Genomic DNA, 230,686 nt, shown 5'->3' on the forward strand with positions numbered 1-230,686 from the left:
AAAGACCCAAAAACAAATAGGTGAAACACCTTATCAAAATCAGGTATTACCACCCAATTATTTGATTTATAGAGTTTTATATTTGAATAGGAACAATGAAATAAAATCAAAATAGATAGTAGGGTATTTTGGTTTTATAATGTTTTAGGAATAGGACTTTGATTATAGTGAAAAAAAATCACAATGAGATTTATAGTAAAAATGAAATATTAATTAAAAAGGAGGTAAGACAAAATGAAAAAATTGGGGGATTATATTGGTTTTGTATTCTTATTGGCATGTATATTTTTTATGATATCATGTGAAAAACCAGACGGAGAAAAGGAGTTTATAAATACAAATGAGCCAGAAGGATTTACAAATACTATAATAGATACTAAAATAGGTTTAGAAAAAGATCAAGATTTGAATGAAGAACAGCATTAAGTTAAAAATTAAACACCCTTTTTTCGAACTAGAGCTAGGTCATAATATTAATATTGTGGCCTTTTGTTTTATATAGGTTTTATTTAGTTAGATAAAGAAAGTATACTATATATGGGTGAGATTGTGTTAATAGGATTGCTTATCTTAGAAATGAATATATAAGAACCAACTATATATTTCGTTTGCATATATAAGATCGTCTTTGATCTGTTTTCACTTTTAAAACCTAAATCTATGAAACTAAAAACGTTTATTTTCATAGCATGCTTACTATGCTATGTATGTACTACCGCCCAATGTAATGATGATGTAAAATCTGGAGAAGCTACTTTTTATGGTGGTGTTGCAGGCAGTTCCGGAGGAAATTGCTCATTGCCTGTAGCAGCCGATGATGTTAAGCATTGTGCATTAAACAATGCAGATTATGATAACAGTAATGGCTGTGGTGCCTGCCTTGAAGTAACAGGATCCAGAGGAAAAACAATTGTAAAAGTTGTAGACCGTTGTCCCGAATGTAAGCCTGGAGATGTGGATTTAACCCAAGAAGCATTTTCAGAAGTTGCAAACCCAATAGATGGGCGAGTACCAATTACTTGGAAATTTGTTCCATGCCCATTGATGGCTAATGAAACAATCAAGGTAAATTTTAAATCAGGATCTTCAAAGTACTGGACTGCAGTACAATTTCGTGATCATAAATATGCTGTTTCCAAAATGGAATATTTAAAAGATAATGTCTGGATAAATGTAGAACGAAAGCTCTTCAATTTCTTTATTGAGCCAAAAGGAATAACATCTCCTATGAAACTAAGAATCACATCGGTTGTAGGAGAGCAGTTAATATTTGATGCTGTCGAGATCAATACAAATTCAGATTTTGACACAGCACAACAGTTTAGTGTTCCTGCAAATTGTGATGGAGATTCTCCTGGAGGAGATACATCAGGAAATCAACCGTTTAAAAATCATATTCTTCCAGGACAGGTACAGGCAGAGGATTTTGACAAAGGAGGACAAGGAGAAGGGTATAATGATAGTGATGTGGCAAATAGAGGAGGACAATATAGAAACGAAGGAGTTGACATTCAAACAACAGGAGATGCAGGTGGAGGTTTTAATGTGGGCTGGACCAATGTGGGAGAATGGCTCACGTATACCATTAACGCAGATCAGACAGGAATCTATAATTTTAAATTTAGGACGGCTTCTATTTTTACAACATCTTCTATACAGTTGATGATTGACGACAGTTATACATCATCCCCAATAGCCATTCCTAATACCAACAATTGGCAACAATATACCGATGTTATTCTTACAAATATTCCTTTGTCGAAAGGGAAACATAATATCAGATTAAATGTTATTACATCTGGTTTTAACCTAAACTATTGGTCTGCCTCTCTTGCACAAGGAAATAATCCTGCAACTACTTCTTCTAACGAATTAGAATCTGTAGCATTTATAGGAGAAACTAAAATGTACCCAAACCCTACATCTTCTAAAGTAACTTTACAGGGCTATACAGGCCCTTGGAAATTACAAAATATAGAAGGAAAAATTCTTTTAGAGGGAACAGGTAACACAATAGACTTATCATTATATACAAAAGGAAACTATTTTGTAAAAACCAATGACAAAACATATAGAGTCATTAAAAAATAAGTAGTGTATCAAAAATATAGGCATCTTTATTAAGATGCCTATATAAACTAGGGATAAGTCCTATTTAAAGACTAGAAGAACTTAGTATATGCTCTAAATTTCCCGGTGTTATTAGGACGGAACCTCTTTACTTGACGTCTTTTAGTTCCTTTGTTATACCATTTTACATACCAAATTCCATTGGTGAAATCTACCTGGTATTCTAAAACATCATTACCATAAATCTGTAGTCTTGTTAGACCACAGATAACATTTGTCCAAGCTAAGGTATCATCCATCTTTTTCCATTTTCCTCCAAAAACAGAATTACGAATAAGCGTGTTCCATTTTTGACTGTCACAGAATTCAATTCTTGTGGCTGTAGAAGATACTGGAGCATCACAATATTTATTTCTAAATTGTGTAGCACCTACATCATAACAAGCAGCACTTTTGAGCGTATTAAACCCAGGTTCTAATACTATAAGTGGGTCTGTTTGATGAGTAGTACTTCTTCCCGAAGAAATAAGAGCATTATTAATTGCTGTATTAGCAATTGATTGTGGCACCTTTACATCGGGATTAGTTAAACTAACAAATACATCAAAAGGAGTGCTTTCTTCATTTTCTAAGATGACACTAGTTACATTACTTTCAAGTTCATTAAGCTTCTGCACAATAGCAATATTGTTATCTGCACCTACTTTAAAAAATTGAAATTCATGGCCATCTTTCTGTATCTTAGCAACTAATGTTTGCTTAGGAACAGTTTGATCGAGTTCTTGTACAATAGCTTCTTCTGGAGCTATTTCTGTACTCTCTTCGCGATCACAGGATGTCAAGAATAGTACGCCTATGATGGGTAAAACATACAATAAATTTTTCATTTTAATATTGGTTTTAAGAGTGGTTGCTTATAAATTTTTATACAGATAATAAGCAATAGTCTGTGGGTTAGAGACTCACAAGAATGCACACTAGTATTGCATATAAAACACTTGTGTTTTAGCGCTAAATTTGTTTTATATTGCTGTTGTAGTATAAATACTGTAAGCTCTAAGGGTGTGTAAAATTTTACAGTACGAAACTAAGAATGTTGGAAATGCAGAATATCCTGAATCTTTGACTTTCAAAGTATTCGGACTTTTTAAGAGGTTTTATCCCCCCTTTTTAATAAGGAGTTTGTTTTTTTAATTAAGCTGCAATCTTATATAAACTGGAAAATGATCGCTATAGCCACCTGTATACTTTCCAGCAGCGTAGGTTCTAAAAGGTTTTCCTTTATAACGCCCTTTATAGATTTTTAAGAAATCATCATCAAATATTGATGCACTAGAAAAAGAGTGTTTTCCTTTCTCGTATTTATGAAAATTATGACTAAAGATAATTTGATCAAATAGGTTCCACTGACTTCTATAATTTGTAGTACCTCTATATCTGGTAAGTAATTTTTCCATCGGGTTAAAAAGATCATTTTGCACTAAATGTGTATTAACACTTTCACTAGATGGGTCATCATTAAAGTCACCCATGATGATAATTTTAGCATTACTATTTTCTGCAGTGATTTTGCTAATTATTTCACGATTTTTTTCGGCAGCTGTAATGCGTTTGTATGATGTGCTTTCTGCTCCATCACGTCTCGAAGGCCAATGATTAACCAAAATATGAATTTCTTCATTATTTAAAATCCCAGTAACCCATAAAATATCACGAGTATAATCTCTTTCTCCTCTTTGACTATCAACTAACACAGGAATACTTTCTGAGTGTACAACCTCAAAATGCTCTTTTTGATATAGTAATCCAACATCGATACCCCGTTCGTCGGGAGAATCATAATGTACAATACCGTAGTTTTTGTTTTTTAAATGTTTTGAGCTAACCAGATCTTCTAATACTTTTTGATTTTCTACTTCGGCTACGCCAACCAAAATAGGAGACTTTCTAGCTTTAGAAAACCCAATATTTGAAATTACAGTTCCTAGTTTAAATATTTTATTTTCATAACGTTTACGATTCCATTGTTTTTCTGAGTCAGGTAAAAAATCTTCGTCTAACGTATTTGGATCATCTTGCGTATCAAATAGATTTTCCAAATTATAAAATGCAATGGTGTGGTAGTTCGTGTTTTTTTTACTAAAATAAGATTTGTTGGCCATGACATTTAATTTTATAAGAAACCCTTTATATTGTAAACTTCTGAGTATATAATTGTTGTACTTTTGTATATTACATCGGTTCTGATATATAAAACAATCAGAACGATGGCGCAATATAATAAATTAAGATATAGAAGATAAAGTAGCTAATGTTAGAGCACAAGGAAATAGCATACGAGAGAACGGTATTAATAGGAATTATTACTAAAAATCAAGATGAAGAAAAGCTAGATGAGTTTTTAGACGAGTTAGAGTTTCTTACATATACAGCAGGAGGAGAAGTTGTAAAACGATTTACTCAAAAAATGGACATGCCTAATTCTAAGACATTTATAGGATCGGGTAAGATGGAAGATGTTAGAGTTTATGTAGAGCAACATGATATTGGTACTGTTGTTTTTGATGATGAGCTAACGCCTGCGCAGATGCGAAATATTGAACGTATTTTAAAAGCAAAAATTATTGATCGTACGAATCTGATTTTGGATATTTTTGCTCAGCGCGCTCAAACTAGCTATGCGCGCACACAGGTAGAATTAGCACAATATCAATATTTATTACCTAGACTTACCGGTTTATGGACTCACTTAGAGCGACAACGTGGTGGTATCGGAATGCGTGGACCTGGAGAAACAGAGATTGAAACAGATAGACGTATTGTAAGAGACCGTATTTCTTTATTAAAGAAAAAACTACTTACTATAGATAAACAAATGGCTACGCAAAGAGGTAATCGCGGAAAATTAGTTCGTGTAGCTTTAGTAGGGTATACAAATGTGGGTAAGTCTACGCTTATGAATGTGATTGCTAAAAGTAAAGTGTTTGCAGAAAATAAGCTTTTTGCCACTCTAGATACCACTGTGCGTAAAGTGGTAATTGGTAACCTTCCGTTTTTATTAAGTGATACAGTTGGATTTATTAGAAAATTACCTACGCAACTTGTAGAAAGTTTTAAAAGTACGTTAGATGAGGTTAGAGAAGCAGATTTATTATTGCATGTAGTTGATATTTCTCACCCTCAATTCGAGGATCATATCGAATCGGTAAATAAGATTTTAGGAGAAATCGATTGTAGAGACAAAGCTACTATTATGGTTTTTAATAAAATTGATACTTATGAACATGAAACTATCGATGCCGATGATTTGACTACAGAAAGAACTAAAGCTCATTATACACTAGAGGAGTGGAAACAAACTTGGATGAGTAGAATAGGGGATAATGCTTTATTTATTTCTGCAATTCAAAAAGAGAATATAGAAGACTTTAGAAAGCGAGTATATAAAGAGGTGCGAGATATACATGTAACTCGATTTCCGTATAATAACTTCTTGTATCCTGAAATTGTAGAAGAATAAAAAGAGTTCTAAGCTAGAATTTATAATCTAATCCTATACCTAAAACCTGACGTATTTGGAATGCTCCGGTGGCGTTATCATCATAAATGCTTTGGAAAACAAAACTGCTTGATATATATCTGTTTACCTTAAGGTTCATATCAAGGGTATAGTCGATATCAACATTAGCAGGATCTTCTATATAATTCGAATATAAATTTAGAATGTTTTCAATAGTGAAGCTTTTACTAATAGGAAACTTGAGATTTGCTGCCAAAGCGCCTCCAAACTCAAATCTAGTACTCTCCCCAGCATCAATACCAAAATAATCGCCATCAACATACCCTGGAACATTAGTAAATTCTTTATCTACGAATATCATACGTGAGGTTACAGGAGCAATATTAATCGTTAGATCATCTCTTTTTTTCCAAAGTAATCCAGGACCTGCTTGTACAAAAGCAGGAGAGAAAAAATGAGTTTCTTCTATTCGTATAGTCCTATCTGTATCAGGATCTACTTCAAATCTAAATCCTTTATCAAATTGTGATAAAAAATTAGCAAAAAATGAATAGTTCCATTTGCTTTCTCCGATACGTTGGCCTACTCGTGTATTAAAAATAAGGCGATCATTAGTTTTTCTGGCAAAGTCTTCATCTTTTAAAAAAGTGATACCATAATCAGTTTGAATTTTATTATCCCAAGTAAGGCTTTTCTTTTTATAATTGAATTCATAAATAACACCTGCATTTCCCGAAATATTTGAAGTCCCTCCTCCTTGCCAATCAAAATTAAATGAAGACTGGTTAAACAACAGTGAAAATTTACCTTTGGTTAACCATCCAACTTGCTCTTTTTTAACCTTTTTAGGAGTTATTTCTTTTAATTTTGCTTTGAGCACTATAATATTAAGCTCGTTTGTAGTGTTTTTTAAAACACTATCAAGAGCCCGTTTCAAATTTATTTGAATCGAATCTAATTGTTTTACTTTTTCTTGTTCCTGACCTACAGTTTTTCCTATAAAAAAAAGCAGAAAAAGAACCGAGGAAAACTTACTCATTTGATCTTTTTTTGCAATGGTAAGCCACAAATATACGGGATACACATAGTTTTTCAAACAGTAGAACCGTTCAAATTGAATTATATTCGTATTAGATACAAACAATTAGCTTTGGAAAAATTAAAAATACAGCTTATAAAAGCCAAAGAAGAAGATAAAGTTTTCTTATTTAAATTAAGAATGCAAACGATGGTTGTGCACCTTGAAAAGGCAGGCATCTTTTTGTCCAACAAAGAACATAAAGATAGAGTTAACAAGGGTTTTAAAGGGGCGTATATTGTTTTAAGGTCGAATAACAAAGTAGGAGTATTGAAATGTATAGAAACTGCAGAAACGATAGAAATAATGCAGTTGCAAATAGCACCAGAGTATCAAGGTTTAGGAATAGGAAAAAAGGTGGTTGAGGATGTAATTTCAAGAGCAAAAAGTACCAAAAAAACATTAATTTTAAAGGTGTTGAAAGAAAATCCGGCAATACGTCTTTATGAGCGAGTTGGTTTTAAAGCAATCGGAGAAGATGATCACGAGTTTCATATGAAACTCATATTATAAAAAATAAAGACCACCTATAAGGTGGTCTTTTATTGTATCGAATATTTCTAAATTTTATTGGAAAGAATAACTTAGTCCAACATTCCAGAAAGATTGTAATTCATTATCTGTATTTTCTAAGGTAGGAGTTGGCACAATTGCAGGCTCCTGAGCTAATGCAAAGTTAAACGCTTCTTGCTTATTACTTCTTAAACCAAAATCAAAACCAACACCAATAGCTTTCCATAAAGTATATGAGAAAGAGTTAGTCCAAGTCCAGTTAGAATAATCGGCATCTTCATAGCTTAAAAATGCAGATAAATTTGTCTTAAAGTTTATTGCTCCTATTTTACGAGTATAGTCAGCAACTATTTTAGCACCTAAAGAAGACTCATATTGCGCAGCGCCTTCACTAAATACAAAGTTATAGTTAAGTGGGTGTACAACAACAACAAGATCTTTAATCGGAGTCCATGTACCCCCAACACCAAGGTCAAGATATCCTGGGTCATTAAAATTATTAAGTAATGTTGTTCTGTATTCACCTAAAACAGATACTGCTAATGTTTTAGTTAGTTTATAACCAAATAAAGAAGAAACTGTAAATACATCTGTAGCTTCTCTAAAACTATCATCATCTGTTGGATCATCTTCATCATCCAACTTTACCCAAGAAAGATTAATAGCTGCACTATTTCTCCAAAAATACTTTTCTTGAAGTAAGTTAGCATAAGGGTTTATTGTGATCCCTATATTTCCTGCAGAGTTATTAGGAATGCCTTGTGCGAACCAATTGTTAAAACCTGAAATATTTCCTCCTATAGTACCAAAAGCACCAATTTTCCAACCAGGAATTGCATCAATTTGGGCTTGTATCGCATTTACTCTACCCTGTATAGCCGCAATAGAATCTTTTTTAGCTGCTTGAGTCTTTTTTAATTCTTCAAGTGTTTGAGCTGTGATAGAGGTTGCTCCTAATAATAGGGTCGTTACCAAAACTAGTTTCTTAATCATTTTGTTAGGTTTAAAGTGTTTTATTATCATATTAAAAATAGTAATAATTTAAACGTTAATTTTAATAAATGCGAATTTAACCCAATCGATATTTGAAGAATAATTGGGGTTTTATTTAAATTTCGGTTTTTCGATAAAAAACCAAATTAACGGACAAAACGATCTATTTTCTCTTATATAAAGGAACAGAAGAGCATGCCTCGCCATACATTATACTTTTAGCCACAGGTTGTAATTTTTGGATCAAAGAAATATATGCACCCTCTGGAACAGGTTTATTTGAACATCCTTTAATAATTAAAAGCTTATCCTGATATTCTGAAACATCAAGAGTATGTATAATTTCATTATAAAGAATTGTCTCGAGAATTTCTAATGAGCCTACAACAACTCTCTTGACATGTGGTATTAATGCACTAGTTAGTAAAAGGTAGGCCCATCCCGGGATAATAGCATCTGTAGAACATGTTAAAGCTACATAAGATTCTTTATACTGACTCCAGTCATGATCGGCAACATGTTTTCTAAAGTCCTTTTCTCGTAAAATTAGCCCTTCAAAAAGCCAATCCTTGATGTCAAATAAAACCCGTCTTCCATTTGGGTAGTATTCTTCGAGATCAAAAGTGATTAGATTTTGATTATTTGCTACTCTATTTACGATTTCTTCTGCCATTGTAGTTTTATGTTGTCGCTGTATATTAGGTTTAGACTTTTAAAGCATTCCCAGCTCTAATTTAGCTTCTTCGCTCATTAGGTCTTGTGACCATGGTGGGTCAAAAGTAAGTTCCATTTCTACATCATTTACAGCATTAAGAGATTTTACTTTTTCTCTAATTTCTTCTGGTAATGATTCGGCTACTGGACAATTAGGCGAAGTAAGCGTCATAAGAATTTTAACATCATAATCTTCATTAACAAATACATCATAAATTAAACCTAACTCATATATATCTACTGGAATTTCAGGATCATAAATTGTTTTAAGAACTCCAACAATTTTTTCTCCTAGTTCATTCGTATCTATAGTTGTTTCGCTCATCTTTATTACTTTTTAATCAATTGTTACTGGTGTAACCAGACAAAGGAGGTAAATACTTTAGTTTAATTGTGTTTGATATGCAATAGCATACATTTTTAATTGTTTAATCATGCTTACAAGACCATTTGCACGTGTTGGTGATAAATGTTCTTTTAAACCAATTTCATCAATAAAATCAGTATCCGCATCGATAATGTCTTTTGGGTGTTGTCCAGAAAAAGCGCGAATTAAAATTGCAATTATTCCTTTTGTGATAATGGCATCACTATCTGCTGTAAAATCGATTTTATCATCTTTCATTTCTGCATGAACCCAAACTTTACTTTGGCACCCTTTGATAATATTGCTATCTGTTTTGTATTTTTCCTCAACAAGGGGAAGTGATTTGCCTAGCTCGATCATATATTCATATCGTTGCATCCAATCATCAAACATACTAAACTCGTCTACAATCTCTTCCTGAATATCTTTTATGGACATCGCTTAATTTTTGTACAAAAGTACAACAACAATTGTTGCTATTCAATACTTTCTGACAATGATAGTATAGTCTTAACTAATTGTTTTATTTCTGACGGAGGGTGGCCATGGTCAAAACTATTTGAAGTAAATGTATTTTTATCTGAAGTAATCTTTAAAATACTGTGTGGAGCTCCATCAAAAAGACGTTTTTCTGTTGGGGCTTCCAATTCGCTAATAGTTTTGATACTTACATCTTTTAATAAACCAACAATGGTATTCCAGTCTTCTTTTGAACATTGTTTTGAGGAAATATTCTGTAGGTTCCTGTCTTTAGTTTTCTGGATAAGCTTTTTATCAATTTTTATGTTTAGAAATGAACCTCTTGATGCCGCTTGATATTCAACAGTAATAATGTTTTCTTGAGGTTTTGATATTTTATTGGGAGTATGCTGTGCTATCGTATTGTTTTGTTTTTCTTTTGATAATACCTTAACTAGTGTGTATTGTATTGCAGAAGCATCTGCAAGTGGTTTATCTACCTTTTTTACTAGAACCTCGAGCTGGTAAGAGAAACCTTCTTCATACTTAAAACCATCTATCTGATCGTAAAAATATGTCCACTCATCACTACTATTTTCTTTGTAAAGCATACATTTTTGAGGGGCTACTCCTTGGCAATCTATTAGATGATCGGCTATATATACCTTTTTGGTTTCTTGACAAGAAGATAAGAAGAAAAATGTGCTAAAAATGAGCATTATTGTTTTCATACTATTACTTTTTTTAAAAGTATTAAAAAATGAAATCAAGAAAAAATTGTTTAGATGCCTATTTGATAAAACTTTGCCTTGGACCTCCCTCGGCAAATACAGCTCGCATTCTATCCTTTTGACCTTTAGAAAACATATACATACATGTATCATCTACATAATCCATATAGTTCATACTCATATCATTTGTATTACAACTAAGTACGGGATATTCTGGACAACCATAATTTGGTTGATCGGCAGATGGAGTATCATCTACATAATCATCTTTCATACAACGCCCATCTCCCCAGATATGTCTTAAGTTAAGCCAATGACCAACTTCATGTGTAGCGGTTCTACCACGATCAAAAGGAGATAAGACATACCCTTCTGAACCAAAATATTGAGGTGATATTACAATGCCATCTGTTAATGGGTTATCTCCAGGAAATTGTGCATATCCCAGAGCTTCTTCTCCGATATTACAAACCCATATGTTTAAATGACTTTGGGGGGTAACAACGTTTGACCCACCACTAGAAGAAAATTTCATTTCATCTCCAGTTCCCCATTCTGTTCTTTCAGAAGAAACGCGTATTACTTTTTCAAGATTAAAATTAATTTGAATGTTCGCCGCAAGAGGCAAAAATTCTTGCGGAACCTGATCACGATCAAGGTTTGTTTTGGTAAAATCTTGATTTAGAATATCAATCTGGGATTTTATTTGTGTATCGCTTATATTTTCGTTTTCATTGTTATAGATAACATGTACTATTATTGGTATTGATATGGTATTTAAGTCTTTTGTTTCACCACTTTTTCTTGATTTGATAAATGCTTCACATTGCTTTTCTATAGTTATCATTTTTGCTCTTAAATCAGGAGTCTCGGTCAAATGCTTTTTAAGAATATCCATTGTGCTACATGTTCTTGTAGGGCGTTTTCTGGTTTGATCTACGGCTGCAATTTCCTTAAGATTATTCGCTTCTTCATCATCTTCTTTTTTGGAATCTATGCAACTAATAGTTAGTACGCTAATTAGTAATGCAATAAAAGCATTAATAGGGGTTTTTGGTATCATTATTACGGGGTTTGATAGTATACTAAGATGCGATCGTGTTACTTTTCTTAATTTAATAACGAAAAAATAATTTAGTTGTTTCTTTTTTAACAAAAGTTTTCACTATTCCATTTTTTGGTGTTTTCTAGTTTTAAAGGGTTATTAATAAAACAGTTTAGCGTTAGAATACCCTACCCATTTTCTAGTCTTTTGTACGATTTAAGTTAAGTCAAACAAATAAAAATAATTATAAAACGCTGATAATGAGATTTTTATTTTTTATGAATGCAAAGTATAAAACGGGTATGTATAAATAGATAATTATAGTTTTAAGGGAAAGAACTTTGGCAAAATAGCAGATATAAATAGTGTTGTATCTAAAACCCTATGTTAAAAAAAAGCCATTTTTTAACAATATACTTAAGATAACAGACTAAAGAAACGATTCTCTAGGTCCTCCATTAGCAAAAGTTGCTCGCATTCTATTTTTTTGTCCATTGGTAAACATATACATACAATTATCATCAACATAATCCATATAATTCATGGTCATGTTATTTGATTCGCATCGTATTGTAGGATAGTCAGGGCAACCAAAATTTGGACCATCAGAAGAAGGAGTGTCTTCAACAAAATCGTCTATAGCACAGTTACCATCGCCCCATATATGTCTTAGGTTTAGCCAATGGCCAACTTCATGAGTGGCTGTTCTACCTTTATCAAAAGGAGGTGAAATAAACCCTTCGGTTCCAAAAAATTGTGGAGAAATTACAATACCATCGGTAGCAATTGCATCTCCAGGAAACTGAGCATATCCCAAAATTCCATTACCGATATTGCATACCCAAATGTTGAGATGTTTTGTAGGGTCAATTCCATCAGAACCCCCATTAGATGAAAATTTCATTGAATCTCCAGTTCCCCATTCTGTTCTTGTAGAAGAGACGCGTATAATACTGTCAAGACTAAAACGGATGTTTATATCACTTGCATTATTTTTAAATTCTTGAGGTATTTGATCGATATCTTTATTTGTTTTTGAAAAATCTTGATTTAAAACTTCAACCTGCGAGAGAATTTGTTGATTACAAATATTTTCTTCCGTCTTACTGTAAATCACATGCACAACTATAGGAATTGTGATAGTATCTAAATCGGTTATTTTGCCACTTTTACTTAAAGCGATAAAGGCTTGACACTGTTTTTCGATAGTGTCCATTTTTGATTTTAATTTTGTGTTTTTGATAAGATGTTTTTCAAGAAGATTCATGGTGCCACATCTTTTGATAGAATCTTTACCGGTTAGTTTATATAGACTTCTGGATTTTTCGGTATCCATACATTGTGGATCATCTACTTTTTTGTCGGCAGGACAGCCTAAGAAAAAAAATGATAAGAGGATTATACCAGAAATTGCTAACTTTTTCATTTTAAGAGTATTATATACAACAAATGAAAAGATAGTTCTTTTTTCTAAAATATATAGAAGCTTTTGTTAATTTAACAAACTGATAGTCAAATATTTATAACTAAATTAACATCTTTTTTATACAACCTAAAAAAAGCATATTATGCACTTGTACATAAAAAAGAATAATCTAAAAACTTGAGTGCGTAAAAAAATGGCAAAAATGATTCTTGAGTAATACTAACTTAACATCATTTGAGCTTTTTTAACAGCTTCAACAAGAGCATCGATTTCTTCTTTGGTATTATAAAATGAAAAAGAGGCGCGTATAGTTCCTGGAATTTTATAAAAATCCATTATTGGCTGCGCACAATGATGGCCTGTTCGAACAGCTATTCCAAGTTTATCTACTATGGATCCTATATCATACGGGTGTATATTTTCTAAATTGAAAGATATAACCGAGGTTTTGTTTTTAGAAGTACCATAGATTTTTAACCCATCAATTTCTAATAGTTTTTGAGTTCCGTAATCAAGTAATTCATTTTCATAAGCTGCAATAGCGTCAAAACCGATACTATTCATATAATCTAGAGCCACACCAAATGCAATACCACCGCAGATATTAGGAGTTCCTGCTTCAAACTTATGAGGAAGACCAGCATAGGTCGTTTTCTCGAAAGTTACCTGGTCTATCATTTCACCACCACCCTGATAAGGAGGAAGTTTATTAAGCCATTCTTCTTTTCCATAAAGAAGACCAACACCAGTAGGTCCGCAAAGTTTATGTGCTGAAGCTACATAAAAATCAACATCCAGATCTTGTACGTCTGGTTTAATATGCGGGCAGGATTGTGCTCCATCTATAAGGACTGCTGCTCCTACTTTATGAGCTTTAGTAATAATTTCTTCAATAGGATTAATAGTTCCTAATGCATTAGAGATGTGATTAGTGAAAACCAGTTTAGTTTTGTCAGAAAGTAACTCATCATAAATATCCATTCGTAATTCTCCTTCTAAATTCATAGGAATTACTTTAAGAAAAGCACCTGTACGTTCACACAGCATTTGCCATGGTACAATGTTAGAGTGATGCTCTAGTGCCGAAACAATAATTTCATCCCCCTTAGAAAGAAAACTAGTAAATCCAGTAGCTACAATATTAATACTATGCGTAGTTCCTGAAGTTAAAATAATCTCATGAGCATGTTTTGCATTAAAATGGTGTTGTATTTTTTTTCTTGCAACCTCATAAGCATCTGTTGCTTCTTGAGATAATGTATGTACACCTCGATGTATATTGGCATTATAGTTACTATAATAGTCTACAATGGCATCGATAACTATTTGTGGCGTTTGAGAAGTAGCCGCATTATCAAAATACACCAAAGGTTTTCCGTTTACTTCTCTATTAAGAATAGGGAAATCTTTTCGGACTTTCTGTACATCAAGCATAACAATTTCTTTTTGCAAAAATAATAATACCAAATGTTATATTGGTGATTTTCTAATCAGGATTGCTTATTTTTAGATAGACTATAACTCTTTATATCCTATGAAACGATTTAAAAAAATTTTTGGCATTGCACTTCTTCTATTAGTAGTACTGGTTTGTGGTGCTGCAGTAGTTAATTATCCAAAACTTGAAATTATTTCGGGCTTTTCTGCAAAAAACATGAGTTCTTCTGTTTTTCTTGGAAATAGAAGTCTTGAGTATACTGATAAGACTGATCATAATGTTCCGATGGTAAAATTGGCAACTGATGAAATTGATCTAGATAAAAAGTATGCGATAGCTAATGTATACGGATTCAAAGAGCGTAAAGCAATATACAGAGAAGGATTAGGAAGTATTTTAGTTGATGAAGATTTTGATGAAGACAAACCTTTTTTGGCACCAAACAGAACATTTTCTAAAATAGACGAGCCTTATCCCTATGGTGCTTTACCTCAAAAAGATACAGTTTTTGAACAATTAGATTATAAAAAGATAGAAAGTACGGTAGCCTCTATATTTGATACTAATGGAGTAGAAGAAAAGAAAACACGAGCAGTTTTAGTGTTGTATAAAGATCAAATTATTAGTGAACGATATATAGACGGTTTTGACAAACACTCTAAGTTATTAGGTTGGTCTATGACAAAAAGTATTCTGAGTACGATGTATGGAGTGTTACAATCCCAAGGTAAAATAGATATTAATAGTAAAGCACCTATTGCCGAATGGCAAAATGACGAAAGAAAAGAGATCACGATAAATAATTTGTTACAAATGAATAGTGGTCTTGAATGGGATGAAGATTATGGTTCTATATCTGATGTTACAAAAATGTTGTATATCGATAAGGATATGACCACTCCTCAGATTCATAAAAAAGCAATTCATAAACCCAATGAAAATTGGTATTATTCTTCTGGTACATCTAATTTATTGTCTGGTATTTTAAGAAAACAATTTAATACCTATCAAGAGTATCTTGATTTTCCGTATCGTGAATTTATAGATAAGATAGGTATGCATTCTATGCTCATAGAAACTGATATGGCCGGGAACTATGTGGGATCATCTTATGGTTGGGCAACCGTTAGAGATTGGGCCAAGTTTGGGTCACTATATCTTCATAGAGGAAATTGGAACGGAACTCAAATTTTTGACCCTTCTTGGGTAGATTATGTAACTACGCCAAGTCCCACTTCTGATGGAGATTACGGGGGTCATTTTTGGTTAAATTCAGGAGGATTCTACCCTGATGCTCCGAAAGACATGTTCTCTGCAAATGGATATCAAGGACAGCGTGTTTTTATTATTCCGTCTAAAGATTTAGTTATTGTGCGATTTGGGCTTATAGGAGATGCTGGAGTTGACTTCAATAATTTCTTAAAAGAAATGGTTAGTGCAGTAAAATAAATTCAAAAAACTAAAGCCTATTCTTGAATATGAATAGGCTTTATATGTATAATTGTTTGATTTGAATCTACTGTTTACAAATCAAAACCAAGATTAACTCCAAGTTTTGTGGCAATTAACTTGTTGATTCTAGTTTTTAGCTGAGGTATTTTTACACTTTCTAGTACGTTATTTGCAAAAGCATACATAAGTAGTGCTTTGGCTTCTTTTTCTGCAATACCTCTCGAACGCATATAGAATAAAGCATTATCGTCTAGCTGTCCTATTGTGCACCCATGCGAGCATTTTACATCATCTGCAAAAATTTCTAATTGTGGTTTTGAGTTTATTGTTGCCTTATCACTTAGTAAGATATTATTGTTAGATTGAAAAGCATTAGTTTTTTGAGCTTCCTTATTTACAATAATTTTTCCGTTAAAAACTCCTGTTGCTTTTTCATCAAAAATACCTTTGTAATCCTGATGACTTTCACAATTAGGTTCTGTATGATGTACTAGCGTATTGTGGTCTACATGCTGTTTTCCTTCGATAATAGTTACCCCATTAAGGATAGAGTCTATTCCTTCACCTTTCTGATAAAAGTTTAAATTATTTCTGGTGATGTTTCCTCCAAAAGCAAAAGTGTGAACAGATGCTATACTTTGGGCATGTTGATCTATATATGTATTGTCTATTAAAGAAGCATTTTGATTATCATTTTGGATTTTATAGTAATCTACAATTGCTCTTTTATCAGCAAAAATCTCTGTAACCGAATTTGTTAACACAGGGTTGTCTGTGAGACTTTGATGACGTTCTATAATTTGAACATGAGAATTTTCTTCTACAACAATTAAATTTCGAGGTTGCAACATTTGTGCAGCTTCTTTTCCTGTAGAAAAATGTATAATCTGGATTGGCTTATCGGCCAATTTGTTTTTTGGAATATAAATATATGCTCCTTCTCTAGAAAATGCTGTATTTAATGATGTAAGACCATCTTGCTTTGCTATTTTATTAAAATAGTTGTCGATAACAACCTTATATTTATCATTAGAAAGTGCAGAAGACATCAAACACACGTCAATTTTATCATGAGTAGTCTCAGACAAGTGCGAAGAATATTTACCATCTATAAACACAATTTTATAGGTGTCAAGATCATTAATAAAGAATCTTTTGACATCTTTAAATTCTAATGCATTCTCCTCATCAGGAAAAATACTATAATCGTGTTTTAATATAGCATTTAGAGAAGTGTATTTCCACGCTTCTTCTTTTTTGGTAGGAAACCCTTTTTCTTCAAAGCTTTTTATTGCCTGGCTTCTAATATCATGTATAGGCGCGTCTACGTCTACTGTATTTTCAAAAGCCAAAAAAGAAGATACTAATTTATCTTTCAATTCCATATTCTCGTTCCTTGTTATCTGCTAAGTATTGTTATTTACTAATGAACACTTAACTAATTATGCGTTTATTTCTTCTTTAATCCAATCGTATCCTTTTTCTTCAAGCTCTAGAGCAAGTTCTTTGGTTCCAGATTTTACAATCTTTCCATCATATAGTACGTGTACAAAATCAGGAACGATATAATCAAGAAGTCTTTGGTAATGTGTAATTACGACAATAGCATTATCGTTACTTTTTAGTTTGTTAACACCATTAGCAACAATTCGTAATGCGTCAATGTCTAATCCAGAATCTGTTTCATCAAGAATGGCTAATTTAGGTTCCATCATTGCCATCTGAAAAATTTCATTTCTTTTTTTCTCTCCACCAGAGAATCCTTCGTTTAGAGATCGTGATAAGAATTTACGATCGATCTCTAGCAATTCAGATTTTTCGCGAATCTTTTTCAGCATATCTTTTGCAGGCATTTCTTCAAGACCCTGCGCTTTTCTGGTTTCGTTGATTGCAGTTTTCATGAAGTTAGTTACTGTTACTCCAGGAATCTCTACAGGATATTGAAAAGATAAGAAAACACCTTTGTGAGCGCGTTCTTCTGTAGCTAATTCTTCAATGTCTTCTCCATTTAAAAGAATTTCTCCATCAGTTACTTCGTATTCTTCTTTTCCTGCAACGATATTGGCCAAAGTACTTTTTCCTGCACCATTAGGTCCCATTATAGCATGAATTTCTCCAGCCTTAACTTCTAAGTTAAGTCCTTTTAAAATTTCTTTCCCTTCCACGCTTGCGTGTAAATCTTTTATTTTCAGCATCTTCTCTTAATTTAAATATTTAGGTGCTTTTGGCAATTTATTAAAATCTTCTTTTTGGTGTTGTAAGTAAACTTTTGCGTTATTTTCTTCAGCAAAAGCTTCAAATTTGTCCATACTTTCTAAAGTTTGATCTACATCAAAATTGAAAATAGGGATTCTTTTATGTTCTCTATTTTCATATAAATGGTACAAGTCTCCTGATAATAAAAGAGGACCATGTTCTGCTAAGTCAAGATATAGAACCTGATGACCAGGAGTATGGCCTGGCATTGATTTGATAACAACACTACCATCACCAAAAACATCAAAGTCACCATTAAGTTTTTTAGTGGTGGTTAGTTCTTTTATGGCATTGTAGTTATCGGCATTTATTTTTTGACTTGTAGGACTTGTTATAGAATCATATTCTGTTTTCTGCACTAACCATGTAGAATTCTTGAAAGTATTGGCATGTCCTGTATGATCAAAATGTGTATGCGATAACGCAATATATTTGATATCCTGAACAGTCATTCCTATCGATTTTAACTGATTAACTACAGAATCTTTTCTTGATACAGTGAACGCTCCACTTGGGTCTGTAAAAGGTTCTGGTAGGCCAATTAGAGTCTCTGGTAAGCCTGCATCCCACATCAAATTACCCTTTGGGTGACTAACTACATAAAAAGCATCGGCAAATTCTTTGCTTTGACCATGATAAGTAGTGTCTTGAGAAAAAAGCTCTAAATTATTTACCAATACTTTACCACCGCTAAATGTATATAGCTTAACTTCCGGTTTTTTAATTTCTTCTGAAACGACTGTGGTTTCGGATTTTTCTTTTTTAGTCTCTTTACATGCAAAGAGAACAACGGTAAGAAATAATAAGGCTATATATTTTTTCACTTTTTAGTTTTACTTAATTGCTTAAAAGTTCTAAGAACCATATAAGCGTATAATTGATATTAATTTTTTTATTCTGTACTATCAGTAGTGGCTTGTGTATTTTCTAATGATTTAATTTTGGCAGGCAACTCTGAAGTTGGCGCACTTACCCCAATAATTTCGGTTATTTCTACAATTTCTTCCCAGCCTTGATCAGGATTAGGTTTTATAACACCTTTAACCACAACAGGAACCATATCATATTCTTCTCTTTGAAGGGGTTCAACTTTTTGGGCTAGTTCTTTGGTGGCGTCGTTAATTACTACTCCATAAATAAAATCATTACCCTTAATTACTGCGGCACCATCAATCAGTATAAATTCACCGCGAATGAGGTTGGCTTCGCTATCTGATTCTGATGTTTTTGATTTTTCATTCTTACAAGATAAAACTAGAATGCTAAGTACAATTAAAGAAATTACGTTTTTCATTAATGAGGATTTGATGGTTAATAAGATTTACCCTACAGAACCTTCTAGAGATATTTCCAGAAGTTTTTGAGCTTCTACTGCAAATTCCATAGGTAATTTATTAAGAACTTCTTTACTAAAACCATTAACGATTAATGCGATTGCCTTTTCGGTATCAATTCCTCGTTGATTACAGTAAAAAATCTGATCTTCACCTATTTTACTTGTAGTCGCTTCATGTTCTATTTGAGCGGTTTTGTTGTTTGCTTCTATATAAGGAAACGTATGAGCGCCACATTCATTGCCCATCAATAATGAATCACATTGTGAAAAGTTTCGTGCATTAGTGGCTCTACTATTTATTTGTACTAATCCTCTGTAGCTATTTTGGGATTTTCCTGCAGAGATACCTTTTGAAATAATAGTACTTTTAGTGTTTTTACCTAAATGAATCATTTTGGTACCTGTATCGGCTTGCTGAAAATTATTGGTTACAGCAATTGAGTAAAATTCTCCTACTGAATTATCTCCTTTAAGAATACAAGAAGGATATTTCCAGGTTACTGCAGAACCAGTTTCTACTTGTGTCCAAGAGATTTTAGCGTTGTTTTCACAAATCCCTCTTTTGGTTACAAAATTATAAACACCACCTTTTCCTTCTGCATTTCCTGGGTACCAGTTTTGTACGGTAGAATACTTTATTTCGGCATCATCTAAAGCGATTAATTCTACAACTGCAGCGTGCAATTGGTTCTCATCTCTAGAGGGAGCAGTACAACCTTCTAGGTAGCTTACATAACTACCTTCATCTGCAATGACCAATGTACGCTCAAATTGTCCTGTTCCTGCTTGATTAATTCTAAAATACGTAGACAATTCCATAGGGCAACGAACGCCTTTAGGAATATAACAAAAAGAACCATCGCTAAATACCGCAGAGTTTAGAGCTGCATAGAAATTGTCTTTTTGCGGTACAACAGAGCCAATATGTTTCTTTACTAATTCTGGATGTTCTTTTATTGCTTCAGAAATTGAGCAAAAAATTATTCCTTTTTCTGCAAGTGTTTCTTTGAAAGTTGTAGCAACAGATACCGAATCCATTACAATATCAACTGCTACTCCAGCTAGTTTCTTTTGTTCATCCAGAGATATTCCGAGCTTTTTAAAAGTTTCAAGTAATTCTGGATCTACTTCATCAATACTGTTGTATTTTGGTTTTTTATTAGGAGCAGAATAATAAGATATGCTTTGAAAATTTGGTTTTTCATAGTTTACATTAGCCCATTCTGGCTCTTCCATTTTCTCCCAAACGCGGTAGGCCTCTAATCTCCATTCAGTCATCCATTCTGGCTCTTCTTTCTTCTTAGAAATTGCACGAACGATATCTTCATTTAATCCTATCGGAAAAGTATCTGATTCTATATCAGTATAAAACCCATACTCATATTCCTTAGTCTCTAATTCTTTTTTTAAGTCGTCTTCAGTATACGCCATCTTCTATTCCCTGATTTTGATTCAGGATCTTTCTTTAAAAATTTATAATGAAAAACTTTCTCCACAACCACATGTTCTACTTGCGTTGGGATTGTTAAATACGAAGCCGGTTCCATTTAAACCGCCAGAATACTCTAAAGTTGTTCCTATCAGATATAGAAAACTCTTTTTGTCAACAATAATTTTTACACCATTATCTTCAAAAACTTTGTCTCCTTCTTCTTGTGCCTTATCAAACTTTAAGTCGTACGATAAACCTGAGCATCCTCCACTTTTTACACCTACACGAACATAGTCGGTAGTTGCATTGTATCCATCCTCAGTCATTAATTCGACAACTTTGTTTTTAGCTATGTCAGATACTTTAATCATACTTCTTTATAAATAGATTAATTCTAAATGAATTGCAAATATAGTACATAAGTAGATTTTATTGGCAAAACCTAACATTTATCTAACATATATTAAAATAAGGAAAAGTTATAGTAGTAATTTATAGATGGTATTAAAACTCTGAAAAACGATCATCATTTAAGAAATTGTCGTCTGTTAGGGTTTTTAGAAAGGCAATTATTTGTTGTTTCTCTTCTGTCGTCATTGGGATTCCAAGAGTTCCACTTTGATTTTTAAACAGTGGTTCTAACGTTTCAGAATCAACTACGCCATCACTATAATGATTTAACACATCATCTAATGTCTTTAATCGACCATCGTGCATGTATGGAAAAGTGAGTTCAACATTTCTTAGTGTAGGCACTTTAAACTTGTGCATGTCTTCTGCAAGTCCTGTAACTCTGTTTCTACCTATATCATTATATAACGGGTCGACAGCTAAGCCATTATTGCGATAGGATTGATCTGTGAATAATGTTCCTGCATGACATGAAGCACATTTAGATTTAAAAAGCTCAAAACCGGCGGCTTCATTATCTGTAAATACAGAACCTTCGTTTCTTTCTATTTTGTCATACTTAGAATTTGAAGAGATCATCATAATCATAAATTGAGAAAGAGCCTTAAGGATATTTTCTGAATTGATTTTTTGGTTTTCAAAAGCTGCTGCAAAAAGTTGTACGTATTCTGGCTTTTCTTCTAATTTTTTAATGATACTGCTAAATGTTTCATTCATTTCGACTTCTGCAGTAATCGGTATGATAGGTTGTAGGTCCAAATGCCTTGCAGCACCATCCCAAGTAAATTCTTTCATAAACGCCAGATTATGTAAGGGTTGCGCATTACGCGTACCCAAAGCCCCATCGACTCCATGACTTACAATATGGGTGTGATGTGTAAATGCGAAATCTTGAATATGACAAAAACCGCAAGAGATTACACCATCAGAAGATAAACGACCATCATAAAATAGTTTTTTTCCGAGCTCAAATCCTTTTTCGGTTGGAGGATTAAGAGATACGTTATAACTAGGGTTGGGGAAATTTGCTGGTATTGTAAATTCTAGTTTTTTGTTTTCGGGCACAATAGGTACATAATCATCCTTTTCGGAACTACAGGCAGTTCCGAAAAAGATAATGATGATATAATAGGATAGTAGTTTCAATTTAATTTTTAGTTCGTTACACTTGTTACGCTAAACATAGTACTTATATTTTCGGCAATTTGCGGGGCAAGAACAGGGTCGACCTGTACATCACTTTTAGTAACTAAAGAGTGCGTATTTGTACTGTCAAATATTTTTGCAATATCAGCATTTACTGCAACTTCTTGTGATTTTGATGCCGAAATAGTTAATGTGCTAGGCAAATCAAGTGTTACTTCTTTATAATTGTCTAATGCTGTACCATGACTTCCTACATGAATCAAGAATGGAGAGTCTGAAGTGCCAAAAGTACCTTCAAATTTAATAAATTTATATCCGGCAGACCAACTCCATAACATACCGCTTTCTTCTGCTGTAGGTATAAAATTTGCCATACCATTAAGAGGATATTTTGATTGATCTACACCAATACCAAACTTGATTTTAGTGTATTCTCCCGATGGGATATCTGCAAGAGAGATATTTTTACTATCTACAACTTCTTCATTAATTAAAAAATACCCTTCGTCTACAGGATACTTGAACTCTTCTCCATTAGCTTTGATAAGTACAACATTACTAATAATATATTTTAATTCTGAGATTTTGTAGATTTCACCACTTCCATTGGTATAAATATCTGTGGTTAATTCAATACCATTATTATCAATAGTATTTTTAAAATCTAATGTAATATTTCCAAATGTCGGTTCGCTTGAGCCACCATCATCATTTTTACAAGAAGCGACAAGTAAAAAAGTGAATATGATTATTGTGAATTTTTTCATGTGTTTTACGATGTTTGTTGTTTTGTATTTAAATAAAATCTTTACTTAGTAATTAAGATTTTATTCTTCTATTTTGTATTTTATTATGATTGCATCTTTAGAACCTTTGTTAGCTGGTACATCAAAATCATTACTTTCTGAATTACCTACAACAACAATTCTTTGGTCCGTAGTTTCTAAACAATCCTCTCCAAATTCGGCTTTAGTACCCCCTGCAGTGGCGTTCCATTTAATTTCTCCTGAGGTATTTATCATGATGTTCCAAATATCGCTTTCTCCCTTATTTTCAGACAGATTAACGTCATTACTTCTTGAGTTTCCGGTAATTATAAAGCCATCATTTCTCATTTTCTGAATTCCTCTTCCTGTATCAAAAGCTGTTCCTCCTAGAGATTTTTGCCAAAGAAGGTTTCCGTTACCATCGATTTGTATCATCCATAAATCGGCATTTCCTTTAGCCTCTGAGATATCGCCATTTTCACTTCTAGAGTCACCTACAATTACATAGGTTCCGTTTCCTGTTGCGGCCATGGCGTACGCCACGTCAATTTCGGTACCACCAAATGATTTTTGCCATAACTTAGTACCTTCTGAGTTTATTTTTACAACCCAAAAATCATAGCTTCCTTTACTATTAGTAATGTCAAAATCTATGCTTTCTGAAGACCCTATCATTAAGAAACCATTATCTTCTGTTTGAAGAGTATCATAGCTGCGATCATTATTTGATCCGCCAAAGAAACGTCTCCATTCTTTTTCTCCAGAAGCATCAAGTTTGATACCCCAAAATTCTCCCACACCGTGTTTTGTGCTGGCACTTTTATCATCATTACCACCTCCTTCACTAGCAGTAACATCAAGAAATCCAGTCATAAAATAACCACCGTCATTAGTCTGAACTACAGAGAAAGCTCTATCGATACCAGCAAATCCAAAACTTTTTTGCCATTGTACATCGCCAGAGGCATTTAATTTAACAATCCAATAGTCTTGTAAGCCAGCATTTTCGGTTACATCCTGATCACTACTACGACTATATCCAACTATTGCATAGCCACCATCTGAGGTGGTTATTATTTTTTCTGCTCGATCTTCACCAGAACCTCCATAGGTTTTTGACCATACAATATCTCCGGCTTTAGATAATTTTAGTATCCAGTAATCGCTATCTGTTGCTGTTTTATCGGTAATATCTCCATCGGCACTTTGTGTATATCCGGCAAGAACATAACTCCCATCAGCAGCTTCTACTACTGATAGGATGTTATCTTCTTTGGTTCCTCCAAATGTTTTGACCCATTCTATAGTGCCTTTGATATCTTGCCCAGAAGTATCAGGCTGCATGTCACCACTATCATCACTGCTACTGCATCCTGAGGTATGTAACAGTATCATAGTGAAAACTGAAATGTAACTTAAGAATTTGAGGTAATTCATTTGTTAATATTTTTTTTGAGTATTTAGTTTTTTAGGAAACGTTTCATAAGAATATTGCCATCTGGTGTAGCTACTTGTAAAAAGTAAACACCTGATCTTAAGCTAGAAACGTCTATTGTACTTATAACGGTTCCTTTCCGTACTAATTGCCCTATAAAATTTTTGATCTCGAACTCATAAGCGTTGCTTGAATCAATTTTATTGTTCATTAGGATGTTAAGTTCTGCTCCTATCACTGGATTAGGAAAAACAGAGAGCGTTATGTCCTTATTTGTAGCTGATGCATTGGATCTAGCAGTGCTGGCAGTAATCGATATGTTATCTATAGCGATATCAGCTTGCCAAGTGCTACCTGTTACTCTATTAAATCTAAGTTGAATACCACTTCCTGCGTAGGATGAAAGGTTGATATTGGCAGTATTCCAAGCATTACCTTGGTTTCCTGTTTGATTCCATATACTTGTCCAAGAACCTCCTTCATCTGTACTAACTTCTAAGTCTATGCTACCCATATCTGCAGCTCCAAACATATGATACGCAAATGAAAATGAAGCCGTACTCGCTGCGCTAAGATCTATACAAGGAGAATTTAAAATCGCACTTTTATTAGGATATCCTGTTCCATTTCCTGAGGCTTCAACATAAATATAAAAAGTTCCTTGATTTGCGCTAGAAGGTCCAGTACTTCTTGATGGTGTTCCGTTAGAATCTACTGTCCAGTCTATATCATCTGCAGCAGATTGTGTCCAAGCGCCAAGAGTATTTTCAAAACTTTCATTGTATGGGAAAGAAGAAATTCCAGATGTACATCCACTAGGTCCAGTATTGCCATTTTGGATTGTTATGATGTCAAGAGCGATATCACTTTGCCATCCTTGATTACCATCACCAGTTACTACATTAAATCGTATTTGTACACTGTTTTCGCCTGCATATGCTGAAAGATCTACATCGGCAAGATTCCAATCACTTCCTTGTGTGCCGGCTCTACTAAATATACTTGTCCAGTTTCCGGTGTTGTTTGTTCTGGCTTCTACCGTTAATGTTTCTACTGCACTTCCTAACATATGATATTGAAAGCTAAGACTAGGAGTAGTTAATGCACTAAAGTCTAAACAAGGAGAGTTAAGAATTGCTCTTTTGTTAGGGAAACCAGTTCCATTTCCAGATGCTTCAACGTAAATATATGTATTACCATCTACTGCACTGCTTGGCCCTGTACCATTAGATGGGGTGCCTCCTGAGTTTCTAGTCCAATTTAGGTCATCACCTGAGGTGGCATCACTCCACTGTCCAAGATTAGTTTCAAAACTTTCAGTAAACGGAAAAGAAGAAATTGTGTTTGAACAATTATTTGGTGGATTTCCTCCTGTCGTGGTGAAGGTTGTAGAGCTACTATATTGTGACGTACTTCCGTCAGGACATTTACTTCTTACCTGAGCTTCATATTGCGTAGATGCGGATAAGCCTGAAATAGTGGATGATGTTGCAGAAACTGCTGTTGTTGTCCAGGCAGAAGAGCCTGCTACGCGATATCGTAAATCATATGTAGTTCCTGATACGCTGCTCCAGTTTAGCAAAGCAGAGCTAGAGCTAATATTTGAAGCAGATAATGAAGAGGGTGTAGTGGCATTACATACGGCTGGACTACTTTTTTTGACTAAGAAGAAACCTCCTTCGATATCACTAATAACGATATTTCCACTATTAAAATAGGGGTATACATTCCATACACCATTAAAAGCAGCGCCATTACTAGAAGTATAGGTGTCAAAAAAGCCAATTTCTGTCATATTTTTATTTCCGATGTCAGAAATATCGATTACTCTAATACCTGCTCTATAGTTTGCAAGATAGAATTTATCTCCTTTTACATATCCGTTGTGGTCAATTGCTGCGGTAGGGCCAGTATAGATTAAGTGTTCTTTTGGGTTATCAAGATCAAGAAAATCAAAAACTATAGTTCTGGTATTAAACCCAACACCTTGTTCGTCGGTTTCATCTCCCAAGATAAAATATCTCATATCTTCTGTAAACCATCCTTGATGAGTGTATCCTACATCAGGGTATTTTATAGTAGATAAAGTAACAGGATTTGCTTTGTCGGTAATATCGGCAATAACAACTTCTATTTCATTACTACCAATTAAGATTTCTCTTCCTGCGTATGTTGCATCTGGACCATTGTAGGTTACCACTTGCGCATCATGAGTATATGCTCGTTGTCCTCCTGATAAGAATCCCCCAGCGTTAATTGGGTTTTTTGGATCTTGAATGTTAATAAAAAGTGGTCCTCCTCTGTAGGGCCCAGAATTTCTTTGTGCTCCTACAACATATGCGTATCCAGAATCTTCATTAATAACGATGTTATGAGCGTTTCCAAATTGGGTATATCGTGTATCTGCATTAAAATTTTGTGGTGGATTTGATACATTTCGTAGACGTGTCAAATCAAAAACTTGCATCCCATGATTAGAGGCTTCACTTACAATAAAAGCATGGTTTTTATATACTTTTACATCTCTCCATGAGCTATTGCTAGTTGCTGTTGGTAGCTTGCCCAGATAAACTGGATTTGTAGGATTAGAAATATCGATAAATGCGGTTCCGTTATTGAGACCGATAATTGCGTATTCTTTTCCGTTAGAAGGGTCTGTCCAACCCCAACTATCGTTACCTGCTCCGGCACTCATTGTTGCTAAAGAGATGCGAGACATGAGATCATAATCTTTGCAGGGATATGAGCCAGCTAAACCATTTTGACATGGTGTCTGACCATAGGAAAGAACTGCTGTAAATATCAGCAGAAAAGTAATTTTTAGATTTTTCATTGAGTTTGTGTTTTAAGAGTTAGTTTGCACTAAATATTTATGTCATGTAGTAATGGTTTAAAATTCAAATAATTACCTAATTTATCGATTTTATTCGTGCTTATTTGTGAATTCTCTATAATGTTTTGAATATTTTAACTTTTATTAACTGTATTTAACACTAAAATCGTGTTAAAAGGTAAGGATTATATTAAAATAGCACGATTACCTTATTTATTATATAAAATTAAGCCTTTTAAAACAAGAAATTTTAAGATTCTGATTATTATAATGTTATGAAATAAGTTGGTCGTTTTTATATACACCTATTAAGAGTTGCAGAAGCACTACTGACTATACGTAATTAGATTTTAAGGTGTGCTTTTGTGAATTAATAAGAACCCTCTTTCAATATCACTAATTACAATATTTTCACTGTCAAAATATGGATATACGTTCCAGGCACCATTAAAGCTAGCATTATCATTTACAGGGTATGTATCAAAAAAGCCTGTTTCAGTAATGTTTTTATTTCCAATATCCGAAATATCAATCATTCTTATTCCTGATCTATAATTGGCCAAATAAAATGTATTCCCTTTTACATATCCATTATGATCAATAGCTGAGGTAGGTCCTGTATAGGTCATATGAAATTTTGGGTTGTCAAGATCTTCAAAATCAAAAATAAGTGTTCTAGTATTAAACCCAACACCTTGTTCATCAGTTTCATCACCTAAAATGAAATATCTCATATCTTCAGTAAACCACCCTTGATGGGTATATCCTACATCGGTATATTTTATTGTAGATATAGTGATAGGGTTATCTTTATCTGTAATGTCGGCAAGTACAACTTCTACTTCATTGCTTCCGATAAGTATTTCTCTACCTGTATAATCCGAGTCAGGTCCACTATAGGTGATGGCTTGCGCATCATGGCTGTATGCTCTTTCACCCGAAGAAAGAAAACCTCCTGCAGCAATAGGATTTTTAGGATCCTGAATATTAATAAATACAGGCCCACCTCTAAATGGCCCTGCTCTACTAGTGCCAACAGCATATGCAAACCCAGAGTCTTCATTAATAACAATATTGTGAGCACTTCCAAAATCTTCAAAACGTGTATCTGCGGTGAATGTTTCTGGTGGGTTGGAGACATTGCGTAATCTTGTAAGATCAAAAACTTGCATTCCATGATCTGGCGCTTCACTTACAATAAATGCGTGATTTTGATATACTTTAACATCTCTCCATGAGCTACTAACTGTAGCTGTTGGTAGTTTGCCCAAATAAATAGGTGTACTGGCAGTAGAAATATCAATAAATGCAGTACCATTATCTAAACCAATTAGTGCATATTCTTTTCCGGTAGAGGGATCTGTCCATCCCCAGCTATCATTACCACCCTGCGCTCCCATTTCTATTAGAGGTATAGAAGAAATTAAATCATAACCATTACATGGGTATAATCCTCCTACAGAGCCATTTTCACATGGTCCAGATTTTACATTAGCGTTTGGATTAGTACTTCCTCCGTTGTCATCTTGACTGCAATTGGTAAGGCCAAAGACAAGAATAATAAAAGAAAAGACAAAGAAGTAATTTTTCATAGGGATAGCTATTTTAGTAAATATACAAAAGTATGATGTTAAAATATTAACGATTATAAATTAAAATAATTATAAATCAAGGTGTTATCTGTATTTAAAGTATTGTCTTTTTTATAAAACATATAAAATATAGTAACACTCAAAACATTGTTGATTAAATTTGCAGCATGATTGAAGATAAAAACACACCTAGAACATCATTGTCTGAGTTAGGAGAATTTGGACTTATACGTCATTTGACAAAGAATTTTGAAATCAAACAAGAAACAACGCACTTGGGAATCGGAGATGATGCAGCGGTTTTGGATTTTGATGGTAAAAAGTGTGTGTTAACAACGGATTTGTTGATCGAGGGTGTGCATTTTGACCTTACCTATATGCCTTTGAAACATCTTGGATACAAAGCTGTTGTTGTAAACCTATCAGATGTATATGCTATGAATGCTCAGGCGACCCAGATTACTGTTTCGATTGCAGTGTCAAACAGGTTTCCACTAGAAGCTTTGGAAGAATTGTATGCAGGAATTGAAACTGCTGCTAAAATTTATAATGTAGATGTCGTAGGAGGAGATACAACTTCATCGACTACAGGATTGTTAATAAGTATAACGGCTGTTGGACATGCAGATCAGGAAGTACTAACCTATAGATCTGGAGCCAAAGAGAATGACCTTTTAGTCGTAACGGGGGATTTAGGAGCTGCTTATATGGGACTTCAGGTTTTAGAGAGAGAAAAACAAGTGTTTGAGGTAAATCCAAATTCGCAACCAGATTTAGACCAATATACTTACCTTATAGAACGACAATTAAAACCCGAAGCACGTAAAGACATTGCAGAGCTTTTAAAAGCACTAGATGTACAACCAACAAGTATGATTGATATAAGTGATGGTTTATCTTCTGAGGTTATTCATCTTTGTACACAATCTAAAGTAGGTGCCAATGTGTATGAAGAAAAAATACCACTAGATCCAGCTGTAATTTCTATTTGTGAAGAATTTAAATTGAATAGTACTACCGTTGCCCTTAATGGAGGTGAAGATTATGAATTATTATTTACTATAAAACAAGAAGACTTTCCAAAAATAAAAGCGAATCCCAATCTAACAGTAATAGGTCATATTGTAGATGAGAAAAGTGGAATAGGTTTAGTTACCAGAGCAAATGAAAAGATTGCATTGCAAGCTCAAGGATGGAATCCTATTAAAGAATGATACTAAAAAATTATGATGCTGCCTGAAATGTGGTCTCAGATTTTCTTTTTGCTTTTTTAGCGTGTACAGAAGCTAAAGCGTTATTAATCTCTTTTAACTTAGGAGTCATTACCTCTAATCTGCCTCTGCTATTTGTTGTTGCTTGTTCATTACAATGTGAGCAGGAATATTCTTTAATGTGATGTGTTACATCTTTACTTAAAACGTAATCGTGACCGAATAGAGAACAGTATATTTTAGAGAAGGAAAATGTAGGAGTTGGGGTAGATTTTTTCATATTTCTAGGGGTATTAATACATGTAAAGGGGATTATAGGTTCATTATCAATACAATAATAATAAAAAAAAAGTTATTAACAAGTTGTTTGTAAGAATTTTTTGGTTCAAATAAGGATTTTTTAACTAAAATTCCTATTTTATACGGTTATTAGACCGAATAATACGTATTTCATCTATAAGAAGTGTTGAAAAGATTATAGGATTTTGTTAATTTCTTGTCAATAGGATTCTAAAAAACTTTTTAATTCACTTAAAAACTCTTTCTTGTTTTCGAGGTAAGACATATGGCCTCCATTAAAACTAATGTGATCAATGTTACACAGTTTTGTTTCTTTTTGGTTTTGTGCATATGAAAGAACAGGATCATATTGTCCAGAAAAAATTACTTTTGATCCTTTAAATCTTAACAAGGTTTTTGTATAATCTTTTCTTATTTTCATTCCTTCAAGAGCCGATATAATTCCTTGTAATGAAGTTTTTGATGCTTGGTTTTTAATTTCTTCTATTTCTTTAAGAAAGTTTTTTCTGTTTTTTTCTGCGAATAAATTTGCAATAGCCATACTGGTATATGCATTCGGATTTTTTTTAACAATTTGAATTGCTCGTGTGCGATTAACTTTTCGTTCGGCACTATCAGGAAAAGAAGTTGAGTTAAGTAAAACCAATCCAGAGAATAAGTCAGAAAACTGATCGATACATGCCAATGCAACATACCCTCCCATAGAGTGCCCTATTATGGTAGCTTTAGAAATTTTTAAATGATCTAAAACAGAACGAACGGCCATTGCCATAGCATCCATTGTATGAACGTAGCCAAGAGACCCGGTATCACCATGACCAAGTAAATCAATAGTGATACATTTATAATGTTTTGAAAAAAAGAGAATGGTGTCTTTCCACATTGTAGAATTTTCTAGAAAACCATGTAAAAACACAAGGGGTCTTCCATTTCCTTCAGAATTATAATTTATTTTAATGCCTTTATATGCTAATATCATTTTGAAATTTTATTTTTAGGCACATAAACGTAATTAAATGAGATTTAATAAAGAAACTTTCGTTGCAGGATTTGCATTATTTTCTATGTTTTTTGGAGCAGGTAACCTAATGCTTCCTCCGTTATTAGGATACAAGGCAGGTGATATGTGGTCTTTAGTAACGATAGGATTTGTTATTTCTGCTGTAATCATACCTTTACTTGGTATTGTTGCTCATGCTAAATTACAGGGTACAATGCTGGATTTTGCTAAAAAAGTGTCTCCACAATTTAGCTTTGTATATTGTCTATTGGTGTATATAATATCAATCACGTTGCCATCGCCAAGAACGGCTTCGGTAACTCATGAAATGGCAATACAACCATTTTTTGATGTTAGTTCCTGGTTAACAAGTACAGTTTATTTTGCTCTAGTTTTGATTTTTGTTCTAAATAGATCCAAAATTTTAGGACTACTGGGTAAGTTTCTTTCTCCTGTAATTTTTATCGTTATTTTAAGTATTATTTGTATTTCATTTTTTTCGACACAAGCATCTATTGCCCCATCAGATTTTCAAACTCCTATTATAAGTGGTTTATTAGAGGGGTATCAGACTTTTGATGCTATTGGAGCTGTTGTGGTTGGTGGCGTAATTATAATTTCGCTTAATCTTAAGGGGAAACAAGATTTTCAATCTAATAAAAAATTGATCATTAAATCTGGAATTGTTGCTGGAATTGGACTTTTAATTATCTATTCAGGAATGATCTATAATGGGGCCTTGTTTAATACCGATTTTGACGCAACGATCTCTAGAACAGAATTGTTGTCGGGTATAAGTTTTAAAACTTTAGGAAGTATCGGTAAAGTTTTTCTTAGCATTTTAGTAGGTCTTGCTTGTTTTACAACAGCGGTTGGTATCGTAACAGGAACTGCAGATTTTATGAAAGGTATATTTGATAATTCTCAAAAAGCCTATCTCATAACGGCTATTATTGGTTGCATGCTGGGAGTACTTATGGGGCAATTTGATGTGCACTATATTATAACAGTAGCAGTGCCTGCATTAATGGTTATCTATCCTATCACAATTATTTTGATACTCTTAAATGTAGTACCAGAAAAATTTACGAAACCAAAAGTTTTTAGATCAGTGGTTGTCGTAACTATTATTTTTAGTATTCCGGATTTTTTGGCTTCAATAGGATTAAAAAATAGCGTTGCACCTATTTTAGAACACCTTCCTTTTGGAAAATATAGCTTAGCTTGGTTGTTGCCTGCAATACTTATTTTTTTGATAATGAACAGTTATTTGTTGTTACGAAAAAAGCAAGATTAAATTTTATGAATTCTTAAGTAAGTTATTTCTTACTATTTTATCGTTTAAAATTATACTGTGCTTACTACCTAGATAGTACTATTGTTTTTCTTCTTGTTTAAGCTTTTTATGAGCCTTTACAGCATTTGTTTACCTAATTTAGGTACTTATGGTGTTTTTTGATTTTGTGACTTAAATCATTCGAACACAATTAGTACAGTATGAATAACCAGTGTATCTTTTTCTTGAGCCGAGAAGTATCAACTATTTTTACGCAAACTTTTTACGGTTAGTCCTTTTAAGGTGTATTTTATCGATTTTTTAATATATATTTAAGAAATTATTTAGTCAGAAGGGGCTTAGAGGCCTAGCAATATAGTACATCGTCATTCAGTGTGAATTTTAGTGTTTAATTTAAATGTATTTCGATGAGAAAAAGCTATTTTTTTATCCTGGTTTTAGTTTTAATGTCTTGCGAAAAAGATGAATATGTTTCTTTAGATTCTGATACGAATCAAAATGATTTAAAATCGTATTCAAACGCAACTGTACAAGATCAAAAGTTGTTACAGAGATTAGATAGTGTAACCGATGGTATCGGAGTTTCTTTTTTTATACTACCCGACAGTGATGATTTTAGTAACATTCCTCAGGATCCTTTAAACCCTATTACGGCAAAGAAAGTAGAATTAGGAAAGCTTCTTTTTCATGAAACTGCGACAGGAGGAAGCCCTAAGGTGGCTACTAAAAAAGCAACATATTCTTGTTCTTCTTGTCATCATGCAGCTGCAGGTTTTAGTGCAAGGCTTAGACAAGGTTTAGGAGAATCAGGCGTAGGATTTGGCACTAATGGAAGTGGTAGAATTATAGACCCTAGTGTTCCGTTAGATCTTGTAGATATACAACCTATTCGTACTCCAACAATATTAAATGTGGCATATCAAGATGTAATGTTATGGAATGGACAATTTGGAGGTACAGGAACAAATGCTGGTACAGAAGCAAGTTGGACTAACATTCCTGAGAATTTTACAGGACTTCAGGGAGTAGAAGTTCAGGCAATTAAAGGGCAAGATGCTCACCGATTATTAATAGATAAAGATTTTGTAAAGGACTTTGACTATAAAAAACTATTTAATAAGGCATTTCCTGGAGTTCCTAAAAGTGAGCGATATTCTAAAGAAAATGGGGCACTTGCAATAGCTGCTTATGAACGAACAGTGTTGCCAAACCAATCACCATGGCAAAGATGGTTAAAAGGTGACCTTACTGCTCTTACCAATAAGGAAAAAAAGGGAGCAAGAGTGTTTTTTGGTAAAGGAAAATGTTTTAAATGTCATACAGGTCCAGCCTTGAATGATAAAAAGTTTTATGCTCTTGGTATGGGCGATTTTGATAATTCAAGTCAGGCAATAGTATTAGCCGGAGTAAATTTTGATGATGTTAAAAAGGGACGAGGTGGGTTTACTAAAAAGACAAAAGATGAGTATAAGTTTAAAACACCAACACTTTATAATTTAGTCGATAATGGATTTTTTGGTCATGGCGGTACTTTTACTTCGGTTAGAGATGTGGTCGAATACAAAATAAATGGCGTACCTCAAAACGCTGAGGTTCCTGTAGAGCAACTGGCAAGACAGTTTGTAAATGTTCAAGCGCTCACAGAAAATCAGATTACTAATCTCACATTGTTTATTGAAAATGGATTAAGAGACCCAAATTTGGATCGATATGTCCCGGCGGCTGTAAATTCAGGATTCTGTTTTCCAAACAATGACCCTACATCAAAAGTGGATTTAGGATGTAACTAATTTAAAGTTGCAATCCACCAAGTGTTACCGAAAGGATCTTTGAAACCCGCTCCTCTGGCACCATGGTCTTCTTCCATGGGTTCCATAAGAGGAGTAGCACCTGCATCCAGTGCTTCGTAATAGGTATGGTCTGTGTCTTTTACATATACATACATTGATCCTGGGTGAGAAGGGTAATTTATTGATGCTTCGGTAAGCAAAATGGTACTATCTCCTATTTTAATTTCAGAATGCTGTATGCGATTATCGACATCAAGAGTACGGATCATTTCTTGTGCTTGAAATATTTTTCTAATAAAATCGATAAAATCTTCGGCTTTTTCGACGACTAAATAGGGCATGGCTTGCTGATGGCCAGCTGTAATTTTCATTCGTTGCATAGACTACAATAGAGCGGTTTTTATATTCAACGAAGAAAAGGGTAAAAATATTCTATTTACTAACAAAAATAAAGCTTGAAAACCAATTGATTTTCAAGCTTTATTTTTGTGAATACTTCACTCTTAAAGTCGCTAAAGAATCTTTTCTGCAGTTCCTTGACAGGTATAGTACAAAGTATCGTTTAGATTTAATTATCCAATACATTAAGAATCATATCAGTATTTGAGATAATCCCAGTGATAAATTTAGATCTAGAGATTTTAAGTTTTGACCCGGTAAAAGAGGATTCGGGATACGCTTCATTAGTTAATCCATTAGAAAAGTTTCCTTCGTTTACAGGATTTTTACTTTCAATTAAAACAAGATTCTCATCATCTATAGACTGTATTTTGTAGACCTTATTCATAGTGGATACCAAATCCCCAATAGCTAACTTTTGTAAAATGAGTTCCTTTTGTTTATTATTTTGTGCCATAAAGGATTTCTGATAATCTGCATTGCTATTAATTTCTGAATAGAAACCAATAGAAACAGCAAGAAGAAGGGCTAAAGCAATTGTACCTAAACTCCAATATCCCCACATCGGAACTTTTAGCTTTTTCCTCATTTCTTCTGCTGTTGTTTCTATAGTTGTATTCCAGAAGGCTTTTTTTATTTTTTTTCCAGTATCATGGCAAATTACTTGTGTAACTTTTTTAGGAAAAAGAAAGAAAGAAACTCTAACATCTCGACGAATCAATTGTAAGATCACCTTACCAGATTTGCAATTGTTAGTTTTTAATTCAAATACTTCTTCATCTACAATATGTTCTTTAACAGATATCCACATAATTAAATATTTTGTTTTTTCATTTCGATTATATCTACAATTACATTATAATTCTATCTAATAGATATACTATTTCCATTTGCAACTAGTGTATCTCTGTCTGTTATTGCTTGTGCGGATAACACACCTTTGATTCTAATACTTTTTCCTGTTATAGCGGGTGTTATACTTACTAATTGGTTTAGTACACTTTCTACAGCTGCATTAGAAAGACTGCCTGGGCTTTCAAGCTCTAGTCTAAAAAAATCTTGTGCAGAGGATATGTTTACCGAAGTTAGAATAGCAGTAGAATCTACATCTAAGATGTTAAAAGTAACAAGCTTTGTAAAGTTTAACATCTCCAGAACATTCTCTCGAATACTTATTTCTCGTATATTCTTATTTACAAGTTCAAGATTTGGAAAAGTAATACTGGTGACGGTGTTATCTGAAATTATAAAACTATTAGCAATATCATTTCCTACAGAAGTTAGTAGCGGGAAAACTATTGTAGATAACGCATTATTAGAACTGACCACAAAAGATCCATTTACGGTTACTAAATTAGGAAAATCAAGGTTATTTAATAATGTATTACTGAAAACAGAAAAGCTAGACCTTATTTCTGGATTATCTCCACCTGTTGATGATAATAAAGGAAACGATAATGTTTCAAGAGCAGTATTAAGGCCGATAGATAAACTGTTATTTATGGACGTCAAATTGGGAAAAATAATAGTTTTTAAATTTTCATTATCACTAATGGTAAGACTTCCTTCTATAGTTTCTAAAGCATCAAAACTGATACTACTTACTATTTTATTTTCTGAAATTGTGATCCTATCGATTTTAGTCAAACTAGAAAATCCTAGTGCTTCTAATTTTTCGTTTTCTTCGATACTTATAAATGATATTTCTTGTAATGCATTAAAATTTATATTTAGCAAATTACTTTGAGAAATTGTAAGAGATGGAATACTTACTAACTTAGGAAGTGAAAAAGAACTTAGATTTTCATTATTGCTTAAGGTAAATCTATTTGTAATAGCTACCAGCTCATTTGCCTCAAAAAGAGATAAATTTTGATTGTTGTTAATAGTAAACCGTTCAATTTTGTCTAGATTTCCAAGATTTATTGTTGTAAGATTAGTATTGCTTTGAATGGAAATATCTGCGCCATCCTCAGAACTATTTGCTAGTAAAGGAATAGCTACCGAAATCATATCTTCATTACTAGACAATGATAAACTACTACTTAAAGTGGTTAACTTAGGCAAAATAAAAGAGGACATTTTAGTACTTGTAAGACTTATGCTTCCGGCTGTTTCTAGAGTGTTCAAATCTAAGTTTGATAAATTAGGCAATGATCGTAAACTAATAAAGTTTATTTCTTTTAAGACAGGAAAAGCAAGTGTTTCTAGAAGTTGATTTTCTCTAAACTGAATGCCTGATATTCCCGAAAGTGCATTCAGATTTACATTTGTTAATGTAGCATTGTTTTCTATGTCTATACGACTTACGTTACTTAACGCTTCTAAATTAATACTTGCTAATACATCATTAGCGTATATATCAATATCTTGAGTAACAGAAGTCAAATTTGGAATCGCAATACTTTGTAAGGTTTTATTGTCTTTTACTTCTAGTCTAACAAGGGATGTAATGTCTGGAAGCTCCAGAGATGTTAATTCTGTAGTATTAATAACTAAAAGTGTATGCGTATTTTTCCCAAAATTTTCTGCTATAATTTGGGTAGCTTCTTCATTAGTTACATCTCCGGCAAATACTAAAAACTCTAATCCATCATTACTGCCATTAACACCATCAACACCATCTTCGCCATTGATACCATCCATACCATCTTCGCCTTCACATGAAAGAACAGTTATAGCTAATGTTATTAGTAAAAATCTAAGAAATATATATTTCATAATTAAATGATTTAGTTTTATGTGTTTTTAAAATTATTCTCTAATACTAACCGTATTGTTATTAGTTCTAAGTGTTTCAATATCAAGTAAGGCCTGATCAGATGCTACTCCTGTAATTGAAATTCTTTTCTGAGTAATTGCGGGAGTTATATTTACTAGCCTTGTGATGATATTATTTATTACTGAGGTAGATAATCTACCAGGGCTGTTTAAGTCTAATCTTGAAAATTGTTGAATAGAAGAAAGATTTACTTGTGTTAATAATACAGTAGAATCTATATTTAAAAATAATAAAGTACTGAGGCTACTAAAATCTAAAGTCTCAAGAGCATTTTCAGAAATATCGATAGTTCGAATAGAATTTACTGTTATAAGGCTTGGAAATGAGATATTCTTTACAAGATTATTATTCCTTATCCTAAGATCCGAAGTAATGTCATTACCAACAGAAGTTAATAATGGAAACGATATAGAAGTCAACGCACTATTATTTGAAATAGTAAGCCCTCCGAGTTCGATTTTCTGCAGTGCAGGGAAAGTAAGCTCATTTATCAAAGGATTATTTTCTATATTGAAATTAGAACGTCTTTGATCACCTACTGAAGCTAACATAGGAAATGATATTTCTGATAATACATCATTATTTGCTATAGAGAAGGAGGATTCAGAAGTTTTTAAATTCGGAAAAGAAATAATCGAAAGTTTTGGGTTTGTACCCATAGATAAACTTCCTTCATTATTTTCTAGAGCAGAAAAATCAATATTAATCAGTTCTTCGTTTCCAGAAATACTAATTCCATCACTACTATTTAATTTAGAAAAATCAATACTTGTAAGCACTGGATTTTGTGAAAACTGAATGCTTCTGGTACTTTGGGTTACATTAGAAAATACAATACTTGTTAATTGTTGATTTTCAGAAATAAATGCACCATTACAGCTGGTCATATTAGGAAATGAAATTGTTTGTACTTTAGGATTGGCACTAAAAGAAATACGCCCTGCTGATATAATGGCATCTGTATTAAGTGAGGTTAAATTTTCATTATTTCTAATAGATATATCACCAAAATTAGTAAGAGCACTAAGGTTAATTGTAGTAAGGCTTGAATTACTTATCAAAGAAACCTCACTATCATCCTCTTCATCAAAAACAGAGTTACTGTTATATGCATTTGAAGCAGTTAGTGCAGGTAGGTTTACTGTTTCTAAACCAGGATTACTAGTAATATCAATTCGTTGAGAAGTTGATAACTTAGGAAAATCAATAGTAGTTAGTTTTTCATTATTTCTCACTCTTAAAAAATCAATTGTTTCTAGAGATGCCGCATTTATTGAGGTTAGATTTTGAAGTGATTGTAGTGTTAGAAAATCTATATTTTGAATGTTTTGTAAGTTTAAGCTTTCTAACAAAGGGACTTCTTCAATTCTAAGGCCTGTAACTGTATTTAAGTTAGTAAAATTGATAGTAGTTAAGACAGTATTGTCAATGATACTAAAACTCCCGAAACTACCATCTAATTTGGCTAAATCAATAATTTCTAATGTCTTATTAGAGCGAATGTTTACTTCTTCGAAAGCAGATTCTAGATTGGGTAGCGATAATCGTTGTAGGTTTTCGTTTCCAATCACCTCAAGATTCACTAAAGTGGTAATTTCGGGTAGCTCTATGCTTGTTAGGTTGGTTGTATTTTTGATAAGTAAGGTATGTGTGTTTTTACCTGCAGTTTCTGCTGCCAATGCTATGGCTTCTTCATTTGTGATATCTCCAGAAAAGACAAGATATCCAAATCCATTATCTGTTCCATCTGTTCCGTTTACACCATCAATACCATTGGTACCATCTATACCATCTTCTCCATCAGAACTACAAGAAAAGGTGGTTATCAATATGGTTATTAATAAAAATTTAAAGGATATATATTTCATAATTAATGAGTCTATGTTTTGTTTCTTTTATACTATTACAAACTATGTTTTGATACGGTTAATCTCTAATACTAATAGTATTTCCATTAGTTCTTAAAGTTTCTATATCTGTTATTGCTTGAGAGGATGCAGTACCTCTTAAAGAAATTCTTTTTCCGGTAAGGAGAGGAGTTATATTTACCAATCGTGTGATTAAACCATCAATTTCAGTACTTGCAAGTCGACTAAGACTTATAGAATCAAAATCTTGAATAGAAGATAAGTTTGCGGTTGTTAATGTTGTAGTTGAAAACAGTCTAAAGTCAGTAACAACAGCTAATTTGTTTAAATCAATAGATTCTAGAGTATTAGCTCGAATATCAATACTTGAAGATGAAATTTGGCCTAAAGTCTCTAGATTAGGGAAAGAAATAGTATTTAGAAGATCGTTATCTCTCATAGTAATACGACCTCTAAACTCGTCTCCTACCAATGTTAGTAAAGGAAAAGATAGTGCTTGCAACGCAGCGTTATCTATTATGGAAATAGTACTATTAACCTGTTGCAATGCATCAAAGTTAATACTGGCTAATGCTTCATTACGAGATATGTCAATGGAGAGCGTGTTTTGTAAACTAGCAAAAGAAACAGTATTTAATAAGATATTACTAGTAATTCTAATAGAAGAATTTGCTGATACCAAGTCATCTAGTATCAATGAAGTCAAATTAGGATTTGATCCTATAGAAATACGACCTGCATTGGATATGTTTGTCAATACAATAGTTTTTAGAGCTTGATTACCATTAATAGAGAAAGAACCAAGGTTCTCAGGATCAGTTGTGATTGATTCTGGCAAACTAAATTCTTCGATCATATCATTATTAGAAAAACTAAATGATGATATTTCCATTAGGTTGGGAAACGTTAGATTCGTCAGGTTTTCTTGATTTGAAATAGTTAATAGACCTACTTTGGACAATAAGGGTAGATCAATATTTTCTAGTGCCATATTATTAGAAATAGAAATCCTTTGTGCATCAATAATGTTATTTAAATTAATAGTGTTAAGCATATTATTATTGCTAATCGAAAAATTTCCTAATGAAGTTTTTAAGTTTTCAAAATTGATATTTTCAAGTACAGGGTTGCTATTTATAGTTGCCGACTCTATAATAGATTTTAGATTGGATAATGAAATACTTTGTAATTTTTCATTATTAAAGACATTTAAGATTACCAAGTTCGAGATCGAGGATACATCTAAGGTTGTTAAATTAGTGGTATTGGTAACTATTATGGTATGTGTATTTTTTCCGGCATTTTCGGCAATGATAGAGGCGGCTTCCTCATTAGTGACGTCTGCAGAGAATGCAATAATTCCTAATCCGTTGCTTGTTCCATCTGCGCCATTTGTTCCATCGATTCCATCAATACCGTTAGTTCCATCTTCCCCATCTTCAGGGCTACAGGAAAAAATGGTTATGGCTAGTGTTGCCAAAAGAAATCTAATAAAAGTATTTTTCATAACTAATAAAATCTAGGTTTTGTTTTCCAAATTATTTTGCTCAAATGTAGTAGAGTAGTATTGGAAAAGCGTACCAGATTATAATATGGCACACGTAGTTTTTGCGAATAATCAGAGTATTACCAAAAACCTAGTGTTGGAAGAAATGTCAGAGCCAAAGCTATATACACAGCTATAATAGAACTTAGTGTTGCAATAAAAAATCGAGTACCGTTATTACTTTTAGGAAACAGAATAATAGATAGAATACTAATGATGCTTACAAGGCAGATTAAAAATAGTCCACCACAAATAATAGCCATAAAAAAACCGCCTAACCCATCTGCACCATGATCTGCATAATGAACAAAATAGATGTACAATCCTAAAAAAAGAAGAGCAAATGTAGCAAGTATACTTAAAAGCACTTTTAGTAAGTTCATGCTTAATTTATTTAATATTAGATTTGAAAAGTAATATTAAATACTGTTTAAACCGTTTCAACTTATAAAATGAGGCGTATACTTTCCTGTTGTATTTAAAGAGAGTTTGAGTGTTTTTTTTGATATTCTGTAGGAGTAAGCCCTACTAGATTTTTAAAAACCCGGTTAAAAGAAGTCTTGCTAGGAAACCCTGCTTCATATCCAATAGCTAAAATCTTGTAATGTTTATATCTCGGATTTTTCATCAATTGTTTTGCTTGATCAACTCGATACAAATTGATAAAGCTATTAAAGTTTTTTTTGAAACAAGCATTAAGAACCTCAGAGAAAAGATGAACGCTCATATCTAAATTTTTGGCAATATCAGATTGTTTAATTTCATGATCTAGATATGGTTTTTTTTCTTCCATATATTCCAAAACATTCTTCATATGCTTTTCTTGCTCTTGAAGTGAAAATGAGGTTTTTTTAAACTCTTTAGATTGTGAATTTTGTTCAGAGATTTTTTGTTTATGATTGGTAAGAGCAATCGTATTTAATTTGTCTTTTAAAACCTCGTTTTCACTTTTTAGTAATAGTTTATCTCCCTGAAGTTGAATTGATTCTTCTTTTAATTTTCTGCGTCTATTCCAATAAATTATTGAAGACACAATGAATAAAATAACTAAAACTACTCCGGCAAAAATAGATAATTGTTTTTCTTTACTAAGAAATACAATGGATTCTTGTTGTTGAGATATAATATCAGATTTGATTTCAGATTCTTTTTCAACTTTGAGTCGTTGCGCTTTAGATAAAGTTTTAAAATATTGATCTCTGGTTTGAGTATATGCCTTTTGTTCACCTAAAGATTTTTTTAGCTTACCCAAAGACTCATAGACTTGTGCCAAATAGTTATGAGCATCCATCTTAATTTTTAGAAACCCTCCAGAAACTCCAATGTCTTTGGCTTCTTCTAGAGGAGTTAGCGCTTTTGCGTATTTTTCTAGACCAATATATGCTGCACCAATAGTTATTTGGGTTAAGGCTTTACTTTCTATAGATTCTTTATTGGTAATTAACTCTAATACTTCTGAACTATTTTTAATGACGTCTTCGTATTTTTTTTCCTTTAAATAACACTCGGATATATTGATCATTGTTCTAATCAAATTATCATCACGATTCATTTTAATCGCCAGTTTTTTAGATAGTTTCATGTACGTCAAGGCGTCGTGAAACTTTTTTTGATTTAAATATGCTGTACCCAATACGCTATATGCAACATTTTCAAACTCTTCTGTATTATCATGATCTTTGGATAGTTCAAGAGCCTTTTTCATAGCCAAAATCGCTAACTCAGAATTGCCTAATGAATTGTGTAGATTCCCTAAATTAGTTTCAATAAGGATTTTTAAATAAGAACCATTAGGTAGTACAGTAACTAGCTTTTCAGCTTCAAGGTATGACTCTAACGATTTTTCGTATTGATCTGTTTGTTGATAATAAATAGCAATGTTTACCAAAGATCTAACCCTAATTTCTTCTAAATCATTGGCAATTGCAATTGCCAAAACAATATCACTGTACGTTTTAAAAGTATTTAGATCACCGACTCTATAGGCTTCTCTAGATAGGTTTTTATATTTAGTAATACTATCTTGAGGTGAGTTTACTACTTTGTTATATAATGAAAAATCAATATCCAAAGAGTCTTGCGCAAAGACAGATATGATATTAATACAGAGTACAAAGATGGTATATAGGACTTTCTGCATTTTGACGGAGGCTATAAGAATACTTTTTAATAGGTAAACTATTTTTCAAAGATATTGCTTTTATTGACTTTTATGATAAAAAGCATTCCTAATAAATACAAAAAGAACTCTGAAAATTTCAAAGTTCTTTTAAATAATCGTTTCTAATTAACACTTATTATTGATTCATTAACGATTCAATTTCTTCGGCTTCAATAGGAATGTTTTGCATAAGATTAATGGGCTCTCCTTTTTCTTGTATCACAACATCATCCTCGATACGAACCCCAAATCCTTCATCAGGGATATATATGCCGGGTTCGACGGTAAATACCATGTTAGCTTGCATAGGCTCGGTAAGGATTCCGTAATCATGTGTGTCTAATCCAATATGATGAGAAGTACCATGCATTAGATATTTTTTATAGGCTGGCCATTCTGGGTTTTCTTTTTGAACATCAGCTTTGTCAAGGAGTCCAAGACCAAGTAGTTCTGAAGTCATAATTTTTCCTACTTCAACATGGTAATCAGCCCATATAGTTCCTGGGACTAGCATTTTGGTAGCTTCTTTCTTAACTCTGAGAACGGCGTCATAAACAGCTCTTTGACGTTTGGTATATGTTCCTGATACAGGAATTGTTCTAGAAAGGTCACTAGAATAATTGGCATATTCTGCAGCTACATCCATCAAGATTAAATCCCCAGCTTTACATTGTTGATTGTTCTCTATATAATGCAATACATTTGCATTTTTACCACTAGCTATAATTGGAGTGTATGCAAAACCTTTAGATCTGTTATTGATGAATTCGTGCAATAATTCTGCTTCAATATTATACTCCCAAACATCAGGCTTTACGAAGCTTAAAAGTCTACGAAATCCTTTTTCAGTAATGTTACAAGCAGTCTGCATTAGATCAATTTCTATTGGATCTTTTACAGAACGTAGTCGTTGTAAAATAGGATTGCTTTTAGCTACAGAGTGAGCGGGGTATTTATTTTTCCACCATTTTGTAAAACGGTCTTCTCGTGTTTCGGTTTCTACATGAGATCGGTAATGCTCATTCGTATTAACATATACAGTATCACATTGCGTCATGATTTCAAAAAAAACCTTTTCTAAATCCTGAAGCCAGTATACTGTTTTAATTCCTGAAACTTCAAAGGCACGTTCTTTAGTCAGTTTTTCGCCTTCCCAAATTGCAATGTGCTCATTAGTTTCCTTTAAAAATAGGATTTCGCGATGCTTAGCAGCTGGAGCATCAGGAAAAAGCACTAAAATACTTTCTTCTTGATCAACACCACTTAGATAAAAAATATCTCTATGCTGTTCAAAAGGCATCATACTATCTGCACTAATAGGGTAAATATCATTACTGTTAAAGACAGCAATGCTACTAGGTTTCATTTGTGCAGCAAAATTTTTACGATTTTTAATAAAGAGGTTTGAATCTATTTGGTGGTATTTCATCTGTTTATATATTACTTTTAAGAAGTATGATAAAATGCGCTATAAAAACATTTTATTTTATATAGCCTTTAAGGATTTCCAAAAATACTAAAGCCAAAAGAATGTATTGTTAAACAATATGTAAAAATTTTGAGGTTGTATTAACAAAAGTTACTTTCATCTGCTTAAATTTATCACAAAAGTAGCTAAGTCGGAATCTGCAATACTAAAAAGATAATTTTTTGATTTTGGAGTCATAGCCTATTTCGACGCACTAAATTTCCATCAAAATGAAAATATTTACATCATCATTAGCACTCTTCTTTATTTCTATTTCTATTTTTTCACAAGAAGCTACCAATGCAGAGCTTGTTAAAAAGGGATTGTTACAAAAACAAAAAATAGAAAAAGAGTCTTTAGTCAAGAACATACCATTTCATAATATAGGGCCATCGGTGATGAGTGGTCGGGTAGTAGATATAGATGTAAACCCAGATAATACTACAGAGTTTTATGTTGGGTATGCTTCTGGTGGACTATGGTATACAACTAATAACGGAACCACTTTTATACCTGTATTGGATACTGCAGAGACGATTAATGTTGGAGATATTGCAGTAGATTGGAAGAATGATATTCTTTGGGTTGGAACAGGAGAAAACAACTCTTCTAGATCATCTTATGCTGGAGTTGGAATTTTAAAATCGACTGATAAAGGTAAAACATGGAAAAATGTTGGACTACCAGATTCTCATCATATAGGAAGAATTATTATTAATCCAAACAATGCTGATGAGGTTATTGTAGGGGTTACGGGACATTTATACTCACCGAACGAATCACGAGGAATTTACAAAACTACAGACGGAGGGAGTAGTTGGAAAAAGACATTGTTTATAAACAATCAGACAGGAATTATTGATTTAGCCTATGCACCTAATAATTTTAAAACAATGTATGCTGCTGCATGGGATAAAGATCGAAAAGCATGGAATTTTAGAGGAAATGGTACTGGGTCAGGAATATATAAAAGTATGGATGCTGGTAGTACATGGCAAAAGATTTCTTTAGAAAATAGTGGCTTTCCTACCGGAGATGGAGTTGGAAGAATAGGGTTAGCCGTTTTTGATGAGAACACAGTATATGCCGTACATGATAATCAATTTAGAAGAAAGAAAAATAATGAAGAAAAGAATGGAGATAGATTGACTAAAGAGAATTTTAAAACTATGTCCACAGATACTTTTTTAAATCTAGAGGATAAAAAACTAAATGCATTTCTTAAGACTAATGGCTTTCAGGAAAAATACAGAGCAGATAACTTAAAACAACTAGTTAGAGGAGGTACTGTAAAACCTGTAGATCTCGCCAAATATTTAGAAGATGCCAACGCAATGTTATTTGACACCCCTGTCGTAGGAGCAGAAGTATATCGCACAGATGATGGAGGAACATCTTGGAAAAAAACACATACAGACTTTTTAGATGATATTTTTTATAGTTATGGGTATTATTTTGCCCAGATACAAGTAAATCCATCAAATAAAGATCACATATACATTTCGGGAGTACCTGTATTAAAATCTAAAGATGCAGGAAAAACATTTACAAGTATAAATGGTAAAAACGTTCATGCTGACCACCATGCTTTATGGATTAACCCAAAAAACCCAAATCATTTAGTAAATGGTAATGATGGAGGAGTGAATATTTCTTATGATGATGGTGCAAATTGGATCAAAGCTAATCAACCTATTGTAGGTCAGTTTTATTATATAAATGTAGATAACGAAACTCCCTATAATATTTATGGGGGACTTCAGGATAATGGTGTTTGGATGGGACCAAATACAGTGCGAGAAGATGATTCATGGCATCAAAGTGGGCGTTACCCCTGGCAAAGCATAATGGGAGGCGACGGTATGCAAGTGCAAATAGATACTCGAGATGCTAATATAGTATATACAGGATTTCAGTTCGGAAATTATTTTAGACTAGATCGTTCAAAAAATAAGCAAACTTATATACAACCTAAACATGAGTTAGGAGAATCACCTTACCGATTTAACTGGCAAACGCCAATACTATTATCGCCACATAATCAGGATATTTTATATATGGGTGCTAATAAGTTAATGAGGTCAATGAACCAAGGAGATGATTGGACAGCAATTTCTAATGACTTAACTAAAGGGGGCAAGAAAGGGAATGTAGCATACGGTACTTTAGCTACAATTTCAGAGTCACCATTTCAGTTTGGACTTATATACACGGGCAGTGATGATGGATTGGTTTATGTAACAAAAAACGGAGGGGGTAATTGGACTAAAATTTCAGATACATTTCCGAAGAATTTATGGGTATCCAGAGTCGTAGCTTCTTCACATAAAAAAGAAAGAGTATATGTAACGCTAAACGGTTATCGATGGGATGATTTTAAAACCTATGTATATGTAAGTGAAAATTATGGGCAAACTTGGAAAAATATTGGAGAAACCATTCCTATGTCTCCTGTAAATGTGATCAAAGAAGATCCAGATAACGAGAATGTAATTTATTTAGGAACAGATAACGGGGCGTATGTTTCGTTAAACAAAGGACAAAAATGGCACGCTTTCTCTAAAGGACTTCCTAACGTTGCAATTCATGATCTTGTAATCCAACCCAAAGCAAAAGATTTAATATTAGGTACGCATGGACGAAGTATTTATAAGACAAATATTGAAGCCATACAATTGCTTGATTCAGAAATCATGAAAAAAGAACTTCATGTTTTTGAAATGTCAAGGATAAAATGGTCAGAACAATGGGGAGTATCATGGAGCAAATGGTTAAAACCAGATGAACCATCTTCAACTATCCAGTTTTATACAACTACAGCAGGAAGTTTTTCAGTTCAAATTACTACAGAAAGTGGTAAAGTGTTACAAGAACTATCTGTAAAGGCCGATAAAGGATTTAATTATGTGAACTACGACCTAACGATTACCGAAAAGGGAAAAGATGTACTACAAAAAGAATTTCCTGATGACGAAGTTTCTAAAAGAAAAAATGGAAAGTATTATTTACCAATAGGAAATTATGCGGTTAAGATTTCTAGCAAAAGCATAAGTGAAAAAAAACTGTTCGAGGTTCAATAAACTTGATGAGTATGCGGTATAGCATTAAAACACTTAAACAAAAAAGGTCATTGATACGTATCAATGACCTTTTTTGTTTAAGTGTTTTTTGATGTATTTAATTAAGCACCAATTATTGTTGGGCTTGTGCAGTTTATTGCTTTTGTCTTACAAGTTTTAGTATAAATGTAAAATACTTGGTCAGGACCGCAAGTTGGCCTATCACTCATACGGTGGTGTCCTGCTTTAATCACAGACATATTATTCAATTTTGCGATACTTAATTTTTGCAAGCTTAACTTTTTGCTCTTTGCTTTTTTCATGATTGTTGATTTTTCGATTACTTTTTATTTCCCGAAGTAAATATACTACGAAAATTATTGAAGCACCTGTAAAGCAGAGAGTTGTTGTTCGAAATTCCGTGAATTTCGATAAAATTATACCAGTAATTTCAAATAGTAAATGGTATTATAAGGTGTCTATGGCACTTAATTTCTTTATAAAGTAAGAGGTTTTAATGCCAGTTGTTTTCTTAAAGGCAGACGAAAAAGACTCTGCTGTATTAAACCCCATTTCTTCAGCGATTCCTTGTATGGTATAGTTTTTTAAAGTAGGATTAGTCTTAAGTTGATGAACAGCATAGTTAATCCTTAAATCATTAATATAATTGGCAAAATTTTTCTGCTTAAAGTGATTAACTACTTTAGAAAGATATTTTGTATTGGTTTTTATATCCTTTGCCAAAGAAGTTGTGCTGATGTTTTTTTTGAGGAAATGTTTTTTTTCTTCAAATGAAGAAAGTTTGAGTAAGATTTCTTCGACCACTTCTTTAGGAACTCCGATATCATCTTTTGATTTTTGTTTGTTAATTTTTGGTGTGTTTTTTTGGTCAATAAGATGTTCAAACTTTTCTTGATATGATTTCCTTTTCTGGTATTGCCAAAATAGAAAAGCGCCAATGACAGTTGTGATAAATAATAATATGAAAACGGTGAGGTTAAGGTTTTTATTATTTCCTTTAAGCTCATTGATAAGCCTTTCCTTTTCTTTAAGTAATGCAGGAGTATCGAATTCTTTAAATAGTGTAGTAGCGACAGAAGAAGCTTCGCGATTAAAGATACTATCAAATCGAAGCAGTTTACCTATGTATTCAAGTTGTGTTTCTTTTTGGTTACTTTCTTTATAAAAGGTAATCATGTGCTCGTATCCTTCCCTTACTTCAAAAGGAGTAATAATTTCATGTTGTAAAATTGAGTCTGTCTTTTTAAAATAATTTTGAGCAGCTGCTTTATTGTCTTTCAATAACTGAAGTTTACCAAGGTAAAATGAAGCTAGGATCAAAGTTTTTTTATTTTCGGCTGTTTGCGTATTTAATAATTTTAACCCATTTTCAATACTATCTTGGGCTACATTGTATTTTTTTTTGAAAAAGAGATTTATCCCTTCGTTAATACTAATTCTTCCCTGGAACCTGTTAAAATTATATTCAGATTTAGCGACTTCTTGAGTGGCTTTATAATTTATAGTAGTGGCAGAATCTAATTTAAAATTGTATCGATATGATTCTGCAAGTGCAATAGACGATCTTATATATCGTCTGTCATTAATAGGGGACTTTGAACTATTATGATCAAAATTTTCTTTAAAAAGAGGAAGTGCTTCTTCATGTTTTTCGATCGCGGTTTTGACACGTGCAATATTATATTTGGTGATATAGGTGTATTCTATATCTTTGAATTTTTCTGAAATAGCAAGTGCTTTAAGGTAATCATTTAGGGCTAATGTATATCTACCTTTTTTTAGATAATGTCCCGCTTTAAAAGAATAGGCTTGCATTGGGTATTTTTTGTCACCAAGTCCTTTACTTAAAACAATAGAAAGATCTAGAAATCGTAATTTTTCAGATTCTTTTTCGCAGTAATGAGATAGTAAGCAATAAGCTTGTGCCATTTTTATTTGGCTATTTTCTAGTTGAGCCTTTTTTAGATAGGTATGTAAATATATTTTTGACGTTAAGGTATCTGACCAAGTACTACTAAAGTCATTATATAAATCATCAAAACTTGATTGTTGTAACGAATCAGGAATCGTAAAACTATTAATTAAATTTTGTCCAAAACTAGTATAGCAATTTAGTATAGTAAATACTAATACGATGGTAGTTAATAAACGATATGTTGGTTTAATTCTTAACAACATTTTGAGGTAATACGTATCAAATATAAGCTATAAAGATATGATTTTCTGAATTTTCTGAATTTTCACACACAATGACAATAAGAATCTGATAATCAGTTACTTAAATTGTGTTTTATTATCTGGAATTCTCCGAATTTCGATAAGTTTGATTTGTTTTTGAAGGGATTAGCGATCTATATTTGGCTTGGATAAAAAAGTCAATCATGTCAAAAACAAAACAAAATAAAGTAGGGCATTTGGATATATTGGATCGCGATTTTGTCTTTTCTCAAGATCACTGGATGACTCAATATGCAACTAGAGAGACAATCACTGTGCTTAATTATTTTGCAACCTCATTATTTAAAAAAAACAATCTTGACGATATTCTCTGGGATATTGTAGAGAACTGCATTTCACAGCTTAAATTAGAGGATTGCGTGATCTATATGATCGATAAAAACAACGAGTTTTTAATTCAAAAAGCAGCTTATGGATATAAAAATAATGGGCAAAAAAAAGTAGTAAGTCCTATTAAGATCCACGTTGGTACGGGAATGGTAGGGCGAGTAGCCAAAACAGGAAGATATTTGTGCGTAGCAGATGTTACACAATACCCTAATTATATTGTAGACGATGGGTATCGAATGTCAGAACTATCAGTTCCTATTATTGTCAATGATACCGTAGTAGGAGTTCTGGATTCTGAGCATTCAAAGAAAAACTTTTTTAATAAAAATCATATATTTTTATTTAGACTTGTAGCACAACTATTGAGTAAAAAATTGGAGCAGATTTATGGCAAAGGAAGCTTTGTTATCAACAAAGAGAATGAATATTTTAAAGAGCTTGATTTTTTAATGAAAGAAGCAAAAATGTATCGAGATCCAAATATAGGATTAGATAGTATGGCCAAGAAACTAAAAATTAGTGGTAATTATCTATCCCAGTTGGTTAACAAACTTAGCGGTTATAATTTTGCAGATTATGTAAATCGATTTAGAATCGAGGATGCAAAACGCAAATTAAAAAACCCAAATTTTGTACATTATACCATCATCTCTATTGCCTTAGAATCCGGATTTAATTCAAAATCTACTTTTTATAGCGCTTTCAAAAAACTAACAGGCATTTCTCCAAAAGAATATAGAGTATCAGCTTAAAAAAGTCCGAATTCTTTGAAATTCAAAATTTCTGGACATTTCTCATTACAACCCTAATTACCTTTATTTTAAGATTACCTCAATAAGGATATTCAACGCTCATAAGGGTATTATGAATATCCTTATGAAGGGTTGAATTACTTCAGAAAATAAAATAAGAATAAGATGAAAAAGAATGATTTTTTATATACGTTTATACTTATAAGCTTAACAATTATAGGGTGTAATAATGATGACGAAACAATAGCTGCGCCACAAAATCAAAGCCCTAAAGATTTTTTAGTAGAAGTGAGTCAAACCACTACTAATAGTGCGTTATTAAAATGGAGTGAAGCAATAGACCCTGATGGCGACCCTGTTACATACACAGTTATCTTAGAGGGAAATGAAATAGTTTCTTCAATTACTAAAACCGAATACCTCTTAAAAGAACTTTTGCCTAAAACTAAGTACACAGGCTCTGTAATCGCATTGGATGGTAAAAATGGAGAGTCAAAAAATGAATTTACAGTGACTACTAACGAAATAGTGGATACTGGTATAACTACCGCATGGCAAAAATCCCTCGGAGGAAGCTCAGATGATGACGGATATGTGGTGATTCAAACGAATGACGGAGGATATCTAATAGGTGGTACATCTGAGTCTACAGATGGTGATGTTACCAGTAATAATGGTCAAAAAGATTGTTGGGTGGTCAAATTAGATGAATCTGGTAACATAATTTGGAATGTTAATTTTGGAGGTAGTGGTAATGAAACGATTCATGATCTTAAACAAACCACAGATGGAGGGTATATTGTTGGTGCATTTTCTTCATCTACAGACCAGGATGTTTCTGGAAATAATGGAATGCGTGATTTTTGGATTGTAAAATTAGATGTTTCTGGAAATATAAGTTGGGAGACCAATGTAGGAGGAAATAAAGATGATATTTTAGAAGCTATTATTGAAACATCAACAGGAGAATACGTCGCGGTAGGGTTTACAAGTTCGGATCAATTTGATGTGAATGGACAATCTGATGCATGGATCGTAAAATTAGATCAACTAGGAAATGTTTCGTGGGAGACAAATTTAGGTGGTCCACAAAGAGACTTAGCTTTTGAAATAGATCAGACTACAGATCAAGGGTATATTATTGCTGGTCACACAGAAACCGGCGATAATAAAAGAGATATATGGATAGCAAAACTTAATGATGAAGGTGGTCTTGACTGGGAAAAAACATATAGTGGTTCTGAGAATGAAGAGGCCACGTCTGTGCAACAAACCATAGACGGCGGGTATATCGTTGCTGGGTATTCTATGTCTAGTGATGGAGATTTTTTAGAAAACAATGGGGGTAGAGATGGCGTACTTATCAAAACCAATAACGCTGGAGATATGCAATGGAAAAAAAATATTGGTGGTTCAGGTTCTGATGGAATAAATGATATTAAAGAAACCACAGATGGAGGTTATATAGCCGTAGGAAGCTCTAACTCGTCAGATCTTGATGTACAAGGGAATAACGGGGCTTTTGATTTTTTGATTTTACGATTACAATCTAACGGAGAAATTATTTGGCAAAAGAATCTAGGTGGCGAAGGAAATGATTATGCATTTTCTATAGAACAAACTTTAGATGGTGGTTTTATAACGGCGGGTACAATATCTAATATTATGGGTGTTGGAGAGGGAACCGTTACTGATTTTAACTATTGGGTATTAAAGCTGGAATGAGTAAACACAACTTTGGAAATATGTAATGATTGAGTTTTTTGTCCAATTGCTTTTCATTACCCGCGAATCCTCATTACCTAACATTAACATATCGGTAATGGGGATTCTTTTTATGAAGCATATCATACCAAAACTTAATAGATAACACTTCTGGATAGTCAAAAACCAAAATAGGACTAAAGAATTTGCCTTAAATATGTCCTAATTCTTTGAAATTCAAAATTCTCGGATATTTCAAGTTACTACTCTAGTTAGGTTTGTATCATTAACTTTTAAAAATTAAAAAATGAAAGCAATAAAAAGTTTGATGAAAATCATGATGATTGTAATGGTATCAAGTTTAATCTTTTCATGTTCTGATGGAGAAGATGGTGCGATCGGACCACAAGGAGAACAGGGAGCTCCTGGTGCTGATGGACAAGATGGAGCAGACGGCGCTCCAGGAACTGCAAATGTTATGTATTCTAGTTGGATTCCTGTAGACTATTTGGTCGATGGGGCTCAAACAACTAATCTTATGGGGTTAGAAGTATTTAATGCTTCAGAGCTTAATCCTGAGACCGATGTGGTTTTGGTATACGGGCAAAGGACTACTGCTAGCCCAAATGAAGGGATATATCAATTACCATATCTCTTTTCTTCTCAAAACGAGTATTATACATATGGGTTGTTTGATACAACAGGGGGAACCGGATTACAAATAAGAGTAAACACAACCGATGGAGGTACTAATTTATTTACTTTTTTTCAGAATTATAGGTATGTAATTATTCCAGGAGGTATAGCAAAAACATCTGTAGACTATGCAACTATGAGTTATGAAGAAATTATAGCATTATTCAAAATCCCAGAGTAGAAGTATTCCACTCATTTTTAAAGCCCTTCAGGTCCATTGTTTTTTTTGGATTGAAGGGTTTTTTTGATAACCCTATTCAACTAATCATCTTATGCAATACATTTATACATGAGATAGATAATAATAATATCTTATCTTCATTATTTTAAGATTAAATAGAGAATTATGACACTTACCATGAGCATTCCTGCTTTATTATTTCCCGCAATATCATTAACGATGTTGGCATATAATGCAAGATATTTAGCTATTGCGTCCTTAATTAGGCAATTGTACAATGAATATTTAGATATGCCTTCAGAAAATACTGTGCTACAAATTAAGAACTTAAGAAAGCGATTATGGCTTATCAGGAATATGCAAGCAATTGCTATTGTAAGTTTTTTAACAAGTGTAATCACGATGTTTTTATTATATATCGACTATATAAATTGGGCTAATGTGGTTTTTGGAGTGAGTTTATTTTCACTCATGCTTTCGCTTTTTTTGTCATTTATCGAAGTGCAAATTTCTACTAAAGCGTTGGCTATAAGGCTAGACAGAATCGAAGAAAATAGATAAGAAATTCTTATCTTGTTGATTGTAATTTGTCAAATAAGTTTTTAGTGCTAAAGAATGAACTTTTTAATAATGTAATACAAGACTTCAATACTGGATATTGGGAGTTACATTTAGATCCAAATAAGGAAATTTGGTCAGAAAAGTTTTACGAAAACACAGGATATACGGTTAATGATGTTGAGTCTACTATAGATTATTTTTTAGATCATCTGCTTCACAAAGAGGATGTAGATGTATTTAGAGATAACTTCCTCAATTATAGGCGTAATAGCATTAATTTTAAGCAACATATTAAAATTCTGACTAAAGAAGGCAACTATAAATTATTTAGATGCGCTACCAATGATGAGTTGCCGGTAGATATTAAAGCAGATATCAACCTTATATTTTTCTTTGAGATAAAGTTAGAACCAGAACAAAATATTTCTAAAGATAACTTCTATTACAAAGAAACTGCCCAGATGACAGAAACAGGTAGTTGGTATGTAGATTTCGAAAAAAGAAAAAGTTATTGGGATTTTGAGACAAAACGAATTTTAGAGTATGCAGATGATTATATTCCGTCGTTAAAAGATTCTGCAAGCTACTATGCAGAGGACTCACAACAACAGGCTGCCGATTGTTTCTTTAATTGTGCAATGGCAGGAACACCTTTTAATACAGAGATTAAAATGGTGACTGCTAATAAGCGAATATTTTGGGTTCGAGCTATAGGAAAACCGGTGTATAATGAAGCAAAAGAAATAATCGGGATTAGAGGGGTTTTTCAAGATATAGATGAGATTAAAAGAAAAGAATTACGATTAGAGAAATCAATTGATATTATTGCCTCCCAAAATTCTAGACTATTTAATTTTGCACATATTGTATCTCATAATCTTAGATCACATACTAGTAACTTATCTCTATTAGTTCAATTAATTGAAGATATTGATGATCCTCTAGAAAAAATTAACCTGATAAAAGAGATTAAACAAATTTCCTTTAGCCTAAATACTACGATTGAACATCTAAATGAGATTGTAGCAATTCATACTAATAAAGATCAAGAAAAGAAACCGGTTAAGTTTCAGGATTCTTTAAACTTAGTGACTAATGGTATAGGGCAGATGATCGCTATAAGCAAGACAAAAATAAAATCTCATTTTAAAGATTTAAATGAGATCGATTATATCCCTGCTTATTTAGAAAGTATTTTATTAAACTTAATTACTAATGCAATAAAATATAAACATTCGGATAGAGACCCTATTATAGATATCAAAAGCTATATCAAGAATGGAAATAAGTATTTAAAAGTTACAGATAATGGAAGAGGTATAGACATGAAATTATTCAAAGACAAGATTTTTGGGATGTACAAAACCTTTCATTACAATAAGGATGCAGTTGGTATAGGCTTGTTTTTAACCAAAAATCAAGTTGAATCATTAAATGGAAAAATAACTGTAGAAAGCGAGGTAGACACAGGAACTACCTTTATTATTGAATTTTAGAAAACCAATCACGATATTTTCTTTTAACTATGAGTGAAAAAATAGGATTAGCTTGTATTATCGACGACGATAGCATGTATGTAAATCTTGTAAAAAGGATTGTAGAAGCAAAAAATCTTTGTGAAAACCTAATGGTGTTTAAAAATGGGAAAGATGCTCTTAACTATTTTGAGGTGCTTTTGAATAATTTGGACAAGAAAATGATTCCAGAAATAATCTTTCTAGATTTAAATATGCCGATAATGGATGGATGGGAGTTTTTAGATAATTTTACTAAGATTAAAAATAAGCTAGAAAAAACAATTACACTTTACATTGTTAGCTCTTCAATTAATCCTGTTGATATAGAAAAAGCTAAAAGTATTAATACGGTTAAAGACTATCTTATAAAACCGGTTACTATTGAAGATTTAGAAGCTATCTTTTTGAAACAAACATTATAAAAAAACAGGGTTTCTTTTCAAAAAGAAACCCTGTTTTTAGTTTTTTAAAGTATGTATATTAAATCTGGGATACCCTTAGTGTGTTAACCATTCCTTTTGCTGTAATTGGCATTGCAGCAAGGTTGATCAACATGTCTCCTTGCTCAACAAAACCACGGTCTTTTGCAATTTTGTTGATATCTTCGACTGTTTCATCAGTACTAACAAATTTGTCATAAAACAAAGCCTTAACACCCCATAAAAGACTAAGTTGTGATAGTATTCTTTGATTACTAGTAAATACTAAGATATGTGCATCAGGTCTCCATGCAGATATTTGAAACGCAGTATAGCCACTATTCGTTAGCGTGCAAATTGCTTTTGCCTCAATATCATTAGCCATATGCGCAGCGTGGTAACAAATAGATTTGGTAATAAATCTGTTTGTTCTAATATGTGGTGGACTTTGTGGGACAGAGATTAATTCAGAGCCTTCTACACTACTTATAATCTTGGTCATAGTTTCTATAACTTGAACCGGATACTTTCCTACAGAAGTTTCTCCAGAAAGCATTACAGCATCTGCACCATCCATTACCGAGTTTGCAACGTCATTTACTTCTGCTCGAGTTGGAGTAAGACTGTCAATCATAGTCTCCATCATTTGAGTAGCAATAATAACAGGTATCCTTGCAGTCTTCGCTTTAAGAACTAGTTTTTTCTGAATTAAAGGAACTTCTTCTGCTGGGATTTCTACTCCAAGATCCCCTCTAGCTACCATTAAACCATCACAGTATGCAACAATTTTATCAATATTATCTACCCCTTCTGGTTTTTCGATTTTGGCAATAATAGGAATTTTGTGATCACTATTTTTCTTGATTAAATCTTGAAGCTCCATTAAATCTTGAGCATGACGCACAAAAGATAGTGCAATCCAATCCACACCTTGCTCACAAGCAAAAACAGCGTCTTTTACATCTTTTTCTGTAAGAGCGGGTAAAGAAATTTTAGTATTCGGAAGATTAACACCTTTCTTAGATTTTAGAGGACCTCCTTGTATTACTTTAGCTTTAACAGTATCTTTTTTGTTAGAAGAAACGACTTCAAAAATTAGTTTTCCGTCGTCTAACAATATACGTTCACCAGCTTTTACATCTTTAGGAAAATCTTGATAATTCATATATACTTGTGATGAACTACCTTCAAATGGTTTACCGGTAACAAAATTGATATAATCTCCATCATGAACAATGATATCACCTTTCATAACGCCGACTCTTAATTTAGGACCTTGTAAGTCTCCAAGTATTGCAGCATTAAAACCGTATTGCTTATTAAGTTCACGTATCATTTTAATACGCTCTTTTACGCCATCATAATCAGCATGAGAGAAATTTATTCTAAAAACATTTACTCCAGCCTCCAGCATTTTTTTTAAGATCTCTTTGGTGCTCGTTGCGGGGCCTAGCGTAGCAACGATTTTGGTTTTTTTACTTTTTGGCATTATTCAAATATTAAATTGTTCTTTGATTTAAGTGTTGGGTATTCCACTGTATATGCAGTCATAACCTGCGAAATGGTAAGTATGTCGGTTAATAATGCTGAACTAGAAAATGTAGAAGTTTCGGTATCTATTTTTAAGAAATAATCTACATTCTTTAATTCAGGAATTAAATATTTTATAACATAAGTATTAGTTGGTATATCAAATAATCCTTTAGCTATAGGTTCTTCTTGTTGTACTTGCGCGCTAAACTTATTTCCTATAAGAGTATATGAACTATATTGAAAATGATCATCATACTGATATAAAGGAAAACTTGCTAAAAGATCATCATACTTAAAATTGATATCTTCCTTTTTTCTGAAAAGTTTTAAATTCAAATATTTGTTCAATAAAAAAGCCAACCTATATGGAGCTAATGAACAATGAATAGCAATTAATTCATAAGTATCATCTTCAAGGGTGTCTAAAACTAGTTTTTGGATAGCCACTTTGAAATAATTTTGTTTCAGAATTAACGCGAAATATACAAATAAAATACCCCAACCAGTTTAATTGTATATAAAGATATTTAACGAAAACGATTGAGTTAGTATCTTTTATTTAAGAACTTATTTACTTTTTTGTTAATAAAGTGCTTTTTTGATTTTTACAGGTGTTAAGGTTGTTTGTACAATAGTAAATTTGTTGTTCAAGATATTATAAAATTTGCAATTCTATAAAGGGATATAAATGATCTATATAAATAAGGTGTATTTTTAAAACTACAGAATAAATAACTATATAAGTTTAGAGTTTAGATGTTTATCTTAGTTTGGAATGCGAAATATCCTCTTTTTGAGGCTTTTTCTTCGGCTTTTTTCTTTGAAGTAGCCCGCGCCTTTGCTACCACCTTATCATCTATCCATAGTTTTACAGCAAAATGTTTCATCTCATCTTTTCCTGTATCCTCATAGATCTCATAATTAAATGGCTTTTTTTCTTTTTGACACCATTCTATTAATAGGCTTTTGTAACTAATAACCTGACCTTCTAAGCTTTCAATATCAACGTAGGGGTTAATTACAGCTTCTTGAATAAATCGTTCGCAATACATGAAACCTCTGTCTAAATATATAGCTCCTATTAAGGCTTCAAAAAGGTTTCCATGGATATTTACTCCAAATTGAGACTTTGGAATATTGGTCCTAACTAGATCGATTAATTTAAGGTCTTTGCCTAGTTCGTTGAGGTGTTTTCTACTTACGACCTTAGCTCTCATCTTGGTTAGATAGCCTTCATTACCTTCTGGAACCTCTTTAAATAAATGTGAAGCGATAACACTACTTAACATTGCATCTCCTAGAAACTCTAATCGTTCATAATTTACAGCATTTCCTTTACTGTCTTTTAGATTTAATGATCGATGCGTAAATGCTTTTTCGTAAGGTCTAATGTTTTTAGGCTTGAAACCCAGTATTTTTTGAATTTTTGAAAAAAAATTCCCGTTCTTTTCAGAGCGGGAATTTAATATGTTGCGAATAACATTCATAATTATTCGTTCAATTTTTTAAATAACACACAAGCGTTATGACCACCAAAACCAAACGTATTACTCATTGAGAAAGTAATGTCACGTTTTTGTGCTTTGTTTAATGTTAAATTCAATTTAGAATCTATATTTTCATCCACAGTAGTGTGATTGATAGTAGGAGGCACTATACCTTTTTGCATTGCTAATATCGAAGCGATAGCCTCAATAGCTCCTGCAGCACCAAGTAAGTGTCCAGTCATAGATTTAGTTGAATTTATATTGATGTTCGGTGTATGATCTCCAAAAACTTTAGTAATTGCTTTTAATTCTGCAACATCTCCTAATGGTGTGGAGGTACCGTGTGTATTAATAGCTTCTACTTCTTCTGGTGCTACACCTGCATCTCGTAAACAATTAAGCATTACGCGTTCTACACCTATTCCGTCAGGATGTGGAGCTGTCATATGATAAGCATCACTAGACATACCACCTCCAACAACTTCGGCATAGATTTTAGCGCCACGTGCTTTTGCATGTTCATACTCTTCAAGAATAAGAGCTCCACCACCTTCGCCTAATACAAATCCATCTCTGGTAGCATCAAATGGCCTTGAAGCAGTTTCTGGGCTTTCATTTCTTGTTGATAGCGCATGCATTGCATTAAATCCTCCCATACCAGCAGCGGTAACTGCCGCTTCGCTTCCTCCTGTAATGATGATATCACAATGTCCTAAACGAATATAGTTTAAGGCATCTATCATTGCATTAGCCGAAGAGGCGCATGCAGAAACTGTGGTATAGTTTGGTCCCATAAAACCATTTCTAATAGAGATGTGTCCCGGAGCGATATCTGCTATCATCTTTGGAATAAAGAAGGGGTTAAAACGAGGGGTTCCATCACCTTCTGCGTAATTAACTACTTCTTGTTGAAATGTTTCTATTCCTCCGATACCGGCACCCCAAATTACGCCAACTCTAAATTTGTCGACCTTCTCAAGGTCTATGGCAGCATCTTTTATAGCTTCTTCAGAAGATACAATAGCATACTGCGCAAATTTATCTAGTTTGCGTGCTTCTTTTCTATCAAAATAATCCGTGGGATTGTAATTCTTGACTTCGCAAGCAAATTTAGTCTTGAATTTTTCGGCATCAAAATGAGTGATGGGAGCGCAACCGCTCTTTCCGTTTACCAACCCATCCCAATACTCATTAATATTGTTACCAATGGGTGTTAACGCACCCAGTCCTGTGACTACAACTCGCTTAAGGCTCATACTCTGTTGTGAAGTTTGTTACTTTGCGTCTTCAATATAAGATATTGCTTGACCAACTGTTGCAATATTTTCAGCTTGATCATCTGGAATCTGAATATCGAATTCCTTTTCGAATTCCATAATCAATTCTACGGTGTCTAGAGAATCTGCTCCTAGATCGTTTGTGAAGCTTGCTTCATTTACAACCTCGTTTTCGTCTACACCTAATTTGTCAACGATTATCGCTTTTACTCTTGATGCAATGTCTGACATAATTTTTTAATTTTAATTTTTAATTTAGGAGGCAAAAATAAAAAACTTTATTTTAAAACCCCATAATCCCGCAAAAATGTATTTGTGTTTTTATCAAATATAGGGAAGTATTAGCTTTTTGCTGCCTAAAATTGAATAATAATTATTTTTTTTGTGCGCTCTAATTAACAACAATACCATACTATGAAACGTATTATAATCTTTGCTTCTGGCTCTGGAACCAATGCCGAAAATATAATTAAATATTTTCATGAACGTAAAATTGCAGAGGTGACACATGTGTTTTCTAACAACCTGCGTGCCAAAGTGTTAAAACGAGCACATGACCTTGATGTACAGGCGTTACATTTTGACAAAGAGTCATTTTATGACACAAATGAGGTTTTTAATATCCTAAAAGATGTCAACCCTGACATGATAGTACTTGCAGGATTCTTATGGATTTTTCCGAAAAAAATTATTGAAGCATTCCCAAATAAGGTTATAAATATTCATCCGGCATTATTACCAAAATACGGAGGAAAAGGCATGTATGGGCACCATGTTCATGAAGCTGTTATCAGAAATAAAGAAAAAGAAAGTGGTATTACGATTCATTATGTAAACGAGAATTATGATGAAGGAGCAGTTATTTTTCAGGCTAAAACAGCAATTAAGTCAGATTTTTGTGCCGAAGATGTAGCCAAAGCTATTCATGATTTAGAATATAAACATTTTCCTGTCGTTATAGAAGAACTTCTGTTTGGAAACGAAAAAAGTGATAAAAACACTAAATAAATTATCACAGTAAGAAATGGCAAAAAAGGAAAAATTTTATGTGGTTTGGGAAGGACACAAACCAGGGATTTATACAAAGTGGAATGATTGTAAAGCTGCTGTAAAAGGATATGCAAGTGCTAAGTATAAATCTTTTGACTCCTTTGCAATGGCAAAAAAAGCTTTTAATGGAAGTTATGATGACTATAAAGGGAAGAGTAAGCCTAAAAAAACACTTACTGCTGCGCAATTATCAAAAATTGGTGAGCCTAATCTATATTCTATTGCGGTAGATGCGGCTTCTAGTGGTAATCCAGGTAAAATGGAATATCGTGGTGTAGATACGCAAACCGAGAAACAATTGTTTCATCAAGGTCCTTTTCCTCAAGGAACGAATAATATTGGTGAATTTTTAGCCTTGGTACACGGATTGGCGTATTTGAAAAAGAAAAATAGTGACCGTATTATTTATTCGGATTCTAAAATTGCTATTGGATGGGTAAAACAAAAGACGTGTCGAACAAAATTATCACGTAATACTAAGAATGCAGCAATGTTTGAACTTGTGGATAGAGCAATTGTATGGTTAAAAGAAAACACCTATACTACAAAAATTGTGAAATGGGAAACCAAAGCCTGGGGAGAAATTCCAGCAGATTTTGGAAGGAAATAAGGCTTTGAGAACCTAATTTATTTATTCAATTAATTGATCTTTATCTCTTAGTCGAGATTCATATAATTCAATAATTTTATCTGTTTTTTCTTTATTTTCTTGATAAAGGTTTTCTATATGTTTTATTGATCCCGTAAATCTTAATTATTTTTATCTTAGAAGCTTTTGTACCTGAAAGTTTGTTCTTAGGAATCTCCAAAATTCCCGATAGTTTTTAATAAAAAACTTAGAAAACCTACCCTATTTTAAATTTCTATAAAAAAATCCACCAGTTCCGAAAAATGAAACTGGCTACTCATAATATTGTAATTCAAAACAAGAAGATTCTGAGTAGATTTCTTGTTGGCACTAAAATTTGTTGCGCAACAAATAGGCGGAAACCGAAAAGCCTTAATAGAGTAGGTGTCATGTATTAATATTAAATTTTCAATTATGAAAAAATTAAAAGATTTAAATTTGAATGTTATTGAAGACAAAAATTCATTAACAGTTAAAGGAGGGCACAGTTGTGATGGAACTATAACAACCAGACCTTATGCTGATCATGAAGTTTTTTATGAACTTGGAGATTGGAATGATGAGGGTTGCTGCTAAGTAGTCTAAAAATAATGACCAAAGAAATTAGAATTATCTCTTTGGTCATTTTCTAACGGAATGATTTAAAAAATTAGAAATATGATATTATATAGATTACTGTTGTTTCTATTTATTTCATGTATGTTATCATGCAAGGAGCAAGAGATTAAGAAAAATCAAATAAGTATTAATAATCAAATATTATCTCTTACTACACAAAAAACAAAAGAACAGTTTCTTGAGGGTTTATTTGATTCAGACCAAGCTGCTAGAAATAGCGGAGTTGAATTAGAAATCCTTAAAAGAAATAATTATGATCAAAAATCTGAAGAATATCAAGATTATATTAGAAAAATGATAGAAACAGATTCTATTAATTTTTTAAAATCAAAAAAATATTTAGAAGTATATGGGCATCCTAACACCAAAGATTTTAGCTCAAAAGCAAGCTATGCAGTAAAAACTATTTGTTTGCACCAAACATATAAAAAGCAGTTAGAATTATTCCCATATATGTATGAGGGCTACACAAAAGGTTATTTAACAAACGAATCGTTTTCTTTTCTATTAAATAGATTACATATTAATAAGTACGGTACAAGTTATCCACAAGCCATAAATGATGAAGAAAACATTAAGCAATTACTTGAAAAATTAAAACTTAACTAAAAAATAATCCAAGTATTATGATACTTATCTGTAAAAGTCATGACGAGAATAATGAAAGCCATGAAGATGTAATTGATTGGCTGTCCTATCATAACGCTAAATTTGATTTTCTTTCTGGGCATGACTATTATGAGAATGGTAATGACTGGAGTATAGAACTATCGAATTCAAAGAACGAATCTAGCTTCTTTTCTCAAGAATATCAAAGTATTTGGTTTAGAGGATTTATGAGATATCGTTCTCATTTTAAAGAGGCTATTAATAGTTTGGATAGCACTAATGATAATATTGCCGAGCTTAGATGGCGATTGGGGCAAGAGACGGCAAAAACAAATTCCCAGATATTTAAAAGTTTTGAGGATTCGTATCAATTGCCAAATCCAAAATCGACCAAAGTTGATAAGTTTAGTATACTGAGGCTTGCAGAAAAAATAGGGCTTCAAATACCTATTTCTATGATATCAAATTCTCGAAAAAAGCTTTTGGAGTTTTATAAAAAGCACGGAGATGTTATTACAAAACCATTGTATGAAACGGTCTATTTTAGAGATGAGTCATCTGCTATATTTTTCAAAACAGATAAAATAACAGAAGAATCTATTAAATCATTACCCGAAAAGTTTTTCCCATCTTTTTTTCAGAGATATGTAGAAAAAGATATAGAATTAAGATCTTTTTATTTAGAAGGGAAATTTTATACTATGGCAATATTTTCACAATTGGATCCACAAACTAAAACTGATTTTAGAAACTATAATACTGAAAAGCCTAATAGAAATGTACCTTATTTACTACCTAAGGAAATAGAAACTAAATTAAGAAATTTGATGAAAGAATTGAATCTTAATACAGGTTCTATTGATTTAATAAAGACACCAGACAAAAGATATGTTTTCTTAGAGGTGAACCCTACAGGTCAATTTGGTTTTGTATCTAAGCCGTGCAACTATTATTTAGAAGACGAAATAGCAAAAACATTAATACAACATGACCAATAAAAAAGAAGTATTTTTCAAAGATTTTTTAGATAAACTCCCCTTTTTCTTTAGAAATCATCAAATACAAGACTTACAGATTTCTGACAATAAAGAAATTAATTTTTCTGATCAAATGCCAATTTATCATTCAGAGTTTGTAGAATGTAAATTGTCACAAAAACCAATTTCTAAAATACTAACATTCGATGAACAAAAAAACTTTTAGATTATTTGCGAATTGTAAGCTTGTTAAAGGTGCATCATTAGCAACAATTTGTGATCTTCATCGAGGTAAAGTGTATTCTGTACCATTATCTTTAGCAGAATTTCTTGAAAAAACGAAAAACGAAGATACTCTAGAAGGTATTGACTTTTTTTCTTCAGAAGACCAAGAAACTGTTCTTGAGTACATTGATTTTTTACAAGAAAATGAATTAGGGTTTTGGACAGATGAACCAGAAAGATTTCCAGAATTAAATATGCAGTGGAAATCTCCTGAACATATTAATAATTCGATTATAGAAATGGATCAATTAGATCAAAGAGATCTAAAAAAAATAACTACTGCACTTACTAGTCTACTTTGCAAATTTGTTGAGCTGCGATTTTATAAAACAATAAATTTAGATAAGCTTGATTTTTTTGCCAAAAACTGTTCTGATTCGGTTATCAGAAGTATCACCGTCTTTATACCATATACTTCTAGTTTTAATATTAAAGATATAGAAAGTCTTTCTGTCAAATATCCTAGAATAGTTCTTTTTGTTCTACATTCAGTAAAAGAAAAAGATATTTCAAGTAAGTCTGAAAATCCTAAAATCAAATTTATTTCCAAAAGCATAAATAATCAAAGTCATTGTGGCATTATTGACCCTAAATTATTTTCGATTAAAATTCCTGTATTCACAGAGTCCTTGAAATTTAACTCTTGTTTGAATAAAAAACTAGGAATAGATAATGAGGGTAATATTAAAAATTGTCCTTCAATGTCTCAAAGTTATGGAAATATTAAAACCGACGATATTGAGGAAGTGGTTCAATCAAAGCAATTTCAAAAGCCTTGGGGGATTCATAAAGATTTAATAGATACCTGTAAAGATTGTGAGTATAGGAGAGTATGTACTGATTGTCGGGCATATGTAGAATATCCTGAAAATAAATTTTCTAAACCTTTGAAATGTGGATATGATCCACATACAAATCAATGGCAAGATTGGAGTAAAAACCCTTTAAAACAAGAAGCAATAAAATATTATAGTTTCCATGAATTTGTGAAAAGTTAGAGGTAATGATAAAATAGAAAACCAAAGCCTGGGGAGAAATTCCAGCAGATTTTGGAAGGAAATAAACTTATTTTAAATATAATTTAGACCATATTATATAGAAAAAATACCCTAGAATAACTCTAAGGTATTTTTTTTAATCTTGCTTTATTGTTTAAGTAAGCTACTTACTTTATATTATCCACCACAAGGCCCAAGATTATTCCATCCGCTAGCAGTTCTTTGGTATAAGTCTCCATTATAGGTTACTTTATCACCAGTAGTATATGATCTAGCGCTGCTATATGCAGTTACTCCGTCACAAGGATCGTTACTAGGACATGGTCCAAGATTATTCCATCCGTTAGCAGTTCTTTGGTATAAGTCTCCGTTATAGGTTACTTTATCACCGGTAGTATATGATCTACCGCTATTATACGGTGCTACACCAGCACAAACATCACCAGTATCTGGAAATGGATATATAGTTCCTATAAATTCTTTATCAATTTCTGAAAGATTAGTATTTGAACCTACTGCGACTCTATCTAGAGTGTGCTCTGCAGGAATAGGATAATGCATAATTGATAATGGGTCGTAAGCACTATAATTAGAAATGTTAGCTTCATAACGTCTAAAAAGGTTGTTATCAACCTGTGCTTTGGACCAATTATTTGGTGGTCCAGCATAATATGAATAAACCGCATCTTTATCCCAGTTTATTCCTGCTACTGGATTTTGATGCTCATGGATTAATCCAAGTGCATGACCAAATTCGTGAATAGTTGTTCTTCTGAATTCTGAATCAGTAGTATTATCATTAAACCATCCAAAGTGCATACTGTGATCGTGACTGTTTGAATCAGTTCCTAAATATGACCAAGATCCTGTTACATCGCTATATTGGCCCTCTTTGAATGCAATTTTAATATTAGCATTACTTGTAGAAGAAACCCATTCAAACTTAAGGTTTGCATGTTTCTCCCATTCTACGGCATATTGTTTTACTTTGGATTGAACAAAATTGTTTCCGTTTAAAAACTTTACTCGAATAGTTTGACCTGTTTCCCATTGTTTTGCTTTAACACTGGTAGCCTTTGCTTCATTTGGTGCATCCCATTTGGCAATACATACATGAGCACTTTTAGCTTGTTCACTTACTTGATTCCCCTCAAAAACGTCTTCTGTATCCTTCTCACAATTGGTTAACGAAAACGAAACTAACAGTGCTAGAGCAAATCTAGCTAGTTTACTTTTTCTCATATTTATTTGGGTTATTTGTTAAAATTTTATTAAAATTAACAAAACTTTAATAAAAATACAAATAAAATACTGAAAAAGCATTCTTTTGATAAGTTAAAACCGTACTTTTTTAAAGTTAACAAAATGGCTTATATTTCTTTTTTTACTTCAAAAATGTTTTCAATAACACATTTGTAATGCTCTGTAGTTTTTTTCTACTAAATGACTGAGATATAGATCTAAATATGATGATTTAAAAGCCAGAAATCATGAAAAATATATACTACCTATTGTTTTTACTACTTCCATTTATTGCAAATAGTCAAACCGAATGGAAAATAGCGAAGTCCAATAAAGGTATTCAAATACAAGTTAGAAAAACGGGAAATAGTCCTTATAAAGAATATAAAGCGATAACCTCGATCAATACATCATTAGATCAAGTGCTGAGGGAGTTATTAGAAGCCCCTGAGTATATGGAAAATTGTAAGGAAGGGATTAGCCATCTGGTAAAAATAAATAAACAGGGGGATTATATATTTTATGCAAAAAATGAATTTTCGTGGCCTGTAAAAGATCGAGATGTTGTTTCCAGAATACGTATAGAAAGAATTTCTAAAACAGTAATCAAATTAAATATAGATGCTGTTCCAGAAGAAGTCCCTAGATTAAAAAACACACTTCGTATACAGGAAATGTCTGGGTTTTGGTTGCTAGAAGAAAAAAATGGAACAGTAGCAGTTACTCAGCAACTTTATATAAATCCAGAAGGATCATTACCTCCATTTATCACAAATTCATTATTGGTTACGGGGCCTTTTAAAACATTTTTAGAACTTAGAAACAAACTAGAAAAAGCAAATTCTTAATATTGATTTTATAAGACTTTACTTTTCATTAATATGCTTGAAAAGTAAAACGTATATTTGCAAAAAATTATTACGCTATTTTATGAGTAAATTACTTATTGTAGGCTCTGTTGCCTTTGATGCCATTGAAACTCCATTTGGAAAAACAGATAAAATTTTGGGTGGAGCAGCGCCTTATATAGCGCTTTCTGCATCCAGTTTTAATATTCCATCTGCAGTTGTATCTGTAGTTGGAGATGATTTTCCAAAAGATTATCTAGAGATGTTAAAGAAAAAAGATATTGATACTTCTGCTATAGAAATTGTGCAAGGAGGGAAAACATTTTTCTGGAGCGGTAAATATCATAATGATCTAAATTCTAGAGATACCTTAGATACACAACTTAATGTTCTTGCAGATTTTAGTCCTGTAGTTCCTGATAATTATAAAGACGCAGAAATTGTAGTTTTAGGAAATCTAAATCCACTAGTTCAGTTAAGTGTCTTAGAGCAAATGGTATCTAAACCAAAACTTGCTATATTGGATACGATGAACTTCTGGATGGAAGACGCTTTTTTAGCAGACCTTAAAAGAGTTATTGCAAAAGTAGATGTTATTACCATTAATGATGAAGAAGCAAGACAATTAAGTGGTGAGTACTCTTTGGTGAAAGCGGCAAGAGTAATTTCAAAAATGGGTCCAAAATATGTGGTGATTAAAAAAGGAGAACATGGAGCCTTACTTTTTCATGAAGAAGAAATTTTCTTTGCACCCGCATTACCATTAGAAGAGGTTTTTGATCCAACTGGTGCAGGCGACACTTTTGCAGGTGGCTTTGCAGGGTATTTAGCCAAAACAGGTAATGTTTCCTTTGAAAGTATGAAAAACGCAATTATTCATGCTTCGAACTTAGCCTCTTTTTGTGTAGAGAAGTTCGGAACAGAGCGAATGGAAAATTTAAGTCGAGAAGAAATTCAAAAAAGGCTTAAGCAGTTTAAGCAATTAACACAATTTGAAATAGAATTGTCATAAATGAAAATATAGCCCTGAAATGATTTTGGGGCTTTTTTAATTATACTATAACACAAACTTAGAATACTGGAATACAATGAGTGATGCGTTAAAACACGAATGCGGTATAGCATTTATTCGATTATTAAAGCCATTGTCTTATTACAAAGAAAAATATGGCAGTGCATTTTATGGAGTTAATAAAATGTACTTAATGATGGAAAAACAACATAACCGAGGACAAGATGGAGCAGGTTTTGCAAGTATTAAATTAGATACTTCACCAGGAGAACGATATATAAGTAGAGTTCGTTCTAGTAAATCTCAGCCCATACAGGATATTTTTTCGCAAATAAATGATAGAATTAATAAGGAATTAGTTGATCATCCTGAGTACGCAGATGATGTTGATCTTCAGAAAAAAAATATACCTTATATAGGAGAGGTGTTATTAGGGCATGTACGTTACGGTACCTTCGGAAAAAATAGTGTTGAGAGTGTTCATCCTTTTTTAAGACAGAATAACTGGATGCATCGTAATCTTATTGTTGCAGGTAATTTTAATATGACAAATAACGACGTGTTATTTGACAACCTCGTGCGACTTGGGCAACACCCTAAGGATAAAGTTGACACGGTTACTGTAATGGAGAAGATTGGGCATTTTCTGGATTCAGAGGTTGCTAAATTGTATAAGAAATTAAAGAAAGAAGGTTTTAACAAAATTGACGCATCTCCGCAGATTGTTGAACGATTAAACGTAGCTAAAATACTTAAGAAATCATCAAGAGATTGGGATGGTGGATATGCTATGGCAGGAATGTTAGGACATGGAGATGCTTTTGTGCTTAGAGATCCAGCAGGAATACGACCAGCGTATTATTATAAAGATGATGAGGTAGTAGTAGTAGCATCAGAACGGCCAGTTATCCAGACAGTTTTTAATGTTGATTTTGATGATGTTAAAGAACTTGATCCTGGAAAAGCGATTATTGTAAAGAAAGATGGTAATACCTCTATAAAAGGGATTATAGAACCTTTAGAAAGAAAAGCTTGTTCTTTTGAAAGAATTTATTTTTCAAGAGGTAGTGATGCAGAAATTTATGAAGAAAGAAAAAAATTAGGTAGATTATTAATGCCTCAAGTTCTTAAAGAAATTGTTCATGATACAGTAAATACAGTTTTTTCTTTTATTCCGAATACTGCCGAAACTTCTTTTTATGGTATGGTAGAGGCGGCACAAGATGAATTAAATAAACAGAAGAATGAAACTATTCTTTCTGAAAAAGAAACACTTACAGATGAGCGTCTTTCAGAAATTTTATCGTATCGACTGAGAACAGAGAAAATTGCTATAAAAGATGCTAAACTGCGAACATTTATTACAGAAGATAGTAGTAGAGATGATTTAGTAGCTCACGTATATGATGTTACTTATGGAGTTGTAAAACAAGAAGATAATTTGGTAATTATTGATGATAGTATTGTGAGAGGTACAACACTAAAGAAAAGTATTATCAAAATGATGGATAGATTGAATCCTAAAAAGATTGTTATTGTCTCTTCTGCTCCTCAAATTCGTTATCCAGATTGTTATGGAATTGATATGGCAAGATTAGAAGGGTTAGTTGCTTTTAAAGCAGCACTAGAACTTTTAAAAGAAGATGGTAATTATGACTTGGTTGAGCAAGTTTATGAAAAATGTAAAGCTCAAGAAAACCTAGAAGATTCTGAAGTGCAAAATTTCGTAAAAGAAATTTATAGTGGATATTCAGATCAAGAAATAAGTGATAAAATAGCTGAATTATTAAGCGACAATTCTGTAAATGCAGATGTAAAGATTATTTATCAAACAGTCGAGAACCTGCATAGCGCCTGCCCTAAGAACCTTGGAGATTGGTATTTTACAGGAGATTACCCAACAATTGGAGGAAACAGAGTCGTAAATAAAGCATTTATTAACTTCTTTGAAGGTAAAAACGAAAGAGCGTACTAAAAAAGCATAAAAAGTTTGTTGTTAAAAAGGGTTAATTTGTGTAGTTCAACAATTATTTTGACCTTTCATCTAAAACATTTTTTCACAATGAAATAACGCTTTATATTAGCAGAGCCATAGCATAAGTAGGTTAAGTTCATGGTAGATTTGGGGCAAAAAAAGGTGGACTTTCCACCTTTTTTTATTTTATGACAATTCGTAATTATACATATAAAAAAAGAGTCACAATATTGTGACTCTTTTTTCTTTTAACAAAGAAAGAATAGTAAAAACCTATTTTCCTTGTGCATATCTACTTGAAACTTCATTCCAATCAATAACATTAAAAAATGCAGATACGTAATCAGGACGACGATTCTGATAATTTAAGTAATAAGCATGCTCCCAAACATCTAGAGCAAGGATAGGAGTACCTCCGCATCCAATACCTGGCATTAAAGGATTATCCTGGTTAGGCGTAGAACAAATTTCTACTTTACCCCCAGGATGAACACATAACCAAGCCCAACCTGAACCAAAGCGCGTACCCGCAGCACTAGCAAATGCGCCTTTAAAAGCATCAAAAGATTCATATGCTGCATTTATAGCATCTGCAAGCTCTCCAGAAGGCTTACCTCCACCATTAGGAGACATTACTTCCCAGAATAAGTTGTGATTATAATATCCGCCACCATTATTTCTAACAGCAGTATTATTCATGTCTAAATTAATAAGTATGTTTTCAATAGTTTTGCCTTCAAGATCAGTTCCTTCGGTAGCTGCATTTAATTTACTAGTATATCCTGCATGATGTTTGTCATGATGGATTTCCATAGTACGAGCATCTATATGAGGTTCTAACGCATCAAAAGCGTAGTTTAATTTTGGTAATTCGAATGACATAAAATTTATTATTTTGATTAATAAAAATACAAATGACCTCAAATTTAACAATTAGAGTGGTGAATAAAAATTTATAATTGTTATAAATTGATTAAATCAGAATATTGCTAAAAAAAATCGTATTACTTATAGATTTGTAAATATCTCAGGGTTTCAGAATACCTGATTTTGTATTTTAGTAAAAAAAATTGAATCCTAATATTCCTTTTACCATATATAACGCTGCTGCCGGAGCAGGAAAAACATATACCTTAGTTAAGGCATACTTGATTACTGTTCTTAAAGGTGAATTTAGAGATAGTTATAAGAATATTTTAGCTATTACATTTACAAATAAAGCGGTTGCCGAGATGAAAACTAGGGTTTTAGAAAATCTCGTAGCTATTAGCAGTACCGATACACCTATTAAATATCAAGGGTTATTAGATGAATTAGTTTTAGAGACAAAAATACCTAAAGAGAAACTTAAGTTAAAAGCCAAACGAACCCTAAAGAGTATTCTACATAATTATGCAGCCTTTGATATTGTTACTATAGATACGTTTACGCATCGAGTATTAAGAACATTTGCGTACGATTTAGGGATTCCTATGAATTTTGAAATTGAAATGGATTCAGACGCTTTGATCGAAGAAGCTGTAGCTGGCGTAGTTTCAAAAATAGGAGTGGACAAAGAGTTAACCAAACTTATTATCGATTTTGCATTAAGTAAATTAGATGAAGATAAAAGTTGGGATATTACCTTAGAGCTAAATAAGGTAGCCCGGTTATTATTTAGTGAAAATGATAGAGAACATTTAAATAAACTTTCTAAAAAGAAGATTGCAGATTTTGAAGCTTTTAAGAAATTGTTAATCCATAACAGTAAAGAACTAAGCAAAGCTGTAGTATCAGAGTCTAAGAGTTTGTTGGTCACAATTAATGAAAACGGACTAGCTACAGAAGATTTTACAAGAGGCTCTATCCCAAAACACTTTCAAAAATTAGCAGCAGGAGAGACCGCTGTAGATTTTAAACCAGTTTGGAAACAAGATATTACGAATGCTACTTTTTATGGAGCAAAACTAGAAGAAGATAAAAAAAGCCTAATTGATAAAATTCGCCCAGAAATCGAAGAAACTTTTTTAACTACTAAACAACAATTAGTACAAATACAACTTCTTAAAAACATCATAAAAAACCTCACTCCTCTTTCTGTATTAAATACAATAAACCAGGAATTAATCAAGATAAAAAAAGAAAGAAGAATTCTACTCATTTCAGAATTTAATACAATTATCAGTAATACTATTAAAGATCAACCGGCTCCCTTTATTTATGAACGTTTAGGAGAACGCTACCGAGATTATTTTATCGATGAATTCCAAGATACTTCAGAATTGCAATGGAATAACTTAATACCATTAATAGATAATGCAGTTTCGACAGAAACACTATCTGGAAAAAGAGGTCAGGTTACAATTGTAGGTGATGCAAAACAGGCTATTTATAGATGGAGAGGAGGGAAAGCAGAACAATTTATCGACCTTTCTTTTGATAAAAACCCGTTTTCAGTACAAGAAAAACAAGTTCTTAATCTACCTAGAAATTATCGAAGTCATGAAGAAATTATAAAGTTTAATAATAACTTTTTTACTTTTCTGTCTGGTGAATTTAGTGATGAAAATCACCGACAATTATATCTTCAGGGAAATCAACAAAAGGTCAACTCAAAAAAAGATGGTTATGTAAATATATCTTTTATCGATGCCGCCAATGCTGAAGAAGAAAACGAGATATATCCAGAAAAAGTACTCGAATCGATAATCGAACTAATAGAAAAAGGTTATCGGGCAAATGATATATGTATTATAGTTCGAAAACAAAAAGAAGGTGCTGTATTAGCTGATTTTCTTTCAGAAAAAGGATTGTCTATTATTTCGTCAGAAACATTGCTAATTAATAATGACCCTCAGGTAGGTTTTATTATAGACTTACTCTCCTGGTTCACATACCCAGAAGATTTCTTGGCAAAGGCTAATGTTTTGCACTTTCTTATTGACCGATTAAACATACAGGACAAACATTCATTTTTACAAAAAATGATGATTGCAAAAAAAGACTTGTTTTTACTTGAGTTAAAGCAATTAGGAATAAACTTCGATTTTGATCAGTTAGCACTAAGGCCTCTTTATGATGCAGTAGAGTATATTGTTAGTAGTTTTAATTTGGCTAATGTTAGTCCTGCTTATATACAGTTTTTTTTAGATGTAGTATTTGCATTTACCCAAAAACAAACTGATGGGATAATAGGTTTTCTTTCTTATTGGGATGATAAAAAAGAAAAATTAAGTATTGTGGCTCCCGAAACCGAAGAAGCCATTAAAATTATGACGATACACAAGGCTAAAGGACTTGAGTTTCCTTGTGTGATTTATCCGTATGCCAATATAGATGTATATAGAGAAATAGAACCTAAAACGTGGTTGAATGTAGATAAGGACGTATACTCAGGTTTTGAAGAAGTATTTATTGATTATAATAAGAATATATCAGAGTATGGTAGTTTTGCTCAAAAAATAATTCAGGAACGCCAAGCACAATTAGAGTTAGATACTTTTAATTTGTTGTATGTTGTTCTTACTAGAGCTAGAGAGCAGTTGTATATAATTTCAAAATATGAGTTAAGTAAAAAAGGAGATAGTAACCCAAATAAATTTTCTGGAAAACTAATCAAATACTTACAAGAAAAAGGAGATTGGATCAAGGATGAAAAAAAATATGAATTTGGTAACCCCCTAAAACCAGAAGAAACAGAAGTTGAAACAGAACATAAAGCAAAAGCAATAAAATTATCGCGTTTTGATGATGTATCTAAAGTTTATAAAGTGAATATTGTTACAAATTCGGGAAAACTCTGGGATACTGCTCAAAAAGATGCTATAGAAAAAGGAAACCTGATACATGAGTTAATGGCATCTATTTATACATATGATGATATAAACAGAAGTATTGAAGATAAGTTCGTTAGGGGAGAAATCACCTTTTTTGAGAAAGATGTACTCAAAGATGAGATAAAAAATGTGGTAAAACACCCGAAACTTTTTAAATACTTTTCTTCAGAAAATAAAGTGTATAACGAAAGGGATATTATTTATAATGGCAGGTTATTTCGACCCGATAGAATTACGATTGACAAAGAAGGACTAACAAGTATAATAGACTATAAGACTGGTATTTACAGTGATTCTCATGCCGATCAAATAAATGAATATGGAAATATTCTACAAGAAATGGGACATGTAATAGAGAATAAAATTCTTATTTATTTCGATGAAAGTGTCACTTTAAAATACATATAAATAAACGATTATTTTCATAATTACTAAAAGAAATTTAAGGATAAAAGGTATTTTTATCTTATAATTGTATCGTAATTGCGAAGAAAATTATGATAATTTTTCTTCAGATCAGTTAAAGTTGACATCATTTTTGGGGATAATAAGCTAATACAAAAAATATTAGTACTTCTCAAAGTGGTTATATTTACTGGCCTATTAAGAAAGATTTATTAGATTTGTCTTTGACAGTTATGTTTAACATATTACATTTGCTCTAATTAACACTTAAAAATTAAATTATTGAATATGAAACATCTTAGCAGATTTTTAGCGGCTTCGTTACTAGTACTAGGCTTTAGTACTGCGAACGCACAAGATGAAAACAATCCTTGGGCGGTTTCTATAGGCGTTAATGCCGTTGACATCTTTCCTACGGGGGGAGACCTTATTAATCAGGGAGAAATTTTCGACGAATTTTTTAATGCTAGTGACCACTGGAATATCCTTCCTTCTGTTTCCACATTATCTGTTGGTAAGTATATAGGAGATGGTTTTACTTTTACAGTAACTGGGTCAGTTAACAAAATCGAAAACGCAGGAGAACTTCCTGACGGAACTGATGTTCCAGCAGACGATTTATCATACTACGCTGCAGATGGTAGAATTAGCTATAGTTTTAAAAATGCATTAAAATCAGGTTGGTTTGACCCTTACTTAGGTGTAGGTGGTGGATACACTTGGGTAGACGAAAATGGTGCAGGAACATTAAACGGTTCTTTAGGTTTTAACCTTTGGTTAACTGAAAACTTAGCGTTCAATGTGCAAACTACTTACAAGCACGTATTCGAAGATTACGATATTCCTGGTGCAGGAGGTAACTTAAACTACCCTCCAACACATTTCCAACATTCTGCTGGTCTTACTTTCGCTTTCGGAGGTAAAGATACAGATGGTGATGGTGTATATGACAAAGATGATGAGTGTCCAGACGTTCCTGGTTTAGAGGAATTCAATGGATGTCCTGATACAGACGGTGATGGAATCACTGACGCTAAAGATGACTGTCCTGATACTGCAGGTACTGCAGAATTTAATGGATGTCCTGATACAGACGGTGACGGTGTACCAGATCCTAAAGATGAGTGTCCTACTGTTGCTGGTTTAGCAGATCTTAACGGATGTCCTGATGCTGATGGTGACGGAATCACTGACGCTAAAGATGAGTGTCCTAACGAAGCTGGTCCAGTTGCTAACAACGGATGTCCTTACCAAGATAAAGATGGTGACGGAGTACTAGATAAAGATGATAACTGTCCTGATGTTGCTGGTACTGTTGCTAACAATGGTTGCCCAGAAGTAACTGAAGAAGTTCAGAAAAAACTTAATGAGTACGCAGCTGAAGTATTATTTGACTCTGGTAAATCTTCTATCAAAGAACAGTCAAATGCTAGACTTGCTGAGATCATTGCTATCTTAAAAGAGTACCCTACAGCTAAATTTACTATCGAAGGTCATACAGACAGTCAAGGTAGAGCTACAAACAATCAGAGATTATCTGATTCTAGAGCTAACGCTGTAAAAACATACCTTACAGAAAATGGTATCGATCAGTTTAGATTATCAGCTATAGGATATGGAGAAGATAAGCCTATCGCTAGTAATAAAACTAGAGCTGGTAGAGCTAAAAACAGACGTGTAGAGATCAACTTAGTGAAATAAGAAATCTCTTAACAATAAATCATGAAAACGTCCCGATAATTTCGGGACGTTTTTTATTTTTAGAAAATTAACAATCCCAAAAATATCACTTAACTTTCTAATGAAAGTATGGTATTCAAAATTGTAAACGCTTGAAAAGTTTTCTAAAAGAAGTATTATTAGAGTTGTACACCACAACCGAAGATATATCTAACCTTATCTTTTTGGTGCCCAGTAAAAGAGCAGGTCTTTTTCTTAAAAAAGAACTTTTAGATATCTATAGAGAACAATCTATTCTTGTTCCTGAAATTCTTAGTATCGAAGAGTTTATTACCAAATTATCTGGACTACAACAGATAGATACTATACAAACAGTATTCGAGTTTTATGAAACGTATTTGAGTACTAACACACATTTACCAAAAGAAGATTTTGAAACTTTTACTACTTGGGCTCAAACCTTGATTTATGATTTTAATGAAATCGATAGATATTGCATAGATCACAAGAGCTTTTTTGCTTATTTATCAAGCATACAAGACATCAATCATTGGTATTTACAGAAAGAAAAGACAGAGCTAGTGCAAAACTATATCCAGTTTTGGGAAAGCCTGTTGCACTATTATGATAGCTTTAAAAACAGACTATTATCTAAGAAAATAGGATATCAGGGATTATTATATCGCAAAGCTTCCGAGGATATCAAAGAGTACGTAAAAACCGAAAAGAGGAAACATATTTTAGTAGGCTTTAACGCGCTAAACAATGCAGAACAAATTATATTCCAAACACTTTTAGAAGCTAATCTTGGAGATGCCTATTGGGATGCGGATACTTTTTTTGTCGAAAACAAGTATCACGAAGCCTCTTTATTTTTGAGAGGTTATAAGGAACAATGGGAATATTATAAAAACAATACTTTTAAATGGATTAAAAATAATTTTTCTGAAGAAAAAGATATAAAGCTTATAGGAGTTCCTAAAAATGTTGGACAAGGTAAGTGTATCGGTCAGATACTAAAAAAAATTCCAAAACAAGATATAGAAAAAACGGCATTGGTATTAGCAGATGAAGGCTTATTGCAACCGTTATTAAACGCAATGCCAAATACGGTTGAATCTGTAAATATTACTATGGGATTGCCACTTAAGGAAATTCCGGTTTCAAGCTTTTTTGAGCTATTATTTGAGTTACATAAAAATGACAATCATAGGGGACTATATTATAAGTCGGTTCTAGAAATTTTAAATAGCCGTCCCGCTTATTGGCTTTTGGGGGATACAGCTAAGCAATTAATAAATACTATATCCAAAGAAAATATAGTGCATGTAACACTTAGAAATTTACAAGATCAATGTTCAAGTAAAGAGATACAGATACTTGATTTGTTGTTTAAACCTTGGGATGGAGTTGCTATAGCATTAGAACATTGCAGAACTATTGTGCAATTAATTAAAGAAAAACTAGATAAAGATAAAGATGCTTTAGAGTTAGAGTATATCTATCAATTTTATCTGATATTCAATAAACTGTTTACATTATACAACACATACAAGTATATTACTACTATCGGAGCTTTATACACCTTGTATAAAGATATTTTAATGTCTGAAACTCTTGATTTTTCGGGGGAACCTTTTAGAGGCTTGCAATTTATGGGTATGTTAGAGTCTAGATGTTTGGATTTTGAAACCGTAATTATAAGCTCTGTAAATGAAGGAGTTTTACCTGCTGGTAAAAGCACAAATTCTTTTATTCCTTATGATTTAAAAAGAGCATATAACCTTCCAACATATAAAGAAAAGGATGCAATCTATACGTATCACTTTTATAGATTAATTCAACGTGCCAAGAATGTGTATTTGATCTATAATACAGAAGACGAAGGTGTAGGAGGAGGAGAAAAGAGTCGATTTTTATTACAATTGGATATTGATAAGAGACCTAAACACACAGTAACACATTATACTGTTTCGTCTAATGTTCCTAAGTTTAATACGCAATCACATCAGGTAGGAAAAAACAATGCTGTTTTAATAAAATTAAGAGAACTAGCAGCGCATGGATTGTCCCCATCTGCCCTAACCTCATACATAAGAAACCCAATAGACTTTTATTACAAGTATGTTTTAGGGATTCGTGAAACAGATGAGGTTGAAGAGACCATTGCTGCCAATACCTTAGGAACAGTAATTCATAATACCTTAGAAACGTTTTATAAACCTCTTGAAAATAGTTTTCTTTCTATAGATGAGATAAAAAGAATGAGAGATGCTATAGATACAGAACTTCAGGCAGAATTTAAACGAGAATATGCAGACTTAGATATCACTCAGGGTAAAAATCTCCTAATTTTTGAAGTAGCAAAACAATACATTCGTAATTTTTTAAAATCTGAAGAGAAGGTAGTAAGTGAAGGCGGTAAATTAAAGATCATTGCTATAGAGAGTAATTTAAAAACACAGGTACAAATTCCTGAGTTAGATTTTCCAGTATATATAAAAGGAAAAGTAGATAGAATTGATGAACTTGATGGTCAATTAAGAGTGATAGACTATAAGACTGGAAAAGTAACAAGAAATGATGTAGTATTAATGGATTGGGAAGTAATTACTGAAGATTATAAATATAGTAAGGCCGTGCAGGTTTTAGCCTATGGGTATATGCAACATAATGAAAACCCAATTTCTGAAGCCTTTACAGCGGGTATTATTTCTTTTAAAAACCTTAAAGAGGGATATCTTAAGTTTGGAACAAAAGAAAGCATCAGAAGTAAACCCAATCATAACATTACAAACGAGACTTTTGAAGCATACCTTTCCCAATTAAAAAAATTGATTCTTGAGATTTTTAATATCGAGATCCCATTTATCGAAAAAGAAGTATAGAGCAGTGATTAAGAATGAAAACCTAAGCATTAAAGGAAAGCATAATAAACCAATCATGATGGATTTTTCCTATGTTTCAAATAAAACAAGAAAACCAATTGTAATATTTTGTCATGGTTATAAAGGTTTTAAAGATTGGGGAGCTTGGAATTTAGTTGCAGAAATGTTTGCTAAGGCTGGATTCTTTTTTGTGAAGTTTAACTTTTCTCATAACGGAGGAACAAAAGAACAGCCAATAGATTTTCCTGATTTAGAAGCATTCGGTAATAACACATTTATCATAGAGTTAGATGATCTAGAAAACGTTTTGGATTTGATAACAGCTTCAAGTTTTAAGCATAAGAACGAAGTTGATAGTACTAAAATTACATTAATAGGACATTCTCGTGGGGGAGGCATTGCAACAATTAAAGCCACCGAAGACCATAGGGTTAACAAGCTAATTACTTGGGCTAGTGTTTGTGATTATAAAAATAGATTTCCAAAAGGAGAAACGCTAAAGCAATGGAAAGAAGATGGAGTAATGTTTGTAGAAAATGGAAGAACAAAACAACAAATGCCACATTATTTTCAATTTTATACCTCTTTTGTTGATAATGAAAATCGTCTTACCATCAAAAAGGCTGTAAAGAATATTAAGGTACCACATTTAATAATTCATGGCACAAAAGACCCAACTGTAAGTGTTAAAGAAGCAAAAGAGATTCATTCCTGGAACGACAAAAGTGAATTATTTCTTGTAGAAGACGCAAATCACGTTTTTGGAGCAAAACATCCTTGGGAAACAGAGATTCTACCTCACCATTTACTAGAAATTGTTGAAAAATCGATGCAATTTGCAATACTTTAACAGATTTGTGTTGAAGAAAACACAATGTTTTTCTTTTTTTTTGTTTATTTGTCAGTATGAAGTCAAGTAGACACATCATAGCATCCATTTTCCTAATGATTTTCAGTTTCATTCAGTTGGCTGATCTTCATGTTTTGGACCATGATGCCAATGATGTTGATTGTACTATTTGTCAATTTGCTTCTCAGGATCATAATGATGATTTTATATCAGCAGAGATAGTAATGCTTCCAGATGCTGTGATTATTCCGGCAGATGTGGTTCGCAGTACATACGAGAATCGATATTTTAAAACAAATAAGAATCATTCCTTTCTAAATAAAGCTCCTCCTGTAGCTTAATTTATTATTTCAACTTTTTTATTGACAATTAACTAGTAGCACTATTATATATGCTATTAGTATATCCATTATTTTATTTAACGAATGAAAAGACACACATGGTTATTAGTGTTTCTTCTCGGGATTAACCTCTTATCAGGACAAGACTGTAGTCAAATACTATCTGGTCGAGTCATAGATTTTCATGATGGGGTGCCCTTAGAAGGAGCAACGATAACATTTGATAACCGCACAATTATGACCGACAATAAAGGTTCATATAGTATAGATGGCTTATGCAGAATATCATACGCTTTTACCATATCTCATAAAGATTGTAACTCTCAGGTAGTAACATTAGATCTAGCTAAAATATCTTCAAAAGATTTTTACTTAGAACATCATCTTAATGAGTTGGAAGAGGTAAATGTAAACGAAAGTAAAACAAAAACATCATCGTCTCAAGAGGAAACAATTGATAAAAATATCATAGAGAGATACAGCAATGCTTCTCTAGGAGATGCTCTAAAAGAGATAACAGGTGTGTCTTCTTTAAACACGGGATCAACTATTGTTAAACCTATTATACAAGGTCTCAACGGAAGTAGAGTACTAATTATGAATAATGGTGTAAGAATGCAAGATATGGAGTGGGGAGACGAACATGCTCCAAATGTGGATATTAATGTAGCTAACAATATTACAGTGGTCAAAGGCGCATCTGCATTAAAATATGGAGGAGATGCTATTGGAGGTGTAATTATTATGGAATCTAATAGAGCTCCAGCCAAAGATACCCTATTCGGAAAAACAGTTCTTTCTGGAGGCACAAATGGAAGAGGTGGATCTTTAACTTCGAAATTGACAAAGGCTTATGAAAGCGGAATGTTTCTAAAAGTACAAGGAACTCTAAAAAGATTTGGTGATGTAGAAGCTCCGGATTATGTTCTTTCTAATACCGCAATTTTTGAAAAAGGGTTTTCTGCATCATTTGGAGTAAATAAATTTACCCATGGTTGGGATGTGTTTTATTCTTTTTATGCTAATGAGTTGGGCGTTTTAGCATCATCTCATATAGGTAACGTAGATAGACTTATTGCCTCCATAAATAGTGGTGAGCCGGATATTATTCGTGATTTTACTTATGATATTGAAAATCCAAAACAAGAGGTGACTCATCATTTGGGAAAAATAAAATATTTTAAAAGATTTGAACAGCTTGGTAAATGGACTACTCAATATGATTTCCAACTCAACAACAGATTAGAATTTGACATTAGAAGAACCGAAGAACGTAATAAAATACCAAGTATAGATTTAGAATTAACCACTCATTCTATAACCTCGGATTTTGAATTTGATTCTAGCGAAAAATATAAGTTTACCGCTGGAGCATTATTTAGATATCAAGAAAATTTTGCAAACCCACTTACAGGGGTGAGACGTCTTATTCCTGATTATAAGAAATATGATGCAGGAGCATTTCTTACCGTAGCATATGATTTAAAGGAAGATTTAATTGTGGATGCAGGAATTCGGTATGATTTTAATCAAATTGATGCACAGAAATTTTATTTGATCTCACGATGGGAAGAAAGAAATTATGATCAAGATTTTTCAGATATTGTTATTGATAGAAATGTAGCTGGATCACAGTTTCTAACAAATCCAGTTTTTGACTATCATAATGTTTCAGGAACAGCAGGGATTCAATACATATTTAATGATGACTATGAGTTTCGTTTTAATTATGCCTTATCCCAACGAGCTCCTAATCCGTCAGAATTATTTAGTGATGGCTTGCATCATTCTGCGGCAAGGATCGAATTAGGAGATCTTAGAATCGATCAAGAAACTTCTCATAAAATATCTTTATCCCTTAAAGATAGTCATGAAAAATGGGGATGGGAAGTGGCTCCATATGCTAATTTTATTCAAGATTATATTCTTTTAGAGCCAGTAGGTACAGAGTTAACTATTAGAGGTGCTTTTCCTGTCTGGCAATATAGACAAACGAATGTTAGATTATTAGGAGTGGATGCCAGAGCATATGCAAATTGGCATACAAACTGGATAACTGATCATAAGTTTTCCTTGGTAAAAGGACAGGAAACAGATGATAAACAAGCGTTAATAAATATGCCTGCTCCTAATTTTAATAATAAAATCACATTTACTAAAACAGAGTGGTATGATTTTACAGCTTCTTTAGAAAGCCAATACCATTTTAGACAAAATGAATTTCCACCAAATATAACGGTGTTTTCTCCCGATAGTGGACAAGACGTTTTACTAGAGATAAATACGCCACCTTCTGCCTATCATTTACTCAATTTCAATACAGGTATGAAATTTAAGATGGGAGATAAAAGTTCTTTAAACCTTGGATTTACAATTAACAATTTAGCCAATACAACATATAGAAATTATCTAAATCGTCAGCGATATTATGCAGATGATTTAGGTAGAAACTTTTTATTACGAATATCAATTAACTATTAAATTTTAAATTTTAAAATGATGAACTTAAGTAAATTTTTAACCCTGTTTTTTGCAGCAGCTTTGGTACTAACATCTTGCTCAAGTGATGATGACGCTCCGCCACCAGTTAGTCCAGAAGAAGTGATTACTACAATGATCGTAACACTTACAGATGGAACAGATCAGGTTGAACTTCGTTTTTTTGATGAAGATGGCGCAGATGGCCCAACTGAACCTATAGGAACAGTAAGTGGTGCATTAAAAGCAAGCACAACATATACAGGTTCGATTAGTATCCTAAACGAAACCGAAGACCCTGCTGAAAATGTTAATGAGGAGATTCAAGAAGAAGCAGACGAACACCAGTTTTTTTATATACCTACAAATTTAGGGGTTTCTACTACCTATACGGATAAAGAATCTGATTATGAGAATGCAGACGGAGTACAATTTACTTCTGAAAATCCTGTGGGATTAACATTTTCAATAACAACGACAGCTGATACGGGCGATGGTATGCTAAGGTTTGTTTTAAGACATGAGCCTAATAAAGATGCTGCCGGAGTTTCTGGAGGAGACATTACGAATGCAGGAGGAGACCCAGATGTAGACTGGACGTTTAATGTATCCGTAGAATAAATTTTAAAAAAATCTCCCGGACCAACACGGGAGATCTTTTAACCTATACTAGTATTATAAAAATTTAATTGTAAACATAGTGTGGTTTACGTTTTTTGATTGATTCATTGTGAATCATCCCCCATAGCAAATCAAAAAACAGAACCACTTCAATACAGAAAAATTGCTTTTTTTATTAAAGATTGAACTATAAATTTTAACTGATTAATTTATAAATTTTACTCTTATGACCTATTTTAAAAAAACATTTTTTGCCATTTCGATCGCATCACTTTGCCTGTGGTCGTGCCAAGAACCCGAAATTGCAGAAGAATCTGCAGAAACAATACCGCAAATACGTATTGATGAAATTAACCACACGTCAAAAGATATATTAAAGAAAGTGTTTGCAGAAGCCTTGGCTAAATCTTTAAATGAAAGCGTGTCACTTAGAATGCTCTTAAAAGAAGAATCTCTAAAAAAGTTCGATAATGATTATGATGTTCTTTATCACATGATAAAAGATCGTCAGCTATTAGATGGTAAAACATTAAGAACTACACTTGAAAATCACTTAGGAGAAGAAAAATTATTAGAAATAGAACAGGAATTACCAACTCTTACGATTTTTATCCCTGAGTTACCAGAAGACTCATTTTCTGCCGATATCTGGGATGCCACTACACAAATACCTCATGTGGCGTATAATGTAAAATCAACTAATGATGTACCTGTTATAAAAAGCAATAGCGAAATCTTCGTTTTACCATCACACGAGATACCTCTATTTCCGGTTATTGTAGTAAAAGAAAACGAAAGAGTAATATTAGATGGGAAATCCAGTTCTAAAGGATTTTCAACTAAAAACAGTGAAAAAAACATACTAAAAACCAATGATGGAATTAGTTTTCGGTTTTTAGATGATTCTTTTAATAGAAATCTAAATAGAGAAAATGAATCTTTTTCAGAAAAAGATTTGGCAAAATCCACTGTAGATCCAAAACATATAGCTGCTTTTGATTTTTTCGAAAACCAAGCAGGTTGGCAAAGAGATCATTTATATTATAATCAGTCTCCTACAAGTCCAAAAGGCCCATTTTTATTTGATTTTCAAGAACACATTACTTCTTTTAGACTAAAAGGAGGAGGAGGATGGTCTAATGGCGTAGTCGCATACAACAAAATTGCAGATCAAACGGGTGACCCTAGGATAGGGATACAATACGTACAAGGATATCCACAAACCTATGGTAGTTGGACAGATGGCGTTTTTGAATTTAAGGTAACTGCTCTTATCAATGCTAAAAATGGTATTGGTTCAGAGTTTATAACATACTTTCCCGTACAGGCACGAGATCTATTCCGTATAAGAAGATCAACACCTTCAGGAGAAGATTATAATACATTACGTTTAAGACACTTGAGAACTAAAAGAGTTAATCTTAATCTTCCTCTTATCAAATGGGATTTAGATCAGTATGCATCTACTATAAAAATCGAAATAGAAGAAGTAGATAGAACAGAGGCGATAACCACAACAGATACTAGAACAGTAAAATATGCAACTAATTTTGGTTTTGATATAGGATTTGGTAAAAAAGTAAAAATAGGATTAGAGTTTGGTGCTTCGCGAGAAGAGACCAAAACACAAACTATTACAAAAACATATACTGCAGAAAATGATAGACTAGGAGCTATCATCGCTGATTTTGCAGATGATTGTGTTAGGAAAAGCTCGTCTAATAACTATTCTGTAGGTAGAAGATATACTACCGGGTGGTTTGAAATAGATCTAGCGCCTTTACGAGTGCAATAATAAAAGAAAATTGATTGAAACTATGATAATTTGTATAAGTTGAGTTTGTAGTATTATATGCAATTAAGTTTCAATTTAAACCCTTTGGAGTAGTTACCAAAGGGTTTTTTATTTTTTAGAAACTATGTTATTTAATTTTTTTTTGAGAAACTAAAAGTCATTTGCTTAATGCATATGCTGTTAAATATGTCTTAATTACGCAACCTTTTAGTCTTTTTGACGTCTTTTAATTGGAATATATACGCTATTGTTTTTACAAAAATAAATAGCAATTAAAATTGGGGTTTTATTATCAATTTCTATGAAAGTTTTAACAACTTTAAGATGGGGTATTTTGCATCAAAGTTGTTATAATTATAACACATCTTTATGAATACTTGGTATAAATTTTGATGAGTTAAGAACAATGTATTGAGTCTATTTAGTTTTTGGCCAAAAAAGGACTGAGAATATATTAATAAAAGAGGCTTAATTATTTTAAAAAGAATAGTGAAAATTGATTTTCAATGCGTTAATAGCAATCGTTTTATCAAGATATTATGGCATTGTTAAATGTGAATTATCATAGATTAAATGTTAAAATATTTAAGGGATACCGCTTATATTCGTGGCGTAAAACCTAACCATATAAATAGTACAATTGAAACTATCATAATTAGTATAAGTTGAGTTTGTGTTAAATACAATTAAGTTTCAATTTAGACCCCTGGGAGTAGTTACCCGGGGGTTGTTTTTTAGAGTAGTACCTGCATCAATTTTGACTTATTTCTCCTGCTAATCGGAATCCTATTTTCACCAATATACACTACCTCTTTTTTTAAATCAAAACTTTCAATCTTTTTTATATTCACTACACAAGACCTATTAACTTTCATGAATTCTGAAGAATTGATTTTATCAATTAACTCTTTTAGAGAAAGCTTTATTCTTATTTCTTCTTTAGAAATGATTATAGAACAGTATTTTCCTTCGACGTTGATTAAACAGATATCAGAAATGTTTATTTTTTGTAATACTTTATCCGTTTTTACAATAATATAGTCTTGCTCTATTTGAGAGTCTGAATGTTTAAAAGTTTTATAACTGAAATTTTCTTTTTTATGCTGGCAAGCTAACGCAAAGGTTCTTTTGAAATTTTCTTTATCCAGAGGTTTAGTAATATAAGAATAGGGAAATGTTTCTTTTGCTTTGTTAAACGTAGCTTCATCAATTGATGAAGTTAGATACATAATAATAATAGGAAGATTATTTTCACGAACATATTCAGCTATTTCTATTCCGCTTCGTTTTCCTTTTAGATTAATATCCAACAGGATTAAATTTGGTTTAACAGCTTTTATTAAACGAAAAGCCTCTTCAGAATCCCCTGTGCTGTTTAATGAACTAATTTTCATTTCAGTTAATAGGACTTCTAATGCATTTACATAAATGACATCGTCCTCAACAATAAGTACTCTCACAATACAAATTTAATATTTCGATAATTAAAGTTTACTTTCAAAACGTAGTATAGCTATTTTTCTTTATGCAACATAAAAGAAAATTTGATTAGGTTTTAAGACGTTTATGTTATTAATAGCAAATACCATTCCTTTATAAAAAGAAATCTGATGTTTTGTCATAACAAAAGAATATTAGGGATTTGTCAAAGAGATAGTTACTAGGTTTCTAGAAACTAATCTTGAGCACTAGGAAAAGTTACATGAAATTGTGATCCGATATTCAAAGAACTTTCTACCTCTAGTTTTAAGTTGTTTAGTTTTATAAATTCTTTGCAAAGTATTAAACCCAAACCACTACCTTCTTCTCCCCTAACACCGTAATTACTTTTTTTATATCCTATGTCAAAAAGTTTTTCTAGAGCCTCTTCATCCATACCAATTCCATTATCTTGAACAGTAAACTTAATAGTTTTATCACCTGTGCACGTCGCTTTTAATTCTATCAGACCTTTTTCTTCTGTATACTTTATGGCATTGCTTAATAAGTTTCTTACAATACTAGTTGTCGTATTATAATCCGCATATATGTTTGTACTCTTGTCGATTAAAAAGAGAACTTGAATCCTATTTTTTTTAATACTTTCATCATATTGATCAAGGCATTCAGAAACTAGCGTATATAAATTTATTTTTTGAGGGTTAATGGTAATCATATTTTGTTGCGCCATTGCCCATTTCAAGAGGTTGTCTAGTAGATTGTTTAATTTAATCGAAGAACCTCTAATTTTATGAGATAATTCTTCTATTTTATCTAGTTCTTTATTTTTAATAAAGTGGTCTATTAAGTAGGGAACTTCTTGAAACGAAATAAGTGGGCTTCTTAGATCATGTGCTATAATGGCAAAAAAACGATCTTTTGTTTTATTAAGGATCTTAAGTTCATCGGTTCTTTTATTAACCACCGCCTCTAGTTGTCTTTTTTGTTGTTGGACATACCTAATGCGAAATGAATACATTACATATAAAGAGGTAAGGACTAATAATAGTAGTGTTGCTAGAAACCATGGAGTTGCCCAAAAAGGTGGTTTTACGAGAATAGAAATAGTGATTCCTTCTTCATTCCATACTCCATGATTGTTAGAAGCTTTGATACGAAGGGTGTAGTTTTTCGCAGATAGGTTAGTAAGCGTGATGGTGTTTTTAGTACCTAGATTAATCCAATCTTCATGCAGCCCCTCTAGCTTATAGGCATACTGATTAAGGTAATGATTGTAAAAACTCAAGGCAGAAAAATCAAACGATATTACCGCATCTTCATGTGATAATTCTAAGATTCCATTAGATGAAAATGCTTGATGTAAGGGAATTTCTTTATTAAACTTTTTAAACCTGGTTAAGGCTACCTGAGGAATAAAGGTGTTTTTTTTTATTTCTTCTGGCTGAAAAGCATTTACTCCATTTGTACCTCCAAAAAACATTTTTCCTTCTTTGTTTTTAAAATAAGCATTGGCATTAAATTCATTGCCTTGTAAACCATTACTCTTATCATAATTAACAAAGGTTTCTTGTACTGGATTGAACATAGATAGGCCTTTATTAGTGCTTAGCCATAGATTTCCACGCTTATCTTCTAATATTCCATATACAACATTATTGGGTAAACCATCCTTAACGGTATAATGTTTAAACGATTCTTTATCTCTATCAAAAAGATTTAGCCCACCCCCATTCGTTGCAATCCAAAAGTTTCCTTTTTTATCTTCATAAAAAGAATGGATAAAGTATGAATTGATTCCGTTTTTCTTATCAGGTCGTTCTTTATATCGTATAAATTTTTCTGTATGTTTATCAAACTTAGCAAATCCATGGCCTTCGGTCCCTACCCAAAAAACACCTTTTCGATCTTTGTATATTGTATTTATTTTGTTTGAAGGGATACTGTAAGGGTTTTGTGGATCTGTTCTAAAAATTTTAGAGGATTTATTGGTTATGTCCACAATGTATAACCCATTAGAGGTTCCAATCCATAATTTGTCTTTGCTCTCAGGAACTATATCAAAAATAAAATTGCAGTTACCATAGAGATATTTAGGGTATCGGGTAAATTTTTTTTGATATTTATCTAGTAAGAATAGACCTTTATCATGTATACTAATCCAAAATATGTCTTTTGATATATTTGGATCATTATAGATTTCATAGACATCCATACCAACCATTTTAGAATACGTTGTAAAGTCATCGGCATAATGTTGTAATTTACCATTTTGGATATCGATAAGATCAAGTCCGCCGTACCCACCTATCCAGATGTTTTTATCCATATCCTCATAGATTGAACGAATACTAGAAAAACCTAAGCTGTTTTGATTATTTTCATCTCTTTTATAGGTTTCAATGGTATTAATAGCGGGGGCTAGCATGAATACTCCGTATCCCATTGTGCCTAACCAAACAATTCCTGATTGATCTACCCAAATGGTTTTAATTGAGTTTTGAGTTCCTTTTATAGGGTAAAAGCTAAACGTACCATTTTTAGGGTTAAAAACTTCTAATCCGTAATTAGTAGATTGCCATATGAGACCACTTTTGTCCTGGATCATGATCCCACTATGATATAAATAGTCGTTCCTTTTATAGTTTTTTTGTGTTGACCAGTTTGGTTTATAAAAAACACAAGTTTCTTTAGTCGCAAGATTTATTTGTTCTAAGGATTTGTTATCATGCCTACTTCTATATAATAATAGTTCACCATAATTATTTTCCTGAATCATTTGATGACTATATCCAATATTGTTTATAACTGTATTATAAGAGGTTATAAATTGTTGTTTTTGAATATCGAAAATATAAATACTAGTATCCTCATCTTTTAAAGCTTCAATGTATAAACGATTTTCGGATTTATTACTTTTTATACGAGATATAGCTTTATCATCATTAATCGTATATCTTTCGGTTTTATTTGTATTAAGGTTGAATTTAAGTAGTTCTCCTTTAGATGTTCCTATCCAAACAATTCCTTTGGTATTGGAGTAGATTGTCCTTATTATATGTTGCGCGTTTAGATGTTCATTTTCAAAAAATTGAAAGCACTCTGTAAATGGGTCAAAACTATATAACCCGTTTAAAGTTCCTATCCATAGTACGCCGGTAGTATCTTCATAAATAGCAGTAATAACATTATTTTGTATACTACAGGGATTATCGTAATAATAATTATAGATTTTAAATTCGTATCCATCATATCGATTAAGTCCATCTTTGGTTCCAAACCACATAAACCCTTTTTTATCTTGAATAATACTAGATATATAGCCTTGAGAAAGTCCATCGTTAGTAGTTAAATGTATGTAAGATGAGGGGTCTTCTTGAGCGTATCCGCAATTAATTATACTGCTAAGAAGTACACTAATTAATAGATGATAAATTTTATTTTTTTGCATTCTCTATGAATAAGTGGTACCTGTACAAAGCTGATTTTTAAGGCTGCAATAGTATTTCAATTTTGAAATAATCAAAAGTATAAACTCTAAAAATTATCTTAAAAATTTCTTTAAAATCACTCATACCAAAAAAACAACCAGTTGTACCAGATAAAGCTAAAAAAGGAAGTCAAAGTTATTGAAACAGATATATCTAGTTCTCTTAGCGTACTTCAGTTTGACATAGTTTATTAATATGTCTGAAAAAACTTTATAAAACCGCTTATTCCTATTCTAAGACCAGTCGATTCGTATTTTTTGAGGATACTAAAACACGTTTCATCTTTACCGAATCTTAAATCAATAATTTATAAAACAATAAAAAATGAGTAAAAAATTTCACTTGTTATTTGCAATTATGATGACTTCAACATTGTTAGTTTCATGTAATAAGATATTTCTAGGTAAAGGTACTTGTAAAATTGGTTCTGTTGAAAAGGAATTTACCAAGGCTAACTCTTTTAATAAAGGAGTTCTTGCTTTATCAAATGGAGATGATGAGTTTGTATCTTTCTTTTTTCCAATCCCAACGACCTTTCCCACAACGTATGATATGAATACAAGAAAAATAATCACAGTTGACTGTTCTGTTAATGGTAAACAATATAGTGCCACTAATGGGGCTTTAGGTTTTGGAAGACAAGGTTCTTTTACTATCAAAATTACAAAGTATAGTAACTCCAGAATTTCAGGAACGTTTCAGTTTACTGCTATTAATGATGATCATGAGCAAATAGTTATTAAAGACGGAATCTTTAATGAAATTCCGGATTTAGAATTTTTTAATAAGAAACTTGGGCTAATGGAAGACAAACCGTCCCATACTCAAGACCCGCAAGATCCTAAAATAGAACACCAATCGAAGGAAAGTAAATCATTTCACATTACAGAGATTCAAGATCAAGAAAAAAGTAAAACTGAAGAAGAACTAATTTCTGATATCAGAGAAAAATTTGGTGCTATTAACTATAATATTAATTCTTATACAAAAGTCAAAAAAGACGTAATGGAAGAAAGTACAGAAGGTGGCGAGCTTGAGGGTTATTTTAAAAACACTGAATTAAGGAAAATGATAACGACTTACTACGGCGAAATGGGTAAGCTAATAGAAGAATACTATTTGTGGGACGATCAATTATTTTTTGTTTTCACACATGAACATTACTATGATAAGCCAATGCATATGGAAGGTTCAAAGGTTTCTAAAATAAATGAGAATCGATATTATTTTTATAAAGATAAGCTAGTAAGGTGGCTTGATCCACAAAAGAAAAAAGTTGCCAAATCAAAATTTACGGAAAAGGGGACAGAAATACTACAAAAATCTAAAAAGTTGAAAGAAAAAGTAAAATAAAAGCATAAGACAGAACAATCGTAACCAGCGAGTATGGTTAATGCTTATAAAATGACCAGTAATACCGCATGTAGTAAATAAAGGAGATTTGATACTTTAAAAGGTATCAAATTGATTCTCTTTGTTTTATGAAAATTAACTTGTTTGTCTATATACTTAGAAACACTCTTAGAAACCACTTATTCCTATTATAAAACCAATCGAATCCTATTTTTTGAGGATACTAAAACACGCTTCATCTTTGCCCGACAGTAATTCAAAAGATATATAAAAACTTCAAAAAAATGATTAAACAACTTTACTTATTATTTCTAGTCACCGTTGCTTCAACGCTATTAATTTCATGCAGTAATGATGATGATAGTTCACCTGATTTGTCAGATACTTTGGCGCTCGATGGTATTTGGAAGCTAACCAGTTTAAAAACAGAAAACGGAAAAATATCACCAGAGGATATTTCTTTAATAGCAGATTTTGAAATGATCGGAGAATATTATGGTCTCCTGATTGATTTTATTGAACCAAATATTTTAACTCAAACTGGTTTTTATGATCTAAGATTAAGAGCTGCTGGGAATGAGGAATTTGTAGAAGATATTGAAGTAGTTATACCTCCTGGGAGATGGTCAAAAGAAGGGAATGAGTTAACTATAAGTTTCAATAACAATACGCTAACTTTTGTTATCAACAAAATATCTAAAGACAAGATAAGCCTTGTAGCCGATCTTAATTCTTACTTATCAATAATGAATGTCTTCGAAGATGAAGATGAACCTAAACTTACGTTCAAAGGCGAGATTGTCTTAGAATTAACAAAACAGAACTAGAAAACGCTTTTTTTGCCTCCAGATCAAAAACAAAGGCTTTTAGAAAGTTACTTTCTAAAAGCCTTATCATAATCGTTTATATATAATTAGCAAATATGTAAAATGCTTAGAATGCATTTTATAAACCGCCCCAGTATAAAAATACAAATAAAAACAGACAATACTAATTAAAACCATAACCACTAGAATTTTAATAATAGAAGTTCTATAGATTATCAAAATAGTATAAAATGAAAAACAAATACTTTATAATTTACGTAATAACAGCACTATTGAGTTTAACTAGTGCAACGGCTCAAGAACAATTATGGAAAGGAACCTTTGAGGGTTGGGATTTTGGTTTTAAAGACGGAAAAGGAAACCGTGACGAATTTTGGAAAATCCAACCTAACGGAGAACTACATGCTATAGGAGGCACATGGTATGACCGCCAAAGTGGTATGCGCACAGCAAAACCTTACAGTAATTATGAATTAACATTAGAATATAAATGGTTAACACCAGGAAGTGGTGATAGAGATGGTAACAGTGGTATCTGGATTCATGGAGAAAATAATTTTGCTCAAGATAAAGGTGGATTTCCAAATTCTATAGAAGTACAGCTTAAAAAAGGAGAAGCAGGAGATCTTCTTAGAAAAGGAATGGATATAAAAGCTAGGCCTGGCTATCTTAATAAAGGTAAATATGGAAATGGAAGAATAAGACATGAACAACTACCAAGACGTAGTGACCCTAAAGGTACCATAGAGTATTTTCATAAAGAATGGAATACAATGACCATACGATGTGAAGAAGACCTTATTTCTGTATATCTAAATGGATTTTTGATTAATCAAGGGAACGTTTTTAAAAATGGAAAAGCTGTAACATCTGGATTTATAACATTGCAATCTGAATTAAAGAATCTAGCTTTTAGAAACATTTATATTGAAGAAATAGAGAATACAGAGAGTTGTTCTATTAGTCCTATAGTATATGACAAACATGGTATTACTAATAATGTAAGTAGAGAAGATGATTATGCTGAAATTGAAATTGGAGGCTATGTAGTATTATGTGCGATTACCCAGAGTGAAGGAACTTGGACCTGGACAGGGCCTAATAATTTTAGTGATGTAGGAAGGTGTATTACTATTCCAAATGTTCAAGAAGATCAATTGGGAATCTACACAGCTACTTTTGCTGGAATCAATGGATGTAATGCCTCTCATAACTTTGAAATAGGACTTGAAAAAGATATATCCGGCACCTATCATTTCATTAACGTAAAAACTAAAAAGTACTTGGATGCAGATCCAAATACAGTGGTAAAACAAGGAAATAATGAAGCAAATGATAATGATACACACTGGAACTTGATCCCTTCTACCTCTGGGTATTTTTTTATAGATAATGATAAGAATGACCGAGGGCCTTTGATGGCAGCATCTTCACTACATAATAGTATATCTTATGAGGCAGAAGAATTGCTTATGACTCCAGCTCCTCGAAGAGAGTGGAAAGCGATCAAGGTTGGTTATAACACTTACCAGTTTTTAAGCAAAGATGAAGCAAGAGGATATTTAACAGCAGTGGTTGGTAATGAAAAAGTAATAAATACAAATAACTTAATAGGAGACGGAGTAGCTATAGAATGGGAATTGATTCCTGTTTTTAATACCAAAAAAATAGATAATAAACGAACTATTAACAAAACAAATCCTAGTAATGTTCTTATCACTCCAGTCCCTAATAATGGATCCTTTACAATTCATTTTAACGGACAACAAATATCGGATCTAATAATTTACAATATGACGGGTCAAAATGTGTACAAAAAAACCTTTGGAGAGCAAAAACCTACGAGTCATTTATTAGTAAATCAAAATTTTGTGTCAGGAATATATATACTACAAACAATAGATGCAAATGGTAATACAACAAGTACCAAGTTTATGGTTGACTAGTGTAGAATAATATTATATGATGATCATCTTGCCTTTATCAATTCTGAATCAGAACATAAATCTGTTATTGAATTTAAAATAATTATTCCCAAGTGATTAAAAAAAATCAGAATTAAAAAATGATATAACATCCATCATGTTAATAATGGAAAAAAAGTAAGTAAGAATCTGTTTTTAACACATTAAACCCTATCAGATATGTTTAACAATGTATGGCTCCTTTTTATGTCTGATAGTTAGTATACAGGAGTTGAAATAATAAATTAATATTTAAATTATGAGAAAAATTTTAGTACTAGCTGTAGTTACTTTATTAGGAATGACAGCTACAAATGCACAAGTTAAATTTGGTTTTGGTTTTGGTTATGCAGTACCTTCAGGAGATATTGCAGACATTACTGATGGTGGACTTTCCGCGCACCTTGAATTAGGATATGGAGTAACAGAAAATATTGATGTTTCTATTTTATGGCAAGGTGATTTCCTAACTGGGGCTGATGTTCAAATAAACGACATACAATCATCGGTATCTTACGGAGCTGTAGCCTTAGGAAGTTTCCTTGTAAATGGCCGTTACTTTTTTACAGACACAAAATTTAAACCTTATGGAAGCCTTGGATTGGGATTAGCTACTATAGGATCGATAGAAATAGAGTCTAATATTACTACAGTTCAAGGGAATGTTGGGAGTACGTCTAACTTTGCATTTCGTCCAGCTGTTGGTTTTAAGTATGGTGTTCTTAATATGAACGCTGCTTATCTGAATGCAGGTAAAGTAGGCGATACTTCAATAAGTGATTTTACGGTAAATATTGGTCTGTTATTTACTTTCGGAGGACAATAGATTAGAATCAAATTAAAATACTAAAAAAAGAGACTGTATAAAAGAAAAGTATGACCACCCAATGTTATGCATAAAACAAAACCCTAGACATAATTATAACAAGTGTTGATGTTGAAATAATTATTTACGAGTACTATAGATAGGTTAAGTAATTAAATGAATTCTATAAAAGTAAATTTATTTAATTGAAATACAAAAAAGACCTTCAGTACAGTACCTTACAATTGAAACTATCATGATTAGTTAGTATGAGTTGAGTTTGTGTTTACTACAACTACGTTTCAATTTAGACCCCTGGGAGTGGTTACCTGGGGGTTGTTTTAACATTTACGAAGATCAGATAATTTAAGTTTTAATTTGAAATACAAAAGGAAAGAGTATGAAGAAATGTTTTTTTCTATAAGATTTTCATCCGTTAAATCTGTTTAAGCTGTTTTTTGTAGGATGTAATCCAAGAGGGTACTTCTACTGTGTTAACTTTATTAAGTATTAATTCAGTTTTCTCTCTATTGGGCGAATTTTTAAGGACTATTGTATCATTAGAATAAACCCAACCACCTTTTAAGATATCGTTGCTAATAATGTCAAGAAAAAAGTAACCGTCGATATAATGACTATTTAACCATTTGAACTCTCCATATATTCTCTTTTTTGTTATTTTAATATTATAAAAATGAGCCAAGAAGTTTTCGTTGTCTTCATACAAATAGGGCATATGAAATTTATCGTCAATAAAGAATCCGTAATATGAAGATTTAGTAATTGGGCTTTCCCAAAGCCCAGATAAAATATTTAATTGATGATGATCAGAAAGGTTTGAATCTATAGATTCATTATTTTGTTCGGTTAAATTTGATAGAATTTTTTCGATTTGGTTTACTCTTATTTTCAATCCTTCATTGACATCATTATAATTAAGAAGTAAATTTTCATATTTTTCATTATCTGATTTCCTTTTATCAGGAAAATTTAAGGAATTTAACTTAACCTCTAGATCATCCCACCATTTATCAAAGATTATGTCAATTTTATTATTGGGTAAATCAAGAGAGTCAAATAATTTAATAAGTAGTTTTTTTAACCCACTTTTATCTATTGTTAAGGTTTGAAATTGTGAGAGTGGGCTTTTAGATATTTCAGAATCTTTTATATTAATAAGAAGCGGTATAACCATAGAATTATTTATGTGCTTAGACAATGCACCTGCCTCAAAATTTATCCAAGGAGACATTAAATTTTCGTTAGTTAAACAAATTATACCTGCATTACATTGCTCTAATTCTTTTGCTAGTTTATCACTCCATCTATCACCTGGACTTAAACTAGAAGAAGATATAAAAGTTGGGATGTTTGGCAAAATACAATTTAACCAATCACCCAATATTGTTGAAAATTCATTGCTTAATTTTCCAGACCAACTAATAAATATTTTCATACAATTTTTTAGAAGAGGTTTTAATCAAAATGATGATAATGAATAGAATCAAGGAATATACCTTAAAAATAAGATAAAAGTATGAAGTTATTTCTATTTGAAGTAATGAAAATACTAATTTTACCTTAGAATATATAACCAAAAAAAAACAAAAACCTCTTTTGTAAGCAACACGTTTACTAAGAGGTTTTTTGAAACAAAATGTATCATGGCAATACATAATTCTTAGCACTAAAAAATTAAGAATATCATATTTAGATAGCAATAAATTAAAAATGTAAAATGGAATATAATAAACCCCCCGTCTAATAACATCCTATCTTTAAATCTTTTTTTTATCTAAACATCGATTTGTATTTGGCTGATATGTTTGTATTAATAGAACAACTGATTCATACAAAATCCTTTGTTACTTTTGTTTTTTTTTGACTTATATGTTGTTTAGAATAAGGTTTTTTAGAAAAAGAAAGTGAAGAAACCTATTTTACAAGGGAGATTTAACGGGTAATAACTGCGTTCTATGCCCCTATTTTATTAATCTTTATTTTATTATTTTTCCTAATCGTTTGATAATCATTTTTTTGTTTTTCAATGATTACAATCGTATTACATAATATTGAAATAGCAAATATTTTTTTGAATGATTCATTTCGATATTTTTTATTCTAGAAAAACCTTATGAGAGTGTGAATAAGATTAAGAAATACTCTTAAAACCAAATAAAGATGAAAAAGATCACCTTTGTACTATTATCTCTTGTTATTGTTACAATAGTGTTGTCATGCGAAAAAAAGGAAACATTAAATGAACTCTTAGGTAAAACTACAATGCTAACAACAAGTCAATTAGAGAAATTATTGGCACTTGGTGTTAATGTTGATAATGTAACACTTGAAAACCTTAGACTTTTTGACGGGACACTTGAAAAGAACCTTGTATTAGGTGATATTACAATTCCTGTTGCAAAGATAGATGAGTATGTAACCTTAAAGACTTCAGAGAATAATAAACAACAACTCGAGGTATCAAATATTGTAGCACCAGAAAATCGAAATATAAAAATTGTTGGGTATTCCGGAGAAGGGTTTGCGCTAACTTCAAAAATGCGAACGGCACTCTCATGGGCAGTTTCAAATTATAACAATTTATCTACTACTCTTAATTTTTCACTTACCTATGGTACCGATACTGATACAGCTGATATTATAGTGTATAAAGTTGAAGGAGAGGCAGGAGGTTCTGCTGGGTTTCCTTCCATTAATGGAAAACCGTATAAATATGTTAGAATTAATTCAGATACTGATAATCTAACTATTAATATGAATGAGCATATAATCACACATGAGATTGGACATTGCATAGGGTTAAGACATAAAGACTGGATGAATCCTTGCGGAAAAGGATTGATCTCGGATGTAGAATTTAAATTAATTCAGGATAAGTCTGCATTTCTTTTTGAAGACTCGATTATGCAATCCTGTTTCTCATCTACTAGCGATGGCGAATTTACAGATGCCGATAAAAACCTAATAACTTTTCTATATCAAAAAAAGTAAAACATCTTAGTACGCTATTTCAATGTATGTGATGTTTTACATAACAATGCTAAGACACAAATCATATAAATATAGTTCACAAAAGTTAGTTTAGAATTTGCAACGATTGTTCTTTTTTTATAGTCCTATTAATATGGCTTACGATGTTAAACCAGGTCATAGTGATAATGGATAATTCATGAATTTGATTTTAGATTTTGTTTTGGTTAGTGGTATGGTTTTTATCATGATCATATTGTTCTTGTTAATTCAACAAAAAGAACAAAAATTACCTCAAAAAATACTTGTTTTGTTTTTTGTTCTTGTACTATTTATCACGACGTTTTTTTATGCTTTATCACATTATATCATATGGTTGATACGCCTTAGTTTTGTCCCTAATGATATTAGTTTTTTAGTAATAGGACCGTTATTATTTTTATATGTTAAGTCATTGTTTTTAGAAGAAAAAAAACTTGTAAGAAGAACATTGATTCATTTTATTCCAGCTGCCGTATACGCTATTGGCGTTGCCATTCCTACCTTGTTATATGATATTTTTAAGAATGATACACTAGCCTATGTAGTTTCAGAAAACATATACATTTTTTTAAAACTGGGAGATGTACATTTTATAGTATACCTTATTATTTCATTGAGGTTATTAGCAAAGTACAGAAAGTTAACAAAGAATACACAGGCTAATGTAACGGCATATGATTTTAATTGGATAAAGATTATGTTAAGAGGAGCATTGTACATTGTTATATTCAATCTAATTATTGATGTATATGAATCTTTTTATGGAAATTTTGAATGGAATTTCGAGTACCTCTCTGTAATGTCTATGATTATATTAATTGTATATCTAGGGTATTATGGCGTTTATCAATCCAAAGTGTTACTACCTGACTTCTTATTAGAAAATTCTAAAGTAATCACTTCTGCTAGTTCAAAAAAACGAATATTAACCAATATTCAAAAAGAAGAATTTGAAGTTTTAGAAAATAGATTAAATCACATTTTAAAAACAAATAAGCCTTATCTAGATGAAGATTTAACACTAAATAAATTGGCCAAGGAACTTGCTACTACAGATAAGAAACTTTCTGCATTATTAAACCAGTACATGAATACGACTTTTTACGATTTGATTAATACTTATAGGGTAGCAGAAATGAAAGAAAAGATGCAATCCGAGTTGTATCGTAATTATACATTATTAGCAATTTCTTATGAATGTGGTTTTAAGTCAAAAACTAGCTTTAATAGGATATTCAAAAAAGAAATGGGATGTTCTCCTTCTGTATACCGAAAAACGTTTAGTAAATAAGTGCCATTGCTTCCATTGGAGCGATTCTGAAGGTCTAAATTCATTGGTTTGTGCCTTAATCAAAAAATCAAAACAATGAAAAAAACAATGCTTACGATAGTTCTCTTTACTTTTGTTTTAACGCTACAATCTCAGAAAACAAGTGTAGAAAAATCCATTTTTGGACTTCAAATAGGTGCGGTTGGAGTTTGGGTTCATCATGAATTAAAGTTATCAAATCAGATGGTATTGCGTAGTGAAATAGGCTTTGATATTAATAGTGGAAACAATGATTTTTATCCAGACACGAGTTTCTTGTTGACCTCGGTACTTACTCTAGAACCACGCTGGTATTATAACTTGAATAAGCGTATTAGTAAGGGAAAAAGGATAGATGCAAATAGTGGTAATTTCTTTTCCTTAAAAACAAGTTATCATCCAGATCTACTTGTGATTTCAAATAGCGACGAGAGTATTAATGTAGTACCAGATATTTCAATAATTCCTACTTGGGGATTAAAAAGAAACATAGGTAAACATTTTAACTATGAAGCAGGAGCAGGTATAGGTTACATATATTATTTTGCTAAAAATGAAGGGTTCACAAAAGATAAAGGAGAAACTGCTCTTAATTTACATTTACGAATTGGATATAGATTTTAATTTTTCTAAAATATGTACTCTTTTTATAAAAAAGAAACCCTTCTATAGCATGTCTATAGAAGGGGTAAGAGTGGAGCATATCGGAGTCGAACCGATGACCTCTACGCTGCCAGCGTAGCGCTCTAGCCAGCTGAGCTAATGCCCCATTTTTTATTGAACTCCTCGTAGGATTAATAAAGGAATTCTACTTTCAAAATCTTTTTTAAGAACGGTATTTTTTTCCCAAAGTTTAGCAAAAAAACCTCGTTTTCGTCTAAAAACACAGAGAAGGTCAGGGTAATGCTCATTTAAATGTTCTAATACACCTTGAAATAATGTTGCATTTTCAGAAGATTTATAAGAACTAGTAATCTCTCCTAAGTCTTTGTCGAATTCAGAATCTTCGGTCAAAAAATCAACTGTTTTTACCTGAAGTAACTTTAATTCAGCATCAAAAGCCTTCAAAACTTCTTTTATAGGGTTTAATGCGTTTTCTTTTTTTATGATACCAGATTTAACGGCCATAAGAATATTCTTGATAGGACTAAAACTATACATTTCAGGAATAACCAATATAGGGATTATGGTCTTCTTTACTAAGCTTCCAGAAATTTCATTTAGATAATACGGATTTTTAATGTCGCTATTTTCGGGGCTTAAAACGATAAGATCTATAGCATGTTCTAGATTAAACTTAGGTATTGATTCTAATAAATCTCCTTCTAATGGTAATGCTATTATTTTTACGCCTTTTTTATCAAGAGAAGCTAGCCTTTCTTCAATAGAAGATGCTGTTATTTCCTTAAGAGTTTTATTTACAGAAGGAAGACTACCAGCCCTAGGTAGTTCTTTAAAAACTTGAGCTACATATATTGTACCGCCTAGCTCCTGTGCCAGATCTATAGCATATTGTATTAAAGAGAGCGTGGTTTTTTCATTAGATAGCCCAAAGGGGACCAGTATATTCTTCATTCTAAATATTTGATTTGTGTGATTCGTTGGCAAAATTACAACTTTATACTTTTCTTGAATAAAAAATATGCAAATATGCACTTTGCAATATCATAAAGTTTATTAAAATAAGTATCAGAATATAGTTTGCGTATGCTAACTACAGGATAAAGTTAGTATTTTTGAGCTTTCAATAATTTTATGATTCGCAAAGCACAACTGGCTGATTTAACTACTGTTTATGATTTAACACAAGCTTGTGCTCAAGCCATGATTGCCAATGACATTTATCAATGGAATGAGCACTACCCAACCTTAGAACGTTTTCAAAAAGACATAGAATTACAAGAATTGTATATGCTCGAAGAGAATGAAACATTTTACGGCATTGTAGTACTAACCACAATAATTGATGAGGAATATGTACCCGTAAAATGGCTGACAGAAAATGATAGAAATTTGTATATACATCGTTTAGCAGTTCATCCTAAATATTGGGGAGATGGTTATGCACAACGACTTATGGATTTTGCAGAACAGTACGCTAGAAATAATGAATACACATCTTTACGATTAGATACCTTTAGTCAGAATAAAAGAAATCAGAAGTTTTATGAAATGCGTGGATATAAACGCTTAGAAGAAATTTATTTACCAAAACAAAGTATACACCCCTTTTACTGTTACGAACTAATACTATGAATAAAACTATTGGTTTTAAAAATATTAACCGACTTGCCGTGCCTGCCATAATAGCTGGTATTGCAGAACCACTGCTTTCAATAACAGATACTGCTATTGTAGGTAATATTCCAGAATTTGGAACCGAGTCATTGGCAGCTGTTGGTATTGTGGGTTCATTTTTGTCTGCTTTGATTTGGATTTTGGGACAAACACGAAGTGCAATTTCTGCTATTATTTCTCAATATTTAGGAGCAGGTAAGATAGAAGAAGTAAAAACACTTCCGGCACAAGCTATATTTTTTAATGTGGCCTTGAGTGTAGTGCTTTTATTATCAACCGTATTTTTTGTTGAAGAAATTTTTAAACTCTATAATGCATCTGGGCTAATTTTAGAATATTGTGTAGAATACTATGATATTAGAGTTTGGGGATTCCCTTTAACCTTATTTACTTTTGCAGTTTTTGGTATTTTTAGAGGGCTTCAAAATACTTTTTGGCCAATGATAGTTGCGCTTATCGGGGCACTAACCAATATAGGATTGGATTTTGTTTTGGTATACGGTATCGAAGATGTAATACCTGCAATGGGAATTAGAGGCGCTGCATGGGCAAGCTTGATTTCTCAGTTTATTATGGCGATTCTTGTTTTTGTTTTACTAGTGGTTAAAACTAATGTAAGTTTAAAATTGAAATTTCCATTAAATAAGGAGTTAGGAAGATTGGTTACTATGAGTCTTAATCTTTTTGTACGTTCAATAGCCTTAAATACAGCTTTGTATTTTGCTACAGCTAACGCTACAAAATATGGTGATGAATATATTGCTGCATATACAATCTCTATGAATATATGGATGTTTACTGCCTTTTTTATAGACGGTTATGGGGCAGCTGGAAATATTTTAAGCGGTAAGTTATTAGGAGCAAAAGATTATAAATCCTTATGGAAGTTGGCAAAAAGAGTTTCTACTTATGGAATAATGGTAAGCCTGGTTTTGGCACTTTTTGGATTCGTGTTTTATAGAAGCATAGGACAAGTTTTTACTACAGAAACACTTGTGCTGGAGACGTTCTATAGTGTGTTTTTTATTGTACTAATTGTACAACCTATAAACGGATTGGCTTTTGTTTTTGATGGAGTTTTTAAAGGTTTAGGAGAGATGAGTTATCTTAGAAATGTTTTACTGGGAGCAACATTTTTGGCCTTTATACCTACCTTGTATTTGTGTAATTTTTTTGATTTGAAACTTTACGGAATTTGGATAGCATTTTCTACCTGGGCACTTTTTAGAGGAATAACATTGATACTAAAGTTCAGAAAAAAATTTAAATCCCTGTCGTTATGATGCAAGTGACCTAATAACCCCAATAAGCGTTAATACATACAATGATCCCATTAAAATTTCAAGACGATATTTTTCGAAATATTTTTTTATCATGATCTAAGTGTAAAGATTAAATAGTATTAATGAAATATGTTTTTTAATCACATATTTTACATAGACTTTCTAATTAAAAAGAAAGACAAATAGCCCCACAGAATATGCTAATATTAAAAAAAGCCCAATCCTTAATCTGTTTTTTTCAAAAAATTGTTCTAACATGTTTTAAAGATAAGTGTTGTAAGTTATTTTTAAGGTGTTGTTGAATGTGTATTTATTATTAGTTTTTAACATGAAATAAACATAATTATAGACAAATTTTTATGGTTATGATAATATTATGAATTCAAATAGGGATTACCTATTTTTATCTCAAAGCAATACTAATGACAAAAAGATCTAACGGAAGCCTATATGTGCACACCGAAAACAAAATCGGAATAATAGAATTTGGACACCCAGCGAGTAACTCTTTTCCATCAACGTTGCTAGATAGGTTAGAGAAAGCTATTTTGCAATTATCAGATGATGAAGCCACATATGTTATCATATTAAAATCAGAGGGAGATAGAGCATTTTGTGCAGGAGCCTCTTTTGATGAATTAATGTCCATTACAGATCTTGATGAAGGAAAACGATTTTTTTCGGGTTTTGCGAAAGTAATTAATGCGATGCGCCTTTGTAAAAAACCAATTATCGGAAGAATTCAAGGTAAAACTGTAGGAGGTGGAGTAGGTTTAGCATCTGCTTGTGATTATTGTTTGGCTACCGAAGCGGCCTCGATTAAACTTAGTGAGTTAACAATAGGTATCGGACCCTTTGTAATAGAACCAGCAGTATCTCGAAAAATCGGATTATCGGGTTTTGAAACTTTGGCTTGGGATGCATCGCAATGGAAAACCGCATATTGGGCCAAAGAACAAGGACTTTATGCCAGAGTTTTTAGCACTATCGAAGAGCTTAATAAAGAAGTGCAATTATTTGCAGAAAAATTGGCAAGTTATAATCCGCAAGCACTACAAGAAATGAAAAAAATAGCATGGAAAAATACGAATCATTGGGAAAACTTGTTATTAGAACGAGCAGCTATCTCTGGTGAATTAGTACTTTCAGAATTCACAAAAAACGCATTAGCAAAATTTAAAAAATAATGCACAGAATTGTGAGACCATATTTAGTATATACATTGTTAATAAAAGTATCAATCAAATGAAAAGTAAATTAATTTATATTCTGTTTATCATATGTATATCAGGTTGTAAAAAAGCAACTACCAAAAATGATACTGAACTAGCACAAGAAATTCAAAATAATCCTGTAGAGGTTTCAATGGACACCAATGCAGCAAACTTTTTAAAGGATTCGTCTGTCACAGCACTTTCTATTGGTATATATAAGGATGATAAAACATACATAAAACATTATGGTGAAATAGATAGATCAAAAGGAAATCCACCAAATGATAAAACACTTTTTGAAATTGCCTCTATAACCAAAACACTTACCGGAACGCTTGCTGCTCAAGCTGTATTGGATGGTGAATTAAATTTGGATGACGACATTCGAAAGTATTTAGACGGTGATTATAAGAATCTTGAATACGAAGGTCAGCCTATTTTAATAAAGCATATACTTACACATACCGCAAGTTTGCCTTCAAATAATAAAGGAATCAATGAGCTATCCAGAAAAAATGAGGATAGTCTATCTTTTAAATTTGCCGAAGTTGAAGGAAAGTATAGTAAAGATCTTTATTTTAATTATTTAAAAGAAATAACGCTAGATACTGTTCCAGGAACAAGGTATAGGTACTCTAATCTAGGAGCTAATCTTATGGGACATATTTTAGAAACTACTTATGAAAAGTCATTTTCAACCTTATTAGATGAATTTGTTTTTAAAAAAGCGGGAATGACCAATACCAAAATGAATCTAAATGAAGAGGAACATAGTAGGTTAGCAAATGGATATGATGATAAAGGCAACCAAATGCCTCATTTCCCTATGCCGATTAAACTTTGGGGTGCTGCCGGAGCATTAAAATCATCAATGCCAGACCTAATAAAGTACATGCAGTTTCAATTAGACAATTCTAATGCTGTAGTTCAAGAATCTCACAAAAAAATCTATCAAGAAAATGACGATGAATGGGTTGGATATTTTTGGCGCGTTGATGAAAATAAAGAAGGAGCATTTTACCATCATCACGGTGGTATGTTTGGAGCTAATACATATTTCTATGTATATCCAGAATATAAAATGGGTATTGCAGTTACTACTAATGTTGGTGGGGGTAGAGCAGCATCAGTCTTAGGCGAAGTAGCAGATGGATTGGTAGATGATTTAAAGCCTTTTGGAGAAAAATCAATTTCCCGTGCAATTTCGAACGTATGTTTCGAAGATGTAGATAAAGGAATTCAGTATTATCACCAGTTAAAAAAAGAAAACCCTAACGGATACAATTTTTCGAATGAAAATGAATTAAATGTGTTAGGATACCGACTTCTTAGAAAAGGAAAAATCAAAGCCGCTATAAAAGTGTTTACACTGTTAGTAGCCGAGTTTCCTGAAGCTTCAAATCCTTATGATAGTCTTGGAGAAGGGTATTTTGAAGATAAGAACTATGAATTGTCTTTACTAAATTATAAAAAGTCTTTAGTATTAAATCCAGAAAACGATAATGCTAAAATGATGATCGAGAGGATAAATAATATAAGTACAAAATAACAAATGGAAATATTGAATTTTTTAGGAGGAAATGGATTATTCTTAATTTTAGGAATAGGTTTAGCAGTGGTATATTTTATAAATAGAAGAAAGAGAAGGTAATCTTCCTTAACTTTGTAAAAATTTATAAAATAGGCAATGAGTAAAATTCGGATCACCAAACAATTCTCTTTTGAAACAGGTCATGCATTATATGGGTATGACGGTAAATGTAGAAATGTACATGGCCATAGCTATAAGTTAAGTGTAACCGTAATAGGCACTCCAATTACAGATACGTCTCATGTAAAATTAGGAATGGTAATCGATTTTGGAGATCTTAAGAAAATTGTAAAAGAAGATATCGAAGATGTGTTTGATCACGCTACTGTATTTAATAAAAACACACCGCACAAAGAACTTGCAAAAGAACTTGCAGATAGAGGTCATAATGTGATTTTAGTAGACTACCAACCTACTAGTGAAAATATGGTCATTGATTTTGCTCAAAAGATCAAAGATAGATTACCTGGTAATATTCAATTACATTCACTTAAACTGCAAGAAACTGAAACATCCTATGCAGAGTGGTTTGCAAGTGATAATTCTTAAGTGAGAAACTCTATTGTGCTATATAGATGATGTGTAAAACCTTTTACGCCTTATAGTGGATTTCCTATATTTACATTTCAAATAAAAACTATGAACCTTCCTGAAGGGAAAAATATATATTTTGCAAGTGATAATCACCTAGGGGCTCCTACATCAAAAGAGAGCTTTCCTAGAGAACAGGAGTTTGTGAAATGGTTAGACGAAGTTAAAAAAGATGCAGCAGCAATTTTTTTGTTAGGAGATCTTTTTGATTTTTGGTTTGAGTATAAGACTGTAGTTCCTAAAGGATTTACAAGAACGTTGGGTAAACTCGCAGAAATTACAGATTCTGGTATTCCTGTATACTATTTTGTTGGTAATCATGACTTATGGATGAATGGTTATTTTGAAGAAGAATTAAACATTCCTGTATATCATAAACCCCAAGAGTTTACGTTTAATACGACAACTTTTTTTATCGGACATGGCGATGGATTAGGACCGGGAGATAAAGGATATAAAAGAATGAAGAAAGTGTTTACAAACCCTGTGGCTAAATGGTTTTTTAGATGGTTACATCCGGATTTGGGGGTTAAACTAGCACAATACTTATCTGTAAAGAATAAACTAATTTCAGGAGATGAGGATGTGGTGTTTTTGGGTGAAGAAAACGAATGGCTCGTGCAATATTGTAAAAGAAAACTCGAAAGTAAACATCGAGATTATTTTGTATTCGGCCATAGACATTTACCTATGGAGATCAAATTAAATGAAACATCGAGATATACAAATCTTGGTGATTGGATCACTCATTATACATATGCAGTTTTTGATGGTAAAGATTTACAATTAAAAAAATATAAGTAATAAAAAGGAGTAGTTCATAAAACTACTCCTTTTGCAATATTTTGACGATTGATTACTTCAATATCATTTGTTTTACAACAGTTTTATTACCTACTTTTACTTTTACTAAGTATAAACCAGCACTACCAACAACATTACTAAATTCATTTAGTGAAATGGTATTAGCTCCTGATCTTAAGATTCCTAAATCTTTTTTTGCAATACTTCTTCCATTTAAATCCATAATCTCTAATGTAGATGATACTTTGTTTTGAGTATCAATTTGGAGATTAACATTACTTAGGGTAGATGGATTAGGATATACACTAATATTTGTACTCAAAAGGTCTCCACTTTTACTGGTAGCGATTCTTGATGAAGAAAGTCCTTTGATTACGAATTTCTCCCATGCTCCAATAGCTCCTCGATTACAATTAGCCGCACCATTACCATTTTCATGACTTACATATTTTCCATTGTTTCCTCTAATAGCATATACATCACCTCCTTGGGATACTAATGTGAATTTTTCCCAAGCTCCAACGGCATTACGATTTGCAGTCATGCGCTTATTTCCATTCTCAGAGCTTACATATTTTCCATTACTAGCCTTAATGCTTACAGTACCGTTTCCTGCAGATTGAACTGAAAATTTTTGTTGGTTTCCAGCGCTACCACTGTTAAAATTCATGTTTGTGCTTAGGTACTTATTGATAGATTGACCTTTAAAAGTAACAGATCCGCCGCTATTATTACCTCCTCCGTTATTTCCACCGCCATTACCGCCAAATCGTGCTCTGGTTCTTAACCACGCCATGTCATATCCAGGTCCTTTACATTTACATCCTTTGCTACCTTGATCTACACGACCAGGACATACTTTTTCATCCTTAATTCTCTTACCTTGTATAGTGATTGCATCTCCGTGTCCTGGTTCGTTACCACACTGTATGGTATTGTATCGTGGATCTCCGTTTCGTATGTTTCTGAATTTAGGATGCTTTTTAAGCTCATCGCAGATGTCTTTAATATTTCTTCCTTGCCCGTTGATGGTGATTTTGAAATTACCAACACCATGATCAAAAGAAGATTTACAGAAACAAAGATCATTTGCTTGATAGCTATCTGTCCATGAGTTTGCGTTAGGAACTATTTTTACACCTTGATCATAGGTATCTTGACCGGTACATCCTGTATCAGGTACTTTTGCAAGAGAACCGTCAGCCTTAGGATTTGATTGTGCAATTACTGAAGTAATGCTTAGAGCAAGTAAAAAAATAAAAATAGATAATTTACGTTTCATAATTGTGTAGTTAGTTTAAATGAGTTAGTTTGAAATTTTATTGTTATTATATCAAAGGTCTGATTATAAGTGTATAAACTACGTTTAAAAGGAGTACATTAGGGGTACATTTAAGTATTCAAGAATACATAAAGCATACTTTTAAGAGAATTAAAGTGATTGAAAAATAAAGTATAGTACGAAGCGCTATACTTATTGAGAAATTGGAAGCTTCAAAATCAAAACAGATATTCCTATTAAAGAATTAGACAAAATAAGTTTATCATGGTATAAGTTTAGTGAGTAAATCTACTGTATAGAATTTAAACTTTCTGTTTTTTTTGCCTTAATGAAATGATTTCTTCAGGAATTTCAATACCTATTTCTTCCGAGATTTTAAGAGCTTTTGAGTGTTCTATAAAAATCACCTGATTATTGAAAATGGCTTCGATGAGGTAATGGTTACCATTAAAATAAGCACCTTTTACTTCTGCTTTTATAGTTGATTTTGAATTTATGATTAATTCATGAGGATAAATAAGAAGAATAGTTTCATCTTTTGTATCAGAAAATGAAGAAAGTTTGATTTGATTTACTTCTCCAAAAAGAGAAGCGATATAGTAATCTGTGGGGTTTTGATACAGATCAACCGTGTTTTCTTTGGCTACTATTTCACCATGTCGAATGACAATGGTTTGATCTGTAAAAGAAAGAATATCGGTTTTATCGTGGGTAGCAGTAATACTTGTGATTTTATTTCTGATAAGGTATTTATATAAATTTCTACGTAATGCACTCCTTCTAAAATTATCTATGTTTCCGAAAGGCTCATCTAGTAATAATATTTCAGGCTTTTTGGCAAGTGCTTTTGCTAGAGCCACTCTTTGTTTTTGTCCGCCACTTAAGTTTTCAACTTTTATATTTGCAAATGCAGTCATTTCTACTATTTCTAGTAACTCATTTACGCGACCCTTTTTAAGGTCAGGTTCAAAATTAGAGAGATACTGGCCAATATTTTCTGAAACACTTCGATACGGTTGTAATTCAAAACCCTGGGACAGGTATTTCATATTTTCTTGACCTGGGATTAAATGGAAACTCGGGCCTAGTATTTTTTTATCTTCCCAATATAATTCACCTTCATGTACATCCAGTAGCCCATAAATGATCTTAAGTAATGTGCTTTTACCACAACCACTAGCTCCAATCAACGCAATGTGTTGTCCTTTTTCAATAGTAAAAGAGACATTTTTTAAAATCGGTTCGGTAGTATACGCAAAGGATATATTCTGTACTGTAAGCATACTCAAATATATTGAACTTTGACGAAGTTATACACTAAAAAATCCGCTTCTTTTAAGAGAGCGGATTTTTTAATCTGTGAAATTAATAAGATTATCCTTTTACTTTATTATTTACTTTTTCGGGTAATACTTCATAACCCATATTGTAAAGGGTAAACCCAAAAATATCTGCAAATTGATCAATAGTCTTGCTTACTGGTGTTCCTGCTCCATGACCAGCATTAGTTTCAATTCGTATTAAAGTTGGATTATCACCAGTTTGTTTAGCTTGTAATTCTGCTGCAAATTTAAATGAATGTGCAGGCACTACTCTATCATCATGATCACCAGTAGTCACCAAAGTTGCAGGGTATTGTACACCTTCTTTTACATTATGAACAGGCGAGTAGCCTTTTAAATAGTCAAACATTTCTTTATTGTCTTCTGCCGTTCCGTAATCATAGGCCCATCCTGCACCTGCCGTAAAGGTATGATAACGAAGCATATCTAAAACACCAACAGCGGGTAAGGCTACTTTCATAAGGTCAGGGCGTTGCGTCATCGTAGCACCAACTAAAAGTCCACCATTTGATCCACCACGAATGGCTAGATAATCACTAGAGGTATATTTTTTTGCTATTAAAAATTCTGCAGCAGCTATAAAATCATCAAATACATTTTGTTTTTGCATTTTTGTACCCGCATCATGCCATTTTTTGCCATACTCTCCACCACCTCTAATATTAGGTACTGCATAAATACCACCTTGCTCCATCCAAACTGCATTAACAATACTAAAAGATGGTGTGAGACTAATATTAAAACCGCCATAGGCATATAATATGGTGGGGTTTTTACCATTTAATTCGATTCCTTTTTTATGTGTGATAATCATCGGTATTTTTGTACCATCTTTTGAGGTATAAAATACCTGATTACTCTCATAATTATCTGGATTAAAATCTATTTTTGGTTTATTATAAAGTTCTGAAGTTCCGTTTGCGATATCATATTTATAAATACTGCCAGGTGTCTTATAATTTGTAAAAGAATAATACAGTTCTTTTTCTTCTTTTTTACTTCCGAAACCATTAGCACTACCTACACCTGGTAATTCGATTTCACGTATTAGTTTTCCATCATAATCATATTGCAATACTTTAGAAACCGCATCAACCATATATTCAGCAAAAAAGTATCCTCCACCGGTATTAGGACTTAATACATTTTCGGTTTCAGGGATAAAATCTTTCCAGTTTTCTGGAGTTGGATTAGCTGCATCTACCGTTACTATTTTTTGATTTGGAGCATTCAAATTAGTAACAATATATAATTTGGATCCTACATTTTCTATAATGTAACTATCACTATTTGGTTCATTTAAAATCGTAATTAGGGAACTGTTAGGTTTTGTAAGATCTTTAATAAATAACTTATTTCCAGAAGTAGAAACGCTGCCAGAGATAATTAAATATCGATCATCTTCGGTTACCGATCCCCCAACATATCTATGCTTTTCTTCTGGGGTACCTCCAAAAATGAGTTGATCTTCTTTTTGTGGGGTTCCCAATTTGTGATAATACAATTTATGTTGATCCGTTTTTGCCGAAAGCTCACTTCCTTTTGGTTTATCGTAACTAGAGTAGTAAAACCCTTCGTTTCCTTTCCAGGACATTCCAGAAAACTTTACATCGATTATGGTATCTTCTACAATTTCATTTGTCTCTACATTTTTGATAATAACTTTACGCCAGTCACTACCACCTTCGGAAATTGAATAGGCTAAAAGTTTTCCGTTTTTAGAAAAACTGGCTCCTGCCAGAGAGGTAGTTCCGTCTTTACTAAAGGTATTAGGGTCTAGAAAAACTTCGGGTTCGTCACCTTCGTTTTTGAAACGATAAATTACAAATTGGTTCTGAAGCCCATTATTTTTATAAAAGTAAGTATAGTCACCTTCCTTAAAAGGAGAACCTACTTTCTCATAATTCCAAAGATCAGAGAGACGTTTTTTTAAATCTTCTCTAAAAGGAATGTTTTCTAGATACCCAAAAGTAGTTTTGTTTTGAGCTGCTACCCATTTACCCGTTTCTTCACTTCTATCATCTTCTAACCAGCGATAAGGGTCTTTAACTTCAGTGCCAAAATACGTATCAACAGTATCTACTTTTTTAGTTTCAGAATAGTCTACTGCCATGCTTGTTTTTGAGTTTTGTTCTTTAGTTTCATTTTTGCATGCTACCGTTAAAACAATAATTGATAGCATAAACAGTCTGTTTTTCATAGTGTAATCCGTTAGAATTTTGACAAATCTATCAAAACGAGGGTTTTAAAATGCTAAAGAAACTATAAAAAAAGACTGCTCCTTATTATAATCCATGAAGAAAAATGGGTTTCTTCGGTATTACTTTGGGGTATAGTAGTACGTCGGATTACGATGTAAGAGCAGTCAGAATTTTCTGTAAGAAACAAAAAAAATTGGACTTAGAAAAGTGTTTTGTACTTGGTCCAATGTTTATATATCAAAAAAGTGTTTACAATAAAAACAAAAGCGCCAGGACCTATATTAGCAGGGTCCAATGTACCATGGAATAAAATGATATTCACAGATATAGGTGCCATAAGGATCAAGGCAAAGGGTACCGCTTTATTAGTTACTAATAAGAGTCCTACAATCACTTCGATAAGCCCTACTGTTTTTAAAATATAGCTATTTGCAAGTGCACCAAATAGTATTCCTGCTTCTGGATTTGCAAATTCAAAATCTGGAAGAAATCCTATAAATTTATTACTTCCAAAAACGATTAACATCACTCCTAATAATATTTTTAGTGCTAAAATTAATTTTTTCATTTTTTTGTTTTTTCTGGGATTAAATTACTGTATTAGAGACGAAAATGTTAAAAACCTTACAAATTTAGGTGAGGAATAAGATGAAAGAAATACCTTAGACCAAGGTTCTTAATGAAGGGGTTTATATATTTTATAAACACGTAAAATGCCTTTATAAACTAAAGACAAATATCTTTTAATCGACAAATTAATGAAACTCACACATCAAATAAAGTACATTTTCCTTGCATGTATATTTCCTATTTTTTCTATTGCTCAAGATTATTTTTACAAGGATAAACAACCATTTAATTCTGAAATCCCGTCTCCAGAATCTTTTCTTGGATATTCTATCGGTGAACAGCATACGCGACATGATCAAATAGTCGCCTATTTTATAAAACTTGCTGAGATTTCTGATAAGGCTTCGATAACCATTTATGGAAAAACACATGAGAACCGAAAACTTGTTATGCTTACTGTTTCTAGTGCTCAAAATATAAATAACCTTTCTTCTCTTAAAGAACAACATTTAACGTTTACAGATCCCAATAAAACTGCTACTAATTATAATGAAATACCAGTTTTTGTTCAGTTAGGTTATAATGTGCATGGTAATGAACCCTCTAGTGCAGAAGCAGCCATGTTAACGGCATATACGCTAATAGCTTCTACTAGTGAAGAAGTAACGCAGTATATCGAAAATGCTATTGTATTTATTGATCCTACAATTAATCCAGATGGTCGAGATAGGCATACACAGTGGGCAAATCAATTTAAAGGTAGCCCTTTGGTAAGTGATAATTATGATGCAGAACATAATGAAATGTGGCCTAGAGGTCGAACCAACCACTATTGGTTTGATCTTAATCGGGATTGGTTACTAGGGATTAATCCAGAAAGTAGAGGAAAACTAAAATGGTATCATGAATGGTATCCAAATGTAGTTACTGACTTTCATGAAATGGGAACAAACAGCACTTATTTTTTTGAACCCATGAAACCTATAGGTTCTCAAGATCCTATAATGCCCAAAGAAAATTATAAAGATTTAAATAATCTATTTGCTCCTTATTTTTCAAGTGCATTAGATAATATAGGGTCTTTTTATTTTACAAAAGAAGCTTTTGATGGCACATATCCGGGTTATGGATCTTCTTATCCTGATTTGCAAGGAGGCTTAGCATTGTTATTTGAGCAAGCGAGTTCTAGAGGACATTTACAAGATACAGATTATGGCACTATTTCATTTCCGTTTACAATTCGAAATCAATACATATCTAGTATTGCCACTATCAAAGCAGCGGTAGAGAATAGGGTGGTACTTCGTAAATATCAACAAGATTTTTTTAAATCGGCGGTAAGTACTACTCTAAAAAAAGGGGTTAATGCCTATGAGTTTGGTGATTTGTATGATCAAAACCGTAATAAGTCTTTTATTGATAAATTATTACTGCATAAAATTAAAGTATATAAGAATGGAAAACGATTTATAGTTCCTGTAAAACAGCCGCAACAACGAATGGTACAAACAATTTTTGAGACTTATACTAAATATCGCGATAGTGTGTTTTATGATGCTTCTGCATGGAGTTTGGCTAATTTTTATAATATGAAATATAAAGTAGTACCAGCTACTAATCTTAATGAACAAATTTCTACAACCGATGATCTAGTAAGTTTTGAAAAAACAGAAAAATCTAATTATGCTTACATTCTAGATTGGGACGATTATAACGCACCAGCAGCCTTGTATCATATGCAGTCACAAGGATTAAAAGTAGCTGCCGCGTTTAAACCTTTTAGTAGTATGACCTCTGTAGGAGAGAAAAACTTTAATTACGGTAGTATTCTTATTCCCGTAAGTAAACAAGAAAAAACTAGTGATGAGGTATATGCAATTATTAAAGAGACTCAGAACAAATTCAATGTTCCTGTTTATGCAACTAATTCTGGATTTAGTACTAATGGAATTGATTTAGGAAGCCGAAATTTTCAAAAATTAGATACTCCAAAAGCGGTATTACTTGTGGGCGATGGTGTTAGTTCTTATGAGGCAGGTGAGGTTTGGCATCTTTTAGATACTAGAGTGCATATGCCAATTACCAAGTTACAGATTAACGATTTTGATCGTTTGCCATTAGAAAAGTATACTACTATGGTAATGGTTTCAGGAGGGTATAAGCAATTAGACTCTCTTCGTCAGAAAAAGATAAAAAATTGGGTAGAGCAAGGAAATACGTTAGTGACCATATCCAGAGCCTCTAAATGGGCAATAGATAAAAAAATAGTAAAAGAAAACCTTACCAAAAAACCTAAGGATACTACAAAAAACAAAAAAGTAAAACGATTGCCGTATGTTGATGCCGGAGAAAACATAGGTCGTGAACGTTTAGGAGGTGCTATTTTTGAAGTAGATCTTGACATTACACATCCATTAGGTTTTGGATATCGCAATAGGTCATTACCAGTATATAAAAATAATGAAGTATTTGTGGTGCCCAGTGAGAATCCATATGCTACTGTAGCAAAGTATACAAATAATGCACACATAGATGGGTATATTTCTATCGACAATTACGAAAACTATTTGAAACCATCAGCGTCTTTAATTGTAAGTAAACTTGGGGGCGGGCGTGTAATTTTGTTTGCTGATAATCCAAATTTTAGGGGATCGTGGTACGGTACTAACCGTTTGTTTTTGAATGCATTATTTTTAGGTAATCATATTAACGTTCCTAAGGTTGAGAAATAAGTATCCAATAAATTAAAACCCTCGTTATTTAAAATAACGAGGGTTTTAATTTATATATAATTGGTGTAGATTAACCTATCAATTCGTTTTGAATAAGATACTCACCTATCTGTACGGCATTAGTCGCAGCACCTTTACGTAAATTATCTGATACTACCCACATGTTTAAGGCATTCTCTCTAGAGTGATCTCTACGAATTCTGCCTACAAAAACATCATTTTTACCTTCTGCATAAATAGGCATTGGATACGTATTGGTATCCGGATTATCTTGTACGGTTACTCCAGAGGTATCATTCAATAGCGTTCTTACATCGTTTTCAACAAATTCATTTTCAAATTCCAGATTCACGCTCTCACTATGCCCCCCAACAACAGGTATTCGTATTGCAGTAGCAGTAACAGCAATTGTGCGATCATCAAGAATTTTTTGTGTCTCGTTCACTAATTTCATCTCCTCTTTGGTATATCCATTTTCTTGAAAAACGTCACAATGCGGAATGGCATTACGGTGAATAGGATAAGGATACGCCATTTCTCCTTTTTCACCAGCATATTCGTTCTCTAACTGTTGCACTGCTTTCACGCCAGTACCTGTTATAGATTGATAAGTAGAAATAACCGCACGATTGATTTTATATTTATCGTGTAATGGTCCCAAAGCCATAACTAATTGTATTGTTGAACAATTAGGATTAGCAATAATTTTGTCTTCTTTGGTTAATGCTGTGGCATTAATTTCTGGTACAACTAATTTTTTTGTTGGATCCATTCTCCAGGCAGAAGAATTGTCAATAACAGTAATACCAGCTTCTGCAAATTTTGGAGCCCATTCTAAAGAAGTATCTCCTCCTGCAGAAAACAATGCTACATCAGGTTGCATCTCAATAGCGGTTGTTAATCCAACTACAGTATATTCTTTATCTTTATAAGAGATTTTTTTACCTATTGATCTCTCTGAGGCTACAGGGATTAATTCTGTTACAGGAAAATTTCTTTCCGCTAATACTTTTAACATTACGGTACCTACCAAACCAGTAGCACCAACAACAGCAACTTTCATATTCTACTTATTATATTTTAGTGTTTCTCTATTTTAGAAACTTTTATTTTTAAAGCCTACTTCATTTTTGATGATACAAAAATCGTATAAACTGTTTAAATTTCCTCAAATGTGCGGAATATTTCTAGTATGACAATTATTTTACATAAAAATATAGAAATTATCATGATTTGTTATATATAAAACAAATTGTAAAAAAATAACCGCCCAATCAAGGACGGTTTAGTTAGAATATGTAGTATAGCGGTAGCTATAGATAATTCTTGTATAACAATTACTGCTTTTTCAGAAGATCTCTTATTTCGGCAAGTAATTCTTCTTGTGTAGGACCAGCAGGAGGTGCAGGTGCAGCCTCTTCCTCTTTCTTTTTAGATTTTTCATATGCTTTAAGCACAATAAAAATAAATAATCCAACAATGATAAAGTTGATTATCGCTTGTATTAGATTACCATACGTCATTACAGCAGCTCCAGCCTCTTTAGCTGCGGCTAGGGTTTCATAGGCTTGTCCGTCTAATGAAATGAATTTTTGAGTAAAATCTGTTCCTCCTGTAATAACACCAACGATTGGCATAATGATATCGGCTACTGCCGAACCAACAATTTTGTTAAAGGCGCCACCAATTACAACAGCTGTGGCTAAGGCAACAATATCTCCTTTTAGTAAAAAAGATTTAAAATCCTTAAAAAATCCCATATTGATTATATTTAGATAATTAGTATAGTACTAATTTAACGAAAAAAAACAGCGTTTGTTAAAATTATCTTTATTAATACGCATTTCTTTTCGACAAAAATCAATTATCATCGATAACAATACGTTTTACGCGTTGCGCTATTGCGGTTAATAGCTCATAAGAAATGGTTCCTGATAACTCAGCGACTTTAGCAGCATCCGAATTGGCGTCAAAAATAGAGATTTCATCACCTTCTTCACAATCAATATTTGTAACATCAACCATAATCATATCCATACATACATTGCCAATGATAAAGGCCTGTTTGCCTTTGATCATTACAAATCCTTTTTTATTACCATATTGCCTACTTATACCATCTGCATGGCCAATCGGAATAGTGGCAGTTTTTGTAAAATCACTAGCCTTAAATGCTCTATTGTATCCGACTGAGTCTCCTGGTTCTAACTTATGAATTTGAGAAATTACTGACTTTAAAGAAGCTACGGGTTTGAGTTGAGCGTCATATTTAGCATCATTACCATAGCCATATAATCCAATACCTGCACGTACCATATCAAAATGGGCCTCGGGATAATTAAGTAATCCAGAAGTATTAGATTGATGCAGTAATGGTCTATATCCCAATCTCTCTATCATAATATCCGTTATTTTTCTAAAGAGGTTGATTTGATGCACCGTAAAATCTCTTTCAGAATGATCTTCACTTGCAGCTAAATGAGAAAGTATAGCTACTATTTTTATACTATCAGTTTTAGAGAGTTTGTCAATAATATGATCAATATCATTTTCACCAAACCCAATACGATTTAGTCCACTATTAAACTTTATATGAATAGGATATTCTTTTTGTTTATTTAAAGTCGCTACCTCAATAAATTTTGTCAACGTTCTAAGGCTATAAATACTTGGCTCTAAATCATATTTGATTAACTTTTCAAAGTTTACAGGCTGAGGATGCAGTACTAAAATGGGTGTTGTAATACCGGCTTCTCTTAGAGTAATTCCTTCAGAAACATACGCAACAGCAAAATAATCTACCCCTATTTTTTCTAAATGTGCAGCCATTATCGCCGCATCGCTACCATATCCAGATGCTTTTACAACAGCTAACATTTTTACGGTAGCATCGATCTTACTTTTTAAATAGGTATAATTGTGAGTAAGATGGCTAAGGTTGATTTCTAATACAGTTTCTTTTACACTACTACTCATTCGATTTCTTAGATATTTCCTTAGGGTCTTTAACGTCCATTTTGCTTACCTTTTCTTTTAGCATAGCTTTATAATATGCTCCCCGACTTAGAGGTTCGTACTCCTCGGTTTCACCTAGTAAGACTAAATCATCTTTTGTAGATTTGCGGTAGCTAAACTGTGCCAAGTTTCCTGTTCTTGTGCAAACGGCGTGTACTTTAGTAACATATTCTGCGGTAGCCATTAATGCTGGCATTGGTCCAAAAGGATTGCCTTTAAAATCCATATCCAAACCAGCAACAATTACTCTAATTCCTTGATTTGCTAAATCATTGCAAACAGCAACAATTTCATCATCAAAAAATTGAGCTTCATCTATTCCTATCACATCACACGTGTTTGCTAATATTCTAATATTTGCGGCTGCTGGTACTGGAGTTGATCTAATCTCATTTGAATCATGAGAAACCACCATTTCATCGTCATATCTTGTGTCGATTGCAGGTTTAAATATTTCAACTTTTTGTTTTGCAAATTTAGCGCGTTTTAACCTGCGAATTAATTCTTCGGTCTTGCCCGAAAACATAGAACCACAGATTACCTCTATCCAACCAAATTGCTCTTTATGATTTACTGTATTTTCGAGAAACATTTTGTATTTTTCAGCATCAATTAAAGAAATCCCTTCTCCTTAACATACCAGATGAATTTTAAAACCACCTAAAATGGTTATTGATTTACATCTTTTTTTGGTATTGCATTAAAGATGAGGTAAATTTATTAAAAAACAAATAGCAGTATTATAAACGAATAAGAAAGTTATGAAGAAGAAATTGGAAGCCGAGCTTATTAGTATTGCTCATAGAATATTACAACTTAAAGGTAGCGGGACATTACCCCAGTTGCAAGAAGAAGCGAGACAGGTCTATGAAAAATTAACTATTCTTAATTTTTCTGAGAGCCATTTTGCAGGTCCTCAGCCTACCATTGGGCAAGTTAGAGCCGCTATTGATCAAAGTGTTTTAGAAAAAGAAGTAAAGATTGAAAATAAAATTCAGGAAACTGAAGGAATAGAAATTTCAGAATTAGAACCGATTATAAAAGAGGAACCTGTTGTTGAAACGATAGTAGAGCCAGAATTACAAGAAGTAGAACAAATAATCGAAGAATCAAACGTCGAGCATAAACCGGAGTTAGTAATCGAAGAAATTAACGCTCGAGTTACAGAAGATCTTTTTGTACCCGCAATTGCTAAGGAAGATAAAGCAATAAATAATTTACATAGTACTGAAAATAGAGCCAATAAAGATCAAGAAGATTATAAAACGCATGCACGATCTACATTCGAGACCGAAACTCAAGATGAGAGGCCTAAATCACTTAATGAACAGCTTCGTAAAGATATCCATATTGGGTTAAATGACCGATTAGCGTTTATCAAGTATCTTTTTGAAGGTAGCGCTCCAGATTATAATCGTGTATTATCCCAACTTAATACATTAACAAATAAAAAGGAAGCTCAAGAGTTTATAATAAACATGGTGAAACCAGATTATAACCATTGGGAAAATAAAGAAGAATATGAAGAGCGCTTTATAACTACTGTGCTTAGTAAATTTGATGAGTAGATACGATAGTTTAAATGATAAAAAATAATCATACTCGAAATGTTTTGGATATGGTTTCCGACATATACTAAGAACGAATAATAAAACTATAATGAAAATTGTTTATTGGATTGCTACTGTTGCATTATGTGCTATAATGCTATATTCTGCTCAGATGTATTTTTTTAATACAGAAATGGTTAAAGGCTTTTTTGAAAGTTTTAATTATCCAACGTACATAGTAATTCCATTAGCAGTGGCAAAATTGTTAGGTATTGCAGCAATACTTACCAATAAAATAAAATGGGTTAAAGAATGGGCCTACGCAGGTTTCTTTTTTGATTTGGTATTAGCTAATTTAGCCCATGCTAATGCAGGACACCCTATTGGTTTCTCTGTATATGCAATAGTATTGTTGATTGTTTCTTATATAGCAGGAAAAAAAGTAAGACCTTAATGTCAAAATTATACCTCGTTCCAACACCTATTGGTAATCTAGAAGATATTACCTTTAGGGCACTTACAGTACTTAAAGAAGTGGATTTAATTCTTGCAGAAGATACACGTACAAGTGGAAAATTACTAAAGCATTTCGAAATTGCTACTCCTATGCAAAGTCATCATATGCATAACGAGCATAAGACTGTTGATCGAATAATTCAAAGATTAAAAAACGGAGAAACTATTGCTTTAATTAGCGATGCAGGTACACCCGCAATAAGTGATCCAGGGTTTTTATTAACAAGAGCCTGTGTTGAGCATAAAATTGAAGTAGATTGTTTACCAGGAGCAACAGCTTTTGTACCCGCATTAGTAAATAGCGGTTTGCCAAATGATAAGTTTGTTTTTGAAGGGTTTCTGCCTATAAAAAAAGGAAGACAAACACGATTAAAGATACTTGCAGAAGAAACAAGAACTATGATCTTTTATGAATCTCCTCATAAACTTATTAAAGCATTAACAAGTTTTGTAGAATATTTTGGCGCTGACCGACAGGTTTCTGTGTCAAGAGAATTAACCAAAATATACGAAGAAACGATACGTGGAACAGCACAAGAAGTACTAAATCATTTTGAAGCTAAACCCCCTAAAGGAGAGATTGTAATTATCGTAGAAGGAAACAAATAAATACATTTAAAACAAAATTTAATAGCACATATAATGACTATTACAGCATTTATAGAAAAACTTAGAACTACACCAAAAACCGTTTCATTTCAGGAAACCATGCAAGTGATTGAAGATCATTATGATTTTGAACCTACATTATTTACCAATGGAGAAATAACAAATAATACAGGTCAAAACTCGGGCTCTTGTAAGTTATTTGCTTTTGCAAAATTACAGCAACTTAATAGTGAAGAAACTTTGCATTGTTTTGGAAATTATTATACCGATGTTTTAAATACTCCAGCGGGTAATGATCACCAAAATATTCGCAATTTTATGAAAACAGGATGGAATGGGATTTCTTTTTCTAATGATCCTTTATTGCTAAAATAAAAACATCTATTTTTTTGATTGTTTGAACTTTTTGGTCATTTCTTTATGCCACAATCGCTGTTTTGGATTTGTCAAAGCTAGAGAAAAAGGACTGTAAATAGGCATTAGAATTTTTTCATGAGTAGTAGAGATTCCTAGGTTGATTTGCTTATCTAGATTTAGATCTGGCTTATAGATAGGCATTTTAGTACGCTTTTTTGATATTGAGTGATCTTTAAAAGGTTTAAATTCATGCTGTTTTGTAACTTTTTTCTGACTATAAGTACTTATAGATACAGAGAATATAAGCATAATAGTCATATATGTTAAGCCATGTACATTCATGATACTATTTTATAAATTAGATAGTTTATGTTGTAATACTAACTAAAGATAAATTCAAAAGTTGCAAAATCGTTGAAAAGTAAACCATTATTCACCATTTTAGGAATAAGTGCACTAGTTTTTTTATTATGGCAACTTCCTTATTTTGGTTTTATACAATATCCTTTTTTATTATTAGGTACTTGGTTTCATGAAATGGGCCATGGTTTAACTGCTGTATTGCTAGGAGGCAAATTTTATTATTTAGAGATTTATGAAAACGGAGGAGGAGTTGCATATTCTGATGTTTCGTTAAGTTATCTCAACACCAACTTGGCTAGGGCGATGACAGCAGCAGGTGGTTTACTTGGACCTGCAATTTCTGGAGCGATATTGATTACATCTGCAAAAAAGAAAGTTACTTCTAAAGTTACACTGTGGCTCTTAATTATTGTCATGGTAGTATCTTTACTTTTATGGATACAAGAACTATTAGCATTAGTAGTTTTAAGTGTTTTTGCAGCTATTTTATTTGGTATAGCTATACTAAAGATCAGAAGACTAGAAATTTTTACACTCCTTTTTTTAGGAACACAATGCGTATTAAGCACGTATTTGCAAATAGGGTATTTATTTACAAAACAATTTGAAAGAGATGGAAACATCCAATATTCAGATACACAAATGATCGCAGTACATCTATTTGGAACCTATTGGATGTGGGCAATATTAATATTGATACTTACTATTATTCTTGTTTATAAAAGTTATCGATATTATTTAAAAAAATAAAGTTGTTAGAAAACGTAGTTTTCTAACAACTTTTATCTTACTGAGAGCAAATTAATTAAGCCTCTGGATATAAAGTAACATAATCACCACTGGATACAGGTGGAGTAACCTCCATTTTATTTTTTTTAATAACAATCTCTACAGGTCTATCACTTTTTGCATCATTAGCAGTCAAGAAACAAAAAAAGTTAGACTTACATGTCCATGTTTTACGATCGTCTTTGTACCGTATCCACCAATAATCCTTTCCAGTTCTACCGATTCCTGTCCAATACCCAGCTTTTAAAGCAAATATTCGTTCGTTATTGTCAATCATGTCAAAACGTTCAATATCATATCGATCACTTTCATATCGGTGTATAAATTCTATTTCTGTAATTGGTGTTCCCCATTCATTTTTAATGTAAACATCACTCCATGAATTTGGAGGTCCTTTTTCGAACTCTAAGGTCTGGTTTTCTAACGCTTCACTATATGATAAGTTTTCATACTATTTGATTTTAAGTTTCTACTATGTATAAGTTTATAAAAATATCAATTGTCACAAGCACCAGCGATGTCACGAGAAATGGTTTCAGTTTCTATAAGTCGATTAATTATATTCGTCCCACGAACAGTAACTTCGATATAATCATCTTGTATATCGGTGATAACACCAGTAAAGTTGTTAAAAGCAAACTGCGTAGTTATTTCTTGTCCGGTTAGGGCTTCGCTATTTTCTTGATAAGTTCCTTTAATTCTAAAACGTTGTACATAAGGTATTCTCACATTTTCATAGGTTTGATAGATATCTGCTACCGTAATAGCTGTTTTGGGAGGTACTTGTTGGGTACGCTCAGTAGAGATTTGTGTAGATCGACTTTCTTCAAAGGCGCCAGATCTGGTGCTTGTATTGGTTCTTGATTTACTAAAAACGTAGCTGCCAGTAACTGAACTTTTAACAGAGCCTCCTGCACCAAAGAACTTAGTAGATACCTCAGCCTCGATAGTTACAGAAACCGAATACTCTTGGCTTGAGCTAACCGACATCGACTCTTCCCAACCTAGTATTTCTTTAGTTTCTAGAGATTCGGATCTGCCTACTGTTTGTTGTAGGTTGCCGCTACTACAGTTTCTTAAGGTACTGTTATATGCTTCTGAAGTTCTCGAAGGTGGCAGTATCGGTCGCATAAATTTTGATTCAATAGGTTGTATGTCCCAATCAATATCAAAAGATAAAATTCTGAAATAAGCAGGATCGACATTGTTATTTCTTGCGTTAAGACGATCTCCTAATAAGAAAAGAGGATTTCCTGTAAAAGTAGGAGTTATGGTATATAGACCAGTTTCAACTTTATCAATTTTGAACTTATAATTTGGAGGTATACCTGTATTATTGCCTCCATTTCTAATTAGATTTGCTTTACTCTGAATTCGTAGCTCCGAATTGGCAGGAACAATATATAAGTAATGTATATCATCCCCGTTATGCACAGCAATGGTAAATACTCCTTCCTCACCAGGTACTTGGACAAATCTATAGGTTGTAAATAATCCGGTGTTTTCTGAATTATAATCTAGATCAGCCAATTGGCTAATGATAATTGGAGTATTTAAAAGTACAGTATTTGTATATAAAGTAGAATTAGGTGCTCCATATATTTCATCACTATTTGCAGTAGCAAGTTGCATAAAATGTTTAACATCTTCTCGAATACTAACCTTGGCGTATAGATCTTCAAGTGCATCTGCAGTTATTTCTTGTGCTATTGGGCTAGAAGTAAACGAGAGTTTTGATATTTCAGAAGATGCTAATTCAGTATTGGTTTCATCAAAAATTTTGATGGTTAGTGCAACACCATTTTTGAGTTCAGTTTTTGCCTCATCAGACAGATTTTCATTTTTTAGAGATAAGTTGGCGGTATTATTGAATTGATCAAAAGGTATTTTTTGACTGTAATTACCTGTCGTTGCAGTAACTGTAATATCAGCGGTCGTTGGTTTGTATCCTTTTCTGGCAATAGTCCTAGCACTTATACTTATTCCTATTTCTCCTGCATCAGTTTCAAATTCTTTTAAATCGATACCTGGTAATTGCTCTATTTCTGGAATTGGTTGTTCTCCTATTTCTCCGTCATCATTACTACATCCCCATAATATTAATACTAAAAGGATGAGTGTTTTTAAAATAATTGTGTGAATTTTCATAATGTGTTTTTCTAGTTAATTTTTCCCCGCTGATTTACAGTTTTGATATTCGTGTATTAATGAATACTCCAAAATTGAGATTGCTACTTAATAAATAAAAGACTGTAAATACTGTAAAAATAAATCCGTGGAAAATCCTTGTTTGGCACGGGTAAATACGGGTTAATTAACTGATAGTTAGATATAAATGGTTTTTTTGATTAGTTTTAGAGTACTATAAACAGTAAAAAATAAAAACAATGGGGGATTTAATTTCAGAAGAAGAATTTGAAAATTGTACTACACGATGGTGCGAAGAAAATGTATTGAGTTTGGCACATCATTTTCATGGATTGCATAACACTCAGTATGAAAGAGTAACTCGCTTTGATATGAAAGGTGTCGAAGAATTCAGAACTATTGATAAAATAGATAAAATAAGAATTTGTTTAGCGCTTAAAAAAGTAAAGAAAAAAAACAGGAAGAAAGAAATTACATTTTGTCCTTACCTTCAAATCAATGAGGATAAAGGCTTAAGTTTTGAACTCACACCTACTACAGAAAGACCACCATTATTTCCAAAGTTGCCAGGCTCTAATCGTGTTCCAGAAATATTTAAACATATGGTTTGGAAAAATTGGGATCAGGTTGAGATGCATCATATTGATGATCTTTTTCATTGTACTGATAAAGAAAATCAAGAAAAAAACACTGATAAAGAATGTATAGTAAGAGTACGATCTTTTGAAATAACAGGAGCTGATATTATTAAGGCTATAAATGATAAAAAAGAAATAATTAATGAAATTATTCTGTATCCAGGAATTGATATGAATAAATTTAATACAAAAGAGATGATTTCTTTTACACCTGTGTTGGGAATTAAACCTAATCTTTTTGAGACTAGTGGTACCAATAAAATGGGTCTCATAGAGTCTAATGATGATGAAACTTTTATAGAATATAGTTTGCCATGTCCTCCCACTTGTTAGCGTAACTATTTAATTAGATATTAATGAATAAAGAACTTTTTTTCATAATAGGCAATATCTCTTCTCTTGTCATAATTGTGCCAATAGTATTTGCTATATTAAAATATAACAGATTAAATAAGGTACAAGTAAGCTTGGGTTATATTTTAATTTTGGTATTTATTGTGGAACTGATTACAAATATATTTTGGCACAAAAAAATTAATAATTTACCGATATTTCATTTTTATGCCATTTTTGAGTTTTTATTGATTGTCAATATCTATAAAAGTGCTTTGTCAGGGCTATTCTCAAAAGGAGTTTTTATTATTTTGGCAATTGGTTTTACGGCATTTGCAATTATCAACATGTTCTTTTTTCAGAATATTTTTGAATTTAACTCTAATGTCACAACGGTAATGGGAGTATTAGTCGTCTTTTTTGCATTAAGTTATTTTTATAAATTACTAAAGGAAGTACGGTATAGTGCATTAGAAACTAATCCTATGTTTTGGATAAATTCGGGCTTCTTGATTTATTTTTCGAGTAATTTAATACTCTTTTTTATTAATAATAACCTGTTTAAAGAAGCGTCAGAGGCAAGTTATATGGTTTGGGGACTTCATGCTATTGTTAATATCATATTAATACTGTTTTATACGATTGCCATATGGGTGAAACCGAAGGAACAATAACATTAAAGATAATAATCATTGGTATGGGAGTAATTTTTCTATTATCTCTATCCTTGATCGTATTCTTTGTTATATACCAACGCAGGTTATTGGCACAACAGAAAAAGCATCAAAAAATAGCATCAGATTATCAAAAAGAACTATTACAAACTTCTATTTTAAGTCAAGAAGAAGAACGCACTCGAATTGCAAAAGAATTACATGATGATGTTGGTGCTATGCTTACCACAACTAAACTATATTTTGGACAAATTATACCAGAATTACCTCCTGAAGAATTAAAAGAGATTACAGACAAAACAAAAGTCTTTTTGGATGATATGATTCGTAGTGTACGCAGTATATCCCAAGATTTAAGACCAGTAGTTTTAGAAAAATTGGGATTGATAGAAGCGATACAGAGTTTGATTCAAACGCTGAATGATTCAGGTAGAATTAAAGTATATTTTGATAATAATACAAATAATGTAATACCAAAATCAAAAGAACTAAACTTGTATAGAATTGTTCAGGAGTTGATTACAAATACTATTAAGCATGCCGAAGCTTCTGTTATCAAGATTATATTGAAAAATGAGGGAGACAGGTTGATTATTTTATATGAAGATGACGGAAAAGGGATAGACAAAGAAATGCTTTTGCATAAAAAAGGATTAGGACTTAAAAATATAGAAAGTAGATTATCTGTACTATCAGGAAGTATGAAATTCCTTAAAAATAATGAGGGAATAAAAGTTGAGATTAGATGTATGTAGCTATACATCGGAAGTTAATTACCACATAATTATGGATACTATAAAATTAGGATTAATTGATGATCATAATTTATTTCGCGAAGGAATAAAATCTTTATTACTTAAAATGTCTGGTATTTCATTAGTACTAGAAGCAGTAAGTGGGAGGGATTTTTTGACTAAATTAAGCAATACAGTTCCAGATGTTGTTCTTTTAGATTTAGAAATGGAAGATATAAATGGAGTAGAAGTCACACAAAAAATACAAGAACTATACCCAGATCTAAAAATTATTATCCTTACTATGCATAAAGAAGAAAGAATGATTTCTTATTTAATGGAGTTAGGAGCTAATGGATATTTATTAAAAGATACAAATCACCAAGAACTAGAAGAGGCTATACGATCTACGCACCAAAAAGGATTTTACTTTAACGCTTTGGTTTCTGAGGCATTATTAAAAGGTCTTAAGAATAAAGGAGCAAAACCTCAAATCATAGGTAAAAACTACCAGCTTACGAGTAGAGAGTTAGAGGTGTTAGAATTAATTACTATGGAATATACGACCACAGAAATAGCCGACAAACTTTTTCTGAGCGCTAGAACCATTGAAGGTCATCGTAAAAACCTAATCAGTAAATTAGGGGTGAAAAATACAGCTGGATTAATAATGAAAGCGGTTAGAGACAATATTATTTCGATTTAAAAGCAATCAATACGAATTAAAAAGACCTGTTAGTTTTCTCAAAACTAACAGGTCTTTTTAATTCGTATTGATAATATTGAAATATTAACTAGACATGTTTACCTTTTTCCCAACCATGTTTGCCTAGGTATTGTTCTCCAGATTCAATAGCACCTTCTTCTACCATGGTACCCATAGAATCATTCCATCTATTTAGGTATCCAAATAAAGAAATAACACCTAACATCTCTACGATTTCACCTTCGTCCCAGTATTTATATAATTCTGTTTTAATTGTGTCATCAACAGCATTGGGAATAACAGAAGCAGCAAGAGAAAAATCAAGAGCTGCGCGCTCTGCATCACTAAATGCTGAGTGAGTTTTATATTCCCAAATATTATCTAGTTGTTCCTGCTCTGCACCATAACGTTCTGCAGCTCTAATAGCATGAGCCTGACAATATCTACACCCTGTAGCATTACTGCTTACCCATGCAATCATACGTTTTAAAGCAGATGTAACTCTACCTTCATTAGCCATAACAGCTTTATTTAGATTTATAAACGCTTTAGAAATGGCTGGTCTTCGTTGCATTGTTAATACAGAATTTGGGCAAAAACCTAAAGTTTCATTAAAGAATTCTGCTAATTCTCTAGTTTCTGGATCGTGATCCGCAGATAATGGAGTTACTAATGGCATATGTATGTGTATTTTTGATTGTAAGTATAATTTTTATGGCTAGCAAAATACAAAACTAAAGTCAAATCAAGAGTGGTCAAGATGTTTTTTGTACTTTGGATTTTTAATATTGGAATATACTTTACGAATGAGATGGACACTAAAACCAAAGCCCGAAATAACAGCGGTAAATACTTTGGCAAAAGCACTAAATGTTGATACGATAATTGCCACACTTCTTGTACAAAGAGGCATTCAAACCTATGATGAAGCTAAAAAGTTTTTTAGACCATCACTAGATGAGTTACACAATCCTTTTTTGATGAAGGATATGGATAAGGCTGTTGTGCGAATAAAAAATGCTATTGAAAGTGGAGAAAACATAATGGTATATGGTGATTATGATGTAGACGGAACAACTTCTGTAGCGTTACTGTCGTCATATTTAAAAACATTATCACCACAAGTAACAACATATATTCCTGATCGATATAATGAAGGGTACGGTATTTCTTATACAGGAATTGATTATGCCCATGATAACGATATCTCTCTGATTGTTGCTTTAGATTGTGGTATTAAAGCTATTGAGAAGGTAGCTTATGCAACATCTAAAAATATTGATTTTATTATTTGTGATCATCATAGGCCTGGTGATAAAATTCCTGATGCCGTTGCAGTTTTAGATCCAAAACGTGAAGATTGCGAATATCCATATAAAGAATTATGTGGTTGTGGTGTAGGATTTAAATTGATTCAGGCGTTAGCCATAGATCAAAATCAAGAAATAGAAGATTTATTACCTTATTTGGACTTGGTTGCAACTGCTATTGGAGCGGATATTGTGCCTATAACTGGAGAAAATCGCATATTGGCATTTTATGGGTTGCAAGTTATTAATGCTGCACCAAGAGCTGGTTTTAAAGCAATGTTATCCGAGATAAAAAAAGAAAACTTAACCATTACAGATGTAGTATTTATAATTGCTCCTAGAATTAATGCGGCTGGAAGAATGAAACATGGATTACATGCCGTAACATTGCTTACAGAAGAAAACTATGAGATAGCATTACAGTATGCATCAGAGATAGAAGTATACAATAGTGATCGAAAAGATGCTGATAAGAGCATAACAAAAGAAGCATTAGCACAAATACTTCATCACAAAGAAGAGGATAGATATACTACAGTTGTTTATGACGAGAAATGGCATAAAGGAGTTATTGGTATTGTAGCATCTAGATTAACAGAGACCTATTATCGCCCCACCTTAGTATTTACTAAAAGTGGTGATAAGTTAGCCGCTTCGGCGAGATCTGTTAAAGGTTTTGATGTGTATAATGCACTTAATGAATGTACAGATTATATAGAGCAGTTCGGTGGACATAAATATGCAGCGGGTCTTACATTACTCGAAGAACAGTATGAGGCGTTTAAACAAAAATTTGAAGAGGTTGTTTCTTCAACCATTGATACAGCATTATTAACTCCTGAAATAGCAATAGATGCGGCAATAGAATTTGAACAGATAACCCCAAAGTTTTTTCGAATCTTAAAACAATTTGGACCTTTTGGACCTGGAAATATGACTCCCGTGTTTATGACAGAAGGTGTAAAAGATACAGGATATGGTAAATGTGTAGGCGAAGATGATAAGCATCTGAAATGTAAAATACAAAAGAATGGTATTGCTATTGGAACAATAGGTTTTGGTCTGGGAAATAAGCATAAGATAATAGCCAGTAAACAAGATTTTAAGGCAGCCTTCACGATTGATGAAAACGAATGGAATGGAGTTGTATCTCTTCAATTAAAGTTAAAGGATATCAGTGAGTAAATAAAACTAATATTTTATTTATATTTATTTAGACTGATTATAAATAATTTAGTATTTTTGAGTTTAAAATAGAACTCATGATGAATGCTATTGACAAAATTTTTAGTAATCAGCTTGGAATTTCTTTTTTCTGGAAGAAAGAAGAGGTTAGTATAACACCCCGCATACAATTAGTATTTAAGGATATTGGATTCTTATTAAGTGTTAATGAGTTAAAGGATTTTTCTAATGCTTGTACTATTGCATTACAAACCCAATGCGCTGCATGTAAAACCCCCACATGTAGGTCTTTATTGTTAAAAACTCCTTCAGATAAGATTGATCTAGCAGTAAATAAAGAAGAACTTGATCAAATAAAAGAGCTTATTAACGAAACTATTTTTCGTGTAGAACTTAAAAACTGGATGCGCAACTTGTGTCTTAACTAAAAGAATTATTTTCTTATGAAGTCCATTATCTTATAAGAGATTTCTTCAGCTTTTGTTTCTTGAATAAAGTGTTTTTCGTCTACGATATGAATGTCTTCATTCTTTACATTTAAAGCATTAGCAGCACGTGTTTGCTGTGGCGGCCATTGTAACATAGTATCGTGAATTCCCCAGATTACAGAAACCGGTACAGTAACGTTTTCAAAGACATCAGAATAATCAGGTAGTTCATTACAGGTTTGACTAAAAAAGTAATACATAGCTTTAGTCTTTCCTTCTAACAATGGTGTTTTATAACCTTCGACATCTATTGAGTTTAGTGTATTTTCTTTAAGACCTTGTTTAAATAGGCTTTTTAATAAAGTATTTGTAGAAACTCCATTTCTATAGGCCCACATAGCGGTTTTTGCCATGCCTCCTGGTTTCATTCGAACAGGAGGATAAAATCCTTCTTCATAAATAATAGTATTTAGAACAATGAGTTTTTCTATTTTATCAGGAGCTTTTCTCATTAACTCCCAAGTCCATAAACCACCAGCATCATGCATAACATGAGACCATTTTTCTATACCCAAAGATGCCATAAGCTCTAATAAACGTTTGGCATGATTTTCTGCATTATAAAGCTCAAAACCATCCGGAGAATCGCTAGAACCATACCCTAGCATGTCAGGAATTATGACACGATAACCACTGTCTACAAGGGGTTTTATCATTTTACGATATAACCAGCCAGAGGTTGGAACGCCATGAAGAAGGACAATTACAGGTCCTTTTCCTTGGTCTACATATTTTATAAGTCCATCATCTGTAGGGAATAACCTTTGATCTGCCCTAAAATCTTCATAAGTAATCTGATTTTTTCTGATTTTGGTATTTTCGTATGGTTTACATGAAAATAGTAATACACCTGTAAGGATTAGTACAAAAAACTTCTGCATGGTAATGATGATTTATAAGTGGGCAATTTACTTAAAATCATTTTTGTATGCTATAAGGTTTTGAAATTTAATAAAAAGACAATCGCGTATCGAATGTTTTTAAAGCAATGGCTTAACATAATACTACTTGGACAGCAATTTTTATTAACTTCTTTGTTTTTCACATCTCTTGATTGTTAACTTGACAACCATACTCAAACATTGCATCCTGATTTATTGAAAAGTAAAACTTCTACTTGGTCCATTAAAGTTTCCAGTTCGAGAACTATATATCAATTGGTACCAATCGCTTACCTTCAAAATATTAGTCTGGTTTTTAATTACTTTTTGAATATAATCATCATAAGTAAGGATAGACTGATATGATATTAATTCTACTTTTTCTACTGTTAGGGTGCCATTTGTTTGTGCTGTTGCTACTGGATGTATAATACTATCTGGAAGTTCTGGGATAATGATTTTATCATTGTCTTTACTATTAAATGTTATATACCAACTAAATGTTGAACCATCAATATCGATACATTGCGCTCTACCCACGACATGATCATTGCCTTGTACTGATAAGTCGATTTGATTGTTTGAAAATGTGTAGTCGAACGTCACATTCGGAATTTGATAATTGCTCAGGGGAGCTCCTTTACGTTCAGTAAAATAATTGCCAAATCTAAAAGTATGTATATAGGAGCTGAATGAGTTATTCAAGTAATACTGCATAGGGCTATCTACAACACTTCCTCTATTAAAATGGTAGATTTGATTATAATTACTAAAATCATTTTCTTCTTGTGACATTGTGCCATAAACACCTAAATATGAAGAAGTATTTGAGAATGTATTTGTAGAGTTTACTACAAGTTCATGAGATTCAAGATTAGTATCACTGAAATTTGCTTTATCCAGTATGTAATCTTCTCTTATCGGCTTGTCAATAACAAGGTATTGGTATGAATTTGGTTCATATACATAAAATGAATTAAACTGATTGGTATTTTGAGGTGTCGTATACGTGGATAGATTTAAGTAATTTTCAGTAGTATTCAAAAAACTGGTATACCCAGATTCTGCATCTTTCAATGATCTTAAAGACCCTTGCGCTTTGCCACCTTGTCCTATCAAAATATCATTAGAGAGGAAATTAACTGTTGGTATTTGAACGCTGAAACCATTTTCAGCACTTGGTCGAATAGGTTCGGCTAAATTAAGTATTTTAGGGTTGTTTCTAGTCAGGTTTTGATGTGTAGAGATTCCTGTAGCATTGCCATTATCTTGTAAATAAAATGACAACATGAATTCTGTAGTGGCATCAAATTCTTCAGGAGTATTTAAAATAATTTGTCGATCGTCTCTTAAAATTTCTTTAGAGACTACTAGTGAACCATCCATGCGAGAAATAAAAACAACAGGAAAAATAATAGCCGGACTTAATCTGTTCTCTGGAATATTGATAGTAATAAGTCTTCGATAGATATTTACAGGTATTTCTAAAGTGGTTGTATTTCCTAAAGTATCAATCGCTATAATTGTAAATACTCCTTCTCCAACTCCAAAAGTTTCAGGATCAAATTTGTAATTTATCTCGGCGCTTATATCTGTTACAATTAATGACTCATCATTAAACTTAATTTCAACAGAGGTAATGTCAGAGTATAGATCTGTAATCTCAGGGTTTAAGGTAAGAGATTGATCAATTATCATTTCATTGGTAATACTTTCAAGATTAATTTCTGGTCCACTATTATCGGATATAAAATTCACTTCAAAAAATGCTTTGTTTTCGGCAAGATCAATTGCTTCAATCTTTAGCTTATTTTCTCCATCTGATAAGGTTGATGTATCCAAGTTTACCTCAAATTCGGTTTCCTCAGTAATTTCTGTTATTAAATTATCATTGACATATATATTGACCCTTGCAATGCCTTCATTATCCAATGCTTTAAACGTAATTGCATTCGTATTTCCACCAAGAATTGTTTCTTCTTGCAACGAAACTTCACTTATCATAGGTATTTCATTATCAATATTTATAAGTTGTTCTTTTGAGGAAACATTTCCAGCTTTATCAGTTGCCGAAACTTTTAAAGTATAATCTTTAAATTTTCCAGTTAAGCTTTTAGAAGAATACCCAGAAATATCTATTGTAATTAGAAATGGTGGAGTGGTGTCTTCACTTATCTTTTGATTGTCTATAAAAGCCTCAATCTTATCAATACCATTAGCATCCTCAGCGTCTATTTTTATTTCAAGTTGTTGACTTACAACAATCGCAGTTTCTTCACTAGTATTTGGGAAACCAGTAAAAGAAATCTCTATACTTGGAGGGGTTATGTCTGATTCTAGAGGGTTAGTGTCTTCACTATCACAGGAATAAGTGAGCAAAATAATTGTAAGTAAAAATACAAAAGTGTTTGAGTAGTTGGTCATGATTAGTGTCTTAAATAGAAGTTGTTTAATATATGTGTAATGATTAGACAAAATGTTACCCAAGATGTTTCTTTTTTATTCATAAAATTCTTATAAAGTTGAGTACGGACCTTATAATTCTTATAAATACAATGTTAATGGTTGAACTAATTTAAAAAACTAGCACTACTTATTTTTAATATACTTTTTTTATTAAAATCTCTTTTCCGTTAAAATTAAAATACGCTCCTTCTGTTTTACCTAGTATTAATTTACCAATAGGAGAATTGGCTGCCAGTACAAAATAGGGTAGTTGCTCGATTTCTACCTTGCCTATAGAAATACTTAAAAAATACTGCCCTTGAGAGGTAATAATTAAACTGCCTAGCCGTATACGTGTAGAGGCAGCGAGGTCAATTTTTGCGACTATTTGCTGTAATTTTTGTACTTGAGCTAATTGCGCTCCGGCTTTTTCACGTTCAAGTTGTAGCATGGCACGACCAGTTTCATGTTTATCTCCTGCAGTGCTTTTTGTTTCTGAAGAAAGCGATTCTTGAATATCATGTATAGTTCCTTGGATACGCTGTAATCTTTGTGCTACGTATTCTTGGCATTTATGAAGTAAAGCTTCTTTAATTTTGTGTTTACTCATTATTGATTTTTAGACTTTAATAAAAAATAAAGTGGGTAATTTAGGATATGGGTTTCATGAAATATTTTAAAACCTAATTTAGTATAAAAATCTCTATTACTTTTTGTAGTAGTCTCAAGATATATTGGTTTTGATGATCCGTAGAAATAAAGTACTTCGTTTAATAATATAGTGCCTAAACCTTTATTTTTGTAAGAAGGAGAAGTACCCATAATCCACAAATGTAAAAAAGGGTGTTTAGGATGGTATTTAGCCAAAATTTTCTCTCTTTTCAAAACCCTAAAAGCATTTCTAAACCCAGTACACCAGATGGCAAGTTCTATATCCCATAAAAGTGTCTTTAAATTCGTTTTTTTTCTTTCAGAATCTAAGAATAAGACACAACTTTTCTCATTATCACTTAGAAATATATCTCCAAAAGTGAGTGCCATGTTAACTTGATATTTCATTAATCGACGGATTCGTTTTTCTCTTTTATGATCTTGTTTTACTACAAAATTTATAGAATTCGGAAATGTTTCGGTTATAAATGTAGCCGATAAAATAGCTACTACTTTTTCTTTATTCTTAAAAGAAGCTTTTTTCATTTAGCCAATTGCGCATTGTGATTAATGATCTTTAAATACTAAAGTACCATAATTATTCATCTGTATAAAAATCCATTCTTTTCTTTTTTGGGTATAATCCGATGCAGGGGTTGCGAGATACTTTAAAGGATTAGGTAGTATTGCAGCAATTGCTGCTGCTTGTTCTTTATTAAGGTTTTCTGCAGGGATGTTAAACCAAAACTTTGCGGCTGCTTCTGCACCATAAATACCATTACCCATTTCGATACTATTTAGATAAACTTCTAGAATACGCTCTTTAGACCATAACTTTTCAATTAAAAATGTAAAATAACTTTCTAATCCTTTTCTAACCCAACTGCGTTGTGGCCATAAGAATACATTTTTTGCTGTTTGTTGTGAAATAGTACTAGCTCCTCGTAAACGTTTTCCGGCTTTGTGCTGTGCAATTGCCCGTTTAATAGCTTTTGTATCAAAGCCATTATGTTCAATAAATCGTTGATCTTCACTACAAATTACTGCTAACTGCAAATTTTTTGAAATCTTAGATAAAGGTTTCCAGCGATGTTGTATAGTATGTTTTTTTTGTAATTTTCTAATGATCATTAATGGTGTTCCAGGAACATCAATCCACCGATAACTTAATACCCAAACAGGGCTAAGTAATAAGAACGCCACAAAGCTTTTTAAGAGAATGCGAATAATTTTTTTCATCTGTTAACTTTTATTGTCATTCAGTTTGAATAGAGTGATCAAAAAATCATTTTACCTATTTCATTTTATAACTATGTTAATAGAAACTAATTTATAGTAGATCTGCTAATTCTGTGCCAATAATACTTCCTATGGCAACCCCCATTCCTCCTAATCGAACTCCGCAAAACACATTATTTGATAGTTGTTTTACAATAGATTTTTTTTGAGACCCTACTCCCATTATGCCACTCCAGGAATAATCAATTTCAAAAGTAGTGTCTGGTAAAATAACATCATGCAAAAGCTCTTTTAGTTTATCTTGAACCACAAAGGTTTGAGCAAGTTCTGTAGTTTCTTCTGTTTTAAAATCTAGGTTTCGGCCTCCTCCCAAAAGAACTCTATCATCGATATTTCTAAAGTAATAGTACCCTTTTTTTAAATGAAATGTGCCTTTAATATGCAAGTTTTTAATTGGTTTTGTAATTAAAACTTGAGCACGAGCAGGTTTTACATTATCAACTCCCAATAAAGAAGCAAAACCATTTGTAGCAATTAATACTTTCTTACTATAAAACGTAAATTGATCTGTTTTTATTTCTGTAGAGGTGTTAAGATCGTTTATTTCTGTAACATGACAATTGTTTAAGACATAGATGCCACATGATTGTACTTTATAAAGAAGTTGCCTCATCATCTTTCCGGTATCAATTTGTCCTTCGAGCTGATTTACAATATACTGAGGTTGGATATTTTTGAAACGAAAAGAGTTTTCTTGAGAAGTAAATACATTGTCTTTAAAAATGGATTTTAATAGTGTATTTATATACTCTTTTTTAGAAATACATTCTTGGTATAAGATTTTATCATTTTTGGTAAATAATTCATATCCCTTATAGTGCTTGTATCCTATGGCTTGATCTCCTAAGGTTTTTCGTAATATATCAAGACCATTAACTCTTTTTTGAATGAGTTGTAAAACTTCTTGTTCTGTGTGTGAATGTAGATCGTCAAGGATTTCCGATAAACTTCCAAAACAGGCAAATCCAGCATTTTTAGTACTAGCACCATTTGGGAGCATACCACGCTCAAGGATAAGAATTTTTGATTTAGGAAACTTTTCTCGTAACCTTAATGCGCTGGTAAGACCAACAATGCCACTGCCTATAATAGTAAAATCTACAGCCGTTAACCATGATTTATATTCCCAATAGCTAAAATTCATTTTTAATATAAGAGAATAAAAAAACCTCTAATTAGAGGTTTTTTTTATGTTAGTCTTCTGGATCTTTCATTTCAAAATCTTCCATAAATTTAGTGGTGTAATTTCCAGAAACATAATCTGGATGATCCATTAATTGTCTATGGAAAGGAACTGTAGTTTTTATTCCTTCGACTACAAATTCATCTAAAGCTCTTTTCATTTTGTTGATTGCTTCTTCACGTGTTTGCGCAGTGGTAATCAACTTAGCGATCATAGAATCGTAATTTGGTGGAATAGTATACCCACTATAAACATGTGTATCAATGCGCACACCATGACCTCCTGGAAGATGTAAATTGGTAATCTTACCTGGAGAAGGTCTAAAGTCTTTGTATGGATCCTCAGCATTGATTCTACACTCGATAGAATGTAACTGCGGTATATAATTCTTGCCAGAAATTGGCACCCCAGCAGCTACTAGAATCTGCTCTCTGATCAAATCGTAATCTACAACTTGTTCTGTAATTGGGTGCTCTACCTGAATACGAGTATTCATTTCCATAAAGTAGAAATTACGGTGTTTGTCTACCAAAAATTCTACTGTACCGGCACCTTCATATTTTATGTATTCTGCAGCTTTAACGGCTGCAGCTCCCATTTTCTCTCGCAATTCATCAGTCATGAATGGCGAAGGAGTCTCTTCGGTTAGTTTTTGGTGTCTTCGTTGTACAGAACAATCTCTTTCTGATAAGTGGCATGCTCTACCGTTACTATCACCTACTATTTGGATTTCGATATGACGTGGTTCTTCGATGAGTTTTTCCATATACATATCATCGTTACCAAATGCAGCTTTACTTTCTTGTCTAGCAGATTCCCAAGCGTTTTGAAGGTCTTCTTCTTTCCAAACGGCACGCATACCCTTTCCACCACCACCAGCACTAGCTTTAAGCATTACTGGGTAACCGGTTTCTTCAGCAACTTTTAAACAGGTCTCAAAATCTGGAATAATACCTTCGCTTCCTGGTACACAAGGGACACCAGCTTCAATCATAGTAGATTTAGCAGAAGCTTTATCTCCCATTCTATCAATCATTTCTGCACTGGCACCAATAAATTTTATTTCGTGCTCTTCACATATCTTAGAAAACTTAGCATTTTCAGAAAGAAAACCATAACCTGGATGTATAGCATCTGCATTGGTAATTTCTGCAGCAGCTATAATATTTGACATCTTAAGATAAGATTCGCTACTAGGTGCGGGTCCGATACAAACTGCTTCATCTGCAAAACGCACATGTAAACTTTCTGCATCTGCTGTAGAATATACTGCAACCGATTTGATCCCCATTTCTTTGCAGGTTCTGATTACTCGCATCGCAATCTCACCTCTATTTGCAATTAGAATTTTTTTAAACATAACTTTTAAAATTTAAAAATCTCAAATTCCAAGCTCCAAATCCCATATGAAATGGATTTTGTGAATTTTGTGTTGGAATTTTAGAATTGGGTTATGATGGATCTACTAAGAAAAGTGGTTGATCAAATTCTACCGGAGAAGAATCGTCTACTAATACTTTTACGATTTTACCAGAAACTTCGCTCTCAATTTCGTTGAAAAGCTTCATTGCTTCTATAATACAAAGCACATCACCTTCTTTTATAGAGTCGCCAACTTCTACAAAAGTTGGTTTGTCTGGAGATGGTTTTCTGTATAATGTACCTATAATAGGAGATTTTATAGTTATGTATTTTGAATTGTCTTCGTCTGAACTAGTTTCTGTAGCTACCGGAGTTGGAGCTGCAGGAACAGGTGCCGCAGGAACAGGTGCTACTTGACTAGCAACTGTATTGCCAACAGGAATCTGTTGAACAAATGTTGTCTCTTTACCGTCTTCTGACGCAGTCTTAATGGTGATTTTAATGTCATCCATTTCTAACTTTACTTCGCTAGCTCCTGATTTGGCAACGAATTTAATTAAATTCTGAATTTCTTTTAAATCCATAATGTTGTGGGTATTGTGTGTTATAGTTGTTTAGGAATTGTAGGCCCATTTAAGATATATAGACCCCCAAGTAAAGCCTCCACCAAATGAGGCAAATACGATATTATCTCCTTTTTTGAGTTGTTTTTCGTAGTCGTGCAATAGTAAGGGCAGTGTAGCCGATGTTGTATTGCCGTATCTTTGGATATTCATCAGAACTTTTTCCTGATCTAATCCCATTCTATTTGCTGTTGCATCGATAATACGCTTGTTAGCTTGATGTGCTACAAGCCAGTTTACATCTGCTCCAGTTAAATTATTACGTTCTAAAATTTTTGAACTGGCATCTGCCATATTAGAGACAGCGTATTTAAATACCGTTTTTCCGTCTTGTTTTACAAAATGAAGTCTTTTAGCAACGGTTTCTTCAGTTGGAGGCAATATAGATCCACCGGCTTCTATTTTTAGAAACTCTCTTCCGATACCATCTGTACGTAAATATTCATCCTGTAACCCTAAACCTTCGTCGTTGGGTTCGAATAAGGCAGCACCGCCACCATCGCCAAAAATAATACAAGTTGTGCGATCGGTATAGTCTATTATAGAAGACATTTTATCTGCTCCTATTAAAAGAATTTTTTTATACCTGCCGGATTCGATGTAACTAGCTGCGGTAGACATTCCATATAAAAAACTGGAACAAGCGGCTTGTAAATCATAAGAAAAAGCATTTACAGCTCCAATTTGTGAAGCGGTATAGGCTGCTGTTGCAGCAACGGGAAGATCTGGAGTAGCAGTGGCAAAAATTACCATATCTATCTCTTTTGGATCTAGATTTTTCTTAGCAATTAAGTCTTCTGCCGCTTTAATACCCAAAAAAGAACTTCCTTTGTCTTTATCTTTTAGTATTCTACGTTCTTTAATACCTGTACGACTGGTAATCCATTCGTCGTTCGTGTCAACCATTGTAGCTAATATATCATTAGTTAACACATAGTCTGGCACATAAGCGCCTACAGCTGTGATAGCGGCTGTGATTTTACTCATATCTTAGTTTTAGTTTCATCATCACATTATTTTAATGATCTGATAGAATTTGCCCAAAGCTATTTTGCATGATCTGCAAATAAATTGATTATTGCTAATCAACTTAAATAACTCATTTCAAGGACTATAGTGCAAAAAATGCCCAAAAAGTTATTGAAATTACTAAATTATACACAAATATGGCGCAAAATAACTTGATTTTGACACATATTCAACTAAAAACAAGAAAACTCTCACATTTGTGAGAGTTCTCCGTGAAACTTTAACAGTATACTTACGCTACTTCTTCTTCTGTATTGTCGATTACAATTTGACCACGGTAGTATAATTTACCTTCGTGCCAGTGAGCTCTGTGGTATAAATGCGCTTCTCCAGTAGTTGGATCAGTAGCGATTTGTGGTACAGTAGCTTTATAATGAGTTCTTCTTTTATCTCTTCTCGTTTTCGATATTTTTCTCTTAGGATGTGCCATTGCTTAGCTATTATTTATCGTTTAATAAGTTTTTTAATTTATCCCATCGAGGATCTGTTTCCTCTTGGTCTTCTACTATTGTGTTTTCTGTTGGACTTAATTCGTCTAACTTTTCAAGTATATCAGATTTTAATGTGCCATCTTCTACGCCAGGATGAACTCTTTTAGATGGTATTGCTAAAACAATTAGCTCATAAATATATTGTTGAATGTTTATTTCATACTCTCCATGCGGAAGTATAAGAATTTCTTCATTCTCATCATTATATTCATTTCCAAATTTAACTACAAGAAATAATTCATTCTCAATAGGTAAATCAAAAGGTTCATTCGTAAGATCACAATTTACATTTACAGTACCTGTTGCTTTAAATTGAAGTTCAAACATAGTTGTTTTCTTGTTGAACTCTAATTCAGTCTTTACTGCAGCTGCATTAAATTCGTCATACTCAAAATGCTCAAAGAACGTATTGTCAATCTGATACTCAAACTGGTGTAAACCTTGCTTTAGCCCAACAAAAGGAATAGTATACTCTTTAAGTTGTATCATGTCATCATCAGTTTCAAGTGCCTACCAATTTGGTAAAGGCGGGTGCAAAGATAATAAAAAATCGTTATGAAAGCATTTTTGTAAACAAAATTATATCAGATTGTTAGTGTATAATCATGTTTACGGATCACAGTATCAGATTTTAACACTTTATCGATGGTAAAATCCTAGTCTCTCGGTGCTTTATTTTGTGGCTTTCTAGGTTGTTTTTTTAACGGGTTTTTAGTGATCTCAGCATATTCATTTCTTCGTTTATATATTTTTAAAGCAGAAAAAACCGCTTCTTCAAAAGATCCATGATCAGCCTTGTTTTTTCCGGCAATTTCAAAAGCTGTCCCATGATCTGGAGAAGTTCTTACTTTGTTTAGTCCGGCGGTATAATTTACTCCCTTACCAAAGGATAACGTTTTAAACGGAATGAGTCCTTGATCATGATAAGAAGCGACTATTGCATCAAATGTTTTATAATTACTTGATCCAAAAAAACTATCAGCTGCATATGGGCCATATACTAATTTTCCTGATTCATTGATTTTTTGGATAGTAGGTTTTAATACTTCTTCATCCTCCTTGCCAATAACACCATTATCTCCACTATGGGGATTAATTCCTAATACGGCTATTTTTGGTTTTGAGATTCCAAAATCTTGTTTAAGTGCAGTATGAATAGTGTTTATTTTTTGTTCTATTAATTGTGGGGTGATAGTGTCTGCAATATCTTTTACAGCTACATGATCGGTTAATAAACCCACTTTTAGATCATCTGTAATCATAAACATTAAACTATTGCCCTCTAATTGTTGGTCTAAGTAATCGGTATGTCCTGGGAATTTAAATTCTTCAGATTGTATACTGTGCTTATTTATTGGGGCTGTCACTAAAACATCGATCTGGTTTTCTTTTAATGCTCTTGTTGCGGCTTTTAGAGATTTTATGGCATAACCTCCTACTTTTTCATCTTCTGCGCCAAAGTTGATATCGACAGCTTCTTTCCAAACATTTAAAACATTAATCTTGCCATCTAAAATTTGAGATGTTTTGTCAATACCATGAAGATTAGTATTGATTTTATAATGCTTTTTCAGGAAAGAAAGGATTTTTACCGAAGCAAAAATTACGGGTGTGCAAAAATCTAGCATTCGCGAATCTTCAAAAGTTTTGAGGACTACTTCGCTTCCAATACCATTAAGATCTCCAATAGAAATCCCTAATCTTATTTTCTGTTCTTTCTTCATTTTTATGAGTATTTTTGAAATCTAAAAATCAGACCTCAAACTTCAAGGTCACAAATTTAACTAAATAATTTGCATTTATGTTCACAGGAATCATCGAAGAATTAGGAACGATAGTATCACTGCATGCAGATCAAGAAAATCTTGATATTACGGTACGAGCTGCTCTTGCCTCTGAGGTAAAGATAGATCAAAGTGTTTCGCATAATGGAGTTTGTCTAACTGTAGTTTCTATTCAGGATGATACCTATACAGTAACTGCTATTAAAGAAACACTAGATAAGACGAACTTAAGCACACTTAAAGAAGGTGCTATAGTAAACCTAGAAAGAGGTATGAAGGTTGGAGATCGATTAGATGGTCATATTGTACAAGGGCATGTAGATCAAGTAGCTAAGTGTATTGCTATTTCTGAGGCCGATGGCAGCTGGTATTATACATTTAGTTACGACCCGAGTTTAAGTAATATCACTATAGAAAAGGGATCTGTTACTGTTAACGGAGTAAGTTTGACGGTAGTTAACTCTAAAAAGAACGAATTTAGTGTTGCTATTATCCCGTTTACATATGAGCACACCAATTTTAATACTTTTGAAACCGGTACGATTGTAAACCTAGAGTTTGATGTCATAGGTAAATATGTACAAAGGATAACACAGTTAGGGTTATAATAGTGTAGATGAAAAGCTGTATTTTAATCATAATATCCGTATTTGTTGTGTGTTCTTGTGCTAAGGACACGATTCTTTTTGAAGATAATTTTGAAGGACATACTCTAGGCAATATCCCGAATAAGCCTTGGAAAAAAAGTGGAGCAGGTATTGTAGTTATTGATACGTTGAAATCATTTAGCGGAAATAAATCAGTACATTTTATTAGCGGCGAAGGGTATAAAAATAGAGCTTTTATAGGATTAGATCATATCTTTCCAATAGTAAAAAATTGCTATTTTGGGACTATGAAGATGTATGTTGAAGAAGCTTCGCCTAATGGTGTACATTGGACAATGTTGCAGAGTTCTGGGAAGGTTCGGAGTCAAAATTTTTCTGCTGAAATTAGGTATGGGGGACAGCATCAAAAACATTTAATGGCTAATTATGATACACAAGGCTTAAAAAGTGATTGCTGGAAGCATTCTCAGGTAAAAATTCCAGAAAAAAAATGGTTTACGCTAAAATGGATGTTTGATGGAGATCGTAATACCATGAAATTATGGTTAGATGGTACAATAGTAGAGGCGATTACTGTAAAAGACTACGGAGAAGGCTGTGCTTTTGATGAGGTAAATAATAAATGGATTTTTCCTGTGTTTGAAAATGTGCTGATGGGTTGGGTAGATTATCAAACAGGTGGAGGTACAAGAAATGTATGGATAGATGATGTGGTTATCACTACAAAGTAATCAAATAGATAATTATTGACGCTCGTACTTAGCATAAAACCATAATTTTGGTGTGAGTGTAGTGTCATCACCATCATAATATCCCCAACCTATTATTTCGTAAAAATTTTTAGATACTGTTTCTTTGAAATACTCAATTTTTTGTGGCTTTTTTTCATCCCTTTGCCATATGATTGTATTACTTCCTTGAGTACTTCCTTGATGGATTACTGTTTCATCAGGTTTTCTGACCACACACCACATTTGACCATCTTGAATTTTATTAACTCCTTTACTTGTAATTTTTTGACCTGTATCTGGATAAAAGTCTGTAATGACAACTGTTTGAAAGAGTGCTGTTGTAGAAGTGTATACCTGTTTTACATCAATGCTATTAATTTGGTTTAGTCCTTCTTTCTTTAGATTAGATAAAGAAATATTTTTCAGATCTATTTTGTCCTTTGATAGTCGTTTGTGATCCTCAAAAATTAGAAATTGCCCTTTCCAAGTACCATCAAGTATACTAAAGACATTTTTGTATTGATTGTCTTTTTCTGTAGTTTTAGGAATGGTCTTAATATTATCTATAGGCATCTTGTCCTGGCAGCTAAGTGTAGTGCAGGTTAGTAAAATAATAAGGATGTATATTTTTTGTGCCATTTATTATATATGACAATGACTACCTTATTTAATAGATATTTGACTCTTAATTTTAAGAAGAAATAAAACTAATTAAATTAGCTCTACTTCATTAAACTTAAAAAGAGAGACTTTATCTCTTCCAATTTTTAAAAGCACCCCTCCTAGATCATTCAAATTAGAGCAGGATTCAAAATCCAATACTTTACCAAAATACTGACTTTTTCCATCAATGACTTTGTATCGCATAATTCGTAATTTAATTTGACTTGTTTTCCCAATTTTTAATTCTAGTTGTTCTTTCCCCAAAAAACATACCAGAATACAACAAATACTCAAGTAAATGTAAATGTCATATGGCGTTTTTAAAAATAAACTTATCAGGTTTTATTAACAATGCCAATAAAAATATAGAGTTAATTATTTGTTAATCATCAGGTTGTAAAACAAGAGAGGTAAGGCTGAATATGAGGTTAATGCACTAAGTGTTGAAAAAAACATTGATTTATATCTTAACAAAGCTATTGGAATTATTCCAAATTTTGTATCTTTGTTTTGGAATTATTCCAATATCCTGAATCAATCACAGATTAGAATTTTAAGACTTTTTTCACTTATTATTAAGGTATTATTTTAAAGTCGTGGCATGCGTTTTGTAAAATTACTAGTAACCTAAATCGTATGACTATGAAAAGATAAATACCTAATGCAAATGATTTTATGTTATGAGTGGTATGAACTATGAAATACAAAACCGAAAGCTTAAATCGTATAAGCACACTTTTGATTATAATTTTTGTAAAAGAAAATATAACGAATATGCCCGTATGCCCTTAAAAGAGTTTAAAAAATGCTTAAAAAACCCACAAAAATTGGGAGAAATAGGTCATTTATGTAGTTTTATTCTATGGGTCAAAAATAAAGAGAAACATGAGTATAGAGATAGTTTAGGAGACTATGGTCTTATTCATTTACTTTTTCATTGTTTAGAAAGTAAACATAATGCAGAAATACACGCAGAGTATATTCATATGCTTTTTAAAGAAGATATTAAGTTATCATGATTTAATGTACTTGTCTAATTATTAAAGCTTTAGTTGAATATGTGCTTTGTTAAAAAGTTTTACAATAAAGAGCATAATTAATGAAAATAGTAATGACCAGCATATTCCTGGTAATCCGTAACTAAAGTAATCCGGTATAATCTTAATATTGAATGTTAAATTAAAGTAGATAATGATACCCGGAAGTATGTAAATAAGTAAAGGATTTGATGCTGCTGGTATAATAAAATTTGACCAACGTACTACTTTTTTGATTTCGATTAACCAATATATAAAATAATAAATAAGAACACAAAACCCAACAGAATATAAACACCATGAAGGCGTAGCTCTAATCTTAGATACTTCATAATAGGGGCGCAATAGGTATCCTAATGCAAAAATCAGGAGAATGAAAATAATAATATTACGATGAATTTTTGGGTGTGATTGTTTTTCAAAGAAAAATAGGGAAATAATGACACCAGATATCACAATAGAGGCATGTGCAAAATGTCCAGCTACAGTGCCAAGCCATGTAAATCCTGTTTTTTCACTCCAACCAGCAGCATTTAATATGGTAATTGCCAGAAAGAATCCAAGAAAAGCTATCATTAGCGTTTTATTACCGTTGCCTGCCCAATAGGCTAAAAAGGTAATCAAATACGCCCAACCGATTAAACCTAGAATTCCCCACCATTTTACCGTCATCCCCCTAGCACCAGAATCTTGGATGTAAACAAAATACATGAGTATTAGAATGAGTATTGAAGTATATTGTAAACTCCATTTTATAGTTTTAGAGAAGTTAGAAGGGTAGTTATTCCATATAGGAATGGGTAGACTGTATGCTAAAAACCCCCATAAAGCTATAGGTATAATCATTTTTGATGCGTCATAACCGTATGATGTATTTACCATATATAGCCCCATAACAAGCAATGCTATAGTTCTTTTTAGTGTATGTTTCCATATAGCTATAGGATTATCTTGTTTTTTTAATCTGGTATTAATGGCAAAAGGGATAGACATACCAACAATAAATAAAAAAGCAGGAAACACTAAGTCAACAAATGTCATTTTATCTTCATGTGAAAGTGCATGCTTCATCCATAAAGGGATATGCTGAACTCCAGAAAGTTCATTCACAAAAATCATTGCAAATATGGTAATTCCTCTAAATACATCAATCGAAGTAATTCGCCCTGTAAATAAGTCTTCTTTAATGGTCATAAAAAGATGCGTTGCTGTTTTTAAAATTACTTAAATTTTGTAAGTTGATACCATAAAATTCGCCAAACAACATAATAGCATAAACAAAGTGCAATTTTTTGGTTTTTTATTGTAATTACGTCATGCTTTGTGGGGTATTTGATGCTAATAAATTGCAATTCGTTATTAATTACATACCTTTAAAATTAAAACACAATCATCATGAAAACGACACAGATTAAGCAACTTATGTATATCGGGGTACTCTTCTTTTTATTGCTAACTTCTTGTAAAACAGATACAACAAATGCCGATCTAAAATCAGCACTTACTTTATATGCTTCTTTTGACAAAGGAGTGTCTGCTGATTTTGCACTGGGAGATAAGAATTTATATACGGTGCCTTCTAGAAAAGCTCGAGATTCTGCTCAAATAGGATTGCATAAACCCGATATTAGTATTGCAAAAGAAAAAGGGCGTTATGGAGATGCACTTTTATTTACAGAGAGAAGTCGAGGAAATATCTATTATCCTAGTGAAAAAAACATAGCATATAGTATATCAAATTGGAGTGGTGCTGTTTCTTTTTGGCTAAAACTTGATCCTGCCACGGATTTAGAACCGGGATACTGCGATCCTATTCAGATAACCGATGTAAGTTATAATGATGCTGCAATATGGGTAGATTTTACCAAAGAAAACCCAAGAGATTTTAGATTGGGAGTAATTGGAGATAGAGAGGTTTGGAATCCAAATCCACAGGGTCCAGATAATGAAAATCCTATATTTAATAAACAATTAGCGGCTGTAAAAAACCCTCCATTTGGAAAAGATAACTGGACACATATTTTGATTAATTTTTCAAACCTTAATACGAAAGAAGGAAAGGCTTCATTGTATATGAATGGAGAATTAAAAGGTACACGAGAATCAATTACAGATCCCTTTACTTGGGATGTAGGTTTGTCTAATATTTATTTGGGATTGGGGTATATTGGTCTTATGGATGAATTGTCGATCTATAATAGAGATTTAAGCGATACAGAGATAAATGCCTTATATACTTTAGAAAATGGAGTGCATACGCTATTAAAGTAATTAAAAACTTTACGACAAAAACAACAATACGCTTGATTATATAATTTGTAATCAAGCGTATTGTTGTTATTTACTGTATTGATTTCTATCTTGGAAGCATATATCTTGTTACTCCTTTATCAATCCAACCATTTCCTCAGTTATTTAATTCAGAAAATCTTTTATCATAATAAAACCGAATATTAACTCATTGAAAAGGATAGTTCACTCATTGTAAATTTGTTTCTTGCCTTAGCCTGTTTAGTTTTATGTTTGTAAAGAGTAGTACTTCGTATTGCTAAGGCAGATAGTTAAAAATATTAAAAAACAATTATGAATCGTATCAAGAAAACTAGCCTATTAGTCTTTATTTTAATTTCAAGTTTAAGTATCGGGCAATCTTCAAGTGATGTTTCAATGATAAAAGAACATTTAACGAAAATCACAAAGTCCAAAGTATATAGAAATCATACTAACATTGAGCAATTAAATAAAATCGCAGATTATATTAAAACTGAATTCTCGAAATACTCAGATGAGGTATCATTTCAGGAGTATAGTGTTGAAAATAGAAAGTATAAAAATGTTATTTGTTCTTTTGGTTTAGAGCATAAGAAAAGAATTGTTATCGGGGCGCATTATGATGTTTGTGGTAATCAGGAAGGAGCAGATGATAATGCTAGCGGAGTTGTGGGCTTAATCGAATTATCACGCTTACTACAAGGTAAAAAAACGAATTACAGAATCGACTTAGTGGCTTATACGCTAGAAGAACCTCCGTATTTTAGAACAAACAAGATGGGAAGTTTTATTCATGCAAAATCTTTACATGACGCTAATATTGATGTTTACGGTATGATTAGTCTTGAAATGATAGGATATTTTAGTGATGTACCAAATTCTCAACATTACCCAGTCGCTTCTTTATCCTCGATTTACGGAAATAAAGGAGATTATATAACCCTAGTAAATAAGTCAAATAAACAAAAGTTTGCCAGAGATTTCTGTTCGATATTTAAAAATAATAAGACAATAAAAACGACAATATTTGATAATCCAATGTCATTAGAAAGTGTTGAATTGTCGGATCATCTTAACTATTGGAAATTAGGCTATGATGCTTTAATGGTTACCGATACAGCTTTTTTAAGAAATAAGAATTATCATAGAAATTCGGATAAAATGGAAACACTGGATTTTGATAAAATGGCTAAAGTTATAGATGGAGTCCTTTTGACATTACTAAAAATATAATGACGCATTTAGTATTGCTTTTAATTTTAATGGTAGATGAACATCTGTATACGTTAAAACTTAGGTGCTCCAGAAAAATCAGGAGGTAGACTAAGTGTTTTTGTAACCGATTATTAGAATCGCAGTACAGGGTAGGCTTCTGATTGTTTTTATTAATTACAATAAGACTAAGATATAAACTCAAGCGGTGTGACGTATTCCAATAATACTTAAGTCTATATCAAAAGTCTTATAGTGCATTTTAAACCTATGATTACCTATGTATAGATTGAGAAGCTGCATTTGGGAGTTCTCTAACAAATACAATAGCGGATTTTAGGTATACCTTAAAAAATTTCTTTAAAAACATCATCATTACTTTTTTATATAAAACGCATTATTCTCTTTAGCACCTACCCCTTATGGTGTTAAAAAATTCAAAAGAGTTGTATTTAGTAAGTTTTGAACGTTGTTGCACTTGTGATCATCTAAGAAAGTGCGCGATTAGATATGTACTTACCAGTGAGATGTTGAGACTGTCATTTTTTGCATTATAATTGCATGCTTAAGCAGGTAGTTTTAATGCGTAAATATTGTCATATTAAAAAATATCTTTTAGTACATTTAAACAACTACATTAGGACGATATGAAAAAAAGCAAATCAGCTCCAAAAAAAAATAGAAGACCTAAATCTTCTCAAAGCTTGGGAAAAGCACCGGGTACGGTAGTATATATTGGTGAAAAAGAGCATTTGCCTACCAAAATTGAAATTCAGGATTATACCAAGGAGGTATATCACGTTTCAGAAACAGATCGGGTAGAAGATATATTTACATTTAAAGGTAACGATCGTACTACCTGGATTAATGTTAATGGATTAAGCCATACCAACGAAATCACCCAAATAGGTGAACACTACGGTTTACACCCTCTTTTGCTAGAGGATATTGTAAACACCGATCAAAGACCAAAGATTGACGAATACGATACGTATCTTTTTTTGGTGCTCAAAATGATGTACTTTAATAAGAATCATGAGTTTATTGTAGAACATATATCTATCGTTTTGGGTAAAGATTATGTGATTACTTTTCAAGAATCTGATGAAGATATTTTTGATCCAGTACGTGCACGTATTACCAATCCCAAAAGCCGTATTCGAGGATCAGGAGCAGATTATCTAGCATACTCTTTGTTAGATGCGATTTTCGATAATTATTTTGTGGTCATTGATAATTTAGGAGATAAAGTAGAACTATTAGAAGAACAACTTTTTAATGAAAAAGCAGGGGATACGATTACACAAGATATCCAATCTTTAAAACGAGAAATACTACGTATTCGAAGAAGTATTTTACCACTTAGAGAGGTTATTGGCAGGGTTGTAAAATCAGAAACGGGACTCATTCAAGAAAAAAATACCGATTATTACAGAGATTTATATGACCACATTATCCATATTCATGAAAATATAGATGTATACCGCGAAATGATATGGGGGCTTATGGATATGTATATGACTACTATTAGTAATAAAATGAATGGTATAATGAAGGTGTTGACTATTATATCTACCATATTTATACCACTTACGTTTATCGTAGGCGTGTACGGAATGAATTTTGAAAATATGCCTGAGCTAAAATGGAAATACAGCTATCTCGTCTTATGGGGCATCATGATTATGTTATTTGTAAGTCTTTTGATTTTCTTCAGAAAGAAGAAATGGTTATAATATAATTTTTTATTAAATCAGTTCTAGTAAAAGTAGTTGTTTTATATAATGTACTCTTAAGTCTATATTAAGAATATATAAAAACGATCATTATTCATTTTAAAAATACTTGTTGAACAATGACTAACTAGTTATGAAAATAGGTTTAATAGTAGAATGTTGGAAAAATTTAAGAATGAAGTACGATTATTTTAATGAGTACTAGAATTTTTTTGAAAAAAATAATCAGTTCCGGAAAATGAAACTAATAGCACTTATTTTTGTTTATGATCAAATCCGTTAAATAGGATTTTTATGAATAAATAGAGATATGAATTTTTTCCGGAAAGATATTGAACAGGAAAACAGAAAACGACTGAGACAGCTACTTGACAAAGTAAAAGTTCAAAGTTGTCCAGATGAATGGAAATTTGAACATTTTGCTGTAAGTGGATTAACAGAAATAGGCTTCTCTGAACTGAATCCAGATGTACTATTAGTGATTTCAGGAAATGGCAGAGGGTTATTTGATTGTAGTAGTTTGAAAAAAAATGAACGAGATAACACTACTGATTTTGAGATTGACTATTCTAATCTGACCTGTTATGGGATAGGAGAATTAAAAGAGGAAAAGATTAGAATCTCAGGATTACACGGTGGTGGTTTGCCATTAGGAAATTCAAATGGAGATAGTATAGAAATAATGGCATTAGATTGGCCCAAAATTGATATTATTTTTCAGCCAAAGTGGTCATCAATTTATGCTGAGAAAGATGGAAATAAATGTTTTAGAATTTATTCATCTGATACCTTAAAAACCTATGGGTTTTCTAGCAATGGAAATTACTTTATAATAGCAACCAGTAGTGATTTATTAATTTTTAAAAAGAAATATATATAGGCTATAATTATATTCAATTTGTAAATAGTTAGGTAACATTTCGTTTTGCTAAGACACAAACGGATAAAATTAGTCAGACTTCGAAAAAAAACAAATGGAAAGAATATTACATCAAGTTCACGGTAAACATACTTTCATATATGCTTGTTCAAGATTATTTGAGAGGGCCTCTTACTACGGATTACGTTCCTTACTTGTTCTTTATATGGTTGGGGAAAGCCTAAAAATGTCTACAGAAGAAGCTTTGAAGATTTATGGATGGTTTACGGCTGGAATTGTCTTTTCACAGATTTTTGGAGCTTTACTTGGAGATCTTATAATTGGAAATAGAAAATCGATAATTTTAGGTGGTATTATACAAGCTATTGGAGCTTTCAGTTTTTGTATACCCTCAACTATAGGGCTATATTTTGGACTTTTTCTTATTGTTTTAGGTGAGGGATTTTATACACCCAATATGATTTCTCATTTTGGAAAGCTTTACTTAAATAAAACTAAAATTTTAGATTCTGGATTTACAATCTTTTATTTAGCCGTAAATATGGGAGCCTTCATAGGTGCAATTTTGATAGGGTATTTAGGCGAAAAGTTTAGTTGGGAAATAGGGTTTGCAACAGCGGGAATGTTAACGTTACTTTCAGTTGTTTTTCCGTTGATCTCAAAAGAAATAGATACCCCAAAAAAAATAGAACAAAAAAATAGCTTTAATAACAGAATAGTTAAGGTTTTAATAGCATTTATTCTGGTTGGATTATTTTGGGGCGTTTATGAAATATCTACTATCAGAATTTTTGACTTACAAATGAAATTTGGAGATTATTCGACTTTGAATATTGCAAAGGACCTATTGTCATCACTTAACTCTATTTTTATTATTCCAACAAGTGTTATTGCAATTATTCTTTGGTCTTATTTTTATAATAATCAATTCATAAAACTAACAATTGGATTTTTGTTGGGGGCTATTTCTTTTGGAGTGTTATTTTTGATTCCGGAAACTCCTTCTGAAAAACATCTAATTCTATATTTAATATCATCATTATTTTTAAGTCTTTCAGAAATTCATATTGCACCGGTTATTTATGCAATACTTACCAAATATGTCAATCCTAAATATTTGGCAATAGTCATCAGTTTAGCATTTATACCTACGCGATTTTTCACTTTCATAGTAGGGCTATTTAACGATGATTTATATGATAACCCGTTGCTTGCTCTAAAAATTGGAATGATTATTATAAGCTTAATTAGTATTGGATTAATAATATACATTTCAATTAATAAAAAAGCTACAACGTTATATAACAAATTGTAAATCCAAATAAATCTTTCTTTATATTTTTTAGTTCAAGTAGAAATATTTTTGTGAGGATTATTTTTGAACATTCTTATTAAGAATGAAATAGTTAGAGCATGATAAAAATAAAATCATGAAGTAAAACTTAATTACCAAATATTATAGCTAAGAATGAACAAAAAATACTTATATCTTTTCTTATTAATTTGCTTAATTACAATTCTATTCTTTGGTTTGGATAATGATATTTTATATGCGAAAACAGGAATAAAAAGATGGATACCTTTTATCATAATCTTTTTTGTGATTCCTTTTTTGATGTTTAATTTTCTTAATAAATATAAGGTTAAAGGTAAAACCAAATTTGCTCTATCTCTTATTCCAATTATAATAGTAGGACCTTTATTTGGACTATGGTCCGGATATTTATCCAATAAACAACTTAATGAAGATGGTAAATTTACTATAGGTATTGTATCTGAAAAATTCAAAAGTGGTCGAAAAAGTGGGAGCCCAGGGGTTTGGCTCGTTAAATGCAAATTTGAGGTAGATAATGAAATGTATATTACTTTTTCAAAAAAAGACAAAGCAAATTTGTACAGAATTGGAGATACTTTGAATATTAAATATTCAAAAAAGAATCCCCAAAATCATATTATTGTGGAATTGGAATAACTATTTTCAATACTTCAGCCTAAATAGTATTGAATATTGATTTAATTAAGAAGAATAAAAAACAAATGAACTATATAATACTAGATCTTGAAGCAACCTGCTGGAAAGATCGAAACATACAAAAACAAAACGAAATCATTGAGATTGGAGGGATAAAAATAAATGAACAAGGTAAATCCTTAAGTGAGTTTTGCGAATTTATCAAACCCAAACTCAATCCCGTTCTATCAGACTTTTGTAAAGAGTTAACTACAATAACACAAGAAGAAATTGATGCCGCAGATACTTACGAAAATGTAATTGAACGTTTTAAAACTTGGATAAACTTCAATGAGCCCTATGTTTTATGCAGTTGGGGGTTTTACGACAAAAAACAATTTCAAAAAGACGGTGAGTTACACCAATTAAACACAGAATGGTTAAAAAACCATATTAGTGTAAAACATCAATATGCAGAAATAAAGAACCTAAACAAACCAATTGGAATGGGCGGTGCCTTAAAAAAAGAAAAACTCACCTTGGAGGGAACACATCATATAGGAATTGATGATGCCAGAAATATTGCCAAAATATTCAAAGCTCATTTTGGTAAATGGAATGTAAAATGAATTTAGACGATTTATTAGATAAAGTGGTTTCAAAAGAAACATTCTTTGCTTTTGTAAAAGCACTTAAAGAAGATAAAATAGATGAAGATGAGAAGGAAAAGAAAAATCCTTCTTCACCATATGATTCTGGAGCAAACGGTTGGGAAAATAATTCGATTCCTCACTTTCTAGATTCACTTGAAGCCTTTGGAGAAGATAGTCAATACATCACAGAAGAACCAAGTTGGAAAAACTTTGCTTTGTTGTTATATGCAGGGAAGTTTTATGAATAAATACCCAAAACTAGAATCTTATAAATTGAGAAAAAGAATAAGAAATTAAAAATTTAATAAAGCAATAAAATTATTTAGATATGAAAAAAATAAAAACTTTAAAAAAACTATCTAATCTTAATAAACTAAATAACAATTTAAAATTTAATGTAAAAGGAGGTACGGATCTCCCAAGAGATAGGAACAATGTTCAGAATCCACTTGGCGTACACAATTAAATCTGAATTACAAATCCTTTGAATTTATCTAAGAGTCTAACTATAAATCCATATCAAACTATAAAAAAGTGTGCAAATTGCTAAAAACAAAAAAGAGTTACGATATATTTCAATCGTAACTCTTTGGTTTTAAAGGTGGTCCCACTTGGGCTCGAACCAAGGACCCCCTGATTATGAGTCAGGTGCTCTAACCAGCTGAGCTATGGGACCTAAAACGGAGGGCAAATTTAATGATTTGATATAAACACGCCAAACATTTTTTTCTATTATTTTAAGTATTCTCTATTCTTGGGATACTTATTTATGCTAACCCACTGTGATAAAGGGTTTAAGTATATCTTATTTTGGAGCCTCCTGACATAATTCTACCAAAACACCACTAGTTGTTTTAGGGTGAATAAAAGCAACCAATTTATTATCGGCTCCTTTTTTAGGAGTTTTATTAAGGATCTGAAATCCCTCTTTCTCCAGTCGATCAAGTTCTGCCACGATATCATCAACATCAAAAGCGATATGGTGTATGCCCTCTCCTTTTTTGGCGATAAATTTGCCAATCGGGCCTTCTTCATCGGTACTAGCAAGAAGTTCTATCTTGTTTTCACCAACTTTAAAAAAAGAAGTAATTACAGATTCACTAGCAACAACCTCTTGTTTATAAGGAGCAACACCCAGTAATTTCTCGTATAATGTATTAGCCGCATCAATATCTTTTACGGCAATACCAAGGTGTTCTATTTTATTAATATGATTCATATACTAAATACATTTAAGTACAACTCTGACAAAAGTACAATTAATCTCATTGAACTTGTCTTGAGAAGCGGTTTTGAACCGAAAAGTTTGGCTTTTGTATCATTAATAAAGTTGATTTTTTTCAACATGGCCTTGGTTACATCGAAAAAAATCAACAAAATTAGGGCGCAAAATGTGAATTTTGCAGGCAAAAGCATTACTTAAGACAAGTTTATCTAACTTGTCTTAGACAGTCGTCTAAAATCGACGCAATTTTGCATCATAAAAAGATTATATCATTTTAACTTTGAAATGGTGCGTAGAGAAATTGAATTTATTTTTTAATTATTCAAAGCAAAAAATCTAAGCATAGCCTTAGTTATGGTTATATTTTTTAACAAAGAATAGGTGAAAAAGAACCAATTTATTAGTGCTATTTGAAAGTTAAAATGGTATTAATACGTATTTTTGTGCCTATGGAAACAAATAGACAGAAAAAAATTGCTGGAGTATTACAACGTGATGTAGCCGATGTGATACAACTAGCTTTACGTGAGGCAGGAGTACATGGGATTTTGGTTTCTGTAACCAAAGTAAGCGTCACCACAGATTTATCGATTGCAAAAGTGTATATGAGTGTTTTTCCGCATGTAGAAGGAGAAAATGTATTAAAAGAAGTAAACGCAGTAAAATCACAGATTAAACACCAAGTTGCACAGCGTACAAAACACCAATTACGACGCACGCCAGAAATGTCTTATTTTATCGATGACTCTTTAGAATATATTGCAAATATCGAAAAAGCAGTAAAAGGAGATGATAATCCTATCCAAAATCCAGATCTTTTAGAAAAACGCAAAAAGAAATAAGGTTTACTATTCTCTTTATTCTGTTATCTTTAGTCCTAAATTGGTATTAAGTTAATCTTTAACAAAGCGTTGAATTTTTCATATTACATCGCCAAGCGGTATTTATTTTCACCTGGGAGTAGCAATGCTATTAATATTATTACGGGGATTGCAGCGGCCGGTGTAGTTATAGGAGCAATGTCCTTGTTTTTGGTACTTACAGGATTTGCAGGGCTTAAAGATTTTAGCCTTCAGTTTTCTACTTATTTTGATCCTGATCTTAAGGTTTTTCCAACTAGCGGAAAAACATTTACGTTTACCCAATCTCAAAAAGAACAACTTAGCAAGTTAGAAGATGTACTGCATTTTTCTGAAATTGTAGAAGAACGCGTTTTTTTAGAATTTAGAGATAAACAAAAAATGGCATCTATAAAAGGAGTAGATGCAAACTATAAAAAAGTAATCCAAACAGATAGTATTGTCGTTTATGGTGAGTGGTTAACCGAAAATGATTATCAGGTAGTAGCAGGCAATGGTATAAGTCGAGAATTAAGTATGGGTGTAGAACCTACATATACTAATCTATTAAGTATCTATGCTCCAAAACCAGGAAAAGGAATCCCTACAGGCACCGATCTTTCAAAGGCTATTAGAGTAGAAAAAGTGGTCAATGTTGGTATTTATAGCGTAAATGAAGAACTAGATGAACAGTATATTTTTGCCACTACGTCATTAGTACGTAAATTATTGGGGTTATCAGAAGACAAAGTAACACATTTAGAACTTAAATTGGCACCAAATGCCAGTCCAAATGATGTAGTAGAGCAATTACAAATTATTTTTGAAGATAATGTGGTTGTAAAAAATAGAGTACAGCTCAATGATAAGCTTTATAAAATGCTAAATACCGAGAACCTAGTTTCTTATCTTGTAATTACATTAATCGCAATTATCGCATTGTTTAATGTAGCAGGGGCAATTATCATGATGATTATCGATAAAAAAAGCAATGTAAAAACACTGTATAATGTGGGTGCATCATTAACCAATATCCGAAAAATATTCTTATTTCAAGGATCACTAATGACCGTTCTTGGGGCGTTACTAGGATTGGTATTAGGCTTTATAATTATTGTACTACAACAACAATTTGGGTTATTAATGATCACACCATCATTACCCTATCCTACACGGATCACTTTTATGAGTTTTATTATCGTATTTTTTACCATTACTACAATAGGATTTATTGCATCTTTATTGGCATCTAGCAGAATAAACCAGAAACTGGTAGCATAAGATCACATTTTGGGCGTTCGAGCGGGCTATTCGCTTATACTCCTCGATAAATTGATCGCTTTGCTTAGGATAACAATTTTTCTGTGGGGTAACCACTACTATCCCTAACGCAATTCTAATAGTTTGTAAATTAAGTAGCTATTTAGTAATTCAATCGTATTTTTTACTTTTGAAATTGGTTGTAGAAAACTAAATTAATATGAATTTAAGCAGTATCCCAAGAGATCTTAAAACGGTTATAGACTCAGAAAGAGTAGATTTTTTTGTTAAAAGTAAAAGAAACCATCCCAAAAAAAAGGCAATTGCTATTTTGTTATTTGCCATTTTCTGGAGCGGGTTTGTAAGTGTTTTTGTTGTTGCTTTTTTTGGCCCACTATTTAAGAAAGGAGAAGTGCATTTTACATCTAATGGTAATCCTAGAGTGGCAAGTCTTGATAATTTAGAAGATTTGTTATTCCCGGCATTACTCATAGGTTTATTTGCTCTAGTAGGTATAGCAATGTTGATTTGGGGGATATCGATTTTATATCAAAAAGGAGGGTATTTTGTAGGAACAGAAAGTAGATTAATAAAATATAGAAAAGGGACAATAGACATAAAAGATTGGGAACAGTTCTCTGGTAATATTCAGATCAAAAAAAATGGAATGTCTGGTACTATTCAATTAGAATTAAGAACAGGTAAAATGCAAAACCGCAAAAATAGCTCGGCTAAATTTGTACCTGATACGATTTTTATTTCGGGAATCAATAATGTATTTGATATTGAAAAAAAGTGCAGACTTAGAATTCAAGAAAATGACCCAACACCGAGAATAAAAACAGATAATTATAGCTAGTTGCCAATTAATTTGTGTTCAAATAATAAGTAGCGTCAAGTTTAGGCAAATTCAAATCCAGCAAATTTATCCTGAATTTCATCAAAAGCGGCAAATACATCTTTTGAATCATCGCTAGTTACCATTTTCATTCGGTATTCTTTAAAGTGAGGGATACCTTTAAAATAATTGGTATAATGTCTTCGAGTCTCAAAAACACCAAGTTTTTCTCCTTTCCAGTCGATAGCCATTTGTAGATGTCTTCTGGCAGCGATAACACGTTCTTCTATAGTAGGTGGAGATAAATGTTCTCCTGTTTTAAAATAATGCTTTACTTCTTTAAAAAACCAAGGATATCCAATGCTAGCTCTACCAATCATAGCACCATCTAACCCATATTGATCACGCATTTCCATGGCGCGTTCTGGGGTGTCAACATCCCCATTACCAAATACAGGAATATGCATTCTTGGGTTATTTTTTACCTCGGCAATCGGTTTCCAGTCGGCATTTCCTTTGTACATCTGCGCTCTGGTTCTACCATGAATAGCAATAGCTTTGGCTCCTACGTCCTGTAATCGCTCTGCAACTTCTACAATACGTATCGAATCATGATCCCAACCTAATCTGGTTTTTACTGTAACAGGTAATTTAGTATGCTCTACCATGGCTTTGGTTAGTGAAACCATGAGATCAATATCTTTAAGGATTCCTGCTCCGGCACCTTTACTCACTACTTTTTTTACAGGACAACCAAAATTGATATCAATAATATCCGGACCAGAGGCTTCTACGATTTCGATCGATTTTAACATCGATTCTAAATTAGCTCCAAAAATCTGAATACCCACTGGGCGCTCTTTTTCGTAGATATCTAGTTTCATTACACTTTTGGCAGCATCACGAATTAATCCTTCACTAGAAATAAACTCGGTATATACTACATCAGCTCCTTGTTCCTTGCATAATGCACGAAACGGAGGATCACTTACATCTTCCATGGGTGCTAAAAGCAATGGAAAATCTCCTACATCTATATCTCCTATCTTGGCCACAGTAATAATTTTGGCGTAAAATTACGTAAAACCCAGAAGGTTTTCAAAACCTTCTGGGTTTGAAGTGGTAAAAATACCTTAGGAGATGATATAAACCTTCTAAAATCAATTATATTTGCAAGTCATTACAGTAGTGGAAACTGCGTAAGGGATTGCAGTGGCATCCTTTTTTAGTTATCATACTGAGCTTGTCTAAGTAGACAACTAAAAAAGATATAACGAAAAGCCCGACCCACCAAAGTGGGTGACGCCCTAAAATTGAATTTACAATAGATGAAGAACATAAGAAATTTTTGCATTATTGCACATATTGATCATGGTAAAAGTACCCTAGCAGATCGACTTCTAGATTTTACGGGATCTGTAACCGCTCGTGAGGCGCAAGCACAATTACTGGATAGTATGGATTTGGAACGTGAACGCGGAATTACTATAAAAAGTCATGCTATACAGATGGAGTATACACACAAAGGTGAAGATTATATCCTGAACCTGATCGATACTCCTGGTCACGTAGATTTTTCTTATGAGGTTTCTCGTTCTATTGCAGCATGTGAAGGAGCGCTACTTATAGTTGATGCAGCCCAAAGCATACAAGCACAAACAATTTCTAACCTATACCTGGCGTTAGAAAATGATCTTGAGATTATTCCTGTTTTAAACAAGGTAGATCTGCCAAGTGCTAACCCAGAGGAAGTTACAGATGATATTGTTGATCTTTTAGGTTGTGATGAAGAAGAGGTAATCCCTGCTAGTGCAAAAACGGGTATTGGGATCGAAGAAATCTTAACAGCTATTATAGAACGTATTCCTGCACCAACGGGTAATCCCGATGAACCTTTGCAGGCTCTTATTTTTGATTCGGTTTACAATTCGTTTAGAGGAGTAGAAACCTATTTTAAAGTAGTAAATGGTGAGATCAAAAAAGGACAACAGATTAAATTTGTTGCTACTGGTAAAAATTACTCTGCCGATGAGGTTGGGACATTAAAATTAAATCAGGAGGTTAAGCAAGTTATAAAAACTGGTGATGTAGGATATCTAATTACGGGGATCAAAGATGCTCGTGAAGTAAAAGTAGGAGATACAATTACTGATGCTAAAACGCCTACTCAAAATGCAATTGAAGGGTTCGAAGATGTAAAACCTATGGTATTTGCCGGGATTTACCCCGTAGATACAGAGGATTATGAAGAGTTACGTTCTTCTATGGAAAAACTACAGCTTAATGATGCGTCTTTGGTATTTGTACCTGAGAGCTCTGCCGCTTTAGGTTTTGGGTTTAGATGTGGATTCTTAGGAATGTTGCATATGGAGATTATACAGGAACGATTAGAACGGGAGTTTAATATGACCGTTATTACTACCGTACCTAACGTATCTTATCATGCATTTACACACAAAAATCCAGATGATATTATTATCGTAAATAACCCATCAGATTTACCCGATCCTTCATCTATGAACCGTGTCGAGGAGCCTTATATAAAGGCTACAATTATTACGAAGTCAGATTTTGTAGGTTCGGTGATGTCTTTGTGTATAGAAAAACGTGGTGAGATCACGAATCAAACCTATTTAACTACAGAGCGTGTAGAACTTACTTTTGATATGCCATTGGCAGAAATTGTTTTTGACTTTTATGATCGTTTAAAAACAGTATCCAAAGGGTACGCTTCTTTTGATTATACACCTATCGGTCTTCGTTCTTCTAAGTTGGTAAAAGTAGATATTTTGCTTAACGGTAATATCGTTGATGCACTATCTGCATTATTACATAAAGATAATGCCTATGATATTGGTAAAAAGATTTGTGAGAAATTAAAAGAACTTATCCCGAGACAACAATTTGATATTCCGATCCAGGCCGCAATTGGGGCTAAATTTATAGCCCGAGAAACAGTAAAGGCATTGCGTAAAGATGTAACTGCTAAATGTTACGGAGGAGATATTTCTCGTAAACGTAAACTACTAGAAAAACAGAAAAAAGGGAAGAAGCGTATGCGTCAGGTAGGAAATGTTGAAATACCGCAAGAAGCGTTTATGGCAGTACTAAAACTGAACGATTAAAAAATAGGATTTTACGTACATTATTTTTATGAATTAGGATAAAAAGTTATTTTTTTAGGATTAAATGCATTTTGTATTGATGTTTTTATATCTTTGTTGCTGTATATAACCCCAAAGATTTTATACTTATGCAAAACTTTTTTCAGTCTAAAATACCCGTTTATGTATATTTTTTAGTGATTTCTATAGTGTTAGCTTGCATATCTTAAATCGATAGTTTTCATAATACACCTTTTCTATTACTTGTCCCGAGTTACAAGACTAGAAGTTCTATATCATAGAATTCTGATTTGGTCAATATTCTTCTATAAAATCTTGATTTCATACAAGATTAAAAAAACAATTTCGTAAATTTAGTAAGCTTTTGTAAATCAAAATTTTATATGATTTTGATTGCTTTATAAAAGTAAAATCTTAAAACCTAAAAAGGAGTACTGATGCATACACATATAGATAAATCTCAAGATCATAAATCTAAATCAGTAGTACCTACAGTTGCTCAAAAAAAGGAACAGCATTCAGGAACATTTCAGTTTGTTGATAATCGACCAGATACGATGCAATTGCAGAGACTTCAAGAAATGGCAAACAATAGTACACATAATAAACATGCAGTTCAACTAAAAGCAACGGTTAATAACAATACTACAATACAGAAGCAAGCTTTAGAAGAAGAGGAACCAGTACAAGGAAAATTTAATACGATACAAAAACAAGGACTTGAAGAAGAAGAAGAATTGGTGCAGGGTAAATTTGAAACTATACAGAGGCAAGCCTTAGAAGAAGAGGAGCCCCTACAAGGAAAGTTTAAGACGATACAAAGAGTAGCAGAAACCGAATCACCCTCCCGAACTTTATCTATCCAAAAAAAAGAAAACAATACAGGATTACCCGATACTTTAAAATCAGGGATCGAAAACCTATCTGGATATGCAATGGATGATGTAAAAGTGCATTATAACTCTGATAAACCATCACAATTGCAAGCACACGCTTATGCACAAGGCACAGACATACACTTAGCATCTGGACAAGAAAAACATTTACCGCACGAGGCTTGGCATGTGGTACAACAAAAGCAAGGAAGAGTGCAACCCACAATGCAGATGAAAGGGAAAATAAATATAAATGATGATGCTGGATTAGAAAAAGAGGCCGATGTAATGGGAGAGAAAGCTTTGCAGATTAAGAATGATTATGAAGAATCTATTCCGCAATTTAAGAGGCAAGGTATTGTTGGTACAGAATCACAAATTAAAAAAAAAACTCTCGATTAGTAGTACCTACCGTTAAAGAACCAGTACAGCTAAAAGTTAATTCAATTTATCAAGAAAGAACTATTCAAGTCTTTATTGAAAAGCTACAATCAAAAAAGAAACTTATCCAAGAAATCGATCCGGGAGCATCTGATCTTAGTGGTGAAATTCAAAAATTGAACAGTGCATTTTTAGCAATGATTAAGAGTAAAATCGATTTTGGCACTTTTGATTTAGATAATGAACAGCATTTTAGTACATTCTATTTTCATATAAAAAAAATAATATCTAGTGGTGGAGTTTCTGATATTGAAGAAGAAGAACAGACAGTAAAGGAACAAAGGTGGGCTGCTAAAAAACAAAAGTCTCCAAAACCAGAAAACACATTTGAAACAGCGATAGTTGGAGCAGGAGCTGCGGCTGCTTATCATCTTACTTCTTTGGGAAAATCACATGATTTCTCAAATACACTACTCATTGGAACACAACAACCATGGAAAGTTACCCGTGGTCCAGGAAAAATAGGACACCCTCTTCACATGATTACACCTTTTCGGGATATCCTTAACCTTGAAGATGAAGATTTTGCTGACCGAAATGACTTTTCTGACTTACTAACTAAAGTATTTAGAGAGTTGATTCCAGAAGATAATTGGAAACAAACTCTTGTATCTGCTGTAAATAAGATTAAAATTACTGAAACTTTCTACAAAATTAGTGCTGGTGATACTGATTATTATGCCCAAAAAGTAATATATGCAATCGGTGCGGGGCCACACCTTGAACCTAGTAAAATTAATCGTCATGAACCAAAAGATACAAACGCTTCTCGAATAATGGACATGGATCGATTTACTCGTACAAAGGCAGGTGTTGAAGAAACTTTACCACTAGGCGTCACACAAAAAGATCCTGGTGATGTGAATGTGATAGTAGTTGGCCCAAACGCAGGTATTGATGTTGTATCTGATGTTAAACAGCGAGGGTATAAAGTGCAATGGTTAGTAGGTAGTAAAGCTCCACGGTTTTTTCAAGGAACTCCTAATGAGCTTGCACGACTTGCCTATGAAAAGGAAAACGCAGGATATATTGGTTATTATGATTCGGCTATAGAATCAAGTAATGGTGTAGATGTTATCTATACAAACCCAAGAACAAAAAAAGTAGAAGGAACTCTTAAAGGTGACCTACTTGTTTATGCTATTGGCCCTGATATGGATGCTCCTGGCGGGCCACGAAGTATACTTAGCAAAGACATTCAAAAATCACTAAGACCAGATTATGATGATAATCAACGGTTTCAATCTTCTGATGAAACAGAACCCGTAATGACTGTATTGGGGCTCAAGACTCCACCACAACATAAACCTGCCCATCATCAATTAGATGGTCATGCTAAAGGGCTTGTCAGAATGGCGACTACGTACAATCAACTCATTTATGATGTCGTTAAACATAAACATGGTGTTGATATTGGGCGAATGATGAATGGAATTGCACAGGAGTATAATGACATGCTGACAGAACATGAAAATAGTGATGAAAAAACTTTAAACATAGGGTTTAATTTTAGTGAGGTTTATCGGACAATTGAAGATTTTAGGAGAATATGGGAGAGAGATCAGGAGATCGAAAACCCTACTGAGGCTATGGTTAACGTAATTGACCAATTTCAGGATGAACTTAATGAAGCTGTTAAAGATGCAATATATTACAATCGTGAACATGATGCCATGCAAGACAAAAATGATGATACCTCATTACAGGTTATTGGTGCTTCGGCATTTCGCTTAGGAGCAGAGGTAGAAGAAGACTATATCGATCGAGAAGGTATATTTGCCCGTGATGGGTATCATGAACTTACAAAATTGCGAGAGATTTATCATGATCTCGATCCGTTAGAAGGAAGTGAAGAAAATGTAAAGATCGGACGTATGATTGGTTATATGATGGATGAAGTTTGTGAAGAATTTGCTAATACCCTCCCAGATTTCCGTGAAGAAATTATGGTAAACTTGTTATTTGCCGACCGCAGTCAGGATATTCACGATCTCGCAAAAATGGGAACATTAACGGAAGGGTATGCAAATGCAATCAATAAATTCTTGAATGCTATACAAAGTGGAACCAGAGCCTTACTTAGATATAATCGCGCTGCTATTTATTGGACGAAAGCTATGAAAACTAAAGGCAGGCGAGGAGATACAACTACTGCTACATCTGGTATGAAAGGTATACCTGATTCTTTGCCAATGAATATGCTTGTGGCCGAACAATTGACCCCAATTCGAGCTGCAACTGCTTCTAAAAATGCTCATGTTTCTTCTTTTTCTGAAACTGGAGTTAACTTTACCGTTGATGACCAAACCGAGATTCGAGTGCATATTGCTACCCACTACCCTGGTATTCCAGAAAAAAAAGCAGATGAAGTCGCACAACAAATTGTTGATGATCGAAAACGTAAAGATCAGGAAGCTCCACTACCACTCATGGAAACCGAAGATGATATTCAAACAATGAAATCCCGAACGCATCGAGCTCGTAAGTTTCAACAAAAATGGGAGACACATCTCCGAAGATTGAATCTATTGTAATGAGTATATTTTTTTCTGGAATTTTCCTTAAGGTTTTATTTACTAATGTTTAGTAAGTAAAATTAATTGTGTTAAAACGAAAAAATATTATAAGCACTACTTTTAAGCACCATTAAGGCAAATTACTGCGTTTAAATTTTCCGTTAAATGCTAGTCTTACTAAAATACCACCAATAATTAAGGAAGGAATAGCAATCTCGAACACAACATCTAATCCAGAATCTCCTTGATTAGATGCTCCTATAGAGGGGTGTCTGGGATCCAGGTATAAACCAGCCAAAAAAGAGGTTAACCCCAACAATAATAAGAGTATAGACACCCGGCTAATCATAATTCGTTTTTTCTCACTTTGACTATCAAACCTGCTTAAATGATACATCCAAAACAATAAAACAGTTAATATTACAACACACAGAATGGCGAATCTATAAGCAGATATCGAGTAAAAAAACCATCTTTTGATTAAAGATTGACAAGTATCTTTGTCATTAAGAAGTTTGTTATCCTCGTCTTCTATGGTACTACTACTTGTATTGGTTTTATACTTCAATTTTGGTCGTACTGCCCAATGGGTATCTTGCATAAATACGCCAAAATATCCAGATTTAACTTTTGTAGAATCATACACTTGTTGCTGATCCCAAATACCAGTCCAATTATTCTTTTTAAATATCCCAAAGTCATGATCTTCGGGTCTGTAGGTACAATATTCTGTCTTTTTGCTTTTAGGATTTTTATCTTCATTAGTCAAAATTTCAACTAAAGTAGTTCCTATGGCATCCCATAAGTCGGCATACCCATCATCATACCCTAGACCGCGTATTGAAACTCCGCCAAGGTTATTTTCTAATGCCCATTTATATTTTAAAGATAAACTTTGACTGTTTTCATACCAGATTTGTCGATATTCTGGTTCATCGTCTTTATACAAGCCTTGTTCTGTAATATCCAGATATGCTGCGACCTGAATAGAATCAAATCCAGTAACGATTGTTCTACCTGGCGCGTAGTTATTTTGATATGTAGTAATAATTTTGTTGTACTTGATATCTTTGCCCTTGGTACTTGTAATTACAGATCCTAAAAAATCTTCAACATGCCAATCAATACCCAAGTACGATACCGACATGATAAGTTTATGTGTAGGGATTTTTCCGTTGCTATAAAAATTAATAGTTGATGCTATAGTACGTTGCCCATATCTATCACTATTGTACAAAGGACTAGATGCTAATGCTAGTTTATTTTTTAGAGGTGTCATTCTATCGGTTAATACCAAATAGTAATCAACCATTGGGTTAAGTTTCTTAAAGTTGTAAGCACTTATGTGTTTAAGGTTAGTAGTACTGGATATTGCAGGGATTGTTATATTTAGCGTAATTTCTTCACCGATTTCTTTTAATCTTCGGTGAAGTTCATCTATAAACAGTGTAAAAAGACCATCATAGGTTACAGGGATATTTTCAAAGAAAATATTGACTCCATTTAGTTGATTTCTTTCAATCAATATTTCTAACTCTTCAAAAAAGACCATTTGCGCTTCTGCACTATTTAAAAACCTAGCAATTTGTGATGGTTTTTTATTATATACCGTTAAATGAACATCACTACATTTACTTTGTGCAAACTCTATAACGCCTCCTGATTTTTCAAATTCGTCTATAACCGATGGATTGGCGCATCGCCCGGATGCGGTTAACTTATAACCGTATAAATTAATGGCAGATAAATAATTATAATTATAATTTTTAAATTCTGTTTTATTCCACGAGTTATGCCATCCTATAATATTTGTTTTCAGATGTAAACACTGCTTTAGAATATCTAGACTATCTTTCTTTGTAAAACTTTCAGAAAATATATCCTCACAATTACAGGAGTACTGAACGCCTCTAAGTTCTTTTAATGAAACTTGAATACTATCTCTTAGTTGTTGTTTTGCTTTACTGGTACTATCTGTCTTTTCTTGAATTACAGAGGTCATTTGCACTTTTAGAGAATCGATAACTGTTTTAGAAGCTTTTTTGTCCAAATCATATGCAACAATTATAGAATCTATCTTTTTTCCAAAAGATTCATTCTCTGTATTGATAAAATCATTCGTAGTTTTAATAGCATCAATATCCCCTTGTATGGCATCAAGGTTCTTCATGATTTCATTTACTGTTTCGGGATCAATTTTTAGCTTTTCTTTTTCAATAAGATCTAACATGAACTTATAAACACGCTCTTTCTCATTTCTATTTCTGTTTTCTCTAAACTTAATTGCTTGTAGAATTTTTTTGAGACCTGTTGGACTTTTAACAGCTTCTAAAGAATCTAATTCAATTTGAGAAGGAGCTATTTTAACTTTATCCTGAGCTGCAATTTCTTTTGGAAAAATTAAGGCAACTATAAGTAGTATGAATATAAATCCAATTTTAAAAACCTGTTTTTCTATATGTATCGGTTCATTCATACCTATAATTTTTTACAATTAATAGTTAAGCATATTGTTATATCCATTCTACAAATAATGGTTTTTTCATCCATGGAAGTTTCACTAACGAAATATTCCAGGAAATAGAACTAAGCAGAACATCTACACCTTTTTTTTCGACTTTAAGGGTTATTTGTTCCTCTTCAAATTTTAAAACTCCTTCTCTTTGTAAAAAGGTTTCTTGAATGCCTTCTGGAGATGAATTTTTAACCTTTTCCCAATTATTAATTACTCCATACAATAGACTATATGCCATATCTTTTTCTTCTTGAGAAAGTATAGTAAAGGGCGGTAGATGTTCTTGAGATGGCATTCCTACTAAAATCTTATTTAACACTAATTGATGTTCTGGGAAATCTATTGTAGCATACGCTAGATACTGAAGCATGTAAACGGCTTTATGCATACTATCTAGGTCTACAAATGCTCTGTTTTTTACAAGCGTAAAATGTTCAAATAGTCGAGTTAGAAAAGGCCATAAAATGATCAAGCCAGCGTTGTAAATTTGAACTTCTATACCTGTTTCTTCTTCTGGTATTAAATTGTTTTCTAGATTATTTCTGTAATTATCTATTTCAGGTTCTGATGTTTCAGTTTGAAATAGTTTTACTAATCCCTTAGGAAAAGTTAATTGGTCCTTGTTTTTAGAAGATTGAACAAGTTTATAGACTGTTGTTAACGTATCGCCCCAATCAACTTGTTGATGCTTACTTTTTACGTATTTTAGAAAATCATGATGAAATTGCTCGGTTATTTCTTTAGTGTCATTATTATAATACTCAAAACTAAACTCATACACTATACGTCGCCAGCGAGTTGGATTAATATTCCGGAAATAAAAATATGAAGACAATGCTATGTATTCTCTAACCTGATCTGTGATTTTTAATTTCTCTTTGCTCCAAACAGTTAAAATCTCATTATCATCCAAAGAATAAAGATGTTTAGATAGTAGGTGAGTGTCTTTATAGTCTTTTTGAATTAATTGAGCTATGCTAATAGGTGCATCTGGTTTTAGAATGCTATTGGGTACTAAATTTAAGCTTGTTTTTTCTTCTTTCTTTTTAAGTGATTTCTTCCAAAGTGTTTTTAGTGATGTATCATTCGGGATTAATTGATCAAATTCATTAATTAGTGCAATTGGTAATTGATGTGCTAATTTATCCAAAGTATACTTTTCTTTTTCTAATTGAAAGAAGGCTTCCTTAAACTCTTTAGGAAAAAGTTTTTTTCTTTTTTTTATCTGAATAAATAGCTCAGATATCACTGAAGTATTAGACCACCATGGGAAAAACCTGTTGTTTGCATAAAACTTAAGGATTGAGATGTAATATTGAACTTCTTGGGATGAGTTTTTGGTAGCTAACGTGTCGTTAGATACTATATGCATATCTGTAGTAAAGTGGCCAGATGTTTTTGTTTCTTTTTTATGTACTTCATTTGACCACTGTATCACTGTATTTTTTACGTCACCTAATTTTGATACTTTTATTTCTTCGATGATGTCGTCGAAAGCGTACTCTTTGTTTACATCTGTTAAGCTTTGACGCAAATAATTCATAAATGCCTCGATAAAAGTTTGTAGAGTGTGTTCTTTTTCTTCAATAAAAATTGAAATCCCAAAACGTAGCACTATAGATTTCCAAAAGGTCTCATCTATTATGTTTGACACCTTTCCTGGTGAAAATGAAATAAGATGATTTAGATAAGGTCGTGTTTGTTTGGTCCAGAACGCAAATGCTTTTGGAATTTGATAATCTTTAGTAATAGAAACAACTTTCTTAAATAGAATTTGATTACCTATGATAAAGGCAAGAAGTGTTCTAAAATTTGTGGTATTAGATTTATTTAGATACTCAGGAGATTTTTCTAACTCTATATCTGTTGTATTTTTTTTGTATGACACAGTAGGAGGCGAATACCCAAAGAGCTGTGATAAGATAAAGTATTCCTTTTTAAAAAAATAGATCAAATATTCCTCAAAAATATCTGTAGAAGTATGTTCGGTTACTATTTGAACTCTTTTAATTAACATTTCAGAAATGTTGTTTCTTTCAAGTAGAACAACTAAAAATTGATCTTTTCTCTCAAGAACTTCATTAAGTAATTTTTGAACGTCTTTAAGGCGTAAATCATAAAATGTTTCAGGCAATTGGCCAGAAATTAAATAGTGCCCTATGATTTTATGCCTATAAATAGTAAGATAACCCTCTGTAAAAGCAACTTTGTTTTTAGACTTGCTTTCGAATTGTAGTGATTCATTTTCTTTTTTAGAAAGTAGATTCTGTATGTGTGAGATCTCTGCGAATTGTTTTTCTTCGGCAATTAACCTCTTTATCTTATGAAGATCAATTTGGCCCTGTGCCGTTACAAATTTTTTAAGATTAGCACTAATTTTATGATTTTTTACGCCTGATGCATACATTAGAAATATGATATATTCTTCTTTATCAAATACTCTAATAGTATTTTCATTATAATATAGGATTGTTGATATTATAAGTTTCTTTATCGCTAATGTAGGTTTTTGAAGTACTTCATTTTTATCTTGCAGTATCAGATGGTTTGTAAATGAAATTAGTAACCGTATAAGCTCATCTGCAGTATGCTGATAGTATAATTTTAAAATTTGTTGTATTCCATTTTTAGTAAGGTTATCAAATAAAACATCTCTTTTTTCTTTATGTTCAAGAACTTCTTTAATCTGCTTTTTTAAAAGTCTGCGAGTTGTCTTTTTAAAATCAATATTACCTGAGTTTAGTAGTGTTATAAGTTCATTAACGGTAAGTTGTTTTTTCTTGTGTGATATTAATTCAGAAACATCTTTATATTGGGATGTTGTTAATGCGTCGACTATTAAATTTACTGTAGTTTCGTTTTCTGTATATGTTTTGATAGAGTTTAATAACAGTTGAGGTGTTGCATTAAAATCTTTTAGTACTTTATGAATAATAACATCTAAAAAATGTTTTTTAGTAAAGACCTCACTTGTTTTTGTAAAGAGATAGTTTAGTATATAGAAATTGATTTTTTGTAAAACATCATGAGTGTTAAATTCATTAAAACCACCGGCATTTTTGATGTGCATCAGAATTTTTTTGACCTCTAAAATCCATGTGCTATTATTGGCATCTTGTACTTGTAATACTTGGTCAAAAAGTTGCGGTGATAAACTAGCCACTATTCTTTTTGTCACTTGCTCATTTTTACTATGGATCAGTAGCATTTTTCTGAAAGTATCTCTTGATTGATCAAGAGCTTTAAGAACGAGTTCTTCTATAGTAATAGAGGAATCTACCCAGAAAGGAAGATATCCTTTATCAAAATACTGAGCGATTGCATTAATTAAATAGCTATCTGGTTTAGAATCTTTATCTGCGGTATCCGAAACGAGAACCTTTTTTTTAGTTTCATTATTTTGTTGAGAGACTAAGCTAGTTTTGGTTTCTCGAGTTTTAAAAGCTTTTTTTTCTGTAAACAAAACAGGATCAATGTTTGATGTAATATTTTTAAAATTCTCGAGCCTTTGTTTTACTAATGCAGTGGTAGTTACATTTCCTGTATAGGTGTTAATAGATTTTATCAAGGGTTGCGGCTGTAAATTAAAAACTCGCAATACATTGTTTAGTATAGTATCTAAGAAATTTGATTTATTAAAAGATACACTGGTTGTATTAAGTAGATATTGTAGTATAAAGAAATTGATTTTTTGTAAAAAATCATGATCACTAAATTGATGAAATCTGTTTGCTGTTTTTGTGTGTATTAAAATTGCTCTAACTTCAAAAATCCATACATTATTTATTGCATCTTGTGCTTGAATTAGTTGATCAAAAAGCTCAGGAATTAAACTAGATGTTATTCTATTACTTATATTTTCATTCTTACCATTAGTGACTAGAGTTTTTATAAAAGCATTTTTAGATTGCTTTAGCGCCTTGCTTACAAGATCGTTTATAGTTACAGAAGAATCGACCCAGAAAGGAAAATATCCTTTTTTAAAATATGCTATTATTGCCGTAATCAAGTAGGTGTCTGGTTTTAAATCGTTATCAGAATTATCTAGATTTTTAGAAACCTCGTAGATTTTATTTTTTTTGTGATCTGTTGGTAATTTTTTGGTGGTTGTGTGAAGATTTTTGAGGTCTTCTTTTTCAAAATTTGTATCGACTTTAGTTTTTAAAATGAGCTCTTGATTTTTTTCTATTGCCTTATTAAAAAGAGTTAGAGTAGTTGTATTTTTTGTAGAAGACTTTATTGACTCTAATAATCGTTCAGGTTTTATGCTAAATTTGATCATCAATCGTTGAATGATATCCTCTAAGAGTTCTGCCTTGTTAAAAGTATTATTTGTTTTTGTTAAGAGGTCATGTAGTATAAAAATGTTGATTTCTCTAAGAAAATCATTGTCGCTTACTGTATTTAAATTCGTATTCTTTTTTGCATGTATTAGTATTGCTCTTACTTCTAAAATCCATTCATTATTGGTAGTGTTTAGTACTAGAAGTATTTTGTCAAAAAGTTCAGGAGTTAAACTAGATGCTATCCTATTGCTTACATTTTTGTTCTCACCATTGGCAAGAAGTGTTTTTATAAAAGCATCCTTAGATTGCTCTAACGTTCTACTGATAAGGTTTTCTATAGTAATTGATTTGTTTATCCAGAAAGGAAAATGTCCTCTTGTTAGATATTCGATTATAGCCTCTAGTACTTGTGAGTCTGTTGTCGAATTGATATCCAGACTTTCGTCTACCTTAAGTTTTTTCTTTTTTAGTAAGGAATTTGCATTGGTTTCAAGTATTTGAATATTTTCTTTTTCGGAACTCTTATAAATATCAATTTCTGAAATGTTGCTTATGAATTTTTCAAGTACTTTATGTACAAGAATAAGAATCGTCTGATTTCCTGAATATGATTTGACTGCCTTTAATAATAATTGCGGTTCTAACTTGAATTCTTGAATTACTTTTTTTAGCATACTGTCTAAAAATTGACCTTCGCTAAAAACGGCACTGGTTTGAGTTAATACGTAGTGTATGATAAAAAAATTGACTGTTCTCAAAAAATGCTCATCATTTGTTTTATTGAAGTTACTGGTCTTTTTGATATGCATAAGAATTTTTCGAACCTCAAAAATCCACGAAGTGTTTGTAGTATGAAGCATCAGAAATATCTCATCAAAGAGTTGAATAGGTAGATTAAATGCGATCCTTTTACTTATAGTATCATATTTCCCAATAGTAATAAGCATAGTTTTAAAATCATCCTTTGCTTGCTGCATGATTTTGATAACTAAATCTTGAATAGCAATTGATCCATTTACCCAAGATGGTAAATAGCCATGAGTAAGATATATTTCTATAGCCTCAATTAAGTATGCATCTGATCCAGAATTTCTATAAATAGTTTGTAAAGAATGGCTATTTTTTTTAGCGCTTAGTTTATCATGCAACGCAGTTTCTAAAGCTATTTTAATCCTTTCTCCAAGATTTGTTGTAAACTCTGACTCATTAATTTGGCCTATATCAATTTCAAGTTTAGATAGTTCTAAAAGTGCTTCTTCGGGTATTGTATTAGAAATAGCTTCTTCGAGATGTGGTAATATATGTGTATTAAAAATTGACTCAATCAAAATATTGCCCCTAGATGCAGAGGTTTTACTCTCGTATTTTAAACTAAAAGTAGAGGTATCCACAATATCATGATTGGATTTTATCATTCGTTAGTTTGTTTTAGGTTAGTGATTTTTTCGTAAACTGTATAAGCCGCTTGTGCTATTTTTTCTAATGATTCTTTAGAAGGGTTAGCTCTTGATTTTAATTTCCCCCAATGAAAGTATACTTTTTCAAACTCCTCTAATTTTTTTTTGTCAAGCCAAATAATATCATTGCTTAGGTGAGCCGGGATTCTTTCATGAACAAGGTCAGAAACGTAGGCTCTGAATTGCTCATCCTGAAACCTTGCGGGCCAATCTGGTAATAAAATGGAAACATTTAAATCAAAAAAATCTTCATTAATAATTTTTCCATTGGGTAATTTTCTCTGAAAAACCAATCGCCTCTGTCTATATTCTTTTTTAGAACCTTTAGAACGTAAACTCTCCATTTCCTCAAGACGTAATCTACCATGCTCGCCATATGGATCATTAAACAATTGAATAAAATGTTTGGTTTTTTTATAAACTTGATCAAGTGCTTCGGTTTGTTTAGGTGCATAAGATGCGAGTATGATTCCGTCGGGATTTTTAAGTACCCATTTTCCATTATCAAATGAATAAGAATCTTTGTTTAAACCAATTTCAAAGAATTGAATTATTCTTTTTGCCTTTTTGTAAACGGTTTTAAGTTCATCGGTAAGAATTTTAAGATTTTCATTGTCGTTTATATCCGCTCTTAGAATGTGATCTTCATGTTTTATGACCCATTTTCCTTTGTTATAACAGTAGTGTCCCCTTTGCAATTCATTAGTAAGCCGTAGAAATTTTGGATTATCGGTTTTAAAAGACACCAGTATTCGGTCCTTATTTTTAATAATCCATTTTTCATCAAAAAAAGAGTAAGAGTATGTATCTAAACTAGCAAATAAGTCATTTCTATCTTCTTCTGTATCCAACCAAGATTCATCTTCTATAGTTCTAAATAGAGGCATGTTGTATTGATCTAGAAAACAAAAACCGTATTTGGTGTCTCTTAAACAGTCTCTAAGCATGATATGATCAACAATATACAGACCTTCTGATTTTTTGTTTTGTTCAATCATATGTGATACAATATGATGAATGCTACTAATCGCTTTTTTTTCGCTAGAACATTTTAATAAAGAAATCCATTCATTCTTTTTTTGACGAAATAAAATTTCAATTTTATTATCAAGTCCTTTGGCTTTAGAAATTCTATAATTATTATAATCAAGAGTTTCTTGAAATAAGGATTGAAAACGTATGCCTTTAAATCGTATATCCTGAATGGTTTCTTTGAAGAGATGTCTATTTTCGATTTCGTCTGTATTTAGACCTCTATAGTTCTCCTTAATTTCTTTTTCTTGTATGCTGTTTTTTTTATCACGTTTCACTTCGTTTTCATGTTCAAACTCAAAGTAAGTAGCGTTATCTACTAATGATCTATTATCTCTAGGAAGGATTCCGGTTTTTGCTACAATGATTTGTTCTAAACCGGAGGGGTTTCTTTTACCATTAACAAATGATTCTCCTTTTGTTCTTTGATAACTAAGCTGATCTATATGTTGTAAAAATTCTGACTTTTTTTGAAGAAAACTATCCCAAAATTCATCCTCTGTTTTGATCATATTCACGTTCCAAGCTATTTTCCATGGTATATCGCTTAGGTGTTCTCCAAATCTTGCTAAGAGGTGATTAAATACCCTGTTCTTTCTTTCGAAAAAAACAGGATCAGGTTTTGCTTTTTTTTGATGAGATAAATTTTCATTTTTCTCAAGTTTTTCGATCTGGGGGACAGATGATAATTTTTGAGTAAAATAAGTCTGTTTGACTCCATCTAAGTAATTACTATTAAAAAACTCGTCAATATGTCCAATTTGTGCCAAATGATTGGCTAGATGTTGTTCAAAAAAAAGAAGATATGCTTTAAGTTGTAGTGCTTTTGCATGTCTTTCTTTAGGTTCTTGTCTAGATATACCTTTACTACCTATACCATAGATATTTGGAAAATGATTTTGAATAGAATAGTAGTCTGTGGGGTTTTGATAAGTAGCATTTAATTTTTCTTCAAAAGCATCATTTTTTATATCTCCGACAGCATAATCTCTATATTTTTTTGACCACTTGTCAAAAAACAAACTATTTATTTGTTCTTTATTGTATAATGTAATTTTATTATTATTTACGAATACATTCATCTTAGAATATATAGTTTCAAAACTATCATCAAATACATGAAAAAATTTGTTAGGTGCTACTTCTAATTCTCGAGATGTCTTACCGTTGTAATTTTCTATATGAGTTACGTTGCATTTAAGAACCCCATCAATTTTTGTAAATAGTTTTTGGATTTCATCGACATGAATGATTTTAATTCGGTTTTTTAAATCCTCATTTTTGATAAACCCTTTATTCAATTTAGGTCCCGAAAAAACTCTTTCTAATCGACTATGATCGGCTTTCATCTCTTGAAAGCTGTAGTATTGTATTGGGCAATACACAAACTCTAATAAGGTAACAAAAAGGTTTGCTATAATTTCTTCGATATCTAGTTGCTCTTTGATATAAACCTGAAAGTTAATCGCAATATTTTGGTTTGACAGTAAACATATATCATCAAAATCTTCACCCAAATTTCTGGTTTCGGTTAAGAATTCTTTAATCTTAGTTAAAAACGCTTTCTCTTTTTTTGTTGTTAACTGGCTATGAAAATTTAACTTAGGTAATATTTCTATTTGATAGGTGCCATTTAGTTGCTCTTGATATCCAATGTTTTCTTTTGTAGTAATCCAAACGTTTTGAATTTCATCAAATCGATCAATGATCAATTTTTTTAGATCGTTTAATGTAATGGGGTGAGAACTTAAAATAGCAGAAGGAGCAAAAAATGTATTTTTTAATGCGTCAATTTTTAATCCCTCACCAGGCACTAATAAATCTTCGATAGGAAAAGAGGTACGGTAAGCTATATCTGTTAGTGCATAGCATAACTGCTCTAGTATGGTAACCCCAGGGTCGTGGGCGTTAAAATCTGTCCAAACCTCACCACTTAGCTCCTGGATATACTCCAGTCCTTTTTCGCGCAATTCTGAAAAATTCAGACTTACGTTTTCGGTTTCATTGTTAGAAAAGCTAGCAGATTCCTTCACGCATTTAAATTTTTAATATTCTATTATTCTGTTGTTGGTGCTAAAAAATTCGAATCCCATAGTATCGAGACCTTATAGAGTATGGTTATGCCATTTCCATAATCACCTTTTGTGCGTATTTGCAGATTATACGCATTAATATCTTTTACTTCCCATAGTGCCTTAATTTTACTCCACCATGTATCACTTTTTGGATCCGGTTTTTCTTGTGGATTGCCTAATTTTACTCGTGTTGGTCTTGACTCCCAACGAATATCAATTTTATTCCACCATTTGCCATAATGAGCGCAGGTTTTAGTTATTTTGGGTTTTGAATTTCCATGAGTGCAAACCGCGGTGGCATGTAGTAATGAATATTTGCCATCCCCCTTTTTACCTTGCACATATGCAGTTATTTCATAGGCATTACAACCGCTTAGGTTCTTTTCGAAAACATTATACCAATTGCCATCTGCAGCTAGTTTACCATCATGATAATTACCTATTCGTCCCTGAGAAGAAACAATACCTTTAACCTCTAATTTTTGTGAGGGAGTATTGGTCCCTATTCCTATATTTCCTCCTTGCCTAAGAAAAAGTGCTGAGGCATTTTCCTTTTCTGAAGATGTTTTACTTTCTTGTTTTCCGGATTCTTTTACTTCTTGTATAATGAGCCCCTTATTTTTTGAAGCCAACATGACCCATTTTGCACTTTCATCATCAATATCTTCAAAAAAACTTAATAATTCTCCTTTATTGGCAGGGTATATCATTAAACCATCCTCTTCATCTATGTCAATTTTATCATCAACCTTATTAAATGTAGAATCTATTAGTTTTTTAAAATGATCATCCGTTGGAAGTCTACCCTTACTGAATAAGTTTTTGAGTATTTTCCTATCTGTAATGTTTCCTCGATTTTTCATTTTTAAGTATTAATTATAATTCTCTTCGATATCACTAATCACAAAATCTGATGCTAATGATAAATCTCCTATTCTGGATATTTTGGGTGAAGACGCCACATTATTTTTGATGATATTGATATGGTGATTTTTAACAGAAGTGAGCATTGCATATGGTGTAATTGTTCTTAGGGATTCTATTTTTCGAATTTTAGCGGTATCTATTATTTTATATTTTCCTTGAACTTCGATGAGCTGTAATACAGAAAATTCTGTAACAAACGCTACGTATGGTCTACTTTCGATAAAATTTAAGATTTCGGTTTTTGAGATGGATTCATCAAAACCTTTTTCAACAAACGAACTTTCTATATCCGGAGATAAAAAGAGGATGAGTTCATTATTAAGTTTATTTCGTAAATATCCTCTTTTTTCATAATCGGTAAACTTCACACTGCATCGTACTTTTAATTGTTCATATACTGGATTAGAGACTTCAATTTTAGCAAAAGGAGATACAAATTGCTTTATATATTCTTTTATTTCTTCAAGTATATCAAAAGCAACTTCATTTCTTCTTTTATTGATCTCATTAGTAAGATTGCATTTGGGGATTACTACAATTTGTATAGCACTTCCTTTTACCAATTCATCAGGATGACTGTTTCGCCCATACACTCTTATTTTTTCAATTTGCGGAAATTTTTCTAGCACTAAACGTTCATAATCCCATTGAGATGTTGCTCTATTTTTATGCCTTAGTTGTTCATTTACTCGAGAATAAAAAGCACCTTCACTTTCGTTTAATTCATTCATTTTTAAATCAAATGGACCAAGAATATTGACTATGTTGGGGTGTTCGTCAAAACTAATTTTTTGAACTTTAGCATTTTGAATGTTATTTGTGTAAGTTGTTGTTTCTGAAAGTAGATGTTCAGAAGTTACCATAACTGCATTAGTAACTATATTTTTGATTTTAGAATTAAGATCTTCTTTGCCTATCGACACAGCTCTTATCCAAAACTTTTCTTTTGCCAGCCGAGTATTATCTAACGGGATAATTTTTGGAATTTCTATTTTAACTACTCCTGATCGTATAAGACCATCTGTTCCATCTTCTAATAAAAATTGAGAAAAAGACAACCATTCATTGTTAGAAAGATATTCCCAATGAATAGAAGGTTTTTTTATGATCGTATGCATGTATACTGCAGGTATTAAATCAAAGCCTATGCTAATAATTTCTCCTGATTTTACATTTGTTAAACCAATGCATAAATTTCCTTTATGTTCTATGCGTGGTAAAAAATAAGAAGGTGATCTTATTGGACCAGGAAATGTCTGTATGTGTCCAAAAGGGTATAAATGTATTAGTTTTATATCACTCTCACTCTCTTCTTTTTTTCTTAACATTATCTCTTTCGTGTAATTAGAATATGAAATTGTGAGTTGTTCAAGAACAGGAGTATATGGTTGTTTTGGTAGTGAGATACTTTTTTTTCTAAATCTGCTACTTTTTAAAGCTGCCTTAGCATAGAGGTCAGAAAATATTTGATGACCAAATGCTATATCAGGGCTGGACAAAACAATATATAAAGGAGAAGAAGTACCGTTAGTATTTTCTTTGGATGAAGTGATTTGATTTCTAAAAATGATATTATCAAGGTTGAGACTAACTTTTTTAGTACTTACTAAGCTATCTGTTCTAGGATCAGCATCAAAAAGCTCAAAAGATTGTTGATTTTGTTTCCCTAGACTTTGTATAGCACTTCTGGTTTGACTTATTATTGCTTTAAAAGCAGTAGTGTTTATGTTATTTGGATATGCCTTGTAGTATTCTTCAAAACCATTTCTTTCTTGCGGAAGACCGCCCCAATCTAAATCAAATTGTAGTTTTGAAAGACTTTTTTGTAAAATGATTGGATTTTCAATTCGTAAATAACTACCAACATACGGTGTAGATCCAAACGGATTAAAGGGGATCGAACTGTCTAATTCTCCGGTAGAATTTGATAAAGCTACATTTGAGACTCCCGAAACAGAGGTTTCTATAGTAATATTTTCAATAATTAATTTTTCTAAAAACTTATATGGATGATATACTGCGTCATTGTTTAGAAGTAGTTTTATGCAAGGCCAATTTGATTCAAAGCCTCCATCATGTATTTTCGGGTTAAAAGGAATAAGTGTTTCAGAATTCTCATGTAATTCTACAATAAACGTAAGTGACGCTTTAGAAACTTGAAATATGGTTTTGATATGATCAATACACTTCCAACCGTTTTTATCTGTTATATAGAGTTTAAATGCTTCTCTAAAGAAACGAGTAATACTACGTTTTTTTATTTCTTCAATATCTAAAGACGAAAGTTCACGGTTTTTTTGTTTAATTTCTTGAGCAACCAAGGCATTAAAAGTTGCTTTTGTTTGCTCATCTTCATAAGAAGCCGAAGTCATATTTAAGGTAAGTGTAATTTTTTGTTTTCCTTTTTCAAGAATTAACGAGGGAGAACTTATTACAACTCCTATATCACTTAGGTTAATTGTTCTTTCTGAATCTATATCATGCATTTGCTCCTCACCAAGAGCCGATGGAAAATCAAGATTGTTTGGATTCTCTTTGTCGATTAGGTTGATATAGTTTAAATCATTGCCAAAAATATGACTATCGTAAAGTATGTTAATTGTAAAATCATCCCCGTCAAACGTATTACTATAAGGAGAATAGTCACTTTTATAAAGTGTTCTAACATCGGCAATTTTTGCTTTAGTAATTTGGGTGGTGGCAATAGTTTCAAAAGTTGATTGTTGATTATCTTCAAAAATAAAATCAATTTTTCTACCCTTATTAATAATGACACCTTCAGTCACTTCGTCAAGCTCTAATGCAATTATAGCTGAGTGAGGTTTTAATTTTTTTCTTTTTTGCTCTAAGATTTTAAGATAATAATAGTCAAGATGTTTTTTTGTGGTTAAATTGATATCTTTTTGTACGTTCTGAAATAATTTGAAAAATGAAAGCAGTAATCCTAGGTGTGGATGATGATTCGAATTGATAAGTTCTTCTGTAAATCTATTATTAGCCTTTTCTTTTATAAAAACAATGTTTCCATAAACTTTCTTATAGATTTCATGTACTAGTTCTTTATTTTTCTTTTCTGTTAAAAGATTTTTATCTGGTATAGATCTAGACAACATTATAAGTTCTTTTAACAAGGGGTCTTTATGATCAGATTTTTTTAATAAGGTAGACCAGTATGAAATGAGATTAATCATACGAATAAGCTGTTTTTTTATTTCTTCTATGCTAGTTGTATGTGACTCATTAGATATTGATTCATTGTTTATTTTAAAGGTATTTATATTTGTTGCAGCAATCATTGCTATAATAAAAGCTGGGTCATTTAAAAAAAATGGTTTCCAATCCCCTGCTATCTTATTATCTAAGTTGTAGTAATTTATATTTTCAGAATAATCAATAGTAAATTGGACTAAATCCAACATAGATCTCTCATCAATTGAAATATAATTTGGATTTAGTGATGTATTATTTCTATACTTTTGACTTGTGCCTTTATTCATGTAAATCAAATAAAAATTTGATAGTATTAAAGATTCGTACCCTCTTTGGTATAAAAAGGAAATACTATATTGTTTCTTGTATTTGTAATTATTACAGTATAAAATAGATGAACATATATCAAACCATAGGTTTGAGTATCATCTTCGATCTCAATTTTATCCAGTTTTATTCTTGGTTCATTTAAAAGTAATGCATCATAAATAGTATCTTTTAACATGGTTCTATGTGTTGGATCATTTGATTCAAACACGAAACTTTTAATATCACATCCAAAATCAGGAAACATTGTTCGCTCTCCCGGAATGGTTCCTATAATGATTCCAAGACTTTGTTTAATGTCTTCATCGTCTTCTACCATTTCTACTTGTCCGCTTTCTTGGTTAAAAACAGGAGGAAACCCCCAACCTTTACCTAAAAATGAATCGTTTTTGAGTTTCATAGTTTTAACCTCCTATCATTACCGTTGGACATCCTAAGACAATGCTACCGCCGTGTGCGGTAGTATCTCCCATTCTTGCTGCTGGTTTGCCACCTATTAAAACTGTTGCAGATCCTTTTACTATCGAATCTGGAGGCCCCACGCATACAAGACTATCACCCATTACAGCGGCGGGCAATTTTTCGATCAATACAGTGGGAACTCCTGGTCCAATTATTGGTCCTCCAACGTGAGGAATTGGTGGTAATCCCGGTGTTTGCATTGGACATGTATGCATATCACTTAATCTAGCTGCTAATCCCATATATTTAGTATTAATTAATCATTACCATTGCACCTTTTACGGTGGTTTGGCCGGCGGCCGAAATTTCTGCAGAGGCATTTCCTTTTGCCGTTAAACTTGCTTTAGCACTTAACTGAATATTAGTACCATCTATAGCTACATCAGAATTTGCCTCTATATTTATTCCTGCAGAAGCCGAAATGTCTATGTTTCCTTTTGCAGATAGTTTTAGATCCTTTGAACTATCAATTGCAATTCCTGATTGATCCAGGAGTAAAGAATTTCCAGAAATATCCTTTGCGGTAATACTCTTGTTTTTATCATCCATAGTAAATGAATTGCCGCCGGGAGTTTCTATGGTTATGATTTTGTCTTTGTCGTCAAAACGTATATTGATTCCTGATTTTGAATAAATCGATTTATATTGATTCGTACTATCGGCAACTTCTTTAGGTTTATTTTTGGTATTATATAAGGCTCCTGTAATGACTGGGAACCTAGGGTCATTATTAATGAAAGTTACTACTACTTCATCGTCAATTTCTGGAAAGAAAAAAAAACCAGCATCGGCAGTTGCATACGGAAATGATAGCCTTGCCCAAATACCAGTAGTCTGACCTGTTCCTGAAAAAGTAGGTAAGTAAACCAATACACGATATTTACCTTCTGGATCTTCATCTATTTTTTTTACCTTACCGATCTGGGGTCCGCTTGTAGCAGGTATTAAGCCTGATGCCATTGTATCTCTAATGTCAGGTAAATAAGAATGCCACTTTGGGGCTCTTCCAACATGTAAAGTCGTAAGCCAACTCCCATCTTTTATTTCATGAATCACTTGAGAAAGGTACGCTTTGCCATTAAAACGTGCACTAAAACCAGAAATAGTAATGATATCCCCTGCGGTTAATGATGTAGTTCCTGGAACTACAATTTTACCTTGTACTTTGCTTAATATAGCTTTATTTGCAAGAGAGGATCCCCAGGATTTTAATTCATTTTTTGAAAGTGAAGCTGATGAATACTGATTAAATGTACCATTATCAACCGCTCCAGATATTTTTTTTGCAGATAAGTTTCCTTGAGAAAGGCTATCATTAATAGTAATAGAAACCGCATTCTCTTTTTGTGTTTTATCATCCCAAGCCGTAACTTGATAAGAATCAGATATTTTTTCGCTGTCAAGATTAAGATCAATATCGACAACATATTGAGAAGAATTTATCTCGTATTGTGGGGTATCACCAAAATTATTCTTTTTAATAATTAGATCGTTGTTCTTAGTTAATACTGTCATATCATTCATCTCTGCTCTAATCACTGTAAAATCCCAATCACTACAATTATATTGCATTAATACTGGCATTACCTGGGTAGTAGCATCCATAGTTAATTTTAAACCATATTTATCAACAATGCTTTTTATAGCGTCTGAATCTTTTTTGTCTTGAAAAATGCTATTAAACCGACCTTTGGTCATATTGACGGCTTTGTCTTTGCAGGTAATCATCAGTTGAGATTTACCGCGCTTAACTATTAATCTATGCGATATGATAATTCCTTGAAATGCAAGTTCTCTTTTGTTGTCATATCCTAACGATATTTTTATCTCGTTTCCGGGGATAAAATCATTTCCTTCACTATTGGTAAAGGGATTGTTTACAGCGCCTATTGCCCCGCCATCTTCTATACTTATAATCGCTGAAGATATTCTATTAACTTCTGTGTGAATGGATATTTCACTTACTTCTACGACATCTTTAATTTTAGAGCCATTGATACTAATATCAAAGCTTAATACACCATCTGATTGTTGTAATACTTTTGCCATAGTTTATTAAATAACAGGAGGGAAAGCAATTAACTTACCAGGTTTTATATTTCTAAAATTAGTGAGTCCGTTATGTTCTGCTACCTTAATATAGTAGCTACTATCACCATAGATTCTATGGCACATTAACGGAAGATTATCACCGTCTAATACCGTTCTTACATGTGTTAAATCTGCAGAATTTTTCTTTTCTTCGAGGGCTTTGTTCTTAGCACTTATTGATGAGGTTAATGTTGCTGTTACTTCGGCTCTTAAAGGAGTACCATCAAGATCAAGCATAGTATAATTAACACTCCATAATTTTAATCTACCTTGAAACAATGATTGAGTACCCCAGTATACTCTAAGATAATTGGGTTCATGAATATCACCATTGTATTTGTAGACTAAATCTCTTACCAATTTAATCTGATCATCTACTTTTTTTTTCGAAACGATGCCTGTTCCGTCAAAAAACAAAACCATTTTGAATGTGCCAGGTCCACTTCCTTTATATTTCTCGGTTTTAGCACTTTCTCCTATAGTATCTGTTGATATGTATTGTTGCTCTTTGGTTTTCTTATAGTTTTCTGGGTTTACAAGCACATCATATTCTCCTACTTTACTTGAAAAATCAGGGTTTTTATAAGCAACAATTTTCATTTTTGTTAACTGCCCCATAAATAATTTACCTAATTGTAGTGGTTTCTAATTTTTGTAATATTTTTTCACAACATTCACGTTCTATCTCTTTTTTCATCTGTTCTAGATAGGGCGATATGTGTTCCTTATTAAAAGAGAATTCATTTGATTCTGAATCATCTGAGGATACAACTCCACGAATAACAAGCTCTTTAATTATTAATGTCATTTTTTATCTTTTTTAAAAAGTCTGTATTTTAATGTTAATGTTTCTATTGCTAATTGGTTGCTTGTACTATTAAGTGTTGATAACTCCCAAGCAATAGGATACGCTTTAACTACTGTCCAAGAGGCTAAAGTCCCTCCATTAGCGCCTAAAAGAGCAACTTGAATATCTTTCGGATCAAATTTAAAATCCTCGAGAGCGTCTCTACACCATTTTTCTAACTTTGAGTTATATAATAGACAACGCTTTAATACGAGGTTTTCAAATTTTGGAGGTGTTGGAAGGTGAAGCATATATCGATTATCTCCACCTTCTTTTTTTGGCTCTGTTCCAAGAGTTACTTTCAAACCTGATACCTCTTGAAAACTACTTTCCATTTTATCTGATCCAAAACCAGTAAATTTTACATTAAAATAAAATGCAGATGGAGGCGTATAGCCAGGTTTGAAAAAACTATTGTTTATCATATTCTTTATCCATTAGCGATAGTTAATCCTTCATGCATTATTTCTATACTCTCGATTGCAACCTCATTACCATTAGATTTAAGATCTGTTGATTTAATCTTTGTAGGCCATGCGTTACTAAGGGTCCAGGTCATGGTAGGATTTCCGCCTTCATCCAAAAGTTTGACTACAACATTTTGTCGCTCGATAGTATTCATTTTTATTTTGCTATACCAATCCCAGAAGCCATTATCCTTAGCAAACACTGCTTTTTTCATGGTTACATTACTGTTTTTAACAATTCCAGGCATATTAATTTCTGAAAATACAGGACTATTACCGTGTCTATATGTTATTCCTTGTGTTTCGATATCTAAACCACTTACTTCTTGAAAAGGAATATTAGTTGTACTTCCCCAGTCTACCATAAAATAAAATTTTGGTAACGGCCAGTTCTTATCTTGTGCTTCTCCTGCCATAATATTTTGTTTTAAAGGTTTTTATTTTTTTAATTGATACGTATTTCATTTTTAGTCATTTCTTCTAAGATTGCTACATCCTAGTTGAGATGAAAAAAATGAAAACAACATTGTTATGATTTTTGCATTTGTTGTTGAAATGTTACTACTATAAATTCTGCAGGTCTTACGATTGCAAGTTTGATAGTTACTAGCATTTTTCCTTCTAAAATATCTAAACTCGTCATTGTACTTCCGAGTCCTATTTGTACATCAAATGCGTCATCTGGTGAAGCTCCTGCCAAAGCACCTTGTTTCCATTTTTCGGTTAAGAAATTAATAATCATGCTTTTAACGGTTACCCATGTATTAGCGTCATTAGGTTCAAAAACATATGCTCTAAGTGCCAATTTTATAGACTGTTCTAGCATGATCATAGTTCGTCTTACATTTATATATCTCCAATCAAGACTATTACCATCAAGTGTTCTTCCACCCCAAACAAGCGTTCCTACTCCTGGAAAGGTTCTAATGGCATTTATTGATTTACCTGAAATAGCATCGACATTTAAGTTTTCTTGCTGATCGTGCGTAATATTTGCAGAGGGTTTGATGACACTATTAAAGCTAATATTTGCGGGAGATTTCCAAACACCTCTATTATTGTCTACTGTTGTGTAAATACCAGCCATTGCTGCAGAAGGTGGTAAAAGATTCATTACTTCTCTTATTTCATCTAAAAGATTTGTGTACGTTGGACTGGTAGCCATTAAACCTAAATGTAGATTTCGCTCATTATTTTTTATTAATGCTTCTGAGGTTTCTTTGGCAGCACTAGCATTTGCGGCTAATAATGCTTTGGCTTTTTCTTCAGGAAGCAAATCATTAAGAACTACACTTTCATCAAGATTTTTAAATGTAATTTCACCACTTTCAACAATATTGGTATTTAACCAAGGGTAATATGCTGATGCATAATTTAGATTTTCTGTTCCGATCTTTTCTCTAAATTTAGTAACAACATCAACAGATGCATCTCCTACGATACGATCGCCATCTCCATCATAGATATCTAAAATAGCTACTCTACTTTGCATTTTAGCGCAATGTGCAAGTACTTGTTTATAAACTTCATAACAATCATCCCCCAGAGCTACTGCATCAGGAATAACAATCATAGTTGGTTCTTGTTGTTTAAGCAATGTCATTAAGCCTCCTTCTGTAGCTTCTCCTAGAATATCATCTTTCTTGATTTCCATAGCATCTTTTCCAGAAAAAGTACCTACAGATACGATATAACAGGTTCCTCCACCATTTGCATAAAAGAGCTTAATACTATTATACATAAACAAAAGGTTGTTGTCTTTATATTCGATAGCTCTTTCTTCGCCATTGATAGTCACCAGATGTTTATGATCTGTAGTTGTAGCTTTACTATCTGCGGCTTTTGGGTCCTTGGCAGCTTTATCATCTGCACCTTTACCTTTTTCAGGTTTTTTTGGTGCTGCTGCCTGATTTCCTCCTACTTTATTAAGCGTGAATTTAGGATTAAACCCACCACCAAAAAGTTCGTAAAATTCTTTAAACGAAGTAATTCTTACGGGTTGATTTATAAGAGATTTACCATTTCTAGAAGCTATTTCGGTGTAGCCAATAAATGCAGGAATGGCTGTCGCTACTTCTACGACAGAACCTGGAAATGCATTTATCTCTTCGATATAAACGCCCGGTGTCATTAATTTTTGTGCCATAATCGTTCTGTATTAATTGTTTTTATATATAAATATGTGAATAAACGAGTTCATTCGGTTTTGTTTCATCACTATACAATTGCTCAGGAGACGGTTTTGCTAAATTCTTAATGATTACCTTTCCTGATCTGAGTTCTTTGTCATAATTATCTACTAATTGAAAATTGTTCTTTGAAAATTCAGAAAGCGGAAGCTTATTATTGGATTCAAATACTAATGCTTCTGTGTTTCCGTGTACGTATTGTTTTTGAGGTGAACTAAATAGTTGTTCTTTACCTTTATCTATAATACTGAGTTTGTCAAATTTTTGATATATAGGATTTACGAAAAAATATTTCCAAATCGTCTCTTTACTATTAAAGGCTATTGTGTAGTTTAATTTTCCTTGCTCTTTGTATTGTTTTAAAAGTGTTGTTGTGTATAGATCAACTATGCCCAAAGGGTTTTTTTCGATAGTTTTTGGATAGTAATAGATCTTCTCTATTTCTTGTTTTTCTTGAAACAGATATATGATACCTTCAGGTAAATTAGAGGGTATGAAATGATTAGAAAAACTTTTGGACTGACTCAGAAATTCGGTAGAAATTTCGTTTTTAAATACATCTGTAAAATTATACTCCTTATCTGTTTGAAACTTATCTATACTTATGGTGTTGCTTGATAGTTTTATAATTTCGTTTTCGCTAACAAAACCTTCTTTATGTAATTTAAGGTCTTTATTTTCTGGATCAGAATTGACTGTTAAATTTAAGTTGTTAAACCATAACACAGTATCCGTGGGGTTATAGGTTGATAATTCTGTGTAGTTGATATAAAATGGATCTTCACAATTAATGTATAATCGTATTGGATCTGCGTCATTTGATCTGTTTAATAGATCAGGATTAGAGACAAGTACGTGAATTCCCCCTACAAAGGGTTTTAGGATAATATTTAGATCCTGAATTAGCTTAGCAGTACTTTCAGAATAGGAAATTTGAATTGATTTAAACAAATTATCTCTAAAGTACTGATGCCTAAATAATAGGGTTAATATATGACTATACTGTTGCCTCATACTCAATGATTATATTTAATTTTCTGTATTTTTAATCGACGGAATTACTTTCTGTATCGGAGCATCATTAAACATTAACATTCCAACCTTATATAAGGCCGAAGGCATTAGTTTACCTCCTATTGCTGACCAGAGATGACTTAATTCACCATAATCTAATTTGCACAATTCAAAATTTAATCTATCAATATGCGATGCGGAAGTGTTTGAAGAGTTGGGTGTTATTTTTTTGTGAGCTTGAAAAAACTGAAGAATAGAAGACAGGTATCTTAAACCTTCGACATAATTTTTTTCAGTGAAATTGGCACAAAAAAGCAAGCGCATATTTAAATGTAAAGCAGGGTGTTTATGACCAAAAGAATCGCTGCCAGAGTGCATTGAACGATTTAGGTTATTTTTTAAAGAGGATTCTTCATCAAGGTTTACTAGAAAAAAAACAATTTTACTATCAATGTTTTGGGCAATGCCCCCGTCATTATTAATAATATTAGAAAGGACAACTTTATTTTCAGAAATAGAAAACTCGTTTTTAAAATTTTCATTTAGTATTTCCTGGATATATGTGAGTGCAGTATGGATCATAGTAGTGCATAAAAATTAATCAGTTGATCCCTATTAAACTTTGCCTTGCTATGTTGTTATCCCATTTTCCTCTATTAAATATAGCTATTTTTAACAAAAAGTTATAACTTCTTATGTTAATGTTAATATAATACATGATTGTGTGTTTTGTGTGATTACTTTATGTTTTGTAATTTTTTTTAGTTTCTTAATTGATTTTTAACAAAGACAAATCTTGCTTGTAGCTAGTTTTAATAGGTATTAGTAATTCGCTATTTAAATTTATATGCGAACCAGTAATGCTCTATTAAACGATACTTTTTCCTTCCTTTATTTTTTCTATTCTTAATCCAGCATTGATATCTTTTATTTTGATGATTTTATCATTTCTCCTTAAAGATTTTAGGATGCTATAATGAAGAATATTAACTATGGATGCAGCACTTAGTTCATGTTGTTCTGCTAGAAATTCTATATCTATTTCGGTGTCGTAATGAAATTCATTGGTTTTTGATGTATTCCATAAAATATACCTATGGTGTGCATCTGGGAGTTCAAAATCAAGAACTAACTGAAATCTTCTAAAAAAAGCTTCGTCTATATTTTTTTTAAAATTTGAACATAATATTACCAAACCATCAAAAGCTTCCATTCTTTGTAATAGAAATGAAACACCCTGGTTAGCGTAGCGATCATGTGCATCAGAAGTAATACTTCTTTTACCAAATAAAGCATCTGCTTCATCAAAAAAGAGAATCCAATCTTTTGTTTCGGCAATATCAAATACACGTGAAAGATTTTTTTCGGTCTCACCTATGTATTTTGAGACCACCATCGATAGATCTACTCGATATACATCCATTTGGCAAGATTTACCTAATAAACTTGCCGTTAATGTTTTTCCTGTTCCAGGAGGACCGGTAAATAATACTTTAAACCCCGGTTTAATTTTTTTTCCAAACTGATATTCGTTTTTTAATTTTTTTCCATATTTTAAATAGTCTTTAATCTCATCAAGTCCTTGTTTTATATGATCCGTAACGATTAGATCGCCCCATTCTTGATAGGTGTATATGCGTTTTGCGGGAAAATGATCACTAAAGTCAGGTCTAAAGGTTTCACCTGTAATAAATAAAGACAAGTATTCTTGAGATACAGACAACAATGAATATAACAGAGGCTCTTTTGCAGATGAATTGTCTAATGATAAAATACCTTCTCGTTGAAAAAAATGGTCTTTATTAAATAAGGATAATAACTCAAATCTTTTTTCTAAATCATCGCCTGCAAGTATAAATATTGCTGTTTCTATTGTTGGCAAATAGGCTTTATGTTTATCAAGTTTTATCCCTCCAAATTCTGTAAAAGGGATGTCATAGAGCCTGTTTTTTGTATGTAATAAATCTAGTAACGCAGGTTTTATATGGGGGATTAGTGCTAGAATCAATACCAGTCGTTCCTCTGATCCCATAGTATGCTTTTTGATCAAATTGGCATATGGCGATTCAGTGTTTTCTAATAATGGTGGCTTGATTCTTAGAATTTCTTCTTCTTCTGATGACTGCTCAAATGTAATCTTACCCCTTAGGAGTATCAACTCCTGGAACCAATCTAGTTCTTTGGCAATAGTTTTTGCATTGAAACACTTGAGCGTCATAGTAAGGTTTTAAGTTGTCTATTTTTTTGATGAATTTTGAAATTATAAAACTCATTATAGATCATTTTTAATGACAATATGTAAATCTCTGTATTTTGACGAAAGAATACTATTTCATGCTATTTCATCCTGTATATCAAAAATTGTAGCCTGCAACGGCGTATGTACTATTTTTTGTACTATCATTATAATGAGGTACAATTTTTAAAAATGCTTTATTGGTTACTAATTGTGATGAGTCAATAAAAGACACTTTTTGTACATTTGACAAGACATTTTTAGGTGTAAAAAACTATGATATCATACAGAAGACTCTGCACTATTATGGGGTAATCATTATAAAGTTAGGAATAATAATTAAGAAACAGTTTGTTTTAGGTTATAATTAAAGATTGGTAGCTTTTTTGGCTTTAATCATTTTTTGCAACATATATTCTACCCCATTTTCATTATTACTTTTGGTACTATAATTCGCAATGGCTTTTACATTAGGATGCGCATTTTGCATCGCAAAACTATAGGTTGCCTGTGACATCATTTCGAGATCGTTATTATAATCTCCAAAAACCATGGTGTGTTCGGGTTTAATATTTAGGTTTTCTTGAACTTTTTGTAATGCATATCCCTTATGAGCATTATGATGAGATATATCCAACCAGACCTCGCCAGATACTTTTACCTTTAGGCGATTTTCGAGATGTTTTAAGGCAGGGTACAAATATTTCTCAGAGCCATTTTGATTGCAAATGGCAATTTTCAAGTATTGATCATCAACTACCTTGGATAAATTGTCTACAACTTCATATCGACCATAAAATTCGCTAAGCATATTTTCGAAAACATACCCATGGGGTTCTATATATGCTTTTTTTCTTCCGCATAGAATCACTTGTGATCCTTCTAGATCTTTTGTGAGATCAAGTAACTCTAGGTATGTTTCACGATTAATCTCTGTACATTGTAGCTCTTTATCACGTTGCATAGTTAATGCACCATTTTCTGCAATAACAATAATATCGTTTTTAATAGCATCTAGTTTATGAATAATACTATAGTATTGTCTCCCACTAGCAGCAATAAAGGTTACTCCAAGATGTTGTAATTCTTCAAAGAGCTCAAAGAAAAGAGGACTTACATCACCGTTAGAGTTAAGAAGTGTGCCATCCATATCTGTTGCTACTAGTTTAATTTGTGATAAATCCATAGTGAATTGCGACTTTAGGTTGTAAAGGTATAGAGTAAATAGAAATACAGTAGGTTATGACTGTGAAATTTGTATTAAATTGGTCATATCATTTGTTGTTTAATTTATTCAAGAATAAATAAAGTTTTTTTACGATACTAGTTTCTATGAAATTCTTCCAAAAAGAAATCCAATTAACTCCTCAAAAAAGAGGGTTTCATTTAATTACGAATCAAGTTATTGCTAGTATTCCTGAAATTGAGCAAATAAAAATAGGTCAATTACAGGTGTTTATCAAACATACTTCGGCAAGTTTAACTATAAATGAAAATGCTGATCCAACTGTAAGACAGGATTTTGAGAGTCATATGAATGTATTGGTTCCAGAAAATGCACCTTATTATATACATACCTATGAAGGTTCAGATGATATGCCAGCGCATATAAAATCTTCTTTAATGGGGGCTTCTGTGCAAATACCTATTACAAATGGTAAATTAAATTTGGGTATCTGGCAAGGCATATATCTTTGCGAACATCGCGATTATGGGGGCAGTAGGAATATTGTACTAACAGTGTTCGGGATGTAAAAAAACCTCAAAATTTAAGGAGACATCCAAATTTTGAGGTTTTATTTTATCAGTATTTACCTATTAGAACCAATTGGCCCAAGGAATACGGGATAACATGATAACCCAAGCTAAAGTATAGAAAATAGCTAGCATCTTAAATTTTGGAGTAGATGTTAGTTTTTTCTTGTGTTTTGAATACCCCATAGTGATAAAAACAACCATTAGGATCATCATCATAGGGTGTTCTACATTATATAAACGCAAGGTAGCATCTCCCATAATCTCTCCCATTTTATGGCTTCCAGAAAACCAAACTACTAGGGGAGATACAAAGAAAATGACAATACCAATTAGAAGTTGAATATGAGTAACTATAAGTGCAAATAGTGATACTCTAAAATCTTTTGGTGCGTATTCTCTTTTACTAAAAAAACCAATAAGTGAATTAATAGTTGCAAGGGTAACAATGAGGACAACAAGATAGGCCCAATAAGAGTGAACGATTTGTATTGCTTCGTACATAATTATGTATTTGATATTTTCAACGTAAATATAATCAATAAAAAAACCTCACTCGAATAAACGAATGAGGTTTTTAAAATATAGTATTTTAGAAATATTTTTAGTTAAATAAATATCTCAGCCCTATTTGCATCTGCCATCTAGAAGAGTTTAGTCTTCCTGTATCAACAATTTGCTCAATACCATCGTTAAACCTGCTGGCTTCAAAAGTATACTCAGGATCAGGACCACCTTCTACCACATTAATTAAACTAACAGAACCGGGAATAAATTTACGTTTACCCCAATCTTTATTTAGTAGATTAGTAAAATTATTGATATCAGCTGTAGCTTGAAGAGTGTGTTTTTTGTTTCCAAAGTTGATTGAAAAGTCTTGTACAAAACGTAGATCAAGAACATGACTCCATGGACCTTGATCACCGTTTCTTTCTGCATATTCACCTCTTCTTGATCTTAGATAACTATTGCCTTCAATAAAACGATTTAGATCTTCCCACTGTTGTTCTGGTGTTGCAACAACTTCGTTTGCGTCGTTTAAGATAGGAACCAAGTTGATATCATCTGGACCTGCAGGAATAAATATTAAGGCATTATCGGTTCTGTTATCTCCAAGTAATGCACCTCTATAGATAAAGGAATAGGGTTGACTTTGAGATCCTTCATAAAATAAACCGATAGTCGTTTTTAAGTTGTCATTCCATTTGTGTTCATAAGATACGTTTGCCGTGATTCTTTGACCTTGAGCAAAATCAGATCTACTTAACTCAGGCGCATTTTTACCACTAACAGTTTCTATACCTCTCCATTGAGAAATATTTCTAGAAGAGGTTCCGTCGAAAAGAGATTTAGAATCACCATATGAATATGATACTTGTCCTTGAAAACCTTTTTGAAATGTTTTTCTTAAGGTAAAGGTAACATTCCAAGAGTTACCCTCTCCAGTGTTTGATGCTAGAATTATATCCCCATAGGTATTATCAATTGCATCATCGTTATAAAAAGGTCTATTGTCTGGGCCATTTAATCTACCTTCGACGCCTTGAATATTTAATTGTTCGTAATTAATGGCATTTATATTATCGTTCCAGATAAAATCTGCACTAGCAACTAAGCCCCAAAATGGTAACTTTTGATCTATGGCAAAATTTGTTTTGAATACCTGAGGTAATTTAAAATCAGGAGTAAATAGGTTAATAGCACCTCCTAAACCACCAGATCCAGGTTGAACATTAACTGGTTGTTCATTTACATTTGGGTTAAATACAACAGGATCTGAAAGTTCAAAACTTCTTGTTTGACCTCCGGTAATTCCGTTGTTGTTATAGGTGGCAGCTGGCCATACTAATGGTAATCTTGATGTAAAAATACCAAATCCTCCACGAATTTGTGTGTTACTTTTTCCGTTTACATTTAAATTAAAACCTACTCTTGGAGAAGCATATATCTGTGCATCAACTGCCTTACCAACTCTAGCACCTTGTAAATCATATCCTGCGGCTTCTAATAATGGAATAGTTCTGTTGTTGAAATCATTATTTATAAGACCATCTTCCCAGTAAGGAATGTCAAAACGAAGTCCAGCTGTAATTTTGAAATTATCTGTAAACTGTACTTCATCCTGTACATAAAAACCTAATTGAAATACATCAAATTCTGCTGCTCCATCAGAGTTATCACCAACAGTTCCATCTCCTAACAATGAGTATTCTGTTTGATAAAAACTAGGTGGTTGCCCAGTAAGAAAATCTTCGATAGTTAAGAATGTATAATCTCCATGATTAAACGCAAAGAATAGGTTTTTAATTTTAGAATATTCATTATGAGTCCCCAGAGTAATTGTGTGGCGACCTTTGTAAATTTCAAAATTATTTGTGAGTGTAAAAATATCTTGATCTAAAAGGTTGGCTGTTGAGAAAGGTTCGTTACCAAAAATAAGCCCTTGTCTAAAATTTCTACTATCTAATCCATCTGCTATTCGTACTGTTGGGAAAGGATTTCCTGCTGGATCTCTATCGTCTCTTACTCTGGTATATCCAAGAATAAAGTTATTTGAATAGTCTGTACCTATTGAAGAATTAATTTCTAACGCAGAAGAATTAGTGACCGTAACAAATTCTTCAGAACCATTTGAGAAACCTATACCAAAGTTATTAGATGATCTTGCTTCAAGATTATTACCTTTTACATAGCCATGTTTAAAAGATAATTTGTTATTGTCATTGATATTCCAATCTAATTTGAAGGTTAGTTTATCACTCTCTAATGTGGCTGTATTATTTCTAAAATCACCAATGTCATAACCATAAGTAGCCAAAGTTCTAGATCTAAGATCTTCTATTGCGGCAAGGGTATTTGAGTCACCTCTATAATTACTAATATTAAAAGGTTGCGGAACCTCTCTATCTTCTCTTTCGTAATTAATAAAGTAAAATAATTTATCTTTTATAATAGGTCCGCCTACACGTAGACCATAAGTTGTAGCTGTAAATTCTGGGAATTTTTCTTCAGATTCTCCTTCATCTAGTAGGCTAGGTGGTGTTTTTCCTGCCAAATCTTGATTTCTAACAAACCCATAAACAGATCCTTCGATCGTATTTGTTCCGGATCTTGTAACTGCACTAATAGCACCACCAGCAAAACCTGCTATTCTAACATCAAAAGGAGCAATTTGTACTTGAAAAGATTCTATAGCATCTACAGAAAAAGGATTTACTCCAGTTTGTCCTCCATTAGTTCCAGAACCGGCAAGTCCAAAAACATCATTATTAACAGCACCATCAATATAGATAGCATTATATCTGTTATTTTGACCTGCTAACGAAATACTAAAACCATCGTCTCCCTCGCTAACCTGTGCCTGAGGTGTTAATCTTACAAAATCGGCAACAGAACGTGATGTCTGAGGTAGGTTTTGAATATCTCTTTGAGAAATATTCGTTTCTGCTCCAGTTTTGTTAGCATTAAAAACCCCATTGTTTCGTACAGTAATAACTACTTTTTCCAAATCATTTGTAGCTTCAACCATTTGGGTGCTAATACGAAATGATTCACCTAATTGTAATGAAACATTCTCTCTTTTGTATTCATTAAAACCAACATATGATATGGTAATAGTATAGGGGCCTCCAGAACGCATACCAGAAATTCTATAAAACCCATCAAAGTCGGTAGTAGCACCATATTTTGTTCCAGAAGGTTGATGAATAGCAATAATATTTGCCCCAGGCAGAGGCCCTCCTGTATTGTCTGTGATTTTACCTCCTAAAGAGGCCGTAGTTACTCCTTGTGCAAACGTTTCCCCAACGACTGCTATAAGGATTACAACTAATAAAAATGTAATCTTTTTCATTCTAACTATTTGTGTGTTAATTATCTTACAAAAGAAATAATCTCGTTACTACCTAGGCTTATCTAAAAGTTAAGTAATGGTAAGTATTAGATGAAAAGAAGTGTTAAAATATTAACTGTCAGTTAATTGAAATAGCTCTTTTAGAATGTTTTATAGTGGTAATTAGGGTGTATTAAAAGTGGATTTTTTTTATTTAATGCATTGATTATATGGGTTTTGTGAATAAAAAAAACCCTTATTCGTATTCTCGAATAAGGGTTTAATATGATATTTTAAATCAATATTTTTTCTTAGAACTTATAGCTTAAGCTAGCGTTCCAAGTTCTTCCAATTCCTAAGAAATATCCAAAAGAATTTAATTGACTTATATATGGTGAGTTAAATACGTTTTTAACATTACCTCTAAACGTTAATCTGTCTGCACCAAAATTAAATTTATAAGTTACACCAAGGTCAACAAGATCATATGAAGGTAATCTTGGAGCTTGAAAAACTTCTCCTCTAAATCCAGCTTCTGCTACATCTTCTGGATCTACAAAACCATATAAATCTGTGTAAACATTATAATCTGCATCTACAGATAGGTTATCCAAAATGTCAAAATATCCACCTACACCAAAAGATGTTTGTGCCGCATTACCAACTTTGGTTCCTGTAAGATCAATGTTTCCAGTCTCTATAATGGTTGCTGTTTGATTGTTTGCTAACGTAAATGGCGATTCTCCGTCGAATTTCCAATTACCCATAGAACCATATCCTCTTAGTCTCCATCTTCCTCCGTTTGGTCTGTATTCAAAGTCAAACTCAAATCCTTGGTGAATTTGCCCAACAGATGTTAATCTGTATGTAGTAAAATCTCCACTTGGTTGCAATTCTGGTCCAGCTACAGATAAGAAACGATTAGCCCATTCTGTTCTGTAAACATCAACGTTTAATTTAAAGTTTTGACCTTTAAAACGGTAACCTGCTTCTAAACCAGTAATTTCTTCGTTATCAACTTCTGGATCTACTAAGTCATTAGAGTTTCTGATGTCTGCAAATACATTATCTAAGAAAGGTTGACGTGAGAAAAATCCAGCATTCGCAAAAATTGAGTGCTGATCAGTAAAGTTATAAGATGCTCCAGCTTTAAGATTATATCCTATTTTGTTTAATTTTTCAGATTTCCCAAGACCGTTACCTGTTCCTGTAAAACGCCCTTCTCTTTGGTAGGATTGTGTTGATAATGCAGCTTGTGCAAAAACAGCAAATTTATCTGTTGAGTATTCAGCTTGACCAAAACCTCCTAAATAATTAATATCTTCAGAATAGTCAAATTGTGTACGATTAGCTTCGTCTGCAAAGTTAAATAAAGCGGACCAAGGGTTAGCTTCAAATTCTTCGGTGAAGGTATAATCACTAGGTCTATTTGCGTTATTAAAATTATCGGTAAATCCATTAAGACCTAGTAAATCATTTACTTGTCTAAAGTGATCTCCATGATACAATCTAGCATCAAATCCAACGTTAAAAGCCCAATTTTCTTCTAATTCAATATTTAAATTAGAAAGTAATCCATACCAGTTATGGTTGTTTACAGAAGATCTTCTGATGTATGATGATCCAAAGTTTCCAAATCCATTAGCATCTGCAGTAGCAATGTTATTTTCAACAATTTGATCAAAGTCAATATTATTATTATTGTCATTGTTGACTCTAACTCGCCCTCTACCTAGGCCTCCGGTTCCACCACCACGTCCCCATGATGCATAAAGTACTGTAGAAAGTTCTAATTGGTCATTAATATCAAAATCCCAGTTTAAGTTAGCTACTGGTTTGTGATAGTAGTTTCTTCTTTCTGTAAAACGCTCTCCATCTAAGAAACCTGAGTTTCTGTTGTGCTTTTCTCCAAATTGAGCAAAAACTTCAAGGTCTTGAGAGAAATTTTGTTCGTGCCACTGAGGTGCACCAGTAATTAATAAGTTAAAAGTATTCTGATCGTTTGGCTTATATCCTACAGAGAATAAATAGTTTTGTCCTGCACCTGCAGTTCCTTCTGAATATTTTCTATGTGCTTGCCAGTGATCTAATAAAACTGAAAAAGCCCATCCACTATCACTTAATCCAGTGTTGTAGTTTATTGTTCCTTTTGCATAACTATCATTACCTGTAAGTAATCTTACATAACCACCTTCACGTTTATCTGTAGACTTAGATACAATATTAATAGTACCACCAACAGATGAGATTGCTAGTTTAGACGAACCTAAACCACGTTGTACTTGTACAGCATTGGCTACGTCAGACATACCTGCCCAGTTTGACCAAAATACTCTACCATCTTCTGGACTATTAATAGGTTGTCCATTTAATAATACAGCTGTATTAGTGTCATCAAAACCTCTTAAGAAAATCTGGCTATCACCAAAACCTCCTGCTTGATTCGAAACGTAAACCGAAGGAGTGTTTTTAATTGTTTCAGTAAATTCAACATTTCCTGCTGCTTTTAACTGAATGTCCTCTCCTGTAATTGTTGCTACAGCAATTGGAGTTTTTCTGTCTTCTGCCAAATCGACAACTCCAGAACCTACAATCACGATTTCTTCTAGACTATTTCCTAAGCTTAAGCTTACTGTACCTAGATCTTGATCGCCATTTGTAACATCATAAGGAATGTTTTGTGTTTGAAATCCAACATAAGAAATATTGATAATTCCTGTTGGCTTTGTTACTTTAATAGAAAACTTTCCATCAAAATCTGTAGTTGTTCCGTTGTTAGTTCTTGATTCAATTACGTTTGCTCCTGGTAATGGAGCATTTGATTCTGCATCAAATATTGTTCCCGTTACTACTCCTTGAGCAAATGTTTCCCCGACAGTTGCTAGTAGGATTACAACTAATAAAAATGTAATCTTTTTCATATAAAAAATTGAGTTAATTAATCGCCGCAAAAGAACGAATCTTTATGCAAACCAAGTTTAAGATAATGTTAAGTATTTTAACAAATTGTATACAGGATTAAGGTAGTAATATTATGTAAGTATACTGTTTGTCAATACATTGAAGATATTAACAACTTGTTAACCGAAAAAATGTTGATAACATAGTAGTTTTTTTCTGCAACTTTTGCGTAAAATTATCGTTAACTCGTTCAGAAAAACACACCTCGATCTAAAAATTAAATATGATCGAGGTGTTTTTAGTACTATTAATTCTATGTTTTATACGACCTAAGGACTGAAAAAGACAATAGGAATAGTAGTTAATTTAAATATTGTTTTAGTAGTGTTTTTGTTGAAGAGTCATGTTCAGAAATAGTAGTATCGTTAATTTCGTTTAGGATTTTTGTTGCTAATTGTTTACCTAATTCTACTCCCCATTGATCATAACTAAAGATATTCCAAACAACACCTTGAACAAATATTCGTTGTTCATACATCGATACCAACGCTCCTAAATTTTTTGGAGTTAATTTTTCTATCAATACGGTAGTGGTCGGCTTATTACCTTCAAAGATTTTAAAAGGTACTAATTGCTTCAGCTTTTGGGCAGATAGATTTTTGGATTTTAGTTCTTCTTGAACTTCAGCTTCGGTTTTCCCATTCATTAAGGCTTCTGTCTGTGCAAAGAAATTCGCCATTAATTTATCTTGATGATCTTGATCATTAAATAAAGATTTTTTAAAACCTATAAATTCTGCCGGAATAATTTTTGTTCCTTGATGAATTAGCTGAAAAAAAGCGTGTTGTGCATTTGTCCCAGGTTCTCCCCAAATTATTGTTCCTGTTTGATAGTTGGTTTTATTTCCAGATCGATCAACACTTTTTCCATTACTTTCCATAATGCCTTGTTGCAAATATGCAGGTAATCTATGAAGATATTGAGAATATGGAATAATAGCTTCGCTTTCAGCATTAAAAAAATTATTATACCAGATGCTTAGCATACCTAATAGTACAGGTATGTTGTCTTCAAAAGGAGCTGTTTTGAAATGTTCGTCCATTTCATGTGCTCCTTCTAAAAGGGCTTCAAAATTTTCATAGCCTACAGATAGACTTATTGATAGTCCAACAGCGCTCCATAATGAAAATCTACCGCCAACCCAATCCCATAACGGGAATATGTTTTCTTCTTCAATTCCAAATGCGGTAACGTTTGGGATATTGCTAGAAACAGCAACAAAATGTTTACCTACCTCGGTTTTTGGGGCTTTATCTGTAAACCAGTTTCTGGCTGTGGTTGCATTAGATAGTGTTTCTTGAGTTGAAAAAGTCTTTGAAACAACTACAAAAAGAGTGGTTTCAGGATCTAAGTTTTTAAGATTTTGATGTACATGATCACCGTCGACATTAGAAATAAAATGTAGTTTCAAGTGATTTTTATAAAACTCTAAAGACTCTGTAATCATTGCAGGGCCAAGATCAGAGCCTCCTATTCCGATATTTACAATATCTGTAAACGCTTTTCCTGTATAACCTGTTGAGGATCCAGATACCACTTGGTCTGTAAATTGTTTAATTTTTTCTTTTACGGCAGTGACTTCAGGTACTACATTTTTATCTGCTACGAGTATATTTTTGTTTGAAGGAGCTCTTAACGCTGTATGTAATACAGCTCTTTCTTCTGTCTCATTAATACTGCTTCCTGAAAAATAATGTTGTATTGCATCTTCTAGTTTCACTTCTTTAGCAAGATCTAGAAGCAAAGTTTTAGTCGTTTGATCAATTCTATTTTTAGAATAATCTATGTAAAAATCATTCCATACCGTAGAAAATGTTTGAGCACGATCTGGATTTTGTTTAAAAAGATCTTTGAGATGTAGATTTTTTATATTCTCGTAATGTGATATAAGTGCTTCCCAGGCTTTTGTGGTGGTGGGATTAATAGTTGGTAATGCCATTTTATAAAATTTCTTGTGGTTTGAATTGAATGCTGTCTAATTCAGCTTTTATGGGTTCTATATGGTTAAAAAACTTTGGTCTTAGACTATCAGATAGTGGTTTTGATGCCGGAAGATCTTGTTTAAAAGGGTCTACTTCTTTTCCATTTTTCCAAAACCTATAACATACATGAGGTCCTCCGGTATTACCAGTCATACCTATATATCCTATAACATCACCTTGTCTTACAAATTCTCCAACTTTAACTGCTTGTCTGCTCATATGCAGATATTGCGTGTCATAAGTGGCATTATGTCTTATTTTAACATATTTACCATTACCGCCTCTACGTTCAGATTTTGTGACAATACCATCTGCAGTTGCAAGTATTGGTGTTCCGATAGGTGCTGCAAAATCGGTTCCTCTATGTGGTCTTACTTTGTTTCCGTAGTATTTAATTCTACGTCTGAGGTTATATCTAGAAGAAATTCTACTAAACTTTACTGGTGCTGTAAGAAAGGCTCTTCTTAAATTATTAGCCTCTTCATCAAAATAATCAATAGCTCCATTTATAGAATCCTCTTCAAATCTAAAAGCATAAATTGGTTTTCCGATATGTTCGAAGTAGGCAGCTTTAATTTTATCAACGCCAGCAGGAATTGTATCGTCGATAAATTTTTCGGTATACTTTACTTTAAATCGATCACCAGCTTGCAGTCTTGTAAAATCTATTGTCCAGGCATAAATATCAGCCATGTCATATGCTACCAAAAAGTTTAAATCCAAATCATCAAATGTTTGCATTAAACTACTATTTATGGTGCCTGAAGCTGTTTTTTCTACAAGTTTTACGGGTTTCTTTCTTTTTTTAGCCATAATGCTATCTCTAAAATCGATAACAGTATAGTCAATCTTATTATTTTGGTAAACAAAGACTTGGGCTTTTTGTGTTGTGTCTTTTGAAGTAAGGAGCATATATGGTTTTCCGGCCATAATTCTAGCAACATTAAAAGTATCTTTAATCTTGTTGCTAATTTCAAATACTCTTGATCTGGTGATACCATGTGCGTCCATTATAGCACCAAAGCTATCTCCGGGACGTACTGTGTCTTTAATAACATTAAAGTTATCTAGAACATAACCATATTTTGTAATAACAGGAGGTTCTTTTTTTTCTTCAATTACCTCTGGTGTTATAATCTTTGCTTCTTTCTTTTCTTTTTTGCATGAAAACAATACTACTATAAATAGTAGTGCATAACCTATTTGTTTCAACTGACGACTATTTTATTTTACGGTATTAAATTGATGAGCAACCCATTGTTGACCCCAGTTTTCTTTTTCTTCCTCGCTCCAAAGATCAGGAAAAAACATAATTCTTTGAAAACTAGGAGGTAAGAATTTTTTCCAATTAGTTCCTCCGGTAGCCAAAACCTCCCCTTTCTCTTTATTAAGATATCTGAAGGCTGCTCCCATGTGCATTAATAACCAGTTAATATTGACATTAGTGTCAAAAGTACGTAATGCTTCGATAAGGTGCACGTTATTTTGCTCTTTTTCTGGTAGTTCAAGATATTTGTGAAAAATAGTGCTGTGTTTAACTTGATGCGCAATTCTCATCATTCTAGGGGTGTAACGATACTCGAATTGTTTAAGGGTAAGCGTTTTTTCACCAGTTTCTTTGTCGGTAGCTCCAGATTTCCAGTATAAATGTTCAAATATATCTTCAAGTTTATCTTGCTCAGAAAATTGAGACCGATTTTTAATATTAACGAGATTTACTAACGGAGTAGCATATATTTCTATCAATCTATATTGTACAGATTGAAATCCACTAGCAGGTAATAACGACATTCTATATTTTAAGAATTGATCTCTATCCATTCCTTTGATCATAACATCAAAAGAATTGATTAAAACTCTGAAATAGCGATTTACTCGTTCTAGTTTTGTGGTAAAGAACTGGGCTGTCTGTAGTTTATCATCAATGATTTGTTTTAACTCATGAATAATAAGCTTAAAATAAAGTTCTGTTATTTGATGATAGGTAATAAATATTTCTTCGTCCGGAAAATGAGTTCGCGGAATTTGTAGACTTAGTAAAGTGTCTAAGTGAATATAATCCCAATAGGTTAGATAACGATCATGAAGTAGCCCGTCTAAGTATGAGCCTAAGTCTTGCCCTGAGTTTTTAAACTTTTTTTCTAATTGCTTTATTTTTTCGGCAATTTCTGGTTGTATTGGTTCATTCATTAATTAACAACAATTTTAAATGGATACTTAAGTCCCTTAAATGCATCTAAATCTGCTTTTATAGAGCCAACTAAAATATCAGCCTTAATTCTTACAGGCATGCGATTGTCATCATCACTAACCCAAACTGTCATACTTTCTTCTTCTTTGAAAACTCTATCGGCTTGAACGTAAGGTCTAAACTTTAAACATGCAATTTTACCCATTTTAGTTCTAATAACTTCTCTTCCTAGGAATTTTAACTTAAAACGATAGTTTTCATTATCAAAAAACATATTTACATATTGTTCGTCACCTTTTTTTAATGAAGATGTCTTAATACTATTACGCAAATAATAAAAAGAAGACATCATATCTTGTACGTTGGATTTTATAGGAAAAGTTTTCTTTGTATTATGTTTCTTATTGAAAACCAAAGCCTGGCTTTGTTGGTGATCAAAGTTTATTTCAATATCCTTGGTATGTCCTCCTTCGTTTATTTTTCGGATAAAGCGATACGGCTTAACTTCGTCTTTATCTATATAAGTTTCATAATAATCTTCAACTTTAAAAAATACACTTAGTAGACCAGTAGATTTACCGGCTCCAACTATATGGTGAACAGGTGTGTTATTAATCATGTCGTCTTTAACCTCTAATGTGGCATAACTTGCTGTAAAAACACCGTAATGAATTCTAAACCTAAACCATTCACCAGAATCAAAAGCTTTATGATTTTCTTGGGCAAAAGAAGGAAAAGTGCTCAATATTATAAGTAAAAGTAGGATAGGCTTTTTCATAATTTAGGGTATTGTTATTAATTGATATACATATACTTGTTTTGTGTATTTACAATATCCATTCCAAAAGTACTATATAATATAAAGAGATAAAAATGAATACTGTTATCAAATATAAAAATGTAAAAAAAAAGAGAGCCACCACAGCTCTCTTTTTTACTTTTATTAACCAACTAAAAACTTAAATTATGAGAATAATTATTGTTTTAGATATAGATAGTAACCACTCCATCTATATTTTGCAAATATCGAATTTTTTTGCATAATTATCAATCGAAAACGTTTTTTTATTATGAGATTTAACAAAAACTTATATGAAAACTCATAATAGTTCAATTTTTTCAAGATATTAACAAGGTTGGCTCCAGATCATTAAAGCTGATTATTTTCTTTTTTTTATAATGTACCTCTTTGTTGTTGCTCACGTTCAATTGCTTCAAATAATGCTTTAAAATTACCTTTACCGAAAGACTGAGCTCCTTTACGTTGAATGATTTCAAAAAACATTGTTGGACGATCTAGCACAGGTTTTGTGAAAATTTGTAAAAGATATCCTTCATCATCCCTATCGATTAAAATTCCTAATTCTTTAAGAGGAGCAAGGTCTTCATCAATTTCTCCTACCCTGTCAAGTACTGTTTCATAATAACTAGCAGGTACAGTAAGAAATTCTACACCTCTATCTTGAAGTGCCGAAACAGTTTCGATGATATTATCTGTAGCTAGTGCCATATGTTGTACACCTGCACCGTTGTAAAAGTCAATATATTCTTCGATTTGAGATTTTTTTCTTCCCTCTGCTGGCTCATTTATTGGAAATTTAATCCGCCCATTTCCATTACTCATTACTTTACTCATTAGTGCAGTATATTCTGTAGAAATGTCCTTATCATCAAAAGAAACTAATTGTGCAAAGCCCATTACTTTAGCATAAAATTCGCACCATTTGTTCATTTCATTCCATCCTACATTACCAACCATATGATCAATAAATTTTAAACCAGTTGGCTCTGTTTTATAGGATTTATTCCATGGCATATAACCAGGTAAGAACGTCCCTTTATAGTTTTTTCGTTCTACAAAAATGTGTACAGTTTCGCCATAAGTGTGTATTCCTGAAAACACAACACTACCATTTTCATCTTTTTGAGTTGTAGGTTTTAAATAAGATTCGGCACCACGTTTTACAGTTTCTTCATAGCTTTTGGTGGCATCATCTACCCATAGTGCTACAACTTTCACACCATCTCCATGCGCATTAATGTGTTTATTAATATCTCCGTCTGGTTGAAGAGGAGAGGTGAGCACAAGTCGTATTTTATCTTGCTGTAAAACATAAGATACGCTATCCTTGCGACCTGTCTCTAATCCTGCATAAGCTACAGGTTCAAAACCCCATGCGGTTTGGTAGTAATATGCGGCTTGTTTGGCGTTACCAACATAAAGTTCTACATAATCGGTTCCTAAAAGTGGTAAAAAATCTTCTGCTTGAGGAACTACTTTTTCTAAATCTTGAGGAGTTATATTTGTTGACATGATATTTTTAATTAGATTATTAATTAATTTAAAATTAGATACTGAAATTTTACACTGTCTCTAAAATTGTACAGATATTGTCAATCTAACTTACCACATTGCTCTAAGATGAGCAGTAATATCTTTTCTGTAATTCAACATTTTGTTATGATATTGATGCAATAATTTACTTAAAATTGTTCTGATATCTTATTCTAACCAAGATTTGTAATAGTCCTCATCGGCAATTTGCATAGCTTCTTCTGTAACCATAAGGGGTTTAAAAGTGTCAACCATTACTGCTAATTCATCGGTTTTTGTTTTACCAATGCTTCTCTCGACCGCACCTGGGTGAGGACCGTGAGGGATACCAGCAGGATGTAGGGATATATGACCTGCATCTACATCATTTCTACTCATAAAATCTCCGTCTACATAATATAAAACTTCATCACTATCGATATTACTATGATTGTAAGGAGCAGGGATGCTATCAGGGTGATAGTCGTATAACCTAGGAACAAAAGAACAGACCACGAAGGCATCAGTTTCAAAAGTTTGATGTACAGGTGGCGGTTGATGTATTCGTCCTGTAATAGGTTCAAAATCGTGAATAGAAAAGGCATACGGAAAATTAAATCCATCATAACCAATCACATCAAAAGGATGTGTTGCATAAATCATGTCAAAAATTTCATCTTGTTTTTTAACTTTGATTAAGAATTCTCCTTTTTCATCATTTGTTTCTAATTCATAAGGAGCTCTAAGATCTCGTTCGCAATAGGGAGAGTGTTCTAATAATTGCCCAAACCAATTACGATACCTTTTTGGGGTATAAATAGGTCTTCTGGATTCTACAATAAATAGGCGGTTATCACTAGTGTTAAAGTCTAATTTATATATTGTGCCTCTAGGAACGACAATATAATCCCCGTATTTGAAATCTAGATTACCTAGATGACTTCTAAATTTTCCTGAACCACGATGTATAAATAGTAGTTCGTCTGCGTCAGTATTTTTATAGAAATAATCTGTAGCAAGGTTTTGAGGAGCGGATAAAATAATACTTACATCACTATTAATAAGTACATTTTTTCTGCTCTTTAAATAATCTTTTTCGGGATTCACTTTAAAACCATGAAATCGATAAGATTTTATATTATTTTTTATAGCCACTTTTGGAGCTACACTGTAACTTCCTTTTATTTCTTTTACTTGCGTTGGTCTATGACAATGGTATGAATTTGTAGACATTCCGTCAAAACCAATGGTGCCAAACAGTTGCTCGTAATATAGATTACCATCTGGTTTTTTAAAGATGGTATGGCGTTTGGGAGGTATGCTCCCTAAAGTATGATAAAAAGGCATTGTAACTTAAGTTTTAAGGATTAACTATTTTTTTAAAAAAGCAAATAGTAAACCTGCCTTATTCCGGATTACGCTTAATAAGGTAGTGTAATAGTAGTAATAAATCCTGCCAAAACAAGTTCATAATAGTACAAATATCGGAAATATTTCTATTCTTTTAAGTTTCAAATTACTTAAAACCAAAAACCAACACTAAAGAACCATTGACTTTCATTTAATTCTGGAGAGTAGGTGTATTTTATTTGTACCGGACCTCCGAATGTTTCTAATCCGTAACCTAAGGCATATCCACTAAACTCGGGATCTTCAAACCATCTTCCTGTACTAAACAGTTTATTACCGACATTAGCAAAGTTGGCTGTTGCGTTAATATGATTTTTTTTAATAAACTCATAGTCAAGGGCAACAAGTGCTTTTGCAAAACTTTGTCCGGTAATACCTAGAAAATCATATCCATAAAAAGGCACAAAATTATTAATTGTTTTAGCTCCAAAACCACCAAGTAGAAAACCTAAAGAGTTGATGGCATTGTTTCCTATTTTGGTACCGGCTTCTGCACTCATATTAAGAGACAACTTGCTTGATAAAGATGTGGCATAACCAAGTTGCGCTTTGGCAATAGAAAACTCATCGAAGCTATTTGTGAAATCAGACGATAAAAGATAAGAATGAACATCTCCTTCAAAAAACACACCTCGTTTGGGGAAATATTTATTGTCGTAGGTATCAAATTTAATATAACCAAAAGCACTCCAGTAATCACTATCATCAAATACGGTTCTCGGGATTTGATCTTGATCTTCCCCAAAGGTTTCAGAAATGATTTGTAAGCGTTTATATTCTGCACCCAAACCAACCGAAAATGTCTGTTTTAATAATGTTTCTGCATATACTTGTACATTAAAATCAGTATAATTTATATCAATAGTATTAATGTCTAAAGTGGGAATTTCTCCAAATTGTCCAATAAAATCAAAGTCAAATGCTTTTTTAAAATTAGTATATCGATACTTTAATCCAGTGCTCCAATAGAATCCTTTATCGATATAATAATCTAGGTTGTAGCGAATGTTGTCACCTAAAATCACATCTAAGGATAGTACATCATTGTTTACTAGCAGGCTTTTTTTTGTTACATTTACTAGTGCTGCAGTTTGATACAAATCATCATAATGTAATCCAAAACGCAAAAGCATTTTGTTTTGACTTTCTTTGACATTAACAACTAATTCTTTGCCTTCTTCGGCATCTACTAATTTGTGACTAACCCGATCAAAATTTCCTGTTGCTGACAGGTTGTTTATACCTTCATTTAACTTTTGATAAGTAGTAACACTCGGTGTTTTGAGTTTCAATTTTCCTTTAATATAGGCTCGGGTATATCTTTTATGTCCAGAGATTTTTAAACTATTGATCACTAGATTTTCTAAATTTTTTGGAACTTTGGCTATAGGCTCAGATGGTTGCTGTCTGCTGGCTATATCCTTAAGTTTGTCAAAATTAGATTTTGCCGCTTTTTCTCCGTTGGCTATTATTTCATCGGCTTTATCAAATGAAACTACAGAAAAATCCATTATAGATGGTTTTAAATAAAGATCGGTCTGCGAAACTTTATCTTTCATGGCTTTATAGGTGCGAAAATTGCTTATTTGTAACATGATATTCGTTACAGAATTAAGTTGTTCACTAGGCAATAAACTATCTTGTACGTCAACGCCAATTACAATTTCTGCTCCTTTCTGTTTAATTTCTTTCACAGGATAATTGTTTGTTACCCCACCATCGGTCATTAAAATTCCGTTTAACTCAATTGGACTAAAAATAGAAGGAAGTGCACCACTAGCAGCAACAGCTTCTGGTAAATATCCTTTATCTAGAAGTACTTCTTCACCAGTTTCTATATTAGTAGACATACAGAAAAAAGGTATTGGTAATTCATTAAAGTCATAAATATCGTTTACATGAGCTGTATATCTTGAGAGTTGATTGTAAAAATTTTGCCCTTTTGAAAGTCCCTTTGGTAGTCCTACCTTAAAATTGTCGAAAGGCAAAGTAATTGCATATTTCTGGGCGTCTTCTTTTTCATAGAATGTCTTAGCTTCTCTAGGAAGTTGATCTTGAAGCAAGGCTTCAAAATTGACTGCTCTAAAAATTGAATCAAGTTGTTTTGCTCGATAGCCCGAAGCATATAAGGCTCCTACTATAGCCCCCATACTAGTACCTCCTATATAATCTATACGAACTCCTGCTTCTTCAATGACTTTTAAAACGCCAATATGTGCTAACCCTTTTGCGCCGCCACCGCTAAGCACTAAACCAACTTTTAGGTCTTCGGGTTGATCAACATTAAGTGTGTCGATATTTTCTTTGACTTGAGACCAGTGTATTTGCGAAAAGAACATTGCAGATAGTAACAATACCCTAGTTAATATATTTCTTAAGATATATTTTTCGTTCACAATTACTCTTTTTTAGAAAGGTAGTAATTAAATACTTTAGTTGCTCTAGCGTTTCCAATAACCTGAGATAGTTCTTCTTTGGATGCTGTGCTAATTCGTTTTACTGATCTAAAATGTTTTAATAATTCTATTACGGTCTTTTCTCCTACACCCGGAATATCATCTAACTCTGTCTCTAAAGCAGCTTTACTTCTTTTTTGCCTGTGAAAAGTGATTCCGAATCGATGTGCTTCATTACGTAAATGTTGAATAACTTTCAGTGATTCTGATTTTTTGTCTAAGTACAGGGGTATCGAGTCCCCGGGATAGTAAATTTCTTCTAACCTTTTGGCAATTCCGATAATAGTTATTTTACCTCTTAGATTTAGGTCATCAAGTGCTTTTAATCCTGAGGATAATTGTCCTTTACCACCATCAACAATAACCAATTGTGGTAGTGGTTGTTCTTCCTCTAGTAATCGTTTATATCTGCGGTACACAACTTCTTCCATAGAAGCAAAATCATTTGGACCTTCAACAGTCTTAATATTAAATTTCCGATATTCTTTTTTTGCAGGTTTTCCATTTTTGAACACCACACAAGCGGCTACCGGATTAGTTCCTTGTATATTAGAGTTGTCAAAACATTCTATATGGGTTGGTTCTTCGGGTAGTCTTAAATCTTTTTTCATTTGTGCCATCAATCGTTTTACATGACGATCAGGATCAATGATTTTAATTTGTTTAAAACGTTCTTGTCTAAAGTACTTTGCGTTTCGTAAGGATAAGTCAACAATCTTTTTTTTATCTCCTAATTGAGGAACAGTAATTTTTAAACTGGTACCAATATCCACTTTAAAAGGAACGTATATCTCTTTAGATTCGGATCCAAAACGTTGTCGTAGTTCGATAATAGCTAGTTCTAAAAGTTCCTTATCAGATTCGTCTAATTTCTTTTTAATTTCTGTAGTATGCGATCGTATAATGGCACCATAAGACAGTTGGAAAAAATTAACATACCCATAGGATTCGTCTGAGATGATAGAGAAAACATCGACGTTACTTATATTAGGGTTTACTACAGTAGATTTTGCTTGATATTTTTCAAGAACTTCAACTTTTTCTTTGATTATTTGAGCATCTTCAAACTCCATTTTTTCTGCATGCTCTGCCATTTGTTTTCTAAACCTATTTAAAGAATCTTTAAAATTTCCTTTTACGATTTGTCTTATGGCGTTTAGATTTTCGTTGTATTCATTTTCATCTTGTAGCCCTTCACAAGGTCCCTTACAGTTTCCTAAATGATATTCTAAACAAAGTTTGTATTTACCATTATTAATTTTTTCTTGAGATAAATCGTAATTACAAGTTCTAAGCTGATAAAGTCCTTTAATAAGATCAAGTAAAGTGTTAACTGTTTTAAAATTAGTGTAAGGACCGTAATATTCTGATCCATCTTTAATTAAATTTCTTGTAGGAAAGATTCTTGGAAAGCGTTCTTTTTTAATACATATCCAAGGATACGTTTTATCATCCTTAAGCATAACATTAAAACGAGGCTGATGCTTTTTTATGAGATTATTCTCAAGTAATAGTGCATCTGTCTCTGTTTCTACAACAATATGTTTAATCGAATGAATTTTCTTAACAAGAACTTTAGTCTTGTAATTATCGTGACTTTTAGTAAAATAAGAAGCTACACGTTTTTTTAAATTTTTAGCTTTACCAATATACAGTAACTTATCATCTTTATCATAGTATTGATATACACCAGGATCGGTAGGTAATGTTTTAAGCTGTATGTCTAAAGAAGTTTCAAGCATATTCCATTGGTAAAGTTAAGGGTTTACAGGGTTGAAGTATAATCCTTAAAGGTTTAATTTTTGTTAAATCATAGTCAAAATTATCATTTTTAATGCGTAAACCCGTTTTAAAAGTAGGTTAATTCCTTAATACAGATTGATTTTTATTACATTAGTAGTCCCAATAGCAATGTTATTTTTTTGAAACGAGAAAAGAAAATAATTGGCCGAACTGATAAAGCGGATTTTCCTCTTTTAGAACTGTTAGCTATCGATACCAAAATCGATACTGGAGCGTATACTTCTTCAATTCATTGTGTTGATATAAAAGAAATTGATCAGACATTACAGTGTAGCTTTCTAGATGCTACGCATCCAGAATATAATGGCAAAAAGTTCACATTTAAAAATTATGACATTACTGCTGTTAAAGGGAGCACTGGAAAAGTTGAAATGTGCTTTGCAATAAAGACCCAAATTAAAATTTTTGATAAAACACACCCCATAATCCTTAACCTATCTCCGCATGAGGATGTGTGTTTTCCTATTCATATCGGAAGAAAGTTTTTAAGCGGAAAGTTTTTAGTTGATCCTCAATTAGAAAACCAGTCTCATAACCAAAAATTGTAATGAATATAAAAATCTTGTCACGAAGCGCAAATTTGTATTCTACAAATGTTCTTGTTCAAGCTGCTGTAAAACGTAAACACAGCGTACAAGTTATAGATCCTTTAAATTGTGACATCGTAATCGAAAGACAAAAACCCGAGATTTATTATCGAGGTAGAAAACTAGATCATGTCGATGCTGTTATCCCGAGAATAGGATCTTCTACTACTTTTTATGGAACAGCAGTTGTACGACAATTCGAGATGATGAATGTGTTTACGACGCTAAAATCTCAAGCGTTACTGCAGTCCAGAGATAAACTAAGAAGTTTGCAGATATTATCAAAGGCAGGATTGGGTTTGCCAAAAACAGTATTCACGAATTATTCTAAAGATGTATCTGAAGTGATTTCTCATGTAGGGGGAGCGCCACTGATAATTAAGCTATTAGAAGGAACACAAGGACTTGGAGTGGTTTTGGCAGAAACGCAAACGGCAGCAGAGTCAGTTTTAGAAGCATTTAATGGATTACAAGCTAGAGTAATAGTACAAGAGTTTATACGTGAGGCCAAAGGAGCAGATATAAGAGCTTTTGTAGTAGATGGAGAGGTTGTTGGTGCAATGAAAAGACAAAGCAAAGAAGGTGAATTTAGATCTAATTTACATAGGGGAGGTACAGCATCATTGATACGTCTAAGTAGACATGAAGAACAAGCGGCAATTATGGCTGCTAAATCATTAAAAATGGGAGTAGCAGGAGTTGATATGCTACAAAGTAAACGGGGACCCTTAATTCTAGAAGTTAATTCTTCGCCAGGATTAGAAGGTATAGAAACTGTTACAGGAAGAGATATTGCTAAAACGATTATTCGTTATATAGAAAGAAGTTTATAAAAGAAAATGACAAAAACGACAAAAGATAATGTGCTTAATATTCTTGGTAATGAAGTTCCTTTAGGAGCTAGTACTACCATAAATTTTAATATAGCAAAACTATATACATCCACTAAAGTAGAGATACCTATAATTATAGAAAGGTCTAAAGAACCAGGGCCAACAGTACTTATTACAGCAGGAATTCATGGAGATGAAATAAATGGAGTAGAAGTCGTACGACAAATAATCGCTAAAAAAATTAATAAACCTAAAAGAGGAAGTATTATTTGTATTCCTGTGCTTAATGTATTTGGGTTTTTAAGTATGAACCGTTTTTTTCCAGACGGTAGAGATCTCAATCGAGTTTTTCCTGGTACAAAAAACGGATCATTGGCAAGTCGCTTTGCATTTCAGTTTATTAATGAAATATTACCATCTGCCGATTTTTGTTTGGACTTTCATACGGGTGGAGCTAGTAGATTTAATGCCGCGCATATAAGAGTAGATCCAAATAATGAAAGGTTAATCGAATTGGCAAAAATATTTAATGCACCTTTTATACTTCTAAGTAAGAATCTGGCAGGTTCTTATCGAGCTACTTGCGCAAAAAAAGGCAAAGATATATTGTTGTTTGAAGGCGGAAAATCACAGAATAGTAGTAAAGAAATAGCAATAGAAGGAGTGCAAGGAACAATGCGTATTCTGCACCATTTGGATATGCTAGACAATACATTTGAAATGCCTACTAAAAAATCAAATAGTATTGTAATTAGAAATAGTAGCTGGCTTAGAGCTAAATATAGCGGATTACTTCATATAAAAATACCTATTAGTAAACATGTTGAAAAAGGTGAAATTCTTGCTACAATAACCGATCCTTATGGTAAAATGAGACATGTTGTTAAAGCTAATACCGAAGGATATGTTATCAATGCCAACGAGGCGCCAATTGTATATAAAGGAGATGCAATTTTTAGAATTACAAAGGAATTGATACATGAATAAAAAGGATTTACGTAACAAGTATAAGGCGTTGAGATTAGAACTAAATGGAGAAAAAATTGAAGACCTTAGTATAGATATAGCCAACCGAATGTTACAATTACCTATTTGGGAAAAATCCTATTATCATCTTTTTTTGCCAATAGAAAAACAAAAAGAAATTAATACAGAATACCTTCTTCATATCCTTCAGGGAAAAGACAAGAATGTTATTGTATCTAAAAGTAATTTTAAAGATAATACCCTAGAACATATTTTACTTACAGATAACACAGTACTTAAATCAAATGCTTGGGGAATACCAGAACCAGTAGATGGAATCCCAATTCCTGAAGAAAAAATAGAAGTAGTTTTTGTGCCTTTATTGGCTTTTGATAAAAATGGAAATCGTGTAGGCTATGGGAAAGGTTTTTATGATAAGTTTTTAGAAAAATGTAATGCAGATACTTTAAAAATAGGCTTATCTTTTTTTGAATCAGAACAAGAAATTGTCGATGTGTTGCCAACGGATATTAGTCTTGATATTTGTGTTACTCCTCTAAAAACATATTATTTTAAGAATTAATTAACATTTCTTGTATTCGATAATACTTTGTTATATATTCGACATATATAATTACCCCTATAATGTCCCAAAGTTTTCAAAGTGTTTGCATCATAGACGATGACAATATTTATATTAATCTAGTTAGTAAAATAATAGAACTAAGAAGGTTGTCTAAATCGGTTTTAGTTTTTAATAACGGTAAAGAAGCTTTAGACTTCTTTTTAGCTTCTCTACAAAATGGTGGAAAAATACCAGAAGTGATATTTCTTGATATTAACATGCCTATAATGGATGGATGGGAGTTTTTGAAAGAATTTTCGAAAATTAAAAACCAAGGTTTTTCAAATATCAATCTTTATGTAGTTAGTTCATCAATAGATTCTAGAGATATCGAGAGAGCTAAGGCAATAGATATCGTTTCAGACTATATTGCTAAACCAATAAAATTGAATGATTTTGAAAGAATACTAATGTAAAAATTAGTGTTTATTATAACTCTTCTTCCTGTTTTGGAAATGCTTTTTTATAAAATACTATAAGTAAGAATACACCAACACTAATAGCCGAGTCGGCAATATTAAATACTGGGTCAAAGAAAGAAAAATGTTCACCACCCCAGAATGGTATCCAATCAGGTAGGATATCATCATAAAATGTAAATTGAATCATGTCAACCACCTTGCCATAAAATAAGGTTTCATATCCACCATCTGCAGGCAAAAAGCTTGCAATATTTACTCGAGTACTTTCTTCAAAAAGAACCCCGTATAAAACAGAATCAATTATGTTTCCAAAAGCTCCTGCAAAAATTAGGGCAATACAAAATGTAAGTATCTTTGGACTGTTTTTTCGGATAGAATCATAAAGCCAGTATCCAATACCTGAAATAGCCACTAATCTAAATAATGTAAGAATAAGTTTTCCATAACTACCAGGAAGTTCTACTCCCCAAGCCATTCCTTTATTTTCTACAAAAACTATTCGAAACCAACTTAGGACTTTTACTTCTTCATGAAGACTAAAATGTGTCTTAATATATACTTTACTAATTTGATCAATAAGCAATACTAAGATTATAACTAAGATTGATTTCTTTAAGGACATATAGATATTGATTTGCTAGGCACTTATGGCAATGGGCAAAAATAGTATTTTATTTTATTTCTATGGTAGATTGAGTTAAAATATGATGATATTGAATAAGATATACTAAAATAGAAAAGAGTTTAGTCACTGCGCTACTACAATGACTAAACTCTAAGTAACACTTAAAATTTATGTTTTACTATATTTTATTGTGTTTGAGTATCCTGTTAGACGGGTTATTGTTTTCTAATAAAAATACTTCCGCTAATGGTTTTAAGCTCTAAATCACTTAGTGCGTTTCCAAAAGTACCAGATACTTTACTGCCCACAACTCTGTTTTTACCATGATCAAATTGTAAATCTTTATCTGAATAAATCATACCCGAAATCGTTTCTGCTTTTAACGATGATTTTGCAATATTAATATCAATGTCTCCACTAATTGTCTTAAGATTTAGATCTCCAAGATAGTTTTTGATATCAATATTACCACTTATGATATCAACGATTAATTCTCCTTCATAGTTTTCTGACGCAACACTACCCGATATACTTTTTACTTTTAGTTTAGAGTTTTTAGGAAGAAAAATTGTGTATTGTGCATCTATGTCAAGATTATTGCAAGGATTCCAATTATTATTTTTGTTTGACCCTTTTTCTTTTTTCCACTTGTCAAATAAATCACCATAATCTGAAGATATATCTAATATTGATGATGAAACGTCGGTTTTTAGAGTAAAATAATTGTCAAATTCTCCTCCATTAATACTGATGTCAGCTTTTACATATACCTTGTTCTTTTCCCAGGTTTTTATAGTAATATCATCAGCAAATTTAAATTCTATCTTAACCAGATCAGCTGGGTTAAATTCTTTCTCAATGGTTTTTTGTGCATTTATTTGAAAAGAAACTAAGCACAAGAATAAAAGTTTTAATACAGTTTTCATATGATTGTTTTTTGATTGATTGATGACCTCTTATTTTATTGTTTTCTTAAATATATATTACCTGTTGATGATCTTAGACTTATGTCTACGCCACCATTATTAAGTGATGTTTTTACAGTTCTTTTGCCAGCAACTATTCTCATGTCATCGTCGGCAGAAGGAAATTTTATATCAAAATCAGTATAAATTTCTCCCATACTTGTTTTAAGTTCAAGATTTGCTGCAGTATTAGAAGGAATGCTAATATCTATAGGTCCGGTAGAAGATATAAGTGAAATTGGTGAACTTTGACTTACTTTTTTAAATATCACATTTATTTCTCCCGTTGAGGTTTTTGCAACAATGGGACCTGTTACATCTTTTAAAATAATATTTCCTACATTGGTTCTTGCCTCTATTTCAGAAGAAAAACCTTCAATTGATAAATGTCCTAGGTTACTTTTTTCTACAGTTATATTAATATCTTTAGGAAGATAGATCTCTAGTGTTTTACTATTCATACCCTTTAGATTTCTAACCACTAAAGTTTCTCCTTCTTTATTAATATATACTCCCATTCCTGTATTATCACTACCACCTGCATAAACAGCTTTTAAGCCTTTAGCTTTCTCGGGCATTGAATGACCATCACCAATAATCAACAGTTCATTTTTAGCGTGAGTCTTTATGTTTGTTCCAGATGCAGAACTGATCTTTACTTTTTTTACTCCTTGTAATGCAGATGAATGATTTTGTGCAGTTAAGTTTCCTGTGACTACATATAGTAGTAGTGCTATCACTATTTTTTTCATGAGTATTCGTTTTTTGATTTAAATTAAATTTGGCAACCCAATTTTTACTTGATCTTTTACATAGTTTGGAGTTGCATCTTGTTTGAGCAATTTTTCCATTGAAGGAATCGCGCGTTTTTCCTGAATGGATACTAATATTTGAATTAATTCTAATTGCATGCCCGGATCTTGCTCTGTGTCCAAGGCATTAATCAATGCTTTACGAACCATTTCAGAATCCGAAAATTTTGCCAATGCTTCTGCTGCAGCTAATCGCACATTGATATGATCATCATAATTCATTTTATTAATTAAAGCATTTAAGATGTCATTTCCCGGTTTTTCAAATTCTTCGGCATAGTTCACTGCTTGTAATCGTTTACTTGCAGATTCATTTTCGATTAAAGAAATAGTCATTACTTGTTTCATTTGTTGCTTTTCTTCTTTAAGAATAGCCATCTCTTGAGAGAATGATGCGGTGTTTTGAAATTTTCCATAAAAATACCCGCATAAGACAAGTGCAATTGTAGCTGCAATCTGTAATATACTTTTCCAAGAAATATTGTCTTTTTTACGGATTGAAACTACTTTAGAATCCTTTAGAATCGCCTTCTCTCTTTGTAACATTTGATCAAAATTGATTCGCATGTCTGTCCTAGGTTCTTCAATAGGTTCAGTATTAATAACTTCAAAAATAGTTTGAAGTTGATGTAAAGCATCACTGCAATTAGTGCAGCTTAAAAGGTGTGTTTCAATTTTTTGAGATATCTCCTCATCTAGATTTTGATCTATGTAATCAATGAGTTGATCTTCTATGTGTTTACATTTCATAATATTATATGTTTTGTAAATAATGATCTTTTAATTTGTGAATTGCCCTGTGCACTTTAGTTTTAACCGCTCCTACTGTAGAGCCTGTTATTTCGGCAATTTCTTGATATTTAATTCCTTGGTAGCGATTCATAACAATTAGCTCTTTATCACCATCATGTAATTTGTCTAGAGCTTTATGTAATTGCTCTCTTGTTTCATTTTGTTCTACAGTATCAATTTGTTGATCTTCCATTCTATAGACAATGTCGTCTATACGTTGGTCTTTGTTTTTTTGACGCTGGTAGTGATCAGAAAATACATTTCTAGCGATTGTATATAGCCATGATGAAAACTTACCTTTTTTATAAGAAGCTCTATATTTAATTGCCTTATAAAAAACTTCTTGAGTGATATCCTGACTGATTTCTCGATCTCTTGTCATTTTCAATACATAATTGAAAATTTTGAGATGATATCTATCAAAAAGAATAGTCATCATATCTAAATCACCTTTAGATACTAAAATCATTAACTCTTCGTCATTTAATTTTTTCAAGATGTTACTCTTTTTTCGGTTGGCTTTATTACTAATACCTCTGTTATGCAAAAAGGTTACATGTTAGTTGGTTTTTTATTCACATTTTATATAAATAGTTGATTTATGTCAATATAAGTATTGATTAAAGCTTCTTTTTTGATTGATCAAAAACAGGTATTTCATTGATTTATTTTGAGTTTTGAGTTCTTACTAGTGATTATTTTCGGTAAAAATCTACAAACTAAATTTAAACTATTATGACACACAAAAGTCAAAATGTATTAACTACACGATTAGGGGTATTAATTTTAGTAGCATGGTCTTTACTAATAGTATCTTCTTGTGAAAATGAAACTTTACAAACCCCTACAGTACAGGATACAAATTCAAGAGCAACCAGCGAGATGGAATTGGCAAACATGTATTACGGTAAATCTGACCCTACAGATTGCACTTTTGGATATGAAGGTCTTGAAGGACCAGAGTTATGGGCCAATTTGTGCGGTGATTTATGGTTGGATTGTGACGGTAATTCACAATCACCAATAAATATCGTAACAACTACAGTTCTTGAAGATGGAGATATCAATAACATTAATATTAATTATAATGATAGTGCTACAGAAATAATCAATACTGGTACTACAGTAGAGTTCGTATATGATGTAGGAAGTCTTGCATCTCTAAACAATATTGATTATAACTTAATACAATTTCATTTTCATACAGGTAGTGAACATACTATAGATGGACAAAGAGCTCCTATGGAAATGCATCTAGTACACCAAGACCCAAGCACAGGACTTTTAGCAGTAATTGGTGTTATGTTTGAAGAAGGAGAATCAAATGAGATTTTAGAAACGTATTTGGGAGATTTGCCAGAGTTGGCCAACGAAGAGTTTATAAGTGATGAAGAATTTAATGTAACAGAATTGTTACCTGATGATTTAGACTTTTATACCTATAGTGGTTCTCTAACAACACCTGCTTGTTCAGAAATAGTAACATGGTTTGTTCTTCAAGACCCTATAACAGCAACGGCAAATCAATTGAATAGGTTTAAAGAAATAATGGGAGAAAACTATAGACCAACACAAGAATTGAACGATAGAATAGTAAGAACAAAGAGCTAGACTATATAAATAGGCTAACTCTATAAACCCCATAAAATTTACCCTGTTTATAATTGCTAACTATTAGACTCTGATAATAAGAGCTGTATTTTCAGATGGTCATGGTATGTGAAAATTAATCTTGAATTTAATAACAAACTCCTTTTATACAACGTAAACACAAAAGAATTATGAAAAACACAAATTTAACGGTATCTACAAATAGGCATGTAAAGATATCAATTTTAGTAGCGCTTCTTTTTTTATCCCTATCACTTCTTATTTCTTGTAACAATGAAGAGGTTGGTATAGAAACTTTTGAAAGTAATGCCATTAGTACTAGTGAAATGGAATTAGCAAGTAGTTATTTTGGCAAAGCATCGGCTTCTGACTGTAATTTTGAGTATGGAGATGATCCGCAGGGACCAGAGTTTTGGTCAACCTTATGTAACGGAGCATGGGTAGATTGTGCAGGTAATGTACAATCACCTATTAATATCATTACCGATTCGGTAATAGAAGATGGAGATATCAATAATATTAATATTAATTATACAGAAAGTAAGACAGATATATTTAATAACGGTCATACGTTACAATTTACCTATGATCAAGGTAGTTCTGCATCATTAAATAACATTGACTATGATTTGATACAATTTCATTTTCATACCGGGAGTGAGCACACCATAAATGGGAAACAATACCCTATGGAGATGCATTTGGTGCACCAAGACCCCATTACCAAACTTTTAGGTGTAGTAGGTATCTTTTTTGAAGAAGGAAAGAAAAATGAGGTATTAAGTAAATATTTAAGTGTACTTCCAAAAGAAGAGGGAGGACAGTATGTTAGTAGATCTAAATTTAAGGTAGAAGATTTATTACCAGGGAATATGGAATTTTATACCTACGATGGTTCATTAACCACCCCTGGGTGTTCAGAAATTGTGACGTGGTATGTTGTAAAAGAGTCAATAACAGCCTCTGCTGAACAATTATCCAGATTTGAAAGTATAATGCACAAAAATTATAGACCTGTTCAAGATTTAAATGGAAGAACAGTACGAACTAAAAGCTAAAAAGTTCCCTCTCTTTTTACTAATTATTAAAACTGCCTAAATGTAAATTTTGGGCAGTTTTTTTATTAAATCCTCATATTTTAGAGATGAAAGTTGTGACTAAAGAGATTGTTTTTTTAATTTTTAATTAGACTTATTAGATTAGCGTTGTGTTTTTAAGGAAATTAGTGCCCGTTTTGTATTTTACTGGCAATCAAAATATTAACATTTAGTTTAGATATATTTATGACAAAAATAAGACCATAATTGGACAACCAAACGAAAGTTTTTCGTAGAAAAAACGAGAAAAGAATATACTCAAAAATGATTTTATGAGTTAAAGATGGTATATTAACAACTATTAAAACCTATCAAAACTAGTTAGGATATCAAAAATATACGTCTTTACTTGTTGTTTATTTCAAAAAGAAAAAAAGAATACTAGTTAAAATTAGGATGTATAAATAGAGTATTTCTACTAGATAATGATATCATATTTGGATTGAAAAATGATAAATACATTATTTCCATATAAGAGATATTCGTTTATAAATTATTCAGTATTAGAAAATCTTCCTAAAAAAGAACTGAAATTTATTGAAGAAAATACCACAATTCTCAGGCTTAAAAAAGGACAAGTGTTGTTTCATGAAGGCACTATACCTGTAGCTGCATATATTATAAGTTCAGGAAAAATAAAAAAATACGCCACTGGTCTAGAAGGTAGGGAACACATCTTTTATTTGGCTAAAGAAAATGATATTATTGGTCATCATGAGCTTATTTCTAAAGAAGCACATTCTTGCTCTGCCGCATGTTTAACAGATTGTGTTGTGAATCTGGTTCCTAAAAAGATATTTTCTCAGATAATAACTTCAAACGAAGATATTAAAAGTAGATTGTTACATACCATAGCACATGAATTTGGAGTATTTATTAGTAACTCCAGAATATTAGCGCAGCACAATGTAAGAGAACGTTGTGCAATATCAATTATTAAATTGCGAGAGTTTTTTGGGGTTGATAAAGAAGGGTTTAAGATATCCAGAAAAGATCATAGTAATATAGTAGGGACTTCTGTAGAATCTCTGGTACGTGTTTTACATGATTTTAAAGAAGAAGGTGTGATTAAAATTAGCGACAATAATTTGTATGTAACAAATATGGATAAGCTAGTTAAGATTTGTAATATAATTTAAGAAGTGTATTTTAAAAAAAATAAGGATGCCCTTTAAGAAAGACATCCTTATACTTTAATTGTTTCTAATTTCTTTTCTACTAACTCTGCATATTTTTAGCTTCAATGCTAAGTGTTGCATGTGGAACTAATTTTAATCTTTCAGGATTAATTAGTTTTCCTGTAACACGACAGATACCGTAGGTTTTGTTTTCGATTCGTAATAATGCATTTTTCAAATCACGTACAAATTTCTCCTGTCTTATTGCAAGTTGAGTATTCGCTTCTTTCGACATAGTCTCGCTTCCTTCTTCAAATGCTTTAAATGTAGGAGAAGTATCATCAGTTCCATTATTCCCATCATTTTTATACGCACTTCGAAGTAATTCTAAGTCGTTCTGTGCTTTTTCCATTTTCTCAACGATAATTTTTTTGAAATTCTCCAAATCGCTATCGCTGTACCTTACTTTGATGTCTTCTGCCATTCTCTTAATGTTTTTTTATTACCAATTGTGTTGCAATGTCATCAAACGCAATTTCTGTACCATTTATTACATCTGCTGCAAACTCAATAGTCTCGGTTAAGGTTTCATTTTTAATGTATGTTTCATTAGTGCTTATAGCTTCTTTAATGGTGTTATTTTCCTGAAAAACAATTCCTATTTTATCAGTCACCTCAAATCCACTATCCTTACGTATATTTTGGATTCTGTTTACAAGTTCTCTGGCGATTCCTTCCTTTTTTAAGTCTGGAGTGATAGTAACATCTAATGCTACTGTCAATGAACCTGAGTTTGCAACCAACCAACCCTCTATATCCTGAGAACTAATTTCTACATCACTAGTTTCTAAAGTAATAATTTTATCGTTAATTTCTACAGTATAATTGCCAGTTTGTTCAAGAATTTTAATGGCTTCTTGATCGAAAGATTGTATCTTATTGGCTATCAACTTCATATCTTTTCCAAATCTTGGGCCTAAAGCTTTGAAATTAGGTTTGATTTGTTTTACTAGTATCCCAGAAGCATCATCGATAAGTTCAATTTCTTTAACATTTACTTCTGTTTTGATCAAATCGGCAATATCATTGATCTCTATTTTTTCTGCATCAGTTAATACAGGTATCATTATGCGTTGTAATGGCTGACGGACTTTAATTTTTTCTTTTTGGCGTAAAGAAAGAACTAAAGAAGAGATGGTCTGCGCTTTTTGCATTTTATGTTCTAATGCTTTATCAACGAATGCTACATTGTATTCTGGAAAATGTGCTAAGTGTACACTTTCATGAGCTTCTTTTCCAGTTACGGCAACTAAATCTTTATATAATCGGTCCATAAAAAACGGAGCGACAGAAGCACCAAGTTTAGCTACAGTTAGCATACACGTATAAAGTGTTTGATATGCAGAAATTTTATCTTGTTGATAATCCCCTTTCCAGTATCTTCTTCTGCTTAATCGTACAAACCAATTACTTAAATTTTCTTGCACAAAATCAGAAATAGCTCTGGTAGCTTTTGTGGGTTCATAATCATTATAATACTCATCTACATTTTTGATTAGCGTATGCAGTTCACTAAGAATCCATCGGTCAATTTCTGGGCGATCTTTTAGTGCAATATCATCTTCACTATAATTAAAGTTATCGATATTGGCATATAGTGTAAAGAATGAATACGTATTGTATAATGTGCCAAAAAACTTACGACGCACTTCACCAATTCCTTCAATGTCAAATTTTAGATTATCCCAGGGATTTGCATTGCTTATCATATACCAGCGAGTTGCATCTGGTCCATATGTTTTTAGCGTTTCAAAAGGATCAGCGGCATTCCCTAATCTTTTTGACATTTTTTGACCATTTTTATCTAGAACTAGGCCATTAGATACGACATTTTTATAAGCTACATCATCAAAAATCATGGTTGCAATAGCATGCAATGTATAAAACCATCCTCTGGTTTGATCTACACCTTCTGCAATGAAATCAGCTTGACCATCACCAGATTCTACTTTTTCTTTATTTTCAAAAGGATAATGCCACTGCGCATATGGCATAGAACCAGAATCAAACCAGACATCGATAAGATCGCTTTCTCGTTTCATTGGTTTTCCTGAAGGAGAGACTAACGTTATTTGGTCTACTACATTTTTATGAAGGTCTACTTTGTCATAGTTCTCTTCACTCATATCTCCAACTGTAAACTCGACAAAAATATCTTGCTCTAATATTCCCGCTTTTACAGCTTTATCCATTTCGGATTTTAGTTCTTCTATCGAACCTATAATAATTTCTTCTTTACCATCTTCTGTACGCCATATAGGTAGAGGGATTCCCCAAAAACGAGAACGAGATAAATTCCAGTCATTGGCATTTGCAAGCCAGTTTCCAAAACGTCCTTCTCCGGTAGCTTTAGGTTTCCAGTTAATACCTAGATTAAGTTCGTGCATACGATCTTTAAAGTCTGTAACTTTAATAAACCATGAATCTAATGGGTAGTATAAAACAGGCTTATCTGTACGCCAGCAATTTGGATAACTATGCACGTATTTTTCAACCTTAAAAGCTTTGTTTTCAATCTTAAGTTTGATGGCAATTTCTACATCAACTGATTTATCAGGAGCAGTGCCGTCATCATAATATTCGTTTTTTACATATTTTCCACCAAGATCCCCAAGTTCTTTGATAAATCGACCTTGTAAATCTACAGTAGGGACCAAGTTATCATTTTCATCCATCACCAATAATGCAGGAACTTCTGGTTTTGCTTGTTTAGCAACAAAAGCATCATCTGCACCAAAAGTTGGCGAGGTGTGCACTATTCCTGTTCCGTCCTCGGTAGTAACAAAATCACCAGCAATTACTCTAAATGCATTTTCAGGATTGTGATAAGGTTGAACATAATCTAATAATTGCTCATAACGAATCTCTACTAAATCAGCTCCTTTACATTCTTTTATAATTGAGAATGGAACTTTTCCGCTAACAATTTGTATGTCAATTCCTCTTAAATGGTTAATTGTTTTTTCGTCAAATTCATAACCATATTTTTTAAATTCTGATTTTAAATCGTATTTCTTTCTCTTTTCACCTACTAGGATGTCAAAAAATAATTGAAATTCTGGTTGTTCTAATTTTCTTCCTAATAAAAGATTAAGCCTATCATCTCCACCTATTTTACTTTTAATTTTTGAAAAATCAATGTTATTGGGTATTTCAAAGAAAGTTTTTTTGTCAAATTGCTTAGCTACAAGATTTTTAGCAAGTATCACATTAGTAGGTTCAAAAGTATATTGATTAAATGTTTTTACTAACACATAATCTATTTTTGGCCCTACAGTTAAAGCTGTGTTTGATGGTAATGTCCAAGGTGTGGTTGTCCACGCCAGGAAAGATACGTTTTCTATATCTTCAGAAATATTAAATGCTTTACCAATAGAGTTTAGGCTTTGATCACTATTACTAGCAACTTTAAATTGTGCAACTACTGTTGTGTCTGTAACATCTTGATAGGTTCCTGGTTGGTTAAGCTCGTGTGAACTTAATCCAGTACCTGCTTTAGGAGAATAGGGTTGTATAGTATATCCTTTGTACAGTAACCCTTTCTTATAGATTTGAGAAAGTAACCACCAAACACTCTCCATATATTTCGACTTGTACGTAATATATGGGTCATCCATATCCACCCAATACCCAATTTTTTGGGTAAGATCATTCCATATATCAGTATATCGCATTACAGCTTTTTTACAAGCCTCATTGTATTCTTCAATAGTGATTTTTTTACCAATATCTTCTTTGGTGATCCTTAACTCTTTTTCTACACCAAGTTCAACAGGTAGTCCATGAGTGTCCCATCCTGCTTTACGTTTTACTTGATATCCTTTTTGAGTTTTGTAACGACAAAATATATCCTTAATTGCTCGCGCCATTACGTGATGAATACCTGGTAATCCATTTGCTGAAGGTGGTCCTTCAAAAAACACATAAGGTTCTGCTCCATCTCGTTCATTGACACTTTTCTCAAAAATGTCATTTTCTTGCCAGAAATTAAGTATTTCGTCTGCTACTTTTGGTAAGTCAAGTCCTTTATATTCAGGAAACTTAGTGCTCATTTGATCGTTCTTTCTATTAGGTCTGCGAAAATAAGGATTTTATTGAAAAAAGTAGAACGAAATCCAATAGCGTTACAAAATAAATGTAACTCTATGATGATTTTTAACAAAGCTCACGATTTTTTGATAAAAAAGTAACAATATGGTATCAAAAATCAACTACGATTCCAATACTAGGAATAATTTGTCCAGACTCTGTTTCGATGGCGCTTAACTCTCTAGGTTGAATAATAGTTCCATTTGTATTTCTACCTAATCCATATTGAGTAGGTTCTGGAGTTGCTTGTCCTAGCACATTTTGAGCTTCTGCAAACACGTTTAAAGATAGTTTTTTAAAGTTCCATTTTTTATCAATTCGTAAATCAAGTTGACTAAATGTGTCTAATTTTTCTTCGCCTAGACGATCATAATCCAAAATTACTTCTGGGTAATTTGCTAGAGTTGCATCAAGGTCGGTAGGAACAAAAGGGGTATTTCCTGCAAATCGATATCGTGCACTTATTTCCCAATTTTTCTTTAGTTTGTAACCACCAGTAAATGAGATTAGATGTCGACTATCCCATACAGAAGGTAGATAAGTGTTGCGGTCAAAACCTGTAAATTCACTATAAAACCAGGTGTATGCAAATATCCCATAAAAATTGTTAGAAAGCTTTTGTTGAAATTGCAGTTCTGCACCATAACTTCTACCTTTACCAACTGTTGCTACATCTTCACTTCCTAATATTTCGAAATCAGCACCTTTATTTGCGAGAGATACGCCATCCAATACAGACACGGGATAGTCATCATATCGTTTGTAAAAACCCTCTAAAGAAATACTTGATGAAGGCCCAAAGTACCGCTGTAGTCCAAGAACATAATGATCACTTACGGTATAATTTACGTCTTGATTTACAAGAAGATTTTCATTGTTTCTGAATCCTAATATGGTGTACGGAGGTAACTTGTAATATCTTCCGATAGAGCCATTTAATTTCCAGTTTTCTTTAAACTCGTACGACAAAGAGAATCGAGGAGAGAATGTAGAAAGTAGATTGTCTTCATCTGTAAAAGTATCATCGTCTATCCTAAAACCAAATGATATATCTAACTTATCATCAAAAAATGAATTAGTGATATTTGTAAATACGCCATATTTGAAAAAGTCAATCTCGGTATTAAAAATGTTATTATCAGTTAAATTGATAGTTTCATTAGTATAGTCTGAATATTGTATGTTAAAACCAGCGGTTAGTTTCCAAGTATCAAGAAATTTTGTTAATTGATACCTTAGTTTCGTTTCTGATTCTGTTGCATCATTATTAAAAATCACACCTGTTTCATTTTCTGGATCTTCGTATCGGGTAAATTCATTAATTAATGTATTATTACTAAGAGTAGTTTCCATGAATCCGGAACCATTTTTAAAACGATTCTTCCAAGTTAAACCAATAGCATTAGTTTTTTGATTAATAAAAGGTGCTTGTTCTAACTGCGCTTGTTGTTCGGCGTCAAAATCTTCTGGAGCTTCTACAGAAAAATCATCGATAGATCCTAAACCAATAAAATTAAGTTCATTGTAAGCGTTAATTTTATGATTTATTTTATACTGGTAGTCCCAATAATTTGGTCTGAATGGTAGTCCAATTACTTCAAATAAAAACTGAAGATAACTACGTCTGGCGGATACTAAAAACGTAGTTTTTGATTCTTCGGTTTTTCCTTTAAATAAAGGTCCCTCTAAAGTAAGTGCAGCTTCACTAGCGCTTACTCGAAAATTACCAGTAAAGTCTCTATTATTTCCTGTACGTTGGCTAAATTGTAATACCCCCGAGAGAGGGTTGTCATATTGGGCACCAAAAGCAGAAGTAGATAAGGTTACATTATCAATAAATGACACATTGATAAGTCCTACTGGACCACCGGCACTTCCTTGCGTACTAAAATGATTGATATTTGGCACTTCCATTCCATCCAAATAATATACAGTTTCATTAGGAGCACCACCACGTATGATCAAATCGTTACGAAATCCGCCAATAGATGGAGAAACACCGGGCAATGTCTGGGCAACTTGTACAACATCATTATTGCTTCCTGGGTACGTGGCAATTTCTACAGCAGATAACGTTTGAGTAGACAAAGGTGTTTCTTTAGGTCTGGTTATTTTGTTTGCATTACTAATCACAACTTCATCTAGGGCTTCTGCTGATTCTTTTAGTGTGAAATTATAACTGGGTGTTCCTTTTGATCTTACAATTACATTAAATTTTGCTTGTGTTTCGAATCCCACATAACTTACAATAAGATTATAAGATCCAGGAATTACGTTTTCAATACGATAATTACCATCAAAATCGGTTTGTGCTCCTTTTTCTGTATCTTCTAGAAAAACTGAAGCACCAAGAATAGGTTGACCTGTTTGGTCTGTTACATTTCCTGATAATTCGCCATATACCTGAGCATAGATATTCGAAACTAATAGTAAAGAAAGTACTAAAACAGTATTTTTGATATTCATAGTTAGAGGTTTTAATGTTTTAAAACAGATCATATTTAAGTTTGTAATTAAAATTGTTTATCATTTCACTGCAAAGATTAAACAAAAATAGTATTATATAGCAGTAAATAATTTTAATTTAATGTTAAAAAATAGTATTTATGAAGATTTATGAATTAATAAAGCAATTAATTAATCTTACAGGAGAGTTTGTAACGAATAGATTAGATAGAGATATCACGATAAAATCGTTTTCGAGTTGGTTATCTAAATATCTAGACGAAACTATCGCAACAGAAGAATATGAAATAACAGGACACAGTATAGAAGCAGAGATAGCTGCCTATATTGGTAGAATGAGTAGATATTCTAATGTATATATTAAGTCGGCATTAATTGATTTGCCATTTGCTACTGATATGGATTTTGCATTTACAGCAATACTTCATCGTTCTGGATCTATTGGGAAAACAGAGTTAATTAGAAAAATGGCATATGACAAATCTTCAGGTATGGAAGTTATTAAACGCTTACTGAAAAATGAGATTATAGAACAGTTTCCTAATCCAGATGATAAAAGAAGTAAGCTACTAAGATTAACTAAAAATGGTGAAGAAAATGTTATAAAAGCGTATTCTGAGGCGCATAAAGCTGCAAAAATGGTTAGTGGCACTTTAACAACTACCGAGCAAATTACATTATTAAAAACTCTCAAGAAATTAGATGATTTTCATTTTCCGATATATTTAGAAGAAGAGAAAGATTTAAATTTGATTATAAAAAAATATGCAAATCAATAGAAAATGATAACGGATAGATTTTACTATTTTTAACCTATGAATGATACTTTAAATATAGCACTTATTCAATCTCATTTAGCTTGGGAAAATGCAATACACAATCGAGCGGCATTTGAACAAAAAATAAACTCAATACCAACCGAGGTAGATCTGATTGTTTTACCTGAAATGTTTACTACTGGGTTTACAATGAATGCTTCTGAAGTTGCAGAAAAAATGGATGGAGATACTATAAAGTGGCTTATTACTATGGCTAAGACAAAACAATGTGCTATCACTGGAAGTTTGATCATACAAGATGGTAAAAAGTATTACAATCGATTAGTGTTTGTTTTTCCAGATGGTAGTTATCAAACTTATGATAAACATCAGTTATTTACTTTGGCAAAAGAAGATGAGGTATTTACTGCGGGTCAAAAAGAGGTTATAATATCGTTTAAAGGTTGGAAAATAAAACCTCAGATATGTTATGATCTTAGATTTCCAGTATGGGCTAGAAATACTTCAGAGTACGATGTATTACTATATGTAGCCAGTTGGCCAAAACTTAGAATAAATGCATGGGATACATTATTACAAGCAAGAGCCATCGAAAATATGTGCTACTGTGTTGGTGTAAATCGAATAGGTCTAGACGGAAAAGGGTATGAATATAATGGGCATTCAGCAGTGTATGATGTTCTCGGGCATTCTGTTATAGAAACAGAACCAATTGAAAAAGAGGTTATTTTATATGCAACATTAAATAAATCTCATATTTCTAAGGTTAGAGCTAAATTACCATTTTTAAAAGATTCAGACCCTTTTAATTTACTCTAGAATAAAAGTTTGTTTTAATTCCCAATTGGCACGAACATCGATTAAATCAGGGAAATATCGAACAACTTCTGGTTGTATTCCTTTTAAAAAGTCTCCGGTATCCCATTTTCCATTTTTATTTGAATCAATCATAATTCGTATAAGATATTTACCAGGATTAAGGTGATCAAAGGTGATTAATTCTTCTTTTTCTGCAATCTTTTCTGAGATTACATCGTTTTTTTCATTAGTAACTTGGACTATTACAGGATATGTTTTGACATTTTGTAGCGTAAGGAAAATAGTACCATAATCAGCCAACTT

The 230,686-nt window shown here is 32.4% G+C and carries 198 protein-coding genes and 2 tRNA genes (1 of these 200 running past the window's edge); 87 read left to right on the forward strand and 113 right to left on the reverse strand.

Translation table 11 applies throughout. The features are described from left to right. Nucleotides 1-234 precede the first annotated feature (234 nt). Nucleotides 235-426 (forward strand): hypothetical protein, encoded by a 192-nt coding sequence (locus D1816_RS25790; RefSeq protein WP_066315186.1) that lies wholly within the window; start codon nt 235-237, stop codon nt 424-426. Between the two features lie 234 nt (nt 427-660). After that, on the forward strand, nt 661-2,091 hold the full coding sequence (locus tag D1816_RS16630; protein WP_118504300.1) for an expansin EXLX1 family cellulose-binding protein: 1,431 nt from the start codon (nt 661-663) through the stop codon (nt 2,089-2,091). Between the two features lie 71 nt (nt 2,092-2,162). On the opposite strand, the gene D1816_RS16635 is transcribed toward D1816_RS16630, so the two are convergent. Both D1816_RS16635 and D1816_RS16640 read right to left on the reverse strand, forming a co-directional pair. Beyond that, nucleotides 2,163-2,957: a hypothetical protein gene (locus D1816_RS16635; protein WP_066315190.1), complete on the reverse strand. Its 795-nt coding sequence runs from the start codon at nt 2,955-2,957 to the stop codon at nt 2,163-2,165. Nucleotides 2,958-3,260: 303 nt separating this feature from the next. Beyond that, the gene (locus D1816_RS16640) at nt 3,261-4,232 is read right to left on the reverse strand and encodes an endonuclease (protein WP_066315192.1); all 972 of its coding nucleotides are present in this window, start codon (nt 4,230-4,232) and stop codon (nt 3,261-3,263) included. Nucleotides 4,233-4,381: 149 nt separating this feature from the next. Here D1816_RS16640 and hflX point away from each other — a divergent pair, with 149 nt between their 5' ends. Beyond that, complete coding sequence (gene hflX / locus D1816_RS16645) at nt 4,382-5,590, forward strand: GTPase HflX (RefSeq protein WP_066315195.1); 1,209 nt, start codon at nt 4,382-4,384, stop codon at nt 5,588-5,590. A gap of 13 nt (nt 5,591-5,603) precedes the next feature. Here the strand turns inward: hflX and D1816_RS16650 are convergent, their stop codons facing one another. Further along, nucleotides 5,604-6,629 carry a DUF3078 domain-containing protein gene (locus tag D1816_RS16650; RefSeq protein WP_082832473.1) on the reverse strand — a complete coding sequence of 342 codons (1,026 nt, stop codon included), beginning with the start codon at nt 6,627-6,629 and terminating at the stop codon, nt 5,604-5,606. 111 nt (nt 6,630-6,740) lie between these two features. On the opposite strand from D1816_RS16650, the gene D1816_RS16655 reads away from it, so the two are divergent. Beyond that, nucleotides 6,741-7,181 carry an N-acetyltransferase gene (locus D1816_RS16655; protein WP_147405011.1) on the forward strand — a complete coding sequence of 147 codons (441 nt, stop codon included), beginning with the start codon at nt 6,741-6,743 and terminating at the stop codon, nt 7,179-7,181. 54 nt (nt 7,182-7,235) lie between these two features. Here D1816_RS16655 and D1816_RS16660 read toward each other — a convergent pair whose 3' ends face one another. The 8 genes from D1816_RS16660 to D1816_RS16695 all read right to left on the reverse strand — a co-directional run bounded on the left by D1816_RS16660 (nt 7,236) and on the right by D1816_RS16695 (nt 14,350). After that, nucleotides 7,236-8,171 (reverse strand): DUF3078 domain-containing protein, encoded by a 936-nt coding sequence (locus tag D1816_RS16660; protein ID WP_066316318.1) that lies wholly within the window; start codon nt 8,169-8,171, stop codon nt 7,236-7,238. 166 nt (nt 8,172-8,337) lie between these two features. Next, entirely contained in the window at nt 8,338-8,847 is a 510-nt protein-coding gene (locus D1816_RS16665; RefSeq protein ID WP_066315198.1) for a DUF2480 family protein, read from the reverse strand. A 39-nt stretch (nt 8,848-8,886) separates the two neighbouring features. After that, complete coding sequence (locus D1816_RS16670; protein ID WP_066315201.1) at nt 8,887-9,213, reverse strand: DUF59 domain-containing protein; 327 nt, start codon at nt 9,211-9,213, stop codon at nt 8,887-8,889. A 57-nt stretch (nt 9,214-9,270) separates the two neighbouring features. Continuing rightward, on the reverse strand, nt 9,271-9,693 hold the full coding sequence (locus D1816_RS16675) for a SufE family protein (RefSeq protein WP_066315204.1): 423 nt from the start codon (nt 9,691-9,693) through the stop codon (nt 9,271-9,273). 38 nt (nt 9,694-9,731) lie between these two features. After that, the gene (locus D1816_RS16680; RefSeq protein WP_118504304.1) at nt 9,732-10,445 is read right to left on the reverse strand and encodes a DUF4377 domain-containing protein; all 714 of its coding nucleotides are present in this window, start codon (nt 10,443-10,445) and stop codon (nt 9,732-9,734) included. Between the two features lie 58 nt (nt 10,446-10,503). Next, on the reverse strand, nt 10,504-11,508 hold the full coding sequence (locus tag D1816_RS16685) for a zinc metalloprotease (RefSeq protein WP_066315210.1): 1,005 nt from the start codon (nt 11,506-11,508) through the stop codon (nt 10,504-10,506). 412 nt (nt 11,509-11,920) lie between these two features. Beyond that, on the reverse strand, nt 11,921-12,916 hold the full coding sequence (locus D1816_RS16690; RefSeq protein WP_118504306.1) for a zinc metalloprotease: 996 nt from the start codon (nt 12,914-12,916) through the stop codon (nt 11,921-11,923). Nucleotides 12,917-13,135: 219 nt separating this feature from the next. Beyond that, nucleotides 13,136-14,350, reverse strand: coding sequence for an aminotransferase class V-fold PLP-dependent enzyme (locus D1816_RS16695; protein WP_066315218.1), 1,215 nt, complete (start codon nt 14,348-14,350; stop codon nt 13,136-13,138). 100 nt (nt 14,351-14,450) lie between these two features. On the opposite strand from D1816_RS16695, the gene D1816_RS16700 reads away from it, so the two are divergent. Next, nucleotides 14,451-15,803 carry a serine hydrolase gene (locus D1816_RS16700; protein WP_118504308.1) on the forward strand — a complete coding sequence of 451 codons (1,353 nt, stop codon included), beginning with the start codon at nt 14,451-14,453 and terminating at the stop codon, nt 15,801-15,803. Between the two features lie 74 nt (nt 15,804-15,877). On the opposite strand, the gene sufD is transcribed toward D1816_RS16700, so the two are convergent. The 11 genes from sufD to D1816_RS16755 form a co-directional block, all read right to left on the reverse strand. After that, the gene (gene sufD, locus D1816_RS16705) at nt 15,878-17,191 is read right to left on the reverse strand and encodes a Fe-S cluster assembly protein SufD (RefSeq protein WP_066315225.1); all 1,314 of its coding nucleotides are present in this window, start codon (nt 17,189-17,191) and stop codon (nt 15,878-15,880) included. Nucleotides 17,192-17,248: 57 nt separating this feature from the next. Further along, nucleotides 17,249-18,001: a Fe-S cluster assembly ATPase SufC gene (gene sufC / locus D1816_RS16710; RefSeq protein ID WP_066315226.1), complete on the reverse strand. Its 753-nt coding sequence runs from the start codon at nt 17,999-18,001 to the stop codon at nt 17,249-17,251. A 6-nt stretch (nt 18,002-18,007) separates the two neighbouring features. Next, nucleotides 18,008-18,886 carry an N-acyl homoserine lactonase family protein gene (locus D1816_RS16715; protein ID WP_118504310.1) on the reverse strand — a complete coding sequence of 293 codons (879 nt, stop codon included), beginning with the start codon at nt 18,884-18,886 and terminating at the stop codon, nt 18,008-18,010. 68 nt (nt 18,887-18,954) lie between these two features. Continuing rightward, entirely contained in the window at nt 18,955-19,356 is a 402-nt protein-coding gene (locus tag D1816_RS16720) for a hypothetical protein (protein WP_066315231.1), read from the reverse strand. 27 nt (nt 19,357-19,383) lie between these two features. Continuing rightward, entirely contained in the window at nt 19,384-20,829 is a 1,446-nt protein-coding gene (sufB, locus tag D1816_RS16725; RefSeq protein WP_066315233.1) for a Fe-S cluster assembly protein SufB, read from the reverse strand. Between the two features lie 42 nt (nt 20,830-20,871). Further along, the gene (locus D1816_RS16730) at nt 20,872-21,201 is read right to left on the reverse strand and encodes an iron-sulfur cluster assembly accessory protein (RefSeq protein ID WP_066315235.1); all 330 of its coding nucleotides are present in this window, start codon (nt 21,199-21,201) and stop codon (nt 20,872-20,874) included. 133 nt (nt 21,202-21,334) lie between these two features. Further along, nucleotides 21,335-22,387, reverse strand: coding sequence for a cytochrome-c peroxidase (locus tag D1816_RS16735; RefSeq protein WP_118504312.1), 1,053 nt, complete (start codon nt 22,385-22,387; stop codon nt 21,335-21,337). An 8-nt stretch (nt 22,388-22,395) separates the two neighbouring features. Then, nucleotides 22,396-23,154, reverse strand: a complete 759-nt coding sequence (locus D1816_RS16740; protein WP_066315241.1) for an MbnP family protein — start codon at nt 23,152-23,154, stop codon at nt 22,396-22,398. Between the two features lie 60 nt (nt 23,155-23,214). Continuing rightward, nucleotides 23,215-24,591: a hypothetical protein gene (locus D1816_RS16745; RefSeq protein WP_233565207.1), complete on the reverse strand. Its 1,377-nt coding sequence runs from the start codon at nt 24,589-24,591 to the stop codon at nt 23,215-23,217. Nucleotides 24,592-24,614: 23 nt separating this feature from the next. Beyond that, the gene (locus D1816_RS26285; RefSeq protein WP_066315246.1) at nt 24,615-27,422 is read right to left on the reverse strand and encodes a choice-of-anchor B family protein; all 2,808 of its coding nucleotides are present in this window, start codon (nt 27,420-27,422) and stop codon (nt 24,615-24,617) included. Between the two features lie 350 nt (nt 27,423-27,772). Then, complete coding sequence (locus D1816_RS16755; protein WP_118504317.1) at nt 27,773-29,014, reverse strand: choice-of-anchor B family protein; 1,242 nt, start codon at nt 29,012-29,014, stop codon at nt 27,773-27,775. Between the two features lie 167 nt (nt 29,015-29,181). Here D1816_RS16755 and thiL point away from each other — a divergent pair, with 167 nt between their 5' ends. Further along, nucleotides 29,182-30,228, forward strand: a complete 1,047-nt coding sequence (thiL, locus tag D1816_RS16760; protein WP_118504319.1) for a thiamine-phosphate kinase — start codon at nt 29,182-29,184, stop codon at nt 30,226-30,228. A 10-nt stretch (nt 30,229-30,238) separates the two neighbouring features. On the opposite strand, the gene D1816_RS16765 is transcribed toward thiL, so the two are convergent. Then, the gene (locus tag D1816_RS16765) at nt 30,239-30,505 is read right to left on the reverse strand and encodes a hypothetical protein (RefSeq protein ID WP_066315251.1); all 267 of its coding nucleotides are present in this window, start codon (nt 30,503-30,505) and stop codon (nt 30,239-30,241) included. Between the two features lie 219 nt (nt 30,506-30,724). Then, a complete protein-coding gene (locus D1816_RS16770; protein ID WP_066315252.1) occupies nt 30,725-31,504 on the reverse strand; it encodes an alpha/beta fold hydrolase in 780 nt (259 codons plus the stop codon). A gap of 37 nt (nt 31,505-31,541) precedes the next feature. Here D1816_RS16770 and brnQ point away from each other — a divergent pair, with 37 nt between their 5' ends. Both brnQ and D1816_RS16780 read left to right on the forward strand, forming a co-directional pair. Next, nucleotides 31,542-32,822: a branched-chain amino acid transport system II carrier protein gene (gene brnQ / locus D1816_RS16775; protein ID WP_118504321.1), complete on the forward strand. Its 1,281-nt coding sequence runs from the start codon at nt 31,542-31,544 to the stop codon at nt 32,820-32,822. A 407-nt stretch (nt 32,823-33,229) separates the two neighbouring features. Continuing rightward, nucleotides 33,230-34,612, forward strand: a complete 1,383-nt coding sequence (locus D1816_RS16780) for a cytochrome-c peroxidase (RefSeq protein ID WP_118504323.1) — start codon at nt 33,230-33,232, stop codon at nt 34,610-34,612. On the opposite strand, the gene D1816_RS16785 is transcribed toward D1816_RS16780, so the two are convergent. The 8 genes from D1816_RS16785 to D1816_RS16820 form a co-directional block, all read right to left on the reverse strand. Further along, nucleotides 34,609-34,983, reverse strand: coding sequence for a VOC family protein (locus D1816_RS16785; RefSeq protein ID WP_082832476.1), 375 nt, complete (start codon nt 34,981-34,983; stop codon nt 34,609-34,611). The genes D1816_RS16780 and D1816_RS16785 overlap by 4 nt on opposite strands. A 197-nt stretch (nt 34,984-35,180) precedes the next feature. Beyond that, entirely contained in the window at nt 35,181-35,822 is a 642-nt protein-coding gene (locus tag D1816_RS16790) for a hypothetical protein (protein ID WP_118504325.1), read from the reverse strand. 53 nt (nt 35,823-35,875) lie between these two features. Continuing rightward, nucleotides 35,876-37,732 carry a hypothetical protein gene (locus D1816_RS16795; RefSeq protein WP_118504327.1) on the reverse strand — a complete coding sequence of 619 codons (1,857 nt, stop codon included), beginning with the start codon at nt 37,730-37,732 and terminating at the stop codon, nt 35,876-35,878. Nucleotides 37,733-37,765: 33 nt separating this feature from the next. Continuing rightward, nucleotides 37,766-39,661: a hypothetical protein gene (locus D1816_RS16800; RefSeq protein ID WP_147405012.1), complete on the reverse strand. Its 1,896-nt coding sequence runs from the start codon at nt 39,659-39,661 to the stop codon at nt 37,766-37,768. Between the two features lie 58 nt (nt 39,662-39,719). Further along, nucleotides 39,720-41,168, reverse strand: coding sequence for a hypothetical protein (locus tag D1816_RS16805; RefSeq protein WP_118504331.1), 1,449 nt, complete (start codon nt 41,166-41,168; stop codon nt 39,720-39,722). Between the two features lie 119 nt (nt 41,169-41,287). Then, nucleotides 41,288-41,590, reverse strand: a complete 303-nt coding sequence (locus tag D1816_RS16810) for a hypothetical protein (protein ID WP_118504333.1) — start codon at nt 41,588-41,590, stop codon at nt 41,288-41,290. A gap of 95 nt (nt 41,591-41,685) precedes the next feature. Beyond that, on the reverse strand, nt 41,686-43,347 hold the full coding sequence (locus D1816_RS16815) for an AraC family transcriptional regulator (protein WP_118504335.1): 1,662 nt from the start codon (nt 43,345-43,347) through the stop codon (nt 41,686-41,688). Nucleotides 43,348-43,504: 157 nt separating this feature from the next. Then, nucleotides 43,505-44,797: an aminopeptidase P family protein gene (locus D1816_RS16820; protein WP_118504337.1), complete on the reverse strand. Its 1,293-nt coding sequence runs from the start codon at nt 44,795-44,797 to the stop codon at nt 43,505-43,507. Nucleotides 44,798-45,066: 269 nt separating this feature from the next. On the opposite strand from D1816_RS16820, the gene D1816_RS16825 reads away from it, so the two are divergent. Next, a complete protein-coding gene (locus D1816_RS16825) occupies nt 45,067-47,916 on the forward strand; it encodes a glycosyl hydrolase (protein ID WP_118504339.1) in 2,850 nt (949 codons plus the stop codon). A gap of 101 nt (nt 47,917-48,017) precedes the next feature. Here D1816_RS16825 and D1816_RS25795 read toward each other — a convergent pair whose 3' ends face one another. Together D1816_RS25795 and D1816_RS16830 are read right to left on the reverse strand one after the other, a co-directional pair. Next, nucleotides 48,018-48,218 (reverse strand): hypothetical protein, encoded by a 201-nt coding sequence (locus tag D1816_RS25795; RefSeq protein ID WP_066315275.1) that lies wholly within the window; start codon nt 48,216-48,218, stop codon nt 48,018-48,020. Between the two features lie 145 nt (nt 48,219-48,363). After that, complete coding sequence (locus D1816_RS16830) at nt 48,364-50,094, reverse strand: AraC family transcriptional regulator (RefSeq protein WP_118504341.1); 1,731 nt, start codon at nt 50,092-50,094, stop codon at nt 48,364-48,366. 203 nt (nt 50,095-50,297) lie between these two features. Between D1816_RS16830 and D1816_RS16835 the strand changes: the two genes are divergently transcribed. From D1816_RS16835 to D1816_RS16860, 6 genes are all read left to right on the forward strand, one after another. Further along, nucleotides 50,298-51,236, forward strand: a complete 939-nt coding sequence (locus tag D1816_RS16835) for a helix-turn-helix domain-containing protein (protein WP_118504343.1) — start codon at nt 50,298-50,300, stop codon at nt 51,234-51,236. Between the two features lie 165 nt (nt 51,237-51,401). Continuing rightward, the gene (locus D1816_RS16840) at nt 51,402-52,961 is read left to right on the forward strand and encodes a fibronectin type III domain-containing protein (protein ID WP_118504345.1); all 1,560 of its coding nucleotides are present in this window, start codon (nt 51,402-51,404) and stop codon (nt 52,959-52,961) included. 286 nt (nt 52,962-53,247) lie between these two features. Continuing rightward, on the forward strand, nt 53,248-53,817 hold the full coding sequence (locus tag D1816_RS16845; RefSeq protein ID WP_066315282.1) for a collagen-like protein: 570 nt from the start codon (nt 53,248-53,250) through the stop codon (nt 53,815-53,817). Between the two features lie 165 nt (nt 53,818-53,982). Next, complete coding sequence (locus tag D1816_RS16850) at nt 53,983-54,378, forward strand: DUF2721 domain-containing protein (RefSeq protein ID WP_066315284.1); 396 nt, start codon at nt 53,983-53,985, stop codon at nt 54,376-54,378. Between the two features lie 44 nt (nt 54,379-54,422). Continuing rightward, entirely contained in the window at nt 54,423-55,874 is a 1,452-nt protein-coding gene (locus D1816_RS16855) for a PAS domain-containing sensor histidine kinase (RefSeq protein ID WP_118504347.1), read from the forward strand. A 29-nt stretch (nt 55,875-55,903) separates the two neighbouring features. Then, the gene (locus tag D1816_RS16860; protein ID WP_066315285.1) at nt 55,904-56,317 is read left to right on the forward strand and encodes a response regulator; all 414 of its coding nucleotides are present in this window, start codon (nt 55,904-55,906) and stop codon (nt 56,315-56,317) included. Nucleotides 56,318-56,375: 58 nt separating this feature from the next. On the opposite strand, the gene pyk is transcribed toward D1816_RS16860, so the two are convergent. The 5 genes from pyk to D1816_RS16885 form a co-directional block, all read right to left on the reverse strand. Then, the gene (gene pyk, locus D1816_RS16865; RefSeq protein ID WP_118504349.1) at nt 56,376-57,803 is read right to left on the reverse strand and encodes a pyruvate kinase; all 1,428 of its coding nucleotides are present in this window, start codon (nt 57,801-57,803) and stop codon (nt 56,376-56,378) included. Then, on the reverse strand, nt 57,803-58,294 hold the full coding sequence (locus tag D1816_RS16870; protein ID WP_158597695.1) for an IPExxxVDY family protein: 492 nt from the start codon (nt 58,292-58,294) through the stop codon (nt 57,803-57,805). Before D1816_RS16870 ends, pyk begins: the two co-directional genes overlap by 1 nt. Before the next feature lie 305 nt (nt 58,295-58,599). Continuing rightward, complete coding sequence (gene rnc, locus D1816_RS16875; protein WP_118504353.1) at nt 58,600-59,334, reverse strand: ribonuclease III; 735 nt, start codon at nt 59,332-59,334, stop codon at nt 58,600-58,602. A gap of 2 nt (nt 59,335-59,336) precedes the next feature. After that, nucleotides 59,337-60,590, reverse strand: coding sequence for a beta-ketoacyl-ACP synthase II (gene fabF, locus D1816_RS16880; protein ID WP_066315293.1), 1,254 nt, complete (start codon nt 60,588-60,590; stop codon nt 59,337-59,339). Between the two features lie 18 nt (nt 60,591-60,608). Then, complete coding sequence (locus D1816_RS16885; protein WP_024768509.1) at nt 60,609-60,842, reverse strand: acyl carrier protein; 234 nt, start codon at nt 60,840-60,842, stop codon at nt 60,609-60,611. 183 nt (nt 60,843-61,025) lie between these two features. Here D1816_RS16885 and D1816_RS16890 point away from each other — a divergent pair, with 183 nt between their 5' ends. The 7 genes from D1816_RS16890 to gwsS all read left to right on the forward strand — a co-directional run bounded on the left by D1816_RS16890 (nt 61,026) and on the right by gwsS (nt 65,776). Continuing rightward, nucleotides 61,026-61,619: a phosphoribosylglycinamide formyltransferase gene (locus D1816_RS16890; protein WP_118504355.1), complete on the forward strand. Its 594-nt coding sequence runs from the start codon at nt 61,026-61,028 to the stop codon at nt 61,617-61,619. Nucleotides 61,620-61,635: 16 nt separating this feature from the next. After that, nucleotides 61,636-62,271 (forward strand): viroplasmin family protein, encoded by a 636-nt coding sequence (locus D1816_RS16895; protein ID WP_118504357.1) that lies wholly within the window; start codon nt 61,636-61,638, stop codon nt 62,269-62,271. A 456-nt stretch (nt 62,272-62,727) separates the two neighbouring features. Beyond that, entirely contained in the window at nt 62,728-62,865 is a 138-nt protein-coding gene (locus tag D1816_RS25800; RefSeq protein ID WP_157766132.1) for a hypothetical protein, read from the forward strand. A gap of 81 nt (nt 62,866-62,946) precedes the next feature. Next, nucleotides 62,947-63,516, forward strand: a complete 570-nt coding sequence (locus D1816_RS16900) for a hypothetical protein (RefSeq protein WP_147405013.1) — start codon at nt 62,947-62,949, stop codon at nt 63,514-63,516. A gap of 17 nt (nt 63,517-63,533) precedes the next feature. Further along, the gene (gene gwsG, locus D1816_RS16905) at nt 63,534-64,514 is read left to right on the forward strand and encodes a grasp-with-spasm system ATP-grasp peptide maturase (protein ID WP_118504361.1); all 981 of its coding nucleotides are present in this window, start codon (nt 63,534-63,536) and stop codon (nt 64,512-64,514) included. Further along, the gene (locus tag D1816_RS16910) at nt 64,504-64,719 is read left to right on the forward strand and encodes a hypothetical protein (RefSeq protein ID WP_066315300.1); all 216 of its coding nucleotides are present in this window, start codon (nt 64,504-64,506) and stop codon (nt 64,717-64,719) included. Before gwsG ends, D1816_RS16910 begins: the two co-directional genes overlap by 11 nt. After that, on the forward strand, nt 64,700-65,776 hold the full coding sequence (gwsS, locus tag D1816_RS16915; RefSeq protein WP_118504363.1) for a grasp-with-spasm system SPASM domain peptide maturase: 1,077 nt from the start codon (nt 64,700-64,702) through the stop codon (nt 65,774-65,776). Before D1816_RS16910 ends, gwsS begins: the two co-directional genes overlap by 20 nt. Before the next feature lie 177 nt (nt 65,777-65,953). Here the strand turns inward: gwsS and D1816_RS16920 are convergent, their stop codons facing one another. Further along, nucleotides 65,954-67,018 carry a carbohydrate-binding protein gene (locus tag D1816_RS16920; RefSeq protein WP_118504365.1) on the reverse strand — a complete coding sequence of 355 codons (1,065 nt, stop codon included), beginning with the start codon at nt 67,016-67,018 and terminating at the stop codon, nt 65,954-65,956. A 248-nt stretch (nt 67,019-67,266) separates the two neighbouring features. On the opposite strand from D1816_RS16920, the gene D1816_RS16925 reads away from it, so the two are divergent. From D1816_RS16925 to D1816_RS16935, 3 genes are all read left to right on the forward strand, one after another. Continuing rightward, the gene (locus D1816_RS16925; RefSeq protein ID WP_118504367.1) at nt 67,267-67,866 is read left to right on the forward strand and encodes an START domain-containing protein; all 600 of its coding nucleotides are present in this window, start codon (nt 67,267-67,269) and stop codon (nt 67,864-67,866) included. Between the two features lie 82 nt (nt 67,867-67,948). Further along, nucleotides 67,949-68,878 (forward strand): PfkB family carbohydrate kinase, encoded by a 930-nt coding sequence (locus D1816_RS16930; protein WP_118504369.1) that lies wholly within the window; start codon nt 67,949-67,951, stop codon nt 68,876-68,878. Between the two features lie 76 nt (nt 68,879-68,954). Then, nucleotides 68,955-70,853, forward strand: a complete 1,899-nt coding sequence (locus D1816_RS16935; protein ID WP_118504371.1) for an amidophosphoribosyltransferase — start codon at nt 68,955-68,957, stop codon at nt 70,851-70,853. A 273-nt stretch (nt 70,854-71,126) separates the two neighbouring features. Here the strand turns inward: D1816_RS16935 and D1816_RS16940 are convergent, their stop codons facing one another. After that, on the reverse strand, nt 71,127-71,735 hold the full coding sequence (locus D1816_RS16940) for a superoxide dismutase (RefSeq protein ID WP_066315306.1): 609 nt from the start codon (nt 71,733-71,735) through the stop codon (nt 71,127-71,129). A 188-nt stretch (nt 71,736-71,923) separates the two neighbouring features. Here D1816_RS16940 and D1816_RS16945 point away from each other — a divergent pair, with 188 nt between their 5' ends. The 8 genes from D1816_RS16945 (at nt 71,924) to D1816_RS16980 (ending at nt 85,726) form a co-directional block, all read left to right on the forward strand. Continuing rightward, the gene (locus D1816_RS16945) at nt 71,924-75,076 is read left to right on the forward strand and encodes an exodeoxyribonuclease V subunit beta (protein WP_118504374.1); all 3,153 of its coding nucleotides are present in this window, start codon (nt 71,924-71,926) and stop codon (nt 75,074-75,076) included. Between the two features lie 285 nt (nt 75,077-75,361). Further along, nucleotides 75,362-76,774 carry an OmpA family protein gene (locus D1816_RS16950; protein ID WP_066315310.1) on the forward strand — a complete coding sequence of 471 codons (1,413 nt, stop codon included), beginning with the start codon at nt 75,362-75,364 and terminating at the stop codon, nt 76,772-76,774. A 131-nt stretch (nt 76,775-76,905) separates the two neighbouring features. Continuing rightward, complete coding sequence (locus D1816_RS16955; protein ID WP_118504376.1) at nt 76,906-79,641, forward strand: PD-(D/E)XK nuclease family protein; 2,736 nt, start codon at nt 76,906-76,908, stop codon at nt 79,639-79,641. Further along, the gene (locus D1816_RS16960) at nt 79,595-80,491 is read left to right on the forward strand and encodes a S9 family peptidase (RefSeq protein WP_233565208.1); all 897 of its coding nucleotides are present in this window, start codon (nt 79,595-79,597) and stop codon (nt 80,489-80,491) included. The genes D1816_RS16955 and D1816_RS16960 overlap by 47 nt, the downstream gene beginning before the upstream one ends. A 56-nt stretch (nt 80,492-80,547) precedes the next feature. Continuing rightward, complete coding sequence (locus tag D1816_RS16965; RefSeq protein ID WP_118504378.1) at nt 80,548-80,832, forward strand: hypothetical protein; 285 nt, start codon at nt 80,548-80,550, stop codon at nt 80,830-80,832. Between the two features lie 84 nt (nt 80,833-80,916). After that, nucleotides 80,917-83,313, forward strand: coding sequence for a TonB-dependent receptor (locus D1816_RS16970; protein ID WP_118504380.1), 2,397 nt, complete (start codon nt 80,917-80,919; stop codon nt 83,311-83,313). A gap of 18 nt (nt 83,314-83,331) precedes the next feature. After that, nucleotides 83,332-83,931 carry a type 1 periplasmic binding fold superfamily protein gene (locus tag D1816_RS16975; RefSeq protein WP_118504382.1) on the forward strand — a complete coding sequence of 200 codons (600 nt, stop codon included), beginning with the start codon at nt 83,332-83,334 and terminating at the stop codon, nt 83,929-83,931. A gap of 226 nt (nt 83,932-84,157) precedes the next feature. Continuing rightward, a complete protein-coding gene (locus D1816_RS16980; RefSeq protein WP_118504384.1) occupies nt 84,158-85,726 on the forward strand; it encodes a hypothetical protein in 1,569 nt (522 codons plus the stop codon). Between the two features lie 734 nt (nt 85,727-86,460). On the opposite strand, the gene D1816_RS16985 is transcribed toward D1816_RS16980, so the two are convergent. Next, complete coding sequence (locus tag D1816_RS16985; protein WP_118504386.1) at nt 86,461-87,186, reverse strand: LytTR family DNA-binding domain-containing protein; 726 nt, start codon at nt 87,184-87,186, stop codon at nt 86,461-86,463. A gap of 215 nt (nt 87,187-87,401) precedes the next feature. Beyond that, on the reverse strand, nt 87,402-90,614 hold the full coding sequence (locus D1816_RS16990; protein ID WP_118504388.1) for a two-component regulator propeller domain-containing protein: 3,213 nt from the start codon (nt 90,612-90,614) through the stop codon (nt 87,402-87,404). A gap of 364 nt (nt 90,615-90,978) precedes the next feature. Here D1816_RS16990 and D1816_RS16995 point away from each other — a divergent pair, with 364 nt between their 5' ends. The 4 genes from D1816_RS16995 (at nt 90,979) to D1816_RS17010 (ending at nt 95,624) form a co-directional block, all read left to right on the forward strand. Next, a complete protein-coding gene (locus D1816_RS16995) occupies nt 90,979-92,007 on the forward strand; it encodes a DUF6252 family protein (RefSeq protein WP_118504390.1) in 1,029 nt (342 codons plus the stop codon). A gap of 284 nt (nt 92,008-92,291) precedes the next feature. Next, nucleotides 92,292-92,834, forward strand: coding sequence for a hypothetical protein (locus tag D1816_RS17000; RefSeq protein WP_066315331.1), 543 nt, complete (start codon nt 92,292-92,294; stop codon nt 92,832-92,834). 230 nt (nt 92,835-93,064) lie between these two features. Continuing rightward, on the forward strand, nt 93,065-94,780 hold the full coding sequence (locus D1816_RS17005) for a family 16 glycoside hydrolase (RefSeq protein WP_118504392.1): 1,716 nt from the start codon (nt 93,065-93,067) through the stop codon (nt 94,778-94,780). Nucleotides 94,781-95,057: 277 nt separating this feature from the next. Beyond that, nucleotides 95,058-95,624: an outer membrane beta-barrel protein gene (locus D1816_RS17010; protein ID WP_118504394.1), complete on the forward strand. Its 567-nt coding sequence runs from the start codon at nt 95,058-95,060 to the stop codon at nt 95,622-95,624. Between the two features lie 415 nt (nt 95,625-96,039). Here the strand turns inward: D1816_RS17010 and D1816_RS17015 are convergent, their stop codons facing one another. Continuing rightward, nucleotides 96,040-97,059, reverse strand: coding sequence for a toll/interleukin-1 receptor domain-containing protein (locus tag D1816_RS17015; protein WP_118504396.1), 1,020 nt, complete (start codon nt 97,057-97,059; stop codon nt 96,040-96,042). A 725-nt stretch (nt 97,060-97,784) separates the two neighbouring features. Here D1816_RS17015 and D1816_RS17020 point away from each other — a divergent pair. The 3 genes from D1816_RS17020 (at nt 97,785) to D1816_RS17030 (ending at nt 100,569) form a co-directional block, all read left to right on the forward strand. Continuing rightward, nucleotides 97,785-98,615, forward strand: a complete 831-nt coding sequence (locus D1816_RS17020) for a M57 family metalloprotease (RefSeq protein WP_118504398.1) — start codon at nt 97,785-97,787, stop codon at nt 98,613-98,615. Nucleotides 98,616-98,793: 178 nt separating this feature from the next. Next, a complete protein-coding gene (locus tag D1816_RS17025; protein WP_066315344.1) occupies nt 98,794-99,927 on the forward strand; it encodes an AraC family transcriptional regulator in 1,134 nt (377 codons plus the stop codon). A gap of 75 nt (nt 99,928-100,002) precedes the next feature. Then, nucleotides 100,003-100,569, forward strand: coding sequence for a hypothetical protein (locus D1816_RS17030; protein ID WP_066315346.1), 567 nt, complete (start codon nt 100,003-100,005; stop codon nt 100,567-100,569). Nucleotides 100,570-100,640: 71 nt separating this feature from the next. Here the strand turns inward: D1816_RS17030 and D1816_RS17035 are convergent. Together D1816_RS17035 and D1816_RS17040 are read right to left on the reverse strand one after the other, a co-directional pair. After that, nucleotides 100,641-100,714 (reverse strand) — tRNA-Ala (locus D1816_RS17035). Between the two features lie 5 nt (nt 100,715-100,719). After that, nucleotides 100,720-101,520: a universal stress protein gene (locus D1816_RS17040; RefSeq protein ID WP_118504400.1), complete on the reverse strand. Its 801-nt coding sequence runs from the start codon at nt 101,518-101,520 to the stop codon at nt 100,720-100,722. Nucleotides 101,521-101,700: 180 nt separating this feature from the next. Here D1816_RS17040 and D1816_RS17045 point away from each other — a divergent pair, with 180 nt between their 5' ends. The 6 genes from D1816_RS17045 to D1816_RS17070 all read left to right on the forward strand — a co-directional run bounded on the left by D1816_RS17045 (nt 101,701) and on the right by D1816_RS17070 (nt 107,726). Further along, nucleotides 101,701-102,201, forward strand: a complete 501-nt coding sequence (locus D1816_RS17045) for a GNAT family N-acetyltransferase (protein WP_066315350.1) — start codon at nt 101,701-101,703, stop codon at nt 102,199-102,201. Further along, complete coding sequence (locus D1816_RS17050; protein ID WP_118504402.1) at nt 102,198-103,526, forward strand: MATE family efflux transporter; 1,329 nt, start codon at nt 102,198-102,200, stop codon at nt 103,524-103,526. Before D1816_RS17045 ends, D1816_RS17050 begins: the two co-directional genes overlap by 4 nt. A 422-nt stretch (nt 103,527-103,948) precedes the next feature. Next, entirely contained in the window at nt 103,949-104,713 is a 765-nt protein-coding gene (locus tag D1816_RS17055) for an enoyl-CoA hydratase/isomerase family protein (protein WP_066315354.1), read from the forward strand. A 58-nt stretch (nt 104,714-104,771) separates the two neighbouring features. After that, nucleotides 104,772-106,289, forward strand: coding sequence for a serine hydrolase domain-containing protein (locus D1816_RS17060; RefSeq protein WP_118504404.1), 1,518 nt, complete (start codon nt 104,772-104,774; stop codon nt 106,287-106,289). Nucleotides 106,290-106,427: 138 nt separating this feature from the next. After that, nucleotides 106,428-106,880: a 6-carboxytetrahydropterin synthase gene (locus D1816_RS17065; protein WP_066315357.1), complete on the forward strand. Its 453-nt coding sequence runs from the start codon at nt 106,428-106,430 to the stop codon at nt 106,878-106,880. Nucleotides 106,881-106,970: 90 nt separating this feature from the next. Then, nucleotides 106,971-107,726 (forward strand): UDP-2,3-diacylglucosamine diphosphatase, encoded by a 756-nt coding sequence (locus D1816_RS17070; RefSeq protein ID WP_118504406.1) that lies wholly within the window; start codon nt 106,971-106,973, stop codon nt 107,724-107,726. A 52-nt stretch (nt 107,727-107,778) separates the two neighbouring features. Here D1816_RS17070 and D1816_RS17075 read toward each other — a convergent pair whose 3' ends face one another. The 4 genes from D1816_RS17075 to D1816_RS17090 all read right to left on the reverse strand — a co-directional run bounded on the left by D1816_RS17075 (nt 107,779) and on the right by D1816_RS17090 (nt 113,120). Continuing rightward, entirely contained in the window at nt 107,779-109,008 is a 1,230-nt protein-coding gene (locus D1816_RS17075; RefSeq protein ID WP_066315361.1) for a T9SS type A sorting domain-containing protein, read from the reverse strand. Nucleotides 109,009-109,310: 302 nt separating this feature from the next. Then, entirely contained in the window at nt 109,311-110,291 is a 981-nt protein-coding gene (locus D1816_RS17080) for an ABC transporter ATP-binding protein (protein ID WP_118504408.1), read from the reverse strand. A gap of 91 nt (nt 110,292-110,382) precedes the next feature. Continuing rightward, complete coding sequence (locus D1816_RS17085; protein WP_369886500.1) at nt 110,383-112,533, reverse strand: prolyl oligopeptidase family protein; 2,151 nt, start codon at nt 112,531-112,533, stop codon at nt 110,383-110,385. Nucleotides 112,534-112,751: 218 nt separating this feature from the next. Next, a complete protein-coding gene (locus tag D1816_RS17090; protein ID WP_118504413.1) occupies nt 112,752-113,120 on the reverse strand; it encodes a DoxX family membrane protein in 369 nt (122 codons plus the stop codon). Nucleotides 113,121-113,310: 190 nt separating this feature from the next. Here D1816_RS17090 and D1816_RS17095 point away from each other — a divergent pair, with 190 nt between their 5' ends. Beyond that, nucleotides 113,311-115,854: a M14 family zinc carboxypeptidase gene (locus D1816_RS17095; protein WP_118504415.1), complete on the forward strand. Its 2,544-nt coding sequence runs from the start codon at nt 113,311-113,313 to the stop codon at nt 115,852-115,854. Between the two features lie 70 nt (nt 115,855-115,924). On the opposite strand, the gene D1816_RS17100 is transcribed toward D1816_RS17095, so the two are convergent. The 4 genes from D1816_RS17100 to D1816_RS17115 all read right to left on the reverse strand — a co-directional run bounded on the left by D1816_RS17100 (nt 115,925) and on the right by D1816_RS17115 (nt 119,461). Next, nucleotides 115,925-116,917, reverse strand: coding sequence for an aspartate-semialdehyde dehydrogenase (locus D1816_RS17100; protein ID WP_066315378.1), 993 nt, complete (start codon nt 116,915-116,917; stop codon nt 115,925-115,927). A 274-nt stretch (nt 116,918-117,191) separates the two neighbouring features. Further along, nucleotides 117,192-117,614, reverse strand: a complete 423-nt coding sequence (mscL, locus tag D1816_RS17105) for a large conductance mechanosensitive channel protein MscL (protein WP_066315381.1) — start codon at nt 117,612-117,614, stop codon at nt 117,192-117,194. Nucleotides 117,615-117,714: 100 nt separating this feature from the next. After that, complete coding sequence (alr, locus tag D1816_RS17110; RefSeq protein WP_118504417.1) at nt 117,715-118,830, reverse strand: alanine racemase; 1,116 nt, start codon at nt 118,828-118,830, stop codon at nt 117,715-117,717. Continuing rightward, nucleotides 118,823-119,461, reverse strand: a complete 639-nt coding sequence (locus tag D1816_RS17115; protein ID WP_066315387.1) for a thymidine kinase — start codon at nt 119,459-119,461, stop codon at nt 118,823-118,825. Before D1816_RS17115 ends, alr begins: the two co-directional genes overlap by 8 nt. A gap of 169 nt (nt 119,462-119,630) precedes the next feature. Between D1816_RS17115 and D1816_RS17120 the strand changes: the two genes are divergently transcribed. The 4 genes from D1816_RS17120 to D1816_RS17135 all read left to right on the forward strand — a co-directional run bounded on the left by D1816_RS17120 (nt 119,631) and on the right by D1816_RS17135 (nt 121,919). Then, nucleotides 119,631-120,437 (forward strand): hypothetical protein, encoded by an 807-nt coding sequence (locus tag D1816_RS17120; RefSeq protein ID WP_118504419.1) that lies wholly within the window; start codon nt 119,631-119,633, stop codon nt 120,435-120,437. Between the two features lie 91 nt (nt 120,438-120,528). Continuing rightward, complete coding sequence (locus tag D1816_RS17125; RefSeq protein WP_118504421.1) at nt 120,529-120,873, forward strand: DoxX family protein; 345 nt, start codon at nt 120,529-120,531, stop codon at nt 120,871-120,873. Next, nucleotides 120,873-121,544 (forward strand): 16S rRNA (cytidine(1402)-2'-O)-methyltransferase, encoded by a 672-nt coding sequence (gene rsmI, locus D1816_RS17130; RefSeq protein WP_118504424.1) that lies wholly within the window; start codon nt 120,873-120,875, stop codon nt 121,542-121,544. The genes D1816_RS17125 and rsmI overlap by 1 nt, the downstream gene beginning before the upstream one ends. A 33-nt stretch (nt 121,545-121,577) precedes the next feature. Continuing rightward, nucleotides 121,578-121,919, forward strand: coding sequence for a HopJ type III effector protein (locus D1816_RS17135; protein WP_118504426.1), 342 nt, complete (start codon nt 121,578-121,580; stop codon nt 121,917-121,919). A 6-nt stretch (nt 121,920-121,925) separates the two neighbouring features. On the opposite strand, the gene D1816_RS17140 is transcribed toward D1816_RS17135, so the two are convergent. Next, nucleotides 121,926-122,243, reverse strand: coding sequence for a hypothetical protein (locus D1816_RS17140; RefSeq protein ID WP_066315398.1), 318 nt, complete (start codon nt 122,241-122,243; stop codon nt 121,926-121,928). Between the two features lie 72 nt (nt 122,244-122,315). Here D1816_RS17140 and D1816_RS17145 point away from each other — a divergent pair, with 72 nt between their 5' ends. After that, a complete protein-coding gene (locus tag D1816_RS17145; RefSeq protein ID WP_066315404.1) occupies nt 122,316-123,014 on the forward strand; it encodes a M50 family metallopeptidase in 699 nt (232 codons plus the stop codon). A 55-nt stretch (nt 123,015-123,069) separates the two neighbouring features. Here the strand turns inward: D1816_RS17145 and D1816_RS17150 are convergent, their stop codons facing one another. Continuing rightward, nucleotides 123,070-123,417 (reverse strand): hypothetical protein, encoded by a 348-nt coding sequence (locus D1816_RS17150; protein ID WP_158597696.1) that lies wholly within the window; start codon nt 123,415-123,417, stop codon nt 123,070-123,072. Nucleotides 123,418-123,548: 131 nt separating this feature from the next. Beyond that, nucleotides 123,549-125,201 (reverse strand): hypothetical protein, encoded by a 1,653-nt coding sequence (locus tag D1816_RS17155; RefSeq protein ID WP_066315410.1) that lies wholly within the window; start codon nt 125,199-125,201, stop codon nt 123,549-123,551. A 239-nt stretch (nt 125,202-125,440) separates the two neighbouring features. On the opposite strand from D1816_RS17155, the gene D1816_RS17160 reads away from it, so the two are divergent. From D1816_RS17160 to D1816_RS17175, 4 genes are read left to right on the forward strand one after another with little or no spacing between them, the layout of a single operon-like run. Then, nucleotides 125,441-126,172: a hypothetical protein gene (locus tag D1816_RS17160; protein ID WP_118504430.1), complete on the forward strand. Its 732-nt coding sequence runs from the start codon at nt 125,441-125,443 to the stop codon at nt 126,170-126,172. Between the two features lie 23 nt (nt 126,173-126,195). Beyond that, nucleotides 126,196-126,846 (forward strand): hypothetical protein, encoded by a 651-nt coding sequence (locus D1816_RS17165; protein ID WP_066315415.1) that lies wholly within the window; start codon nt 126,196-126,198, stop codon nt 126,844-126,846. Beyond that, nucleotides 126,822-127,601, forward strand: coding sequence for a sensor histidine kinase (locus tag D1816_RS17170; protein WP_118504432.1), 780 nt, complete (start codon nt 126,822-126,824; stop codon nt 127,599-127,601). The genes D1816_RS17165 and D1816_RS17170 overlap by 25 nt, the downstream gene beginning before the upstream one ends. Nucleotides 127,602-127,632: 31 nt before the next feature. Next, nucleotides 127,633-128,286, forward strand: a complete 654-nt coding sequence (locus D1816_RS17175) for a response regulator transcription factor (RefSeq protein WP_118504434.1) — start codon at nt 127,633-127,635, stop codon at nt 128,284-128,286. A gap of 88 nt (nt 128,287-128,374) precedes the next feature. Here the strand turns inward: D1816_RS17175 and D1816_RS17180 are convergent, their stop codons facing one another. Next, nucleotides 128,375-128,965: a carboxymuconolactone decarboxylase family protein gene (locus D1816_RS17180; protein WP_118504436.1), complete on the reverse strand. Its 591-nt coding sequence runs from the start codon at nt 128,963-128,965 to the stop codon at nt 128,375-128,377. Between the two features lie 127 nt (nt 128,966-129,092). Between D1816_RS17180 and recJ the strand changes: the two genes are divergently transcribed. Further along, the gene (gene recJ, locus D1816_RS17185; protein ID WP_118504438.1) at nt 129,093-130,781 is read left to right on the forward strand and encodes a single-stranded-DNA-specific exonuclease RecJ; all 1,689 of its coding nucleotides are present in this window, start codon (nt 129,093-129,095) and stop codon (nt 130,779-130,781) included. 77 nt (nt 130,782-130,858) lie between these two features. Next, a complete protein-coding gene (locus tag D1816_RS17190) occupies nt 130,859-131,209 on the forward strand; it encodes a hypothetical protein (RefSeq protein ID WP_147405014.1) in 351 nt (116 codons plus the stop codon). A 5-nt stretch (nt 131,210-131,214) separates the two neighbouring features. Here D1816_RS17190 and D1816_RS17195 read toward each other — a convergent pair whose 3' ends face one another. From D1816_RS17195 to pdxA, 12 genes are all read right to left on the reverse strand, one after another. Next, entirely contained in the window at nt 131,215-132,150 is a 936-nt protein-coding gene (locus tag D1816_RS17195; protein ID WP_118504442.1) for an alpha/beta fold hydrolase, read from the reverse strand. Between the two features lie 213 nt (nt 132,151-132,363). Continuing rightward, complete coding sequence (locus tag D1816_RS17200; protein ID WP_118504444.1) at nt 132,364-134,574, reverse strand: Ig-like domain-containing protein; 2,211 nt, start codon at nt 134,572-134,574, stop codon at nt 132,364-132,366. 175 nt (nt 134,575-134,749) lie between these two features. After that, nucleotides 134,750-135,205, reverse strand: coding sequence for a 3-oxoacyl-ACP synthase (locus tag D1816_RS17205; protein WP_118504446.1), 456 nt, complete (start codon nt 135,203-135,205; stop codon nt 134,750-134,752). Next, complete coding sequence (locus tag D1816_RS17210; RefSeq protein WP_118504448.1) at nt 135,205-135,792, reverse strand: N-acetyltransferase; 588 nt, start codon at nt 135,790-135,792, stop codon at nt 135,205-135,207. The genes D1816_RS17205 and D1816_RS17210 overlap by 1 nt, the downstream gene beginning before the upstream one ends. A 21-nt stretch (nt 135,793-135,813) precedes the next feature. Continuing rightward, the gene (mtgA, locus tag D1816_RS17215) at nt 135,814-136,485 is read right to left on the reverse strand and encodes a monofunctional biosynthetic peptidoglycan transglycosylase (protein WP_066315438.1); all 672 of its coding nucleotides are present in this window, start codon (nt 136,483-136,485) and stop codon (nt 135,814-135,816) included. A gap of 91 nt (nt 136,486-136,576) precedes the next feature. Further along, nucleotides 136,577-137,689 carry an FAD-binding oxidoreductase gene (locus tag D1816_RS17220; protein WP_118504450.1) on the reverse strand — a complete coding sequence of 371 codons (1,113 nt, stop codon included), beginning with the start codon at nt 137,687-137,689 and terminating at the stop codon, nt 136,577-136,579. Nucleotides 137,690-137,738: 49 nt separating this feature from the next. Next, the gene (gene accC, locus D1816_RS17225) at nt 137,739-139,088 is read right to left on the reverse strand and encodes an acetyl-CoA carboxylase biotin carboxylase subunit (RefSeq protein ID WP_066315442.1); all 1,350 of its coding nucleotides are present in this window, start codon (nt 139,086-139,088) and stop codon (nt 137,739-137,741) included. Between the two features lie 91 nt (nt 139,089-139,179). Further along, nucleotides 139,180-139,674 carry an acetyl-CoA carboxylase biotin carboxyl carrier protein gene (accB, locus tag D1816_RS17230; RefSeq protein WP_066315444.1) on the reverse strand — a complete coding sequence of 165 codons (495 nt, stop codon included), beginning with the start codon at nt 139,672-139,674 and terminating at the stop codon, nt 139,180-139,182. 30 nt (nt 139,675-139,704) lie between these two features. Next, nucleotides 139,705-140,700 carry a beta-ketoacyl-ACP synthase III gene (locus D1816_RS17235; protein WP_118504452.1) on the reverse strand — a complete coding sequence of 332 codons (996 nt, stop codon included), beginning with the start codon at nt 140,698-140,700 and terminating at the stop codon, nt 139,705-139,707. Nucleotides 140,701-140,974: 274 nt separating this feature from the next. Further along, on the reverse strand, nt 140,975-141,172 hold the full coding sequence (rpmF, locus tag D1816_RS17240; protein ID WP_025743674.1) for a 50S ribosomal protein L32: 198 nt from the start codon (nt 141,170-141,172) through the stop codon (nt 140,975-140,977). A gap of 10 nt (nt 141,173-141,182) precedes the next feature. Continuing rightward, the gene (locus tag D1816_RS17245) at nt 141,183-141,722 is read right to left on the reverse strand and encodes a DUF177 domain-containing protein (RefSeq protein WP_066315450.1); all 540 of its coding nucleotides are present in this window, start codon (nt 141,720-141,722) and stop codon (nt 141,183-141,185) included. Between the two features lie 167 nt (nt 141,723-141,889). Further along, on the reverse strand, nt 141,890-142,957 hold the full coding sequence (pdxA, locus tag D1816_RS17250) for a 4-hydroxythreonine-4-phosphate dehydrogenase PdxA (RefSeq protein WP_066315452.1): 1,068 nt from the start codon (nt 142,955-142,957) through the stop codon (nt 141,890-141,892). A 77-nt stretch (nt 142,958-143,034) separates the two neighbouring features. Between pdxA and D1816_RS17255 the strand changes: the two genes are divergently transcribed. Further along, nucleotides 143,035-143,625, forward strand: coding sequence for a riboflavin synthase (locus D1816_RS17255; RefSeq protein ID WP_118504454.1), 591 nt, complete (start codon nt 143,035-143,037; stop codon nt 143,623-143,625). 8 nt (nt 143,626-143,633) lie between these two features. After that, nucleotides 143,634-144,356 (forward strand): hypothetical protein, encoded by a 723-nt coding sequence (locus D1816_RS17260; RefSeq protein ID WP_147405015.1) that lies wholly within the window; start codon nt 143,634-143,636, stop codon nt 144,354-144,356. 12 nt (nt 144,357-144,368) lie between these two features. On the opposite strand, the gene D1816_RS17265 is transcribed toward D1816_RS17260, so the two are convergent. Together D1816_RS17265 and D1816_RS17270 are read right to left on the reverse strand one after the other, a co-directional pair. Further along, entirely contained in the window at nt 144,369-144,995 is a 627-nt protein-coding gene (locus tag D1816_RS17265) for a hypothetical protein (RefSeq protein WP_120702387.1), read from the reverse strand. 72 nt (nt 144,996-145,067) lie between these two features. Further along, a complete protein-coding gene (locus D1816_RS17270) occupies nt 145,068-145,223 on the reverse strand; it encodes a hypothetical protein (protein ID WP_157766134.1) in 156 nt (51 codons plus the stop codon). 476 nt (nt 145,224-145,699) lie between these two features. Between D1816_RS17270 and D1816_RS17275 the strand changes: the two genes are divergently transcribed. After that, nucleotides 145,700-146,038, forward strand: coding sequence for a hypothetical protein (locus tag D1816_RS17275; RefSeq protein ID WP_066315461.1), 339 nt, complete (start codon nt 145,700-145,702; stop codon nt 146,036-146,038). A 21-nt stretch (nt 146,039-146,059) separates the two neighbouring features. Here D1816_RS17275 and D1816_RS17280 read toward each other — a convergent pair whose 3' ends face one another. Further along, nucleotides 146,060-147,250 carry a DUF5009 domain-containing protein gene (locus D1816_RS17280; RefSeq protein ID WP_118504462.1) on the reverse strand — a complete coding sequence of 397 codons (1,191 nt, stop codon included), beginning with the start codon at nt 147,248-147,250 and terminating at the stop codon, nt 146,060-146,062. 201 nt (nt 147,251-147,451) lie between these two features. On the opposite strand from D1816_RS17280, the gene D1816_RS17285 reads away from it, so the two are divergent. The 9 genes from D1816_RS17285 (at nt 147,452) to D1816_RS25805 (ending at nt 155,225) form a co-directional block, all read left to right on the forward strand. Beyond that, the gene (locus D1816_RS17285; protein ID WP_118504464.1) at nt 147,452-148,327 is read left to right on the forward strand and encodes a LamG-like jellyroll fold domain-containing protein; all 876 of its coding nucleotides are present in this window, start codon (nt 147,452-147,454) and stop codon (nt 148,325-148,327) included. A 312-nt stretch (nt 148,328-148,639) separates the two neighbouring features. After that, nucleotides 148,640-149,560, forward strand: coding sequence for a M28 family peptidase (locus D1816_RS17290; RefSeq protein ID WP_233565256.1), 921 nt, complete (start codon nt 148,640-148,642; stop codon nt 149,558-149,560). 626 nt (nt 149,561-150,186) lie between these two features. Then, the gene (gene corA / locus D1816_RS17295) at nt 150,187-151,275 is read left to right on the forward strand and encodes a magnesium/cobalt transporter CorA (RefSeq protein WP_118504466.1); all 1,089 of its coding nucleotides are present in this window, start codon (nt 150,187-150,189) and stop codon (nt 151,273-151,275) included. A 310-nt stretch (nt 151,276-151,585) separates the two neighbouring features. Next, on the forward strand, nt 151,586-152,155 hold the full coding sequence (locus D1816_RS17300) for a hypothetical protein (protein WP_118504468.1): 570 nt from the start codon (nt 151,586-151,588) through the stop codon (nt 152,153-152,155). Nucleotides 152,156-152,249: 94 nt separating this feature from the next. Then, nucleotides 152,250-153,470: an MFS transporter gene (locus D1816_RS17305; protein WP_118504470.1), complete on the forward strand. Its 1,221-nt coding sequence runs from the start codon at nt 152,250-152,252 to the stop codon at nt 153,468-153,470. A 153-nt stretch (nt 153,471-153,623) separates the two neighbouring features. Beyond that, nucleotides 153,624-154,127, forward strand: coding sequence for a hypothetical protein (locus tag D1816_RS17310; protein WP_147405059.1), 504 nt, complete (start codon nt 153,624-153,626; stop codon nt 154,125-154,127). A gap of 65 nt (nt 154,128-154,192) precedes the next feature. Continuing rightward, nucleotides 154,193-154,735: a 3'-5' exonuclease gene (locus D1816_RS17315; protein ID WP_118504474.1), complete on the forward strand. Its 543-nt coding sequence runs from the start codon at nt 154,193-154,195 to the stop codon at nt 154,733-154,735. Beyond that, complete coding sequence (locus tag D1816_RS17320; protein WP_066315478.1) at nt 154,732-155,007, forward strand: hypothetical protein; 276 nt, start codon at nt 154,732-154,734, stop codon at nt 155,005-155,007. The genes D1816_RS17315 and D1816_RS17320 overlap by 4 nt, the downstream gene beginning before the upstream one ends. Before the next feature lie 80 nt (nt 155,008-155,087). After that, complete coding sequence (locus D1816_RS25805; RefSeq protein ID WP_158597738.1) at nt 155,088-155,225, forward strand: hypothetical protein; 138 nt, start codon at nt 155,088-155,090, stop codon at nt 155,223-155,225. Nucleotides 155,226-155,361: 136 nt separating this feature from the next. Here the strand turns inward: D1816_RS25805 and D1816_RS17325 are convergent. Both D1816_RS17325 and mce read right to left on the reverse strand, forming a co-directional pair. Continuing rightward, nucleotides 155,362-155,435, reverse strand: a tRNA-Ile gene (locus tag D1816_RS17325). Between the two features lie 129 nt (nt 155,436-155,564). Beyond that, entirely contained in the window at nt 155,565-155,969 is a 405-nt protein-coding gene (gene mce, locus D1816_RS17330; RefSeq protein ID WP_198403847.1) for a methylmalonyl-CoA epimerase, read from the reverse strand. Between the two features lie 464 nt (nt 155,970-156,433). Between mce and rbfA the strand changes: the two genes are divergently transcribed. The 3 genes from rbfA to D1816_RS17350 all read left to right on the forward strand — a co-directional run bounded on the left by rbfA (nt 156,434) and on the right by D1816_RS17350 (nt 158,942). Beyond that, a complete protein-coding gene (gene rbfA / locus D1816_RS17340; protein WP_066316348.1) occupies nt 156,434-156,826 on the forward strand; it encodes a 30S ribosome-binding factor RbfA in 393 nt (130 codons plus the stop codon). 69 nt (nt 156,827-156,895) lie between these two features. Next, nucleotides 156,896-158,104, forward strand: coding sequence for an FtsX-like permease family protein (locus tag D1816_RS17345; RefSeq protein WP_118504478.1), 1,209 nt, complete (start codon nt 156,896-156,898; stop codon nt 158,102-158,104). A 199-nt stretch (nt 158,105-158,303) separates the two neighbouring features. Next, entirely contained in the window at nt 158,304-158,942 is a 639-nt protein-coding gene (locus D1816_RS17350) for a hypothetical protein (protein ID WP_066315536.1), read from the forward strand. Nucleotides 158,943-158,983: 41 nt separating this feature from the next. On the opposite strand, the gene dusB is transcribed toward D1816_RS17350, so the two are convergent. Then, a complete protein-coding gene (dusB, locus tag D1816_RS17355) occupies nt 158,984-159,976 on the reverse strand; it encodes a tRNA dihydrouridine synthase DusB (protein WP_118504480.1) in 993 nt (330 codons plus the stop codon). Between the two features lie 273 nt (nt 159,977-160,249). Here dusB and lepA point away from each other — a divergent pair, with 273 nt between their 5' ends. The 3 genes from lepA to D1816_RS17370 all read left to right on the forward strand — a co-directional run bounded on the left by lepA (nt 160,250) and on the right by D1816_RS17370 (nt 165,896). Next, nucleotides 160,250-162,046: a translation elongation factor 4 gene (lepA, locus tag D1816_RS17360; RefSeq protein WP_066315540.1), complete on the forward strand. Its 1,797-nt coding sequence runs from the start codon at nt 160,250-160,252 to the stop codon at nt 162,044-162,046. 437 nt (nt 162,047-162,483) lie between these two features. Beyond that, nucleotides 162,484-163,323, forward strand: coding sequence for a DUF4157 domain-containing protein (locus D1816_RS17365; RefSeq protein ID WP_199729948.1), 840 nt, complete (start codon nt 162,484-162,486; stop codon nt 163,321-163,323). 176 nt (nt 163,324-163,499) lie between these two features. Further along, on the forward strand, nt 163,500-165,896 hold the full coding sequence (locus D1816_RS17370; protein WP_120702417.1) for a hypothetical protein: 2,397 nt from the start codon (nt 163,500-163,502) through the stop codon (nt 165,894-165,896). A 112-nt stretch (nt 165,897-166,008) separates the two neighbouring features. On the opposite strand, the gene D1816_RS17375 is transcribed toward D1816_RS17370, so the two are convergent. From D1816_RS17375 to D1816_RS17455, 17 genes are all read right to left on the reverse strand, one after another. Further along, complete coding sequence (locus D1816_RS17375; RefSeq protein ID WP_118504484.1) at nt 166,009-168,354, reverse strand: glycosyl hydrolase family 18 protein; 2,346 nt, start codon at nt 168,352-168,354, stop codon at nt 166,009-166,011. 37 nt (nt 168,355-168,391) lie between these two features. Beyond that, complete coding sequence (locus D1816_RS17380; protein WP_118504486.1) at nt 168,392-174,094, reverse strand: contractile injection system tape measure protein; 5,703 nt, start codon at nt 174,092-174,094, stop codon at nt 168,392-168,394. Beyond that, complete coding sequence (locus D1816_RS17385) at nt 174,091-177,201, reverse strand: hypothetical protein (RefSeq protein WP_118504488.1); 3,111 nt, start codon at nt 177,199-177,201, stop codon at nt 174,091-174,093. The genes D1816_RS17380 and D1816_RS17385 overlap by 4 nt, the downstream gene beginning before the upstream one ends. Nucleotides 177,202-177,224: 23 nt before the next feature. Beyond that, entirely contained in the window at nt 177,225-178,106 is an 882-nt protein-coding gene (locus D1816_RS17390) for a hypothetical protein (RefSeq protein WP_118504490.1), read from the reverse strand. Nucleotides 178,107-178,115: 9 nt separating this feature from the next. Beyond that, nucleotides 178,116-181,667, reverse strand: coding sequence for a hypothetical protein (locus tag D1816_RS17395; RefSeq protein WP_118504492.1), 3,552 nt, complete (start codon nt 181,665-181,667; stop codon nt 178,116-178,118). Nucleotides 181,668-181,693: 26 nt separating this feature from the next. Then, nucleotides 181,694-182,107: a GPW/gp25 family protein gene (locus D1816_RS17400; protein ID WP_118504494.1), complete on the reverse strand. Its 414-nt coding sequence runs from the start codon at nt 182,105-182,107 to the stop codon at nt 181,694-181,696. Between the two features lie 4 nt (nt 182,108-182,111). After that, nucleotides 182,112-182,411, reverse strand: a complete 300-nt coding sequence (locus D1816_RS17405; protein ID WP_066315571.1) for a PAAR domain-containing protein — start codon at nt 182,409-182,411, stop codon at nt 182,112-182,114. 10 nt (nt 182,412-182,421) lie between these two features. Then, nucleotides 182,422-184,218: a type VI secretion system tip protein VgrG gene (gene vgrG / locus D1816_RS17410; protein WP_118504496.1), complete on the reverse strand. Its 1,797-nt coding sequence runs from the start codon at nt 184,216-184,218 to the stop codon at nt 182,422-182,424. A gap of 6 nt (nt 184,219-184,224) precedes the next feature. Continuing rightward, nucleotides 184,225-184,878 (reverse strand): hypothetical protein, encoded by a 654-nt coding sequence (locus tag D1816_RS17415; RefSeq protein ID WP_066315576.1) that lies wholly within the window; start codon nt 184,876-184,878, stop codon nt 184,225-184,227. Nucleotides 184,879-184,885: 7 nt separating this feature from the next. Next, the gene (locus tag D1816_RS17420; RefSeq protein ID WP_066315580.1) at nt 184,886-185,068 is read right to left on the reverse strand and encodes a DUF5908 family protein; all 183 of its coding nucleotides are present in this window, start codon (nt 185,066-185,068) and stop codon (nt 184,886-184,888) included. Then, nucleotides 185,065-185,532, reverse strand: coding sequence for a phage tail protein (locus tag D1816_RS17425; protein ID WP_066315582.1), 468 nt, complete (start codon nt 185,530-185,532; stop codon nt 185,065-185,067). Before D1816_RS17425 ends, D1816_RS17420 begins: the two co-directional genes overlap by 4 nt. A gap of 5 nt (nt 185,533-185,537) precedes the next feature. Next, on the reverse strand, nt 185,538-185,990 hold the full coding sequence (locus tag D1816_RS17430) for a phage tail protein (RefSeq protein WP_066315584.1): 453 nt from the start codon (nt 185,988-185,990) through the stop codon (nt 185,538-185,540). A gap of 113 nt (nt 185,991-186,103) precedes the next feature. Then, on the reverse strand, nt 186,104-187,720 hold the full coding sequence (locus D1816_RS17435) for a phage tail sheath C-terminal domain-containing protein (RefSeq protein WP_118504498.1): 1,617 nt from the start codon (nt 187,718-187,720) through the stop codon (nt 186,104-186,106). 22 nt (nt 187,721-187,742) lie between these two features. Beyond that, on the reverse strand, nt 187,743-188,777 hold the full coding sequence (locus tag D1816_RS17440) for a hypothetical protein (RefSeq protein WP_147405058.1): 1,035 nt from the start codon (nt 188,775-188,777) through the stop codon (nt 187,743-187,745). A 15-nt stretch (nt 188,778-188,792) separates the two neighbouring features. Further along, on the reverse strand, nt 188,793-189,359 hold the full coding sequence (locus tag D1816_RS17445; protein WP_066315587.1) for a DUF4255 domain-containing protein: 567 nt from the start codon (nt 189,357-189,359) through the stop codon (nt 188,793-188,795). A gap of 286 nt (nt 189,360-189,645) precedes the next feature. Next, nucleotides 189,646-190,995, reverse strand: coding sequence for an ATP-binding protein (locus D1816_RS17450; RefSeq protein ID WP_118504503.1), 1,350 nt, complete (start codon nt 190,993-190,995; stop codon nt 189,646-189,648). Between the two features lie 385 nt (nt 190,996-191,380). Continuing rightward, a complete protein-coding gene (locus tag D1816_RS17455; protein WP_118504504.1) occupies nt 191,381-192,199 on the reverse strand; it encodes an HAD family hydrolase in 819 nt (272 codons plus the stop codon). A 146-nt stretch (nt 192,200-192,345) separates the two neighbouring features. Here D1816_RS17455 and D1816_RS17460 point away from each other — a divergent pair, with 146 nt between their 5' ends. After that, complete coding sequence (locus tag D1816_RS17460) at nt 192,346-192,768, forward strand: secondary thiamine-phosphate synthase enzyme YjbQ (RefSeq protein WP_118504506.1); 423 nt, start codon at nt 192,346-192,348, stop codon at nt 192,766-192,768. A gap of 63 nt (nt 192,769-192,831) precedes the next feature. Here D1816_RS17460 and D1816_RS17465 read toward each other — a convergent pair whose 3' ends face one another. The 11 genes from D1816_RS17465 to uvrC form a co-directional block, all read right to left on the reverse strand. Beyond that, nucleotides 192,832-193,272 carry a hypothetical protein gene (locus D1816_RS17465; protein WP_066315594.1) on the reverse strand — a complete coding sequence of 147 codons (441 nt, stop codon included), beginning with the start codon at nt 193,270-193,272 and terminating at the stop codon, nt 192,832-192,834. 100 nt (nt 193,273-193,372) lie between these two features. Then, complete coding sequence (locus tag D1816_RS17470; protein ID WP_118504508.1) at nt 193,373-196,621, reverse strand: carboxypeptidase regulatory-like domain-containing protein; 3,249 nt, start codon at nt 196,619-196,621, stop codon at nt 193,373-193,375. Nucleotides 196,622-196,911: 290 nt separating this feature from the next. Continuing rightward, complete coding sequence (locus D1816_RS17475; RefSeq protein ID WP_118504510.1) at nt 196,912-199,521, reverse strand: TonB-dependent receptor; 2,610 nt, start codon at nt 199,519-199,521, stop codon at nt 196,912-196,914. Nucleotides 199,522-199,862: 341 nt separating this feature from the next. Further along, a complete protein-coding gene (pgi, locus tag D1816_RS17480; RefSeq protein ID WP_118504512.1) occupies nt 199,863-201,500 on the reverse strand; it encodes a glucose-6-phosphate isomerase in 1,638 nt (545 codons plus the stop codon). Nucleotide 201,501: 1 nt separating this feature from the next. After that, nucleotides 201,502-202,755, reverse strand: coding sequence for a peptidoglycan DD-metalloendopeptidase family protein (locus tag D1816_RS17485; RefSeq protein ID WP_066315604.1), 1,254 nt, complete (start codon nt 202,753-202,755; stop codon nt 201,502-201,504). A gap of 12 nt (nt 202,756-202,767) precedes the next feature. Further along, complete coding sequence (locus D1816_RS17490) at nt 202,768-203,733, reverse strand: tryptophan 2,3-dioxygenase family protein (protein WP_118504514.1); 966 nt, start codon at nt 203,731-203,733, stop codon at nt 202,768-202,770. Further along, nucleotides 203,733-204,512 carry a DUF3108 domain-containing protein gene (locus tag D1816_RS17495; RefSeq protein ID WP_066315610.1) on the reverse strand — a complete coding sequence of 260 codons (780 nt, stop codon included), beginning with the start codon at nt 204,510-204,512 and terminating at the stop codon, nt 203,733-203,735. The genes D1816_RS17490 and D1816_RS17495 overlap by 1 nt, the downstream gene beginning before the upstream one ends. A gap of 396 nt (nt 204,513-204,908) precedes the next feature. Then, nucleotides 204,909-206,048, reverse strand: coding sequence for a 4-hydroxyphenylpyruvate dioxygenase (gene hppD, locus D1816_RS17500; protein WP_066315612.1), 1,140 nt, complete (start codon nt 206,046-206,048; stop codon nt 204,909-204,911). A gap of 189 nt (nt 206,049-206,237) precedes the next feature. Then, the gene (locus tag D1816_RS17505) at nt 206,238-207,395 is read right to left on the reverse strand and encodes a homogentisate 1,2-dioxygenase (protein ID WP_118504516.1); all 1,158 of its coding nucleotides are present in this window, start codon (nt 207,393-207,395) and stop codon (nt 206,238-206,240) included. A 173-nt stretch (nt 207,396-207,568) separates the two neighbouring features. After that, nucleotides 207,569-209,854 carry a patatin-like phospholipase family protein gene (locus D1816_RS17510; protein WP_233565255.1) on the reverse strand — a complete coding sequence of 762 codons (2,286 nt, stop codon included), beginning with the start codon at nt 209,852-209,854 and terminating at the stop codon, nt 207,569-207,571. Between the two features lie 2 nt (nt 209,855-209,856). Next, on the reverse strand, nt 209,857-211,656 hold the full coding sequence (uvrC, locus tag D1816_RS17515; RefSeq protein WP_118504518.1) for an excinuclease ABC subunit UvrC: 1,800 nt from the start codon (nt 211,654-211,656) through the stop codon (nt 209,857-209,859). Nucleotides 211,657-211,836: 180 nt separating this feature from the next. Here uvrC and D1816_RS17520 point away from each other — a divergent pair, with 180 nt between their 5' ends. The 5 genes from D1816_RS17520 to D1816_RS17540 all read left to right on the forward strand — a co-directional run bounded on the left by D1816_RS17520 (nt 211,837) and on the right by D1816_RS17540 (nt 215,144). After that, nucleotides 211,837-212,265, forward strand: a complete 429-nt coding sequence (locus D1816_RS17520; RefSeq protein ID WP_066315622.1) for a RimK/LysX family protein — start codon at nt 211,837-211,839, stop codon at nt 212,263-212,265. Further along, entirely contained in the window at nt 212,265-213,137 is an 873-nt protein-coding gene (rimK, locus tag D1816_RS17525) for a 30S ribosomal protein S6--L-glutamate ligase (protein WP_066315624.1), read from the forward strand. The genes D1816_RS17520 and rimK overlap by 1 nt, the downstream gene beginning before the upstream one ends. Before the next feature lie 6 nt (nt 213,138-213,143). Next, nucleotides 213,144-214,124: a succinylglutamate desuccinylase/aspartoacylase family protein gene (locus tag D1816_RS17530; RefSeq protein WP_118504520.1), complete on the forward strand. Its 981-nt coding sequence runs from the start codon at nt 213,144-213,146 to the stop codon at nt 214,122-214,124. Next, the gene (locus D1816_RS17535) at nt 214,117-214,686 is read left to right on the forward strand and encodes a 5-formyltetrahydrofolate cyclo-ligase (protein WP_118504523.1); all 570 of its coding nucleotides are present in this window, start codon (nt 214,117-214,119) and stop codon (nt 214,684-214,686) included. Before D1816_RS17530 ends, D1816_RS17535 begins: the two co-directional genes overlap by 8 nt. Nucleotides 214,687-214,748: 62 nt before the next feature. Next, nucleotides 214,749-215,144, forward strand: coding sequence for a two-component system response regulator (locus D1816_RS17540; RefSeq protein WP_066315630.1), 396 nt, complete (start codon nt 214,749-214,751; stop codon nt 215,142-215,144). 13 nt (nt 215,145-215,157) lie between these two features. Here the strand turns inward: D1816_RS17540 and D1816_RS17545 are convergent, their stop codons facing one another. From D1816_RS17545 to D1816_RS17565, 5 genes are all read right to left on the reverse strand, one after another. Next, entirely contained in the window at nt 215,158-215,772 is a 615-nt protein-coding gene (locus D1816_RS17545; protein WP_066315632.1) for a lipoprotein signal peptidase, read from the reverse strand. A 218-nt stretch (nt 215,773-215,990) separates the two neighbouring features. Further along, nucleotides 215,991-216,701: a hypothetical protein gene (locus tag D1816_RS17550; protein ID WP_066315634.1), complete on the reverse strand. Its 711-nt coding sequence runs from the start codon at nt 216,699-216,701 to the stop codon at nt 215,991-215,993. Nucleotides 216,702-216,736: 35 nt separating this feature from the next. Continuing rightward, nucleotides 216,737-217,492, reverse strand: a complete 756-nt coding sequence (locus D1816_RS17555; RefSeq protein WP_066315636.1) for a DUF4097 family beta strand repeat-containing protein — start codon at nt 217,490-217,492, stop codon at nt 216,737-216,739. A gap of 18 nt (nt 217,493-217,510) precedes the next feature. Beyond that, nucleotides 217,511-218,302: a HEAT repeat domain-containing protein gene (locus D1816_RS17560; protein WP_118504525.1), complete on the reverse strand. Its 792-nt coding sequence runs from the start codon at nt 218,300-218,302 to the stop codon at nt 217,511-217,513. 4 nt (nt 218,303-218,306) lie between these two features. Then, complete coding sequence (locus D1816_RS17565) at nt 218,307-218,840, reverse strand: RNA polymerase sigma factor (protein WP_118504528.1); 534 nt, start codon at nt 218,838-218,840, stop codon at nt 218,307-218,309. A 239-nt stretch (nt 218,841-219,079) separates the two neighbouring features. On the opposite strand from D1816_RS17565, the gene D1816_RS17570 reads away from it, so the two are divergent. From D1816_RS17570 to D1816_RS17580, 3 genes are all read left to right on the forward strand, one after another. Further along, the gene (locus D1816_RS17570) at nt 219,080-219,955 is read left to right on the forward strand and encodes a carbonic anhydrase (protein ID WP_118504530.1); all 876 of its coding nucleotides are present in this window, start codon (nt 219,080-219,082) and stop codon (nt 219,953-219,955) included. A gap of 170 nt (nt 219,956-220,125) precedes the next feature. Then, complete coding sequence (locus tag D1816_RS17575; RefSeq protein ID WP_082832485.1) at nt 220,126-221,013, forward strand: carbonic anhydrase; 888 nt, start codon at nt 220,126-220,128, stop codon at nt 221,011-221,013. A 488-nt stretch (nt 221,014-221,501) separates the two neighbouring features. Beyond that, a complete protein-coding gene (locus D1816_RS17580; protein WP_118504532.1) occupies nt 221,502-222,191 on the forward strand; it encodes a Crp/Fnr family transcriptional regulator in 690 nt (229 codons plus the stop codon). Nucleotides 222,192-222,270: 79 nt separating this feature from the next. Here D1816_RS17580 and D1816_RS17585 read toward each other — a convergent pair whose 3' ends face one another. The 3 genes from D1816_RS17585 to D1816_RS17595 all read right to left on the reverse strand — a co-directional run bounded on the left by D1816_RS17585 (nt 222,271) and on the right by D1816_RS17595 (nt 228,785). Continuing rightward, nucleotides 222,271-222,654 carry a TraR/DksA C4-type zinc finger protein gene (locus tag D1816_RS17585; RefSeq protein ID WP_118504534.1) on the reverse strand — a complete coding sequence of 128 codons (384 nt, stop codon included), beginning with the start codon at nt 222,652-222,654 and terminating at the stop codon, nt 222,271-222,273. Between the two features lie 4 nt (nt 222,655-222,658). After that, nucleotides 222,659-226,282: an isoleucine--tRNA ligase gene (ileS, locus tag D1816_RS17590; RefSeq protein ID WP_233565254.1), complete on the reverse strand. Its 3,624-nt coding sequence runs from the start codon at nt 226,280-226,282 to the stop codon at nt 222,659-222,661. Nucleotides 226,283-226,430: 148 nt separating this feature from the next. Next, nucleotides 226,431-228,785, reverse strand: coding sequence for a TonB-dependent receptor (locus tag D1816_RS17595; RefSeq protein ID WP_118504536.1), 2,355 nt, complete (start codon nt 228,783-228,785; stop codon nt 226,431-226,433). A gap of 140 nt (nt 228,786-228,925) precedes the next feature. Between D1816_RS17595 and D1816_RS17600 the strand changes: the two genes are divergently transcribed. Beyond that, a complete protein-coding gene (locus D1816_RS17600; RefSeq protein WP_118504538.1) occupies nt 228,926-229,564 on the forward strand; it encodes a MarR family winged helix-turn-helix transcriptional regulator in 639 nt (212 codons plus the stop codon). 36 nt (nt 229,565-229,600) lie between these two features. Beyond that, nucleotides 229,601-230,383 (forward strand): amidohydrolase, encoded by a 783-nt coding sequence (locus D1816_RS17605; RefSeq protein WP_118504540.1) that lies wholly within the window; start codon nt 229,601-229,603, stop codon nt 230,381-230,383. Here D1816_RS17605 and D1816_RS17610 read toward each other — a convergent pair. Further along, a protein-coding gene (locus D1816_RS17610) for an Ig-like domain-containing protein (protein ID WP_118504542.1) crosses the window boundary here: on the reverse strand, nt 230,375-230,686 show its end. It continues 1,302 nt past the right edge of the window; only the last 312 of its 1,614 coding nucleotides appear in the window; its start codon lies beyond the right edge, outside the window; it ends in the stop codon at nt 230,375-230,377. The genes D1816_RS17605 and D1816_RS17610 overlap by 9 nt on opposite strands.

Origin of the sequence: Aquimarina sp. AD10, assembly GCF_003443715.1 — a bacterium.
GTDB lineage: Bacteria > Bacteroidota > Bacteroidia > Flavobacteriales > Flavobacteriaceae > Aquimarina > Aquimarina aggregata.

What these genes read in the sequence shown, in the direction of transcription:
- D1816_RS25790 (WP_066315186.1), top strand. Translation starts at nt 235, where the DNA reads ATGAAAAAATTGGGGGATTATATTGGTTTTGTATTCTTATTGGCATGT.
- D1816_RS16630 (WP_118504300.1), top strand. Translation starts at nt 661, where the DNA reads ATGAAACTAAAAACGTTTATTTTCATAGCATGCTTACTATGCTATGTA.
- D1816_RS16635 (WP_066315190.1), bottom strand. Translation starts at nt 2,957, where the DNA reads ATGAAAAATTTATTGTATGTTTTACCCATCATAGGCGTACTATTCTTG.
- D1816_RS16640 (WP_066315192.1), bottom strand. Translation starts at nt 4,232, where the DNA reads ATGGCCAACAAATCTTATTTTAGTAAAAAAAACACGAACTACCACACC.
- hflX (WP_066315195.1), top strand. Translation starts at nt 4,382, where the DNA reads ATGTTAGAGCACAAGGAAATAGCATACGAGAGAACGGTATTAATAGGA.
- D1816_RS16650 (WP_082832473.1), bottom strand. Translation starts at nt 6,629, where the DNA reads ATGAGTAAGTTTTCCTCGGTTCTTTTTCTGCTTTTTTTTATAGGAAAA.
- D1816_RS16665 (WP_066315198.1), bottom strand. Translation starts at nt 8,847, where the DNA reads ATGGCAGAAGAAATCGTAAATAGAGTAGCAAATAATCAAAATCTAATC.
- D1816_RS16670 (WP_066315201.1), bottom strand. Translation starts at nt 9,213, where the DNA reads ATGAGCGAAACAACTATAGATACGAATGAACTAGGAGAAAAAATTGTT.
- D1816_RS16675 (WP_066315204.1), bottom strand. Translation starts at nt 9,693, where the DNA reads ATGTCCATAAAAGATATTCAGGAAGAGATTGTAGACGAGTTTAGTATG.
- D1816_RS16680 (WP_118504304.1), bottom strand. Translation starts at nt 10,445, where the DNA reads ATGAAAACAATAATGCTCATTTTTAGCACATTTTTCTTCTTATCTTCT.
- D1816_RS16685 (WP_066315210.1), bottom strand. Translation starts at nt 11,508, where the DNA reads ATGATACCAAAAACCCCTATTAATGCTTTTATTGCATTACTAATTAGC.
- D1816_RS16690 (WP_118504306.1), bottom strand. Translation starts at nt 12,916, where the DNA reads ATGAAAAAGTTAGCAATTTCTGGTATAATCCTCTTATCATTTTTTTTC.
- D1816_RS16695 (WP_066315218.1), bottom strand. Translation starts at nt 14,350, where the DNA reads ATGCTTGATGTACAGAAAGTCCGAAAAGATTTCCCTATTCTTAATAGA.
- D1816_RS16700 (WP_118504308.1), top strand. Translation starts at nt 14,451, where the DNA reads ATGAAACGATTTAAAAAAATTTTTGGCATTGCACTTCTTCTATTAGTA.
- sufD (WP_066315225.1), bottom strand. Translation starts at nt 17,191, where the DNA reads ATGGAATTGAAAGATAAATTAGTATCTTCTTTTTTGGCTTTTGAAAAT.
- sufC (WP_066315226.1), bottom strand. Translation starts at nt 18,001, where the DNA reads ATGCTGAAAATAAAAGATTTACACGCAAGCGTGGAAGGGAAAGAAATT.
- D1816_RS16720 (WP_066315231.1), bottom strand. Translation starts at nt 19,356, where the DNA reads ATGAAAAACGTAATTTCTTTAATTGTACTTAGCATTCTAGTTTTATCT.
- sufB (WP_066315233.1), bottom strand. Translation starts at nt 20,829, where the DNA reads ATGGCGTATACTGAAGACGACTTAAAAAAAGAATTAGAGACTAAGGAA.
- D1816_RS16730 (WP_066315235.1), bottom strand. Translation starts at nt 21,201, where the DNA reads ATGATTAAAGTATCTGACATAGCTAAAAACAAAGTTGTCGAATTAATG.
- D1816_RS16740 (WP_066315241.1), bottom strand. Translation starts at nt 23,154, where the DNA reads ATGAAAAAATTCACAATAATCATATTCACTTTTTTACTTGTCGCTTCT.
- D1816_RS16745 (WP_233565207.1), bottom strand. Translation starts at nt 24,591, where the DNA reads ATGAATTACCTCAAATTCTTAAGTTACATTTCAGTTTTCACTATGATA.
- D1816_RS26285 (WP_066315246.1), bottom strand. Translation starts at nt 27,422, where the DNA reads ATGAAAAATCTAAAAATTACTTTTCTGCTGATATTTACAGCAGTTCTT.
- D1816_RS16755 (WP_118504317.1), bottom strand. Translation starts at nt 29,014, where the DNA reads ATGAAAAATTACTTCTTTGTCTTTTCTTTTATTATTCTTGTCTTTGGC.
- thiL (WP_118504319.1), top strand. Translation starts at nt 29,182, where the DNA reads ATGATTGAAGATAAAAACACACCTAGAACATCATTGTCTGAGTTAGGA.
- D1816_RS16765 (WP_066315251.1), bottom strand. Translation starts at nt 30,505, where the DNA reads ATGAAAAAATCTACCCCAACTCCTACATTTTCCTTCTCTAAAATATAC.
- D1816_RS16770 (WP_066315252.1), bottom strand. Translation starts at nt 31,504, where the DNA reads ATGATATTAGCATATAAAGGCATTAAAATAAATTATAATTCTGAAGGA.
- brnQ (WP_118504321.1), top strand. Translation starts at nt 31,542, where the DNA reads ATGAGATTTAATAAAGAAACTTTCGTTGCAGGATTTGCATTATTTTCT.
- D1816_RS16780 (WP_118504323.1), top strand. Translation starts at nt 33,230, where the DNA reads ATGAGAAAAAGCTATTTTTTTATCCTGGTTTTAGTTTTAATGTCTTGC.
- D1816_RS16785 (WP_082832476.1), bottom strand. Translation starts at nt 34,983, where the DNA reads ATGAAAATTACAGCTGGCCATCAGCAAGCCATGCCCTATTTAGTCGTC.
- D1816_RS16790 (WP_118504325.1), bottom strand. Translation starts at nt 35,822, where the DNA reads ATGTGGATATCTGTTAAAGAACATATTGTAGATGAAGAAGTATTTGAA.
- D1816_RS16795 (WP_118504327.1), bottom strand. Translation starts at nt 37,732, where the DNA reads ATGAAATATATATTTCTTAGATTTTTACTAATAACATTAGCTATAACT.
- D1816_RS16800 (WP_147405012.1), bottom strand. Translation starts at nt 39,661, where the DNA reads ATGAAATATATATCCTTTAAATTTTTATTAATAACCATATTGATAACC.
- D1816_RS16805 (WP_118504331.1), bottom strand. Translation starts at nt 41,168, where the DNA reads ATGAAAAATACTTTTATTAGATTTCTTTTGGCAACACTAGCCATAACC.
- D1816_RS16810 (WP_118504333.1), bottom strand. Translation starts at nt 41,590, where the DNA reads ATGAACTTACTAAAAGTGCTTTTAAGTATACTTGCTACATTTGCTCTT.
- D1816_RS16815 (WP_118504335.1), bottom strand. Translation starts at nt 43,347, where the DNA reads ATGCAGAAAGTCCTATATACCATCTTTGTACTCTGTATTAATATCATA.
- D1816_RS16820 (WP_118504337.1), bottom strand. Translation starts at nt 44,797, where the DNA reads ATGAAATACCACCAAATAGATTCAAACCTCTTTATTAAAAATCGTAAA.
- D1816_RS16825 (WP_118504339.1), top strand. Translation starts at nt 45,067, where the DNA reads ATGAAAATATTTACATCATCATTAGCACTCTTCTTTATTTCTATTTCT.
- D1816_RS25795 (WP_066315275.1), bottom strand. Translation starts at nt 48,218, where the DNA reads ATGAAAAAAGCAAAGAGCAAAAAGTTAAGCTTGCAAAAATTAAGTATC.
- D1816_RS16830 (WP_118504341.1), bottom strand. Translation starts at nt 50,094, where the DNA reads ATGTTGTTAAGAATTAAACCAACATATCGTTTATTAACTACCATCGTA.
- D1816_RS16835 (WP_118504343.1), top strand. Translation starts at nt 50,298, where the DNA reads ATGTCAAAAACAAAACAAAATAAAGTAGGGCATTTGGATATATTGGAT.
- D1816_RS16840 (WP_118504345.1), top strand. Translation starts at nt 51,402, where the DNA reads ATGAAAAAGAATGATTTTTTATATACGTTTATACTTATAAGCTTAACA.
- D1816_RS16845 (WP_066315282.1), top strand. Translation starts at nt 53,248, where the DNA reads ATGAAAGCAATAAAAAGTTTGATGAAAATCATGATGATTGTAATGGTA.
- D1816_RS16850 (WP_066315284.1), top strand. Translation starts at nt 53,983, where the DNA reads ATGACACTTACCATGAGCATTCCTGCTTTATTATTTCCCGCAATATCA.
- D1816_RS16860 (WP_066315285.1), top strand. Translation starts at nt 55,904, where the DNA reads ATGAGTGAAAAAATAGGATTAGCTTGTATTATCGACGACGATAGCATG.
- pyk (WP_118504349.1), bottom strand. Translation starts at nt 57,803, where the DNA reads ATGCCAAAAAGTAAAAAAACCAAAATCGTTGCTACGCTAGGCCCCGCA.
- rnc (WP_118504353.1), bottom strand. Translation starts at nt 59,334, where the DNA reads ATGAATGTTATTCGCAACATATTAAATTCCCGCTCTGAAAAGAACGGG.
- fabF (WP_066315293.1), bottom strand. Translation starts at nt 60,590, where the DNA reads ATGAGCCTTAAGCGAGTTGTAGTCACAGGACTGGGTGCGTTAACACCC.
- D1816_RS16885 (WP_024768509.1), bottom strand. Translation starts at nt 60,842, where the DNA reads ATGTCAGACATTGCATCAAGAGTAAAAGCGATAATCGTTGACAAATTA.
- D1816_RS16890 (WP_118504355.1), top strand. Translation starts at nt 61,026, where the DNA reads ATGAAACGTATTATAATCTTTGCTTCTGGCTCTGGAACCAATGCCGAA.
- D1816_RS16895 (WP_118504357.1), top strand. Translation starts at nt 61,636, where the DNA reads ATGGCAAAAAAGGAAAAATTTTATGTGGTTTGGGAAGGACACAAACCA.
- D1816_RS16900 (WP_147405013.1), top strand. Translation starts at nt 62,947, where the DNA reads ATGATATTATATAGATTACTGTTGTTTCTATTTATTTCATGTATGTTA.
- gwsG (WP_118504361.1), top strand. Translation starts at nt 63,534, where the DNA reads ATGATACTTATCTGTAAAAGTCATGACGAGAATAATGAAAGCCATGAA.
- D1816_RS16910 (WP_066315300.1), top strand. Translation starts at nt 64,504, where the DNA reads ATGACCAATAAAAAAGAAGTATTTTTCAAAGATTTTTTAGATAAACTC.
- gwsS (WP_118504363.1), top strand. Translation starts at nt 64,700, where the DNA reads ATGAACAAAAAAACTTTTAGATTATTTGCGAATTGTAAGCTTGTTAAA.
- D1816_RS16920 (WP_118504365.1), bottom strand. Translation starts at nt 67,018, where the DNA reads ATGAGAAAAAGTAAACTAGCTAGATTTGCTCTAGCACTGTTAGTTTCG.
- D1816_RS16925 (WP_118504367.1), top strand. Translation starts at nt 67,267, where the DNA reads ATGAAAAATATATACTACCTATTGTTTTTACTACTTCCATTTATTGCA.
- D1816_RS16930 (WP_118504369.1), top strand. Translation starts at nt 67,949, where the DNA reads ATGAGTAAATTACTTATTGTAGGCTCTGTTGCCTTTGATGCCATTGAA.
- D1816_RS16935 (WP_118504371.1), top strand. Translation starts at nt 68,955, where the DNA reads ATGAGTGATGCGTTAAAACACGAATGCGGTATAGCATTTATTCGATTA.
- D1816_RS16940 (WP_066315306.1), bottom strand. Translation starts at nt 71,735, where the DNA reads ATGTCATTCGAATTACCAAAATTAAACTACGCTTTTGATGCGTTAGAA.
- D1816_RS16950 (WP_066315310.1), top strand. Translation starts at nt 75,362, where the DNA reads ATGAAACATCTTAGCAGATTTTTAGCGGCTTCGTTACTAGTACTAGGC.
- D1816_RS16965 (WP_118504378.1), top strand. Translation starts at nt 80,548, where the DNA reads ATGAAGTCAAGTAGACACATCATAGCATCCATTTTCCTAATGATTTTC.
- D1816_RS16970 (WP_118504380.1), top strand. Translation starts at nt 80,917, where the DNA reads ATGAAAAGACACACATGGTTATTAGTGTTTCTTCTCGGGATTAACCTC.
- D1816_RS16975 (WP_118504382.1), top strand. Translation starts at nt 83,332, where the DNA reads ATGAACTTAAGTAAATTTTTAACCCTGTTTTTTGCAGCAGCTTTGGTA.
- D1816_RS16980 (WP_118504384.1), top strand. Translation starts at nt 84,158, where the DNA reads ATGACCTATTTTAAAAAAACATTTTTTGCCATTTCGATCGCATCACTT.
- D1816_RS16990 (WP_118504388.1), bottom strand. Translation starts at nt 90,614, where the DNA reads ATGCAAAAAAATAAAATTTATCATCTATTAATTAGTGTACTTCTTAGC.
- D1816_RS16995 (WP_118504390.1), top strand. Translation starts at nt 90,979, where the DNA reads ATGAGTAAAAAATTTCACTTGTTATTTGCAATTATGATGACTTCAACA.
- D1816_RS17000 (WP_066315331.1), top strand. Translation starts at nt 92,292, where the DNA reads ATGATTAAACAACTTTACTTATTATTTCTAGTCACCGTTGCTTCAACG.
- D1816_RS17005 (WP_118504392.1), top strand. Translation starts at nt 93,065, where the DNA reads ATGAAAAACAAATACTTTATAATTTACGTAATAACAGCACTATTGAGT.
- D1816_RS17010 (WP_118504394.1), top strand. Translation starts at nt 95,058, where the DNA reads ATGAGAAAAATTTTAGTACTAGCTGTAGTTACTTTATTAGGAATGACA.
- D1816_RS17015 (WP_118504396.1), bottom strand. Translation starts at nt 97,059, where the DNA reads ATGAAAATATTTATTAGTTGGTCTGGAAAATTAAGCAATGAATTTTCA.
- D1816_RS17020 (WP_118504398.1), top strand. Translation starts at nt 97,785, where the DNA reads ATGAAAAAGATCACCTTTGTACTATTATCTCTTGTTATTGTTACAATA.
- D1816_RS17025 (WP_066315344.1), top strand. Translation starts at nt 98,794, where the DNA reads ATGAATTTGATTTTAGATTTTGTTTTGGTTAGTGGTATGGTTTTTATC.
- D1816_RS17030 (WP_066315346.1), top strand. Translation starts at nt 100,003, where the DNA reads ATGAAAAAAACAATGCTTACGATAGTTCTCTTTACTTTTGTTTTAACG.
- D1816_RS17040 (WP_118504400.1), bottom strand. Translation starts at nt 101,520, where the DNA reads ATGAAGAATATACTGGTCCCCTTTGGGCTATCTAATGAAAAAACCACG.
- D1816_RS17045 (WP_066315350.1), top strand. Translation starts at nt 101,701, where the DNA reads ATGATTCGCAAAGCACAACTGGCTGATTTAACTACTGTTTATGATTTA.
- D1816_RS17050 (WP_118504402.1), top strand. Translation starts at nt 102,198, where the DNA reads ATGAATAAAACTATTGGTTTTAAAAATATTAACCGACTTGCCGTGCCT.
- D1816_RS17055 (WP_066315354.1), top strand. Translation starts at nt 103,949, where the DNA reads ATGACAAAAAGATCTAACGGAAGCCTATATGTGCACACCGAAAACAAA.
- D1816_RS17060 (WP_118504404.1), top strand. Translation starts at nt 104,772, where the DNA reads ATGAAAAGTAAATTAATTTATATTCTGTTTATCATATGTATATCAGGT.
- D1816_RS17065 (WP_066315357.1), top strand. Translation starts at nt 106,428, where the DNA reads ATGAGTAAAATTCGGATCACCAAACAATTCTCTTTTGAAACAGGTCAT.
- D1816_RS17070 (WP_118504406.1), top strand. Translation starts at nt 106,971, where the DNA reads ATGAACCTTCCTGAAGGGAAAAATATATATTTTGCAAGTGATAATCAC.
- D1816_RS17075 (WP_066315361.1), bottom strand. Translation starts at nt 109,008, where the DNA reads ATGAAACGTAAATTATCTATTTTTATTTTTTTACTTGCTCTAAGCATT.
- D1816_RS17080 (WP_118504408.1), bottom strand. Translation starts at nt 110,291, where the DNA reads ATGCTTACAGTACAGAATATATCCTTTGCGTATACTACCGAACCGATT.
- D1816_RS17085 (WP_369886500.1), bottom strand. Translation starts at nt 112,533, where the DNA reads ATGCTATCAATTATTGTTTTAACGGTAGCATGCAAAAATGAAACTAAA.
- D1816_RS17090 (WP_118504413.1), bottom strand. Translation starts at nt 113,120, where the DNA reads ATGAAAAAATTAATTTTAGCACTAAAAATATTATTAGGAGTGATGTTA.
- D1816_RS17095 (WP_118504415.1), top strand. Translation starts at nt 113,311, where the DNA reads ATGAAACTCACACATCAAATAAAGTACATTTTCCTTGCATGTATATTT.
- D1816_RS17100 (WP_066315378.1), bottom strand. Translation starts at nt 116,917, where the DNA reads ATGAAAGTTGCTGTTGTTGGTGCTACTGGTTTGGTAGGTACCGTAATG.
- mscL (WP_066315381.1), bottom strand. Translation starts at nt 117,614, where the DNA reads ATGGGATTTTTTAAGGATTTTAAATCTTTTTTACTAAAAGGAGATATT.
- alr (WP_118504417.1), bottom strand. Translation starts at nt 118,830, where the DNA reads ATGAGTAGTAGTGTAAAAGAAACTGTATTAGAAATCAACCTTAGCCAT.
- D1816_RS17115 (WP_066315387.1), bottom strand. Translation starts at nt 119,461, where the DNA reads ATGTTTCTCGAAAATACAGTAAATCATAAAGAGCAATTTGGTTGGATA.
- D1816_RS17120 (WP_118504419.1), top strand. Translation starts at nt 119,631, where the DNA reads ATGAAGAAGAAATTGGAAGCCGAGCTTATTAGTATTGCTCATAGAATA.
- D1816_RS17125 (WP_118504421.1), top strand. Translation starts at nt 120,529, where the DNA reads ATGAAAATTGTTTATTGGATTGCTACTGTTGCATTATGTGCTATAATG.
- rsmI (WP_118504424.1), top strand. Translation starts at nt 120,873, where the DNA reads ATGTCAAAATTATACCTCGTTCCAACACCTATTGGTAATCTAGAAGAT.
- D1816_RS17135 (WP_118504426.1), top strand. Translation starts at nt 121,578, where the DNA reads ATGACTATTACAGCATTTATAGAAAAACTTAGAACTACACCAAAAACC.
- D1816_RS17140 (WP_066315398.1), bottom strand. Translation starts at nt 122,243, where the DNA reads ATGAATGTACATGGCTTAACATATATGACTATTATGCTTATATTCTCT.
- D1816_RS17155 (WP_066315410.1), bottom strand. Translation starts at nt 125,201, where the DNA reads ATGAAAATTCACACAATTATTTTAAAAACACTCATCCTTTTAGTATTA.
- D1816_RS17160 (WP_118504430.1), top strand. Translation starts at nt 125,441, where the DNA reads ATGGGGGATTTAATTTCAGAAGAAGAATTTGAAAATTGTACTACACGA.
- D1816_RS17165 (WP_066315415.1), top strand. Translation starts at nt 126,196, where the DNA reads ATGAATAAAGAACTTTTTTTCATAATAGGCAATATCTCTTCTCTTGTC.
- D1816_RS17170 (WP_118504432.1), top strand. Translation starts at nt 126,822, where the DNA reads ATGGGTGAAACCGAAGGAACAATAACATTAAAGATAATAATCATTGGT.
- D1816_RS17175 (WP_118504434.1), top strand. Translation starts at nt 127,633, where the DNA reads ATGGATACTATAAAATTAGGATTAATTGATGATCATAATTTATTTCGC.
- D1816_RS17180 (WP_118504436.1), bottom strand. Translation starts at nt 128,965, where the DNA reads ATGCCATTAGTAACTCCATTATCTGCGGATCACGATCCAGAAACTAGA.
- recJ (WP_118504438.1), top strand. Translation starts at nt 129,093, where the DNA reads ATGAGATGGACACTAAAACCAAAGCCCGAAATAACAGCGGTAAATACT.
- D1816_RS17190 (WP_147405014.1), top strand. Translation starts at nt 130,859, where the DNA reads ATGATGAATGCTATTGACAAAATTTTTAGTAATCAGCTTGGAATTTCT.
- D1816_RS17195 (WP_118504442.1), bottom strand. Translation starts at nt 132,150, where the DNA reads ATGCAGAAGTTTTTTGTACTAATCCTTACAGGTGTATTACTATTTTCA.
- D1816_RS17200 (WP_118504444.1), bottom strand. Translation starts at nt 134,574, where the DNA reads ATGACCAACTACTCAAACACTTTTGTATTTTTACTTACAATTATTTTG.
- D1816_RS17205 (WP_118504446.1), bottom strand. Translation starts at nt 135,205, where the DNA reads ATGAGTAAACACAAAATTAAAGAAGCTTTACTTCATAAATGCCAAGAA.
- D1816_RS17210 (WP_118504448.1), bottom strand. Translation starts at nt 135,792, where the DNA reads ATGAAAAAAGCTTCTTTTAAGAATAAAGAAAAAGTAGTAGCTATTTTA.
- mtgA (WP_066315438.1), bottom strand. Translation starts at nt 136,485, where the DNA reads ATGAAAAAAATTATTCGCATTCTCTTAAAAAGCTTTGTGGCGTTCTTA.
- D1816_RS17220 (WP_118504450.1), bottom strand. Translation starts at nt 137,689, where the DNA reads ATGAATTTTAGCTATTGGGAATATAAATCATGGTTAACGGCTGTAGAT.
- accC (WP_066315442.1), bottom strand. Translation starts at nt 139,088, where the DNA reads ATGTTTAAAAAAATTCTAATTGCAAATAGAGGTGAGATTGCGATGCGA.
- accB (WP_066315444.1), bottom strand. Translation starts at nt 139,674, where the DNA reads ATGGATTTAAAAGAAATTCAGAATTTAATTAAATTCGTTGCCAAATCA.
- D1816_RS17235 (WP_118504452.1), bottom strand. Translation starts at nt 140,700, where the DNA reads ATGAGTAAAATCACAGCCGCTATCACAGCTGTAGGCGCTTATGTGCCA.
- rpmF (WP_025743674.1), bottom strand. Translation starts at nt 141,172, where the DNA reads ATGGCACATCCTAAGAGAAAAATATCGAAAACGAGAAGAGATAAAAGA.
- D1816_RS17245 (WP_066315450.1), bottom strand. Translation starts at nt 141,722, where the DNA reads ATGATACAACTTAAAGAGTATACTATTCCTTTTGTTGGGCTAAAGCAA.
- pdxA (WP_066315452.1), bottom strand. Translation starts at nt 142,957, where the DNA reads ATGAAGAAAGAACAGAAAATAAGATTAGGGATTTCTATTGGAGATCTT.
- D1816_RS17255 (WP_118504454.1), top strand. Translation starts at nt 143,035, where the DNA reads ATGTTCACAGGAATCATCGAAGAATTAGGAACGATAGTATCACTGCAT.
- D1816_RS17260 (WP_147405015.1), top strand. Translation starts at nt 143,634, where the DNA reads ATGAAAAGCTGTATTTTAATCATAATATCCGTATTTGTTGTGTGTTCT.
- D1816_RS17265 (WP_120702387.1), bottom strand. Translation starts at nt 144,995, where the DNA reads ATGGCACAAAAAATATACATCCTTATTATTTTACTAACCTGCACTACA.
- D1816_RS17270 (WP_157766134.1), bottom strand. Translation starts at nt 145,223, where the DNA reads ATGCGATACAAAGTCATTGATGGAAAAAGTCAGTATTTTGGTAAAGTA.
- D1816_RS17275 (WP_066315461.1), top strand. Translation starts at nt 145,700, where the DNA reads ATGAGTGGTATGAACTATGAAATACAAAACCGAAAGCTTAAATCGTAT.
- D1816_RS17280 (WP_118504462.1), bottom strand. Translation starts at nt 147,250, where the DNA reads ATGACCATTAAAGAAGACTTATTTACAGGGCGAATTACTTCGATTGAT.
- D1816_RS17285 (WP_118504464.1), top strand. Translation starts at nt 147,452, where the DNA reads ATGAAAACGACACAGATTAAGCAACTTATGTATATCGGGGTACTCTTC.
- D1816_RS17290 (WP_233565256.1), top strand. Translation starts at nt 148,640, where the DNA reads ATGAATCGTATCAAGAAAACTAGCCTATTAGTCTTTATTTTAATTTCA.
- corA (WP_118504466.1), top strand. Translation starts at nt 150,187, where the DNA reads ATGAAAAAAAGCAAATCAGCTCCAAAAAAAAATAGAAGACCTAAATCT.
- D1816_RS17300 (WP_118504468.1), top strand. Translation starts at nt 151,586, where the DNA reads ATGAATTTTTTCCGGAAAGATATTGAACAGGAAAACAGAAAACGACTG.
- D1816_RS17305 (WP_118504470.1), top strand. Translation starts at nt 152,250, where the DNA reads ATGGAAAGAATATTACATCAAGTTCACGGTAAACATACTTTCATATAT.
- D1816_RS17310 (WP_147405059.1), top strand. Translation starts at nt 153,624, where the DNA reads ATGAACAAAAAATACTTATATCTTTTCTTATTAATTTGCTTAATTACA.
- D1816_RS17315 (WP_118504474.1), top strand. Translation starts at nt 154,193, where the DNA reads ATGAACTATATAATACTAGATCTTGAAGCAACCTGCTGGAAAGATCGA.
- D1816_RS17320 (WP_066315478.1), top strand. Translation starts at nt 154,732, where the DNA reads ATGAATTTAGACGATTTATTAGATAAAGTGGTTTCAAAAGAAACATTC.
- D1816_RS25805 (WP_158597738.1), top strand. Translation starts at nt 155,088, where the DNA reads ATGAAAAAAATAAAAACTTTAAAAAAACTATCTAATCTTAATAAACTA.
- rbfA (WP_066316348.1), top strand. Translation starts at nt 156,434, where the DNA reads ATGGAAACAAATAGACAGAAAAAAATTGCTGGAGTATTACAACGTGAT.
- D1816_RS17350 (WP_066315536.1), top strand. Translation starts at nt 158,304, where the DNA reads ATGAATTTAAGCAGTATCCCAAGAGATCTTAAAACGGTTATAGACTCA.
- lepA (WP_066315540.1), top strand. Translation starts at nt 160,250, where the DNA reads ATGAAGAACATAAGAAATTTTTGCATTATTGCACATATTGATCATGGT.
- D1816_RS17365 (WP_199729948.1), top strand. Translation starts at nt 162,484, where the DNA reads ATGCATACACATATAGATAAATCTCAAGATCATAAATCTAAATCAGTA.
- D1816_RS17370 (WP_120702417.1), top strand. Translation starts at nt 163,500, where the DNA reads ATGATTAAGAGTAAAATCGATTTTGGCACTTTTGATTTAGATAATGAA.
- D1816_RS17375 (WP_118504484.1), bottom strand. Translation starts at nt 168,354, where the DNA reads ATGAATGAACCGATACATATAGAAAAACAGGTTTTTAAAATTGGATTT.
- D1816_RS17380 (WP_118504486.1), bottom strand. Translation starts at nt 174,094, where the DNA reads ATGATAAAATCCAATCATGATATTGTGGATACCTCTACTTTTAGTTTA.
- D1816_RS17390 (WP_118504490.1), bottom strand. Translation starts at nt 178,106, where the DNA reads ATGAAAAATCGAGGAAACATTACAGATAGGAAAATACTCAAAAACTTA.
- D1816_RS17395 (WP_118504492.1), bottom strand. Translation starts at nt 181,667, where the DNA reads ATGAATAAAGGCACAAGTCAAAAGTATAGAAATAATACATCACTAAAT.
- D1816_RS17400 (WP_118504494.1), bottom strand. Translation starts at nt 182,107, where the DNA reads ATGAAACTCAAAAACGATTCATTTTTAGGTAAAGGTTGGGGGTTTCCT.
- D1816_RS17405 (WP_066315571.1), bottom strand. Translation starts at nt 182,411, where the DNA reads ATGGGATTAGCAGCTAGATTAAGTGATATGCATACATGTCCAATGCAA.
- vgrG (WP_118504496.1), bottom strand. Translation starts at nt 184,218, where the DNA reads ATGGCAAAAGTATTACAACAATCAGATGGTGTATTAAGCTTTGATATT.
- D1816_RS17415 (WP_066315576.1), bottom strand. Translation starts at nt 184,878, where the DNA reads ATGGGGCAGTTAACAAAAATGAAAATTGTTGCTTATAAAAACCCTGAT.
- D1816_RS17420 (WP_066315580.1), bottom strand. Translation starts at nt 185,068, where the DNA reads ATGACATTAATAATTAAAGAGCTTGTTATTCGTGGAGTTGTATCCTCA.
- D1816_RS17425 (WP_066315582.1), bottom strand. Translation starts at nt 185,532, where the DNA reads ATGATAAACAATAGTTTTTTCAAACCTGGCTATACGCCTCCATCTGCA.
- D1816_RS17430 (WP_066315584.1), bottom strand. Translation starts at nt 185,990, where the DNA reads ATGGCAGGAGAAGCACAAGATAAGAACTGGCCGTTACCAAAATTTTAT.
- D1816_RS17435 (WP_118504498.1), bottom strand. Translation starts at nt 187,720, where the DNA reads ATGGCACAAAAATTAATGACACCGGGCGTTTATATCGAAGAGATAAAT.
- D1816_RS17440 (WP_147405058.1), bottom strand. Translation starts at nt 188,777, where the DNA reads ATGAGGCAACAGTATAGTCATATATTAACCCTATTATTTAGGCATCAG.
- D1816_RS17445 (WP_066315587.1), bottom strand. Translation starts at nt 189,359, where the DNA reads ATGATCCATACTGCACTCACATATATCCAGGAAATACTAAATGAAAAT.
- D1816_RS17450 (WP_118504503.1), bottom strand. Translation starts at nt 190,995, where the DNA reads ATGACGCTCAAGTGTTTCAATGCAAAAACTATTGCCAAAGAACTAGAT.
- D1816_RS17455 (WP_118504504.1), bottom strand. Translation starts at nt 192,199, where the DNA reads ATGGATTTATCACAAATTAAACTAGTAGCAACAGATATGGATGGCACA.
- D1816_RS17460 (WP_118504506.1), top strand. Translation starts at nt 192,346, where the DNA reads ATGAAATTCTTCCAAAAAGAAATCCAATTAACTCCTCAAAAAAGAGGG.
- D1816_RS17465 (WP_066315594.1), bottom strand. Translation starts at nt 193,272, where the DNA reads ATGTACGAAGCAATACAAATCGTTCACTCTTATTGGGCCTATCTTGTT.
- D1816_RS17470 (WP_118504508.1), bottom strand. Translation starts at nt 196,621, where the DNA reads ATGAAAAAGATTACATTTTTATTAGTTGTAATCCTTATAGCAGTCGTT.
- D1816_RS17475 (WP_118504510.1), bottom strand. Translation starts at nt 199,521, where the DNA reads ATGAAAAAGATTACATTTTTATTAGTTGTAATCCTACTAGCAACTGTC.
- pgi (WP_118504512.1), bottom strand. Translation starts at nt 201,500, where the DNA reads ATGGCATTACCAACTATTAATCCCACCACCACAAAAGCCTGGGAAGCA.
- D1816_RS17490 (WP_118504514.1), bottom strand. Translation starts at nt 203,733, where the DNA reads ATGAATGAACCAATACAACCAGAAATTGCCGAAAAAATAAAGCAATTA.
- D1816_RS17495 (WP_066315610.1), bottom strand. Translation starts at nt 204,512, where the DNA reads ATGAAAAAGCCTATCCTACTTTTACTTATAATATTGAGCACTTTTCCT.
- hppD (WP_066315612.1), bottom strand. Translation starts at nt 206,048, where the DNA reads ATGTCAACAAATATAACTCCTCAAGATTTAGAAAAAGTAGTTCCTCAA.
- D1816_RS17505 (WP_118504516.1), bottom strand. Translation starts at nt 207,395, where the DNA reads ATGCCTTTTTATCATACTTTAGGGAGCATACCTCCCAAACGCCATACC.
- uvrC (WP_118504518.1), bottom strand. Translation starts at nt 211,656, where the DNA reads ATGCTTGAAACTTCTTTAGACATACAGCTTAAAACATTACCTACCGAT.
- rimK (WP_066315624.1), top strand. Translation starts at nt 212,265, where the DNA reads ATGAATATAAAAATCTTGTCACGAAGCGCAAATTTGTATTCTACAAAT.
- D1816_RS17530 (WP_118504520.1), top strand. Translation starts at nt 213,144, where the DNA reads ATGACAAAAACGACAAAAGATAATGTGCTTAATATTCTTGGTAATGAA.
- D1816_RS17535 (WP_118504523.1), top strand. Translation starts at nt 214,117, where the DNA reads ATGAATAAAAAGGATTTACGTAACAAGTATAAGGCGTTGAGATTAGAA.
- D1816_RS17540 (WP_066315630.1), top strand. Translation starts at nt 214,749, where the DNA reads ATGTCCCAAAGTTTTCAAAGTGTTTGCATCATAGACGATGACAATATT.
- D1816_RS17545 (WP_066315632.1), bottom strand. Translation starts at nt 215,772, where the DNA reads ATGTCCTTAAAGAAATCAATCTTAGTTATAATCTTAGTATTGCTTATT.
- D1816_RS17550 (WP_066315634.1), bottom strand. Translation starts at nt 216,701, where the DNA reads ATGAAAACTGTATTAAAACTTTTATTCTTGTGCTTAGTTTCTTTTCAA.
- D1816_RS17555 (WP_066315636.1), bottom strand. Translation starts at nt 217,492, where the DNA reads ATGAAAAAAATAGTGATAGCACTACTACTATATGTAGTCACAGGAAAC.
- D1816_RS17560 (WP_118504525.1), bottom strand. Translation starts at nt 218,302, where the DNA reads ATGAAATGTAAACACATAGAAGATCAACTCATTGATTACATAGATCAA.
- D1816_RS17570 (WP_118504530.1), top strand. Translation starts at nt 219,080, where the DNA reads ATGACACACAAAAGTCAAAATGTATTAACTACACGATTAGGGGTATTA.
- D1816_RS17575 (WP_082832485.1), top strand. Translation starts at nt 220,126, where the DNA reads ATGAAAAACACAAATTTAACGGTATCTACAAATAGGCATGTAAAGATA.
- D1816_RS17580 (WP_118504532.1), top strand. Translation starts at nt 221,502, where the DNA reads ATGATAAATACATTATTTCCATATAAGAGATATTCGTTTATAAATTAT.
- D1816_RS17585 (WP_118504534.1), bottom strand. Translation starts at nt 222,654, where the DNA reads ATGGCAGAAGACATCAAAGTAAGGTACAGCGATAGCGATTTGGAGAAT.
- ileS (WP_233565254.1), bottom strand. Translation starts at nt 226,282, where the DNA reads ATGAGCACTAAGTTTCCTGAATATAAAGGACTTGACTTACCAAAAGTA.
- D1816_RS17595 (WP_118504536.1), bottom strand. Translation starts at nt 228,785, where the DNA reads ATGAATATCAAAAATACTGTTTTAGTACTTTCTTTACTATTAGTTTCG.
- D1816_RS17600 (WP_118504538.1), top strand. Translation starts at nt 228,926, where the DNA reads ATGAAGATTTATGAATTAATAAAGCAATTAATTAATCTTACAGGAGAG.
- D1816_RS17605 (WP_118504540.1), top strand. Translation starts at nt 229,601, where the DNA reads ATGAATGATACTTTAAATATAGCACTTATTCAATCTCATTTAGCTTGG.